210 protein-coding genes, 1 other RNA gene, 7 pseudogenes, 1 CRISPR repeat array and 4 riboswitches (1 of these 223 running past the window's edge) are annotated in these 230,686 nt (G+C 39.5%); of the genes and pseudogenes, 71 read left to right on the top strand and 147 right to left on the bottom strand.

Annotation, left to right across the window (positions count from 1 at the left end):
* From CZ382_RS02090 to CZ382_RS02070, 4 genes are all read right to left on the bottom strand, one after another.
* Positions 1 to 76 carry the beginning of an alpha/beta hydrolase gene (locus CZ382_RS02090; protein ID WP_088049585.1) on the bottom strand. 884 nt of this gene lie to the left of the window's left edge, so the window shows 76 of its 960 coding nt (coding positions 1-76); its start codon is at positions 74 to 76; the stop codon falls past the left edge of the window.
* Between the two features lie 149 nt (positions 77 to 225).
* The gene (locus CZ382_RS02085; protein ID WP_088049584.1) at positions 226 to 2,460 is read right to left on the bottom strand and encodes a YhgE/Pip domain-containing protein; all 2,235 of its coding nucleotides are present in this window, start codon (positions 2,458 to 2,460) and stop codon (positions 226 to 228) included.
* Positions 2,461 to 2,924: 464 nt separating this feature from the next.
* Positions 2,925 to 4,052 (bottom strand): RNA-guided endonuclease InsQ/TnpB family protein, encoded by a 1,128-nt coding sequence (locus CZ382_RS02080; RefSeq protein ID WP_088049583.1) that lies wholly within the window; start codon positions 4,050 to 4,052, stop codon positions 2,925 to 2,927.
* A gap of 765 nt (positions 4,053 to 4,817) precedes the next feature.
* A complete protein-coding gene (locus CZ382_RS02070) occupies positions 4,818 to 5,321 on the bottom strand; it encodes a DNA-deoxyinosine glycosylase (RefSeq protein WP_088049581.1) in 504 nt (167 codons plus the stop codon).
* A gap of 295 nt (positions 5,322 to 5,616) precedes the next feature.
* On the opposite strand from CZ382_RS02070, the pseudogene CZ382_RS02065 reads away from it, so the two are divergent.
* From CZ382_RS02065 to CZ382_RS02050, 4 genes and pseudogenes are all read left to right on the top strand, one after another.
* Positions 5,617 to 6,204: pseudogene (locus CZ382_RS02065) on the top strand (NADP-dependent oxidoreductase); the annotation flags it as partial.
* 167 nt (positions 6,205 to 6,371) lie between these two features.
* Positions 6,372 to 7,733, top strand: coding sequence for an IS4 family transposase (locus CZ382_RS02060; RefSeq protein ID WP_088049373.1), 1,362 nt, complete (start codon positions 6,372 to 6,374; stop codon positions 7,731 to 7,733).
* On the top strand, positions 7,730 to 8,089 hold the full coding sequence (locus tag CZ382_RS02055; RefSeq protein WP_235000376.1) for a zinc-binding dehydrogenase: 360 nt from the start codon (positions 7,730 to 7,732) through the stop codon (positions 8,087 to 8,089). The genes CZ382_RS02060 and CZ382_RS02055 overlap by 4 nt, the downstream gene beginning before the upstream one ends.
* A 97-nt stretch (positions 8,090 to 8,186) precedes the next feature.
* Complete coding sequence (locus tag CZ382_RS02050) at positions 8,187 to 8,792, top strand: hypothetical protein (RefSeq protein ID WP_088049578.1); 606 nt, start codon at positions 8,187 to 8,189, stop codon at positions 8,790 to 8,792.
* 248 nt (positions 8,793 to 9,040) lie between these two features.
* Here CZ382_RS02050 and CZ382_RS02045 read toward each other — a convergent pair whose 3' ends face one another.
* On the bottom strand, positions 9,041 to 9,430 hold the full coding sequence (locus CZ382_RS02045; protein WP_088049577.1) for a type II toxin-antitoxin system RelE family toxin: 390 nt from the start codon (positions 9,428 to 9,430) through the stop codon (positions 9,041 to 9,043).
* Between the two features lie 4 nt (positions 9,431 to 9,434).
* Positions 9,435 to 9,821, bottom strand: coding sequence for a hypothetical protein (locus CZ382_RS02040; protein ID WP_088049576.1), 387 nt, complete (start codon positions 9,819 to 9,821; stop codon positions 9,435 to 9,437).
* Between the two features lie 239 nt (positions 9,822 to 10,060).
* On the opposite strand from CZ382_RS02040, the gene CZ382_RS02035 reads away from it, so the two are divergent.
* On the top strand, positions 10,061 to 11,020 hold the full coding sequence (locus CZ382_RS02035) for a DMT family transporter (protein ID WP_088049575.1): 960 nt from the start codon (positions 10,061 to 10,063) through the stop codon (positions 11,018 to 11,020).
* Between the two features lie 37 nt (positions 11,021 to 11,057).
* Here CZ382_RS02035 and CZ382_RS02030 read toward each other — a convergent pair whose 3' ends face one another.
* The 4 genes from CZ382_RS02030 to sspL form a co-directional block, all read right to left on the bottom strand.
* Entirely contained in the window at positions 11,058 to 11,429 is a 372-nt protein-coding gene (locus CZ382_RS02030) for a VOC family protein (RefSeq protein WP_088049574.1), read from the bottom strand.
* A 143-nt stretch (positions 11,430 to 11,572) separates the two neighbouring features.
* Positions 11,573 to 11,758, bottom strand: a non-coding RNA gene (gene ssrS / locus CZ382_RS02025) — 6S RNA.
* A 128-nt stretch (positions 11,759 to 11,886) separates the two neighbouring features.
* Positions 11,887 to 12,135, bottom strand: coding sequence for a sigma-G-dependent sporulation-specific acid-soluble spore protein CsgA (locus CZ382_RS02020; protein WP_088050948.1), 249 nt, complete (start codon positions 12,133 to 12,135; stop codon positions 11,887 to 11,889).
* A gap of 24 nt (positions 12,136 to 12,159) precedes the next feature.
* A complete protein-coding gene (gene sspL / locus CZ382_RS02015; RefSeq protein WP_088049573.1) occupies positions 12,160 to 12,300 on the bottom strand; it encodes a small, acid-soluble spore protein L in 141 nt (46 codons plus the stop codon).
* A 134-nt stretch (positions 12,301 to 12,434) separates the two neighbouring features.
* On the opposite strand from sspL, the gene CZ382_RS02010 reads away from it, so the two are divergent.
* Complete coding sequence (locus tag CZ382_RS02010) at positions 12,435 to 12,647, top strand: helix-turn-helix transcriptional regulator (RefSeq protein WP_088049572.1); 213 nt, start codon at positions 12,435 to 12,437, stop codon at positions 12,645 to 12,647.
* A complete protein-coding gene (locus tag CZ382_RS02005; RefSeq protein WP_088049571.1) occupies positions 12,644 to 13,060 on the top strand; it encodes a hypothetical protein in 417 nt (138 codons plus the stop codon). Before CZ382_RS02010 ends, CZ382_RS02005 begins: the two co-directional genes overlap by 4 nt.
* A gap of 96 nt (positions 13,061 to 13,156) precedes the next feature.
* On the opposite strand, the gene CZ382_RS02000 is transcribed toward CZ382_RS02005, so the two are convergent.
* The 6 genes from CZ382_RS02000 to CZ382_RS01975 form a co-directional block, all read right to left on the bottom strand.
* Complete coding sequence (locus CZ382_RS02000; protein WP_235000375.1) at positions 13,157 to 14,773, bottom strand: acyl-CoA synthetase; 1,617 nt, start codon at positions 14,771 to 14,773, stop codon at positions 13,157 to 13,159.
* Positions 14,774 to 14,909: 136 nt separating this feature from the next.
* Positions 14,910 to 15,611, bottom strand: a complete 702-nt coding sequence (locus CZ382_RS01995; RefSeq protein WP_088049570.1) for an ABC transporter ATP-binding protein — start codon at positions 15,609 to 15,611, stop codon at positions 14,910 to 14,912.
* A gap of 20 nt (positions 15,612 to 15,631) precedes the next feature.
* Positions 15,632 to 18,154 (bottom strand): ABC transporter permease, encoded by a 2,523-nt coding sequence (locus CZ382_RS01990; protein ID WP_140392712.1) that lies wholly within the window; start codon positions 18,152 to 18,154, stop codon positions 15,632 to 15,634.
* Between the two features lie 119 nt (positions 18,155 to 18,273).
* Positions 18,274 to 18,804 carry a chromate transporter gene (locus tag CZ382_RS01985; RefSeq protein ID WP_088049568.1) on the bottom strand — a complete coding sequence of 177 codons (531 nt, stop codon included), beginning with the start codon at positions 18,802 to 18,804 and terminating at the stop codon, positions 18,274 to 18,276.
* On the bottom strand, positions 18,801 to 19,358 hold the full coding sequence (locus CZ382_RS01980) for a chromate transporter (RefSeq protein WP_088049567.1): 558 nt from the start codon (positions 19,356 to 19,358) through the stop codon (positions 18,801 to 18,803). The genes CZ382_RS01985 and CZ382_RS01980 overlap by 4 nt, the downstream gene beginning before the upstream one ends.
* A gap of 345 nt (positions 19,359 to 19,703) precedes the next feature.
* Positions 19,704 to 20,774, bottom strand: coding sequence for a M42 family metallopeptidase (locus tag CZ382_RS01975; RefSeq protein ID WP_088049566.1), 1,071 nt, complete (start codon positions 20,772 to 20,774; stop codon positions 19,704 to 19,706).
* 192 nt (positions 20,775 to 20,966) lie between these two features.
* On the opposite strand from CZ382_RS01975, the gene CZ382_RS01970 reads away from it, so the two are divergent.
* Together CZ382_RS01970 and CZ382_RS24105 are read left to right on the top strand one after the other, a co-directional pair.
* The gene (locus CZ382_RS01970) at positions 20,967 to 21,377 is read left to right on the top strand and encodes an AbrB/MazE/SpoVT family DNA-binding domain-containing protein (RefSeq protein ID WP_088049565.1); all 411 of its coding nucleotides are present in this window, start codon (positions 20,967 to 20,969) and stop codon (positions 21,375 to 21,377) included.
* An 88-nt stretch (positions 21,378 to 21,465) separates the two neighbouring features.
* Positions 21,466 to 21,675, top strand: a complete 210-nt coding sequence (locus tag CZ382_RS24105) for a type II toxin-antitoxin system RelE/ParE family toxin (protein WP_327365195.1) — start codon at positions 21,466 to 21,468, stop codon at positions 21,673 to 21,675.
* A 38-nt stretch (positions 21,676 to 21,713) separates the two neighbouring features.
* Here CZ382_RS24105 and CZ382_RS01960 read toward each other — a convergent pair whose 3' ends face one another.
* Positions 21,714 to 23,081, bottom strand: a complete 1,368-nt coding sequence (locus CZ382_RS01960) for an FAD-binding oxidoreductase (RefSeq protein ID WP_088049564.1) — start codon at positions 23,079 to 23,081, stop codon at positions 21,714 to 21,716.
* Positions 23,082 to 23,363: 282 nt separating this feature from the next.
* Here CZ382_RS01960 and CZ382_RS01955 point away from each other — a divergent pair, with 282 nt between their 5' ends.
* Positions 23,364 to 23,873, top strand: a complete 510-nt coding sequence (locus CZ382_RS01955) for a spore coat protein (protein WP_088049563.1) — start codon at positions 23,364 to 23,366, stop codon at positions 23,871 to 23,873.
* A 284-nt stretch (positions 23,874 to 24,157) separates the two neighbouring features.
* Here the strand turns inward: CZ382_RS01955 and CZ382_RS01950 are convergent, their stop codons facing one another.
* Positions 24,158 to 24,766, bottom strand: a complete 609-nt coding sequence (locus CZ382_RS01950; protein ID WP_088049562.1) for a 3'-5' exonuclease — start codon at positions 24,764 to 24,766, stop codon at positions 24,158 to 24,160.
* A 70-nt stretch (positions 24,767 to 24,836) separates the two neighbouring features.
* Positions 24,837 to 25,265: an RDD family protein gene (locus CZ382_RS01945; RefSeq protein WP_088049561.1), complete on the bottom strand. Its 429-nt coding sequence runs from the start codon at positions 25,263 to 25,265 to the stop codon at positions 24,837 to 24,839.
* Positions 25,266 to 25,476: 211 nt separating this feature from the next.
* Positions 25,477 to 25,624: riboswitch (SAM riboswitch) on the top strand.
* A gap of 100 nt (positions 25,625 to 25,724) precedes the next feature.
* Between CZ382_RS01945 and CZ382_RS01940 the strand changes: the two genes are divergently transcribed.
* Entirely contained in the window at positions 25,725 to 26,837 is a 1,113-nt protein-coding gene (locus CZ382_RS01940) for a methionine biosynthesis PLP-dependent protein (protein WP_088049560.1), read from the top strand.
* A gap of 329 nt (positions 26,838 to 27,166) precedes the next feature.
* Here the strand turns inward: CZ382_RS01940 and CZ382_RS01935 are convergent, their stop codons facing one another.
* Genes CZ382_RS01935 through CZ382_RS01925 form a run of 3 tightly spaced genes read right to left on the bottom strand, consistent with a single transcriptional unit; the run spans position 27,167 to position 29,732 of the window.
* Positions 27,167 to 28,168: an aliphatic sulfonate ABC transporter substrate-binding protein gene (locus CZ382_RS01935; RefSeq protein WP_088049559.1), complete on the bottom strand. Its 1,002-nt coding sequence runs from the start codon at positions 28,166 to 28,168 to the stop codon at positions 27,167 to 27,169.
* 36 nt (positions 28,169 to 28,204) lie between these two features.
* Positions 28,205 to 28,966, bottom strand: a complete 762-nt coding sequence (locus CZ382_RS01930; protein ID WP_088049558.1) for an ABC transporter permease — start codon at positions 28,964 to 28,966, stop codon at positions 28,205 to 28,207.
* Positions 28,950 to 29,732 carry an ABC transporter ATP-binding protein gene (locus tag CZ382_RS01925; protein WP_088049557.1) on the bottom strand — a complete coding sequence of 261 codons (783 nt, stop codon included), beginning with the start codon at positions 29,730 to 29,732 and terminating at the stop codon, positions 28,950 to 28,952. Before CZ382_RS01925 ends, CZ382_RS01930 begins: the two co-directional genes overlap by 17 nt.
* A gap of 490 nt (positions 29,733 to 30,222) precedes the next feature.
* On the opposite strand from CZ382_RS01925, the gene cysK reads away from it, so the two are divergent.
* The 3 genes from cysK (at position 30,223) to CZ382_RS01910 (ending at position 33,272) form a co-directional block, all read left to right on the top strand.
* Positions 30,223 to 31,137: a cysteine synthase A gene (cysK, locus tag CZ382_RS01920; RefSeq protein WP_088049556.1), complete on the top strand. Its 915-nt coding sequence runs from the start codon at positions 30,223 to 30,225 to the stop codon at positions 31,135 to 31,137.
* Between the two features lie 117 nt (positions 31,138 to 31,254).
* A riboswitch (SAM riboswitch) is annotated at positions 31,255 to 31,352 on the top strand.
* Between the two features lie 90 nt (positions 31,353 to 31,442).
* Positions 31,443 to 32,492 carry a homocysteine S-methyltransferase family protein gene (locus CZ382_RS01915; protein WP_088049555.1) on the top strand — a complete coding sequence of 350 codons (1,050 nt, stop codon included), beginning with the start codon at positions 31,443 to 31,445 and terminating at the stop codon, positions 32,490 to 32,492.
* A 42-nt stretch (positions 32,493 to 32,534) separates the two neighbouring features.
* The gene (locus tag CZ382_RS01910) at positions 32,535 to 33,272 is read left to right on the top strand and encodes a cyclase family protein (RefSeq protein WP_088049554.1); all 738 of its coding nucleotides are present in this window, start codon (positions 32,535 to 32,537) and stop codon (positions 33,270 to 33,272) included.
* A 282-nt stretch (positions 33,273 to 33,554) separates the two neighbouring features.
* Here the strand turns inward: CZ382_RS01910 and CZ382_RS01905 are convergent, their stop codons facing one another.
* Together CZ382_RS01905 and proB are read right to left on the bottom strand one after the other, a co-directional pair.
* Positions 33,555 to 34,802, bottom strand: coding sequence for a glutamate-5-semialdehyde dehydrogenase (locus tag CZ382_RS01905; RefSeq protein WP_088049553.1), 1,248 nt, complete (start codon positions 34,800 to 34,802; stop codon positions 33,555 to 33,557).
* Positions 34,799 to 35,902, bottom strand: coding sequence for a glutamate 5-kinase (gene proB / locus CZ382_RS01900; RefSeq protein ID WP_088049552.1), 1,104 nt, complete (start codon positions 35,900 to 35,902; stop codon positions 34,799 to 34,801). Before proB ends, CZ382_RS01905 begins: the two co-directional genes overlap by 4 nt.
* Before the next feature lie 457 nt (positions 35,903 to 36,359).
* On the opposite strand from proB, the gene CZ382_RS01895 reads away from it, so the two are divergent.
* Complete coding sequence (locus tag CZ382_RS01895; protein ID WP_088049551.1) at positions 36,360 to 37,547, top strand: MFS transporter; 1,188 nt, start codon at positions 36,360 to 36,362, stop codon at positions 37,545 to 37,547.
* A gap of 52 nt (positions 37,548 to 37,599) precedes the next feature.
* On the opposite strand, the gene CZ382_RS01890 is transcribed toward CZ382_RS01895, so the two are convergent.
* The gene (locus tag CZ382_RS01890) at positions 37,600 to 38,535 is read right to left on the bottom strand and encodes a fumarylacetoacetate hydrolase family protein (RefSeq protein WP_088049550.1); all 936 of its coding nucleotides are present in this window, start codon (positions 38,533 to 38,535) and stop codon (positions 37,600 to 37,602) included.
* Positions 38,536 to 38,678: 143 nt separating this feature from the next.
* Here CZ382_RS01890 and CZ382_RS01885 point away from each other — a divergent pair, with 143 nt between their 5' ends.
* Positions 38,679 to 39,062, top strand: coding sequence for a calcium-binding protein (locus CZ382_RS01885; protein ID WP_159457749.1), 384 nt, complete (start codon positions 38,679 to 38,681; stop codon positions 39,060 to 39,062).
* A 212-nt stretch (positions 39,063 to 39,274) separates the two neighbouring features.
* Here the strand turns inward: CZ382_RS01885 and proC are convergent, their stop codons facing one another.
* Positions 39,275 to 40,117: a pyrroline-5-carboxylate reductase gene (gene proC, locus CZ382_RS01880; RefSeq protein WP_088049548.1), complete on the bottom strand. Its 843-nt coding sequence runs from the start codon at positions 40,115 to 40,117 to the stop codon at positions 39,275 to 39,277.
* A 462-nt stretch (positions 40,118 to 40,579) separates the two neighbouring features.
* Here proC and CZ382_RS23895 point away from each other — a divergent pair, with 462 nt between their 5' ends.
* Entirely contained in the window at positions 40,580 to 40,741 is a 162-nt protein-coding gene (locus CZ382_RS23895; RefSeq protein ID WP_188725295.1) for a hypothetical protein, read from the top strand.
* 51 nt (positions 40,742 to 40,792) lie between these two features.
* Here CZ382_RS23895 and CZ382_RS24730 read toward each other — a convergent pair.
* Both CZ382_RS24730 and CZ382_RS01870 read right to left on the bottom strand, forming a co-directional pair.
* Positions 40,793 to 41,318, bottom strand: a pseudogene (locus CZ382_RS24730) (hypothetical protein).
* Between the two features lie 4 nt (positions 41,319 to 41,322).
* Positions 41,323 to 41,538 carry a YdbC family protein gene (locus tag CZ382_RS01870; RefSeq protein WP_088049547.1) on the bottom strand — a complete coding sequence of 72 codons (216 nt, stop codon included), beginning with the start codon at positions 41,536 to 41,538 and terminating at the stop codon, positions 41,323 to 41,325.
* 339 nt (positions 41,539 to 41,877) lie between these two features.
* Here CZ382_RS01870 and CZ382_RS01865 point away from each other — a divergent pair, with 339 nt between their 5' ends.
* The 4 genes from CZ382_RS01865 to CZ382_RS01850 all read left to right on the top strand — a co-directional run bounded on the left by CZ382_RS01865 (position 41,878) and on the right by CZ382_RS01850 (position 45,363).
* Positions 41,878 to 42,060, top strand: coding sequence for a YjzC family protein (locus tag CZ382_RS01865; protein WP_088049546.1), 183 nt, complete (start codon positions 41,878 to 41,880; stop codon positions 42,058 to 42,060).
* A gap of 353 nt (positions 42,061 to 42,413) precedes the next feature.
* On the top strand, positions 42,414 to 43,679 hold the full coding sequence (locus CZ382_RS01860) for a hydroxymethylglutaryl-CoA reductase, degradative (protein ID WP_088049545.1): 1,266 nt from the start codon (positions 42,414 to 42,416) through the stop codon (positions 43,677 to 43,679).
* A 92-nt stretch (positions 43,680 to 43,771) separates the two neighbouring features.
* Complete coding sequence (locus tag CZ382_RS01855) at positions 43,772 to 44,008, top strand: hypothetical protein (RefSeq protein WP_088049544.1); 237 nt, start codon at positions 43,772 to 43,774, stop codon at positions 44,006 to 44,008.
* 2 nt (positions 44,009 to 44,010) lie between these two features.
* Positions 44,011 to 45,363: a tripartite tricarboxylate transporter permease gene (locus tag CZ382_RS01850; protein ID WP_088049543.1), complete on the top strand. Its 1,353-nt coding sequence runs from the start codon at positions 44,011 to 44,013 to the stop codon at positions 45,361 to 45,363.
* A 201-nt stretch (positions 45,364 to 45,564) separates the two neighbouring features.
* Here CZ382_RS01850 and CZ382_RS01845 read toward each other — a convergent pair whose 3' ends face one another.
* From CZ382_RS01845 to CZ382_RS01825, 5 genes are all read right to left on the bottom strand, one after another.
* Positions 45,565 to 45,840, bottom strand: coding sequence for a hypothetical protein (locus CZ382_RS01845; RefSeq protein ID WP_088049542.1), 276 nt, complete (start codon positions 45,838 to 45,840; stop codon positions 45,565 to 45,567).
* Positions 45,841 to 45,884: 44 nt separating this feature from the next.
* Complete coding sequence (locus CZ382_RS01840; protein WP_088049541.1) at positions 45,885 to 47,051, bottom strand: TraB/GumN family protein; 1,167 nt, start codon at positions 47,049 to 47,051, stop codon at positions 45,885 to 45,887.
* A gap of 394 nt (positions 47,052 to 47,445) precedes the next feature.
* Complete coding sequence (locus CZ382_RS01835; RefSeq protein ID WP_268811319.1) at positions 47,446 to 49,125, bottom strand: FAD-binding dehydrogenase; 1,680 nt, start codon at positions 49,123 to 49,125, stop codon at positions 47,446 to 47,448.
* A gap of 233 nt (positions 49,126 to 49,358) precedes the next feature.
* Positions 49,359 to 49,787: a cell wall hydrolase gene (locus CZ382_RS01830; protein WP_088049539.1), complete on the bottom strand. Its 429-nt coding sequence runs from the start codon at positions 49,785 to 49,787 to the stop codon at positions 49,359 to 49,361.
* Positions 49,788 to 50,357: 570 nt separating this feature from the next.
* On the bottom strand, positions 50,358 to 51,263 hold the full coding sequence (locus CZ382_RS01825; protein WP_159457748.1) for a TetR/AcrR family transcriptional regulator: 906 nt from the start codon (positions 51,261 to 51,263) through the stop codon (positions 50,358 to 50,360).
* A 167-nt stretch (positions 51,264 to 51,430) separates the two neighbouring features.
* On the opposite strand from CZ382_RS01825, the gene CZ382_RS01820 reads away from it, so the two are divergent.
* Positions 51,431 to 52,966, top strand: a complete 1,536-nt coding sequence (locus CZ382_RS01820; protein WP_088049537.1) for a DHA2 family efflux MFS transporter permease subunit — start codon at positions 51,431 to 51,433, stop codon at positions 52,964 to 52,966.
* An 88-nt stretch (positions 52,967 to 53,054) separates the two neighbouring features.
* Here CZ382_RS01820 and CZ382_RS01815 read toward each other — a convergent pair whose 3' ends face one another.
* The 5 genes from CZ382_RS01815 to CZ382_RS01795 form a co-directional block, all read right to left on the bottom strand.
* A complete protein-coding gene (locus tag CZ382_RS01815; RefSeq protein WP_088050946.1) occupies positions 53,055 to 53,351 on the bottom strand; it encodes a hypothetical protein in 297 nt (98 codons plus the stop codon).
* Between the two features lie 70 nt (positions 53,352 to 53,421).
* On the bottom strand, positions 53,422 to 53,571 hold the full coding sequence (locus tag CZ382_RS01810; RefSeq protein WP_088049536.1) for an NUDIX hydrolase: 150 nt from the start codon (positions 53,569 to 53,571) through the stop codon (positions 53,422 to 53,424).
* Positions 53,572 to 53,576: 5 nt separating this feature from the next.
* Entirely contained in the window at positions 53,577 to 54,023 is a 447-nt protein-coding gene (locus CZ382_RS01805; protein ID WP_308777781.1) for a GNAT family N-acetyltransferase, read from the bottom strand.
* Positions 54,024 to 54,191: 168 nt separating this feature from the next.
* Positions 54,192 to 54,596 (bottom strand): VOC family protein, encoded by a 405-nt coding sequence (locus CZ382_RS01800; RefSeq protein WP_088049535.1) that lies wholly within the window; start codon positions 54,594 to 54,596, stop codon positions 54,192 to 54,194.
* 4 nt (positions 54,597 to 54,600) lie between these two features.
* Positions 54,601 to 55,059, bottom strand: coding sequence for a stage III sporulation protein AH (locus tag CZ382_RS01795; protein ID WP_088049534.1), 459 nt, complete (start codon positions 55,057 to 55,059; stop codon positions 54,601 to 54,603).
* 411 nt (positions 55,060 to 55,470) lie between these two features.
* Between CZ382_RS01795 and CZ382_RS01790 the strand changes: the two genes are divergently transcribed.
* Entirely contained in the window at positions 55,471 to 56,010 is a 540-nt protein-coding gene (locus CZ382_RS01790) for a shikimate kinase (RefSeq protein WP_088049533.1), read from the top strand.
* Between the two features lie 38 nt (positions 56,011 to 56,048).
* On the opposite strand, the gene aroD is transcribed toward CZ382_RS01790, so the two are convergent.
* The 4 genes from aroD to CZ382_RS01770 all read right to left on the bottom strand — a co-directional run bounded on the left by aroD (position 56,049) and on the right by CZ382_RS01770 (position 58,483).
* Positions 56,049 to 56,801 carry a type I 3-dehydroquinate dehydratase gene (aroD, locus tag CZ382_RS01785; protein ID WP_088049532.1) on the bottom strand — a complete coding sequence of 251 codons (753 nt, stop codon included), beginning with the start codon at positions 56,799 to 56,801 and terminating at the stop codon, positions 56,049 to 56,051.
* 119 nt (positions 56,802 to 56,920) lie between these two features.
* Positions 56,921 to 57,280 carry a cupin domain-containing protein gene (locus CZ382_RS01780; RefSeq protein WP_088049531.1) on the bottom strand — a complete coding sequence of 120 codons (360 nt, stop codon included), beginning with the start codon at positions 57,278 to 57,280 and terminating at the stop codon, positions 56,921 to 56,923.
* Positions 57,281 to 57,295: 15 nt separating this feature from the next.
* The gene (locus CZ382_RS01775) at positions 57,296 to 57,697 is read right to left on the bottom strand and encodes a DnaJ family domain-containing protein (RefSeq protein WP_088049530.1); all 402 of its coding nucleotides are present in this window, start codon (positions 57,695 to 57,697) and stop codon (positions 57,296 to 57,298) included.
* Between the two features lie 12 nt (positions 57,698 to 57,709).
* The gene (locus tag CZ382_RS01770) at positions 57,710 to 58,483 is read right to left on the bottom strand and encodes a phosphotransferase family protein (protein ID WP_088049529.1); all 774 of its coding nucleotides are present in this window, start codon (positions 58,481 to 58,483) and stop codon (positions 57,710 to 57,712) included.
* A 145-nt stretch (positions 58,484 to 58,628) separates the two neighbouring features.
* On the opposite strand from CZ382_RS01770, the gene CZ382_RS01765 reads away from it, so the two are divergent.
* Positions 58,629 to 60,023 (top strand): IS4 family transposase, encoded by a 1,395-nt coding sequence (locus CZ382_RS01765; RefSeq protein WP_088049528.1) that lies wholly within the window; start codon positions 58,629 to 58,631, stop codon positions 60,021 to 60,023.
* 41 nt (positions 60,024 to 60,064) lie between these two features.
* Here the strand turns inward: CZ382_RS01765 and CZ382_RS24495 are convergent, their stop codons facing one another.
* The 14 genes from CZ382_RS24495 to CZ382_RS01705 form a co-directional block, all read right to left on the bottom strand.
* Positions 60,065 to 60,196, bottom strand: a complete 132-nt coding sequence (locus tag CZ382_RS24495; RefSeq protein WP_268811307.1) for a hypothetical protein — start codon at positions 60,194 to 60,196, stop codon at positions 60,065 to 60,067.
* Positions 60,197 to 60,210: 14 nt separating this feature from the next.
* A complete protein-coding gene (locus CZ382_RS24620) occupies positions 60,211 to 60,459 on the bottom strand; it encodes a GNAT family N-acetyltransferase (RefSeq protein ID WP_327365018.1) in 249 nt (82 codons plus the stop codon).
* A complete protein-coding gene (locus CZ382_RS24615; RefSeq protein ID WP_327365017.1) occupies positions 60,456 to 60,707 on the bottom strand; it encodes a GNAT family N-acetyltransferase in 252 nt (83 codons plus the stop codon). Before CZ382_RS24615 ends, CZ382_RS24620 begins: the two co-directional genes overlap by 4 nt.
* A gap of 69 nt (positions 60,708 to 60,776) precedes the next feature.
* Positions 60,777 to 61,445: an HAD family hydrolase gene (locus CZ382_RS01755; RefSeq protein ID WP_159457746.1), complete on the bottom strand. Its 669-nt coding sequence runs from the start codon at positions 61,443 to 61,445 to the stop codon at positions 60,777 to 60,779.
* A gap of 112 nt (positions 61,446 to 61,557) precedes the next feature.
* Positions 61,558 to 62,568, bottom strand: a complete 1,011-nt coding sequence (locus CZ382_RS01750) for an SIS domain-containing protein (RefSeq protein ID WP_088049526.1) — start codon at positions 62,566 to 62,568, stop codon at positions 61,558 to 61,560.
* Positions 62,569 to 62,602: 34 nt separating this feature from the next.
* Positions 62,603 to 63,673 (bottom strand): SIS domain-containing protein, encoded by a 1,071-nt coding sequence (locus tag CZ382_RS01745; RefSeq protein WP_200809507.1) that lies wholly within the window; start codon positions 63,671 to 63,673, stop codon positions 62,603 to 62,605.
* A 97-nt stretch (positions 63,674 to 63,770) separates the two neighbouring features.
* Positions 63,771 to 64,628, bottom strand: coding sequence for a PTS system mannose/fructose/sorbose family transporter subunit IID (locus CZ382_RS01740; RefSeq protein WP_088050944.1), 858 nt, complete (start codon positions 64,626 to 64,628; stop codon positions 63,771 to 63,773).
* The gene (locus CZ382_RS01735) at positions 64,609 to 65,385 is read right to left on the bottom strand and encodes a PTS mannose/fructose/sorbose/N-acetylgalactosamine transporter subunit IIC (protein WP_088049525.1); all 777 of its coding nucleotides are present in this window, start codon (positions 65,383 to 65,385) and stop codon (positions 64,609 to 64,611) included. The genes CZ382_RS01740 and CZ382_RS01735 overlap by 20 nt, the downstream gene beginning before the upstream one ends.
* Positions 65,386 to 65,410: 25 nt before the next feature.
* Positions 65,411 to 65,881, bottom strand: coding sequence for a PTS sugar transporter subunit IIB (locus tag CZ382_RS01730; protein ID WP_088049524.1), 471 nt, complete (start codon positions 65,879 to 65,881; stop codon positions 65,411 to 65,413).
* A 17-nt stretch (positions 65,882 to 65,898) separates the two neighbouring features.
* Positions 65,899 to 66,318, bottom strand: a complete 420-nt coding sequence (locus CZ382_RS01725; RefSeq protein ID WP_088049523.1) for a PTS sugar transporter subunit IIA — start codon at positions 66,316 to 66,318, stop codon at positions 65,899 to 65,901.
* 93 nt (positions 66,319 to 66,411) lie between these two features.
* Positions 66,412 to 69,180, bottom strand: a complete 2,769-nt coding sequence (locus tag CZ382_RS01720) for a sigma 54-interacting transcriptional regulator (RefSeq protein WP_088049522.1) — start codon at positions 69,178 to 69,180, stop codon at positions 66,412 to 66,414.
* Positions 69,181 to 69,527: 347 nt separating this feature from the next.
* Positions 69,528 to 69,683, bottom strand: coding sequence for a small acid-soluble spore protein P (locus tag CZ382_RS01715; protein WP_250889725.1), 156 nt, complete (start codon positions 69,681 to 69,683; stop codon positions 69,528 to 69,530).
* 252 nt (positions 69,684 to 69,935) lie between these two features.
* Entirely contained in the window at positions 69,936 to 70,934 is a 999-nt protein-coding gene (locus CZ382_RS01710) for an inorganic phosphate transporter (RefSeq protein ID WP_088049521.1), read from the bottom strand.
* Positions 70,935 to 70,949: 15 nt separating this feature from the next.
* Complete coding sequence (locus CZ382_RS01705; protein WP_088049520.1) at positions 70,950 to 71,567, bottom strand: DUF47 domain-containing protein; 618 nt, start codon at positions 71,565 to 71,567, stop codon at positions 70,950 to 70,952.
* A 421-nt stretch (positions 71,568 to 71,988) separates the two neighbouring features.
* Here CZ382_RS01705 and CZ382_RS01700 point away from each other — a divergent pair, with 421 nt between their 5' ends.
* The gene (locus CZ382_RS01700; protein WP_140392711.1) at positions 71,989 to 72,786 is read left to right on the top strand and encodes a glycoside hydrolase domain-containing protein; all 798 of its coding nucleotides are present in this window, start codon (positions 71,989 to 71,991) and stop codon (positions 72,784 to 72,786) included.
* Positions 72,787 to 73,014: 228 nt separating this feature from the next.
* On the opposite strand, the gene CZ382_RS01695 is transcribed toward CZ382_RS01700, so the two are convergent.
* Both CZ382_RS01695 and CZ382_RS01690 read right to left on the bottom strand, forming a co-directional pair.
* Positions 73,015 to 73,566, bottom strand: coding sequence for an SLOG family protein (locus CZ382_RS01695; protein WP_088049518.1), 552 nt, complete (start codon positions 73,564 to 73,566; stop codon positions 73,015 to 73,017).
* A gap of 60 nt (positions 73,567 to 73,626) precedes the next feature.
* Positions 73,627 to 74,034 carry a spore coat protein gene (locus tag CZ382_RS01690; RefSeq protein WP_088049517.1) on the bottom strand — a complete coding sequence of 136 codons (408 nt, stop codon included), beginning with the start codon at positions 74,032 to 74,034 and terminating at the stop codon, positions 73,627 to 73,629.
* A 126-nt stretch (positions 74,035 to 74,160) separates the two neighbouring features.
* Here CZ382_RS01690 and CZ382_RS01685 point away from each other — a divergent pair, with 126 nt between their 5' ends.
* On the top strand, positions 74,161 to 74,643 hold the full coding sequence (locus tag CZ382_RS01685) for a PaaI family thioesterase (protein ID WP_088049516.1): 483 nt from the start codon (positions 74,161 to 74,163) through the stop codon (positions 74,641 to 74,643).
* Positions 74,644 to 75,030: 387 nt separating this feature from the next.
* Here CZ382_RS01685 and CZ382_RS01675 read toward each other — a convergent pair whose 3' ends face one another.
* The 7 genes from CZ382_RS01675 to CZ382_RS01645 all read right to left on the bottom strand — a co-directional run bounded on the left by CZ382_RS01675 (position 75,031) and on the right by CZ382_RS01645 (position 81,175).
* Complete coding sequence (locus tag CZ382_RS01675) at positions 75,031 to 75,816, bottom strand: TatD family hydrolase (RefSeq protein WP_088049514.1); 786 nt, start codon at positions 75,814 to 75,816, stop codon at positions 75,031 to 75,033.
* A gap of 1 nt (position 75,817) precedes the next feature.
* Positions 75,818 to 76,549, bottom strand: a complete 732-nt coding sequence (locus tag CZ382_RS01670) for an ABC transporter ATP-binding protein (protein ID WP_088049513.1) — start codon at positions 76,547 to 76,549, stop codon at positions 75,818 to 75,820.
* A 1-nt stretch (position 76,550) separates the two neighbouring features.
* Positions 76,551 to 77,309 (bottom strand): ABC transporter permease, encoded by a 759-nt coding sequence (locus tag CZ382_RS01665; RefSeq protein WP_088049512.1) that lies wholly within the window; start codon positions 77,307 to 77,309, stop codon positions 76,551 to 76,553.
* Complete coding sequence (locus CZ382_RS01660; RefSeq protein ID WP_088049511.1) at positions 77,309 to 77,599, bottom strand: thiamine-binding protein; 291 nt, start codon at positions 77,597 to 77,599, stop codon at positions 77,309 to 77,311. Before CZ382_RS01660 ends, CZ382_RS01665 begins: the two co-directional genes overlap by 1 nt.
* A gap of 12 nt (positions 77,600 to 77,611) precedes the next feature.
* Complete coding sequence (locus CZ382_RS01655; RefSeq protein WP_088049510.1) at positions 77,612 to 78,616, bottom strand: ABC transporter substrate-binding protein; 1,005 nt, start codon at positions 78,614 to 78,616, stop codon at positions 77,612 to 77,614.
* Positions 78,617 to 78,740: 124 nt separating this feature from the next.
* Positions 78,741 to 78,851: riboswitch (TPP riboswitch) on the bottom strand.
* Positions 78,852 to 78,927: 76 nt separating this feature from the next.
* Positions 78,928 to 79,521 carry a Dph6-related ATP pyrophosphatase gene (locus CZ382_RS01650; protein WP_235000373.1) on the bottom strand — a complete coding sequence of 198 codons (594 nt, stop codon included), beginning with the start codon at positions 79,519 to 79,521 and terminating at the stop codon, positions 78,928 to 78,930.
* A gap of 217 nt (positions 79,522 to 79,738) precedes the next feature.
* Positions 79,739 to 81,175 carry a sodium/proline symporter gene (locus tag CZ382_RS01645; RefSeq protein ID WP_088049508.1) on the bottom strand — a complete coding sequence of 479 codons (1,437 nt, stop codon included), beginning with the start codon at positions 81,173 to 81,175 and terminating at the stop codon, positions 79,739 to 79,741.
* 355 nt (positions 81,176 to 81,530) lie between these two features.
* On the opposite strand from CZ382_RS01645, the gene CZ382_RS01640 reads away from it, so the two are divergent.
* Both CZ382_RS01640 and yidC read left to right on the top strand, forming a co-directional pair.
* Entirely contained in the window at positions 81,531 to 81,911 is a 381-nt protein-coding gene (locus tag CZ382_RS01640) for a hypothetical protein (protein ID WP_088049507.1), read from the top strand.
* Positions 81,851 to 82,639: a membrane protein insertase YidC gene (gene yidC / locus CZ382_RS01635; protein ID WP_088049506.1), complete on the top strand. Its 789-nt coding sequence runs from the start codon at positions 81,851 to 81,853 to the stop codon at positions 82,637 to 82,639. The genes CZ382_RS01640 and yidC overlap by 61 nt, the downstream gene beginning before the upstream one ends.
* Positions 82,640 to 82,672: 33 nt before the next feature.
* On the opposite strand, the gene CZ382_RS01630 is transcribed toward yidC, so the two are convergent.
* Entirely contained in the window at positions 82,673 to 83,323 is a 651-nt protein-coding gene (locus CZ382_RS01630; protein WP_088049505.1) for a YczE/YyaS/YitT family protein, read from the bottom strand.
* Between the two features lie 455 nt (positions 83,324 to 83,778).
* On the opposite strand from CZ382_RS01630, the gene CZ382_RS01625 reads away from it, so the two are divergent.
* Positions 83,779 to 85,041 (top strand): transposase, encoded by a 1,263-nt coding sequence (locus CZ382_RS01625; RefSeq protein ID WP_159457745.1) that lies wholly within the window; start codon positions 83,779 to 83,781, stop codon positions 85,039 to 85,041.
* A gap of 130 nt (positions 85,042 to 85,171) precedes the next feature.
* Here CZ382_RS01625 and CZ382_RS01620 read toward each other — a convergent pair whose 3' ends face one another.
* Positions 85,172 to 85,858 (bottom strand): SIMPL domain-containing protein, encoded by a 687-nt coding sequence (locus tag CZ382_RS01620; RefSeq protein ID WP_088049503.1) that lies wholly within the window; start codon positions 85,856 to 85,858, stop codon positions 85,172 to 85,174.
* A 479-nt stretch (positions 85,859 to 86,337) separates the two neighbouring features.
* Here CZ382_RS01620 and CZ382_RS01615 point away from each other — a divergent pair, with 479 nt between their 5' ends.
* The 6 genes from CZ382_RS01615 (at position 86,338) to CZ382_RS01590 (ending at position 90,497) form a co-directional block, all read left to right on the top strand.
* A complete protein-coding gene (locus CZ382_RS01615; protein WP_088049502.1) occupies positions 86,338 to 87,459 on the top strand; it encodes a M20 peptidase aminoacylase family protein in 1,122 nt (373 codons plus the stop codon).
* A gap of 18 nt (positions 87,460 to 87,477) precedes the next feature.
* Entirely contained in the window at positions 87,478 to 88,254 is a 777-nt protein-coding gene (locus CZ382_RS01610; protein WP_088049501.1) for a GNAT family N-acetyltransferase, read from the top strand.
* Between the two features lie 16 nt (positions 88,255 to 88,270).
* Positions 88,271 to 89,386 (top strand): o-succinylbenzoate synthase, encoded by a 1,116-nt coding sequence (menC, locus tag CZ382_RS01605; RefSeq protein ID WP_200809506.1) that lies wholly within the window; start codon positions 88,271 to 88,273, stop codon positions 89,384 to 89,386.
* A gap of 120 nt (positions 89,387 to 89,506) precedes the next feature.
* Positions 89,507 to 89,779 carry a hypothetical protein gene (locus CZ382_RS01600; protein WP_088049500.1) on the top strand — a complete coding sequence of 91 codons (273 nt, stop codon included), beginning with the start codon at positions 89,507 to 89,509 and terminating at the stop codon, positions 89,777 to 89,779.
* A gap of 48 nt (positions 89,780 to 89,827) precedes the next feature.
* A complete protein-coding gene (locus CZ382_RS01595; protein WP_088049499.1) occupies positions 89,828 to 90,022 on the top strand; it encodes a helix-turn-helix transcriptional regulator in 195 nt (64 codons plus the stop codon).
* A gap of 1 nt (position 90,023) precedes the next feature.
* Positions 90,024 to 90,497, top strand: coding sequence for a DUF3278 domain-containing protein (locus CZ382_RS01590; protein ID WP_088049498.1), 474 nt, complete (start codon positions 90,024 to 90,026; stop codon positions 90,495 to 90,497).
* Positions 90,498 to 90,696: 199 nt separating this feature from the next.
* Here the strand turns inward: CZ382_RS01590 and CZ382_RS01585 are convergent.
* From CZ382_RS01585 to CZ382_RS01570, 4 genes and pseudogenes are all read right to left on the bottom strand, one after another.
* Positions 90,697 to 91,241, bottom strand: a pseudogene (locus CZ382_RS01585) (N-acetyltransferase family protein).
* A 303-nt stretch (positions 91,242 to 91,544) separates the two neighbouring features.
* Positions 91,545 to 92,069 carry a GNAT family N-acetyltransferase gene (locus CZ382_RS01580; protein ID WP_088049497.1) on the bottom strand — a complete coding sequence of 175 codons (525 nt, stop codon included), beginning with the start codon at positions 92,067 to 92,069 and terminating at the stop codon, positions 91,545 to 91,547.
* Between the two features lie 36 nt (positions 92,070 to 92,105).
* Positions 92,106 to 92,207, bottom strand: a pseudogene (locus tag CZ382_RS24100) (HIT family hydrolase); the annotation flags it as partial.
* Between the two features lie 48 nt (positions 92,208 to 92,255).
* Positions 92,256 to 92,678 carry an NUDIX hydrolase gene (locus CZ382_RS01570; RefSeq protein ID WP_088049496.1) on the bottom strand — a complete coding sequence of 141 codons (423 nt, stop codon included), beginning with the start codon at positions 92,676 to 92,678 and terminating at the stop codon, positions 92,256 to 92,258.
* Positions 92,679 to 92,915: 237 nt separating this feature from the next.
* On the opposite strand from CZ382_RS01570, the gene CZ382_RS01565 reads away from it, so the two are divergent.
* Positions 92,916 to 93,260 carry an ArsR/SmtB family transcription factor gene (locus CZ382_RS01565; RefSeq protein WP_088050941.1) on the top strand — a complete coding sequence of 115 codons (345 nt, stop codon included), beginning with the start codon at positions 92,916 to 92,918 and terminating at the stop codon, positions 93,258 to 93,260.
* A complete protein-coding gene (locus tag CZ382_RS01560; protein ID WP_196406318.1) occupies positions 93,247 to 95,397 on the top strand; it encodes a heavy metal translocating P-type ATPase in 2,151 nt (716 codons plus the stop codon). Before CZ382_RS01565 ends, CZ382_RS01560 begins: the two co-directional genes overlap by 14 nt.
* A 120-nt stretch (positions 95,398 to 95,517) precedes the next feature.
* Here the strand turns inward: CZ382_RS01560 and mscL are convergent, their stop codons facing one another.
* Positions 95,518 to 95,898, bottom strand: a complete 381-nt coding sequence (mscL, locus tag CZ382_RS01555) for a large conductance mechanosensitive channel protein MscL (RefSeq protein ID WP_088049495.1) — start codon at positions 95,896 to 95,898, stop codon at positions 95,518 to 95,520.
* A 200-nt stretch (positions 95,899 to 96,098) separates the two neighbouring features.
* Between mscL and CZ382_RS01550 the strand changes: the two genes are divergently transcribed.
* The 3 genes from CZ382_RS01550 (at position 96,099) to CZ382_RS01545 (ending at position 97,099) form a co-directional block, all read left to right on the top strand.
* The gene (locus tag CZ382_RS01550) at positions 96,099 to 96,299 is read left to right on the top strand and encodes a cold-shock protein (protein WP_088049494.1); all 201 of its coding nucleotides are present in this window, start codon (positions 96,099 to 96,101) and stop codon (positions 96,297 to 96,299) included.
* A gap of 45 nt (positions 96,300 to 96,344) precedes the next feature.
* Positions 96,345 to 96,527 carry a hypothetical protein gene (locus tag CZ382_RS23350; RefSeq protein WP_140392709.1) on the top strand — a complete coding sequence of 61 codons (183 nt, stop codon included), beginning with the start codon at positions 96,345 to 96,347 and terminating at the stop codon, positions 96,525 to 96,527.
* A 125-nt stretch (positions 96,528 to 96,652) separates the two neighbouring features.
* The gene (locus CZ382_RS01545; RefSeq protein WP_088049493.1) at positions 96,653 to 97,099 is read left to right on the top strand and encodes a DinB family protein; all 447 of its coding nucleotides are present in this window, start codon (positions 96,653 to 96,655) and stop codon (positions 97,097 to 97,099) included.
* A gap of 94 nt (positions 97,100 to 97,193) precedes the next feature.
* On the opposite strand, the gene CZ382_RS01540 is transcribed toward CZ382_RS01545, so the two are convergent.
* Positions 97,194 to 97,760, bottom strand: coding sequence for an NADPH-dependent FMN reductase (locus CZ382_RS01540; protein WP_088049492.1), 567 nt, complete (start codon positions 97,758 to 97,760; stop codon positions 97,194 to 97,196).
* A gap of 12 nt (positions 97,761 to 97,772) precedes the next feature.
* Positions 97,773 to 98,831 carry an LLM class flavin-dependent oxidoreductase gene (locus CZ382_RS01535; RefSeq protein ID WP_088049491.1) on the bottom strand — a complete coding sequence of 353 codons (1,059 nt, stop codon included), beginning with the start codon at positions 98,829 to 98,831 and terminating at the stop codon, positions 97,773 to 97,775.
* Between the two features lie 166 nt (positions 98,832 to 98,997).
* Between CZ382_RS01535 and CZ382_RS01530 the strand changes: the two genes are divergently transcribed.
* Positions 98,998 to 99,345: a winged helix-turn-helix transcriptional regulator gene (locus CZ382_RS01530; protein WP_088049490.1), complete on the top strand. Its 348-nt coding sequence runs from the start codon at positions 98,998 to 99,000 to the stop codon at positions 99,343 to 99,345.
* Positions 99,346 to 99,429: 84 nt separating this feature from the next.
* Here CZ382_RS01530 and CZ382_RS01525 read toward each other — a convergent pair whose 3' ends face one another.
* From CZ382_RS01525 to CZ382_RS01505, 5 genes are all read right to left on the bottom strand, one after another.
* The gene (locus CZ382_RS01525) at positions 99,430 to 100,350 is read right to left on the bottom strand and encodes a manganese-dependent inorganic pyrophosphatase (RefSeq protein ID WP_088049489.1); all 921 of its coding nucleotides are present in this window, start codon (positions 100,348 to 100,350) and stop codon (positions 99,430 to 99,432) included.
* A 130-nt stretch (positions 100,351 to 100,480) separates the two neighbouring features.
* A complete protein-coding gene (locus CZ382_RS01520; protein WP_230856080.1) occupies positions 100,481 to 101,152 on the bottom strand; it encodes a hypothetical protein in 672 nt (223 codons plus the stop codon).
* Between the two features lie 118 nt (positions 101,153 to 101,270).
* The gene (locus CZ382_RS01515) at positions 101,271 to 101,804 is read right to left on the bottom strand and encodes a hypothetical protein (RefSeq protein ID WP_088049488.1); all 534 of its coding nucleotides are present in this window, start codon (positions 101,802 to 101,804) and stop codon (positions 101,271 to 101,273) included.
* Between the two features lie 181 nt (positions 101,805 to 101,985).
* Positions 101,986 to 103,005, bottom strand: a complete 1,020-nt coding sequence (locus tag CZ382_RS01510; RefSeq protein WP_088049487.1) for a DUF3231 family protein — start codon at positions 103,003 to 103,005, stop codon at positions 101,986 to 101,988.
* A 153-nt stretch (positions 103,006 to 103,158) separates the two neighbouring features.
* Positions 103,159 to 104,109, bottom strand: a complete 951-nt coding sequence (locus CZ382_RS01505) for a cation diffusion facilitator family transporter (RefSeq protein WP_088049486.1) — start codon at positions 104,107 to 104,109, stop codon at positions 103,159 to 103,161.
* Between the two features lie 205 nt (positions 104,110 to 104,314).
* Between CZ382_RS01505 and CZ382_RS01500 the strand changes: the two genes are divergently transcribed.
* Together CZ382_RS01500 and CZ382_RS01495 are read left to right on the top strand one after the other, a co-directional pair.
* Positions 104,315 to 105,358, top strand: coding sequence for an ArsR/SmtB family transcription factor (locus CZ382_RS01500; protein WP_088049485.1), 1,044 nt, complete (start codon positions 104,315 to 104,317; stop codon positions 105,356 to 105,358).
* 33 nt (positions 105,359 to 105,391) lie between these two features.
* Positions 105,392 to 106,609: an MFS transporter gene (locus tag CZ382_RS01495; RefSeq protein WP_088049484.1), complete on the top strand. Its 1,218-nt coding sequence runs from the start codon at positions 105,392 to 105,394 to the stop codon at positions 106,607 to 106,609.
* A 469-nt stretch (positions 106,610 to 107,078) separates the two neighbouring features.
* Here the strand turns inward: CZ382_RS01495 and gnd are convergent, their stop codons facing one another.
* The 4 genes from gnd to CZ382_RS01475 are packed head-to-tail and all read right to left on the bottom strand — an operon-like array spanning position 107,079 to position 112,154.
* Positions 107,079 to 108,482, bottom strand: coding sequence for a decarboxylating NADP(+)-dependent phosphogluconate dehydrogenase (gnd, locus tag CZ382_RS01490; protein WP_088049483.1), 1,404 nt, complete (start codon positions 108,480 to 108,482; stop codon positions 107,079 to 107,081).
* Positions 108,483 to 108,497: 15 nt separating this feature from the next.
* Positions 108,498 to 109,844, bottom strand: coding sequence for a GntP family permease (locus CZ382_RS01485; protein WP_088050938.1), 1,347 nt, complete (start codon positions 109,842 to 109,844; stop codon positions 108,498 to 108,500).
* A gap of 55 nt (positions 109,845 to 109,899) precedes the next feature.
* A complete protein-coding gene (gene gntK, locus CZ382_RS01480) occupies positions 109,900 to 111,420 on the bottom strand; it encodes a gluconokinase (RefSeq protein WP_230856082.1) in 1,521 nt (506 codons plus the stop codon).
* 41 nt (positions 111,421 to 111,461) lie between these two features.
* Positions 111,462 to 112,154 carry a GntR family transcriptional regulator gene (locus CZ382_RS01475; protein WP_088049482.1) on the bottom strand — a complete coding sequence of 231 codons (693 nt, stop codon included), beginning with the start codon at positions 112,152 to 112,154 and terminating at the stop codon, positions 111,462 to 111,464.
* A 689-nt stretch (positions 112,155 to 112,843) separates the two neighbouring features.
* On the opposite strand from CZ382_RS01475, the gene CZ382_RS01470 reads away from it, so the two are divergent.
* Both CZ382_RS01470 and coaW read left to right on the top strand, forming a co-directional pair.
* Positions 112,844 to 113,710, top strand: coding sequence for an SDR family oxidoreductase (locus CZ382_RS01470; RefSeq protein ID WP_088049481.1), 867 nt, complete (start codon positions 112,844 to 112,846; stop codon positions 113,708 to 113,710).
* Positions 113,711 to 113,971: 261 nt separating this feature from the next.
* A complete protein-coding gene (gene coaW / locus CZ382_RS01465; RefSeq protein WP_159457744.1) occupies positions 113,972 to 114,775 on the top strand; it encodes a type II pantothenate kinase in 804 nt (267 codons plus the stop codon).
* A 113-nt stretch (positions 114,776 to 114,888) separates the two neighbouring features.
* Here the strand turns inward: coaW and CZ382_RS01460 are convergent, their stop codons facing one another.
* The 7 genes from CZ382_RS01460 to CZ382_RS01435 all read right to left on the bottom strand — a co-directional run bounded on the left by CZ382_RS01460 (position 114,889) and on the right by CZ382_RS01435 (position 120,847).
* Positions 114,889 to 115,581: an aspartate/glutamate racemase family protein gene (locus CZ382_RS01460; protein WP_088049479.1), complete on the bottom strand. Its 693-nt coding sequence runs from the start codon at positions 115,579 to 115,581 to the stop codon at positions 114,889 to 114,891.
* 223 nt (positions 115,582 to 115,804) lie between these two features.
* Complete coding sequence (dapA, locus tag CZ382_RS01455; RefSeq protein WP_088049478.1) at positions 115,805 to 116,692, bottom strand: 4-hydroxy-tetrahydrodipicolinate synthase; 888 nt, start codon at positions 116,690 to 116,692, stop codon at positions 115,805 to 115,807.
* 121 nt (positions 116,693 to 116,813) lie between these two features.
* Positions 116,814 to 116,995: riboswitch (Lysine riboswitch) on the bottom strand.
* A gap of 204 nt (positions 116,996 to 117,199) precedes the next feature.
* Entirely contained in the window at positions 117,200 to 117,535 is a 336-nt protein-coding gene (locus tag CZ382_RS01450) for a hypothetical protein (RefSeq protein WP_088049477.1), read from the bottom strand.
* Between the two features lies 1 nt (position 117,536).
* The gene (locus CZ382_RS24095; protein ID WP_235000372.1) at positions 117,537 to 117,911 is read right to left on the bottom strand and encodes a hypothetical protein; all 375 of its coding nucleotides are present in this window, start codon (positions 117,909 to 117,911) and stop codon (positions 117,537 to 117,539) included.
* 13 nt (positions 117,912 to 117,924) lie between these two features.
* Positions 117,925 to 119,409, bottom strand: coding sequence for a DUF6792 domain-containing protein (locus CZ382_RS01445; RefSeq protein WP_235000371.1), 1,485 nt, complete (start codon positions 119,407 to 119,409; stop codon positions 117,925 to 117,927).
* The gene (locus tag CZ382_RS01440; protein WP_088049476.1) at positions 119,409 to 120,026 is read right to left on the bottom strand and encodes a hypothetical protein; all 618 of its coding nucleotides are present in this window, start codon (positions 120,024 to 120,026) and stop codon (positions 119,409 to 119,411) included. The genes CZ382_RS01445 and CZ382_RS01440 overlap by 1 nt, the downstream gene beginning before the upstream one ends.
* 212 nt (positions 120,027 to 120,238) lie before the next feature.
* A complete protein-coding gene (locus tag CZ382_RS01435) occupies positions 120,239 to 120,847 on the bottom strand; it encodes a hypothetical protein (RefSeq protein WP_088049475.1) in 609 nt (202 codons plus the stop codon).
* 493 nt (positions 120,848 to 121,340) lie between these two features.
* Between CZ382_RS01435 and CZ382_RS01430 the strand changes: the two genes are divergently transcribed.
* Positions 121,341 to 122,255 (top strand): class I SAM-dependent methyltransferase, encoded by a 915-nt coding sequence (locus tag CZ382_RS01430; protein ID WP_088049474.1) that lies wholly within the window; start codon positions 121,341 to 121,343, stop codon positions 122,253 to 122,255.
* Positions 122,256 to 123,007: 752 nt separating this feature from the next.
* Positions 123,008 to 123,109, top strand: a complete 102-nt coding sequence (locus CZ382_RS24090) for a cysteine-rich CWC family protein (RefSeq protein ID WP_235000402.1) — start codon at positions 123,008 to 123,010, stop codon at positions 123,107 to 123,109.
* 282 nt (positions 123,110 to 123,391) lie between these two features.
* Here CZ382_RS24090 and CZ382_RS01420 read toward each other — a convergent pair whose 3' ends face one another.
* Positions 123,392 to 126,682: an efflux RND transporter permease subunit gene (locus tag CZ382_RS01420; protein WP_088049473.1), complete on the bottom strand. Its 3,291-nt coding sequence runs from the start codon at positions 126,680 to 126,682 to the stop codon at positions 123,392 to 123,394.
* 354 nt (positions 126,683 to 127,036) lie between these two features.
* Here CZ382_RS01420 and CZ382_RS01415 point away from each other — a divergent pair, with 354 nt between their 5' ends.
* The gene (locus tag CZ382_RS01415; RefSeq protein ID WP_088049472.1) at positions 127,037 to 127,924 is read left to right on the top strand and encodes a TetR/AcrR family transcriptional regulator; all 888 of its coding nucleotides are present in this window, start codon (positions 127,037 to 127,039) and stop codon (positions 127,922 to 127,924) included.
* A gap of 284 nt (positions 127,925 to 128,208) precedes the next feature.
* Here CZ382_RS01415 and CZ382_RS01410 read toward each other — a convergent pair whose 3' ends face one another.
* The gene (locus tag CZ382_RS01410; RefSeq protein WP_088049471.1) at positions 128,209 to 133,122 is read right to left on the bottom strand and encodes a 5'-nucleotidase C-terminal domain-containing protein; all 4,914 of its coding nucleotides are present in this window, start codon (positions 133,120 to 133,122) and stop codon (positions 128,209 to 128,211) included.
* Positions 133,123 to 134,130: 1,008 nt separating this feature from the next.
* Between CZ382_RS01410 and CZ382_RS01405 the strand changes: the two genes are divergently transcribed.
* The gene (locus tag CZ382_RS01405) at positions 134,131 to 135,015 is read left to right on the top strand and encodes a fructose bisphosphate aldolase (RefSeq protein WP_088049470.1); all 885 of its coding nucleotides are present in this window, start codon (positions 134,131 to 134,133) and stop codon (positions 135,013 to 135,015) included.
* A 252-nt stretch (positions 135,016 to 135,267) separates the two neighbouring features.
* Here CZ382_RS01405 and CZ382_RS01400 read toward each other — a convergent pair whose 3' ends face one another.
* The 4 genes from CZ382_RS01400 to CZ382_RS01385 form a co-directional block, all read right to left on the bottom strand.
* Positions 135,268 to 137,169, bottom strand: a complete 1,902-nt coding sequence (locus CZ382_RS01400) for a PTS fructose transporter subunit IIABC (RefSeq protein ID WP_088049469.1) — start codon at positions 137,167 to 137,169, stop codon at positions 135,268 to 135,270.
* A gap of 35 nt (positions 137,170 to 137,204) precedes the next feature.
* Positions 137,205 to 138,074: a ketose-bisphosphate aldolase gene (locus tag CZ382_RS01395; protein WP_088049468.1), complete on the bottom strand. Its 870-nt coding sequence runs from the start codon at positions 138,072 to 138,074 to the stop codon at positions 137,205 to 137,207.
* Between the two features lie 18 nt (positions 138,075 to 138,092).
* Positions 138,093 to 139,946 (bottom strand): BglG family transcription antiterminator, encoded by a 1,854-nt coding sequence (locus CZ382_RS01390; protein ID WP_407701301.1) that lies wholly within the window; start codon positions 139,944 to 139,946, stop codon positions 138,093 to 138,095.
* 469 nt (positions 139,947 to 140,415) lie between these two features.
* Positions 140,416 to 140,841 carry a MarR family winged helix-turn-helix transcriptional regulator gene (locus CZ382_RS01385; RefSeq protein ID WP_088049466.1) on the bottom strand — a complete coding sequence of 142 codons (426 nt, stop codon included), beginning with the start codon at positions 140,839 to 140,841 and terminating at the stop codon, positions 140,416 to 140,418.
* A 161-nt stretch (positions 140,842 to 141,002) separates the two neighbouring features.
* Here CZ382_RS01385 and CZ382_RS01380 point away from each other — a divergent pair, with 161 nt between their 5' ends.
* Positions 141,003 to 142,040, top strand: a complete 1,038-nt coding sequence (locus CZ382_RS01380) for an LLM class flavin-dependent oxidoreductase (protein WP_088049465.1) — start codon at positions 141,003 to 141,005, stop codon at positions 142,038 to 142,040.
* 309 nt (positions 142,041 to 142,349) lie between these two features.
* Here the strand turns inward: CZ382_RS01380 and CZ382_RS01375 are convergent, their stop codons facing one another.
* From CZ382_RS01375 to CZ382_RS01360, 4 genes are all read right to left on the bottom strand, one after another.
* Positions 142,350 to 143,837 carry a sodium:solute symporter family protein gene (locus tag CZ382_RS01375; protein ID WP_088049464.1) on the bottom strand — a complete coding sequence of 496 codons (1,488 nt, stop codon included), beginning with the start codon at positions 143,835 to 143,837 and terminating at the stop codon, positions 142,350 to 142,352.
* Positions 143,838 to 143,840: 3 nt separating this feature from the next.
* Entirely contained in the window at positions 143,841 to 144,092 is a 252-nt protein-coding gene (locus CZ382_RS01370; RefSeq protein WP_088049463.1) for a hypothetical protein, read from the bottom strand.
* 65 nt (positions 144,093 to 144,157) lie between these two features.
* On the bottom strand, positions 144,158 to 145,063 hold the full coding sequence (locus tag CZ382_RS01365) for a hydroxymethylglutaryl-CoA lyase (protein ID WP_088049462.1): 906 nt from the start codon (positions 145,061 to 145,063) through the stop codon (positions 144,158 to 144,160).
* 16 nt (positions 145,064 to 145,079) lie between these two features.
* Positions 145,080 to 146,276 (bottom strand): CaiB/BaiF CoA transferase family protein, encoded by a 1,197-nt coding sequence (locus CZ382_RS01360; RefSeq protein WP_088049461.1) that lies wholly within the window; start codon positions 146,274 to 146,276, stop codon positions 145,080 to 145,082.
* 749 nt (positions 146,277 to 147,025) lie between these two features.
* Here CZ382_RS01360 and CZ382_RS01355 point away from each other — a divergent pair.
* Positions 147,026 to 147,697, top strand: a complete 672-nt coding sequence (locus CZ382_RS01355) for a GntR family transcriptional regulator (protein ID WP_088049460.1) — start codon at positions 147,026 to 147,028, stop codon at positions 147,695 to 147,697.
* A gap of 86 nt (positions 147,698 to 147,783) precedes the next feature.
* On the top strand, positions 147,784 to 148,146 hold the full coding sequence (locus CZ382_RS23605) for a hypothetical protein (RefSeq protein ID WP_088049459.1): 363 nt from the start codon (positions 147,784 to 147,786) through the stop codon (positions 148,144 to 148,146).
* A 110-nt stretch (positions 148,147 to 148,256) separates the two neighbouring features.
* Here the strand turns inward: CZ382_RS23605 and CZ382_RS01345 are convergent, their stop codons facing one another.
* Positions 148,257 to 148,439 carry a hypothetical protein gene (locus CZ382_RS01345; protein WP_088049458.1) on the bottom strand — a complete coding sequence of 61 codons (183 nt, stop codon included), beginning with the start codon at positions 148,437 to 148,439 and terminating at the stop codon, positions 148,257 to 148,259.
* 13 nt (positions 148,440 to 148,452) lie between these two features.
* Complete coding sequence (locus tag CZ382_RS01340; RefSeq protein ID WP_088049457.1) at positions 148,453 to 149,136, bottom strand: NAD(P)H-dependent oxidoreductase; 684 nt, start codon at positions 149,134 to 149,136, stop codon at positions 148,453 to 148,455.
* 676 nt (positions 149,137 to 149,812) lie between these two features.
* Between CZ382_RS01340 and CZ382_RS01335 the strand changes: the two genes are divergently transcribed.
* The 6 genes and pseudogenes from CZ382_RS01335 to CZ382_RS01315 all read left to right on the top strand — a co-directional run.
* Positions 149,813 to 150,808: a S8 family serine peptidase gene (locus CZ382_RS01335; protein WP_088049456.1), complete on the top strand. Its 996-nt coding sequence runs from the start codon at positions 149,813 to 149,815 to the stop codon at positions 150,806 to 150,808.
* 6 nt (positions 150,809 to 150,814) lie between these two features.
* A complete protein-coding gene (locus CZ382_RS01330) occupies positions 150,815 to 151,204 on the top strand; it encodes a hypothetical protein (RefSeq protein WP_088049455.1) in 390 nt (129 codons plus the stop codon).
* Between the two features lie 24 nt (positions 151,205 to 151,228).
* Positions 151,229 to 151,795 carry a carboxypeptidase regulatory-like domain-containing protein gene (locus tag CZ382_RS01325; RefSeq protein WP_088049454.1) on the top strand — a complete coding sequence of 189 codons (567 nt, stop codon included), beginning with the start codon at positions 151,229 to 151,231 and terminating at the stop codon, positions 151,793 to 151,795.
* Complete coding sequence (locus CZ382_RS23600; protein ID WP_159457743.1) at positions 151,761 to 151,922, top strand: hypothetical protein; 162 nt, start codon at positions 151,761 to 151,763, stop codon at positions 151,920 to 151,922. Before CZ382_RS01325 ends, CZ382_RS23600 begins: the two co-directional genes overlap by 35 nt.
* A gap of 125 nt (positions 151,923 to 152,047) precedes the next feature.
* Positions 152,048 to 153,718: an IS1634 family transposase gene (locus CZ382_RS01320; protein WP_088049453.1), complete on the top strand. Its 1,671-nt coding sequence runs from the start codon at positions 152,048 to 152,050 to the stop codon at positions 153,716 to 153,718.
* An 85-nt stretch (positions 153,719 to 153,803) separates the two neighbouring features.
* Positions 153,804 to 154,211, top strand: a pseudogene (locus CZ382_RS01315) (hypothetical protein); the annotation flags it as partial.
* A 135-nt stretch (positions 154,212 to 154,346) separates the two neighbouring features.
* Here CZ382_RS01315 and CZ382_RS01310 read toward each other — a convergent pair.
* The 12 genes from CZ382_RS01310 to CZ382_RS01255 form a co-directional block, all read right to left on the bottom strand.
* The gene (locus CZ382_RS01310) at positions 154,347 to 155,690 is read right to left on the bottom strand and encodes a GH39 family glycosyl hydrolase (protein WP_159457742.1); all 1,344 of its coding nucleotides are present in this window, start codon (positions 155,688 to 155,690) and stop codon (positions 154,347 to 154,349) included.
* Between the two features lie 131 nt (positions 155,691 to 155,821).
* Positions 155,822 to 156,589 carry an SDR family NAD(P)-dependent oxidoreductase gene (locus CZ382_RS01305; RefSeq protein WP_088049450.1) on the bottom strand — a complete coding sequence of 256 codons (768 nt, stop codon included), beginning with the start codon at positions 156,587 to 156,589 and terminating at the stop codon, positions 155,822 to 155,824.
* A 140-nt stretch (positions 156,590 to 156,729) separates the two neighbouring features.
* Positions 156,730 to 157,560, bottom strand: coding sequence for a carbohydrate ABC transporter permease (locus tag CZ382_RS01300; protein ID WP_235000370.1), 831 nt, complete (start codon positions 157,558 to 157,560; stop codon positions 156,730 to 156,732).
* On the bottom strand, positions 157,557 to 158,516 hold the full coding sequence (locus tag CZ382_RS01295) for a carbohydrate ABC transporter permease (RefSeq protein ID WP_235000369.1): 960 nt from the start codon (positions 158,514 to 158,516) through the stop codon (positions 157,557 to 157,559). Before CZ382_RS01295 ends, CZ382_RS01300 begins: the two co-directional genes overlap by 4 nt.
* A gap of 239 nt (positions 158,517 to 158,755) precedes the next feature.
* Positions 158,756 to 160,228 carry an ABC transporter substrate-binding protein gene (locus CZ382_RS01290; RefSeq protein WP_088049449.1) on the bottom strand — a complete coding sequence of 491 codons (1,473 nt, stop codon included), beginning with the start codon at positions 160,226 to 160,228 and terminating at the stop codon, positions 158,756 to 158,758.
* A 1,073-nt stretch (positions 160,229 to 161,301) separates the two neighbouring features.
* Positions 161,302 to 165,267 carry a CehA/McbA family metallohydrolase gene (locus CZ382_RS01285; RefSeq protein WP_088049448.1) on the bottom strand — a complete coding sequence of 1,322 codons (3,966 nt, stop codon included), beginning with the start codon at positions 165,265 to 165,267 and terminating at the stop codon, positions 161,302 to 161,304.
* Between the two features lie 691 nt (positions 165,268 to 165,958).
* Positions 165,959 to 167,704, bottom strand: coding sequence for a dihydroxy-acid dehydratase (locus CZ382_RS01280; RefSeq protein ID WP_088049447.1), 1,746 nt, complete (start codon positions 167,702 to 167,704; stop codon positions 165,959 to 165,961).
* A gap of 155 nt (positions 167,705 to 167,859) precedes the next feature.
* A complete protein-coding gene (locus CZ382_RS01275) occupies positions 167,860 to 168,753 on the bottom strand; it encodes a fumarylacetoacetate hydrolase family protein (protein ID WP_088049446.1) in 894 nt (297 codons plus the stop codon).
* Between the two features lie 49 nt (positions 168,754 to 168,802).
* Positions 168,803 to 169,681, bottom strand: a complete 879-nt coding sequence (locus CZ382_RS01270; RefSeq protein WP_088049445.1) for an SMP-30/gluconolactonase/LRE family protein — start codon at positions 169,679 to 169,681, stop codon at positions 168,803 to 168,805.
* Between the two features lie 48 nt (positions 169,682 to 169,729).
* Positions 169,730 to 171,238 carry a M81 family metallopeptidase gene (locus CZ382_RS01265; RefSeq protein ID WP_088049444.1) on the bottom strand — a complete coding sequence of 503 codons (1,509 nt, stop codon included), beginning with the start codon at positions 171,236 to 171,238 and terminating at the stop codon, positions 169,730 to 169,732.
* Between the two features lie 125 nt (positions 171,239 to 171,363).
* A complete protein-coding gene (locus CZ382_RS01260) occupies positions 171,364 to 172,677 on the bottom strand; it encodes an aspartate aminotransferase family protein (RefSeq protein ID WP_088049443.1) in 1,314 nt (437 codons plus the stop codon).
* A gap of 17 nt (positions 172,678 to 172,694) precedes the next feature.
* Positions 172,695 to 173,480 carry an IclR family transcriptional regulator gene (locus CZ382_RS01255; RefSeq protein WP_088049442.1) on the bottom strand — a complete coding sequence of 262 codons (786 nt, stop codon included), beginning with the start codon at positions 173,478 to 173,480 and terminating at the stop codon, positions 172,695 to 172,697.
* Positions 173,481 to 173,642: 162 nt separating this feature from the next.
* Here CZ382_RS01255 and CZ382_RS24980 point away from each other — a divergent pair.
* The 5 genes and pseudogenes from CZ382_RS24980 to CZ382_RS01235 all read left to right on the top strand — a co-directional run.
* Positions 173,643 to 173,801 (top strand): annotated as a pseudogene (locus tag CZ382_RS24980) (hypothetical protein); the annotation flags it as partial.
* 16 nt (positions 173,802 to 173,817) lie between these two features.
* Positions 173,818 to 174,078, top strand: a complete 261-nt coding sequence (locus CZ382_RS24975; RefSeq protein ID WP_456119726.1) for a hypothetical protein — start codon at positions 173,818 to 173,820, stop codon at positions 174,076 to 174,078.
* Positions 174,079 to 174,210: 132 nt separating this feature from the next.
* Positions 174,211 to 175,752, top strand: a complete 1,542-nt coding sequence (locus tag CZ382_RS01245) for a Mu transposase domain-containing protein (RefSeq protein WP_235000368.1) — start codon at positions 174,211 to 174,213, stop codon at positions 175,750 to 175,752.
* Positions 175,749 to 176,522 carry an IS21-like element helper ATPase IstB gene (gene istB / locus CZ382_RS01240; protein ID WP_088049439.1) on the top strand — a complete coding sequence of 258 codons (774 nt, stop codon included), beginning with the start codon at positions 175,749 to 175,751 and terminating at the stop codon, positions 176,520 to 176,522. Before CZ382_RS01245 ends, istB begins: the two co-directional genes overlap by 4 nt.
* 18 nt (positions 176,523 to 176,540) lie before the next feature.
* Positions 176,541 to 176,873, top strand: coding sequence for a hypothetical protein (locus tag CZ382_RS01235; protein ID WP_088049438.1), 333 nt, complete (start codon positions 176,541 to 176,543; stop codon positions 176,871 to 176,873).
* Positions 176,874 to 177,213: 340 nt separating this feature from the next.
* Here the strand turns inward: CZ382_RS01235 and CZ382_RS01230 are convergent, their stop codons facing one another.
* Positions 177,214 to 178,926 (bottom strand): IS1634 family transposase, encoded by a 1,713-nt coding sequence (locus tag CZ382_RS01230; protein ID WP_088049437.1) that lies wholly within the window; start codon positions 178,924 to 178,926, stop codon positions 177,214 to 177,216.
* 165 nt (positions 178,927 to 179,091) lie between these two features.
* Here CZ382_RS01230 and CZ382_RS01225 point away from each other — a divergent pair, with 165 nt between their 5' ends.
* Positions 179,092 to 179,403, top strand: a complete 312-nt coding sequence (locus CZ382_RS01225; RefSeq protein WP_088049436.1) for a hypothetical protein — start codon at positions 179,092 to 179,094, stop codon at positions 179,401 to 179,403.
* A gap of 544 nt (positions 179,404 to 179,947) precedes the next feature.
* On the opposite strand, the gene CZ382_RS01220 is transcribed toward CZ382_RS01225, so the two are convergent.
* Positions 179,948 to 180,187: a hypothetical protein gene (locus CZ382_RS01220; protein WP_159457741.1), complete on the bottom strand. Its 240-nt coding sequence runs from the start codon at positions 180,185 to 180,187 to the stop codon at positions 179,948 to 179,950.
* Between the two features lie 410 nt (positions 180,188 to 180,597).
* On the opposite strand from CZ382_RS01220, the gene CZ382_RS01215 reads away from it, so the two are divergent.
* Positions 180,598 to 186,396: a DUF3320 domain-containing protein gene (locus tag CZ382_RS01215; protein ID WP_088049434.1), complete on the top strand. Its 5,799-nt coding sequence runs from the start codon at positions 180,598 to 180,600 to the stop codon at positions 186,394 to 186,396.
* A gap of 548 nt (positions 186,397 to 186,944) precedes the next feature.
* On the opposite strand, the gene pglZ is transcribed toward CZ382_RS01215, so the two are convergent.
* The 11 genes and pseudogenes from pglZ to CZ382_RS01160 form a co-directional block, all read right to left on the bottom strand.
* On the bottom strand, positions 186,945 to 189,503 hold the full coding sequence (gene pglZ / locus CZ382_RS01210) for a BREX-1 system phosphatase PglZ type A (RefSeq protein WP_088049433.1): 2,559 nt from the start codon (positions 189,501 to 189,503) through the stop codon (positions 186,945 to 186,947).
* 69 nt (positions 189,504 to 189,572) lie between these two features.
* Positions 189,573 to 193,118: a BREX-1 system adenine-specific DNA-methyltransferase PglX gene (pglX, locus tag CZ382_RS01205; RefSeq protein ID WP_088049432.1), complete on the bottom strand. Its 3,546-nt coding sequence runs from the start codon at positions 193,116 to 193,118 to the stop codon at positions 189,573 to 189,575.
* A 42-nt stretch (positions 193,119 to 193,160) separates the two neighbouring features.
* On the bottom strand, positions 193,161 to 194,180 hold the full coding sequence (locus tag CZ382_RS01200; RefSeq protein WP_088049431.1) for a hypothetical protein: 1,020 nt from the start codon (positions 194,178 to 194,180) through the stop codon (positions 193,161 to 193,163).
* A gap of 42 nt (positions 194,181 to 194,222) precedes the next feature.
* Complete coding sequence (locus CZ382_RS01195; protein ID WP_088049430.1) at positions 194,223 to 194,879, bottom strand: Fic family protein; 657 nt, start codon at positions 194,877 to 194,879, stop codon at positions 194,223 to 194,225.
* Positions 194,880 to 194,915: 36 nt separating this feature from the next.
* Positions 194,916 to 198,491: a BREX system P-loop protein BrxC gene (gene brxC / locus CZ382_RS01190; RefSeq protein WP_088049429.1), complete on the bottom strand. Its 3,576-nt coding sequence runs from the start codon at positions 198,489 to 198,491 to the stop codon at positions 194,916 to 194,918.
* A gap of 11 nt (positions 198,492 to 198,502) precedes the next feature.
* Complete coding sequence (locus tag CZ382_RS01185; protein ID WP_088049428.1) at positions 198,503 to 199,084, bottom strand: DUF1788 domain-containing protein; 582 nt, start codon at positions 199,082 to 199,084, stop codon at positions 198,503 to 198,505.
* A 1-nt stretch (position 199,085) separates the two neighbouring features.
* The gene (locus CZ382_RS01180; protein WP_088049427.1) at positions 199,086 to 199,691 is read right to left on the bottom strand and encodes a DUF1819 family protein; all 606 of its coding nucleotides are present in this window, start codon (positions 199,689 to 199,691) and stop codon (positions 199,086 to 199,088) included.
* Positions 199,692 to 199,972: 281 nt separating this feature from the next.
* A CRISPR array of direct repeats spans positions 199,973 to 202,183; the repeat unit is 36 nt; unit sequence GCCATAATTCCCCTGCAAACCTTGATGTGGTATGAT.
* A 152-nt stretch (positions 202,184 to 202,335) separates the two neighbouring features.
* A complete protein-coding gene (gene cas2 / locus CZ382_RS01175; protein ID WP_088049426.1) occupies positions 202,336 to 202,644 on the bottom strand; it encodes a CRISPR-associated endonuclease Cas2 in 309 nt (102 codons plus the stop codon).
* A 4-nt stretch (positions 202,645 to 202,648) separates the two neighbouring features.
* On the bottom strand, positions 202,649 to 203,551 hold the full coding sequence (cas1, locus tag CZ382_RS01170) for a type II CRISPR-associated endonuclease Cas1 (RefSeq protein ID WP_088049425.1): 903 nt from the start codon (positions 203,549 to 203,551) through the stop codon (positions 202,649 to 202,651).
* Entirely contained in the window at positions 203,541 to 206,771 is a 3,231-nt protein-coding gene (cas9, locus tag CZ382_RS01165) for a type II CRISPR RNA-guided endonuclease Cas9 (RefSeq protein ID WP_088049424.1), read from the bottom strand. Before cas9 ends, cas1 begins: the two co-directional genes overlap by 11 nt.
* A 387-nt stretch (positions 206,772 to 207,158) precedes the next feature.
* Positions 207,159 to 207,371 (bottom strand): annotated as a pseudogene (locus CZ382_RS01160) (NUDIX domain-containing protein); the annotation flags it as partial.
* Positions 207,372 to 207,542: 171 nt separating this feature from the next.
* Between CZ382_RS01160 and CZ382_RS01155 the strand changes: the two are divergent.
* On the top strand, positions 207,543 to 208,946 hold the full coding sequence (locus CZ382_RS01155) for a DNA methyltransferase (RefSeq protein WP_088049422.1): 1,404 nt from the start codon (positions 207,543 to 207,545) through the stop codon (positions 208,944 to 208,946).
* A 213-nt stretch (positions 208,947 to 209,159) separates the two neighbouring features.
* Here CZ382_RS01155 and CZ382_RS01150 read toward each other — a convergent pair whose 3' ends face one another.
* Together CZ382_RS01150 and CZ382_RS01145 are read right to left on the bottom strand one after the other, a co-directional pair.
* On the bottom strand, positions 209,160 to 210,956 hold the full coding sequence (locus tag CZ382_RS01150) for a GmrSD restriction endonuclease domain-containing protein (protein WP_088049421.1): 1,797 nt from the start codon (positions 210,954 to 210,956) through the stop codon (positions 209,160 to 209,162).
* A gap of 387 nt (positions 210,957 to 211,343) precedes the next feature.
* Positions 211,344 to 212,345: a PDDEXK family nuclease gene (locus CZ382_RS01145; protein ID WP_088049420.1), complete on the bottom strand. Its 1,002-nt coding sequence runs from the start codon at positions 212,343 to 212,345 to the stop codon at positions 211,344 to 211,346.
* 544 nt (positions 212,346 to 212,889) lie between these two features.
* Here CZ382_RS01145 and CZ382_RS23595 point away from each other — a divergent pair.
* Both CZ382_RS23595 and CZ382_RS01135 read left to right on the top strand, forming a co-directional pair.
* A complete protein-coding gene (locus CZ382_RS23595) occupies positions 212,890 to 213,060 on the top strand; it encodes a hypothetical protein (protein WP_159457740.1) in 171 nt (56 codons plus the stop codon).
* 223 nt (positions 213,061 to 213,283) lie between these two features.
* Positions 213,284 to 213,553, top strand: a complete 270-nt coding sequence (locus tag CZ382_RS01135; protein WP_088049418.1) for a hypothetical protein — start codon at positions 213,284 to 213,286, stop codon at positions 213,551 to 213,553.
* Positions 213,554 to 213,968: 415 nt separating this feature from the next.
* Here CZ382_RS01135 and CZ382_RS01130 read toward each other — a convergent pair whose 3' ends face one another.
* From CZ382_RS01130 to CZ382_RS23590, 12 genes are all read right to left on the bottom strand, one after another.
* Complete coding sequence (locus CZ382_RS01130; RefSeq protein WP_088049417.1) at positions 213,969 to 214,199, bottom strand: hypothetical protein; 231 nt, start codon at positions 214,197 to 214,199, stop codon at positions 213,969 to 213,971.
* Positions 214,200 to 214,334: 135 nt separating this feature from the next.
* On the bottom strand, positions 214,335 to 214,631 hold the full coding sequence (locus CZ382_RS24080; RefSeq protein WP_235000367.1) for a hypothetical protein: 297 nt from the start codon (positions 214,629 to 214,631) through the stop codon (positions 214,335 to 214,337).
* Between the two features lie 5 nt (positions 214,632 to 214,636).
* Complete coding sequence (locus CZ382_RS24075) at positions 214,637 to 215,116, bottom strand: suppressor of fused domain protein (RefSeq protein WP_235000366.1); 480 nt, start codon at positions 215,114 to 215,116, stop codon at positions 214,637 to 214,639.
* Positions 215,117 to 215,345: 229 nt separating this feature from the next.
* The gene (locus CZ382_RS01120; protein ID WP_088049416.1) at positions 215,346 to 216,248 is read right to left on the bottom strand and encodes a M23 family metallopeptidase; all 903 of its coding nucleotides are present in this window, start codon (positions 216,246 to 216,248) and stop codon (positions 215,346 to 215,348) included.
* Positions 216,249 to 216,411: 163 nt separating this feature from the next.
* Positions 216,412 to 216,801: an RDD family protein gene (locus CZ382_RS01115; RefSeq protein WP_088049415.1), complete on the bottom strand. Its 390-nt coding sequence runs from the start codon at positions 216,799 to 216,801 to the stop codon at positions 216,412 to 216,414.
* A gap of 208 nt (positions 216,802 to 217,009) precedes the next feature.
* Complete coding sequence (locus CZ382_RS01110; protein WP_088049414.1) at positions 217,010 to 217,378, bottom strand: hypothetical protein; 369 nt, start codon at positions 217,376 to 217,378, stop codon at positions 217,010 to 217,012.
* Between the two features lie 122 nt (positions 217,379 to 217,500).
* Positions 217,501 to 217,842, bottom strand: a complete 342-nt coding sequence (locus CZ382_RS01105) for a hypothetical protein (RefSeq protein ID WP_088049413.1) — start codon at positions 217,840 to 217,842, stop codon at positions 217,501 to 217,503.
* A gap of 389 nt (positions 217,843 to 218,231) precedes the next feature.
* Positions 218,232 to 219,278 carry an ATP synthase beta subunit C-terminal domain-containing protein gene (locus CZ382_RS01100; RefSeq protein WP_088049412.1) on the bottom strand — a complete coding sequence of 349 codons (1,047 nt, stop codon included), beginning with the start codon at positions 219,276 to 219,278 and terminating at the stop codon, positions 218,232 to 218,234.
* Positions 219,279 to 220,135: 857 nt separating this feature from the next.
* Positions 220,136 to 220,579, bottom strand: coding sequence for a VOC family protein (locus tag CZ382_RS01095; RefSeq protein WP_088049411.1), 444 nt, complete (start codon positions 220,577 to 220,579; stop codon positions 220,136 to 220,138).
* Between the two features lie 563 nt (positions 220,580 to 221,142).
* Positions 221,143 to 222,198: a hypothetical protein gene (locus tag CZ382_RS01090; protein WP_088049410.1), complete on the bottom strand. Its 1,056-nt coding sequence runs from the start codon at positions 222,196 to 222,198 to the stop codon at positions 221,143 to 221,145.
* A 32-nt stretch (positions 222,199 to 222,230) separates the two neighbouring features.
* The gene (locus tag CZ382_RS01085; protein ID WP_088049409.1) at positions 222,231 to 222,719 is read right to left on the bottom strand and encodes a DinB family protein; all 489 of its coding nucleotides are present in this window, start codon (positions 222,717 to 222,719) and stop codon (positions 222,231 to 222,233) included.
* Positions 222,720 to 222,802: 83 nt separating this feature from the next.
* The gene (locus tag CZ382_RS23590; RefSeq protein ID WP_155555260.1) at positions 222,803 to 222,973 is read right to left on the bottom strand and encodes a hypothetical protein; all 171 of its coding nucleotides are present in this window, start codon (positions 222,971 to 222,973) and stop codon (positions 222,803 to 222,805) included.
* Between the two features lie 227 nt (positions 222,974 to 223,200).
* Here CZ382_RS23590 and CZ382_RS01080 point away from each other — a divergent pair, with 227 nt between their 5' ends.
* Both CZ382_RS01080 and CZ382_RS01075 read left to right on the top strand, forming a co-directional pair.
* Positions 223,201 to 223,950, top strand: a complete 750-nt coding sequence (locus CZ382_RS01080) for an alpha/beta fold hydrolase (RefSeq protein ID WP_088049408.1) — start codon at positions 223,201 to 223,203, stop codon at positions 223,948 to 223,950.
* A gap of 8 nt (positions 223,951 to 223,958) precedes the next feature.
* Positions 223,959 to 224,552, top strand: coding sequence for a TetR/AcrR family transcriptional regulator (locus CZ382_RS01075; RefSeq protein ID WP_088049407.1), 594 nt, complete (start codon positions 223,959 to 223,961; stop codon positions 224,550 to 224,552).
* A gap of 77 nt (positions 224,553 to 224,629) precedes the next feature.
* On the opposite strand, the gene CZ382_RS01070 is transcribed toward CZ382_RS01075, so the two are convergent.
* From CZ382_RS01070 to CZ382_RS01060, 4 genes are all read right to left on the bottom strand, one after another.
* A complete protein-coding gene (locus CZ382_RS01070; RefSeq protein WP_102415661.1) occupies positions 224,630 to 225,502 on the bottom strand; it encodes an RpnC/YadD family protein in 873 nt (290 codons plus the stop codon).
* Between the two features lie 565 nt (positions 225,503 to 226,067).
* Entirely contained in the window at positions 226,068 to 226,214 is a 147-nt protein-coding gene (locus CZ382_RS23890) for a hypothetical protein (protein WP_188724877.1), read from the bottom strand.
* A 473-nt stretch (positions 226,215 to 226,687) separates the two neighbouring features.
* Positions 226,688 to 227,152 (bottom strand): phage tail protein, encoded by a 465-nt coding sequence (locus CZ382_RS01065; RefSeq protein WP_088049406.1) that lies wholly within the window; start codon positions 227,150 to 227,152, stop codon positions 226,688 to 226,690.
* 14 nt (positions 227,153 to 227,166) lie between these two features.
* Positions 227,167 to 227,646, bottom strand: coding sequence for a GyrI-like domain-containing protein (locus tag CZ382_RS01060; RefSeq protein ID WP_088049405.1), 480 nt, complete (start codon positions 227,644 to 227,646; stop codon positions 227,167 to 227,169).
* 110 nt (positions 227,647 to 227,756) lie between these two features.
* Here CZ382_RS01060 and CZ382_RS01055 point away from each other — a divergent pair, with 110 nt between their 5' ends.
* On the top strand, positions 227,757 to 228,719 hold the full coding sequence (locus tag CZ382_RS01055; protein WP_088049404.1) for a helix-turn-helix transcriptional regulator: 963 nt from the start codon (positions 227,757 to 227,759) through the stop codon (positions 228,717 to 228,719).
* A 295-nt stretch (positions 228,720 to 229,014) separates the two neighbouring features.
* On the opposite strand, the gene CZ382_RS01050 is transcribed toward CZ382_RS01055, so the two are convergent.
* Both CZ382_RS01050 and CZ382_RS01045 read right to left on the bottom strand, forming a co-directional pair.
* Positions 229,015 to 229,347, bottom strand: coding sequence for a DJ-1/PfpI family protein (locus CZ382_RS01050; RefSeq protein ID WP_088049403.1), 333 nt, complete (start codon positions 229,345 to 229,347; stop codon positions 229,015 to 229,017).
* Between the two features lie 43 nt (positions 229,348 to 229,390).
* A complete protein-coding gene (locus CZ382_RS01045; protein WP_088049402.1) occupies positions 229,391 to 230,011 on the bottom strand; it encodes a GNAT family N-acetyltransferase in 621 nt (206 codons plus the stop codon).
* Positions 230,012 to 230,686: the final 675 nt, after the last annotated feature.

Below are 230,686 nucleotides of genomic sequence, written 5' to 3'. Positions count from 1 at the left end.
AGCTTGCTGCGATATTTATGATTAATAGGATAATGATAAGTCCAATAACAATTTTTAAGCCTTTTTTTTGTTCCACATGCTATCTCCTCCCTAGAAATCTCTATTCTATTATAGCAAAAAAATCAACTCTCTTACTGACCAAATGACGTTGGTACTTCTTAGCAATGCAAAAGTGAAAAAGCGAGCAGCATAAGCTACTCGCCCCCATTGCTCCTATAAATTATGCTAATGGAATAATCCCGATTCCTTCGACTTTTTCATCAGCAATTTCGTTTTACTGTTAATTGGCCCTTTCAGGAAAGTACCTAATAGTAATGCCGCAATACCGAATATCGCCAGGAACAATATGTCATGATAAGCGCGTTCCCAGACAATCCCGCCTACCGCCTCACGCATCAGGTCAACCGCATAGGTAAACGGCAGGAATGGATTAATTGTCTGGAAAAATTCAGGCAGCAAAACGACAGGGTAGGTACCGCCAGATCCAGCTATTTGCAGGACGAGAAAGACAATCGCTACTGCTTTTCCGACATCGCCAAATACCGATACCAGTGTGTAAACAGTTAACATAAACACGATACTAACGAACAGACCAAACAGTACAAACCAAAGGGCCGCCTTTACATCAACAGCAATTAAGAAAAGATCACCAAGCGTGACAATTAATGTCTGAACGAGTCCAATCGTCATAAAGGTGAAAAGTCGTCCAAAATAAGTTTGCCTGATCGTATAGGCTTCAGCATTTTTAATATCAACAGCCAGCAGTGAGATAAGCAGTAAAGCACCTACCCAAATCGCCAGTACCGTGTAGAACGGTGTCATCCCTGTTCCATAATTAGGAATTGGGAATAGCTTATTTTCGTTAAGCTCAACCGGCTGGGCAAAAAAACCACGTTCTGCTTCCGGATCATTTTGCAGCAGCTGAATAATTTCGTTAATATCGGTTTCTCCCTGAATATCGCGAATACGATCGGCCAGCTGATTCACCTTGTCATTTACATACGGAAATTGACCAAGTACATGTTCCAATGTGTCTTTTCCTTCACCAAGGTTATCACCCGTACGATTTAAAATCCTTTCCACTTCAGGAATGGTTGACTGTATTTCGACTAAAATTCCTCTGGCCTGGGATAAGGTATTTTTAGCCCTATCGATCTCTTGTAAAACGGTTGGTTCAATATTTTCCTTATATTCTTTGACAAAGGCATCGATGTTTTTCGCCGTCGTTGCTGTTATATCCTGCAAATCGGAAATAACGCTATCGACCTCTGCTTTTTTATCCTCAATGAATGAATTTATTTTATTGGCGTTCCCCTGCGCTTCCTGAAGCCCCGATTTTAATGTTTCTAATTCCTCTAAGGCTTTATCAATCTGCTCATTTTGATTATTAGGTTGCTGATTGTTCGGGTCCTCCAGGTTTCCACCAGCGTTTTGCTCCTGGTCTGTACCGCCATTTTTTCCCTGCTCATTATTTTGTGCTTGTAATTGACGCAATGCCTCTTCAACAGTATTAATCCGCTCAATAGCTTCATTTACTTTCCCGTTTAACTGGTCACTTATTTCTTTACCAGTGCTGAAATCAATATCGGTTCCCTGCACCTTGCTGATAAAATTGTTCGCCTCAGCGGCTATTTTCTGAATCTTCTCCAAATCCTGTTTAATTTTCGGCGCCATTTCATTTAAACGCGCTTCACCTTTTTTTAAAAAGGCTGTCGTCTCATCAATCGTCTGCAAACCATTATTCGTTACTTGCTTTGCATCAGGAACTAATCCTTGTGCTTTCTTGACAATTTCCTGTGCACTAGTAGCATCAGACATCGATTCGTTTAGTAATTGATGAATTTCCGGCAGCTTTTTCTCCATTGTAAAAACATAATTTTCAAATCGTTTAATATCAGGCAAGTCACTTTCCAATTCAATTCCAATTTTGTTAAACATGTCGAAAATGACCCCATTAACGGTTGAAATGAAATTACTGCTGATTTGTTCCACAATCGCGCTTGCACCTTTTTCGGTAATTTTAGGCGCAACCGCATTAAGTTTTTCATTCACGTAATATTCGACCTTAGCTTTTTCCGGATTGTCACTAATAACGGTACCTAGTTTTTCGGAAAAATTTTTCGGAATCACAATCACCGCGTAATAATCACCATACTTCACCTTATCCATTGCCTTATCACGATTGACAAATTGCCAATCCATATCATCGTTTTTCTTTAACGTTTTGACTAAATCATCGCCAACATGAATTTCCTGATCGCGAACCATTGCCCCGGCATCTTCATTTACCACTCCGACTGGTATTTGGTCTGTCTGCCCATACGGATCCCAGGACGCTTTAATATTAAACCAGGCGTACAGTGACGGTAAAATGATTAAGCCGCCAATCAAGATGGCAGCTACCCAATTTGTTCCGATATTTTTTAAGTCTGTTTTAAAGATTCTAAAGCTGTTTTTCATAAATCTCTTCCTTATTTGATTGTCGTAAATGAACCACGATTCATTTCGCTTATTATGACTATGTATTATAGCAATATTTTCAAGGTAATTCCACTGGGAAAAATAATCCTAATATTGTCTATTTTGGGAGTATGAAGATCGGCCGGAATTTGTATCAAATTATAAAAGGTCGGAATGGAGGGAACTTGTTAAATCACAGTTCCCTCCATCCCGACCTCTTCCCCTGACCTCCTGCCTCTGTTTTACAAGTGCCGTCTCTCCATCAAATGAATCCCAACTCTAGTCATCGCAACCCCCATTGAATGACCCCACCTTATCATCCTTTCGGAATGCTTGAAGGTAGGGCTTCCTGTTTCACAGACCATTGCATCTTAGGGGATTCCTAAGACGTCTTACATTGTCTCCACAGGCTTTGTTTAGACTGTTCGGACACAACCTTGCCCTACAGTTTTTCGTGTTCTCATTTAGTCGATGACTACCATCTGATCCAGCTGTTCCATTCCTTTACGCAATATATGAAGACTTGCATTGTGGTCACGATCCAGGATCGTTCCACATCCTTTACAAATATGCGTACGAATAGAAAGAGATTTCTTTACTCGTGTTCCGCATGTAGAACAATCCTGTGACGTGAATGCTGGATCGACTTTTAGCAAGATACTTCCATTTCGTTCACATTTATAGGAGAGCATGTTTCGAAACATGCCCCACCCTGCATCGGAAATGGATTTTGACAAACGTTTATTTTTTACCATATGACGGATTTCGAGATCCTCTACGGCAATGATCGAATAGTCTTTCGCCAAATGGTAGCTTAATTTATGTAAAAAATCTCTTCGCTGATTCGCTACCTTTTCATAAAACAAATGGACTTTGCTCACTTGTTTCGCATAATTTGCCGATCCGCGTTTCATTTTAGAAAGTTTTGCTTGCGCTCTTTTTCGTTTCTTTTCTGTTTTACGAATAAATGTAGGGTTTTCATAGCTTTTTCCATCGGACAGAACTGCGTATTTATTTATCCCTACATCAATGCCAACTGCAAGATCACGATTGATTGGTGCTGGGTATGCTTGTCCTTCGACACTGAAAATAGCATACCAGCGACTGCCTTGTCGCTTGATGAGGAGTTGTTTGATTGTGCCTTCCATTGGTCGATGTAAGTGAATAGGAATTTGCCCGAGCTTGGATAGTTGTAACTTGCCGTTTTCTGTAAAAGATGCTGCATAGCGATGATGTGTATTCGGTTTGAAGCCAAATTGTGGGAAGGTCATGCTGTTGTAATCCTTGTGTTTTTTTAGTTTAGGGTAGTTAGCTTCTTTTCGAAAGAATTTGGTAAATGCATGGTCTAGGCGGCGGAACACTTCTTGTAAGGCTTGTGATGGTATTTCTTTTAGGAATTCCCATTCTTGCTTGTCTTGTTTCAATTGCTTTTGAATGTCAAAACGACTATACGATTCCTTCGATTGTCTGTATTTACGTTGTTTGTCGAGAAGTGCAGAGTTGTATGTTAGCCGACAATAGGAAAGCCAGGTCTCCAGTATTTCTATTTGTTCAGATGAAGGGAAAATTTCATATTTTTGATTCAGTAACATGAATGCACCTCCTAACCCTATTATGGATCATGCGTTTGGGGTTTGCAAGCATCTTACTAAAGCAAACCGAAATTCATCTCCCCCTTAGCCTTTAGGGGTTGCCAGTAACAGGCTTGAAGAGGGAGACTTCTTTCGGAAGGCAGTTAAAATTAAGTAACAGGTGTGGCTTTCCATTTATCTGGAAAGCTGTTTTATAGGTGATAAGTGGAAAGACATATGTATAAATAGGTAGTTTAACCGTAGTTAACCGATTTCCATGAATATTGTACCATTTTCAAATAATTACAAGCTTTTCCAATTGTTTTATTGTATAATGGAGAGGACAGGTAACGCAGGGTGGGCTTCACTGAAGCTGCATAGGGAAGCTTCTTTAATCGGCGGCTTTTATCCCCTAAGAAAGGGGCTGAAGCAATTGATTCCAATTGAGAAAGCGATTGAGTTGATGCTGATGTTCTCAACTCTAATATTGTTAGTTGTCAACAGCCGAGAAAAAAAGTAATCACCCTGTCGATGACGTAAACGGGATAATTACTTTTTTCGTTCCCTATAACAAAGTCGTCGCGCCTTGCAGTACTGTCCGAGTCGCAAGTTGCCGCTTGCGGCTCACCTTTTTATTCTATTCTCTTTATTTCAAAAAAACAACAACAAAACAAAATACTTCGAAATTGAGCCATTTCTACTACATTAAATGCTTTGACTCCACATCTACCTTCTAAGAATATTATACCACAAAAGGTTAACCATCCGTTCGATACATGATAATCTTCATAAATATGTTAAAATCCTGCTCCACTCTTCTACCTTACCAGCAAATGACTTTGTATATCGTCCTGGTACTGGACTTGTTGATGGTAGTTTGATCACGTCAACATGTTGCAACTTTACCCCACCAAAAAACTTCTTAAACGTTTGAAAGGATTTTGTCCCATTGCATGCAATTAACCGGACACTCGAATGCTTCTTTACTAAGCCAATGACATCATTCGGTTCTTCATCTGTTATGTTTGCATCCAGACTGCCTTCCCTAAAACACGTTCCAATCGTGTCCCACAAAGCGATGTGATGCTGTTTTACAAAGCTTCGTTTTTCATCATAAGTGGCAAGCGGTGCCTGGTTAAATAATTCATAAAGTATATCCCAGAAATGATTCCTTGGGTTTCCATAATACTCTTGTTTCGCTAGTGACATTCCCCCAGGCATTGAGCCAAGAATAAGCACTTTTGGATCTGCAGGAAGAACAGGAGGAAATGACGTTAATTTTTCTTTTATTTTTCACAACTCCTTCCATGTTTTTGGAATGATTATAACGGGAAGTACAATGATAGCATTATTTAATACAAATTGGTAACACTACAGGTGTGTGTTCACCGATTAGGGCTTAAAGATCAAGGCAGCGCAGCTCCCGACATCTGGCTTGTACAGGGACAAGCTGATTTCTGCTATTTACGATTACTGAGCAGTTTCAATCGGAGATCCCATAACAGTGTTTGTAGTGACTTCTTGAACATCCTCTAAATATAAGTATCCATTTTTTGATATATTACGCGGAAAGAAGGTATTTTTGATGAAGGCAATTGTAATTGAACAATATGGTTCAGCTGATCAGCTTAAGGAAAGAGATGTGCCTATACCTGAAATTAAGGATAATCAGGTGTTGGTTGAATTATATGCTACATCGATTAACCCCATTGACTGGAAAGTTCGGGAAGGCTATTTAACAGAAAGACTTCCATTTGATTTTCCGATTATCTTGGGATGGGATGCAGCAGGAATCATTCAAGCGGTTGGTGACAATGTTTCCAGCTTTACAACTGGTGATCGTGTTTTTGCCAGACCAGCTACAACTGCAAACGGAACATACGCTGAATACACTGCTGTCGATGAAAACCTGTTGGCAAAAATCCCGGAAAATATAAGTTTTGCGGAGGCGGCTGTGGTACCTTTGGCTGGATTAACGGCATGGCAATGTCTAGTCGATTTTTGCGAGATCAAAGCGGGTGACAATGTGTTAATTCATGCCGGTTCTGGTGGTGTAGGAAGCTTTGCGATCCAAATTGCCAAAAATTTTGGAGCATACGTGGCCGCAACAGCCAGTGGAAAAAATGAAGCATTCCTGAACGAACTAGGTGTGGACAAATTTATTAATTACAAACTCAACTTTCGCAGAGTAAAAATGTAGTTTAACTTAGGTACAATACTAGTCAATAGCTAATGTGTTATGTTGCTTGACACTCAATCATCATAAAAGAAAAACACCTCCAGTTTTGGTATAGTTTAATTGTCCAGAAAAAACTACCAAATAGAAGAGGTGCTCCTACTATGATAGCGAAAAATAACCTAAATAAGCAACTGCCAAACGAGTTAAAATCTACATTTAAAGAATTAAAAGTTCTAAAACATCTAAGACATGCAGGAATCACGAAGAATTTTGGCTATTCCTGCGCTCATCTTTTTCAATTAGTCTTTTGTTTGATCTTCGAAAATAAAAACTGGTTTCGCGCACTTGAAAGTAAAAAGTCTCCTGAATTTCCGGCTAAGGATACTGTTTACCGCTTTTTGAATCAATCAACATTTGCTTGGCGTCGATTTTTACTATTCTTAGTCGCGTTTACCGCTGGAAAGGTAACGAAACTTACAAATCATGCCCGTCCGAAAGTATTTATTTTGGATGATTCTGCATATGATCGAAACCGTAGTAAAAACGTAGAATTACTTGCTCGTTGCTTTGATCATGCTTCCCAAAAAATGCGCTTTTACAAAGGATTTCGCATGTTAACTTTAGGTTGGTCTGATGGTGCGACGTTCCTACCGGTTGATTTTTCTTTATTGAGTTCGAAAAAGAGCCAGATTAACGGTATTTCTTCAAAAATTGACAAGCGCAGTTCTGGCTATAAGCGACGTCTTGAAGCGTTACAAACTGCACCGGAACAAATCCCGAATATGATCAGTCGCGCAATGAACACGGGGATCCAAGCCGATTATGTGTTGATGGATACATGGTTCACGCACCAGCCACTCATTAAAGACATTAAAGAACAAGGTCTAGATGTGATTGGTATGGTCAAAAAATTAAAACAGCGTTACCTAGTAGGTGACGAGCGTGTATCCTTGGAACAGCTCTATCGTTTGGCGACTCCAACCGATGGAAAGAAAGGGATTTTGCGCTCCATCCATACTGTCCAAGCAAACGGTGTCCCAGTAAAAGTGGTCTTCGTTCGCAATCGCAATAAGAAAAATGACTGGTTGGCTATTTTAAGTACAGATTGCACATTGAGTGATCAAGAAATTATTCGCATTTACGGCATGCGATGGGATATTGAAGTCTTTTTCAAAACAACAAAATCCTTACTGAAGCTACAAAAGGAATTTCAAGGCCGTTCCTATGACTCACTTATTAGCCATACAACTATCGTGTTTACAAGATATATCGTGTTGTCATGGCAAAATCGTTGCAGTACAGATCAACGTACTTTAGGTGGCATGTTTTATGAGCTTTGTGATGAAATCAGTGACCTTGATTGGGCTGTAGCATTACAGCAATTAATCGAGCTTCTTGAAGATACCATCAAAAAGAGTAACAAGAAAATGCAAGGATTAATCAAAATTCAACTACAGCAGTGGATTGCAGGCTTGCCTAATTACATCAAGGTTTACCTGCCTATTTCAGCATGCGAAAGTTGAGTTACAAAGAAGATGATTTTGCCGAACTTATCGATGATTATGATATTGTTGTTGACACGATGGGCGGTGCTATTCAGGAAAAGAGCTTTGACGTGTTGAAAAAAGGGGGTAAGCTGGTCTCCATTGCCCAGCCTCCTGATGAAAGATTAGCAGCAGAAAATGGAGTGAAAGCTGGCTTTCTCTGGCTAGAACCGGATGGAAAACAGCTAACCGAGCTCGGAAAGCTTCTGGAAAATGGCAAGGTAAAGGCGAATATTGGTCATACCTTTCCATTGAATCAGGATGGGCTGCGGTCGGCGCATGAACTTAGCCAATCCCATCATGCAAAAGGGAAAATAGCAATAGAAATTAAATAACAACCTACAGCCTGAGTCAGCACGGTCTATTGTAACCAAAATACACAACCATCCATTTGCTGAATAAAATAGGCTCCAAAACAAAAGCTACAAGCATATGCTACGTTTCGGAGGGCAAACAAATGAATGGGAACAACTGTATCACAAAATATATGAAACAAAAGAAGATCTGCAAAACCTGGTAGGACAATATTGGCATCAATTTTCCGGTCCTGATACATGGTACTTTTGGTTTAATGTTGCCAGTGTAATAATACCACTTGCTATTCTTTATATCGTGATCGATAAGCAACGACTATTTGAAATTTGTTTCTACGGCTATACGGCACATGTTTTATGGCTAAATCTCGACAGTACGTTATCCGCCGGGAATTTTTTCGTTTATCCTCACAGTCTTACTTATCTAATCCCAACTGGCATTAACATAACAGCAGTTGTTTTCCCGATTACATTCATGTTGATCTATCAGTATTGTACAAACAACAGGAAAAATTTTTATTTATATTCCATTATTGGTACCATCATCTTTACTTACGGATTTGCGTCATTCTGTCTGGCGGTTGAGCTTGTAAAAATGGATAAGGGCATGAATGTAACCTATTTATTTCTAATTGATACTGCCGTTGTCTTTATTTCATTTTGGTTTACAAAGCTGTTCATTTGGATTAAGGAAAAGCATTTAGGACAAAAAGCAGAAAAATAGCAATGCGGAAAGTACATTGCTATTTTTCTTTATGATTCATTAGCTTGTCAATTTTATCTTCAAGACGGTTGTACTGCTTTTTTCTTTTGAGCCGCAAAACGATTAGACTGATGATAACAACGGTAAACAAAAGAAAAACAAGTTGTGCAATTATATCCCCAAGGAAAATATTAAAAAACAATGGATATCCCCTCTTTTCTCCCATGACTTGCCTCGGATAATGCGAAGGCGATACGGTTTCAGATAGTTTAGTCATTATTCTTTTCCATTTCTTCAGCAAAATTTAGTAGCCGTTCTGCCGCCAGTTGATAAACCTTATTCTTATCCCTTGGCCCAATTGCTATTATTTCCATTTTTATGACACCGCTATCACTTTCCGTAGGACGGTATATTATTCGAATGTTTAAAGCCCTTAGTTTAAGTTTCACAAACTTGTTCAAAGGTGCTCGAAGTGGTTCACCAATTCCCCTTGGCTTTATTAAAGGACCATTTTTTGCCCTTCTTACAATTTCCAACAGCACAATAGACCTGTTTCCTTTTTTGATTTTCTTTATATCTTGCGCAGCACTTCTAGAAAAACGAATATCAACATTATAGGATTGCAACACATACTGCTTTATCTTTTCTATCTCTCTCATACGACTACCTGTTATTTTCTTTCAGTTGCTTTATTAATTTTTCATAATCAAAATCACCATCATCGAATACCTCATCCAAGGTCAGTTGCGCCTTTTCCTCTTTTCTTTCTTTTGCGATATGATACATATAATCGTCTACAGCATGATCAACAACTTCCTTGTATTTTAATAAACGCTCGAAATACTCAAAGTCTACGATAACAGCTTGTGAATTTCTTTTTTTGCTGTTTTGGATGACATAGACTTCCTCACTTTCCCTGCCAACATATTGATTCAAAATATCGGATAGCTTATTGGTACGGGTTAGATCCGTAACGTTCAATACATTATCTTTTAAAAAGTTTAGTGTAGTACTCGAGATCGACTTATTGTTTTGTGAGTTCTTTTCCATTTTACCTTTTCCCTCCCAGGTTTCTAAGTGTAAGGTATGCAAAACATTATTTTTATGTTCTTATTATATCACATAAAGTGTGTTGTTTTATACACATATTAGGCCAATTTCACACCTCCTTTCCGGGTTCTGTTCGTTATATGCCTAGTAACATAATGTCCATAAATTATTTTTTACTTTTCGGATTATATTTCTGGTATGATTACATAAACATACTTATCAAAATAAGGGGGGAGACAATGAAAGCAACTGTTATTGGTATTTTGGCAGCTTTGTTTTTTTCCGTAACGTTCATCCTGAATCGGGCGATGGAGCTTGAAGGGGGCAGCTGGGTATGGAGTGCTTCACTACGATTTATCTTCATGCTCCCAATGCTCCTTCTCATCGTTGGTTATCAAAAAAATATAAAACCGGTTTTGTCACACATAAAAAAAGCGCCTTTTTCATGGATCTTATGGAGCACAGTCGGATTCGGATTATTTTATGCTCCGCTAACCTTCGCGACCATTTATGGACCAGGCTGGCTCGTTGCAGCAACGTTTCAAATTACAATTATTGCTGGATCATTGCTTGTTCCATTTTTAAATAAGGGAAAAAAACAGCGTATCCCGATACAAAGTGTCTTCATTTCCTTAATCATTCTGTCCGGAGTTGTTATGATGCAACTGCAACACGCAACCTCGGTACCGGTCAAAGCTGTCTTGTTCTGTGTAATTCCGCTAATCATTTCAGCACTCAGCTATCCGCTCGGAAATCGAAAAATGATGCAAGTTGTTAATGGTGAATTAACTACCTTTCAGCGTATTCTTGGAATGACTATCGCAAGTATGCCATTTTGGCTCATTCTGTCGATCTATGGAATAACCTCCCATGGTCTTCCTAGTTCGGGGCAAATAACGCAAACATTTATTGTAGCCATAACATCGGGAATTATTGCAACGGCATTGTTTTTTTATGCAACGGAGCTTGTTAATCACGATAATCAAAAAATGGCAGCTGTTGAGGCAACTCAATCTGGTGAAGTCGTATTTGCTTTATTTGGGGAGCTAATTTTTTTGCATGCACCTTTGCCAAACTTGTTTTCATTCGCTGGTATGGCGCTTGTTATGATAGGAATGATGTTACATAGTGTAATATCCGCACTGGGAAACCGAAAAAAGATGCAGCTATATAAGAAGGTTTCAGAGGGGAGTGAATAAAGCGCTATGGAAGCGAGTTAGATTACTCGTTCCATAGCTAATCCGACCATTCCAAAAACTCCAGCCTGTTCCCAAATGGATCATCCAGATAAAACCTGGTGGCACCAGGCAATTTATCATCCGTTTTAAACGCTACATTCTTGGCGTGTAAATATTGCTTCATGGCTTCCAAATTTTTTACCCGAAATGCTGGATGTGCCTTCTTTGCCGGGTGAAAATCGTCTTCCACACCAATATGTACATGAACCATTCCAAATTGAAACCAAACACCACCTCGATTTCTTAATGATACCGGTTTTGTAACCTCTTCAAAACCCAATAAATCCCCGTAAAACTTGCGTGCAGAATCCTCTCCACTGATCGGTGCTGCCAACTGTACATGATCGATCTGTTCAACCTTAAATAGCATTTGCTCATCTCCTTTCCCTTTCCATGATACTGTTCCTGATAAGAAATGCATAATACTATTTTTGAATCGGAATGTAAAAGGTACACTTATTGCAAAAATTAAAAGACCAGTTCTAATTAGAACTGGTCTATCACATTTAGTAGTTAACAGCCACAATTGCCGTAATTGTTATACAAAAGTTTTAAACCACCACTTCACAAAGTGGGTGTTTGCAGAAGCCTTCCTGTCTTCCGCTCTTTGGCGGCTCGACATTAGAGCTCCGATCTAAAACTCCCTATTCTTACATTAGAGGTTAAAACTTATTATGATTACGAACATCGTAGCTTGTATTTATATAGTACAACTTCTTCCACTACATTTCAATGGTATTTTTGCCCATTTTTATTTATCACACTAGGTAAATAGGATTATTAAATTTTCTAAAATATGTTAAGTGTGATGTTTTCCTGAATCTCCGCTAAAATAATAGTTCATATACCTCGTTCAGTTCCTTTACCCGTTCATCATGCTGCACATTTTTAGCGTAAGCGATTTCCCTTTTTAAGATAGCATCCAAATATCCAATTTCATCATCATCTAAATCCTTTACAAACTCACCTTCACTTGTATAATTTCCAGATTCCAGCTTGTGATAAATTTTTTGGGCCATGTCATTTTCTATATAGTTGGATACGGATTCACGCAAATAATCTAGTGTGTGATCGATTGCCTCCACCTTCTTGCCTGTCTATTATAGTTTCGTGTTGCTTTTTTTCGCTCTTTGTTCGAGCTGGGATTTAGGCCGCTGTTCTTCCATATCTTCCGTGAGCCCCTGTGGATTAACGCTGGATCTAACCCGCTTTTTATTCCAATTATCCTGCTTCTCGCTCATAACAACACCTCCAGTACGTAGTGTTGCAAAAATTACTCTTTTTATTCGGCTTAGATGTAAATATATATTTACATCTTAAAATCGATGTGATATAAATAATGTAAGGATATCTTTACATTTAAGGATGATATACTATGCCGGTAAGAAACAATATACGTAAAATTAGAAAAACCAAAGGAATTACCCAACTTAAGATGGCCGAAGATCTGCAGGTAACACGGCAGACATTTACAGCTATTGAAAATAACAAGTATAACCCGAGTTTAGAACTGGCATTAAAAATTGTGGATTATTTTGACGTACCAATTGATGATGTTTTTATTCTTGAGAAGGAGAGGAGAAAATGAACAAGGGAGAAAAAAAGGTGGTTTTCATGGAAAAATGGGGTTCGATCTATATACAGCTTTGTACGACTTTAGGGGCGCTTTTAGGAACATATTTAGTTTATATTTTTCAGGGCGAATTTGTATATGAAGTAATTATTGCAGCAATTTTAGTAAATGTTCTTTCCACAATCTTTCATTTGATAAAATTAAGACGCAAGAAAGATAAAACTCCTGAATATGATGAACGGACAATTAGTAATGTGTTTAAGTACTTTGCCATTAGTTCATTTATTTTTCTTGGGGTTCTGTTTATTTTCCTAGGGGGAATTACATTACTTGGACATGAAAGTATATCGATTTTATATTTATGGATATTTTTCTTTGCCTACATTTGGATTATTGGTTTAGGGGTTCTGTTTGTGAAGCACCGCTAGCGCTGTTTTTTTTAACATAAAGAAGGAAGAAGCGTATTAGGGCTACTTCCTTCTTCCTTTATTTCACTCTCGTAAGCAAACCCTACCTGAGCACTGTCAAGGTTTATTTGTACTTAGTACATCATACTGCTCTCTCAACGACCACTTCAGAACCTTACCGCTCGGATTTTTCGGTAATTCATCGGTAAAATCTACATGCTTTGGCACTTTAAATTTTGACAGTCTAGCTCGGCAAAATTCGATTACTGCTTCTTTCGTTAAATTTTCTCCCGACTTTGGAACGATAATTGCAGTAACAGCTTCGATCCAATATGCATCGGGGATGCTGATGACTGCTACTTCGGAAACACCGTCCATCTGGTAAATCATTTCCTCAACTTCCCTGCTCGAAACGTTGACACCGCCTGTATTAATCATATCCTTTTTCCGGTCCACAACTGTCACATAACCTTCTACATCCATTACTCCAAGATCACCGCTATGGAACCAGCCGCCGCGAAACGCTTCAGCCGTCTTTTCCGGATCATGCAAATAGCCTTGCATTGCATGTGGAGTGCGGTGAACAATTTCGCCGATTTCCCCGCGAGGTACCTCATTATCATTCTCATCAACAATTTTCGTTTGAACGTTTAATGTTGCTGTTCCTGCAGAACCCAATTTTCGCAATTGATCTTCCGGCTGCAATGCAGTCGCAAGAGGGGCAACTTCTGTTTGACCGTAAAAGTTCCAGAAACGTGTATTTGGCAGCCGTTCAGCAAGTTCCTTTAAAATTTCCCGCGGCATAATTGCAGCACCATAATAGCATTTTTCCAACGTCGATAAATCACGCCGATCGAAATCCGGGTGGCGCAGCAGGCTAATCCAAACTGTTGGTGGAGCGAATAGCTGTGTTGCCCCCTCTTCCTCTATTGTTTTTAAAATAACTTCGGGACTTGCAGCACCTAAGATAATTCCGCTTGAACCAACATAAATACTTGGACCTAAAAATACATGAAGTTGGGCGCTATGATAAAGTGGCAATGCGTGAATGGCGATATCACGCGCCTCCATTTTCCCGTCCACAATACTGCTAACGTACTCACTTATCAGACTTTTATGGGTCAGCATAACACCCTTGGGCCGAGATTCCGTGCCGCTTGTATACAGAACATGAGCAAGCTCGTCGTCCATGATATCCGCTTCAACAAATGCTATTGGTTGCTCCTTGCGAATAGCTGATAACAGCTCCCATGAGGATAGCTCATTTGTCCGCTCACCATCAACCGGTACATCCATTAAATACCGATGCTTAATTTTAGCGCTTCCTGCTGCCTGATCAAGTACAGGTGCATATTCCTTCGAGGCAATGAATCCGGTTACCTCAGCATGCTCGATAATATATCGCACATCTTCACCAGTCAGCATATAGTTAATCGGGATCATCACAGCACCAATCCGGGCCAAGGCAAAATTTACTGCCACAAAGTCCAAACTATTTTTGGACATCACCGTGACCATCTCACCCTTTTCCATTCCTTTTGCCAAAAATCCATGTGCTGTCTGGTTCACCAAATCGTCCAATTCTGCATATGTCAATCGTTTATCCTCATATTTCACAGCAAACTTATCCGGTGTCCTATCCCTGGTCCTAGCCAGTATATCACCTAATGTGTTGCGTCTTGCCCGTTGCAGCATGCTTGATAACTGATCATTTACATTTACTGAACCTTCCATTCTCCCACTCCCTAACATGGATTTTGCTGTTCCATTTTATTGGTGTGAATATTCCATTTCTTATTTTATTTTAGATAATTGTGATTAGCAAGTACATAATTTAGTTTTGAATGATAAACTTCAAGTGTACCGAAGCTTATACCTTTACCTTCGCAACCATTGAATCAGACTCTATCACACCATCTTTCATATGAATGATGCGATTGCCATATTTCGCCGCTTCCTGGGAATGTGTAACCTGAACAATGGTTATTCCTTTTTCCTGATTAATTTTGCGAAATAGCTCCATGATTGCTGTCCCCGATTTACTGTCTAAATTTCCGATCGGTTCATCTGCCAATATTACCTTAGGATTAACGATCAAGGCCCTGGCAATGGCAACACGCTGCTGCTGCCCTCCCGACAATTCTCGTGGTGTAAAGTTTCGCCGATCCGTTAATCCGACAATTTCCAGTTTTTCGTTCAGTTCGTCTTGATAATCCTTGCTCTTTTTTCCATCCATTGTTATGGGCAGTAAAATATTTTCTGCCACTGTGAGATTCTGTACTAAATTATAAAACTGAAACACAAATCCAAGCTGCCTTCTTCGTATCATGCTTTTCTTTTTATCGTTCATTTTGTTAATATCTTCCCGTTTAAAATATACACTTCCTGAAGTCGGGACATCAATACCGCCAAGTAAATAAAGCAGTGTACTTTTCCCACAGCCTGATGGCCCCATGATCGAGACAAATTCACCTTCTTCTATGGCTAATTCCATACGCTTAAGGACCGGTATCTCACGTTTGCCAACATAATAGCTTTTACATAATTGTTCTGTCTGAATAACACTGCCCACAAAATTAACCCCCTAGTAAACTATTCATACCGTAATTCATCCAGTACATTCATTTTGACAATCTTCCTGACGATAGACAGTGTTGATAAAGCTAGTAACACAAACACGAGTCCACAAAGAAGTGCAAATAATGAATAATTAAAATCAAACTGGATGACCAAACCAATTGCATGCAGAAATTTTGTTAACACAACATTCATTAGCAGCCCACCGGCACACCCAATCACGACAACGGCGATAAACGTCATGACCATTTCATAAAATAGCATTCTGACAATCTGATTTTTACTCATACAGACAGAGTAGAGTACTGCAAGCTCTTTCCTTCTCTGTCTGTATGACACGGTAAGATTGTTAGTAATTCCTAATAAGCCGACAATCAATCCCATTAAAATAACCGCTTTTATACCCACTAACAATGTATCAATCGTACCTTTCTGGGATGCAATCAACTCATCAAATGTGTGTACATCAATAGTTGCATCAACGTACTTATCTTTAATCGCTTTTTTAACCTGATCTACATCATATCCCTGATCCACTTTTATGGCTATTTCATTATGGCCTCCATCAAAGTAATCATTAAAAAATTGCAAATTTACCAGCACCGATGATTTGCTTGATGTAAAACTTGCACTGTCCATTAGTCCGGCAACAACCATTTCCACATAATCTTCATCTTTATGAAGCGGTTTCCCCTGTTCAGTTAATGGCAGGAACTGGATGGTATCGCCAACAGCTACATCATATTTTCCTGCTTGATATTGATCGATAATGACACCATTCGGCAATGTGGCGATTTTTTTCATGGCATCATCTTTAAACACTACGCCCGAATAAAATGAATTAAATTTTTCAATGTTATCAATGCCAACTACACCAAACTCACCATGATCCCGGTTTATTTGATAGCGGGCCAAGCCGATATATTGTTTCGAAATATCGGATACACCATCTACTTTTGCTAACTCTTGCTCATATGCGGCAGGGTCCTTCTCTAAATTGCCGATCATCACATCCGAGTCCCGTTTTATGATATCGCTTATATAATGATCAAGCCCGGCACTCGTAATCCCTACCACCATCAGTAACAGGACGACGACAATGATCATACTGGAATTATTGGCAACCATCTTATTATTTGCAACACTTTTGATTCCCAGCGCCATTTCACCGTTTGCACTACCCGCAACTAGTGTACTGCATAGTTTGACGATCATATTTATGAACAGCTGCATCAGGAGTACAATCGCAATGAACAACATTGCTAAGGCGACCAACCCGAAGGAAAGACTATCCTTCGTATTGAAGAAATAAACAACGAAGGCACCGACAAAGAAAAATACCCCAATTATTTCCGTTATGATAGATCGTTTTTGAACTGTATCAGGAGTATTAAGAATAATAGCTTTCAATGGTTTTCGATTTGCTTTTAAAATAGGCAGCATACTGACAAAAGCTGGGAAAAACATTCCAAAAACCAAAGCTGCTGTGATAAAGCTAATCCGGTATTCCACTACAGTTGCGACACCAAACTCCTTATACTCATTGAAAAAGTCAGCTATCGAAGGCAATAAGAAACATCCCAGCCCAATCCCTAAGCCAGCACCTATTCCCCCATATAAGATAAATTCCAACAAAAGAATTCCATTCATCTTCCGTTTACTAGTTCCTAAACTGCGAAACGTTCCCACAACAGGCATCCGCTCAGCAATGATAATTTTAGCTAGCGATGAAATGACATATGCGCTAATTAAGACAATAATAACAATAGCTAGAATCATTGCGGTCATGAATGTTTCGTCATCCCAATTGGCAGAAGATAACGAACTTGCTTTTTGGATAGAGAAGGCTGGATTTTGATCAGATAAACGGCTAATCTGTTTATCTAAATCTTCATCAGAAATCTGCAACAATGTACTCGATAGCCTATCTTCTTTACCAAAAACCTTGTTGAGCTGACTTTTGGAAACAACTAATTGAATAGTATCGATTTCCGAATAAAAAACTCCATTCGTTTCACTTATCGCTCCAACTGTGTATTTGTATGTTTTGTCCTGCAAGGAAACCTTAATCGTGTCACCTAAAGATAAGTGAAAATCGGATGCTGTTTTTTGACTGATCATTGCGGTGTTATGATTCAGTTTAAAATCTTTTACCTTGTTTATCGGTTTGACTAATTCCATTGTCGATGCTTCATTTAAATCCATGCCAGTCATGGAAACCTGCAAATTCTCACTATTTAATTCACCTTTACCAGTTGCGTTAATCATATCCACCCGTTGTTCTACTCCGACATCGCTAATGTCCAGGTCAGCCACTTGATAAAACGGTGATCGATCATCAGAAGCTTTTGTAACAACAATATTGGCATTTCCATAGCTTCCCTGTACCATTGTTGTATATGTATCGTTCAATATCTGATTTACACTAAGTCCAATAAATAAAACAGCAGTTGATAATAAAATGGCCAATAAAACAATTGCTGTTCTGAGCTTCTTTTCGATAAGGTTTCTAATGATATGCTTCACGATACTCTGCAAATTAACCCCCCCATTTCTTATGATTTTGTAATGTTGATCTTTCAATATTAATTGACTTTATTGTAATATCCTGAAGATTTACAGTGCTCTGCTTCATGGCGATATCGGGAATGATCTCATTAAGCTAAAAATATTGCACCATATACCAACGCCCCAAGCACAACATATACTGGACTAATGCCCCGTTTTTCCAACAATATGTATCCACTAGCAACTAAGATGGCCGTGTGGATCCAGCCAATTTCCGTGTAGGAATCAAAAAAGAATTCGTACGTCATTACGCCTAATAACACAGCAATAGTGGGGCGGACAATTTTCGTCAGCCTTTTTACTTTTGGTGAATCTTTATATTTTAGTAATAGCCCTAATAGTGCAATCATCATAATTAATGACGGGGCTACAGAAGCAAAAAGACCAACAAATGCTCCAAGAATTCCCCCTTGTTCATAACCTATGTAGGCAGCCAGCTTCGTTGCAATCGGCCCGGGCAGTCCGTTGCCAAGTGCAACCATTTCACTAAATTCATTTGTAGTAAACCAGTGATAGCGATCGACAACCTCATGTTCCAATAACGGAATTGTTGCGGGACCACCACCATACCCCAGTATATTTGACGTAAAATTAGCTATAAATAGTTGCCAATAGATCATGATTCACCCGCCTGTCTTTCTTTCTCGCTGCTCTTCGAAAACAATGCTGACAAGATTAAGGCAATAATAAGAAACGCCGGATGAATTCCCAATACTTGCATTACAACAATACTAATGATCGTCAAAATAATGGTGGCACCCCAGCCCATCAGTGTTCTCGATTTTTTTATAAAGTCCCATGCCAAAACACCAATCATGACACCGGCAATTGGCAAAACCCCTTTAGCCATTCCCTGAACCCAGGGAACATCCTTGTAGGCGTTTAATACAGTTAAAAGCAATATCATTAACAATGCGGTTGGCAAAACCGTAGCAATAATGCATGTGATGAGTCCCCAAAAACCTTTCAGACGCCAGCCAATATAGCCGGATAGCTTTGTATTGATCGGTCCGGGTAAAGTATTGGCAAGTGCCAGTATGTCCGAGAATTCATCATCCCCCATCCACTTGTACGTTTTTACAACTTCCTTATGCATTAATGGTACAGCCGAAAGTCCGCCGCCATATCCAAGCATTCCTGCACGGAAAAATCCAATAAATAAATCCTTGTGCATCCCCTGATCACGACCTTTAGAAAGTTTCCAGATTAGTTTGGTATTTGTTCTTTATGCTATATTACCAGAGCGGCGGAAATTAATCATCGGTAACGGGGAAATTTTTTTGTGGAAATGATTATTGAAAATTTGGTTCGGATAGTATTTTACCGAATTCGGACAGTATTTGATCATAATTGAACAGTAATTGTATGAATTTGGACAGTATCTTACGAGTTTTGGACAGTAAATGACTCTTGTTCAACAGTGAACAAACCCTAGAACACTAATTCCCGTTACAGGATAAGCACAAACGCATAACAAAACCTGGCTCCCTTTTTGATCGCCAGGTTTTTGTCCATCATGTCATTTATAATTAATCATTGATGCATACGTATCCGCATCAAGCCGTTTAATAATCTCTACAAGAAGCCTCACACCATTTTCAATATCCTGTTTACTTGCCAGGGAAACGTGGCTATGCATATAACGGATTGGGGCTCCAATTACGATAGTTGGGACACCCTCTTTGTACATATGGATTTTCCCGGCATCAGTCCCACCACCAGTTATCACTTCAATTTGATAGGGGATATTATTGTTCCTGGCTGTATCGATAACCAAATCACGAAAACGGGTATTCGGAATCATGGAGGCATCAAGAAACGTAACAAGCGGTCCTTTTTGTAATGCCGGATGCTTAATATCACCACTGCTTGTCCCCGGGGTATCCTGGGAAACACCGACGTCGAGGACAATCGCGATATCAGGATCGATTGCATATGGCGAAGTTTCTGCTCCTCTCAACCCTACTTCTTCCTGAACATTTGCTCCAACAAAAAGCGTATTTGGATGATCCATACCATCTAATTGTTTCGCCACTTCTACGGCCATATAGCAGCCAATCCGGTTATCAAGCGCCTTCGCCAGAACCGTATCATCATCAGGTAATCGTTCATAAGGGCAGATAGGAACAATCGGATCACCAACACAAACACCCCACTTTTCAACCTCTTCCTTACTATGTCCCCCAACATCAATATACATTTCCCGGATTGGAAATACTTTTTTCCTCTCTTCCGGCTGCAGCAAATGCGGTGGCTTCGAACCAATGACTCCGGTGAATTTTTTTCGCTCAGTTATAACAGTTACACGCTGTGCCAGTAATACTTGATCCCACCAGCCGCCAAGCGGAGTAAAGCGAAGAAATCCGTCCTTTGTAATACCGGTAACCATAAAGCCAACCTCATCCATATGACCAGCAAGCATAATACGCGGACCACTGGTATTCCCCGTTTTTTTTCCAAAAAGACTCCCTGTATGATCGTACAGAACCTCACTGCATACTTGATCTAGCTCTTTCTTCATGATCTGTCTTACTTCATTTTCATAACCGGAAGTACTTTGCGCCTGTGTTAACTCTTTTAATAGTTCCATCACTTCACCTATTCATATCGTTTTAGGTTTAGTATGGATGGTGGTACATGGATTATGCATATCTTCAAAGTCTACTACCGATGCACCTGGAAAAAATCCTATATACAAAAAATAAAAAATATGGTATATATAAAGAAATAAAAAAATCAAGAAAAAAAGAAATAAGTATATTTTTTGTTTGGAGGGAATAGAATGAATGTAACGAAATATGAAGTGGAGAGAAGGAATATGGACTACTCTGAACGCAAAAAGCAAATAAAACGGATTCGGGTTTCATCTGCCCACCAAATTACCATCCCGCAAAAATTTTTCGAAAAACTGAACATTACAGATGAGGTTTATGCTGAGTTTACCGGTGATGCCATCATCATTCGTCCTGTACAAGAAGAAGTGGATTTTTCAAAGGAAATCATTGAGGATATGATTCGTGAAGATGTACCAAAAGCATACTTTGCTGAGGAATTTGAAAAACGAAAAACAGCAATCCGCAACTCTGTCCATCAAATTAAGAAAGATGCACAAGAAACACTTGATGATATAAGAAAGAATGGGTATAAAGATCTAACCGATGAATTATTTGGAGATTTGAATGATGGGAAATGACTTATTACGGGCAGTTTATATGAATCCTATCAAAAAAACTATTAAAAAAGAAAAAAACAAAGAGTTAAAGAATATTTATCTGTAAACAATCAATTTAATCAGACATGATCCCTACATCGGTGAAATGAAAAGTGGGGATCTCGCTGGTATATACTGCTTTGATTATAAATATCAGGGAACTAATTACGAACTTGCCTACCGAATTGAAGAAGATGAACAAGGGGAAATCATTTTCCTTATTATGACTGGAACCCGAGAAAATTTTTATCATCAGCTGAAAACGTATTTAAAAAATTGAAATCGTCCCCCACTGTTAATAAGATGAGGGACAGGCCTTCAAATAACCTTATCCGGATTCAAAACACCGTCCGGATCCAACGCTTGCTTAATCTTCCGCATGACAGCAAGTGCAGGACCGTGCTCTTTTTCCTGATATTTTCGTTTACCGACACCAACACCATGTTCCCCGGTACATGTGCCGCCGCGGGTAAGTGCATAGTCCACAATCTGTTCGTTAACAACGTTCGCTTTTTCAATATCTTTCGGGTCATTCACATCGATCATTAATAGAATATGATAATTTCCGTCACCGACATGGCCAACGATTCCGCCGGCGAGACCCGATTTTTCAACAGCCTTACGTGCATCTTTAACTGCACCGGCAAGTTCCGAAATCGGCACACAAACATCGGTTACCATCTGTTTTTTCCCAGGATGGCCATGTATATAGGCGTATGCAGCATTATGCCTCGCCTCCCAAAGACGATTTCTTCCCGCTGTATCGGTTTCAAATTCGATATCCTGACAATTTCGATCAAACACGATTTCTCTGGTAAATTCAACATCCTGCTTAAGCCCGGCTTCATTTCCGTGAAACTCCAGGAACAATGTTGGTACCTCTTTATAGTCCGTATCACTAAAATGATTCATTTGCTTAATTGACTGTGCATCGGCAAGTTCAACCCGGGCAATCGGAACGCCAGCCTGCAAAATAGCAATAACCGCCTCCACCGCATCCTCAACACTAGTAAATGAAGCTCGTGCAGCCATAATATGTTCTGGAATTCCGTAAACTTTTAATGTCAATTCCGTGAAACAGCCTAATGTTCCTTCTGAACCAACAAAAATACCATTCAGATCATATCCGGATGACGATTTCGCTGCCAAGCTACCGGTATGTATGATCGATCCATCCGCAAGCACGACCTCCAAATCTCTTACCTGATCACGCATAATTCCATATTTGACCGCAGTTGTTCCACTTGCATTTGTTGCTGCCATTCCGCCAAGCGTCGCATCTGCCCCAGGATCAACGGAGAAAAATAACCCGTATTTTTTCAGCTCTTTATCCAACTGTGATCTTGTTACTCCTGGCTGTACGCGAACTAAAAAATCCTTCTCCCTTACCTCCAAAACCTTGTTCATTAAGGAGAAATCCACAACGATGCTTGACTTATAAGGAATAACGTTTCCTTCTAAACTCGACCCGACACCAAAAGGAACAACCGTTGTAGTATACTTGTTTGCCAATTTTACAACCTCGCTCACCTCTCGTGCACTTTCCGGAAATACAACCGCTTCCGGCAAATGCGGAGTATGGTAGGACTCATCCTTGCTATGCTGCTCTAAAATTGTTTCGTTATCCGATACCCGATCCGCATCCAATGCTTGCTGTAATTCTTCAAGAAGTTTCAAAACAGACATCCCCTTTTTGATATGTGAATAATCTAATATTCTCTATTCTTATCATATCATATTACCGCTTCTCTCGGACACTTCTCATTTAAGTTATGAGTATGTATTTAACCCTGACATCTGCCCAAAATCATTTTTTATAGTACCCATTTTTATTGCCCTGAATATAGTGAAAATGACTAGTTTAAGGTGAATGTTTAAAAGTACTGGTAAAAATGATACACCGAATTTCTTCTCGGTCCTTTTTATCTTCATTTTAAACACATATTTTAAAGGAGGAAAATTAAAAGAATGGAACAATCACGGAAGCACCGCCCAGAGCATCTTGCTTGGCATGAAACGCTTGAAATACATGAACTTGTCGCTTTTCAGTCAATTGGATTGATGAAATTAAAAAGTTCAGTAGGCGAAGTAAAAGACAACATGCTCCGAAACCTTTATGTCCAATGTATTAAAGATATAGAAAATAATATTAAGGAGCTTGTCCAGTTTTATTCGCTGGCACCTCGGGAAGACGATGAAGAAAGAGAGTTCCGAAACCTTGGAACCGGATTCTATGCAGGTGACCTGCTAATTTTGGCAAAAACCTCTGTAAAAAACTATGCAACAGCAATCACCGAAACGGCAACACCAATGTTACGGGAAACATTAATTAAACATTTGCAAAAAGCGATTGAAGCCCATGCAAACGTATTTTCCTATATGTATGACAAAGGCCTTTATCCCGCATATAATCTAGAAAAATTGTTAAAAAATGATTTAAAAAATGCCAATATGGCGTTACAAATGCATTATAAATAGTTTAGTTATGTCCATGTTCATTCAATTTAGGAGGTCGGGGGCAGTTAAGTTCGTGGTTGCAAGCATATAACTGTCTTCCCCCTGCTTAGTTAAAGAAATTGCATTGTGACAAAACAACTTTAAAGTAGAAATTGATCCTAATGTACGTGACAAAGAGATAATTAGTGCTGTACTTAACTCCTTGAAAACTAAGGGGGAGTTACAGCCCCTTAATGCGTGACTCCCCTCTAAAATAATTATAGAGGGGACTTTAATTCTATATCATGATTTATACCATGTTAATTTTAAAAATAAATCCGCTTCCTTTGATTTGTCCGTCTCATTTTTGGCGCCGTATAACCATGCTCGAAGATCCGACCCTTGCTCATTTTACAATAGGCAAGTAATGAATCGAGAATACCATCATACTGGTTAACAGCATGTTGAAACACGGTTGCTGCAACACGTGCATCCTCCAATGCATGGTGATGGTCAAATGCTATCCCATGATGGGCCGCAACCGTGTTTAATTTATGATTGCTTAAATCCGGCCACACGCGTCTTGAAATATTCGCTGTACAAAGATAATCCAGCTCCGGATAGGCTAAATGGAAATAATCCAGTGTGTTACGGATGACACTCATATCAAAGCTGGCATTATGAGCGATTACCAGATTATCGGCAAGGTATTTATGTAACGTCGGCCACAGTTCCGCAAATGTTGGCGCACTTGCAATATCACTTGGTGTGATACCATGAATAGCGATATTAAATGAACTGAATTCCATTAACGGATTGATTAGGGTGTAATACTCATCAATAATTTCATGTTCATTTGCCACTACAATACCAACCGCGCACGGACTGTGACGTTTGGCATTTGCTGTCTCAAAGTCAATAGATGTGAACTGCACAATTTCGCCTCCTTATTAATCATTGGTATATGATCGGCCGCTTCATACGTTACATGTACCGGCCGATTTCTCATTCTTCCCGGTAAACCACTCTCGTTCCACATATTATATCATGAAGTGCTTTCTTTTCCTTATTCCAGCCTGCCATCATGAATCCAATCAACAACGGAATTGCAGAAATAACATAGGCAAATGCTCTGCCAATCGATTTCAATAAACTGATCTGTGTCATATCTCTATAGTTCAACACTTGAATCTGACATATCAGTTTTCCCAGTGAACCTTTGAATTTACTACCGGTAAAAATGATAACAAAAATAACAACATAAATAAGATTCGCGATGTCCTCTGATCTTGAGGTTTCCTCCAATCTATTGTTAAAAAACTCCTGATCGTTAAGCAGAAGCGCAATTAAAAATGCCATTAGCATCGTGATGACACCATCAATGAAATTAGCAAAAAACCTGATCCAGAATCCTGCTGGCTTGTAATCTTCCACGTTCAACACCTTCCATTGTCAGTAGTACCTTTCATTAAAAATCCAATGGGTATCATATTATTATTATTATAACAGTCTTGAATTGGCTAACGAAATGATAGCTTCTTTGGAGAATAAGCTTTTTTACTTTACCAATCCATAATTTTTTCTTGACTTTTTAAAATAGGGATTGTAATGTATTGATTAATATTAAAAAATTCCATATGCAAGATTCTTATCCAGAGAGGTGGAGGGACTGGCCCTTTGAAGCCTCGGCAACAGACTATAAAGGATGTTCAAAAAGTTACCAAAGAAAAAGCGAACACCCACTTATACAAGTACTGTGCCAATTCCAGAAGCATTATGCTTGAAGATAAGAAGAGTGGTCAAATCAAATCGTGAAGCCTCTTCTTATTTTCAAAGGAGAGGCTTTTTTACGTTTTAATTAGGTTCCCTTAATTTTTTCCAGGAGATGATGACATGACAGAGAGTAGTATTGAAACCAGATTAGTGCAATTAGGTAACAACAGTGACGAAACGACAGGCGCCGTCAACCCACCGATTTATTTATCAACGGCCTATAAGCACCATGGGCTTGGCAAATCAACCGGATACGATTACAGTCGGACCAAAAACCCTACCCGCTTTCTTTTAGAAGAAGGGATTGCAAACTTGGAATCTGGTGAAAGAGGTTACGCCTGCAGCTCCGGTATGGCAGCAATACAATTAGTACTTTCCTTGTTCCGTTCCGGTGATGAGCTAATAGCTGTTGCGGATATTTATGGCGGTACCTATCGTTTGCTTGAGCACTATGCCGATACCTACCAAATCCAAACAACATATAGTAATTTTACAGAGATCCCGGAGACAGAACAGCTTATTACAAATAAGACAAAGGCAATATTTATCGAAACGCCTACAAATCCCTTAATGCAAGAGATCGACATTAATCTGGTTGCGGAACTTGCCCGCAAGCACGATCTTTTACTCATTGTCGATAATACATTTTTAACGCCTTATCTACAACGTCCATTAGAACTAGGAGCTGACATTGTGATTCATAGTGCCACCAAATATATTGGCGGGCACAACGATGTGTTGGCTGGGTTAGTTGTTGCAAAGGGAAAAGAACTTTGTGATAACTTGGCTACTTTTCATAATGCATCGGGTGCTGTACTTTCCCCTTTTGATTCGTGGCTGCTAATAAGAGGGTTAAAGACCCTTTCCTTAAGAATGGAAAAACATCAGGAAAATGCCAGAAACCTTGCCACATTTTTAGATGATGAACCTAACGTAACTGATGTGTTATACCCCGGAAAAGGCGGAATGCTTTCCTTCCGTCTCAAAAAAAGTGAATGGGTTGATCTATTTCTACAGCGGTTAAAACTCATTACTTTTGCGGAAAGTTTAGGCGGAGTAGAGAGTTTTATAACATACCCGGCGACACAGACACATGCTGATATCCCAATCGAAGAACGAACAAAGCGCGGAATTGATGATCGCCTGTTACGTTTTTCCGTCGGGATTGAGCAAGTGAATGACCTAAAAAAGGATTTGCAGCAGGCACTTACTAAATTAGCAGAGGTGGAATGAAGTTATATATTCTGGAGGATCGTTTTAAGAAAAGCGCAAGCGCCCGTTTAGCAACGTACAAACTGGAGCACTCCGCAATGAGATAAAGGAAACATGCCCCTGCAAAAGGGGTATGCCGACGTTGGCCGCAAAGGCCGTTTTTAGTCGGCCTTCCTTCTCCCCGAACCGATGTTGACTTATCGTAATGAAGGAGTGTGAAGTTTGCTAGTTGCTGGGCGCTGGAGCTGGACATGGCCTACTCTAACGTAAGCAGAATAAAGCCTGAATTTTCATACTTTTATTTACTTTTAAACATAAGAAACAGCCTGCATTGGAGGCTGTTTCTTTTATTATTTATTAATAAAGCTTTTGTCAACGAAACCGGTAAAATCAGGTTTTTCTTTAAGAAATTGCAGATCATAGGAGGAATCTCCGAATGCCTGGATTGCCTCCTGGTCGATGTCATACACGAAATCTGTTCGCGCCCACGCACTTTCCATTACATCATGATCCAGTTTTTGACCTGTTATTTCATCAATACTTTTAATTGTGATATCAATCGCTTCTTCTGGATTTTCATTAATGAACTCAACTGATTCCTTATGCGCATCAATCAGGTTCTGGATAAGTTCCGGATCGTTTTTAATCATGTCGGAGCTGGTAACGAACACTGCTGCAGGTAATGTCTTGCCAAATGAGATTTCATCTGAATCAACGACAACGTTCGCACCCACCTCGGCTTCTAAAACAGATGCCCATGGTTCCGGGGCAGTGGCCACATCAACATCACCCTTCTCAAACATCGTTGTATATTGGGCCGGCTTCCCGGTTACATGCTTCATGGTTCCACCAGTTCTATCAGAGGTAATCCCTAATTTTTTCATGTAGGTTTCAAATTGAACATCATGTGTACAGCCAACACGGGGAGAAATAAACGTTTTCCCTTTTATATCTTCCACTGTTTTAATACCACTGTCTTCGCGGGATACAATAACTGTTCCGCCGGTTGATGATGATGCAACAACCGTAACATCTACACCGGAAATGAAATTATTCATTGCAGGTCCTGGACCAACAAGACCGCCCTGTATTTCTCCTGTTGCAAGTGCCGTCATAAATGCGGATCCATCGGGAAATGTCCGATATTCTACCTCGACATCATCACCCAGTTGATTTTCGTACATCTGCTTTTCTTTTGCAATCATTGCTGGCGCATGATTCAAGTTAGGGAAATAGCCAATGACGACCTTTTGCTTGTCACCGGATGAACTGGAAGCGTTAGAGCCCCCTCCGCACGCACTTAAAATGAGTAATACACCCATCATGAAATATACAAACCCTTTTTTCACCATCAAAACCCCTCTCCACTATTCATTTTTGATCTGTTATTATGCTGCTTCTTCCAAACCCCAACGTCTTAATACCTTATTTTCGATCCGGTGAAAGACAAGCTGATCGACAATAGAACCAATTACACCAATGATCATAATAATTCCAATGACGAGACTCATGTTATTAAAGTCGGATGCATAGGAAAGTGTATATCCTAACCCCGGACCTGTACTTAAAAGCTCGGCAGCCATTAAAGCACGCCAGCTAAAGGCCCACGCCAGACGTACACCGGTTACGGCATGTGGAACAGCGGCCGGAATGACCACTTTGAAAAATAAATCCAATCCTTTTGACCCCATTGTTTTAGCAGCTTTCAAATAAATTGGCGAAACATTTTTTACTCCAGTCCGTATGTTCATCGTCATGACAAACGTTCCACCAATAACAACGACAAATATGATCGATGTTTCTCCAAACCCAAACCAGATAATGGCTAATGGAACCCAGACAATACTTGGAACACTTTGGAGTGCCAGAATCATTGTTCCAAGCGTCTCATCGGCTGTTTTCACTTTTGCCAGTAAGACCCCAAGCCCTGTTCCGATCAAAATAGCAAGAAAAAGACCGATGAACAAATGCCGGAAACTTGCCGTAATATCGTAGACAAGTGTCATATCCTTGAAGCCTAAATACAGTTCGTTTACAACCGAAAAAGGGCTGGGTATCATTGACTCTGGCCAGACACCTAATAATACAATTCCTTGCCAGACTAAAAGAAGAAAGACGAAAAACATGATTCTTTTAATGACTACCGGCATAACTGAGCTCCTCCTGCATTACTTTGTCTATTTCTGATTTTAAAACAGCCATTACCTTTTCCTCTAATTTTGCCATATCTGCTTGTAATCGCGGCCTGCCGAGGTTTACATTAAAATCCGAAATAATTGTTCCTGGTCTGGCGCCCATGATGATAATTCGATCAGATAATTTAATCGCCTCCCGAATACTATGTGTCACAAAAATGACGGTTTTTTTCGTGTCCAGCCAAATCTTTTCTATTTCGTCCTGCAAAATGCTTCTTGTTTGTTCATCCAATGCGCCAAACGGTTCATCCATTAATAACAATTCCGGATTCATCGCAAGTACTCTTGCAATCGATACACGCTGTTGCATGCCCCCGGAAAGTTCATGCGGATAATGTTCCGGAAACTTACTGAGCTGCACCATTTGCAAATATTTATCGGCAACGCTTAACTGCTCTTTTTTGGCCATTTTTTTCCGTAGCGGGAACATAACATTTTCCCTTACATTCATCCAAGGGAACAAGGCAGATTCCTGAAAAACTACCCCTCTATCGGGACCCGGTTTACGTATTTCCTCTTCTCCCAAATAAACAGATCCCGACGAAGGCTTCTGTAAACCGGCAACCATTGATAACAGTGTTGATTTTCCACATCCGGATGGTCCTAATAAAGAAACGAACTCCCCTGCTTTTATTGTTAGATTAATATTGTCCAAAACTAACAATGGGGGGTTTAGCTTATTTTCAAATTGCTTTGATAATGCATCTATCTTCAAATCCATTGAATGCAGCCCCTTATAGATAATAATTCCTATCCAATTAATATGAATTAAAATGTATTTTAGCACGATATTCATCTTTTTCCAATAGGTAAATGCCTAATAGCCTAAATATTTTTAGATAAGAAAAGCGCAAGCGCCCGTTTAGTGGCGTATGTGCTGGACTGAACCGAAGGAGATAAAGGAAACACGGTGAGCTGAGGCCTACAGGACGTAGGTCAGTTCGGTGTTGCGACAGGACGTCGCGGTTTTAACCGAACTTCCCCTTTTACCGATGTTGACTTATCGTACGGAGGCGGGTGTTGTCCACTAGCCGCTGGGCGCTGGAGCTGGACATGGCCACTCTTGATCATGAATTAATATCGCTAAAAATTATACTTTACTTATAAAAAGGAGACAAAAGGTTATGAATATCGGGATGAAATTTGTTATCATATAGTAAACCACTAGGAATTATTATGTAAAAATATATGTACACAGGGAGCTGTTTTATATGAAAGTTGCGCAAAACATGACAGAACTGATTGGCGAAACACCTGTTGTCAAATTAACCAAACTCGTCCCTGAAGGAGCTGCAGATGTTTTCATCAAATTAGAATCGTTTAACCCGAGCAAAAGTGTGAAGGACCGTGCAGCCTATAGCATGATCAAAGTTGCCGAAGACATGGGGTTAATTAAGCCTGGGGATACAATTATTGAACCAACCAGCGGCAATACCGGGATTGGTCTGGCGATGAATGCTGCAGCAAAAGGATACAAAGCCATCATGGTCATGCCGGATAATAGCACTTTGGAAAGAAGAAATATCTTAAAAGCCTATGGAGCTAAGGTTGTCCTGACCCCTGCAGATGAAAAAATGCCTGGCGCAATTAAAAAAGCACAGGAACTACAAAAAGAAATTCCTGACAGCTTTATCCCACAGCAATTCGAAAACGAGGCAAACCCGGATATTCACCGGACAACAACAGCACTAGAGATATATCAACAAATGGATAGGAAATTGGATGCTTTTGTTTGTACAGCCGGAACAGGTGGAACGATTACTGGTACAGGCGAGGTTTTGAAAGAAAAAATTCCAGGGTTAGCCATCACCGTTGCCGAACCAAAAGGATCACCTGTACTTTCAGGAGGAGAACCAGGCAAACATAAATTAGTTGGAACAAGTCCGGGATTTATCCCCGAAATACTTAATACCAGCATTTATGATGAAATTATGCAAATAGAAGACGACGATGCAGTTAACATCTACAAAAAACTTCCACGGGTGGAGGGACTCTTTATCGGGTTATCCGGGGCAGCAGCCGTTTATGCGGCAATTGAGGTTGCCAAACGTTTAGGAACCGGGAAGCAAGTACTCTGTATGGCACCGGACAGCGGGGAACGTTATTTGAGTATGGATTTGATTTAAAGTCTATGACAACTAACCAATGAATTATCGGTGCTGTTATAAATTTTCGATATTTCTCTTGACATTCGTTCGTTTCCCCGATATAGTATGGATTAAGTTTTTAATTAAATATGAATTTTCTTATCCAGAGAGGTGGAGGGACTGGCCCGTTGAAGCCTCAGCAACAGACATTTGTACTGTGCTAATTCCAGAAGCGTTAGGCTTGAAGATAAGAAGAGCTGTTGATGTAATAACGAACCCTCTTCTTACTGACAGAAGAGGGTTTTTGTTATTGGTAAAAACCAACTAAACAGGGAGGAATAAAAATGAAGCGAAATTTGGAAGAACGTCTACGTGATGGAACCGTCATTGCAGGGGAAGGCTATTTATTTGAATTGGAACGAAGGGGGTATTTACAAGCTGGTTCCTTTGTTCCCGAAGTAGCATTGGATAATCCTGAAGCGCTTAAACAAGCATACAGGGATTACATGAATGCGGGTTCCGATGTTGTATTGGCTTTTACATATAACGCGCATCGGGAAAAGATGCGCATTATCGGTAAAGAAGAATTGCTCGAACCATTAAATAGAAACGCAATCCGTTTAGCGAAAGAGGTTGCCAAGGAGCATCCGGTTGAAGAAGCATTGGTTGCCGGCAACATTTCCAACACTAATCTGTTTGATCCGGAAGATCCGGCATCAAAGGAACGGGTTCGGGGCATTTTTGCAGAAATGGTGCAATGGTGCAAGGAAGAAGGAGTTGACTATGTTAACGGGGAAACATTTTATTACTATGAAGAAGCGTTAATCGCCTTGGAGGAAATTACGAAACAAGGATTACCGGCTGTCATTACGTTTGGACTGATGGGCGAGAATATTTTAAGAGATGGCTACACGGTAGAAGAAGCATGCAAATTCCTTTCCGCAAAAGGGGCGCTCGTTGTCGGGATGAATTGTTTCCGTGGGCCTGATACGATGCAGCCATATCTTGCTAAAATACGGGAGCATGTCAATGGCTATATTGCCGGTTTACCGATCCCTTATCGAACATCAGAAGAGCACCCAACGTTTTTCAACTTGCCTGATGGCGGATGCAGTTGTCATTTACCGTTAGAAACGACTTTTCCGACCGCGCTAGATCCGCTTTATCATAATCGCTATGAGTTGGCGACATGGGCAAAAGAGGCAAAGGGTATTGGCCTTAATTACATTGGCCTATGCTGTGGGGCATCCCCAGCAATGCTGCGTGCCGTAGCAGAAGCTGTTGGTGTTGAAACCGTTAATTCCAAATACTCGCCGGACATGGAGAAGCATTTCTTGTTTGGAAAAGACAAAACATTGAAACAGCATAATTTGGACTATCGCTTAAAGGCCTAATAGGATGTTCAAATTTTACGAAGCAAACATGGGGTGATCTTTTTGACAAACGAATTACTGAAAGCTGTTCAACTTATTAAAGAAAAAGAGTGGGTTGACCTGACACATGCTTTTGACCCGGAATCGCCACACTTTTCCGCATTTGAAGCGGCTAAATTTGAAACATTATTCGATCACGATGACGGATTTTTTGCCCAACGGTTCACATTTCCCGGGCAATATGGCACACATCTTGATGCGCCAATTCACTTTGTCCGCAACACTAGATATTTAGATGAGCTGGATTTAAAGGAATTCTTTCTACCGCTCATTGTGATCGATAAATCCAGAGAGGCAGCGGAGAATCATGACTATACGTTAACGGTTGAGGATGTAGTAGCGTTTGAAGCGGAATACGGAGAAATCGAACCGGGTTCATTTGTCGCATTGCGGACGGACTGGAGCAAGCGCTGGCCTGATCAGGAAGCGTTCGACAATAAAGATGCTGATGGCAATAATCATGCTCCCGGATGGTCATTGGAAGCTTTGCAATTTTTATACGAAGAAAGAAAGATCAAAGCGGTTGGTCATGAAACTTTTGACACTGATGCTGCTATTGATTTTCAAAAAAATGGATCCCTCTTAGCGGAATATTATGTACTTGACCAGGACACCTATCAGGTAGAGCTATTAACCAATTTAGATAAAGTGCCTGCAACAGGTTCCATCATTATTAATATCGTGCCAAAGGCAAAAAAGGCATCGGGATTTCCGGTACGTTCGTTTGCGATTTTACCTTAGGAAGATCTGATTATTCGTGTGAGGATATGATAACAATTTAAGACATTTTCCATTCAAAACCGGCTTTCTTAATAAGAAGGCCGGTTTTTTATGGAGAGTAGTATTCATTTGAAATACAAGTTTGTATTCCGCATTCGGGTTGATATTCTCACTCCCTGGTCTGTACTTCTTGCTTTCGAGTTGATATTCTTAGCTCCTGGGTCGATAGAAATCTAAACCAAAAATCCTCATTTTTCTTCTGTTGTTTTATACAACTAAGTTTTCAGGTCTGCCATCTATTCTTTAAGCACGAACTTGCCCATTGCCATAGATGAAAAATTTGCTTGATGTTAATGCATGTAACCCCATAGGTCCTCTGGCGTGCAGCTTCTGTGTACTGATGCCGATTTCTGCTCCGTAACCGAACTCGGATCCGTCTGTGAATCTGGTAGACGCATTGTGATAGACAGCTGCCGCATCAACGTTTTGTAAGAATCGACTAGCGTGTTGGGCATTTTCTGTGATAATTGCCTCGGAATGTTTTGTGCCATATTTGTTTACATGCTGGATCGCCTCTTCACATGTCTTAACCTGTTTAACACTAACAGATAAGCCTAGGTATTCCTTGTACCAGTCTTCTTCCGTAGCTGCCTTGGCATGAGGAAATACGGAACAGATCCAATCGTCCCCGTAAATTTCCACATTCTTTTCATGAAGTTTCTGCAAAAGCTCGGTTCCATACCGCTTAAACCACTTCTCATGCAGCAAAAGCGATTCCACTGCATTACAAACAGATGGTCGCTGTAATTTCGCATTTAATACAATTTCCTCCGCCATTTGCTGCTTGGCTGTTTCATCGATAAAAATGTGGCAATTGCCTGCACCAGTTTCAATGACCGGAACACTAGATTCACGAACGACTGTCTCGATTAAATTTTTTCCGCCTCTAGGAATCAAGACATCCAAATAATCATGTAAATGGAACAACTCTTTTGCCATCTCTCTGCTTGTATCCTCGATTAATTGAACGGCAGCAATGGGCAACGCACTTTTTTCCAGTGCCAAATGGATGGACTGAACGAGTGCCCGATTGGAAAACTTGGCGGAAGAACTTCCTCTTAGAATTACTGCATTTCCCGTTTTCAGGGTAAGTGTTGCGGCATCCATTGTCACGTTAGGACGTGCTTCGTAAATCATCCCGATAACACCAATCGGAACCCTTCTTTTTTGCAGTTGTAAGTCATTTTCTTTTTCAATCGTTTCCAGTATTTCACCGATCGGATCTTTCTCCTGAACCAACTGGTAAATCGCCTGTGCCATGTTATGAATTCGATCTTCGTTCAGCATAATCCTATCAAGCACTGCCTCAGGAAGTCCATTTTGTTTTCCTTCGTTAATATCCTTTTCATTTTCATTAAGAATCGTATGTTTGTCTGCCAGCATTTGCTCCGCAATTAGACGCAGTGCTGTATTTTTTTCCTCTGTGGTCACTCCTGTTAATACAAAGCTTGCTTCTTTAGCAGCTTTGCCTTTTCGTTTTACCTCCGTCACGATGTTTCCCCTCCTATTTTTTGTGCTTTTACCCAGCCATTTCGATGAATAACCTCGACAAATGGTACATCAGATCCTGCTCCATCAATTACCTTTTTTAACACTTCAGAGGAACAGCTTACCTCCCCCTTCCCCAACAAACCTCTTGAACCATATACCTTAACCACATCTCCTTTTTGAAATGTTCCGGTTACTTTAAAAATACCCGCGGGCAATAGACTTTTTCCATGAAATAAGACCGCCTCTTCTGCCCCATGATCCACGTATATTTTTCCTAACGCCTCTGAATGCAGCGCGATCCATTGCTTCTTGGTATTAATGGTTCTTGTGTTATAATCGGAAATATACGTACCATCCCCTTTACCATGTAATATATCAAGTAGCTTATTACCCCCCTTTCCACGGCCGATGAATACCGGGACACCAAGGGAAATTGCTGTTTTAGCTGCCTGTAGCTTAGACTTCATGCCACCTGTTCCAACTTTTGAACCAGTATTATCAAAACCGGCAATCATGTCATCTGGAATATTTTCCAAAAAGTCAACCCTTTTCGCAAATGGATTTGTTCGAGGGTTTACATTATAAAGACCATTAATATCCGTTAAGATCATTAACTGGTCCGCATGAATAAACCCGCTGACAAGAGCAGAAAGCATATCATTATCGCCAAAAGTCAACTCTTCAACCGCTACCGTGTCATTTTCATTAATGATCGGTAATATTCCTCGCTCCAGCAGCTCTTCAATAGTTGCAAATGCATTTCGATAGCGGTCCCGGCTGGAGAAGTCACTTCTGGTTAAGAGAATCTGGGCCGGAATAAGATGAAATGCGCTTAATTTATCGATGTAAGCCTGAATTAATAAACTTTGCCCAACCGCTGCCGCCGCTTGTTTTCCTTTAATTGTGACCGGTCTTGAGGAATAGCCTAATTTGATAAAACCTGCCGCTACTGCTCCAGATGATACTAAAATCACTTCATGTCCTGCTTGACGAAGTGCAGCAAGTGCATTGACATGGTCAGTAAATTTCTCTTGATCAATTTCTCCTTTATCATTTGTTAATGAACTGCTGCCGATTTTTACAACGATTCGTTTTTTCATTTTCCATTGCTCCTGCTTACCATTTTTTCAGATATAAAAGAGCCCTCTCATCCTTTATTAAAGGACGAAAGAGCTCACGCTTCCGCGGTACCACCAATATTGAATGTATGCACATTCCACTTTCTCCTGTAACGCCGGAGCCGGCGCCCATGTTTAAGATGGGACTCTGAAGGCAGGTTCTGTGACTTGGCTGTTGCGGCATCTTCCAGCTTCTAAATCCCGCTCTCTGATACATCAAGGTTCACATACTAATCCTTCGTTAACGTTCGTTTATTATATTAATCATATTATGCAAATGAAACCAGGGAATGTCAATAAGGTATTGAAATCCTCATTGAACAATTTCCAAGAATTATAAATATCTTAATAAAAAAATTCCCTTCAACCATAGACATTTGCCTGAAATTGTTTTACCATATTCCTTTGTGTTTACTATTCACAGCAAAGGGGTGGCATCATGACACGTTTACAAGCATCTAGAAAAACTGTTTTAGCTGTTTTTATGATTTCGACATTTGCAATTGGGATGACCGAATATGTCGTAACCGGCTTGCTTACACAATTTGCCGCTGATCTGAATGTTGCTGTTTCCACAACAGGATTACTTTTAAGTGTTTACGCAATCAGTGTTGCGATCTTTGGTCCCATCTTAAGCATGATTACAATTAAAATCTCAGCTAAACCTTTACTCGTTGGCTTCATGAGCCTATTTATTATTAGTAATATCATTGCAGCAACTGCTCCAAATTTTGAAGTATTGTTATTGTCCAGGCTATTTTCAGCGATCATGCATGCGCCGTTCTTTGGTCTTAGCATGTCTATTGCTGTTAATATATCGAAACCAGAAAAACGTCCTAGCGCAATCGCTGCTGTCCAAGGCGGGCTCACCATTGCCGTGATGCTCGGAGTTCCTTTTGGTTCCTATATTGGAGGCATGTTTTTATGGCGGTACGTATTCTGGTTTATTGCATCACTTGGCATAATTGCCTTAATCGGTCTTATCTTGGTTACACCTAATCTGAAACCCGAAGTAATACCAAAATTACGGGAAGAGCTGCGGATTTTCAAAAATAAGAATGTATTGTTCGTGATTGCGATTATTATTTTTGGATTTTCTGGCGTCTTCACGGCTTACACATTCATCGAGCCGATGCTTCATGAATTTTCCGGCTTTGGGGTTAAAGGTATTACGATTGGATTCTTGTGCTTCGGAACCGGCGCTGTTATAGGCAATTTTATCTCTGGTAAAATCAGTCCTGCTCTATTAACAGAAAGACTTATTTTGGTACTCATCATTTTAGCTTCTGTGTTAGCACTGTTTACCTTTTTAATTCAGATTCCGGCACTCGCCTTTGTTATGTGTTTTTTGTTTGGTGCAGGGACGTTCGGCACAACACCGATTCTCAATTCAAAAATTATTCTTGCCGGAACAGAAGCTCCGACATTATCCGGAACGATTGCTGCATCTGTTTTTAATTTAGCCAATTCAGTTGGAGCAACACTTGGATCCTTCTTCCTAAATACAGGGGTGAGCTTTATGATGATCACCCTAATCGCTGCCGGGATGATCACATTTGGTGCCATCCTTACCATCATCACGCATAAGGTTGAGGATAAAACCCTATTCTTACCAGTAAATGGCTGATGATGTATTTGAAACATTACAGAAACGTTACGCTGCAAGTTTTTGTTCCTATTCAATTTCCCGCGATAACCTTATTCTCCATCCTTCCTATCCCTTCAATTTCCAAGGTAACAACATCCCCATCTTGGAGGAACTGTGGTGGATCCATCGCGAAGCCTACGCCATTTGGTGTTCCGGTTAAAATGATATCCCCTGGTTTTAATGTGATTAAATTAGAAATGAATTCAATTAGGTAAGGGACATCGAAAATTAAATGCTTTGTATTGGAATCCTGGCGTTTTTCTCCATTCACAAACGAGCGGATCGCTAAATTACCTGGATTACTGACTTCATCTATTGTAACGACCCATGGCCCAATAGGTGTGCTGTGATCCAATGTTTTTCCCTGCAGCCACTGTGGAGTTCTTTTTTGTAAGTCACGAGCGGATATATCATTGCCAATTGTGAACCCAGCGATGTAATTAAGCGCCTCTTCCCTTTTCACCTGTGATGCTTCCTTCCCGATAATCACCGCTAATTCTGCTTCATAATCCAGCTTGCTTGTCGAAGATGACTTTTCAATCGCATCCTCCGGTCCAATCAAGGCATTACTGAATTTTGCAAAAAGCACGGGATTGTCAGGAATTTCACTTTTCATTTCCGTCGCATGCTCCGCATAGTTCTTGCCAACGCAAATGATTTTGGATGGGGTTGAGATTGGTGTATGTAACCGTACTTCTTCTCGATCATACATTAAAACCTCTTCCATATGTCCTGCCAAATAGTCATAGGCAGCTATTGCCCGTTCGATTGCCCGATTCCCCATTGAAAAAAAGATATTAGGATCTGCCGGAAGAAGGTATTCAATGGAATGGATGGAATCCTTATCCTGTTTGGAAGAAAGTAAAGCGTGATAACTATCCTGTAAATCAGCTATTTTCCCATTGATCACACAACCAATCCGATATGTACCAGCCTTGTCTATGAATTTATAACTTACGAGTTTCATATCAGCCACCTCTTTCATTTGTTATGACTATTTTAGCATTTTATATCCTACTCTGAAAATAACATAAATTTTTCCGCTAATGGACATTTTCGTTACCTATCTTTTATACTTAAACCACATAATTGATGCTGGAGGAAGATCGTATGGGTGAATGGAAAGTACAGGTAGCCAGAATATTGGGCGAACCTACTACATCTATATTGGAGAATTATTATGGAAGTGAATCAGCTGATTTATTAGAGGTCAATGATGAGCGATTGTTGACATTTTATGATTACTTACGTGATGAGCTGAAGTTTCCATTTATGGCACGATATAAACAAGCGAAAAATGCTTATGAGTTAGTTTGTACGCGGTTGGATCAAGAAACAAATGTAAATGAGGCAGATGGAATTAAGCTAGCATGCAAACATGGCGAAACAAAATGGATTATCCCACTGTCTGAAATGGTTGTGGATGAGAAGGATGTGAATTTCTCAACGATTATGCTATATCAGAAGTGGTTTCTGGGTTCCAAAGGAATATAAAAAAAGTCCAGAAGCCGCCTAGGCAGCTTCTGTTCAAAGGGACTTACTGTTACTCCTTCGTACCCCTTACCGTCCAACCGGATGCACCATTTTTTCAATTTGTTCCCACTTTGGGTTCCAAGAATGGTGTGGTGATAATTTTTCCCAAGGGTGTCATACGGTTCATCCCCATGAATCCAGATTCGTTTGGTGCAACACTAACGATAAAGGGCTTAAGAAGGAATCAATACACGATCAATCTCTTCACTAATTTCCCTTGAACGATTTGTCGCGTGACTTACAGCTTGTGAAATAGCTTCGCCGCCATGATACTTTTTAAGCGCTTCTAAGCCTGCCGCGGTAGTACCATTTGGGGATGTTACCTTTTTCCGTAACTCAGCCGGTGATTCATCACGATCCATAATCATTTTTGCAGCACCATAAAGCGTTTGTGCGGCGATTTTCCGTGCCATTTTACCATCCATTCCACTTACCTTTCCGATATTCTCCATTTGTTCTATTAGATAATAGAAGTAAGCAGGTCCACTTCCGGCAAGCCCCGTAAAAATATCCATTTGTTCTTCCTCAATTACGTATACTTTTCCCATTACCGATAGCAGTTCTTTAACCATCCTACTATCACTATCATTGGTATCCGTTCCAAGTGACATTGCTGTTGCCGATTCCTGGATCATACTAGACGTATTCGGCATTACCCTTATTACTTTCTGACCAGCATTTAAACGCTCTTCCATATAGGAGGTGGATATACCTGCCAATACAGAAATAACGACCTGATCGGGGCGGAGCAGATCTTTAATGGTAGCAAGAGTTTCCTCTGCTCCCTTGGGCTTCATTGCCAAAATAACGAAGTCTGCTTCCCTGAATGGCATTTCCGAAAACGTAACTGTTCTTACTCTATATTTATCTTCCATCCTATTTAAGCGATCCTGATTACCTTTATTTGTAACAATGATTTGGTTAACTGGCACTTTATCCGTTTTAATCATGCCGGAAATCATCGCCTCCGCCATGGAGCCAGCCCCTAAAAATGCAATTGTTTTTTGGTTTAACATGTAAATCTCTCCCGTTGATTAGTCTATCTTACATATACAACATTATGTAGGATAACATCTGTACATAATCTTTCAAGGGAGAACCGCAAATTAATGTGCATTTGAATCAATTAATGAGGGAAAACGGTACCATTGGATGCAAAGGAATAGTAAATCAAGTCACAACCGATTTAATTCCGGAATATCGGTATATATGACGATAGAGTCTTATACAAATGCCTTACGCAGTTTCACCATTATTTTTTTAACGATATTAAAATGATGCTGCTCCTGCATTGCTAATAATTAAATACATTCTATGCATCTGTAAACCCCAAAATTTTGGCTAAGAACAAAAGCAGTTTTGAAATAATGGTTAATTTGTTCACTTTTCAAAACAACTTCTCCCATCTTCTATAAGTATATTTTTTCCTTTTTAAAACAAACTAAATGACATCAAACTACAATGGAGGCAGTTCAAAAATGGAAAAACAAACGCGAGAATATCGAACTGGTCAAGGGGTACCGGCAAAAGGCGAATACATTTGCCAATCTGGTGAACGAGTTAAGTTTAATGAAAATGATAGTTTTCCTGTCTGTCCAATTAGTGGTGAAGAAACTACATGGAAACATGAAGATCGTTGAATGATCCGGGAAAGACAGGGGGCGTTTTGTGCCCCCTCTACATGCTTCAACTTATTTCCAAACAGACTTATATTTTTTTCGATACTTGTTCAATTCTTCGGTTTCAATCAAATCCAAAGCTGTATTCCTGATAAACGCGTTTTGTACATAATCATATAAATTTTCCAGGCCCTGAATGATGTCAAAGCGAATGTAATTTGTTTCTTGAACACAATTTTTAAACCGATCCACCAGATAATTCACAACCATCTCCTTTTGCTCTTCACCTGCAAGACCGACCTTCCAGATGGATTGTAAACTATGTCTGGCAGTAACAACCTTTTTATCCTTGGTAACTTCCCATAATGCAGGGAAATCGGAAAGCATTCTATTTTCAGAATCGCTTATTGCCAAATTAGCAAGAACTGTGCTGCCCTTGATCTTTTATGGTTATCTGGAGCTGTCAAATCCCCCTTTAGCCGATCCCGCACATCGTAAGCCCAGTCCACTTTTTCTCGGTAACAGCGAGAATAGTTTTGTATGCCTCATACTGAACGTCCTTATTGTTAGATTCGAGATCATCGAAATGAGATTGTATTCTACTATTGGTCTGCCAAAGCTTTCTTTAAATTTGCCAGCTCTTCTTCAGTCAGTGTAACACCTTTTCCCATCTTTTCTTTATTTGGAGCCCAGTCTCTAATATCATATTTCGGATCGCGCCCATTCCAGCTAATGAGATTAAGCTCCTTTGTCCAACCTTTTGGTGATTCAGAAAGTACGGCAACTGTTTTGAGAATCTCATATTTTAAATCTGCCATATTTATTTCCCCTTGTTATTTTTTATGATTATAGTCCATTATAGAGAGTCTTTCATTTTATGCAAATAAGGAAAATACCTTTTTGTTACTTCAAAACAAAGAAAAATACTCATTTTATATAACATTTTACAATTTCCACAATTAAAAGTCCTCTATTTTCCATTATTCATAGCAAAAAATAAAAATACTATTAAATCAAAAAAACATTGGAAGACATTGTGCGTCATTACAAGTAACACTATTCATTCGTAGCTAACCTTCCTTGACTTATGTACCATTTATCCTGAATGGACAATTGATAAATAGCCATAATAAGAAAAAAATAAGGAGTGAAACAACATGGGTGAGTACAGTCACTTTCGCTTTGGACAAAAAGCACCAAATAACGGTATCTATCGTGAAATTGGGGAAACAGGAAACAATGTAAATGATCCGAAAATCATCAAGCTTAAAGCTGGCGAGAAGTTTCCGCAAAACTCGAACCATGACCGCGTTTGGACATACGAAAATAAAGAACAGTAAAAAAACGAACAGTGCCCGTCACTGTTCGTTTTTCAATTACTAATCGGAGATAGTTCCTCTGGAAATCTGCAAATAATGACCATCAGCCACCGTTACACTGAAGCCGGCTTTCTTCTCTTTCGATATCTACAATCTACAATCAAGGTAAATGTAAAACTTATTTTCAAAAATCATATTGACATAGTTGGAATTTTCATTATATACTGTTTTCAACAATGTTGAATTTTATTAAACTTTGTTGATTTAAGTGGATGTTGCAAAAATTTAATACACTTTCTGTAAGCGTATTCTTTTAACAGGAATTAGCATCAACCTTTCATACAACCATAAAACATCTTTAAGGAGGATTCATCATGACATCATTTATTTCCGGATTTTATAAATTAACCCCGGAAAAGCGACTAAGCAAATTAGCGTCCCTTTTAAAATTAACAGATGACGAAGTAAAAATAATCAGAGGGGAACAGGGATTTACCACACAAAACGCAGATCGAATGATTGAAAATGTGATTGGTTACTTGCCGGTCCCACTTGGCATTGCGGTTAATTTCAAAGTGGATGGGAAAGACTGTTTTGTTCCTATGGCAACCGAAGAACCATCCGTCGTCGCCGCTGCCAGCCATGCTGCAAAGTTAACTTATCATACAGGCGGATTCACTACTTCCTATACGGGTTCCATTATGCGTGGGCAAATCCAAATTATCAACTTGCGGGACCCTTATGGTGCCTTGGCTCGGATATATGAACATAAGGAGGAAATCATCCAGCTTTGTAATGAGCAAGATCAAACACTAGTTTCGTTTGGTGGTGGTGCAAAAGATTTAGATGTACAGATTATCCAAGGTGAAGATGGTCAAAAAATGGTTGTTGTGCATTTATTGGTGGATACAAAGGATGCAATGGGAGCCAATGCAGTAAATACAATGGCTGAAGCGACTGCCCCACTAATCGAAAACATAACAGGCGGGAATGTTGTTCTAAAAATTTTATCCAACCTTGCGGATCAGCGAATCGTCAGGGCACGGGCAATATTCGAAGCTCCATTTCAGGATAATCAGGAGACTTTAAAAAAATTTATAAGTGCACATCAGCTGGCACTTGTCGATCCATACAGAGCAGCAACTCATAACAAAGGAATTATGAATGGTATCTCTGCCGTTGTACTGGCAACTGGAAATGATACGAGAGCAATTGAAGCTGGAGCACATGCCTATGCTGCCTTCTCAGGAAGATATCGTTCCTTAACCCAATGGGAATTAGGAGAAAACAATTCAATCATTGGTACAATTGAGCTTCCATTAGCCGTTGGACTAATCGGTGGTGCAACACAGTCACACCCTGTAGCCAAGTTAGCAACAAAAATTTTGCAGGCCGAAACTGCTGAAAGACTGGCAGCAATTATTGCCTCAACAGGGTTAGCCCAAAATTTTGCAGCTATAAAAGCACTTGTTAGTGAAGGTATTCAAAAGGGCCACATGAAATTGCACGCCAGGAATATGGCTGCGATGGCGGGGGCAAACGAAAACGAAACGGATCAAGTCGTTGAACTTGCAACAAAGCATGAAAAATTTCGCTTTGATGATATTAAGCGATTTGTACAATTAATCCAAAAGCAATAACATATAGCAAACTATGACTCTATCATTCACCTTACTTTTGATCATCATCCACATCTGTTATACAGTATAATGGAATGAGGGAGGTGTTACCGATGAAGGAAGAAGATAAAGGGTACGTCGACATCTGGGGGGACAATGTAAAAATCAAAGATCTTGGTATTTCCATGATCCTTTGCATTGGCCTTGCACTTGGCGGCTACATTTTAGCTCCAGACAACTCTACTCAGCCTTTACTTTTTGGTCTATCGGGAGGAGTACTTGGGTTTATCATCAGCAGTATTATCATTAAACCGAAACGAAATATTACAAAGGTGAAAGGAGATGATTAGTCTTGGATATGTTAATTATCATTCAGATGATTTTAGCAAGTATTGGCGGTGCTGTCCTGTACACACTGATCGGAATCGCGCCAGGGACCGATGAAACGGCAGTACTTGCTCCTGTAACAATTGCACTCGCCCTTACAGGGATATCACCATATGTTATTCTAGCCTTTTTCATTTCGGCCATTGTAGCTAAAAAATTGACCGACTCGATTCCCGTCGCTATCGCAGGCATCCCGGGAGGCGTCATGGCTGCTCCAATGGTAGAGCATGCGATGGTATTAAAGTCATATGGGCTGCCGGATGTTAGTATAAAAAAAATGTCTTCCGGTTCCGTCATTGGCACAATCATTTCTATTCCTGCAAGCTTCCTGATTGCCAATTTGATTCTGCCCTATGCCGATAGGATTAGTCAGTATGCGGGCTTAATCTTTTTCTTAGGAGCCGTATTCCTGGCATTAATGACAAAAAATAAAGTCTTATCATTAGCCATTATCATCCCATTTGCCTTACTTATTCAAGGTTTACGCCACTTATACTGGGGCCTGGATATTATCCCTGATGATAGTACTGTTTTTATTTCTTTTTTCTTAGGAATTACGATTGGCCCAATTGCATTTAAACTATTTGAGCTGCTAAATAAAGAATATCGTAGTAACCAGCCTAGATTAGGGAATAAGGAAATCACGTTTAAGGAATCGGAAAAGGAAAAAGGCATTCCCAATCCTTTTAAAATTTTAACGAAAAAAGAATCCGCAACATCTGCATTAGGCAGCTTTATCGGATCTGTTACATTTTTTCTCTCCCCGGTAGGCATGACGGTATTTTTGGGGGAATTTTTAACGAGACATGTGAAGGATCCCGTTCAGCGCGCATCAAGAGCAATTTCGACGATGGATGGTTTAACAAATGCTTCCTATATTTCGGGAACCTTAATACCGTTAATTGCGATTGGACTGCCATTGTCACCTATGGCGATCGGACCTGCTGCCGGATTATTTAATGCACCACCCGTCTTTACACCAGAGCATAATATTCATCATCTACTTTCGATGGGTGAGATTATGACGGCAACAATTATTGGTGCTGTTATCGCATTATTAATAACATTTTATGTAACCATCAAATATGCGAGCCAAATTTGCGCTTTTGTATTTAAATACATACCACATGAAGCTCTAATTGGACTTTTCGCCGGCCTCGTTGTAATGCTTGCCTATATGGATGCTGGATGGCTCAATATATTCGGGACGATTTTAGTTGCACTTGTTTCCGGCCTGCTTCATAAAAATGGAGTAAATTATGGGGTGCTGTTTATGATATTATATGCTGCCCCTTGGCTTTTAGGGGTGTTAAGTTAAGTCTGTTGATACGAACAGAGCCTGGCACTGTTCGTATCACAACCAATAGGTTTATATTCCGTTTGATGTTCCAAAAAATGTGAACTTCGTTTCAGTCTGGAAAAGAAATATGGTTTATTAATCTGGATGGCCTTGCCGAATAATCTAAAATAACAAAATATTTTGTTACTTGTATCCAAGATACTTCCCTACACCAGATCATTAATACCCCCTAAATGCCTCAATAAATTCGTTTGGAGATGACTTCACCATAAAGCTATACAAACCTTTAATGGTATGTAAATACAGAAGTCCGCCTTGGTCTCCCATTTTTCTAAACGATACGTCCAGTACTTGATGGACAGGGAACTCATTTTTTGCCGTTACAATTCGATCTTGATATAAATACATTTTATTCTCTTGTTTACGTTCCTTTTTTTCTACACTGTTTACTTCTCTTTCTACTACGGTGTACGTTTGAACAGCTATCGGATCCATCAAATTCCTCCAATTAGGTAACATAAGTTGTTTCCAAGTCATGACTACATATTCTGGAAAAACAACCGAATAACATCAGCACCACCGATAAAGGTTCCCAATGAGCTTCCTATATTAGCTAAAACAACGATCAAGAGAATTCGGGTTACTTTATTATGCCAAAAGCCCTTCACACTAAAAACATCCTCCGAAAGGTTTTCAAAGTCTCTAACGTTGGGCCTGCGGATAAACGCTTGGGCAATCCCAGCAAACCATCCAGCGGCAATTAGCGGATTCAACGACGTAATTGGTGCCGCTATAAAAGCAGTAATAATGGCAAGTGGATGTCCTAATGCGATTACAACCCCAAGTGCTGAAAGGGACCCATTCCATATAACCCAGCTAATCGTCTGCTGCCATCCAGCTGACGGGTTAGCAAAAAAGGTATATGCAATAAGTGCAATGATTAGAACAGGGATTGACCAGCCGATAATTTTGGGCACCTTGGATTTAGGTGGACGCTCTGATAAACGCACCAAATCATGATCCTTCTTAATTTCTTCTTTTATTCCGGGGACATGAGCCGCTCCCAGTACAGCTACAACCTTTTTACCTGGTGCTTCTTTAATTTTCTGTGCTAGATATTGATCACGTTCATCAATCAATGGCGTTTTTAACCTTGGAAAGCTCTCGGTGAATTCACTTAAAATGGTATTGATCGTATCCTGTGATTTCATCTTTTCCAGTTCTTCTTCAGTAATACTTTCCTTACTAAAAATACTGCCGATAACTTGCATGAGCAGGGTGGCTTTCCCTTTTAGTCCGATTCCTCCCCAAATGCGGGAAAAGGTTATCTGGATATTTCTGTCTGCTAATACGAGGTTAGCACCAGTCGCTTCTGCTGATTTTATTCCCTGAATCATTTCCTGACCAGGATTGATTCCGAATTGCTTTGCCATTCGTCTTTGAAACGATGATATGGCAAGATTCATTAAAAGTAATGTTGCTTTCTTTTCTTTAATAACCTTAAAAATATCTGTTTCCTGCCACTTATTTCCATCGACAATCGATTGATAGCGTTGTTCGTCCAATTCAATACAAACTGAGTCCGGTTTTTCCTGTTCAATGACTTCCTTCACCTGTTCTGCGCTATGCTTTGAAACATGGGCTGTCCCAATAAGTATATATTCTTTATCGTCTAAATACAGTCTTGTAATATTTTCCTCCGACATGGCTACCTTCCTTTTACTCCCAGCATAACAAACAATATTTCTTCTATTATATAATGATAAACCAGATCGGACGAAAATAGAATTAATTTCTATCTTTTCACATGCTTTTTATAGTGAGCTTCCTGAAGATCAGTCTTTATTTAACAACTCAGCATACACTAACATTAAAAGCTAAACTGACTCTGGATACCAGTTTAGCTTTTATAATCATTTCTCCGGCGTCTTTTGGCAATAAATTTACGAATGATAGGATAAATAATTGGCCCATACTTAATCAGCCTTCTTAGTAAACGTCCGATTCTAATCTCCTCCATCTTGAAATTAAAAACCTGTAATAGTTATAGTCCCTCAAAATGGAAAAAATTAAACAAATATACTTCAGCTCATTCTTGTGTTATCCTACTCTTTCCGCAACAGCCCTGCCTGTCTCGCGGCCGGTAAAAAGACAGCCGCCGATAAATGTACCTTCCAGTGAACGGTAGCCATGAACACCCCCGCCACCGAATCCAGCAACTTCTCCGGCTGCATAAAGACCAGGTATGGCTGCCCCAGAATCATTCAAAACACTGCCCGATAGATCCGTTTGTAATCCGCCGAGCGTTTTACGACTTAAAATATTTAGCTTAACAGCGAAAAGTGGACCGTTTTTCCGATCTAGTATTTTGTGCGGGGCTGCAACGCGAATTAATTTATCACCTAGGTAATGACGGGCACCACGCATTGCAGTTATTTGCAAATCCTTCGTAAATGGATTATCCATTTCCCTGTCTCTTGCCAAAATCTGCCGTTCAACATGCTCAGCCTTTAATCGTTTTTCACCGATTAGTTTGTTCATCCCGATCACAAGGTTATCAATATTGTCAGCTATTACAAAGTCTTCCCCTTTATCCATAAACGCTTGCACAGGAGATGGTGCACCTGGTAAAATCCTGCTAAATAATTTTTTGATACTTTGTTCTGTTAAATCAGGATTTTGCTCGGAACCGGAAAGGGCAAATTCCCGTTCAATAATTTTTTGCGTTAAAATGAACCAGGAATAATCGTAGCCAGTCTTTTGGATCGCTTCCAGTGTACCCAATGTATCAAATCCGGGAAAATTAGGTGCCGGGAAGCGATTTCCTTCTGCATCAAGCCAAATAGATGACGGACCGGGAAGTATTCGAATACCATGGTTAGGCCAAACGGGATTCCAGTTTTTAATTCCTTCTGTGTAATGCCACATCCGATCCCGGTTAACGATTCGGCCGCCTGCTTCTTCGGTAATCTCCAGCATTCGGCCATCAACATGTGCAGGAACACCGGAAATCATTCTTTTCGGGGCCTTACCAAGACGACTTGGCCAATTTTTTCGAATCAGATCAAAACTAGCGCCAATACCACCACTGGAAACAATTACTGTCTGAGACCGATATTCAAAGTCATCCACTATTTCTCTGGAACTTTTCTCGCCGCGTTCAACGGTGCTTAGAGCAAGAACAGAGCCACTCGCACCAACAATTGCATCGTTATTTGTTATTAGCTGATCAACACGATGACGGGGTTTGTATGTAACGATTCCGTTCTTTATATGCTCCCGAACACGTCGTTCAAATGGCGCAACAATTCCCGGACCTGTCCCCCAAACGATATGGAAGCGAGGTACGGAGTTTCCATGACCTTCTGCTAGATAACCACCCCGCTCTGCCCAGCCAACAACCGGAAAAATCCGAACACCCATCTCATGTAACCAGGCACGTTTTTCCCCAGCGGCAAAATCCACGTATGCTTCTGCCCATTTTCTCCCCCAATAATCCTCATCTTCTTCTCGATCAAAGCCAGCCGTACCCAGCCAATCCTGCCATGCCAATTCTTTTGAATCCTTTATCCCCATCCTGCGCTGTTCCGGGGAATCGACTAGAAATAGACCACCGAACGACCACCATGCCTGGCCACCAAACGAGCTTTCGGGTTCTTGGTCAAGCAGCAAAACTTTTTTACCAGCATCAGCTATTTCTGCCGTCGCTGTCAGACCGGCAAGACCAGCACCGATTACAATTACGTCATATTCCATGAAAATATCCCCCTTTGTCGATATCGCACGGACTTCCGTCAATGTTGTGCTTTAAACACATTCTCTTCAAAATCCTTATTACTATAATTCAACATAAGCTGGCATTTCCCTTTTTAAAAAAGAATTGTATTTACTTTTACCGGTACATTTTACCTGTGTTTAGAGGATGAATGGTCTTAAAATATAAATGAATTGTATAATAAATAGGTAGTTAAATCAGTATGGCGCCTTCTGCAAACGAAAGGCGCCATAACCGGTTAAAACGTATGGTAAACCGCTTCACACTCTTCACCTGTTGGCTCATAGAAACAGTGCAGCTTATAACGCCCTACAAGTGGCTGATCATACCAAGTTGGCGGGCAGTCACCTTCTGGTCTAAAATACCACAAACTGTATTTTGCCGGCCAATGACTGTATCCGTCTATTACTCTGCGCGCTAACCGTTTATCGACCTCCCGGGCTCTTTGATAAAAATAGCCATGAATAGTAGCCTCAAACGCATGCGGCTGGAAAACCATATCCCGGATGCTGCGTAAACCCGTAAAATCTGAACAATTAGCCCTTACCCGGTTAATGCCAACGTTACCGACAAGCAGCATACCGAGTTTTCCTTCCCCTTCAGCCTCCGCCCTAAGCAATCTCGCTAAAAGGTCAATGTCCTTTTCTGTAGCTCTCACAACGGCCATGACTCCACCTCCATTTTTGTTTCATCTTTATTAATGTTGCGGATTATCCATATCAACAACCAATCGATTCAGCTGTCGGAAAGTTGAGAACCTCAGCCTTACAGAAGTTTCCGGTGTGTACTTCTGCCCTTTTTTACACAATACAGTCTATGGATATTTCTCGAGTAGGTGCAAGCGTTTATTAAATTTGCGAATTCTGACAAGCATTAGGGGACATTCTACAAAATAAAATAGTTTGAATACGTATGAATGCTTTGATACAAATAAAACTATGAACAGAAGTTTTCTATGCAGATAGGGGGGAAAGGCGGAAGAGTTTCCTTGGCTTACGATGTCACTGTCGAAAAGGTCGCTGCAACCTTAAATATAAAAGGGGTTATCAATCAAAGCTTTACCTCTAGTGAATAAGGATCGGTCACCTTTACACCATCAAAACGGATCAACACAGAGGTAAGTTGTTATGTTGAAGTAGTGGATATAAAAAACAGCCTGAATTAATTGGCGAGCATTAGAGAGAAATTATATCGCTAATAATTTCTCGCTGTATTCACGGCGTACAGGATCTCCTACTTACTTGCCTGCCTCAAGCCTCTTAATTAAAACCCACACCATTTTACTAATTTGTCTTACATTATGTTCTTCGATTGATTGTTCACAAGCCTTTCCTAATGAGATAAGTACACTTTCCAACAAAAAGAGGCGGGGTTTATCCGCTTGCAGCTCGTTCTGTAAAAACCGAATGTATTCCATTTTTTTTGAATCATCCTGTTTATTCCGATCCATTTTTTTAATAAGCTTTTCCAGTTGAGCGATGACGTGTTTTTTTGTTTCTGATACATCAAATACATCAAAGTTCTCACAACTCATTGACATACCGAGCCAATTTTCGGGAAAAAATACATTGCCGCTTTGCAATTGTTCCTTAATCATTGGTTTTAAGCGATCAAGTGCAAACTGAATCACATCTTCTGAGGCGATCGCTTCGTTCGTTCCCAGCTTCCAGACATGCATAAGCTGATGAACCATACCAAGGAGGATCGTTGCATGATCAAGAGCATACCGATTTGTATCAACCTTAAAAATTTCGGTCAATCTTCTCGCTATCCATTGTAGCTCCGCAGCATGTTGTTCTTTTAAAAAGATCTGTAAATCAATATCATCTGAAAAGGAAACAGAAGTAAAGAGTGCCATGATATTGTGCTCCCGGTTCATATTCATGCGGACAGCTATTTGGGCAACGAAAACTTTCTCATCATCTTTTTTCTTTCCATGAGCAAGCTCTCTCCGTTTTTGATCACCCTCTTCTTCTACAAACTCCAATATCGCCATTAGGCATTCATTTTTCGATGTGAAGTAATTATAAAACGTTCCTTTTGCTACCTGTGCCTCCTCCAAAATATCCTGTATCGAAGTAGATGCAAACCCTTTTTCGATAAATAAATGGTGTGCAGCATCAATGATTTGTTTTTTTCTCAAGCTCATCATATCACCTTTTTTATAATAGTGGTCTACTATTAAAATAGCTCTATAACGCATATATATCAACAAATATTACTTAATTGAATTTTTATGTTGCAAAAACTAGACTGACGGTATAGAATATATTCTATGCTTAATTTAAATACTGAAAGAAGGAAAACAAAATGTCTGAAACCAATTCTATCCAGAATAAAGCCCCCTATGGCATGATCATCATCTTATTTATTGGTGCCTTTGTCGCCATTTTGAATGAGACACTTTTAAATGTTGCACTTCCATCCATTATGGAAGAATTTGATGTTAATGCTACAGCCGTTCAATGGCTATCGACGGGTTATATGCTAATCAATGGGATCTTAATTCCCGCAAGCGCATTTCTAATTCTGCGTTTTACAAACAAACAATTGTTTATTACAGCAATGGCTTTGTTCACTGCTGGTACCTTACTTGCCAGTCTGGCTCCGACATTTGGTGTACTTCTTGCAGCACGGATGATTCAGGCTTCGGGTTCTGCAATTATGATGCCTTTGTTAATGAATGTGATGCTGACAGCCTTTCCGGTTGAAAAAAGAGGGACCGCGATGGGGACATTCGGACTCGTCATGATTGTAGCACCAGCATTAGGACCAACGCTATCCGGCTGGATTGTTGAGCACTACAGCTGGAGAACGCTATTCGATATTGTATTGCCATTTTCCATTTTAACACTTGTTCTATCTGTGTTTAAATTGAAAAATATTACACCACAACGTGCGATAAAACTGGATATTCTATCGATCGTCTTATCCAGTATCGGTTTCGGCGGCCTGCTTTATGGCTTCAGTTCTGCTGGAGACAAGGGCTGGGATAACCCCCTTGTATATGGAACGATAGCAGCTGGAGCAATTGCATTAATTGTTTTTACCTTACGTCAGTTGCGGATGGACGACCCAATGCTGGAGTTCCGGATTTTCAAATATCCAATGTTTGCTCTATCATCCGCAATCGCAATTGTAATAGCGATTGCCATGTTCTCCGCGATGATTTTAATGCCAATATATGTGCAAACCATTCGCGGAATTTCCCCAATGGAATCCGGTTTGCTTATGCTTCCGGGTGCGATCGTGATGGGGATTATGTCGCCAATTACAGGTAGACTTTTTGATAAATATGGTGCACGCACACTGGCTGTCATTGGTTTAACGATTACGATTGTAACGACGTATTATTTTAGTCGGATAAATATGGATACCTCCTATACGAATCTTGTATTACTTTATACATTCCGTATGTTTGGAATGTCCATGGTAATGATGCCTGTTATGACAAATGGTTTGAACCAGCTGCCGATGAAAGACAATCCGCACGGGACTGCTATGAATAACACATTACAACAAGTTTCCGGCGCTATCGGTTCTGCCTTGTTAATTACTGTGATGAACAATCGTACAGAATCAAAAGCTGAAGAATTGGCAGCCAATGCGATGGCAAATATGGATCCAAGCGCTGCACAGCAATCCGCACAAGCAGCAGCTGAAATGAAACAACAGCTTCTAAATGAGGCAATGCTAGATGGAATCAACTTTACCTTTTTCATCTCTACACTGATTGCGGTAATTGCGCTTGTATTAGCATTTTTTATTAAGCGAGTAAAACCTCATCATGCAGATAAACATGTGGATGAAACAGTTGTTAAGCCATCAGAAGTGGTAACGGAGTAGAATAAAAGCAGATATAAAACCCCAAACGTCGGTTGTGGTTACTTCCGCGTTTGGGGTTTTGTATTTTTAGATTAACTCATATTGGGTATCAATTCATGGCTGCTCCAATAATTAATGGCAAGATTAGTAATGACAGGGCCAAGCAAATTAATATCCACGATACTTTCTTTGGCAACTTCTTTCTTCCTGCCCCCTTATACCAGCCGGAAAATTGCAATCTATTTTTATATAACAGATAGAGCAACATATAAATCCCAATTGCACCAAGCCATTGATACTTTTGGACATTTTTTTCTGTATATATCTCACCTATCAGCAACCACGCTAAACCACCAAGCAGGATAAAAATGAAAATGATTCGAAGTAATTCCAGGAAAATTCTCATGTTTACACACCGTTTCTCACTTAATATTTCTTTTAACAACATATGTAATCGAATTGTTTTTTGTTGAACTCTACCTCCATTTATCAAAGCTCTCAACCAACTCTACACCACCAGAAGGGACGGACCAAAGCTTTCTCTCCTCTGGCCTCCCCTGTTTCACCATAAGGATTTGACCATTTTCATTCACACAAACACCAGCAGAACCAAACCACTTTTTCATCCATTCTATTTCCCCTTCAAAATTTTCTTTTTCCATTCCGTATTTAACATCGAACATATTAATGCATCATGAGACTGTTTATTTTGGTATAAGTAGCCTCTTAATTTCCCTTCAAATACAAAACCGATTTTTTTCAGCAGATTATTTGAAGCTGTGTTATCAGGGAACGTCACTGCTCCTATCCGGTATAACTCCAAATCTATAAAAGAGTATCCTAATACTTCATTAACCGCTTCTGTTACATACCCCTTCTGCCAATAAGAAGGATGCAGCTCAAAACCTATTTCTGCTTTTTTTCCTTTAATGTTCAGATTGTTTAAACCGACCGTTCCAATAAATTCTTGTGTGTTTTTTAACACCATACCCCAGCGAATCCCACGCTCGCTTTTATAATTTTCCCGGAAATGATTAATTATTTGTTGCGCTTCCTCTTCGCTATGCAAACTTTCCATTCCGTAATATTCCGTTACGTCGTCCCTAGACATAATATCGAAAAAACTTTGTTGATGTTGGTGACCTTTTCAACTAAATTTAGCCTCGCTGATTCGAGTGTTGGAAATGACATTTAACTTCGCTCCTCCATTCTTTCTATGAACATTTATAAAACCTTCAAACCCACTTTATATCCCGCTTGTATTCCTAAGTACAACTCTCCAGCCATCAGGATCTTCAATCGTAATACCTTTCTCTTCCCAATAAGGATTTTCTGGTGCCACTTCTTCATATCCCATCCGAAACAGTCTCGCAACAATTCTATCAACTTGAGCTTTATCCGGAATATAGAAAACTAGTAAGTTATCTTCGGTTGGTGCTGGGCACGGGCTTCCATTTTCATGTGTAGTAAATTCGAGGTGATAGGAAGAACCAGGGAGTCCATAAATTACCCCTTTATATCCCCGGTGGCCAGCAAAATCGGTCAAACGGGGCAGTCCTATTCCGTTTTCGTAAAAATTAATTACTTCTTCAAATTTGTCAGTTGGTCTAGCAACTCTAATTTGCGCTACTGAAAAATCATTAAATTCCATTATTTCACTCCTCAATTTCAAATGCGATTCCATCAATATTTTTAATTTCACCTAGTAAATATCTATCATCCGTGTCGATATAAGCTTCTGATTCATGTGCAATATTAACCAGCCAGGGCTTTCCTTCTATGAAAAAGGACAAATCCTCTGGCAAATTATGCTGTTCCCAGGAATATAATGATTTGGATACTTTTTTAATAACTTGTTTGGCGTGGTCATCCGTTCGATAATAATATACGTATGCCCACTTTCCCCAACCCAATAACTTTGTACTTGGCCATTCTTTTTGTTTTTTCCTTTTTATTAGAGAACTACTCAATTCCTCAAGCACGTGGTCAAATTCCTTAGTTGACCCCATATCTTTTCTGACTACCAGTATAAACATATCACTGGCAGAAAAAGCTAAATCAATCAATTTTTCATATGATTCATTCTTCACATCTTCCAGGAAGTTAATTATCATAAGAAGCCCCCATTCCCTTTTCCATTTCACTCGGCTTTTTCAATAATTATTAAAAATATAAAAAGGGTAAAACAACCAATAATCATCGATAGAGGTAATCATAAAAAACCAAGGATTATTCCAGAAACAGTAAACCCGATTACAACATCCCATCTGTTTTTGATTATATGAAACCATATTGCAACAAACATAAAGGTTAATCCAACCGTTAACTGCCTGATCGAAAGACCCGCTAAATAGCTAAAAATGTAATTGCTTAACGCAGCAAGCCAATAGTATGATGCCTCCCTCTAATGGCAAGTATATGTGTTATTAGATTATAATCTGAAGTATCCATTCTTTCAATCACATTTGGACAAATTTATTACCATATATTATAATTATTAAAACTATTTTAAAGGACGCTAATTTATGACAAACAATAAAACTCCAATCGGAGAAAAAAGCATTGTACTAATTGGTTTTATGGGTGTAGGAAAAACAACTGTCGGTCAATTGCTCGCTGATAAACTAAACCGATCCTTCATCGATATTGATGAAGAAATTGAAAGAGAATATCAAATGCCAACTACAGAAATCTTTAAAACTATCGGTGAAAAAAAATTCCGGGAAAAAGAAAAGGAAACCGTCATTTGTTTCGCAAATCAACGTGGTAAAATCATCTCGTTAGGCGGCGGGGCATTTATGCAAAAAGAAATAAGGGATGCCTGTCTTCAGAATTGCATCGTTTTCCACCTTGACATTTCCTGGGAGTACTGGAAAGACCGCTTCGGAACATTAATAGAAAGCCGGCCCCTTTTACAAAATAAAACAATGGAAGAGGTTGAGGCTTTATTCCACGAACGAAAAAAGACCTATGCTGACCACCATTCAAATGTAATGACGGATGGCTTTACTGAAGAAGAAGTTGCTAAACAAATCATAAACTTAATAGAGTTGCCGGAGAATTAAACGATTAATTGCCGACTAACATAACCGGTCGGCAATTTCTAACCCCATTCCCCCACAATCTCTTGTGTGGATCTTATCAAACTTCTTAGTTTTTCGATCGGCACCTGACCCGGTGCAGAACTTTCCTTCCCTACACTAAACGTAATAACCGACCCATAAGCCCAGCCCATAATTCTGCTTAAGCTTCCCATTTTCCCCATCGACATACTTACAATCGGAATGTCTAAAGCATCATCAGCCTGTTTAGTAAATTCCAATAATCGTAATACATCCTCTTTGCTTTTTGGCATTACCGCAATTTTTGCAACATCTGCACCAAAAGATGCAGTACGTGACATATGCTCCATCATCTCTCTATTAGATGGAGTACGATCAAAGTTATGATAGGATAAAATCAACTGTTTATTATATTCTGTTGATAGCTTTCTTAACTGCATAATATGGTCGGGGGCATTAGATGCCTCGAAATCGACCATTTCCGCCATTGTACTTTTACATATTTTACTTAATAGATTAACTTTCTCTTCTTCGGTAAGTGGTATTTTTTCGCCACCTTCCTTTTCCGAGCGAATAGTAATAAGAATCGGGATATCACTAGCGGTTGAAATTATGTCCGCAATTGATAAAACATATTCTTCATCCTCGATCCCTTCCAGGAAATCGGCCCTCCATTCGACTAAATCAGGTTTTTTAGGAAGAATTATCCTTAATTCTTCCGTTATTTCTTCCTTGTTTTTACCGGTTAAAGGGGTACATATGTAGGGAATTTTTTTATTCTGGAATAATTTCATTTTCTTATCTCCTCGTATTATAGTGAAATGTTCCTTTGTTGTTTGTTAATCAAAGACGTTAACGAATAAACTGTCATTTCCTGAGACCGATTTTGGCTACCCGGGAACGCTTCTGTCTGTCAAGTATCAATGTTAACCGCAGAAAACAAAGGTTTCAACCCCTCTCCTTCAATAATAATGGCTGTTAACCCTTGCTCCGTTATGGTTTCATGCCATTCGTCTTTACTCCAAAAAACAGCGTTGCCTTTCTGTATGTTTAAAAACTCCTCGCTTTCTTCACGCACCTTACCTTCTCCATCCAGTACAATCAACAATTGCGGCACTGTAGCCTGATGATATCCAATGACTCCATTTTTCTCCAGATGTACATACCCAATTTGCATTGGTAAATCTGTTTTAAGTATTCGGTTCATGATGAAATTGGAATTAAAACTCGTTATCCTTGTACCTGTTTCTTTATAAATCCGGAAAATCTCCACAATACCGTGCCCCTATCATAGATAATCCCGCTCATCAACCTTATTTTTTTGCAATGACGGCGGACAGGCATAATTATAAGCTTTAATTTTCTTATTCATTTCCTTGATTAATTTACGAATCTCCCCGCCCTCTGCACTTGCAAGCTTTTCCTTTAACCCGTCAATTTCCTTATTTAATTCTACCCATTTTGGCAGTACATGGTTATCCTTTAATGTCTTGTTAAACTGTTTGTACGTGCTGCTGAAATAATTGTTATCCAGCTTTAGCGGTTTTCCTTTGCCAGGCAAATTATCGAACTGCCCGTCTCTTTCCGCCTTTCTGACAATTTCCGATAAATGATCGGTATATTCAAACCGTTCCTTTATTTCTGTTTCCTGCTTCTTGGCATCCTTTTGTGAACCATCATCTTTACACATTCCATCACCCGCTCACCTATATTTTTTCAAACCATTCACAAGTGCTTCATTATCATTATTCTCCACACCGTGCAACGCTTCCTGCAATGCGAATGTTTTTTGATAAAAAACTGCCCGATTTGCAACTTTATCGCCATTCGGATATAAATCAATACATCTTGCAAAGAAGTCGTGTCCGTAGCTTGCTAAAATACCGGCAAAATCATATGCTGGATCACCTAATCCGGAACCACCGAAATCAATGATTCCCGTTATCTCCATCTTGGCAGGATCCCATAAAATATTGGATGCACCAAAATCGCCATGAATTAACGTTGGCGTAAAGCGAAACTCATCAATTGCAGCAAAGAAATCCTCAAACAGTGCTGAAACTTCTGCTTTTGCATCAGTGTGCATGTAGCAAAAGAGTTTCATTTGAATTCGTTTATACGTATTTTCATATTCCTCTTTTAAATCGATGGACTGGCTCGGTAAAAGCTTTTTCACTTCTTTTTCCGAAACAGCATGCAGTTGGATGAGAAAATTCACCAGCTGCAATGACAGTTTCTTCTGTTCAAGATCACTACCAATCTGCTTTAACTGCTCATTCCACATCGGAAGCCCCGGGATCATTGGGTAGCCCACAAATACTTTTCGTACTTCCAGTTCATCAAACGATTGATAGATTGGCTCAGGGATTGGTTGTGAACTATAGCCTCTTACTAACTCCAAAATTTTTGTTTCATCTAACAATCGATCTATTCCAGCTTTATATTTTGGAAAGCGAAATACAAAGGATTGGTTAATAACTCAAGTTTCGGAGTAAAAAAATCCGTTCAAACCCATATCAAATCAGGGTTTACTATCAAAAACAAATCAAAAAAATACAAAAAACACCCTATTCTTTGGTAAAATATAGGTAACGACACCAACCAAAGAAAGGATGTTTTCCTTGTCTACTATTTTACCAAATTCTAATGAAAATGAAAAATCAAATTCACGTATGCTGCGTTTTTTCACCCAAGCAAAAATTGGAACTTTCCTGCATCAGTCCAATATTCATAAGGAAAAGGGAGTTTCTGCTCGTATTATTGTTCAATTCATTTTTGCACTCGTTCTTCATGGCATGGGCTTTTCCCGGGCACTCGAATCCGAACGAATTCCAAAGCATTTTCAAAAGGATACTGTATACGACCTTTTGAAAAACCCTACGTATAACTGGCGTAAGTTTCTTGCATGTGTTGGATCATACCTCGTTATAAAGTACATTCTCCCATTAACGTCCAAGGACCGGGATCGTGTGCTGATCTTTGATGATTCTCTATTTAGTCGCAATCGGAGTAAGGTCGTTGAATTGCTTGCACGTGTTAAAGATCACACAACCGGGAGATATTTCAAAGGCTTCCGTATGCTTACACTCGGTTGGTCTGATGGAGCTACGTTTATGCCACTTGCTTTTTCGCTTTTAAGCTCCAAAAATGTTGCCTCTCGTTATCGAGAGATGGACTCGAAAATAGACAAGCGAACAGTCGGTTATCATAGACGCCAAGAGGCAACACAAAAGAGCACCGAAACAATGTTCAATCTTTTGGACTCCATTCATCCAAAAAAGCTTGGCGCGAAAACCGTTCTTTTTGATAGCTGGTTTGCTTATCCGGCAATCATATCGAAAATCGTGAAAAACTACCCTCTCCATGTTGTTTGTATGATTAAACGTTCTCCAAAGATTCACTATACATATGAAGGAGAGTCTTACACATTGAACAAACTTTACAAAAAGGTTCGCAAAAAGCGTGGTCGCGCCAAAATTCTTGCAAGCATCGTAGTTGGACTTGGTCACGATGACGAAAATGGCAATGAAATTCAGGCGCGAATTGTTTTCGTACGTGATCGAAACCGTTCCAAAAAGTGGCTTGCACTTTTAACAACCAACCTCGCCCATACGGAAGAAGATGCCATCCGAATTTATGGAAAGCGCTGGGAAATTGAGTGCTTTTTCAAGGTGGTCAAATCTCATTTGCGACTGGCCAAGGAGTTTCAATGTCAAAGCTACGATTCCATGACTGCACATACAACGATTGTCTTTCTGCGTTACATGATGTTGTCATTGAGCGCCCGTGAGGAAGAAGATCCCAAAACTCTTGGACAGCTGTTCTATATGTGCTGTGATGAGCTTGATGATCTTCGCTTTGCCGAAGCATTAATGACCATACTGGAAGTATTAGGATCCATGCTTGCGGAAGAATGTCTTCTAACGGATGAACAAATTAATGAATTTCTGGATCGCTTTTTTAACAAATTACCTGGATTCTTACGTAACCCGTTACTTAATCCAGGTGCAGCATGATATAAAATCACCTCTGTTCTATTTATACCATAGGTTGAGGTTTATTTATCATGTCCGATACTTGAGTTAATAATGAAAACAGAGTTATTTTGACCTATCTCATTTATTTCAACGTCCTGAATCCTCAATTCTGGATAAACCTGCTTAATTCGGTCAATGTAGGCCGCTAACATGATAACACCTCCATTTACGTAGGAATCGTGTTAATATTATCCCAGCCATAGGCAATCTCTGTAAACCTTTTTCCGGCAATCTTTTCTTCTTTTGCATCTACCCTTTTTCCGCCAATTGCTTTGTAAAAATTACTGGCATTATTTTCTTCCAACACCCAAACCAGCATCGAACTGATCTGCAATTTCTTAAGCACCTCTACTACTGGTTTAACGAGCAGCTTACCAAGTCCCTTACCCTGATACGCTTCCAAAATATAAATCAATAATTTTCATATCTTCCTGTTCTTTCTTTCCCTCCAGTCGAAAAACCAACAATTTCCCCTTGGTTATTCTCCGCAACAAACACGTGTTGTTCGGCAATATTTCGTTCCCACCGCTCCGCCCGCTCGTCACATGATAGCTTATTTAAAAACTCCTGCGGAAAAATATCTTTATATGTCGTTCGCCAGCTGTCTACATGTACACTGGCAATTGCACCAGCATCAGCAACCACAGCTTTTCTGACCAGCATGCCTCCAACTCCCTTTTATAATTTTTAGTTCAAGCTTGCTCCAACAACGATCTCCACTCAAATTCTGTTTTACTTGGATCCGGTTAATCCATTCATCACATCAATTACTTCTTCTAAATTGGAAACGACTTGGTAAGCATCCTTTTGCATCTCGTCATTTGCTTCAATTAAATCTGGAACAATGATACACGGGATATCCGCTTTAACCGCTGCCCGCAATCCATGTAGTGAATCTTCCAAAATCAGTGCCCGCTCGGGCGGTACATTGGCCCGTCGGCACGCTTCCAAAAAAACATCCGGTGCCGGTTTCCCATTTTCTACTTCTTGGCCGCTTACATAAAAATCAAATCGCTCCATTAATCCTGTCATCGTTAAATACTTTTTAATCGTTTCCCTGCTACTTGACGAGGCGATACATTTTCTCACACTGTTTTCATCCAAGTTATCGAGCAGTTTTTCCACCCCGGTTTTCATTATAATACCTTCAGTTTCCAATATATTTTTAAATTCCTGATCATACCCCTTAAAAATTTGATCGATCAGAGACTTCTTTCCACATATTTCTCTGATTATTTCCTCACTGCCTTGATCGCTGATACCAATCATACGTTTATATGTTTCTATTGGAAAATCAAACCCGGCAGCTTCCATCGATTTACTCATCGCTTTAAAGGAAGTCCGTTCCGTATCAAATAATAACCCGTCCATATCAAATATTACCAGCTTTACATCTTTCATTATCCAACCTCCATTTACAGTGCTTCCCCTGCATTTTATCCAGCTTTGAGAGCCCATTTAAAATGGCAGAGAAGAAACTCTCTGCCTTGAATTATATCATAATGTTTCGTGCTTAATAGTCGAATTGACGATAGTAACGGCGGATATCTAAATCGTGACCTGTATATTTTTCATAATGGAATGCCAGTCGATCAACTAATAAAGTTGTTGAAATTGTTGGCGCCAATATCCAGCGGAAATCATCGTCAATTCCTTCTAATTCATAGTCTTTTGTATCAATTACTACTAGTTTTTTCGTGTATTGCTTACAGAACTTTTCAACGCGCTCATCAAGCACACGACGTTTCCCCTCCCCTTTCACAAGGAAAACAGGTACATTATCACTAACCAATTCGAGCGTCCCATGGAAAAATTCCGAAGATGATACTGCTTTTGTGCGAATCCATTGCATTTCTTCCACAACACACATGGAAAAGAGATAAACTTCTCCCCACATTTCGCCATCGCCGACCCAAATATTATATGGTTCATTGTAATAGTTTTTGGCAATTTCGTCTGCAATTGGTTCAAATTTTTGTTTGGCTTTTACTAGATTTTCAGGTAGTTTTTCCAATTGATCAGCAAATTGGTTATATTTCGGAAACTCGTTCCGGTTGGCGAGAAGTCTGAATACTAGCATGAACAATTCCATGTACTCAAACTCAACGCCGTCTTTTGCTCTATTTGGAATGACCCAGCGACTCAATTTCTCCAAAGGTGCATCTGGAGTACCAACAAGGGAAACAACGCGATATCCATTTTCCTTGCACCATTCTGCAGCACGTACCGTTTCTTTTGTGTCACCAGATTTTGAAGACATAATAACAATGGAATCCTTTGTTAATTGCCGATGACCTGTAAGGACAACTTCAGCTGCCTGCTCAGCGTATATTGGTACATCTGTTAATTGTTTAAGCATTTCTACAACAGGTAACATAATGGCAATGGAACCGCCTACTGAAATAAAGAATATGTTTTTATATCCTTCCTTTGAAATCTCATCCGCAATTTGTTCTATTTTCCCACGTGTTTCATAGGTAGTTTTTCCATCTTTCAAATATAATTGTTCGTCAAATTTCAACATGTTATTTTCCCCCTAAGATGTTTGGTTTAGTTTGTTATATTTTACTTTTTAGAACCTCATCGAAATCTACAAAAATATCTTTTTCAATATCTATTCCTCTGCCTGAGGTAATTCGATATGCAAGGATCTGAAAAGGGATGACCAGCAACAAAGTGCTCTTAAATTCATCAAGTTCAATTCCGACTGACATCGTTTTTTCATTATCTTCCGTCCCGGTAGTGATGGAAAAGCAATGATCCGTGTATTTCGAGAAATAGGCTTTTAGCTTTTCAGCTCTTTCCGAATGCTGACTCTTTGTCTGGATAAAGACTATTCCATATGATTCGTCCACTTCCAGATATGGACCATGCATAAATGCTTCCAATTCAAATCCTTGCGTTGGAACGCGAACAGTTTCGGTAAATTTCGTTTCACTCTCTTTTGCCGTTCCGACTGTCGGTCCATAACCAATCGTTGCAAAGCGTGGAATTCGATTTAATTCCTCGGCAAATTGACGGTAAAAGCTCTCCGATCGTTCAATAACATACGGTATTTTCTCAATTGCAGTATTAAATTCTGCTATTTCCTGCAATTCCTCCTCTGCAGTCAGGCTTCCAAGCGCATTCCCTGAAACAAGCCCCATCAGCATCAATGTTAAAACAGTAGCTGAAAACCCTTTGGTAACATAGCCAACCTTTTCTATCCCACAGCCAATATCAATGACCAAATCCGCATCGTTTGTAATCGGACTATTCAAATTTGCTGTTAAGACAGCAGTAGGGATATTCCCGGTCGTATTTGCTTTTTTCAATGCTTCAATGGTTGAAGAGCTATGCCCGCTCTGTGAAATGGCCAGAATAAAATCTGTCGTTGATTTCAACTTTTCATAATGCACAAACGTGAACGGTTCTATCACATCTATGGATACACCGGCAACCTTTTCCATATAATACTTGGCACTTAGAGTTGCATTCAAACTTGATCCCGTTGCAAGGATAAGCCAGTTTTTGGGCCGCTTCCTATCAATAACCTGTTTAAACGATTCGAGATTTTCCTCGTATTTGCCCATGATGTCCTTGCATGTTTTTCCTTGTTCATTAATATAATCCATCATCGTCTCTTTCAACTTCAACACCACCCTGCTTATTTAAAATCCTGAAGCTCCCCTGCATACACAGGAGAATCCAGCATTTTTTCTATCTTTCAAACCATTACTAATTGCATCAACCAAAAATACCTGCCCATGCACCAAGAATGCTAATCACAGCCATCCCGACTAAAATGGTAGTTGCCTTAACCTCCTTGCCAAGTAACCAATAGATAACCCCAAATGCAGCTAAAGGCAACAGTCCTGGCAAAATACCATCCAAAATATCCTGTACAGCAGTTGCGGAATCCCCACTTCCAATGGTTAATGGAACATTCAGGACGATCATGTCTGCACTCATCCCTCCAATAACCATCAACCCTAAAATGGCTGCTCCGAACGTTAAATTACCCATTGTTCCGTTTTCCTGCAGTTTTTTCAAAAATCCTGTTCCCATGTTATAACCGACCTTCGTCAAGATATAACGTAAGGCAATATGCGGTACATTAAATACGAGTAGAAATAGAATCGGCCCCAAAATATTTCCTTTTAACGACAGGGATGTACCGATGCCGGTTGCGATAAGGCGGAGTGTTCCCCAAAAAAATGAATCGCCGATACCGGCTAATGGTCCCATTAAGGAGGCTTTAACTGTATTAATGGATGATGAATCAAAATTCTTATCTTCTGCATTTGACTTTTCCATCGCAGCAGAGACTCCCAATATCATCGTTACAATATGTGGAGTCGTATTAAAAAATTCCAGATGCCGTTTTAATGCAGCGGAAAGGTCAACTTTTTTCTTATACAGTTTTTTTAAGATTGGAATCATGGCATATGCGTAAGCCAGACTTGCTTGACGTTCATAGTTCCAGGAAAACTCCATTTGAAACGAGCGCCAAAACAATTGATTTAAATCTTTTTTGCTTATTTCTGGCGTTTCTTCTACCTGATCAACCATCTTTTCGTTTTTATCAGAAGTCTTCGTCGTCATCATCCATCACTCCTCCTTCATTCGTAGCCAATTTCGGTTTTTGCATAACATTTACCATAATAATTGCCACAATTGCTCCGAGCAGGGCAATACCTGTTACCGGAACCTTTAAATATGCAACAATTAAAAATCCCAGGAAAAAGTATGGTGCAACCTGCTTATTAACCAATAACCTTACCAACATGGCAAAACCTAGTGCTGGTATTAGGCCAGTAGCTACTTCGAGACCCGTTTGAACGGGACCAGGGATCGCATCCAAAACCTTTGTAACAGCATCGCTTCCAACAAAATATGAAATACCTACAATGGCGCCAATCATGAGAGACATTCCAAAGCCACCTAATAAGTGCATGGTTGTAATCCCTCGAACATTGGCATCTTCGGCGTACCTATCGGCTTTGTGTAGCACAATTGGTAACACTAAAGCCAAATACAAATTCTCAAAGATAAGTGCCAATGTAGCAATTGGCAAGCCCAGCAATAATGCCGTTTCTGGACCAGCCCCCGAAGATATTGCAAATGCTACTCCCAACACACCCCCAACTACTACATTAGGCGGAATTGCTGCCCCAACTGAAAATACCCCGATAAATGCTAGTTCCAAAGTTGCCCCCATTATAATACCGGTTTTAATATCGCCCATTACGATACCGGTAAATAGGCCTGTGACAATTGGACGTGATATCAAACTCGTCCCCAAAGCATACTCACTTTGTGCGACAAAAGCGACCAAACCTAATAATAATGCCGTAATCATCGTAACCCCTCCCACCGTTTCTAAATTAAATTACAGTGCTAGCAAGAATCTTTTTATCATTGGGAACTTGTCTGATTTCCACCTCTGCCCCTTGTTCAATCATTTTTTTAACCATGATTTCTTCTTCGGGCAATAAATTTACTGCTTTGGAAATATTTCTCGTCCCTTCTTTTGCTTTCACACCTCCTAAATTCACTTGTTTAATAGCATGGTGAGCTGCAGTCAATTTTTGTGCGTCGGCAACAGATTCAACAATGATGAAAAGCTTATATTTATCTGTCACTCCACTTTCCAGTGCTTTGATAGAATCCTCGATATTTTTAATAACTAATTTTACACCCTGTGGTTTCGCAAGTTTAATCGTTGTTTTACGCAATTCGTTAACAGGTACATCATCGTTTGCAATTAAAATACAATCCGCTCCTAAATTTTGTGTCCATGAGAAAGCTACTTGTCCATGTAATAACCGATGGTCAACACGCAGCAATTTAATCATATTTATTCATCCCTTCATTAAAAATCCTCATCCTCCGGTTCACTTCGGATAACCTTGTTACAGTAAATTATCGTGTCCTTGGCATTTTTTAATGCCTTGTTAATTAGCTCATCCGTATCCATTTGGAAATTAACCTGTGTAACCAGTTCAATCACCAATGCCAGATTTAGTCCGGCAATCAAATGAATTCTGGTATCATGTAATAATTTAAGGCATTCATTGTTAACACTGCCACCGAATATATCCGTAACTATAATCAATTCATCTTCCTCATTAATCTGCATCAACACGGACTCCAATTGCTTAGTTAAATCCTCGTTCTCATTCTTGTAAGCACTGATTGTAAATATATTGTCACGCTTCCCGGTAATCATTTCTACTGAATCAAGCATTCCCTCCGCGAGTCTCCCATGCGATGCAAATAATAAATACCTCATCACCTATCCCCCTTTCATTTTCATTTCACTAATATTAAATGCAAAAAGCGTGCCAACTTAGTGGCACGCTTTTATTTATTGGTACAACCTTATTTAAAAAACGCTTTCAGATGAGGGTTCCGCGACTAAATAATCATAAATATAACCAATTTCGGCAATGTTGATTTCGACACTATAAATGGATTCGACGACACTAAACGCATCCCTTATCATTTCAATCATATCTTTTTGATATTCCACAAACGTATCCATGTCATGGTACGTTTCTATTGGAGCTTGTCTAATTAAACGCTCTACCAAGCAGCTTGTATGGACATATAAAGCTACTTTTTTATCATTGGGCAGTCGTTTATTCATTAACATTTCCAACCGATTTAAAAATTCCTCGACATGAATAAGAATTTTTTCTGTATCCAGAATGGTAATGGATTCAATTACCTGTTCAATCGAAAAGTTTCGTAATAGATTGTTATTGATTTCTTCAATTTGATCGTCATTGATCACCGACTGAAAAATTTTCCGCAGCTTTCCTTCCCCCTGCCCCGAAATTAAATCTTCAAGCGAAATATAATCCACTTCTCTTATTCCTGGATCGGCTGTTCCCACTATTGCCAGAACATCATATAACTGAAATAATGCATCGGCATAACCAAATTCCTCCAGACGGCTGTAATCATGGGCAATGATTTTCATTTCCAAATCCTGTGGTATACTTTCTTCTAACAATTTTTGGATTTGCAAAGCTGTTCCCATTCCGGTAAAGCAGGATGTGACAATCACTTTTTCCTTTTTCTTGTCCGGGTAAATAATACTATATTGTGTTTCATTGGAAGTTTTTAACTTATCGATCATTTCCTCTAAATAAATACCTTTTCCCAGCATTTCACCTACAAATAAAGCCATTTGCGTAGAAACATTGTTAATGATTGCTAATGGCCCATTCATGTATTTGGTGAATTGGGAAGGAATGTCTTTCAAGGAGCCCATATCTACTAAAATAACCAGTCCTTTGGAAACATCGGTATGTTCAACATAATGCAGTACTCGTTCTACAATATCATCTACTGATGTGTCCAATGGCATGTCAAAAGCCTCAAAGATATTTTTATGGAGCAAACGGTTTGCCACATTTGCGATACTGCTGGCTGTTGCATAGCCATGTGCAAGAATGATAGCCCTTACCCGCTGCTCATTGGCCGGTTCAATTGACAGGCTCCTTAAATAAAATGTCAGCATCGCTTCATCCATCCTGCTCATGTGGACATCCAGTTTATTGTTTAATAGCTTGATAAATTGCGTTACCAGCTGGCATTCTGATTGATAATTTTCTTCTGCAAAATGTACAATCTGGTTGATGACTTTTTTCTGTTCACTCGACCATTCTATAACAGCGTTCCCCTTGTAATAAAGAAAGTGAGCCATGGTAAATACACTGTTTCCATTGAATTTGACGTTGTTGGTGTTCTCTAAATAACGGATAATTTCCTGTACATTAACCGTAATGACTTCCATCATTACGCCAGTACTTTTTTCCGAGTTAAAAATAAACTTGTCAAATAAAGCTAGAATCTCATTGAAAACCTGTTGTTCCAAAATCGTTTTATCCAATTTGCGTTTCTGATTATCGTTAAACAAACGCAGAATTGTTTCATATGTTTTCTTGATATCGTCCGTATGCGACATGCGTGATTCAAATAGCTGATTTAACGTAGCGGTTGGCTTAATGATAATTTCACTGTTTTGCTTAAATTTATGATCAGTAGGTTGAATCGTTTCTCGTAAAATTTTTTCAGGAAGATCATGTAATGAAATCGAAACACGATCTGATTCTGGATCTTCGGCAAAGGACGAGGCGATCAAATATTTTATCGTGTTTTTCAAATCTCCCAGATTACCGCTATAATTATGCTTCGTAAGCGCATCCAAAGCTCGACTCGTTATGTGGATCGGCCGGTTAATTTTTTGTGCTTCATGAATCAAAAACAGATACACAAATTGTATTTTCTCTTTGTCTCCCCGCTCGTCAAGACTTGGGATTGTTATCTGAATGGGAATCCGGCGCAAAAATGTTTTAAGAAAGTTCCCTTCCAGGTTTAAAGTTGTTGCAAAAATAATTCGCACATCCGCTTGGTGCCAGCCATTCGTCTCTCCCATCCGCCGATAAACGCCTTGATCAAGAAACGTAAATAATTTTTCTTGCCCCTCTTCATTTAGCCGGTGAACCTCGTCCAAAAATAATATGCCACCATCTGCGGCTTCGAGCATTCCTTTCGTCGTTTTATCGGCTCCGGTAAACGCACCTTTTACATTACCAAACAAGTTACTGGATAGTAACTCCGGGTTATTCGCATATTGAGCACAGTTGAAGCTTATAAAAGGAGCATCTTTTGCCAATACTCCTTTTTCTACACTGTATTGATAAATAAGACTAGCGGTATAGCTCTTTCCAGCTCCTGTCGGTCCACATAAAATGAGCGGTAACCCGCCATCAGGATAAAATACTGATGATTTAATCTGTTTGATCGCTTTTTCCAAACTTCCATCTGCCCCAATTAATCCGTCAAAAATATCATTTCCATTCTCCGCTTGTTTCTTAATAGATTCCAAGCTGTCAAACATACACATTTGAACAGGAAAAAATTCCTTTTCAAATGTAAAACGGCTCAAGAAATAAACTGGACGTGTATTGATCTTAATCACTTTTTCTTCTTCAACCATCTGATTCAGATATTGACTAATCGTATTTCGCTTAACTTGAAAAAATTCTGCCATACTATTTGCCGTAAACATGTCTGACGGAGTATCTATTTGAAACAAATGCGTCTTTTCCTCTAAATAGGAAAGCAAATCCTCTTTCAGCATTTTTATCACCCCTGTTGATGAAACCTTGATGTTGCTCTTCTTCAGTATAAAACTATTTCTCTAAGACGGGCAGTGTTTTTACCCACTTTTCTGATATTTATGGGCACCAGCAGCACTTAAAAAAACGCCACCTCGTTGATAAACCTATTTTATCAGTTGCATCGTCCAAAGCAAAGTCAGTTTCATTGATTCAACATTATAATCGTATCTTCCACTTACTAAGGTGGCATTGTAAGAAATGATGCCAAAGTGCCCCTGTCATGATCATTTTTTCGATTATCATTGTAGTAGATTACTCCAAAGAAAAAGCCATTCCAACATAACGGAACAGCTTTATTTGCTCATATCTACATATCATGATTTGCGTCGTTCTTTTGCCGTGAATGATTGCGATTTTTTACTTTATGTGAACCATCGAGTGGCTCGCTATATCGCTGTTTCGGGCTTTTTGGCAAATTTGGACGTTCCTGCTGTTTAGGCCCTTTAGGGTTTTCACTCACCATATTCCCCTCCTTTTTATCGTACGGTTAGCTTTTGGAGAAAGGCGGGATTCTATTCGTTCGTCAATCTTATGCTAGCATCAATTTCAGCGACTCATTAATGTCTATCGGTTAATCATTGCTCTACTTAGTCTCGTGATTGAAAAAAACTATTACCAAGGCAACAGCCTCTATCATTAATGTAACTGTAAGTTATAGCCAGCCTGACTACTAAAAATCGTTTGGCAGCGACAATGGCAACCAAAAGATCGATTTTTAGATGAGCAAATCCAAAATATAATAAATAATTCCGCCTAGTACTGCAGTTATCGGTAATGTGATCACCCAGGTAACAACCATCCGTTTTGCTACACCCCAGTTAACACCCTTTACACGGTGGGAGGCCCCGACCCCGAGGATACCAGATGAAATAACATGGGTTGTGCTCACAGGTAAATGAATGAGCGTTGCCCCAAAGATGACGGCCGCACCAGTAAGATCAGCAGCAACCCCATTTACTGGGCGGATTTTCATAATTTTTCCACCGACCGTTTTAATGATTCGCCATCCACCAACAGAAGTTCCAAGCGCCATTGCCGTTGCACAAGAAGCCTGCACCCAAAATGGAATAGCTGTCGTTGTATGCATGCCTCCGACAATCAATGCCATCGTAATAATCCCCATCGATTTTTGTGCATCATTCGTACCATGGGCGAAGGATTGCACCGATGCTGTTAATACTTGCACGAGCCGGAAGCGTTTATTTGTCTTAGCCAAATTACTGTTTTTAAAAATAACTTTAATAATGCCGTATAAGATAAATCCGACTATAAAGGCAAAAACCGGGGAGAAGAACAAACCTTCAAGAATAGAGAGAAAACCATGATAATGAATCGCGTTATATCCCGCTGATACAATGACCGCACCTGTAATTGCCCCAATAATTGCATGGGATGAACTGCTTGGGATCCCTGCATACCACGTAACCAAATTCCAGACAATCGCCGCGATCAAAGCTGCTAAAATGACCGCCAGCCCGTTTTCCAGGTCAAACGGATTTGTAATTCCACTAGTAATCGTTTGGGCAACACCAGTAAAGGTCAATGCTCCAACAAAATTCATTACAGCAGCCAATATGATTGCTCTTCTAGGTGTCAAGGCTTTGGTTGATACCGATGTTGCAATGGCATTGGCCGTATCGTGAAACCCGTTAATAAAGTCGAAAAGGAGAGCAAAAACTACAATTAATACGATTATTACAGAAAGAAAGTCCATTTTTTTAATCCCTCATTACGCATTTTTCATGATGATACTTTGTAATGTACTTGCTACGTTTTGACAATAGTCTGCTATTTCTTCCAGAATTTCATAAATTTCTTTGTATTGGATTACTTTAATTGGATCCTTTTCTGATTGAAATAAGTTCCTAAGGGATTCACGGTATAAATCGTCACAATTACTTTCGTAGTCTTTAATCCGGATGGCATGCTCTTCCACATCTTTTAATTGATAATTTGCGATTAATTCCATTGATGTTAAAATTTCCTTTGAGCATTTTAATATATAATTCGTAAATTGATCGATATAATCATCTGAAGACAATATATGATAAATATCCATCGTAGCGGAGAATTCTTCCATTCCATCCATAATATCATCCAGATTCATCACAAGCTGGAGAATGTCCTCCCGCTCAATAGGGGTAATAAAAGCCTGGTTTAAATCTTTAATGATTTCATGAACCTTATCATCGGCAAGTGATTCATGCTCCTTAATTGTACTGGAAAATTGTTTCAGTGTCTCAGTATCTTTCACCTTAAAATGAACAAAATAGTCTGTTGCTTCATGTAAATGCTTTGCGAAATCAACTAGATAAAGGGAAAACTTATCTGGTTTTTTCTTGAACATATTTTTTTAACCTCCATTAAACGAACGGAACTTGGTATCCTTGATTATTATATATTTTTCATCAGCTATTTGCACGAAATAAATAAATAGCTGTCCGGTTTTGTCGATTTTTTTCATCACAAATTCCATTATACACGTTCGTTCGTTGCAACTAAAGCAGGTGCTGAATATTTATTAGAGATTTTTGCATTATTTGATACCGGCAACTTATGCTACCAGCTGTACGTTTACTTGTTATTGGCGATTTTCTAGCTCTTATCAGCGGGATTTGCCACTTTAGCGGCGCCCTAATACTTTTAGGAAAATCCCTCCTTTTTATCGGCGATCAGCTATTTCCGATCATGCATACATTAGTCCTCGCCTGCACGCACATTTCCTCCCTTTAATAAACAGCAATAATAGGAAGGGAGGTTTTTAAACTTTGCTAAACAAACGCTTTCTATACATGCTTATTGGAGTAGTGGTCTTGATTACCATTCCGATATTTTTAAACATGGTAGTTTTTGATACGAAACCCGACTCCTCCAACGAACCCTCGACCGATGAAAGCAATGAAGATGGTTCGGATTCCAATGATGGCAAGCAAATTTACTGGGGTGTTGATTCTGCGAGTAGCGTGAATAACGATTTAAAACAGTGTGTAGAGGATAACTTTGGCAAGCCAGATGTTTGGGGACGCTATTTAGGGGATAACAAAGGTGTTTCTAAGGGGCTTGACGCTGACGAAGTCACATTCCTGCATAAAAATGATATACGTATTCTGTTAATTTACAACCATTTCCGTGATGCAACGGGGTATGACCATGGTGCCCGGGAAGCGAAACAAGCAATTTCCTTGGCTAATGATTTGGATGTTCCAGATGGGGTTGCGATATTCGGGGATATTGAGCCGAAGTACCCGGTCGATTCAGCCTTTATCCAAGGGTGGTACGACACATTAGCCGCTTCCGATTACCAACCAGGATTATATGGTGTTTTTGATGATGGAAGTAATTTGGTTGAAGCCTATCATGCAACAAAACGGAAGGCACGAGAAAATACAATCGTTTGGACATCCTATCCCCAGCAAGAAATCACTACAAAAGAAAATGCCCCGAAATACGCCCCCGAAGGACCGGACGATGCTTTACTTTACGGCTGGCAATATGCTATAGAATCGGACAAATGCAATATTGATACCAATTTATTTACAAAGGAACTGCTGGATGCTTTGTGGTAAAAGTTAATTGGAAAAGGCTGCTTCAACACGCGATGCGGCTTTTTCCGTATCAATTCCTTTGCTTTCGTATGAAATGTATCTTAGGAATACGAAACGCGGAGGCAATAAATTGCAATAGTCCCACCCTTATTAATTTCGGATATAAGTTGGGCTGATCGGGTACATAAGCGACAGCTCTTTTCGCTTGAATGGGATTTTTCCAAATGTTGATACGTAACATTTGCCATGTTACGTCCAATAATCCGGATCCGCCATCCTTAACTCTTCCACCACATCATCCAAATCAGCTGGCGTGATCGAATAAACAGGATAGTTGTCCCATCCCTTTGCTTCCAGATAAAAAAAGCGCCCGCTTCCCGGAAATTCTTCATCCATTACGATAAGGCACCCATCACTTTTATCGATAAGCCATTTATTTTTTGCCTTGAATTGGAAGGCACCCTTGTAGTACCCCACATAAAGCGGTTTATAAAAATCAGCAATTGATACAAGTTCCTGATACTGTTGCTGGATGGGCTCTGGAAAGCGTTCTTCCTGACTCTCAAAAGGGGGAATGATGGCAAGCTTCACATCATACTGTTCCCGTAATTCCCTAACAACCTCAGCCGCCCATAGTTCAACTCCCATTTGCCCTGAGATCAGTACCCATTCCAATCCTTCCTCGATAAAGGCTATTAGTCTTTTGCGAATAGCTGCTTTAATGAATGTTATTCGATGGTCGTCAACCTTAAATATATTCAGTTCCATTGGTTTATATCCGGTAACCGTTAGTACTTTCATATGTATGTTCCTTTCTTAGAAAAACTGGGAGCTGACCTTTAAGCCTGCTCCCTAATAAGATTAACACCATTTATTCGGTTTTTTCCAGTTATGCATCTCTTTATAGTTGTTCCCACAGCACCCTTTTCCAGCATGACCATAATCCATCATGCCTGCAACTTGATTACCGTTATTCATCCCCGGCGACATGGCACCTGCAACCTGACTTCCAGGTCCATAAGCTGGAGAAACTTGTGGTGGTGTGTTAAAAGCTCCGCCAAATTCATCTACACTATTGCACGTATTTTGGACGGATGTGGAATGTGGATAAACATGTCTGTTCCTTACCAAATGATGATTCATAACTGTAGTATGGGAAGGATGTATGTGTTCTACAACACTTTCCGTACAGTTTTCAACACAATTATGCTTTGTTGGATGGACAATGCGCTTCGGGCATCCACAATCTGGTCCATGATGATGTCTCATATAAAAGCCCCTTTCCTGTGATAGGTTCACTACTAACCTATGATAACTGCCTGTAGATTGTATAAGACATGAACCTATTTTCCGTGTCACTTTTATGCTATACTTTTCTGAAAAGGGGGGAAAATAATGGAGCAAACAATTAAAAAAGCAGTTCAAGATGAATATCCGGAAGACTTTTCCTGGTGTTATGGCTGTGGGCGACTAAATGAAAATGGACATCATTTTCGTACGGGGTGGGATGGTGATAACACCGTAACCATTTATACACCACGGCCAGAGCATACTGCACTACCCGGTTTTGTTTATGGCGGGCTGATCGCTTCCCTGATTGACTGCCATGGAACCGGCTCAGCATCCCTTGCATTACATCGGAAAAATGGGCATGAACCAGGCGATGCTGTGGAACCGCCACGATTTGTGACGGGGTCATTACACGTTGATTTCATTAAACCTACCCCACATAGCGTCCCATTAAAAGCAGTTGGAACAGTGGAAGAAGTCCATCCGAAGAAATGGAAAGTACATACGGAGGTATTTGCAGGCGGCAAGGTTTGTGCTAAAGGAGAAGTTGTTGCAGTTGTAATGCCAAGTACGTTTTATGAGAAATAAAAGAAATCAAAATGCATGTTCATACTAGTTGATATGAACATGCACTTTTTCAGTTATAAAACTTTCCCCAATGTACTTCTTCTGATTAATATCCTTTAATAATTTATTTCATTCATTTTGCATGGTTTAGTGATAAGTTCAGCACCCACAAATCTCTTTAACCAAATTAAAATTCCCTCAGAAAAGTCATCTTTACCTGAAGGGACTTGCTTTATAGTACCCACGATATTCAATATTGTAGTGGCGTTTCTATTAAGAAACAGAGCAAACCTGTTTGTTAAAATAAGCAAGTGCTTCTTTCTCTTCACCATTCTAAAATCAATGGATGAAAACTTGCTCCTACAGCAGGATTTTGACAGCCGTAAGCCAAAAGGAAGTTTTTAATTATTACACTGTTAACAAGCGATAAAATTCAATCGTGTTTTCATATAGACGATGATAAACGTCTTCCTTATCCAGCCCTTTCAGCTCAGCAATTTTACGTATGGATTGATGGATCATTTTCGGGTCTGTTTTTTCGCCTGTGAACGGCCCCGTAAACGTCCAAGGACCATCTGTCTCTACCATCATGTTCGCTAAAGGATAGCGTTTAACCAGTCGTTGAATTTCCTTTTCATACAACACATCCGGCGTGATCGATATGTAATAACCATTTTGCTGCATACGCTCAACCGTTTGAGGATCCCCTTTGAACCAGTGAAAATGAGCTTTTTTCACCGAATACTTCTCGAGTAAATCACAGACAATGGGAGCATCCTCATAGACAGCATGCAAAACAATCGGCTTATCTAACTTTACGGCTTGCTGAATAAACAGCTCCAGTACTTCCATATAAGGCTCTACTGGAATGCTAGGTTTTTCTTGCCGCAAATAATACGGTAAACCAACTTCCCCAATGGCCACCATCTCCTGCTGATGTCTATGCATGAATAATATAATTTCCTCCAACATACGATCTGATGGTAATTCCTGTTCCGGATGGTAGCCAAATGCCGGTTTAATTCGTTTATCGATTCGGGAAAATTCCAGATTCATTTTAGCAGATTGCAAATGATATGATACTGCAATTAATGCAGCAACATGATGATGCTTCAGTTCCTTTAGCAGCATATTTCGATCCGGTTCATCGTACATGTCCAAATGGATATGTGCATCAATAATCTGATTTTCCATATTATTCACCTAGTTCCTGATAGATTAGCTTTTTCCATTGCAAAAATTCCTCCGACAAAAGGATGCCTTCTTTTCTTGGTCTTGAGAATGGAATGGTAATTTCCTTTTTTACCGTTGCTGGCTTATTCGTTAACACAATCACCCGATCAGAAAGATAAATGGCCTCCTCAATACTATGTGTTACAAATAATATAGAGCGTTTATCTTCCTCCCAGATTGATAAGAGCCATTTTTGCATCGCCAATCTGGTAAACTCATCTAATGCCGAAAATGGTTCATCTAAACAAATAACGGGTTGTGGACTTAACAAGCTTCGGATAAAGGCTGCACGCTGCTGCATTCCACCAGAAAGTTCATGCGGATATGCATTCTCATACCCCTTAAGCCCGGCACGTTCAATCATCTCCATTGCATCTGCTTCCTTTCCTCCCCCTGCTATTTCTGCACCAAGCAATACATTTCTTAAAAGACTTCGCCAAGGAAGCAGAGATGGAGATTGGGGTGTATAACTAATGGCTCCTTTTGTGCCGTTTATCAGCCTGTCATCTAAATAAATCTCACCGGAATCAGGAAGCCGGATCCCGCCTATTACATGGAATAATGTGCTCTTTCCACTGCCAGATGGACCTAGGATGGAAACAAATTCACCATCATGTACGGTAAATGATACATCGCTCAGTATCACGTTTTGGCTATATGACTTTGTTACGTTTTGAACATGTAGTTTTCCCATATCAGTTCCCCTCTGATTTCCAATTAAGTAGTCTTTTTTCGATAAAAGCGATCAGTGAAAAGAACAAAAGACTCAGAACCATGACGAAAAATATCGCAACAAAGACACGATCGGTTCGGAATGATGAGGATGCTAATGTCATATAGACACCAATTCCTTCATTCGCACCGAGCCATTCAGAAATAACTGCTCCCATTACACTATAAGTTGCAGAAATTTTTAATCCGGAAAATAATGATGGAAGTGCACTTGGAATTTCCAATTTCCTGAAAATCTGCCTTTTATTTGCCCCGGCCATTTGCATATAATGAATCAAATCACGATCGGTTTGCCGAAACCCATCCAATGCTGCAACAGCGATTGGAAAGAAACAAACCAATGTGATGATGATAATTTTGGGCAGCATCCCAAATCCAAACCAGATCACTAAAAGCGGTGCCAGCACAATAATCGGGATATTTTGTGATAAAATCATCAAAGGAAAAAATGCTTCCCGAACAAATGGAATAAGATGCAGACAAACAGCAACCAAAATCCCGATGCTTGCACCAATCAAAAAGCCCATAATCGATAAAGTAATGGTTGAGATTAAATGATGCTGATACATTGGCCAGGCTTCTATTCCTGTTTTGCCAATTTGCGACGGTGCAGGCAGGAGCCAATCCGGTATGTCAAACAGTTTACTGGAAAGCTCCCAAATACCGAATAAAAGGAGGAGAACCACAACGGGTTTCCAGCCTTTTTCCATGATCCCTTTCATTAGCGATATTTCTCCGTCAGTTCTGACATCGAGGCTCCATCCGGTTTATGAAATACTTTTACCTGTGAAATAATACTTTCACACCCCAGCTCGGTCATTCTGGTATTCATTTTTTCAATAATTGACAGCAATTCCGGCAAATCTCCTTCCATCGTTGTTTCGAGCGGATGCACTTCATATTTCACTCCAGACTGATCGATAACCTCTATTGCAGCATCTACATATGGAATCGTATCTTCTCCGTTTTTCGTCTTTGGGATAATTTGAATACTTACTAAAGCATTTGCCACTTGAAGCCCCTCCTATTTTTTTGGTAAAAATTCATTGGTAAAAGCTTTCTTGCTATCTAGCTGTTTTTCTAATAAATGATTGTCGTACATCCAGCTTGCATAATTATCCCAGACTTCCAGTTTCTGTTCACCCCAGCGTGTGGCATCATCCTGATATTTTGGTGAGAGCCATTCCTGACTAGCCTTTACCAGTTCTGCATCAAGATCTGGAACTTCATCTAGCAAAATAGTAGCCGCATCTTCAGGATTATCAATGGCAAATTCATACCCTTTTGAAACGGCTGCCAAAAACTTCTTAACTGTTTTCGGGTTTTCCTTAATCGTGTTCTCATTCGCAGTAAGAACCGGTGTATAATAATCAAGTCTTTTCGAGTAATCGGTCAGATACAACATATTTAATTTCTCACCACGCAACTCGGCCTCTACGCCTGTCCAGCCATAATAAATCCAGGCAAAATCAATATCACGCTTTACTGCCGTAAAGAAGTCGGTGTTCCCCATATTGACAATATTCACCTTATCAACGGAAGCATTTTCTTGTTTCATAAGGGATGCTAGGACAGCCTTCTCAACTGGTGCTCCCCAGCCACCATACGTTTTTCCGACAAAATCCTTCGGTGATGTGATGGCTTTTTCCTTTGGTGAGGCAAAACCGGATGTATTATGCTGGATCACCGCTGCAATGGAGACAACCGGCACACCTTGCACACGTGCTTCCGTAATACTTTCTTGGTAGCTAACACCAAAATCGGCTTTTCCTGATGCGACAAGCTGATCAGCCCCAACCTCTCCCGGCATTATGATTTCCACATCCAGTCCCTCGTCATGAAAGTATCCCTTTTTTTGTGCAACATAAAGGCCAGTATGATTCGTATTTGGTGTCCAATCCAGGACAAGCTTTACTTTCTGCATACCGTCCCTATCCTGTTGATCCTGTTCCGTGCTTTTGGATCCGTTGTTACTGTTACATGCAGTAAGAACGGTAATCATGATAAGTAAAAATAAAAGCTTCTTCATTTCTTATCCTCCATGTGATGGTAGTTTTGTTTAGGAAAATGATCGGCGAAAGGGCTGCGGAAATTGCAATAAAAAAACACCGCCATTTTTAAACCTGGGGTGTGTGCGAAAAAGATAGTTTATCTTTCCTGTTCAACATGTTCCCTACGCTGGTTTCAGCCAGATCAGGTTCCAAGGGTCAGTATCTATCGGATACAATCTCAACCAGCATCAACTGGTCCCCCCACAAAATCTATTTCATTTTTATCTTACATGTTCAAAGGTACTACATTACGGTATCGTTTGCAAGGTTGGAATTTTGAATTTGATATTTAAACCTGCCTCCTAAATATGGGCCCATCAAATACAGTAGTATGATATTCACCAGATTCACCTAACGGGCAAACATCCTTTCCACTGATATCAGCGATAAATGATTCATCTACAAGACGACCAACCCAGTTTTCCGGAAGCTTTGTATTATCTACTTTGATAACACGCGCCTGAAATTTCAACGCTACGAATTCCCTTAATAGATCCAACACCTTATGTTTTTCTGTCCACAACGGATAGATTGGTGCTACGTCTGCTTTTTCGGCTACCTGCTCTCCCCATTCACGGTGCCCTTCTAAGTAAATATCACCAAATGCGACACTATCAATCTCGTATTTCGTTTTTAGGTCCTTTAGTGTGCGAACAAAATCTTCTGTATACCCTGCAAAGTCTGTTTCAATAAAATGAACTGGAATCCCAATCCGCTCAGCCTGCTTTTTGATCCGCTCAAGCTTCTCCCCGTGTGCGACAGTTTCTTGTTTTTCCTTCCATATCGTAGTAATAAGGCTGACAACATGATAACCCTGCTGCTCTAGACGGTATAGTGCTAAACAGCTATCTTTCCCGCCACTAAATGATAATGCTACCTTCATGTCTATCGGCTCCTTTCGTTATACTACACTATACCATTTAGACAAAAAATTGGGAAAGCCAGTGATAAGTTGGCTTTCCCAAGGTTCATGGGTTGTTGTTGTAAATCTTCCACAAGACTTGTTTTGATTTATACTGTATCCTATGCGACGAAAACTGTACTTGTATTGGTACATGCCTCAAGACAACCGTACATTTGTATTGAATTTGGATGCAACCCTATTCCGCAGTTTTTTTATCCGGAAACAGCAAACTGAATACGATTCCGAACAATGCTGCAATGAAAAAAGTAGAGAACCGGGATGTAATGATACCATCTAACGGTGTGCTAATCCACAACACGGTAAAAACAAACCCAGAAATAATCGTTGCTACAACCCCGATACCGGAATAGCGCTTCCAGAAAAACGTCATCAGGATCGCCGGGGATAAGGTACAACCGACACCAGCCCACGCCCAGCTGACAACTAGATAGACCAGAGAATCAGAGGTTAGGGCAATAAGCATACCGATAATCCCTGAAACCAATACAATAATCCGAGACAATGATAATAATTGCTTATCCGTCAAGTTCATGCCGAGTGTCTTATGAATAATATCCTCACTAACCGAACTGGTAACAACCATTAACTGAGAATTTGCCGTTGTAATAATTGCTGCCATAATTCCGGATAACAACAAACCGGCAATCCAAGGCGGCAGCAAATCCAGTATCATATGCGGGAGAATCGTCTCTACATCAGCAAACGAGCCTTGACTGTACATCGCAATCGCCGCCAGCCCAATTAAAAACGCACCAGTATAGGCCATAATCGTCCAAATAATCGCAACTGAAATACCTTGCTTCGCCTCTTTCTCATTTTTCAGCGCCATAAACCTGCTGCTTAGCTGTGGCTGGCCGCCTAAATACCCGAAAAACCAGGAAAAGTTATTAAAGAACAATACACCAATGGCAAATCCCGTAGCTCCGCCAAACCATGAATTGAATGATTCTCCAGCCTCGACCAGCGATTGACTAATCGACAGGTCGTGCGTTCCAATATAAATAAGTGCAATGATTGGCAGTACACAAAGTGTAACCAGCATCATAATACTTTGAATCATGTCCGTCCAAACAACGGATAAAAATCCGCCAAAATAAGCAATCGCAAGCACGACAATCGTTGCCAGTACAACCCCGACCGTTTCATTCATTTCGAATGTTGTTAAAAATAATTTTCCAGCTCCAGCAAGCTGTGCCCCCACGTAGAACATAAAAAAACAGGAAATTAAAATACTGGCAATCCAGCGTATCAAATTTGCCTTTTCCCCAAATTTAACGGCCAAGTAATCGGGTAATGTTAAGACGTTATGTTTATCAGTTTCCCGCATAAACTTTCGGGCCAGGAAAAGCCATGCAAAAATAATGCCCAGTGCTATTCCTGCAGCAACCCAAATCCCAGCAAGTCCGGTCGTAAATACGAATCCGGTAAAACCTAACAAGAGCCAAGCGGATTCACCAGTTGCTCTTTCCGAAAATGCTAATACCCAGCCTGGCAGCTTTTTTCCACCTAGAAGGAATACCGCATGATCCATCTTTGTCCGGCTTGTCATATAACCAATCGCAATAATAACAACAAAATAGATAATGAATTCGATCAAGATAATGTTATCCATTATAAATACCTCCTGACTGAATGCTTCTATCCACTTGGAACAAAAACGGTTTGGACATTCACTACCACTTATCAGTCCTCCTTCCCACTACAGTCTTTTTTTACTAAATGTATGTACTGAATAATCAGATAAGAACAGGCAGTTAAGATTCTAAAATTCTACTAGAATCCTTCATGCTTTATTGGCATAGGTTAATAAATTTGTGATCTTTTTGGTAAATTGTCATGAGGTGTTTTCATTAGCGTGGAAATGTTTTATAGTAGAGAAGGACAATCTGGATAATTTGAAACCAAATCCAGTAATGTTTCGTATGAAGAGTTGTTACAAAACTTATAAACCGAGGGGGTGAATACAGATGTTGGAGTTAGTGAATGACCTGATGAGCGATATTACGCCGCTTTATTTGTACTTAAGTATCGCTTTGTCGATGATTTGTGCATATCGCGGGATATCATTTAACATGCATATGATCAACCAAAACAACGATCTCGCCACTAGACAATGGCATGCTGCCAGATTTCGCTTACTTCCAAGGCAGGAGGATCTTGGAGCTAATACCGAAATACAAAATTGGATCGCAACCAAAACGAAGCGTATCGAAGCACCAGATGATGATACAGATGCTCATTCCTTCTTGTTTTCAACCGCAACCAAGAAAAAACGAGGAGGACAACAATGGAAAGAAAATCTGTATTCACATCCCTTACAAAATATAGCTTTATCGGGGTTATTTTAGTAATCATTTTAGCAGGATGCCAAGGTGCGAATGGCGCTCCAATCAGTGCTGATTCACCCGGTTTTTTTGATCACTATTTTGTGTATCCTTTCTCCGTGTTAATTAAAGGACTTGCCTCTATACTAAATGGCGATTTCGGCTTATCAATCATTGTGATAACATTGCTGGTTCGTCTTGTATTAATGCCTTTAATGCTAAAGCAAATGAAAAATAGTACAAACATGCAGGAAAAAATGAAAGTCATGAAACCGGAAATGGATGCAATTCAAGAAAAGTATAAGGGTAAAAAAGATAAAGAATCACAAATGAAAATGCAGCAAGAAACGATGCAACTGTATCAAAAACATCAGATGAATCCATTAGCTTCGTTAGGCTGCTTACCAATGATTATCCAGTTTCCAATTTTTATTGGCCTTTACTATGCAATCCGGCGCACTCCAGAAATTGCAACACACAACTTTCTCTGGTTTAATCTTGGGCAAACGGATGTCATTATGCCGTTTATTGCAGCAGCAGTCTATTTAATTCAGGCAAAAGTTTCACAGATTGGAATGGATCCGAAGCAGAAAAAGCAAATGGCACTATTTAGTTTTATCTCGCCAATTATGATTTTTATTGTGTCGTTTAATTTCCCAGCTGCACTACCTTTATACTGGATCGTCTCGGGATCATTCTTAGTTCTCCAGACTCTGATTTCCAAGAAGCTGTATTTGAAAAAGGCAGAGTAAATGAAAAAGCACTTCCTCTGAGGGAGTGCTTTTTCATTTTGCCACAGTCGTATGTGATAAACGTTTCTTTTGTTTCGCTGCCTCAAGCCGCTCCACAAACGTTTTACATTTCAAAAAGGAAAATTGAAAGATCGGGCTTTGTACAAATGTGAAGATAAATGTAAAAATAAAAACCGGTCCACCTAACAGCAATCCAACGACAAGCACACCGGACTCGGTAATAATCCGCACCCTCCTAATCGGAGCGCCCAGCTTGTCTGCAATTGACAGCATGAAGCCATCACGCGGACCCGACCCCACCCCAGCTGCATTGTAAACACCACCGCCAACACCCATAATGACAATCCCCATTATAATAATGAGCACATCCAGCCATGAGTGGGTTGCATGCGGCAAAAAATCCAGCCACAAAATGACATCAACACATGAGCCCACTAAAAAAGCATTTAAAAATGTTCCAAGCTTGATATAGCTTTTATCAAGAAACCATGAAACAGTAATCAGCATGAGTCCGATTATTATATTCCATGTCCCAATCGAAAAACCAAAAATCTCAAAAAGCCCAACACTTAAAACATCCCATGGGTGGATACCTAAATGCTGGACATTTATTGTAATCGAAATTCCCAAGCTAAAAACAATTACCCCTATGACAAAAAAGGGCCAGCGAATCATTTGAATCATTATTACCCTTCTTTCATTTCGGTTAGATATATTTATTTTTAATCATAAGATATAATTATAGTCAAATCAATATTGGAATAAGTGCGCAATATCGAGCCACGAGCGTGCAACCTCTGGGCATGGGAGCGCAATCCAGCAGCATAAAGGTGCATCTCGGGGTGTATAGCGCGCAACCCCGCGGCTTGAACGCGCAACCCCTGCCATGCAATATCAATATTATAGGATGAAATAATACCTACACATATTTAAGTTTACCTAAAAATAATGATTGACTTCCAACAAAAAATAGGCATCGAAAAGTTCTAGTGATAAATGAACTTTTTGATGCCTATTTTAACGTTTTTTGCTTAAAATGTACGTCATTTATTGAAAAAGAAAAATAAAAAGCCTCCCTAAATGTGTTAAAATTTTATTGGGTTAAAACAAAATATATGAACACAAAAAGGAGACTCTTTATGTCTAATCATAACACATTTAACCAATCAATTTATACCACAAAACGTTCCATTTTTCATTTTGCGTCCAAATTAACCCAAGGGCTGCAAAAACCCAACAAAAACTTTATCCTGGACATGTTATTTGGACTAGCAAAAGGCAGATCTGTTTTGCTTACTAAAATTGCACGCGCTCTGGAAGAACCCATTGAAGCGATACAAACCGTCAAGCGACTGTCCAATCGCATGGACGAATTTCACGAAACATCCGAGCTGTTGGAGAACTATGAGGAAATGGTAAAACCTTTTCTACAAGAGGAAGATAATCTGGTTTTAGTCGATAATTCCGAGATTGTGAAATCTACTGCCAGTAAAATGGAAGCACTTGGACAAGTGAGAGATGGTTCAACAGGAAAGATAGGCAATGGATATTGGACAACCAACATGATTGCCGTGGCTCCGAAAACAAAGCACCCGATTTCAATTTATTCCCATCTGTACTCCGCCGCCGAAAAGGGATTTGTCAGCGAAAATGAAGAAACATACAAGGGCTTGGATTACGTGAATCAACTTGTAGAGGCAAAGAAGGCAACCTTTGTGATGGATCGTGGGTATGACAATATAGAAGTCATGAAAAAGATCCTCAAGCAGAAAAATAACTTTATCATTCGTTTGAAGAAAAATCGGAATTTATTGTACCAGAATAAAAAATTCCCTGTACACAACTTAGCGATCAGAAGGAAAGGGAAAATCAATTTTCGTTCTGAAATAAAGGGAACCGTATATGATTTGAAAGTCTCTCATCTTACTGTGGAAATTCCTTCGCTAAAGGGTCAAAAATTCACTATGGTTGTGGTGTATGGATACGGAAAAGAGCCGATGGTGCTGCTTACAAATAAACGGGTTCAAAAAAAGGAAGAGGTCCTGTCTATTTTGAAAGCTTATATTACTAGATGGCGTATCGAAGAAATGTTTCGCGTTCAAAAGCAGGAATTTGACTTAGAAAATGTTCGGGTTCGTACATTGCCAAGACTGAAAAGAATGTTTTTACTCGTTTCCATTATGATAACGTTTATGACGCTGAAAGTAGAAAAGCAGAATGGATTTTTCCATGACGTGATTGAACGGGCAAAAGGGATTAAAGCAAAGGATAAAATTAAGATGTTTCTATATCGTTTTTCAGCGGGGATGGAAGCCATATTGATAAAAGACAAACATGGCATTCGGCATTTTAAATACATAGAGAAACCAGTAAGTTCACGGCAGCTAACATTACAACTCTGAATTTATTAATTGAATAGTAAGAAAAAACATACTGATAAGTATGTCTATTTGTGCTGGTTAAAAATTTGCTTCCTTCAATAAAAACGAAAAAAAACCTTCTAAAGGACTCTTAAGGTGAAATAATTCCGTTTTATGCGGCGAAAAAAGGTAAACTTAAATACACATAATATTGAAATTTTACTCGTACACTTGCTGAAAATGTAATTTGCCCTGGCTCCAGTTGTGTAGAGGTGTTTTCTTTTGCAACCGCAAAAGTCTGGTAAACAATAGGTTGTTCGTTTGCCTCTTCAACAATTCTGATCGGATGGGGATCCAACGTCACATCGATTGTTTCTGCTATCGTTTCCGCTTTGGCGGTGGCATTTTCTAGTGCGGCTCGTAATGCTTGCTGGTAATATTTCTGACTGTTGCGAACGGTGAAGTCTACATTAGAAACCCGATTTACCCCGTTTTGTACAGCGGTGTCAATAATTACACCTGCCTGATCAATATTCTCTATTCTTACCGTAAGTGCGTGTGTTACTTCATAGCCGCTAAACACTTGTTTTCCATCCACATAGTCATAATGCGGGTGGATCGTATATGCGGCAGTTTGTATATTTTCTCTAGGAATTCCAAGTTGCAGCAGACTTTGTATAACCTTTTCCACCTTTTGGGCATTTTCCTGTTGGGCTTGGGTAAGTTCATTGTTTTCTGTAACAATGGCTAGTTGGATTATCACAAGATTTGGCTCTGCCGAAACAGTTGCGGTACCGGTAACTTTCATTGTTCGGCCCTTTTGCTGCCGGTTTTGTGGTGGCATATAGGGATAGTACATCGTTATTCCGCCTTTCTAAAAGTCATAGTAGATCATATGCCTTTACGAGTGGAATGGTTTCTAACGACTATCCCCCTTGCTCCATGAATAAAGGTTAAAATGATCATTTGCTGCTCCCATAATCAATTATCTAAAAATTTACTATTAGAGCGTGTTCAAACAACGAGGATAAAGAGGATCGATAAGTTCGAGGCGGCGTAGCTCCTGGCACTGGAGTATACATAAAAGGTACATGAAGAGCGGACTTGCACAGGACGTGCTGACTTCTGCTGTTGGCGATTGTCGTGGGTGGTTTTAGCAGAAGATCCCCTTTGCCAACGAAGAAATTCGAAGCGTCATTTTTACCGGACTTTTTGAACATCCTCTATTAGTGCATATAATGATTTTGTGATAAAGTAACACCTAATAAACGGATTTCCTTCACATATTTATTATAATGAAATAAGTGCCCAAATCGCTGTTTGGAAAGGAGTATGTAAATGAATACCGCAATTCAACAATTAACACCAAGGTTAAATGAGGTTTTTGCCCATTTACACCAAAACCCGGAAATTAGCTGGGAGGAACAAAAAACAACTACATACATTAAACAATTATTTGAAAATCGGGACTGCCGGATTACAACGTTTGACGATACTACAGGCTTAATTATTGACATAGGTCAGGGTGAACCAGTTGTCGCATTACGTGCTGATATGGATGCATTATGGCAGGAAGTTGATGGCGTGTTTCAAGCGAACCACTCATGTGGTCATGATGCTCATATGACGATTGCAATCGGATCCTTATTTTATTTGCTGGAAAATGCTTATCCGAAACAAGGAACGTTTCGCTTCATCTTTCAGCCTGCCGAGGAAAAAGGCAACGGAGCATTATCACTAGTTGAAAAGGGCGTTGTTGACGATGTTGATTTTTTGTATGGGATGCATCTTCGTCCAATACAGGAACTGCGCCACGGGTATTTTGCACCGGCAATCCGACATGGTGCTGCACGATTTGCGGAAGGGACCATTCATGGAGAAGATGCCCATGGTGCCCGGCCGCATTTAAATGTAAATGCAATTCAGGTTGGGAGTGAACTATTTCAGCATTTGAATAATATCCAAATTGATCCGATGATTCCCCATTCTGTGAAAATGACAACGTTCCATGCCGGCGGGAAGAGCCCGAATATTATACCAGGAAACGCAACCTTTTCATTGGATATTCGAGCCCAAACAAACGAAGTAATGGACCTGCTGATTGATAAGGTCAACCGGATCACCATGATGCTTGCTAATTTACACGACGTGACAATTAATTTAAAGATTGGCGACAGTGTTGCAGCGGCTGTCACTAATGACGAAGCACAAGCAATCATGCAGCAGGCGATTGTCGATTGTGTTGGAAAAGACAATTTGGCACCCGCCATTACGACGACCGGCGGTGATGATTTTCATTTTTATACAATAAAGCGTCCTGCATTAAAAGCAACGATGCTGGCAATTGGCTGTGATCTAGAGCCGGGACTGCATCATTCGGACATGACCTTTAAACACGAATGTATCCCACAGGCAGTGGAAATCGTAACGAACGCCTTAGTAAAAACAGTGGAAAAATAGCTATAAGGAGCATCTTTCATGACGGAACAAATCGAAATCCGAGAACTGACAACATTAGATGAACTAACTGAAATGCAACATGTGGAAAAGGCAGTATGGCATATGCCGCCTATCCCCATTCATCAAACTTATACGGCATTAAATAACGGCGGAATCATTTTAGGAGCATTCAAACAGGAAACAATGATTGGGTTTTTATACAGCTTTGCCGGGTTTGCTGGGGATATTCCTTATTTATGCTCCCATATGCTCGGGATTCTGCCTGTATATCGGCAGGATGGACTTGGGTTGCTGATGAAATGTAAGCAGGCCGAGCTGGCAAAACAAAAAGGTTACGCGATGATAACATGGACGTTTGACCCGCTGGAAAGTTTAAATGCATATTTAAACTTGCACAAAATCGGCGCGGTCGGTGCCCATTACCATGTTAATCATTATGGAAAAATGGATGATGGGCTAAATCAAGGGCTGCCAACGGATCGGATTCAAATCGAATGGTGGCTGAACAAAGAAATCCCTGTAATGAAAACAACATTTGATGAGGATAGTGTATTACTTGATCGAAATGATGATGGGTTTCCGGTGGTGAATGATATTGTAATAAACGGTCAATATGGCTGGTTCGTTGCTATCCCGGAAAATTTCCAAGCAATTAAGCATCAGGATATTGCAGTTGCTAAAGCATGGCGCTATGAAACAAGACACGTTTTTAAAAAACTATTTTCGAAAGGTTACCAGGCAGTTGATCTTGTTCGGGATCCTGCTAAACAAGTAAGCTATTATTTTTTCAACTAATCGGAGGCGATCCAACATGACAATTCCAATGAAAGAAATAAAACTGCACAAATTGAATATGCGGTTAAACGATCCATTTACAACCAGTTTCGGTACGTTTCAAGACAAGGAATTTTTTATCCTCGAAGCGGTTGATAAGGACGGAAATCGCGGATTTGGTGAATCAGTCGCATTCTCCAGTCCTTGGTACAGCGAGGAAACGGTTAAAACGAATCAGCATGTGGTCGAGGATTTCTTGATCCCGATTTTACAGGAAAATACGATCCATCACCCCGATGATGTTTCAGACCTTTTTTCTTCAATACGGCGAAATAACATGGCGAAATCAGCAATTGAGGGAGCGGTTTGGGACCTATACGCCAAACGTAAACATCTCCCCCTGGCCAAGGCACTCGGCGGTAAGAAGACCGAAATTGATGTGGGGATCAGCATCGGCATTCAACCTACTGTGAAAGATCTGTTAAATACAATTGATCATTATGCCCAGGAAGGCTATAAACGGATTAAATTGAAAATAAAGCCGGGTAAAGATGTGAACGTACTTCAGGAGGTACGTGCCCACTTCCCTGATTTACCAATTATGGCCGATGCCAATTCAGCTTATACGCTTAAGGATATCACGCATCTGCAAAAGCTGGATGACTTCAATTTAATGATGATCGAGCAACCATTGGAGCATGATGATATTGTTGATCATGCGAAGCTACAGAAAGCTTTAAGAACACCAATTTGTCTGGATGAAAGCATTCATTCGCTGGCGGATGCCAAAAAGGCAATCCAATTGGGAAGCTGCAAGATTATCAATATTAAAATTGGCCGTGTCGGTGGACTTACAGAGGCGAAACGAATCCATGATTATTGTAAAGAACAACGTATCGATGTCTGGTGTGGCGGCATGCTCGAGGCTGGGGTTGGACGTGCCCATAACGTTGCTTTAACGACATTACCGGGATTCACATTGCCTGGTGATACGGCAGGCTCATCCCGCTACTGGCAAAAAGACATCATTCGCCCTGAAGTAATCGTGGAAAATGGGGTGATTACGGTTCCAGACAAGCCGGGAATTGGTTACGACATCGATGAAGCGGCACTGAAAAAGTTTACTGTTAAAACGAAGACATTTCGTTTCTGATTACCATAATGTTTTTCTATAAAGTGAAATTTCATTCAGCTGGGGTTTCCGACGCAGAGGACGTGCTAGTGCAGGCGTTGTCACAGGGCCGTTCACGAAAACACAAGTGAAATTGGATAAATGTTTGACCTGGGTGTTCGTTATGATACGGATGCCCTTTTTTCGTTGGATCGGTGGTTTCCTGGATTGCGGGCGGTAGATTTTGGCTCGGGATCAGCAATTTTGGAGTTCGATCGGCGACTTTTAGCGTTTGATCAGCGGCTTTTAGCTTTTGATCGGCGGCTTTTGGACCTTGATCAGCGGCTTTTGGACCTTGATCGGCGGCTTTTGGCGTTTGATCAGCGGATCCAGAAGCCGCAGAAAAATATTGACATTTCGATCGCAACAATGTAATATATAAATTACATAATGACATATATAGTTTACATGGATGGTGAATCTATGAATAACCGGATTAAATTAGCGAGGACAGAGAAATCGCTGACACAGGCACAACTGGCTAGTAAAGTAGGGGTTACGCGCCAAACAGTTGGCTTGATTGAGAAAGGAAGATATAATCCAAGCCTGCAGCTTTGCATAGCCATTGCAAAAACATTGGATAAAACACTGGATGACTTATTTTGGGAGGAAAACTAGAATGGAAAAATCATGGATTGCGACGTTTTTGCCTAAGGATGAATATAAGGAAAGAAAAATGCTTTACTTTATGGCAGAGGCTGTTTTTATCTTATTTGCGCTGTTGTTTTTCTATTTAATTATTGATTTACTCATTATTGACCTTGATATACCGGCATTTGGTCTGGCGATTTTTGCACTGCTGTTTTTATCATCGTATATTTTGCTTCGCTATACATTTGCTGGTATCGAATATCCCGATATCACGACGAAGAAGAGGTATAAAAAAGAAAAAAAGGCGATCTTTATGCGAAGTTTGATTTATTTAGCCATTTATCCAATTGCCTATATCATTATTCAGGGGTTCCCTACCGATTGGGAAGGTGTTCTTGATATAATTGGCCCTGCCATACTAGCCGCCATTTTCTTATTCGCCTGGGGTTACCTATCTTTGAAAAAGTCATATAAAAAGAATCAGGAATTGCTTGATGATTAGAAAACAGAGGGATGCAACATAAACACAGAAAAGAAGGATTTTACAGGCTCTTGGTAGTTTATTGCACCAATTGTTTTTATCGCTGGTATTATTTACGTTTTCATATTTTAATGTTGAAGGTTTTGTAATTGGGGCGCCTCTTACAAAGCCTCTAGTTATTTTCGAGAAATGCTTGTACATCTCACAATTAAGCCCCCATTCAGTCATAAAATTTCCCCATAACAATGGTATTATAATAGTTACCATCAGAAAGAATTTTATCTTTTTTTAATACACCTTCTATTTCGAAGCCAAATTTCCTATAAAGATTAACAGCTTTATCGTTTGTTTCTAAAACACTCAATGTAATTTTTTTAATTCCATTGGAGTCAGCCCAGGCAATAGATTCTTTTAAAAGATTTTTCCCAATCCATATCCCCTAAAAGCTTTTAATACACATACTCCAAATTCTACTTTATGAGAAAATCTATTTAAATATACGCCCTCGCATCTTGAAAATCCGACGATCTGATCATCAACTAAAGCTACTAAAAATAAGTTCCTTGAATTCTCGGTATCTTGTTTTATAATCCGCCGAAATCCTGGTACATCAATGTATGCCTCCCCTCTTTCTCTATCCAAATTTTCAGTCTCCCCGTCAATTTGCAATCTTAACTGAGATAATTCCGTTGCGTCCTTTTCGATTGCAGATCTAATAACATATTTAATTCTCTTAGAGCAAAGTTTCTGTTGATTTATTTTCATGATATACTCCATTCCCTTATCCTTAGCACTCTATCAGTGAAATTAATATTTGAATTATCCAGTTTCTATCCCTCACCTTTTGCGAATTATCTTTACCGTTAAGGTCTTCTAAACACTTGAAAACAATCCAGCTTCAACCGAACAAAGCTTTTTTAGCTGATGAATGGTTGATTTACATGACTGGTTTTTACTACTATCCTGTTAAATAGTAATGTAAAATTACCGTTCTAACTCAATATATTCCCTTAGCAATTTCCAATTATCCCCTTTCTAATAACCCTCCTTTTCAACATTTCGAGTAAATTAGTGACAGGATAAACCTTTATCCCACGAATAATAAACAAATTTCAATTTATCCCCATTCATTTCGAATTCATCATCACCGTATGCTCTAAGCACAAAGCCGTTCTTCTCTAAAACCCTTTGGGACGGTATATTATTAGTTGTCGTCTTCGCTTTAATCTGTTTTATGTCCTTGTTTTCGGAAATATCTAGTAACAGTTTCAATGCCATACTCGCAATACCTTTTCCAGTATGTACCTGTCCTACTCTATAGCCCAGATGCCCAACTTTTTTCGATTTATCAATATCAACTAAATTCATTCTCCCAAGAATTGAACCATTTTTATCTTTAATCAAATAGAAATTTGAACCTCCTTGAGCCTGTTCGTCAAGTAAAGCTACATGCCTTCTTTTAAATATCTCAGGTCTATAGTAGTCATCGCCCCGTGTTGGTACCATTTTTTCAAAAAAGCTTCTGTTTTCAAGTTCAAACCTATATAACTCTTCTGCATCCGCAATCTGTAATTTCTCTATTAACACATCCATAGATAATGACCCTTTCCAGCTTTTAAAACCTACAATTTATTTCAAAGGTTGGCCGGAGACTATATGCCAATGGAGATGTTTGGAATCTTGATAGTCTCCCAAATTTGTAATAACTCTGCAAGCCCCGTTCTTTTCAGTCATCATCTTAGCCAGTGAGTTAAGACCTTTTACCGAACTCGTTTTTTATTAACCTACCACTCCTTCAAATACATATGGAACTGATTTATTTAACAAATACTCAATCCCATTTTTATGATATGGCATCATTTCGTCAGCTGTTTTTAAATCAACCCATCTTACTTCTGATATTGTTTCAGTATCTTGTATTGAAATTTCACCGCCAATTATTTTTGCTTTAAATGTGATAAAAATTGCATGATTATTATCATTTTTCATAAAAGCTTCGTTAACAGCAAGTATGTGATCAATCTTAATCGTTAACCCTGTTTCCTCTTTGGCTTCACGTATAGCTGCTTGTGCCAAGGTTTCACCTGTTTCAACAGACCCACCTGGTAAAGACCAATTATTGTATTTGGTGTTTTTCACTACCAGCACCTTTTCCTGTATTTCATCATAAATAAGCGAATATACCACATCTACTCTATTCATTGAACACACTCCCCCCCTTCTTTCTCTACTAAATTAATAGGTCCTGCTTACTAACTAGAGCCTTTTCGTAAAAATACAAGCTTTCTCTTTATATACTTTAACACAAAATTATAAAAATAAAATCCATTGACACCCACACAAAAACGCGTTATTCTACATACAAATAAACATTCAAACAATCATTTGAATGAGGTGAATAAATTGCGTGAGCAAGTAAACCAGGTAAAAAATACTGATATGTGCGATGTTGATTGTTATAACGAGGAAGTAGTCAAGAAAATCAGGCCACAAATCAGGCGTATCGTCGGTGTTGAGTTGATTTTCAAGGCGTTGTCAGATGCAACAAGGCTTAAAGTAGCTTATGCCCTGACACTTGAGGATGAGCTGTGTGTCTGTGACGTTGCCAACATTATTAGATCAAGCAACGCAACAGCATCTCATCATTTACGCACACTGAAAAACATGAATATAGCGAAGAAGCGGCGTGAGGGAAAACGGATTTTTTACTCATTAGCCGACGAGCATATCCATCAACTCGTGAACATTGCCCTGGCTCACGGAGAGGAAGATGAACATGAGTAACATGAGTGAGGAAAATACGTACCGGTTACAAGGCTTGTCCTGCACGAATTGTGCGGCCAAATTTGAAAATAATGTCCGGGGGATCTCTACGGTTGAAGGTGTTGAATTAAATTTTGGTGCCGCAAAGCTGAAGGTTAAGGGGAAAGTAACAGTAGCGCAATTAGAAGAAGCAGGTGCATTTGATGGGATTAAAGTGTACCAGGAAACACAACGGCCTGCTGAAAATCACACACCTTTCTGGAAAAAACGGGCGAACATCCCTACCCTTCTATCGCTTGTCTTTATCATTATCGGATACACATTTCGTTTCGCATTTGATGAAGCCCATTTCCTGTCAATTGGCAGTTTCGCGATTGCCATCATTGTTGGTGGAACGACCCTTTTTAAAGAAGGTTTGAGCCATTTACTCCATCTTGATTTTGATATGAAAACACTCATGACCGTTGCCATTATCGGAGCTGTGCTAATTGGCGAATGGGCAGAAGGAGCGGTTGTTGTTTTCCTGTTTGCGCTGAGTGAAGCATTAGAGAGCTATTCGATGGATAAGGCGCGGCATTCGCTCACGTCGCTCATTAATACCGCCCCATCCAAAGCTACGATTAAACGAGATAACGAATTTATAACTGTTCTAGTAAAAGATATTGTAATCGGCGATACGATGATCGTGAAGCCTGGTGAGAAAATTGCTATGGACGGCCAGATTGTTAGTGGAACATCGTCCGTCAATCAAGCATCGATAACTGGTGAGTCGATTCCTGTTTTCAAAGCGCAGGGTGATGAGGTATTTGCCGGGACATTGAATGAAGAAGGATCACTGGAGGTACGCGTAACAAAACGGGCAGAAGACACTACAATCGCCAAAATCATTCATTTAGTAGAGGAAGCACAGGCTGAAAAGGCCCCATCACAAAAGTTTGTCGATCGTTTCGCTAACTATTACACGCCGGCGATCATGCTCATCGCTTTTCTTGTAGCGGTTGTACCTCCCCTTCTATTCGGTGCTGTCTGGTCAACATGGATCTATCAAGGTTTAGCCGTTCTTGTTGTTGGCTGTCCATGTGCCTTAGTCATTTCCACACCGGTCTCCATCGTAACGGCAATCGGAAATGCAGCGCGCAACGGTGTGTTAATAAAAGGCGGGATTCATTTAGAAGAAGCCGGACGCCTGCAAGTAATGGCCTTTGATAAAACTGGTACACTGACAAAAGGAGAGCCAGAGGTCACAACAGTCGTGCCGTTAGCTGGAAATACAGCAGAAAAAATACTTTCGTATGCTGCAGCGATTGAGCATTTTTCCCAGCATCCATTAGCACAAGCGGTTATGAAGGCTGCTAAACAACGTTCCTGTGAAAAAATAATCGCGACTGATTTTCATTCGATTACTGGCAAAGGAGCTACTGCTCGGATTGAAGGAAGAGAATATCAAATCGGCAGCCCTTCCCTGTTCAACGGTCACGCAGCCTTATCAGCTGATCTTTTGGAAAAAATTAATCAGCTGCAAAACGCCGGGAATACAGTTGTTCTTCTTGCCAACAATAACGTAATATTGGGGCTGTTCGGGATTGCCGACCAAATCCGGGGAGATAGTCATGCAATTATCAAACAACTGCAGCAAACTGGTATCAAGGAAACCGTTATGCTGACTGGCGACAATCAAGCAACTGGTAAGGCAATCGGAAAATCGATTGGTATTACCAATGTCCAAGCAAATTTGCTGCCGGAAGATAAGTTGCGTACTATTCAGGCCATGCAGAAACAGCATGGTAAAACTGCCATGATCGGGGATGGCGTGAATGATGCCCCTGCGCTTGCAACCGCTACAGTTGGCATCGCAATGGGGGGTGCCGGGACAGATGCAGCCCTTGAAACTGCTGATATTGCCCTTATGGGAGACGATTTGACAAAACTGCCATATACTATTGACCTTAGCCGAAAAACATTACGGATTATTAAAGAAAACATCGGTCTTGCATTCGGATTAAAACTGATCGCACTCTTATTAACAATACCTGGCCTCTTAACATTATGGATTGCTATTTTAGCCGATATGGGGGCAACCCTTATCGTAATGCTGAATTCATTACGGCTAATACGGTCAAATTATTTACCTAATAAAAGTGGAAGCACCCGTCTATAACCCATGTTAACTTGTTATAAGGAGACGGGTGTTACCACCAGTCGCTGGGGGCGGAGGCTGAATGAAACAGGACCCTACTCATTTTAAATAATTAAAACAATAGGGACCTGTTTTTCGTTATTAATTGCTATTTTCCTTCAATAGATCGCGTATCTCTTTAAGCAGCTCCTCCTTCTGATCAATTGCCGGTTCTTCGTCAACTTCCTCATTCTTCTTACGTTTGAATTTCGATAACAATCGGATAAACAAAAAAATAGCTAGGGCAATAATGAAGAAGTCAACAATGGATTGGATAAATTCACCGTACAATATCTTTGCCTCACCAACTTTAAGCTTTAGGTTGGAAAAATCGATACCATTTAATAAAATTCCAACCAATGGCATAATAATGTTATCAACCAAGGATGAAACAATTTTTCCAAACGCTGCCCCCATCACGACCGCAACAGCCAGTTCCATGACATTTCCTTGCGCAATAAAGGCTTTAAAATCTTTCCACATACTTTTTCCTCCACTTCTTCGGGTGAATAACCCCTATTATACACAATGGGAAGAAGTTTTTAAAAATTTCCTGTATCTTTTAAAGTTTTCGTGGTATAATAAGATCAACTATTGGCGTTCGGAATATGTAAGGCTATTACCCTGAATATGTAAGAGCAAGAATAGTAATAACGTGCAAACGAGCACTTGGAGGAAAAAGAATGAATAACGGTACAGTAAAATGGTTTAACGCAGACAAAGGTTTCGGTTTCATCGAAGTAGAAGGTGGAGATGACGTATTCGTACACTTCTCTGCTATTCAAGGTGAAGGATTCAAAACTTTAGAAGAAGGTCAAGCAGTTCGCTTCGATATCGAAGAAGGCAACCGCGGACCACAAGCTGCTAACGTTGAAAAAGCGTAAGTAATGTTACAGAAAAGCTCTCCCCGATTTCGGGGAGAGCTTTTTGTGTGCCTAATATTTAGGATGATGTATTGCCCCGATCCCGTTGATGTTTCGTATTTTGCTGTCGATATTCTGGGATTTCCTGTTGATATTGCATGTTTTACTGTCGATATTCTGTTGTTTCCTGTTGATATTGCATTTTTCACTGTTGATATTTCGTCCTTTTCTGTTGATATTAGTACTTAACTACTGCAATTCCCACCCCGCATCTACCATCTTACGTTTCCTCCAGTGATGAAACACAATAGTTTACATTTGATCCTTGTAATTCTATAGTTAATAAAGAAGCTATTTTACAAGGAGTCGATAAAATGTCACGATACGATTTCACAAGAAGTTCATTTCTAAAGTTTGTCAGAAAACTGGATGAAAACATCATTGCTGTACAGCCTAAAGGTTTTCGCAATACGTTGCATTGGCATGTTGGTCATGTGCTTGTTACTACGGAAAGCTTTCTTTTTGGCTATCCAAAGCAATCAACAAATATTCCCGAATCCTATAACGACTTTTTTAAATCGGGAACCAAACCGGCTGATTGGCCTGAGGAAGTACCTGCTTTACAAGAAATCATTAGTTATCTGGAAGAACAGTTAACCCGACTCAACGAGCTTTCTGATAAATATATGCAGACGGAATTAACGTTCACGCTGCCATTTGGAGATTTTAAAACGTATGGGGATTTATATGATTTATCTATTCATCACGAAGCAGAGCATCTGGGTCAGATAAAGGCAATGAAACGGATCATTGAAGCCTAAATCGACTTAGCATAACCTCTAAGCAACAAGCACTGAAAATAAAAAGGTATAATTCCTCAAATTTGAGAAATTATACCTTTTTCTATATCCTAAGTCAAAAACCATATTCTGCTTCCTTCGATTCCCGAATGTTTATATACGTTTCCGCTAATACGACAGTATCCTCAACCAAACGATGAATCCGGAACAATATATCATCATTGGTAATTTCTTTCCGGTAAAAATCCTTTTCCTCGATAAATACATATGTCTGCACTAATTGTGCTTTCATATAGGATAGAATTGGTTTTAATTGCTGCTCAGCAATTAGATAATGCTTGGATGATCCTGCTGTCACCAGGATACTGACAACTTTATCGCGAAAGGCCTTTTCCGGAAGTAAATCAAATATATTCTTCAATGTAGCTGGGATGGAAGCTTGAAAAATCGGTGTCCCGATAATAACCGCATCCGCCTCCATGATTCTCTTTGCTACATATTTTGTGTCCCCTTCATATTCCAAATAATTACGGCCATCACTAAACTGGACGTTATAATCTGCCAAATCAAGTAATGTCACTTGCATCTCTGGATATTTTTCAGTGACTGCTTTTAGGCAATAGTCCATCGCTGTTCTTGTTTTGGAACCAATGATTGACCCAGATAATGCAACAAGCTTCATTTGTCTTTCCCCCTAGTCTTTTGCTGTATATTTTTTAATTGCAGGTAAAATTTCCGTACCAATTATCTCAATATTTTTCCGTAACTTATTAAAAGGCATCCCACCGAAATCAATTTGCGCGATATAACGCTGATGACCGAATAGTTCATGCTGATAGAGGATCTTTTCAATAATTTGCTGCGGACTGCCGATGTTCATGATGTTATGCGGATCCACACCTTGGGCAAAGTGCTGCTTAGGAAAGCCTTGTCCATTCGTTTTCTTCATCCCTTCATTAATATGAGGATATAATTCCTTTAACGCTTGCTGCGATGTTTCAGCGGCATAGAAAAATCCGGCCGTTGCTACTGGCAGTTCAGCTGGATCAAAGCCACGGCTTCGTGCAGCATCACGATACGCATCAACTGTTCGTTTGAAAACAGTGGCCGGACCGCCTAAATGAGCCATAAACATCCCAACTCCGGCATAGCCTGCTTTCATAGCACTAGCAGGCGAGCCACCGACCGCACGCCAGATCGGGATGGAGCCATTTTGTGGACGCGGAAGTACCTGTGCATTATTTAATGGTGCACGAAATTCGCCATTCCAATTAACAACTTCCTCTTCATTAATTTTTACCAAGAGATCAAATTTTTCCTCAAACAATTCTTCATAATCACGAAGATTATAACCTAATAATTCAAAGAGTCCTACTCTGGATGCACGACCGGCAATGATCTCGGCACGACCTTTTGAAATTAAATCAATCGTTGCGAAATTCTCGTATACCCTTACTGGATCAGATGTACTGATAATCGTAGAGGAGCTTCCAAGTTTGATTGTTTCGGTTGCCTGGGCAATAGCGGAGAGAACAACAGCGTGTGCCTGGGTTGCAAAATATTCCTGATGACTCTCCCCAACACTAAAAAAGTCAATCCCTGCCTGTTCGGCCAGCTTCGCATATTCAATGATTTCATGAATACGCTGCTCTGCTGAAATTCGCTCGCCTGTTCCAGGATTAGACAAGTGATCACCCAGTGTATAAATACCAAACTCCAGCCCTTTATGTTGATCGATACGGTATTTTTCCATCTATTATATTCAACCTTTCTTACTATACTATTTATCGACTTTATATTGCACGTTTTCTGCTTTTCCATTAATCGTTCACAATGTTATTATAGAGTATAATAGCCAATAACATAAGTACGCACTTTTTTGTGGTATAGTATACAAAAGGATACTCAGGAGTGATAGAATGAAAAAAACACCGGAGGAATGTCGTGTTGAGGATGCGTTAAGTATTTTAGTTGGGAAATGGAAACCGATTATTTTATTACATCTATTGCAGGAAGGCACCAAACGTTTTAGTGAACTAAAACGCAGCATGCCTGGAATTACGCAGAAGATGCTGACAAAGCAGCTTCGGGAATTAGAGGATGAAGACATCATAAAGCGTGTTGTTTACCCGCAGGTCCCACCCAAAGTGGAGTATTCCATTACAGAATATGGCAGAAGCTTGGAACCAATTTTGGAAGCCATGCATGAATGGGGAACAAAGCATACGCAGCATAAGATGGAAAAGATGAATCAGAACAGCTCTTAACTATGCCGCCAAACTAGTGTTAAGCGTAGTATTTATACCTTTAAAAAGGCCCTTCCTGTATCGCAGGAGGGGCACTTACTTATATTAAAATGTTTCCGTCAAACTTGTCACAATCTGCTTCTTCCTTGATACGACACCTTTTAAAAGTGCACGGTTGTTTTCCAAAGTAACGTCAAATGCCTTTTCTATATTATCTTTTGCTTTACCAAGTGCCAGTGCATCCGAATCATTGTTAATAATGTCGGTCACAACAAATAGGAATAAATCCAGATTTTTTCTCTCAATTGTATGGTTGATTTCCTTTTCCAGTTCCGCCTGATGGGCTAAAACAGCACTTGTGTCAACCGCGTTAACCTGAGCGATTTCTACTTTTGAACCGTTCATGTCAAATTCTTTGGCATCCATTGAGATAAGTTCTGCCATTGTTTTGTCGCTCAGATCAGCCCCGGCCTGCAGCATGTCCAAACCATATTTTTCAAGATCAACGCCAGCAATTTTCGCCAACTCATGTGCTGCATCGATATCTTCCTGCGTACATGTTGGTGACTTCAACAATAACGAATCGGAAATAATCGCAGAAACGAGTAATCCAGCAATTTCCTTCGTAATGGCTACATCGTTTTCCTGATACATTTTCTTTAAAATCGTTGCTGTACAGCCAACAGGCTCCACGCGGAAATATAATGGCTCTTTCGTTTCAAAATTTGCCACCCGGTGATGGTCAATAACTTCCACAATGCGCGCATTGTTAATATTGTTCACACTTTGCTGGAATTCATTGTGATCGACCAAAATAACATCACTATTTTCCGGAACCGTTTCAATTAAACGTGGTGCTTTTACGTTAAAATAATCAAGGGCATATTGTGTTTCTTTATTAACCTCACCTAAACGGACAGGCTCTGCGTCAGCCCCCAATTCATTTTTCAAATGCGCATATGCAAGTGCAGCTGTGATTGTATCTGTGTCGGGATTTTTGTGTCCAAATATGAATGTTTTTTCCATGGTAACTCTCCTATCAAATTAATATCATGTATCTCAATTATAGGGTAACAGTGCAAATTAGAAAAGTACTTGACCTTGGTTTGTTATAAGCCGAAACGAATGAAGCCGCTTTCGAGCTTTTTAATGCTAATCAATTATGTACTGCCTTTAACGTCTCGGTCACGCCCCAAATTTTATCATAGCCATTATAGTCATTGAGCGCGATATCAAGGTCATGAAATAAACGGTGCAGATTCCGTACACTGTCCGTTGTTTTCTTGCTTAAAACAGTATCAGCAGTCTGTTTGATATGTTCCAGATCCGTTCTCAACGCATCACTTTTAACGCTGGTAACCTCCTCATCTATCCCCACGGAAACCTTCTCAGCCTGCTTTGTTTGTTCAACCCAATCCAGTGAATTAATTGCACCGTAGCCTGTCGTTTCATTATAAAAGTCATGCATGTCCGAAACGAATTTGCCGATTTCCTTATGAGATTGTCCAACAGTATCTTGGACTTCTTCCACTTTATCTACTGTTTCCTTCGCTTTTGCTTCCTTGTTATTGTCTGTCTTATCTTTCTCTTCCTTGGCCACTGTTTTTTGCTGGTCACGATCGAAAAATGCGGTAAGATCTAAATAGAATAGATTTGAAAAGAATAGCAATGAACCTGCCAATACGACTAGAATAACAGTAGTAAAAGTCCAGCCAAACCAGCCCATTTTCCTTCCATGTTTCCCCAAACTGACAACCCCTTTCGGTGACTGTTGCGTTGGATCGTAGGTGGTTAGATCGAGTTCCTTGATAAGTCGATCAATTCCCACGTCCTCTCGATCGAATTTTTAGAAGGCTTGATCGATTTCAAGGTGCACTCGATCGTTTTTCCTGCCCTCTCGATCAGTTTCACGATCGATTTCACATTAATCCAATTAATAGTTTCCACTAATTTCCTTTCTCATTATACCACGCGATAACACGCTGTTTAATGGCTGTTTCGTTCGTTTCGGTTGCCCCGAATCCACCAATGTCCACAATCCGGACAAACTGCTTTCCACTATCATCAGCCATTTTAACCAAGCAATATCCTTCAATATTAGATGGAATAATTTCTAATATACGCTCATTTTGATATAAATCATAAATTTTTTCTTTATCTGTTTGACTTACTCCCCATTTGTCTGGCGGTTGATTTTGAGATGAATCTGCCGGAGCTTTCTCGGGCATTGGTGTTTTATAACCAATTTCATTATTCATACTGTGCAGCAGCCTAATTATTTCAGAGAGACCGATAAACAACATTCCGGATATAATACCTGCGAAAAAGTAGGTAAAGAATATGGACCACACCATCCCGCCTCCGATTCCGAAATCATAATCATAACTCATATTACCGACAGCTAGCCCCGTGATAAAGCCAATAACCATGATGGCAGTTCCAATGATAAACAGAATTTTAGCAATCAAATTTTCCTTCATTTACTTTCCCCCTCCCTATATAGTATTCTACATTGCGTAAAGACTACCCTTCCAAAAACTAATAAAACTGAAAAGATGTATTTCCACCCTTTCAGTTCCATTGTTCCAGATGACGTGTGTATTATATTTTCAATTGGAAGTAAAACACCGTTCCATTTTTTATGGACTATTCCATTTCGTATTATGTTTGATCCTTTCGCTTTGCTAATTGCTCCCGGTCTATAACTCCCGGCGGCTGCTCCAGCCAGGCATGTTTAATCATCAAATCAGCACCGTCTTTGGCATATTGGGCAATTTCGAATGAGAGCCGTTCATAATTAACCGCTAAATCACTGCGTTGACTGGCAGCCGCAGCAGTCGCATAATTTCCTATTCCAGAAGAAGCAAGCAACGACATATGAAACATAAGTAATTTATCGGAGAATGTCTTCGTACTCGAATCACTAACGGCTACATCAGGTAGTTGTGCTGCTTGAATATTGTTTTCCAAAAGGGTGTCCGCAAAAATTTTAATATGCTTACCTGATATCTTATTCCCGCGCAGCATATATTCCCGAACCTCTTTTGTCGGAGAGGTTTGTGCAAAACTGATACTAAGCTTTACACCTACATGATTTGTTATGATATTCATGTATAAATAAGAAATTTCTATTGCATTTAATGGCCGTTTCGTGCTGAAGGGGTTTAATCCTTTTAAATACTTTTTATTATTCACATAGTCAGATTCCTTGGGTAATTCGATATATGGTGGTCGCGCATATAACCCTTTTGCAATAGCCGTTTCCGTCGTTTGATTATAAAGTGTTGCGGTTTGCGATAAAGCATTTGTAAAATACATACGAATATCAGAACGTGCACTCATTGCTAAAAAGCCACTGTAGGCCAGCATCCCTACCCTTGCCATTTGGTTTACATAAGTTAAACAAAAGACATCGGAAAATAACCACGGGGCATCCATATTAACATCCTGTTCAGTGAATCCATTCGGAATTGCATATTTTTCCTGTCTAAACAAGGCTGTTAATTCTTCCAAATGTCCTGTAGAAATGTCATAGGCATATTGGACCTGCTCCCTAATTTCCTCATCCTGCAAATCTTTTAACATAAAACGCAATACGCATACGGACATACTATCATTCATATATGCAGTCCATAGGGAAGCTATTTCAGATGATGTAAGATGGATCGGTTGATGGCTCATTCGAAATCCTCCTAAAAAGGGCCTTATTTGCAACTAGTTTTTGCCTAAAGTGGATCGATTATTCACTGGTGAAGCTATGGTGGGATCGTGCCAGGAGACTGTTCACATTACGCGAATAATGTTTGACAAAATTCAGGAAGTGACAGGTCCGAATTACACCTCCCACGACTGTTCTTCGTTATCTTCTATAATTCCTAATACGACATCAGCCACTTCTGGTCTCCTAAGCAGCTTGTCGGATAACTGAAATTTAATATCATCAGCTTCTGCCAGAGTAAAACCCTTTTGTAATTCAACGGTTGCTTCCACATGGAAAGACCGTCCCTCCTGAACAACACGCATGTTATAAATATCCACCACCGATTCTTCCTCCAGCAGCAATTTGGCTATTTTGTTCTCCACCTCAGCTGGCGCAGCTACCCCAATTAGCCCAACCATATTGTCATACCCAACACGAAAAGCAACGAAGAGCATCAGAACACCAATTAACATTGAAATAATGCCATCTGCTTTCAAAATATCAAAATACTGTGCTAGAACAATGCCAATTATCGCCAGTGCCGCACCGGTTGTAGCAACTAGGTCTTCATAAAACACAAGCCTTGTTGCTGGTGCAGCTTTGGAAGCATTTTTAAATGCTGATGTCAGAAAATTCCCGTTTTTATTTGCACTTGCTTCACGGGAGATTTCTTTCATTGATTTTATTAGAATATAGCCATCAATAATAATAGCTCCAATAAGGATAACGAAGTTCAGCCAAAAATCACCCGTCGGTTCCGGATGCCGGAATGATTCCCACCCGGATTTGATTGTTTCATATGCCATAACGGTAACAACAATAACAGCCACCATACAAAAAATATTAATAACCCGTCCGAAGCCGGTTGGAAATCGCTTGGACGGTTTCATTTCCGCTAGTACACTGCCAAAAAAGACAAACCCCTGATTCACTGTGTCTGCCAATGAATGCATACCTGTTGCAAACATCGTACCATTACCACTAATAGTGGCGACGATTAACTTCGCCGCAGCAATAATTGCATTACCAATTGCTGCGAGCCCGGAAGAAATATTCCCTTTTTTTATTAGTTTGAGAAAATGCATCTGCCGTCCCCCTCATTTTGTGATTAGTCTTTGAAAAACCAGTTATTATATGCATGAAAAATTTATGATAGTAACAGGCATTGATCAGGATTTGCCCAGCGTTTTTATTAAAAAGATTATACGTGAGACTATTTCATATTCAATAATTATTGAACCTTATATTCTAATAGTATAGAATATAAGAAAATTAGCGAGGTGATTGAGTATGGATATTTTTAATACAACAAGCAGAAAACGAGAAACGTATCAAGTTGAAATTAAATACTCCCCTTTATGGGAATGTTCATTAGGGATAGCAGCCATTACCAATACGTCACTCTTAGATTCATTGGAAAAGCCCGCTAGTTATTGGAGAGAAGTCAAGGAGACCATTTCAGAAACATTACGTAACCATTTAGATTATGTAGAAGAAAATAACACATGGAAAGCGCTGCTTCAATTACTGCATCAAGAGGATTTTTCAACCTTGGAAGCATTCACATCATACATCCAAACGCTCTCTGCAGAAGCATTAAAATTTATCTGTTTACCATACCTGGGAGACGCACATCAAGTTTTAAGGGAGCGCGCCGCAAATAAAGACCAGCAAGCTATTAAACAGCTGAAAGAACTAACTGCCGACAATTCCTTTTTCCCTCGTTACATTACATTTATCAGTCACGCAGATACAGACCAGTTGAAAAGCCATCTCATTGCCGTCATGACAGGGTGGTATAAGGAAGTAATAACAGAAGAATTGGATCAACTTAAAAAGATATTGCAAACAGATGCAGAAGCAAAGGAATACATGAAAGAAAAAATGCATCCGGAGGAATTTGTTGAATGGGCAACGTTTGGCATTACATATGCCCCGGAACCTAGTGTTTATAACGTTTTACTTATTCCACATGTTATCTACCGTCCTTGGAATATTGTTGCCGATATAGCAGGGACCAAAATATTTTACTATCCTGTTGCAAATCAGAGTATCGCTCCTAATGACACCTATTTGCCCAGTCACGCTTTAATCGTAAAACACAAAGCATTGGGTGATGAAGTTAGACTAAGGATTGTTAAAATGCTGTCTGAAAACAGTCATACGCTTCAGGAACTTACAGACAAATTAGCTATGGGCAAATCAACTATTCATCATCATTTGAAAATGTTGAGATCAGCACAACTAGTAGAGATTAGGGATGCAAAATATGCCTTAAAAAAGAAAGCCATTGATTCCCTAACAAAGGAACTGGATTATTACCTGCAGCAGTAATAGACATGAAAACGATTAGAAAGCGGTGCGGAAATGAGCCTTTTTAAAAATAAATCCTTTCTTTTTATCTTGATCGGAAACGCTATATCTGAATTAGGAGGAGCTTTTGGTACGTTTTGCAATTCGTTATTAATCTATGAATTGACCGGTTCAACAATGGCGCTTGGCAGTATGTGGTTATTATACTTCCTGCCCTCGCTCGTGCTGCAACTTTTCATTGGCCCCTATATTGATAAATGGAGCAGGAAATGGATCATGATTTTTGCGCTCTGGAGTCGAGGAGCCATTTTTCTCATCCCACTCATTTCATTGATAACCGGTGACTTAGTTCCTTGGCATATCTATGTTGTGCAATTGATTGTCGGCTTAATTACGCCATTATATGTACCGGCCAATCAAGCAATCCTGCCAACAATTATTCCAAAGCATCAGTTGAGTACAGCAAATGCTTATGTAGATGGAATGGTTCGACTGATGACTTTCATGGCCCCGGTTGCAGCCGGTATTGTCACTCGCTACATCGGTATCGGCATAACGCTTTTCCTCGTTTGTGCGCTACTTGTTTCTAGTGGATGTTTGTTGATCTTTGTTGAAGAGAAAAAAAGCGGACAAGCAATACGGAAAACTTGGGCAGAACAATTTTTGGAAGGAATGAACTTTTTCTTCAGACAAAAAATGATGGTCTGGCTAGGGATTTTTCTTGCATTTGTGCAATTTGGTGTGGGGGTTACGATGGTTATTAACCTGCCGTACATAACCGATGTTCTGAACGAAGACTATGCGATGTACGGATATTTTATGGCTGGATTCCCATTAGGATATGTTATCGGGACAATGCTCGTTGGGAAAATCACCTCCCGCAAGAGACGAATGCTGATGCTTGGTACACTTGCAATAGGAGGCCTCACCTATATCAATTTAGGGATCACAGCTTCCATCACCTTTGCTATCACAACTGAAGTGATAGCTGGCATTGTGATGGCTTTCTTTAATGTTCATAATACAACTATTTGCCAGCAGACCGTCCCCAACCATTTAATGGGAAAAGTCTTCTCGGTTCGCTTATTAATTATAAGAGGAATGATGCCCCTGGGTGTGCTCGCTGGTGGACAGCTTAGTGAATTATGGGGGATCAGGCCGTTATTCATCTTCATTGGCACGATCATTTGCCTTGTCTCAATGATCGGGATCGTATTGCCGTATTTTTCGTTTATGGACCAGCCTACGGGTGAAGCGAAAAATGCTTCTTAATGCAAGATAAGGCTGAGCCATTTATGTATGGTGCTTCGGCCACGGGAGCGCGGATATCGATCGAAAATGTGGGGCCGCCGAAAAAGACATGAAACGCTTAGCTAACACAAAAAGAGTAGAGATTCACCGAGAATCTCTACTCTTTTTCTTATCGTCTAGGAAATTATAAAATTTTGCGGCTGTGGATAACTTAATAACCAGATAAGCCACGTCCGGCTCCAGCGCCCAGCGGCTAGTGTGCAACACCCGCCTCCGTACGATAAGTCAACATCGACTCGGGTAAGAAGGTAGGCCGACTAAGAACGGGCTTTGCGCCCAACGTCGGCATACCCCTTTTGCAGGGGCATGTTTCCTTTATCTCCTACGGTAGGAATGTTCGGTTAAAACCGCCGCTTTGCGCGGCAACACCGAACCACCCTGCTTGGCAGGGCGCAGCACATACGCCGCTAAACGGGCGCTTGCGCCTTTGTTATTCCCATTTCGTATGGAAAATCCCTTCCTTATCAACACGTTCATACGTGTGTGCGCCAAAATAATCACGTTGTGCCTGGATTAAATTTGCACCACTTTTAGCTGTTCGATACCCATCATAAAAAGATAGGGCTGCACTAAAGCATGGTAATGATAAACCATTCTCCAGCCCTTTGATGGTTACTTTTCTTAGAGATGATTGATAATTCGTTGCCTTCTCTTGGAAATATGGCGCAAGTAGAAGATTGGTTAAATTAGCATCTTCCTTAAATACGTCACTAATCATATTTAGGAAATCTGCTCGAATAATGCAACCACCTCTGAATAATAATGCGATCTCATCTAAATGTAATGACCAACCATATTGAATGGAAGCTTGTTTATATTGGTAAAATCCTTGTGCATACGTACAAATTTTACCCATAAATAGTGCTTCTTTGACAAGATTGATCCATTCTTCTTTTGATAATGCCTCATCATTTATTTGTGGACCGGATAATATTGTCTCAGCATGAACTCTTTCATCTTTTATTGCCGATAAATACCTGGCAAATACGGATCCAGTAATGATGGATGACGGTACACCTATATCCAAAGCATTTTGGCTTGTCCATTTACCAGTTCCTTTTTGCCCTGCTTTATCCAGGATAATATCAATTGTTGGCAGGTTTGTTTCCGGGTCAACATGGTCAAATATATTGCCCGTAATTTCAATTAGATAGCTTTTTAATTCCGATTCATTCCAGGATTTAAAGACTTCCGACAGCTCTTTTAACGTAAGCCCAAGCTTTTCGCGTAAAAATACATATGCCTCTGTAATGAGCTGCATGTCAGCATATTCAATACCATTATGAACCATTTTTACATAGTGGCCAGATCCTTCAGAACCAAGGTAGCTGCAGCACGGTTTTCCATCAACTTGGGCAGCAATTTTTTCTAAAATAGGAGCTACTTGTTCATATGCTTCAAAGTCTCCACTTGGCATTAATGCCGGTCCATGTAAAGCACCTTCTTCGCCACCAGAAACGCCAACGCTGATAAAGTGAATTCCTGTGTTACGTAACTCATGGTATCTTCTGTTAGAATCCTGAAAGTTGGAATTTCCACCATCCATGATAATATCCCCCTTCTCTAGTAAAGGGATTAAAGATTGGATAACTGAATCGACTACTGGACCAGCCGTTACCATCAAAAATATTTTCCGTGGACGTTCTAATGATTGAACAAAATTTTCAAGTTCATAATGAGCTTCTACATGTTCGTTGGGAAACTCGCTGATAAATTTTTCCGTTAAGTCGGGGGTATAATTGTAAACTGCAACTTGTTCCCCTTTATTCACCATATTTTTAGCAAGATTTCCACCCATGACACCTAAACCGAATAAACCAATTGTATTTTTCAATTTATGACACTTCCTTTATACAAATAGACTTAATAGCAGTACAAACCCTAGACCAACTACAGAAATAATGGATTCCAACAAGGTCCATGTGGAGAATGTTTCTTTCATCGTTAACCCGAAATATTCTTTAAACATCCAGAATCCTGCATCATTCACATGTGAAGCAATTAAACTACCGGCACCAGTAGCTAATACCATTAACGCTAAATTAACATCCGTGCCTTCGATTAACGGGATAACAAGGCCAACTGTTGTTAGTGCGGAAACAGTTGCTGATCCTAACGCAATTCTTAAAATAGCAGCGATAATCCACGCCAGCAATAGTGGGGACATACTGCTGTTTGAAAATAAATTCGCAACAGCATCACCAACACCGCCATCAATTAGTACTTGTTTAAATACACCGCCACCACCAATGATTAATAGCATCATCCCAATAGCACGGATGGATTCTTCTGTTGATTTCGCAATATCTTTCATTGGTATTTTACGCGCAATTCCCATTGTGTAAATAGCAAGTATGATGGAAATTAATAATGCGGTAGTTGGCTCACCAATCAATTGAATAATGTCAAAGAATAGATTCCCTGAGATATCCCAAATATCTTGTAATAAATTAATAATCGTAGCAATCGCCATTAGGATTACTGGAAATAAAGATGTAAAAACACTGATTCCAAAACCAGGTGTTTCTTCTATTTTAAACGCTTTAACTTCACCTAAAGAAGCGATACTTCCTGTTTTTTCAAAAGCACCCGGAACAAGTTTCTTGGCGAGTAGCGTGAATAAGGGACCAGCGATAATAACGGATGGAATCGCAATAATTAACCCATAGATTAACACCATTCCAATATTTGCATCAAATTGTTGTGCAATTACCGTCGGACCTGGATGGGGCGGCAAGAATCCATGTGTTACCGATAATGCTGCAGCCATTGGTATTCCCAGGTACAAGATAGAAATTTTTAATTGTCTAGCTATTTGATAGATGATCGGTATTAATAATACAAGTCCTACTTCAAAAAATAAAGCAATCCCGATAATAAAGGAAGCAATAACGACTGCCCATTGGATGAACTTCTCTCCAAACCTATTGATTAGCGTGATGGCAATACGTTGTGCACCACCAGCGTCAGCAACTAATTTACCCAGGATTGCACCAAAACCAAAAATCAATGCAATACTCCCTAGTGTACCACCCATTCCACCTTCAATCGATTCCACAATTTTATCGAGGGGCATTCCTAATGCTAAGGCAACTAGAAATGAAACGATAATAAGCGAAATAAAGGTATTTATATTTAATTTCATGATGAAAATTAGTAATAAAACGACAGCTAATGCAACAATAATCAGCGGAATTAAATTATCGATAATTGACATTTTCGTTTCCCCAATCTCTCTAAGTTAGTAAGTTTTATTCTGCTTGGTAATTCGCTATTTTTTCATATTCGACTTGCAACGAACGAGAAATACTAATGAAAATTGGCATAACCTCTCTATACGCTTTTTCATGTTGTGGATCTGGTTGATGACGATGTGTCGAGCCAATTAAATCCTTCACAACATCAAACGAATCAATTTTTTCCAGTGCATATAATCCTAATAAACAAGCTCCTAAACAAGATGACTCATAGCTTTCTGGGACAATGACTTCTTGGTCAAAAATATCGGCCATCATTTGCCGCCATAATTCGGATTTGGCAAAGCCACCTGTTGCTTTAATGGAAGTTACCGGTGTATCCATTACTTCAACCAAAGCCAAAAACACTGTGTATAAATTGTAGATAACGCCTTCAAGAGCCGCTCTTATCATATGTTCTTTCTTATGATTTAACGTTAACCCAATGAAGGACCCGCGAACATTTGCATTCCATAAAGGCGCCCTTTCACCCGCTAAAAATGGATGAAACAGCAATCCATTTGAACCCGGCTCAACGCCACTGGCAATCCTGGTTAGTACTTCATATGGATCCATTCCTAACCGTTTCGCTGTTTCCACTTCGCTTGCAGCAAGTTCATCCCTAATCCAGCGTAGTACGATACCTCCATTGTTAACAGGTCCACCAATAACCCAGTGATCTTCTGTTAATGCATAACAAAAAATACGACCTTTTGGATCTGTTTGTGGCTTTGGAATAACCGTCCGTATTGCACCACTTGTCCCAATTGTTACGGCCACTTCCCCTTTGTTAATCGCATTTACGCCGATATTGGATAAAACACCATCACTTGCACCAATAACAAAGCGCGTACTTTCTAAAATCCTCATCTCGTTTGCGTAATCTTCCCGACAACCAGTAAAGACTTCCTTTGTTGAGACAAGTCGGGATAATTTATTTTCTGATATTCCCGCTACTTGTAATGCTTCCTCATCCCATCGCAATGATTGAAGATTCATTAACCCCATCGCAGAGGCAATGGAATAATCTACGACATAATCGTTAAAAAGCTTATAAAAAACATATTCTTTAATGCCAATATACTTTTTCGTCTTTTTGGAAATCTCTGGGTTTTCCTGTTCCATCCAAGTTATTTTGCATAGAGGTGACATGGGATGGATTGGTGTACCCGTTTTCAAATAAATAGCATGTCCATTACGTTCTCCTTTTATCTTCTTCGCAAAGTGGGAACTTCGATTATCTGCCCACGTTATACAACGCGTTAGCGGCTTATCATTTTCATCGATTGCAATGACGCTATGCATCGCACTACTAAAAGCTATAAAAGTTAACTCATTCGGATTAATCTGTGACCTTTTCATGACATTACCAATCGATAATAAGACAGCTTGAAAAATTTCCTCCGGATCCTGCTCCGCGGTGGAGATATCAGGTGTATAGAGGTCATACCCATTATTTTCTTGTGCTATAATCTCCCCTGTTTCCCGAAATAAAACTGCTTTCGTGCTTGTTGTACCGATATCAACACCAAGCATAAATTTATTGTTATCCACAATATTTCCTCCCATTGCTTTGCTTATATCTTGTTCAAATTCCACAAACTATCATTACTGTAATGTTGAACATCATTAAAGTTCTTAAAAAAGGCCTGTTGAGCCAGGTTCTTATCCTTTTTCACAATGGATTCAACCATCAATTCATGGTTTCGAATGACCCGATTGAAATCCTTATCATTTTCACTAAGTCTGTGTCTCATAGATAATAAAATTAAACATTCCATCACTGGCCTTAAATTGGACCAAAGCATCAAAATGTAATTGTGATGGATGGATTTGACGATCGTTTCATGAAATTCCACATCTTTGAACGAAAATTCATCTGCATCTTTATAGCGAATAGCAACTTTCATCATCTCAATAATTTGGTTTAACTCATTGATTAGTTTCTCATTATCTCTTGTTAATACCCGTTCAAATACAAATGACTCTATCATCAACCTTATATCGTATATTTCATCAATGTCTTGTTCGGAAATACCAACTACTACAGCACCCATTCGTTGGAGCCTGATTAAACCTTCTTTCTCTAATACCTTAAACGCTTCACGGATTGGTGACCTGCTTACCTGATATTCTTTAGCCACTTGATTTTCTGATAAAATGGTCCCTTCCGCGATATCTTTGGAGATAATTCGCATCCTTAGTTCCGCAACAACCCGTTCACCAATTGAGCGTGTAGTTAACCTTTTTTCAGGATAGTGATTTTTCAAGACAAATACCTCCTCTTTAAACCCTGTATACTTGTATACAAGTATACTAACATAATTACTTTTTATTGTAAACGGTTTAATGAAGCGTATTCATTTGGTAGGGGGAACCACGGGGACGGTTCTCTTGCTTCCGTAAAAGTTTATAATGTTAAACTTTTCATAGCTTACGGTGGACATTGGGACTGCACCTAACGCTTTACCGCAAGCAATCCCAGATCCGTGTTCCGGCCATACTTGAAGAAAATCAGGCAGTTGTTTGAACTTTTGTACAGATTGGTAACTTGATCTCTTTTGAACTGAAGGATCTTTAAAAAACGATAGATATTAAGCAGCGCTATATTGGTTTGACTTTGGTCATTGTTCATTCGTTTCATGGAAGAACATACACCGTTTTTATCCCTTTCTGCGGAAAATTCGTTATTCCAGTAACGTATGGGACAACCGCTTAAACTTTTACCATATCATGAACAAAATTCCGATAGGTCTCTCTAATTGGAGTATGATTACGCCTCCATGGCAAACACTTCATGGCATGCGACGTATTGAATAAAACAACTTCATTGTTTGGTTGAATCCACCCCTCCAGTAATTTTCCACTACTGGCAAATGATGTTTTCTTATGCTTGAAAACGGTAATGCTTATAATGAGTCTAAATTAAGCGAAAACTATCAAGGAGGCAGTTTCATTTATGGATCCAAGAGAAATGCAAAAGGGAAGTACTCCTAGGCAAAGACAATTGAAACAACCTGGTATTGAGGCGAAAATGGAGCCCCTACCTGCACAACCGACTGATTATCAGGGTACAGGGAAACTCAAAGGAAAAAGTGCATTAATTACCGGCGGCGATAGCGGAATCGGCCGTGCGGTATCTATTTTATATGCCAAGGAAGGCGCAAATGTAGCGATATCCTATCTGGATGAACATGAAGATGCGGAAGAAACAAAGAGAATGGTAGAAGCGGAAGGTGTACAATGCTTGCTGCTGCCTGGTGATATTAAAGAGGAAGCCCATTGTAGCAAACTGGTAGAAAAAACAGTAGAAGCATTTGGCAAGCTAAACATTTTAGTGAACAATGCGGCGATTCAATATGTACGGGAGGATTTACTTGATATTTCATCTGAGCAGTTTGAAGAGGTTTTCCGGGTAAATTTCTTTTCACAATTTTATACGACAAAAGCAGCCGTCCGCCATATGAAAGCTGGGGATGCAATTATTAGCACTTCCTCCATTAATGCTTATCGTGGAAACCCGATTTTCATGGATTATTCCGCGACTAAAGGGGCCATTACCGCGTTTACCCGTAGTATTGCACAAAGCCTAGCCAAAAAAGGGATTCGCGCAAATACTGTCGCTCCCGGGCCGGTATGGACACCATTGATTCCATCTTCCTTCGATGAGGACGGGGTCGAGAATTTTGGACAAGATAGTTTGATGGGGAGACCTGGTCAGCCATCTGAACACGCCTGGGCATACGTCATGCTGGCAGCGGATGAATCTTCTTATATGACAGGACAGGCTATTCATATTAATGGCGGATCATGGATATCCTCATAGGGTTGAAGCGCAGGAGGATGGACTTCCTGCGCTTTTGTAAGCTTCCCTTTTTTAATAGGGTAAGTTCTTCTTAATCCTCAATAAAACGGGCAATTTCCTCTTCCTCTTCTGCGGTATATTCACTAAAATAACCTCAGCGATATCCTCTAGATTATTTACGGCTCCATTTTTAGGTTTATCAGTAACAGCTTTCTTCAACTGGGGTAACACGATCAATATGGTATAATATTTACAACTTACCTAACGAAAGGGGGAATCCCATTGAATGCAATTGGAGTCGATGCTGGTGGATCACTTGTTAAAATTAGTTACGAGGAAAAAGGAAAACTACATACAAAAACATATCCAGTCGAGGAAATTTTCGCCTGTATAAATTGGCTGCAGATACTATCCCCGGATGCCATCCTAAAATTGACCGGTGGGAAAAGTGCATTAATACAATCACTTGTAGAACAGAAAATTAAATTGGTTGATGAATTTCAGGCAACGGTTACAGGTACCCGTTATGTATTAAAGACGGAAAAACAGAGCACCCCTGACCAGTTCATTCAGGTACATATCGGAACTGGAACCTCCATTTTTTATGTAACGCCAGATTTCTATGAGCGCTTGTTAGGGACCGGGATCGGTGGTGGTACGTTCATAGGGTTAGGCAAACTAATATCCGGAAAAGAAAACTTTAACGAATTAAATGAACTGGCTGGACAGGGAAACAGTCACCAAAGTGATTTGTTAATTCGGGACATCTATGCCCCAAGCCCTTCCCCCTTGCTAGGAAGTCTAACTGCAAGTAACTTTGGTAAGGCAAACTTGAATAAAGACGCTGCCACGGCCGATCATATAGCGAGTTTAGTTAGAATGATTGGCGAAACATTGGTACTGCTTGCCACACAAACTGCCGCTGCGCATCAGCTGAAAAATATTGTCTTTACCGGTAGCACATTGGATGGTAACCAACCATTAAAAGAGCTCATAGCCAGTTTCCAGGATATACTGGATTTTAACCCAATATTTTTAGAAAAAGGTGCGTATGTTGGAGCGATAGGTGCATTGCTGGATCGATAGCAAGATCCACCTTGCAGTTATCTGAATGCTGATTATGGATCCGTACGGGCAATGATAAAATAAAAAAAGGTGGAAACAAACAATCGATCCTCTTCCTTTCATAACTCAGCAACTTAAAAAAGCTGCTCAATCATTTTATCAACATGGATCTCAGTCGTATTCAACAATGCCAAATCTGTATCATCCTCGTTTATAATCATCGGCAATTCTGTACATCCCAAAATAAGACCATCCAGATTTTCTTTCTCGGCCATGTCATGGACAATCTTCAGAAAATCTTGTTTCGTTTGCGGATCAACAATTCCGTTTTCCAATTCATCCACAATTTTTTGGTGCAAGTATTGCTGTACGTCTTCATCCGGTACAAAAATATCCTTTTTTCCGGTTATAAAAGGCTTCTTGAAAAAGTCATTCTCCATGGTGAATTTTGTGCCTAAGAGTCCCAATCGTTTTAATCCTAGTTCTTCTGCTTTTTCATATGTAGCTTCAACAATGCTGATCATGGGCACACCGACTTTTTCCCGGACCTGATCAAACACAATGTGCGGCGTGTTTGCGGAAATGATAATGAAATCGGCGCCGATGGATTCCAGTTTTTGTGCGGCTTCTCCTACATAATTAACTAGGGCATCCAGTTTCCCTTCTGAAATAAAGCGAAAAATGTTATACATATTAATACTATTAATGAATAACTCCGGAAGCTTTTGCTTGCTGTTCACCTTTTCCTGGTATTTTTTTATAAATGATTGATAGTAATCGACTGTCGATTCTGGTCCTAATCCCCCGATAATGCCTGCGTGTTTCATTCGATCCCATCCTTTCTTTATAATCCAAATGTGAATTGAAAAGAGAGAAAAAAGTATGCTCCTCTTTATATTATCATGCTTTGCCGTTGTTTGTAGTAGAATGATACCGTTATTTTTCTAACCCCAACAACACTTCCGTCTGCTAGGGTACTTAATTTCAATTGGCAGCTTTAAGCAAAAACCCCCGCTTGGCAATCCAATCGAGGGTTAACAAATTTTCAGCTTATACGATCGCTTTCCTTTCGTTTACCGGAAGAACTTGCTGCAGTTCGTACATTTCCTGCTCATTCAACGGTACCATTGGCAAGCGAACACCACCGACCGGTATACCTGCCAAATTCAAAGCTGCTTTCACAGGGGACGGACTCGGTGCCCTGAACAGGGCATTCATAATTGGTAAAAGTTCACGGTGCATGGCCGCGGATTTTTGGACATAACCCTGCCTATAATAATAGACCATTTCCTGCATTTCATTCCCGATAATATGTGAGGCAACGGAAACAACCCCTTTTCCACCAATAGCTAAAATTGGTAACGTCATGCCATCGTCACCACTATATAAGCTAAAATCATCCGCTGTTTCGCGAATGATTGCTGCACTTTCATTTAAATTACCACTTGCATCTTTGATCGCAACAATATTATCAATCTTGGATAGCGTTACAACAGTTTCCACTGACATATTTACAACGCTGCGTCCAGGAATATTGTACAGCATAATTGGTAATGTCGTTTCTTGAGCAATCGCCTGAAAATGCTGGACTAATCCTTCCTGTGATGGTTTATTATAATATGGCGCAACAAGCATGATTCCATCGACACCGACCTTTTCCGCTTCCTTGGTTAAGGCGATCGATTCGTATGTGTTGTTTGACCCGGTTCCAGCTATAACAGGAACCCTGCCACCAGCAGCTTTAACCACACATGTAAAGAGGTTTAGCTTTTCCTCTTTTGTCAAAGTTGGCGATTCTCCAGTTGTTCCAGCGACAACTAATCCATCAGATCCATTGGCAATTAAATGCTCGACTAACATACTTGTTGCTTCCAAATCAACCTCACCATTCGCTTCAAATGATGTTACCATTGCTGTTAATACTTGACCGAAATCCATTACGTCACACCCTTTGTCATGTTTTTAAATGATAGAGGTGATCAGGGCAATCGGACATAAACGCAAAAAAGCAGCAACGAAGGCTTCGCTGCTGCAGAATGTAATTACATTTAAAATTTCTGCGTAAGATAGCCCTCCATATAGTTAACCTATATGACAGTCCTGTATTTATTCAATAGCAGAACCAGCTTCCAGAGCATGAGACCCTGTCTGCTTCGGCAAATTCCCCTTTCCACAACAGTCACCGGATTTCCCATGATCCTCGCATTGCGTACTAATGGTTTTTGCGCCTCTATCCTTAAATCAAAAAAATTTGAAATAAGAAAAGTATTTAATTATCCCAACTGTATCAAATAATATGTAGTCAGGCAATAGGTTTTGTGAAAATTTTTATTTTGGGTGGTGGGATAGCCGATGGGAAAACTAATAGCATTTTTACCAAGCATCTTTTGTTATTGTTCCATCATCAACCTTACAGTCAGTTAATACCAATGAATATATATAAAATCAAATATTGTCCCTATACTTTATCGTCAGCAGCTGTGTCTTCATATCCTCCACTTGTTCGTTCAAATTGGTCACGGTTTTATTGATTTGCTGATCGACGTCTTCTAGCAAATTCTGATTGTGACTCTTAAATTTCTTTGTTTTTTCTAGCATCGCTTCAACGATTTCCCCTTTTTGGTCTTCATTAACAATGATGGAATCGACTAAATTGAAAAAAGCTTTATCATAGTCGTTGATCCTGTTAGTATGTTTCTTAAGGATTCCCTTCTTATCGGAAAGGTCTTCACTGTCTAGTATTTTTTCGGTAACGGTAATTGCATGCTCATCACCTTTCATTTTAAAGCCCTCCAACAACATCAAATAAATTTGCTATCTTTTCTTCTTCCTCAAATAAATCTTCTATTGCCGTTCGATAGTTTTCGAGATGGGTATATCCTTTTTCTACACTTTCATTTAAACTGTTTATCCTTTCCTCAATGACTGCATGATCGAATGGAAAAAACACTTCATGAACATTGATACCAATGATTGATTTATCCAGACGTGTAAAATAAACATGTTTTTTGAGAAGATATGTATAGGTGCGGGGATTTGATTCCATATCAAATATTTTGTTCATGACAGTAGTCCTTTTTTCTTTGTAGCATTGAACAATTTCCCTTTTAATTGCCGTTTGCAACATCTTAATCTCTGATGATTTATCCTCCAGCAACCCTTTTCCCTCATCATACATACGTAACGCAGCTGAAATATTTACCTTTATTCCTTTTTTCCCGCTGGTAGTGGTAAGGATCATATCCATCCCCAAATAAGATTTGTTTCCCTCCCCCAGTGCCTTTAGGGGTTCCTGGGATTTGATGGCCGCTTTTAATCATTGCTAATAGTTCTCGAAATTCCTTTTTGTCAAGTTTATCCAAACTTCCTTGGATTGCTTCCGCTTGTTCCTTTATTTTCAAATAAGTACCAATATCCCCACCAAGCTGTGCAGAAAAGTTGTGCAGATCGCGTATATCTACCAATGTTGAAATAGATTTTTGCATCCCATCCAGCTCTTTCTGAATGTTGGTAAGTTCGGTGACGATTAAATCCTTTTGATCAACACTGATATATCCGGCATCTACAAATCGCTGAAAGATTATATCAGCATTCGTTGTAACCGTTTTTACCTGAGCGAGCAATCCGGGAAGCTTATCGTTTACATCGCGAATCATCGTATCAATCTCGGACTGGTTTGTCGCATATACCTTTGCCACACTCCAAATTCCATCAAATTGGTTAACGACACCCATGTTTACGCCCAACAAATCCTGAATAGCAGCATTTGTCCCGCCATTTTGGGAGGAGACAGTGTATTGAATAGCAAGCTCCTGCAGATCCTTCACTACATCATCCGGAATATCATCCATGATGGAACGCAAACCTGGATAGTCTGGAATAGTATCAATAGGTCTCACATCACCAAGAGTGAAGAATCCGCGTACACCGCTGACGGCGTATAGTGGGTCATCCTCTGAAATAATTTGGTGGATGTTTTTGGCTTTGTCTTTGTAAAAGTCTTCAGCGAATGTGCGTAATTTATCTGGGTCGATGTCATAAATAGCGTCCGGATCTGTTTTGGAGATCGAAAATTCCCTATTTACAGCTTCTTCAAATCTAAAATCGGCATTATAGATCTGATAATAATTCGTCTGTGCACCATTTACACTATACACCTCATCGAATGTATCGTATAATAAATGGGCTGTTGTATTATTATTATGTGCTAATGAATGTGATAAACCAATAATAGGTGTGGAATTTTCATCTTTTTTTCCATTTTCAACTTCGTGAATATTAAAATGGTTCTTGACATCTTTTACAAATTCAGCCGCATCTTCTGCCTGACTAACATTTTGCCCTGCTAACATTGCTTCCAAATTATATTCCCAATCCTCCATGCCCCTGCTTCCTTGTGATATAACATATAATTCTTCAATATTCTTTTCCATGGAATCTAAATATAATGCAGTACCATCATACCCAGATTCAGAACCAATATTAGCCTCTTCTGACGTGCGTACCTTAATATCTGCCTTCAGTTCCTGTCCCGTTTCTTCTAAATATATCCTCTTGACTTTCTTTATGACTTCGGCCTCAGATAAGTCATCGTCGTACCCTAATTGGATCAACCTTAAGCGCATTTCAGGCGAATTTATAATTGTATCGCTCATTAACCACTCACTTCCTCATCTCCATTTATAAATTGAATTGATTTCATCCATTCAATAATACGATCTTTGACAGCCTTTTTGTTTTCTTTACATACTTCTTCTTGGCGTCCACCACAATCGATTTGATAAACGGCCTGAATTCCGCCATGATTTTTTTCATTTTGCAAATAGCCTGCATACGTATAAAACCCATTCCGCTCAAAATAAGCGTAATAAAGTGATTGTTGGTCATCTTCAATTTCCAACTTTTTAAATTCTACTTCTTTACCTAGTCTATCTTTGAGATTATCCAAATAAGATTCCACATGATCCTTTATTTTAAAGGAATCATAATTGATTGTAATTGACGATCCTGTACCATTTTCATTTTCAATGCCAACTAAATATCCTTCTTTTTTCTTTTTTATGCGTCCGTACCCTTTTTCACCAACAATCCCACCAGCTGGAAAATCCATCTTATAAGCTCCTGTCCCTGACAAAAACGGATAATACCCTGGTCTTGTTTCCTCCATGGATTGCAAAAACCCTCGAGTAAATTCATCATGAAACGCTCGCACATCCGGCAAGTCTTCCGGATTCATTTCGGATGGTTTTGTATTTGTTTTATCATTATCCATTTGACAACCTCCCAGCAGTATAATCGATATGGATAATAAGACATGAATCCAATATTTCACAATTTCAGCCTCCAATATCCTTCTAGTCGTATAGCTATCATTTCTACACATACCTAATCTTAGTATACATAGAGGCACAGAAGAAGTGTAGTTCTGGCATGAATATTGTAAAAATAATTCTATTGACGCAGGAATTTTGATCTATGTATTGATTAACCACTGTTGGCATCTTTATTTACAAACCGGATTGATTCCATCCATTGAATGATACCTTCTTTATCCTTCTGTTTATTTCTTTTACAAATTTTTTCTAATTCCCCTCTGCAATCTTTATTATAAATTATCTTAATTCCTCCATTATTTATTTTATTTTGCACATAACCGGCATACGTATAAAATCCATCTCCTTCATAGTTGGTATAATAAACAGATTGCGAATCTCCATTGATTTTTTTAAAGTCAACATTCTCCCCTAATCTGTGCTCCAAACTATCCAAATAAGAGTCCACATTTTCAGTCTTGTGATAAGAATAATAATTAATGTTAATCATTGATCCAGTACCATCCTCATTTTCAATGTGAACAGGATACTCCTCATAACCTTTTTCCTTTATTGCATATGCCCTTTCACCAATAACCCCACCAGCTGGAAAATCCATCTTATAAGCTCCTGTCCCTGACAAAAACGGATAATACCCTGGTCTTGTTTCCTCCGTGGATTGCAAAAACCCTCGAGTAAATTCATCATGAAACGCTCGCACATCCGGCAAGTCTTCCGGATTCATTTCGGATGGTTTTGTATTTGTTTTATCATTATCCATTTGACAACCTCCCAGCAGTATAATCGATATGGATAATAAGACATGGATCCAATATTTCACAATTTCAGCCTCCAATATCCTTTCCGTTGTATAGCTATCGTTTGTAAACATACCTAGTCTTAGTATACATAGTGGAGTAAAAGAAGCGTAGTCCTTGAATGAATATTCGAAAAAATAATTCTATTGTCATAGAATTTTTAGATCTAGATACGAATTTCCATTGTTGGTATCATCATCTATGAACTGGATTGATTTCAACCATTCAATGACTCGATTTTTATCATCCATTTTACTTGACGGTCACATGAGGAAACCTATCTAATATAACGAAATAAATACAAACACAATTGATCATTCAATTTGGGGTGCATTTTAATTGACAAAAAATTTTATTTATGCTATAATTTACAATTAACATAATAATGTATATAATAGGATTCTCCTGGCCAGGGGAATCCTATTTTTTTTGATATAAATGAAGGAGTGTGTTTGCATGAAACAAGACGAGTCCAGTATCACTTCACTAATCTCTGCTTTTGGCAGAGCTTATCACAGCCAATTCGATACACCTAAAATTTTTAATGACTTTATCGCTAAAGATTTAATTTCAGAAGAGGAATTCAACGATGTTAAAGAGAATATGGTTGGGGGTATACAGTTCTTCAACAAAGATATAGCAGAAAAATTCAAAGGAAACAAAGAAGAAATATTGAAATGGATTACCCAAGTTCAACTTTCTCCAACGCCCTTGGCACGTGCTGCATATTGCGAACAAGTATTACGTAATGAGGTCCGGTTAGGTTTAAAACAATACGTCATACTTGGTGCCGGATTAGACACTTTTGCTTTTCGACATCCGGAATTGGAGAAAGTCTTGGAAATCTTTGAAATTGATTATCCCGCTACTCAGGAATTTAAACAAAAAAGATTGGATGAAGCTAATTTCAAGATACCGAATAACCTTCATTTTGTTTCGATGGACTTCACCGAGCTCTTTTCCTACAAGAATCTATTAGATGAAGGGTTTGCCAACAAAAAGACATTTTTTAGCCTTCTAGGAGTTTCCTATTACTTAACGAAAGAAGATCTTTCCGGCTTGATCGATCATTTAATTTCCAACGTTCCAACAGGTAGCTCTATCGTTTTTGATTATGCAGACGAACAACTATTTGAAGAAAAAGGGCTATCCAATAGAGTGGAAAACATGGTAAAAATGGCTGCAGCAGGCGGAGAGCCAATGAAGGCTTGTTATTCCTATTCGGAAGTAGAAAAGCTGTTGGAGAAATCAGGTCTATTAATTTACGAACATTTATCACCCGCTGACATTAATAAACGTTATTTTAGCGATCGAAATGATTACCTGTCAGCCTTTGAAACGATTCATTATATTCATGCTGTGAAAAAATAACACGCTGCAGAAGCACGATATGCTAAAACTGAGCATGTAGAACGGCCGAACAACCTTTTACCTGGGGTTGTTCGGTTGTTTTTTAAGATAAATACACATAGGATCCTGGCGTCCTCTTAATATGTCAGCCCGCCTGCATCAGCACGAATGACATCCCCATTAACAAAACAGGAATCGTCCGAAACAAGGTAATAATGCAATACTTGCTACTTCCTCCGGCTCTCCGTTTCTTGGTAATTTGGAAAGGGGGATCTCATGCAATCAAGGTATCCTGTTTGTAATAAACCTAGCATCTGCGGAATAGGCGTCGGGAAAAGGATTGCAGATGCGCAACGATCATTTTCCTGTAGGGGTTTTTTCGAAAATTCCTAGAAGGATCTTAGAAAGGTATGTATATGCTGGAATGTGTAAGGAAGACTGAAAATAAATAACTAAAGGGCCGCATCTTCCCCCATAATAATCTCATCCACCACCTTCTTAATACCCCCGTAAGATGTTGGCTTACAAACTTCTCTTAATGAAACCCGTTTCGCCGACCCAAGGGGATATCTAAGAAGTTCAAATTGAAGAAATATACTAAAATACTATTACTATTTGCCTGTTATTATACTAGAATGAATGTTCTTGTCAACAACAAATTTCGCTATTTTTCTAACTTTTATTAAGTCTTGATTTTGATCCAAAACATGGTAAATTAAACTTGAGTACTAAAATCGACTGGAAGTGAGTATTCTCATGCAAAACGTTGCCCCATTTGCCATAAACCAAATAACTGTGGAGTAAATAATCAGGAAAAGGATTGCTGGTGCACAACTGTCGATTTCCCAACCGAGCTATTTTCGAAAAATTCCTGAGGAAGATCTCGGGAAGATATGTATATGCATGGATTGTGTGAGGAAGGCGGGTGAGGAATAGTTATTGAAAGGTTCCTCCACTTCATCGAGACTCATTATCCCTTTCCCTCATCCGACATTCAGAGTTACCTCTGCCCCTCCAAGACTCGCTATAAGGTGAATAGCTAGTTCTTTACTGTTGTGGTTCCCATCCATTATTGGATATAACCTAAGATCGGACGCTCTATACTTTTTCCTATCTTTAGAAAAAGGCAGCCGGTCACATAACCAGCTGCCTTTTCTTTACATTTCTTTCTTTCGGAACTTGGCAAGTACTTCGTAAACAATTGGTACGATGACAAGTGTTAATAGCGTTGAACTTATCAAGCCACCGATAACGGTAATGCCTAATCCTTTGGAAATCAGACCACCGCCTTCTGCGCCAATGGCCAGTGGAATCAGTGCACCAATCGTTGCAAGTGCTGTCATCAGAATTGGACGCAGCCTTGTAGCGCCTGCTTCCAGTAACGCTTCTCTTGTCGTAAGTCCCTCTTTTTCTTGATGGATGACACGATCAATCAACACAATCGCATTTGTCACGACAATACCGATTAGCATCAGCGCACCGATCATCGCCGATACGCTCAATGGCTCACCCGCAATCCATAAAGCGACCAGACTACCGATAACCGTAAACGGCAGCGAGAACAAAATGGCAAATGGAGCCAGTGCGCCATGGAAGGTCACGACCAGCACAAAGTACACAATTGCAATTGCCGCAAGCATCGCCAGACCAAGTTGTGAGAAGGATTCATTGATTTGTTCTGTTATCCCACCAAAATCTACGCTAACACCACTTGGCAGGTCAAGTTTGTCAATTTTCTCCTGCACCTGATTAGATACCGCTCCTGCATCATCGGTCTTGATGTCTGCTGAGACGGTGGCGACCATTTTATTGTCTCGACGCTGGATGGTCTCCGGAGATTTTCCTTCCTTGACATCCATCACGTCGCCCACTTTAATGGTTGTTCCCAGTGGTGTCTGGATCCCGACGTCAGTTAAATCCTTGATATTCTTGTAATCTTTTTTCTCTACTTCCACATAGACGTCCACATCCTCCCCATCATGTTTTACCGTGGTGAGCGGAGAATTGTCGCTCGTCTCACCTAAACTCATGCCGACTTGCGCTGCAGTCAAGCCATATTTGCTCAATTTTTTCTGATTGGCGACAAGCGTATATTGATCATAAGCTTCGGTAATACTGGAATCTACTTTCTCCAGATCTTTATTATCTTTCATGATGGATACAACGTCATCAGCACCTTTTTGGATGTCCTCAAGATTATCCCCATAGACATACAACTCCATTCCGCTGCCCATGCTCGAAAAGTCCATGCTCTTCCATTCGCCGATATCCGTTTGTTTGTTGAGATCTTTGATGATCTTGGAACTTTCCTCATCGAAGTTTTCATAATCCTTGTCATATTCGATGAAAAATAGTGCGGCATTATCTCCGCCACCCATTCCCATCATCGACAACGGACTATCTCCGCCGAGTGAATATTGATAGGTAGTAATACCATCGCGATTGCTAATTAAATCTTCGGCATCAGCAGCAATATCTTCGGCTTCTTCATGAGTTTGACCGGGTTCTGGTGTATAGGTTGCCATGACCATTTTTTGTTCTTGGTCAGCCAGAAAATTGACGCCGATGACTGGGAGCAAGAACAAACTCAACACAAGTACGACAACTGCACCACCAAAGGTGATCACTTTATGGTTCAAAGCCCATTCCAAAATACCCTTATAAAAATGAGCCAGTCTGCTCGGTTTCTTATCCTGTTTTGGTTTGCCAACAGTCGTGCCATTGTTCAATTGTTTTTTAAACAAGGAATGGGCCAGCATCGGAACGACCGTAATTGCCACAAGCAATGATGCGGCTAGTGCAAATACGACAGCGAGCGCGAATGGCATGAACAATTCGCCCACTTGCCCTTGCACCAAGCCCATTGGCAAGAACACGGCAATCGTAACGATGGTCGATGAAAGGATCGGGATGAACATTTGCCGTGTTGCTTCCCTAATCAATTCTTTGCCATGCTGTTGCTCATTTGGCAAGGCCATACGCCGGTAGATATTTTCCATCACAACGATCGAGTCATCGATGACACGCCCGATTGCGACGGTCAACGCGCCAAGCGTCATGATATTCAACGTGATGTCCATATAATGGAGCACGAAAATCGCAATCAACAGTGATAGTGGAATCGATACAATCGAAATCAGTGTCGTTTTAAAACTCCGCAAGAACAGCAAAATGATGATAACGGCAAAAAGGATACCGAACAATGCCTTATCCAGCATTGTGCTGACCGACTCTTCAATTGGTTCACCCTGGTCAAATGTGGATACAGAGGTGATCCCCAAGTCGTCTTCAAATTCATCTATCTGATCTTTTACTGCATTGACCACATCAACCGTATTCGCATCCGCCCCTTTGACAACTTGAACACCGATCGAATCTTCACCATTTGTTCTGGAAATCGATTCCGATTCGTTTACGAGTTTGATGTCAGCCAGTTTATCCAGTGTAACAGTTGGGATTTCAGGCGTCATTTGTGCTTGGCCGGCTTGATCCGCGTTAGGCATCTGGCCCTGTTGTGCTGATCCTTGTGCCTGAGCACCTGCATCCGGCATTTGTCCTTGCTGCGCGGCGCCTTGTTCGGATGCATTGCCTTGTTGCCCATCACCGCCAGGCATCTCGCCTTGCATGTTTTCCATTTGTCCTTGACCAGCCTGGCCTTGTTCCATTTGACCTTGTCCCGCAGCCGACCCTTGTTCTGCTTGTGGAGGGGTGTATGGTATTTTCAATTTCTTTAGATCCTTGGTACTAGCAACGTTGCCGTCAATTAGGAGGTTTTTCACCTCGTCATCAAAATTTGTCAGCCCTAGCGGATAAGTGATATCTGATCCTTGGATCAATTGTTGCACGGTCTCTTCCGTCAATCCGTACTTGTCCAGTTTCTTTTTGTCAAAATCGATGGTTACTTTTTGCAATTGCTGTCCGGTTACCTGGACATCGGACACCCCATCGATACCTTTTAATCCAGGCACGACATCATTTTCCACTGTATTTGTCAATTCCTCCAGTGACTGATCCGGGTTGCTAATGCTTAACGCGATGACCGGAAAAGCATTGATACTCAGACGTGATACATCCGGATCTTGTGCACCATCAGGCAGATCTGCTTTTGATACTGCCTCTTTGACGTCGTTGACCGCATCATCCATGTCGGTGTCAAAGTCGAATTCCAACTGGACGGAAGATGCGTTCTCCATGGAAGAAGAGTTTACCGTTTCCACTCCCTGTAAATTTTGCACGACTTGCTCAATGGGCTCTGATACTTTTTCGGCCACTTCATTCGGTGCCGCCCCCGGATAAGTCGTCACAATCGATATGTTTGGCATGGTAATATCTGGCATGGTTTCCTGCTTCATATTCATGCCGGAATAAAGTCCTGTAACAACAACCAGTATGGTGAGAATCCATATAGCAAACTTGTTGTTCAGGGCAAAGTTGATGATGCTTTTCAAATTTCCCACTCCTCCATACGTACATTATGTTTTTATCTGCATGATTCATTTTTTCTCTATGATTCAGCTTATTTTCCAAAAAGGTGACAGCCAAAACCCGACTCGTCAGTCAAAAATATGGCGTAATTCCAAATACCTTTTGAAAAGCAATACAAATCCAAAGCATATGCGGATAATTAAAAATCACATTCCCTATATTAACCGACTCGTCAGTCTAAATCAAGTGCCAAGCACCATATTTTTTATCTTTTTGTTGACAGGATATGACTGATTGGTCATAATAAATGCAATGAGAAAAAATGTACGTACCTACAGGCTCTGAGCTTGGAATGAAACGAAACGGGTGAGGATAAAATGAAAAAAGATAAACGACAGGAAATCATTGAATCATCCATCAGGCTGTCTGCTGAAAATGGATTTTTTAACACGTCCGTTCAAGACATTGTCGATGTTTGCGGCATCTCCAAAGGGGCATTCTATCATTATTTTTCATCAAAAGAAGCGTTACATGTCGCGATTTTCCAATATTATTTTGATCAGATGAACGAAGCAATCCTGGCAATCGATCAAGCTGGCTTAGAGCCACGAGAAAAAATGAAACAGCAGTTGCGTGTACCATTTGAACAGCTGAAGAAACAGCGTGCGTTTTTCATCGTCTATTTGCGTGAACAGAATTTTTCCATCAATAAGGAACTGCGCAATGTGATAGAACAATCCAGAAAAGACACGATTGCCTGGTACTACCGGAATTTAATGGAAACCTATGGCGAGAAAATCAAACCCTACATCGCTGACATCATTATGCTGACGGAGGGCATGCAAAACAGCTATCTGGGAGCGATGTTATTTCACGATTTGAACTTGGACACCGATCGTGTTGCGGGATTTTTACTGAACCGGATTGATGATATCGTCCAAGCCTTTGAAAATGGGGAAAAATCCATCATCCATCCAAGCAGTTTCCAGCATTTGCTGCCGGAGCAAACATTTTCGCCTGTGGATGCAAAAAGCCAAGTTGCCGCCTTGCTGACAGACATGGAGGAAAAGCTGGCAGCAATGCCTCTTTCCAAAGTGCAAAAGAATGGGCTTCATCATGTAGTGCATTTTCTTCAAAACGAACTGGAGAAGCCCGAATTGGATCGGTATGCGTTTCAAGGGATGCTGGCTAATTTAAAGGAGGTTGGGGAGTTTGATCGTTATCGGGGAAAAATAGCTGGTCTTTTGGGACTACAGCTTTTGTGAGTGTATTTATTGAATACCCAAGAATCTGACGTAATATGTTACAACAGATTCTTGGGCTATTTATTTTTTCCATTAGTTAAAGTCGTATATTTTCCCTACCCTTTACCTTTATAAAGAACGAGCACCGGACCGGAAGATAAACATTAGGAACAGCCCCCTCCGTAAGGGGCTGTTCTAATCTTATCTGCCGCTGATCTATCAATGTTCAGCTTACATCAAATACTTATTCCAATTTTTCAAAAGAAATTCGTTTACTGTCTGTTAATGGTGAGCTCTTCAAACCTTTATCGGAAAAGCCGCCGTCTGTAAAGCAGGATCACACCGCCTGCTGCAATAAGTACACTCCCAATAAGCAAGTACATAAACATGTTCGTAGCTGTATCTGGCAAAGCTGCACCATTCCCGGAATGATCTTCAGGTGATGTGCCGTTTCCAGAATGATTCCCTGGTGGTGTGCCGTCCCCGCCTGAATTATTTCCATTATGATCTCCAGGTGGTGCACCATCTCCGTCTGAACCATTTCCTCCAGGCGTTGTTCCACCCTGATCAGAACCGGGATCTTCCCCATTACCATCACCATGGTCCTCGTTATCACCCGGATCTTCAGGAAGCCCCTCACCCATCAAATCGACAATCCGCCCTTCTCTTTCAGGGTCGACAATGCCACCCAGATATTTTTCTTCGACCATGTAATCAACCAATTGCTGCCAGTCACTTTCACCAATGTCTTTGACGCGCCCTTCTTCATAGGCCTTTTTAAACGTTTCAAATCCATCACCGCCCTGACCGGTAAAAGCATTCGTTGTAACAAGATATTCTTGATCGAGCTGAATTTCTTCCAGTTCCCCGTCATTCTCGACATACATTTGAACAATACGGCTGCCCGGTTCTTTTTCACTGTCATAATAGAAACGCATCCCGGAAACGTGCAGGAATCCACCGTTTTCAGCCGGGGCCTGACGGACACTGTGTTCCAAAATATCCTTGATTTCCTGACCGGTTAATGTCGCAATGACCGGATTATTGCCAAACGGCAGGACACTGATGACTTCTCCGGAGGTAATCGGCCCTTTATCAATTGACGTGCGGATACCACCGCCATTTTGAAAGGCAATGACCGTTTCGGGATACTTTTCTTTTGCCTTGGCGAGCATGGCATCTGTGACCAAATTTCCAAGCTCGGTTTCATTAGCTCTGACACTGTCATCGCCCGGAGCATTCTGGCGCGGGTTCGTCAAATCCTTCATAGCCTCTGCGCCGATTTCTTCGTTCATTTTTTCGTCAACTTGATCTTTAAACGGTTTAAGCACTTCTGTCGCTTCCGGATCTTCCTCAAAACCATCTACCTCAAGCAATTCGCCTTGATAACCGGTAACGACACCGTTCTCGTCAAATGTCACATCAAGTGTGCCAAGATATTCCGCATATTGACCTGCCTGAACAATCACGGTTGGTTCTTTGTCTTTCCCGTCTCCATCGACAACAACCGGTTCTTCCAGCACGGTGTGAGAATGACCGCCGACAATAACATCAATCCCATCGACTTCTTCAGCCAGGCGCAAATCATTGCCCACTTCTGGTGCACTGTCATAACCAAGGTGTGTGAGCGCGACGATCTTATCAATGCCGGCATCTTCAAAGGCCTCCACTGTCTGCTCGGCTGTCTCCTTAAAATCGGCAAATGTGACGTCTTCAGCATTTGAAACATTTTGCGTATCCTCGGTTGTCAAGCCGAAGATCCCCACTTGTTCACCGTCAATTTCTTTGACAATACTGTTATAAATTTGTCCGTTTTCCGGATCATCGACCAGTGATTGATTTGTTTCAAGATTTTGCATAAATGAATCCTGCGAAAAGTCACTATTCGTACCCAGGAACGGGAACTCGGCATTTTCAACAAATGCTGACAACGATTCATGACCGCCTTCTTCAGCACCAAGATCAAATTCGTGATTGCCGAAAACCATGGCATCAACATCCATCATGTTCAGTAATGCCAGATCAGCTTGTCCCTTGAACTCATTGAAGTACAGGGTTCCGGAAAAAACGTCCCCGCCATGAAGAAGCAGCGAATCCGGTTTTTCTTCCCTGAATTCTTTGACCGCTGTCACCATTTTGGCAAGCGGTTCAACGTGGGCGTGTGTATCGTTCATATGCATGATCGACAAATCAAATGGCTCATCAACTTCTTCGGTTCCTGCTAAATCGATTTGTGTCAAGATTGGGTCATGATCGCTGGCCCGTCCATGCATATCGGTAAAATCTGCATTCACATGCAGCACGTCAGCCTCAGTGGAAGCAGCCAGATGATCTGAAACGAGAACATGATCAAGCACCTGTGAATTGCCTTGATAAACATATGTGTACCGATCCGCTTCCGGCACATCCATCATTTTGTTGGTCAATTCCTTGCCAGCAAGGATTTCAAGCGGCTCAGAAAATTCAAAGTCATTCATATCTCCTAAAACAATGACATTTTCATCTGGGTTGTCCGCTTCGATATCTGTAACAAACTGATTGACAAGCGCTGCCAATTCACGCCGCTGTTGTTCACTTTTTAATACAGGCGGCTGGTTTTGACCGAATGCACCATCATCACCGGTTTTGGAATTCAAATGATTCGCGATGACAACAACACTTTCCCCATTAAAACTGAACTGTGCCGCCAACGGCTTACGTGTATTGGCAAATGCGTCAGCGCCTGGAGCGATACGCCCCGGATTCAGCGTCAATTGTCCATCCTGATATTCCGTTGCTTCCGTAGCAGTCCCGTGCTCACCGTCCATCAATGATACACGCTCCGGATTGTAAAGAAACCCGACACGAATATTGCCATTCGGTGCGCCACCATCCTGATTATATTCAGGGTCAATATTGGCATAATCGTAATCTGGTCCGCCCTGAGCTTTGATTTCAGCAATGAGCCGCTCATAGCTTTCGGAAGCATCCGCATCTGATGGACCTTGATCCTGTCCATTATTGTCCATAACTTCAACAATGCCCACAATATCCGGACTGTTCATATCACTTACAAATGCACGGGCTATATTTGTGGCTTTTTGGGCTGACGTCTCGCTTTCGTTTGCCGAAAAATTCTCCACGTTATAGGTGGCAACCGTCAGCTTGTCCTCATCTTTAACGATGCTCGTTTGCTCCGGCTGTGTATCACCCTCGGAAAAAACAGCTTCGACATCGTCCAGATCGCTATAAATTTTATAGTTGCCATAACCGTAATTGACAACACCATCAATGGCCTCCGTGAACTGGTCACCCGTTTTGACGGCAAAATCCCTGGCCTCGCCGTTCGGGTGCAGCTTAAACTGGATCGTTTGCGCATTTGGTCCCTGCTCGGTCAAGCGGATACCGCCATTGGCTGTTGTGTTTTCCGGCATAAATTCGTCTGTCACAACAACAAGATCCCCATGCTCCTGTGGTGCAACTGCCCTGGATGGCGCCACTTCCACACGCATTCCTTCTATGCTTTCCCAGTAATCAATCGCATAATCAGCAGGTTCAAAACGATCAAACCCACCTTCCCCAATAATGTCTTCCGGGATATCGCTTGAAGTTATCTGGACAGGTTCCGGTAATACAACGTTGTTTTCTATTATTTCAACAGCGCCGCCTTGATCGTCACGTGCATTGATTTCGGTAACCGGCAGATCCGTCTCAGCCCGATCATCATACCCATCAATATGATATTCATCGACTTCTCCGGTTACACTGACGAGATCACCTACTTCAACATCCTCTGCTTTCCCTGTGTAAACAACTATGCCCTCAGATGTTTTTTCATTTCCATCATAATCTTCTTCCGGTGTCTGCATATGAAAATAGTTCGAACCTCTGATTTCAAACGTATACGTGACGATACCCTCGACATCCTCAACAGTCATGCCTTCCATCGGTGATTCGTGACCTTCTCCCTGAATATCATGAATCATGACACCGTCTTCCGGATGATAGACAGTATAGGTAAATTCAGCTATTTTGCTCGCTGTTAAACCATCTTTTTTAGCGATGGCTTTGATCGTAACATCCTCATCGACGGTGATGGCACCATTGTAACGTCGATCATTTTCCGTTGGATCACTGCCATCTGTCGTGTAAAAAATGGCCGCACCATCTGTAGCTGTCTTCAGTGTGACAGCTGTACCTGCTGGAATCGTACCCGGTCCAGGGCTTGCGGTAACCGGCTGAACAGCAGATTTATCGCCAACAATATCCGACTGGCTGCGGGGAATAAGTTGCTGATCCGAATCAAATTGTGTCACAATGCCGGTAATGGAATCATATGTGCCACCCACCTCAAGGGTTAGCCCGCCTGTCTCATCACGAACGATAAACGTGTTCCCATTTTCATCCTCAGCAGTATAGTTGGCCCAATCGCCAGCATCATTTACGTCGGTAAGCGTTACCTTTTTGATGACAGCCAGTTTCGATTGATTATTTTCAAGTTCACCACCAGTTAGCGTCAAAGGATCAGGAACACCTACATTTGCAGTTTTATCTTCAATCGTTGTGCCATCCAACTCCAGCAATCCATGGTAATCTCTCAAACTGCCGGTTACTGTGATTTCGTCCCCTAATTGCACATCAAGTGAGGCAGGTCGGACAGCAATCGCAGCGGTTTTATCCTGAATCTGAATCGTATTTTTTAATTTAGCCGTGACAACACCTTTTGTTTTGGCTTCACCCGTAGCCTGCTCTCTTACTTCCGCGATTGACTGAAGTTCAAGCGCTTGTTCCGGCTCCTCAGAAGTGAACCTCACATCGCTCGGGCTCTTCAGGCCATTATGTAGGTGGTATTCTTCCATCGTGCCGGTGACAACAATCTCCTTACCCAGATTATTAGGGTTGGTCTTCAGCCCGAATGTGTCACGGAAATCTTTGGTCAGCTGAACAAACAGCATTTTATCAGGATCAGTTTCGCCAGCCTCATCCGCCAGTGCTACATTATGATCCTCGCGAAAATCCGTTTGCGTTACATTGTTAGGACTAATGACATACCCGACAATGTACCCTTTCACAGTCTGTTCACTGCCATCATTGCCCTTTTCAATTGCTTCCCCGACAGTTATTGACTCGTCCGCTGCAGCTGCATATGTACCCATCGGGGCTGCAGGTGTTAGCATACTCACCATTAATATAAAAATCAGCATGATGCTGTAATATTTTCTTTTGATCGGTGAATTCATCTGTGTCTCCCCTTTCCGAATTTGTCTCGCAAAATCTATCTAAATTCAAAGTCTCTTGCCAATACCTTTTGAAAACACCCCCATTGACAACGCATCATGTAGCCCAGTTATGTATTTCTTTTTTAATCCAGTGCAGTCAGTTTATTTAAAGTACTGCTAAACTGCACTCAGGCAGCCTGTTTTGCCTGTTCAAACTTATCATAACGAATTGGTTTTAATCCTTTATGAATAGATTGTAAAAATAATATAAAGTTAGTAGATTCATTAAATGGATCCTTCTCTTATCCGCAATCGATGAAAATATAATTTTATTAAAAATGAATGCCGCTTTTCATAACCATCATACGATTGCAGTTCTGGAATGAGGAAATTTATCAAGACTGACGGTGTTGATAACTGATTCGATTTTCCATGACAACTATCTTCCAAAAACCTGTCCTGTCTCTTAAGCTTTGAAAAATGCTGCTCGGGCACCTCCTTCTAATAGGTGTTATGACTTAATATTCAATCATATTTAATATAATATAGTTTTGAATAAATATGCTAGATTCAAAAGTACCGAATCATAAATAAAACAGTCTTATCATAGGTAAAAAGTCTGCCGATGATCAACATAGGGGGCTTCAAAAGGTAATAGGATTTCTTTGGAGGATGCCTAAGCATATTATCGTACAGCAAATAGGTCACCTCCCAAGAAACACAGAAGGATGTTGCCCAACTTTTTTTTTGGTAAAACAGAAAGAAAAACATATCCAGCTGGTTATTAAAAAAAATATCCATTTGAACAAGCTGTGGATGTGCTAAAAAAGACGGAAACAAGACATGCAAGAGGGAAACAGGTCGTTATTGGCCCAGCAGGCGATGACAGCTGATAAAAAAGAAATTATTGCATAGTTAAAATATCTATGCGCATAACTATAACGTTTTTACCATTAGTGCTACAATTGAGTATGAAGGATGTTTTCCATAGTAATAAAGCTGGCACTATTACGTAGAGGAGTGAAAATAATGCAACAAAGTCAATTTGAAAAAATGAAAAACGGAAAAGGTTTTATTGCAGCACTGGATCAAAGCGGCGGCAGTACGCCAAAAGCATTAGCCGCTTACGGAGTCACAGATGATGCGTATGCAAACGAGGATGAAATGTTCGATTTAGTTCATGAAATGCGGACACGGATTATTACATCGCCTGCTTTCGATTCCAATTATATTTTGGGTGCAATTCTTTTTGAACAAACGATGGACCGTGAAATTGAGGGATTGTACACCGGCGATTATCTGGCTGAAAAGAAAGGCATTGTCCCTTTTTTAAAAGTGGACAAAGGTCTCGCTGAAGAATCTAATGGCGTACAGCTGATGAAGCCGATCCCCGACCTTGCCGAAACACTTAAACGTGCAAATGAACGCCATATCTTTGGTACAAAAATGCGCTCCGTTATTAAAGAGGCCAACCCGGAAGGCATCAAGGATGTAGTCGATCAGCAATTCGAAATCGGCAAACAGATTATCGCTGCCGGACTTGTGCCAATTATTGAACCGGAAGTAGATATTAACAGCCCGGAAAAAGAAAAATGCGAAGAGCTATTAAAAGCGGAAATCCTGCGCCATCTAAATAATTTAAATGAAAATGAACATGTGATGCTAAAATTATCGATTCCTACGCAGGCAAACACCTACAAAACGTTAATCGAACATCCAAATGTAGTTCGTGTTGTTGCCCTTTCCGGCGGTTATTCGAGAGACGAGGCGAATGAAAAGCTAAAAGAGAATGATGGGCTGATTGCCAGCTTTTCCAGAGCGTTAAGCCAAGATTTGAATGTCAGCCAAACAGATGAAGAATTTAATGCTGCACTTGAGGCGGCAGTGAAATCTATTTATGAGGCTTCTGTTTAAATTATACGGGGTTTAGGGAAGCATCCTGGAAATTCCGTATAGGTGTTTAAATAAATAAACCCGCAAAAAGCGCTTAGTTGCCGTTTTTTGCACTCTTTGAATCATCTGGGAGCATTTGAAATGGGCTTCCTTAGGATTAAATCGATAAGCATAAAAATACTCCCTTAAAAAGTTTCTGTCATTACTTTTTTAAGGGAGCCACTTTACTTTATTAACACATTCATCTTTAATAAAAAAATATATGGAAGTTTTTTAAATAATATTACTCATTTGTTTTGCATTGTTTCTGTCTTTCTCAGACAGAGGTTTTTTCAAAAAGCCAATAATTAAGCAGGTAATGAAAGAGCCTAGAAGTATACATCCAATGTACAATAATGGTTTATTGCTGGCAATAGGGATAACAAAGATTCCACCATGAGGTGCCTTTAATGAAATATCCATTGCCATACACAATGCCCCACCTACTGCTGCACCGATTATATTTGCAGGAATTATCCTTAATGGATCTGCAGCAGCAAAAGGAATCGCGCCTTCGGTAATAAAGCTTGCTCCTAGTACATAACTTGCTTTTCCTGCTTCCGCTTCTTGAATAGTAAATCTATTTTTAAAGATTGTTGTGGCAAGCGCAATGCCAATCGGAGGTACCATTCCGCCAACCATTAAAGCAGCTGATGGTTCAAAAATGTTTGCAGCAAACATTGCTAATCCGAAAGCAGAAGCCGTTTTATTAATCGGTCCGCCCATATCAGAAGCCATCATTCCAGCTAACAAAGCTCCAAGAATAGCTGCATTAATTCCAGTAAGACCTTTTAACCAGCCCTCCAAAAATTCATTTAGCATGGACATTGGCGTATTTAATACAAAGAACATGAAAGCACTAACAATAAATGTACTTATTAAAGGAACAATTAAAACAGAAACTAATCCCTGGAAGGACTTTGGTATTTTAGCCATAGATTTGCCAATAAACTTCGCAGCAAAACCACCTATAAATCCAGCTATCATTCCACCAAGGAAACCAGATCCACCTATGCTGGCCATCATACCACCAATCATTGCCGGGGCTAGTCCTTGTTTATCTGCAATACTATATCCAATAAATCCAGCCAGGATTGGAACCATTAATGCAAATGCTGCTTCACCACCAACCTGATTAAAGAATTGGGCGAAAACATTAAATTGATCACTCTCAGGATCTGCCGCATAAATACCGAACATGAAGGAAATTGCGATAAAAATTCCTCCGACCACGACGAATGGAATCATATAGGAAACCCCACTCATAATATGCTTATAAAAATTCAATCCCGATTTTTTTTCTGGCTCCGGCTTGTCTTCTATCGCTGGCTCATCACCATTTTTTTCTTTTATATTATAGGACAAGGCTTGATCAATTAATTGATCAGCATGACTAATTGCTTTTTTTACAGGTACATCAACATATGGTTTACCTCGTAACACGGAGGCATCCACTTGCACATCGTGCGCTATCACAATGGCGTCTGCCTTCTGGATATCTGCTGCAGTAAGCTTGTTCTCAGGACCATTAGCACCATTGGTCTGAATTTTGACCTTCATGCCTCGTTTTCCAGCAGCTTCTTTTAAAGATTCTGCAGCCATATACGTGTGTGCAATTCCAGTCATACATGCGGTTATTCCGACTAAATATTTTCCAGAAACAGATTCCTCATCAGAGGTTGGTTCTTGTAATTTTTCTTGTTCCTGGATAGCTTTTATAACCTCAGCCTCTGATGTCGCTACAATCAGCTTTGCTCTAAATGTTTCACTCATCAGGAAAGTTGATAGCTGAGACAAAAGTGATAAGTGTTCATTTGAAGCATTTTCCGGAGCTGCAATCATAAAAATTAAATTGGTATGTTGACCACCGTAATCAATTCCTGGCAATGTTCTCCCCATTATAATAGTGGGGTTGGTCACAGATTTAGATTGCGCGTGCGGAATGGCTACTCCATAACCTACAGCAGTTGAAATTTCATTCTCCCTTTTGTAAATTGCTTTTTTGAATCGCTCAGCGTCATTGGTGAGCTGGTTTTCAGCTAATTTATTTACCAACTCATCAATGACAGCCGCTTGATTATTCCCTTTAAGATTCAAAATAATATTATCCTGGGTTAGAATATCTACGAGTTCCATCTTATTCCCTCCCTGTAAACATTTTGGCGTTTCGATTAATTAAAATAGAAGTTTGCTTTATTTGTTGAGTTAAATAAGTCCATTTTTTGTTTTACTATTTCTTGTGCTGCTTTTCTGGCACTTGGCATAATGACATCTGGCTCATATGCCCCGCGGTTATCAGTCAAGAAACGACGCATCTCCTGGAAGAAAGCACTTTTCATATCCGTTGATAAATTGATTTTTGCTACACCGTGAAGGTACGTTTGCGAAATTTCCTCATCTTTATTATCACTTCCTCCATGAAGAACGAGAGGAATACCGACCTTTTGGTTTATTTCAGCAAGCAAATCCAGTTTTAACTCTGGTTTTCCGGCATGTTTATACTGTCCATGTGATGTTCCAATTGCGACGGCCAATGTATCGATACCTGTTTCTTCAACAAATCTTTTTGCATCGTTTGCATCCGTATATAATATTTCATCAGCACCGCCTTCAGAGCTTCCTTCATTTGATCCGATCGTTCCTAATTCAGCTTCCACCGACACATTCACGTCATGTGCAAGTTTGACAACTTCCTTCGTAATGGATATGTTATCTTCAAATGAAGCGTGTGAAGCATCAATCATAACCGACGTGTAACCGTTTCTAATAGCTCTCATTACATCTTTTACAGATGAGCCATGATCTAGATGAATAGCCATAGGCACCTTTGTGTTTTTACATCTTTCTCGAACATACGCAATAAAATCATCGCCAACTAACTCAAGCTCATTCGGGTGAATTTGGATGATAGCTGGTGCATTTTTTTCTTCAGCAGATTCAATAACAACTCTTACAAACTCACTATTTGCCACGTTAAAGGAACCTACCGCAAAATTATGTTTGTACGCTACTTCTAATAGTTCTTTCATATTCATTAACATTTTTCATCTCTCCTCGTTTTATATCTGATTCCAAATATCTTTAAATTCTTTATCTGTTGCAGCATGAACAAGTTCTCTTACATTTTCGATGTTCTTGGTTTTTTGAAAGAATTCGCTAAAGGCGTATTCATTTCGTTCAATATCTGAGGATGGAATGTAAATAATGATCAGTTGAACGAGTTCATTTCCCCATTTTATCGCTTGCTTATTAACCCCAATAATGACTTTCTCTTTATATCCTTCCTTTTCAAAATAAGGATGAGGTATAGCCATTAAATTGCCTATTGAAGTATAAGATATCCGCTCTCTTTTCATAATAGGTTCATAAAAATGCTCTTGATTATTTAGTGAAAGCAGATGGAGAATAGCTTCCTCAGGACTTTTTGCATGAATCCAGTGAATAGCTGCCTGCTCAATGATTGAATTTTGTGCTTCAAGAAAGAATCTAATTTTCTTTATATCACTACTTTGAAAGCCGCTTTGGATCATCATAAAATTTGCTGTGGTTTGTGGTGTGTCTGCCAGGTTTATTCCAATGTATAAATAGGAATGATCAAAAACATAGTCCGCAGAATATTTTTCTATTTTACAAATTTCAAGTTCATCAAAGTACGTTGCTATTTTAGCAGCAAGAAGCTTTGTCCGCTCATAGCTTCTGCTATAAAGAATAATTGTTTTTATTTTCTTCTTATCTTGCGAATCAAGAATAACTTGAATATGATAGGCTAAATAAGCAATTTCACTGTCTTGAATTTCCACAAGAAACGCCTTCTCAATTTGTAAAGCGATATTCGAAGCAATACTAAATGAAAAAAAGTATTCCGACTTCGTTTCTTTTACAAATGGATTATAAATAAGCAAGTTATGTGATGCGGGATAGATAATTCGATAAATGTGATTTGCAATGTTATTTCTAAAACGCTTTGTTGAATAAATAGGTACATGGTAGACTTGTTCTACTTGAAGTAAAATGGCTTCTATTTTACTTACAATTTCTTGGTCCTTATTCTCGATTATTGATTTATCCAAATCCAGTTGTAACGATATCAAATAATTGACCAAAAAAATCGCTTCATCATCCGTCATTTTTACATAATCATGTAACTTTGACCGAAAGGCTTCTTCGACTTCGAACTCTTTAAAACGCCTTAAATTAGTTAGTTCTGTATCTTCCATGTTAACTAGATGGTGGTGGTTTATTTGATGAATGATGATAATTAATTGAATCGCAATTTTCTTGTACATCGAGAATTCCAGATTTAGTTGATGTTCTATATTGATTTGATCAACAATTTTAAAAACGTTTTCAACCACTTCCATATCTACCCATGAACGGAAACCATTTACTACAAAATCCTTGTACATTTCCTTCTTAACAGAAATGGATGTAAAGAAGCTTTCTAATAGAATTCTTTTTTGTATTTCTGTCCCGATCAATTTAATGCCTTTAAAAACTTTTGTATCGATGGCGACATCAATACCTAAAGCATGAATGTTCGCTGCAAGATTCTGGATACGGCTTCGAATTGTCTGTGGTGAATAAAAGAATTTATCGGCAATTTCATCATAAGCAGTGTAGTCATTTTCATTCATTAAGAACTGAATAATTTCAAACTCCAAGAGTGCTTCTTCTAACTCTTTTTCATTGGATCCTAACCTCTCTTCGCTATTGTCTGTGATAATCGCATACCCCTCGGGTGATGAGGTGATGACAACGTCACTGGAGTTATCGTTAATGTCCTTAATATAGTTTCTAATTGTGCGATCAGTCACATTCAATATTTCAGCTAACGTTGTAGCGGACACATACTCTCCGTTTTGGTTCAATAGAAAGTCAATTAATTGATTATGCTTTTTATGCAAACAAACCACAACCTTTCTATGTCTTTATTTTAAAATACAACTATGGTAAGCGCTATATCAGTAAATTTTCCTACCCTTAGGAAAATTAGTATTCCAATTTTTTATGTTAATTCAAGTGATCATCTGTTGTAATCGATATAAATGTCTGACAAGTAATATTATCCCTTTATTCAACCTTTTTATCAGCTAATTAAAAGAACCAACCCTTTGTTTAGTTCCGGCTGGTTCCTTACATATTTAAAATAGTTAATAACTTCCGTTGAACAGTTAATGCATGTCTTAAGGAATTCTTGTACCTCCCGTTCTTCTTGGTTCAAAGGATTAAATAGCAGAAGAAAAGCATTTGCGAAAAAAATCGCCTTAACATCAGCAATAAATAAAATTCATGTTCTTTAACTATAGTCACCATTGAATTACCAAATAATTCGTTACACATAACCTGCCACAGTGTTTGCTAAAGGAATAAGTACCTGATCCCTTAATCCCCTTTAAAAAGATTCGCTTCCATCTGCTTCAAAAGTCGCCGCATCAATAATAATTCTTCTGGCAGAATTCCATTTAGCATTTTTTTCTGTTGCGCTTCCCAGATTGCTGTTACTGGTACCCGCAAATTCTTCCCTTTTTCCGTCAGAAACACCTTGTAGATCCTTCCATCCTCCTGTTCCTGCTCTCGGTAAATAATCTGATCCTGTTCAAGCTTTCGCAGCATATTACTGACAGTGGATGATTTACACCCCATTTTGTCACGTAATTGAGACTGCGTGATCCCATCCCCCTGCCAAAGATGACACAGAGCCGTTTCCTGTCCTATATACAGATCCACATCACGAAATTTGCTCGCATATTCTTTTCGGGACTTCACTGCAATGCTATGAAGCAATTCTCGAATCTCTTTTTCAATCATGTTAAAACACCTCTCCCGAAATAAATTAGTATGCTAATTATATAGATAGATCCATAGACTGTCAAAATCAATTCATAAGTCCATTTTGTTGACATAGAATGCTCTTTCTATTTTAATTAGGCTACTAACAATTTTTTAACGTATACATGGGAGGTTAACATATGAATGCTGACGCAAAGGATAATCCATTAAAGCTCTCCATTCTTGACCTGGCAACTATCTACAATAGCGAATCTGCCACAGAGACATTACAAAACTCAACGGAACTTGTACAACTTGCCGACAAACTTGGATACACCAGGTACTGGTTTGCTGAACATCATAATACGAAACACCAGGTAAGTACATCGCCAGACTTACTTGCTGCTCATGCCGCGGTGCTTACAGAAAATATTCGTATCGGGTCCGGAGGCGTAATGCTGCCTAATCACAGCCCACTGAAAGTAGTAGAAAACTTCTCTCTATTAGAGGCGTTGCATCCAGGGAGAATCGACCTTGGAATGGGCCGGGCTCCAGGAACAGATGGAATTACCGCACTGGCATTGCGCCGTTCCCGTGAGGCAGTTGAAGGGAATGATGCAGGTGAACTGCTTCAGGAATTGCTTGCCTATTTTACGAGGAAGTTTCCAGAAGATCATCCATTTGCCCAAATCACCCCATCAGCGGATCCGTCCCTTATACCGGAATTATTCATGCTTGGATCCAGTGACGGTGGAATGCGAATTGCTTCACAGCTCGGCCTTGGCTATGCGTTTGCCGCACAAATTAATCCGGACTGGGCTATTCCGGCATTACGCAGCTATCGGGAAAAATTCCAGCCATCGGAATTCCTGGCCGAACCATACAGCATCATGTCCATTATCGTTGTGTGTGCGGAAACGGATGATGAAGCTGCCTATCTTGCCGGACCAGCAGAACTGCAATGGGTACGCTGGGGAACCGGGCAATTTCAATATGCACCGCCGACGCTTGATGAAGCAGCTTCCCACGCATACACACCGGAGGAAGAAATGATCCGCAAGCAAAACAAAGGGCGTTTCGTGATTGGCAGTGTGGAAGCGGTAAAGAAAGAGCTGCTCCATCTGCAAAAAGAGGCGCAAATCGATGAAATCATGATTCTGAATATGATTACTGATAAGGAAGCAAGACATCAATCCTTTACATTGCTTGCGGATGCCTTTCAGCTTTCTGGCAAGTAACCTGAATCAATGTGGTGTACTGTAAAATTCCCTTCATTAGCGATACAATGAGTTGTGAACGCCGTTTTCTATCCTAATAAATTGGCACTAATACGTAGAGGAATGGAAGGATGCAACAGATGGAGCAAAGTCAGTTTGAAAAAATCAAAAACCCGCAAAAATAATTTACTATTTTTGCGGGTTTCACATATGCCGAATGGTGCTCGGATACATGGCGAAATTGATCGTGTGCCGCCCGAAGTCGATCGAACCCATCGTAAAATCGATCGCGAGCTGCTCGGCATCAATCGAGGCATGCCTACCTACTTGTTATATCCCAATTACTTCCTTCATTTCATTTTCCTCCACTGCAGAAACCGTCGTCACAAGACTGCCAACGATACAGATGACTGTGTTTAGAAGAAGTCCCCATAATCCGCTGGCAACACCGAGTAAAGAAAGATCAAAAATAGTCATCACTGAAGCGACTAACGTACCTGCAACCATGCCGGCAAAGACAGTTTTAGAGCGCAGGCGTTTCCAGTATAGTCCGAGGATCAGACCCGGTGCAATCTGGATCAGTAATTCAAACTTCAAGATAAAGATCTGATAAAGCGTTGCAGGAGGGAACCATGCAATGATAATCAGAATACCGACAGCTACAACACCTAGCAGTTTGCCGACAAGCAGCTTTTTATGCTCAGAAGCCTCGGGATTGATGTAGTTTCCGTATAAATCATTTGAAATAATCGATGAAAATGTCAGCAATACAGAATCGGCGGTGGAAACAATCGCTGCAATGACCCCGCCAAATAACAAAATCATGGCCCAATAAAAAACAGTGTTTTGACTTGCAATGCTGCTTGCCATCATTCCTACTAGCTGTTCGGATTCTCCAGTAGATAACCCGGGGAATGCATTAATACCAATAATTCCGATGATAAACACTACCCCCGCAGTTACAAATGGCATCCACGCCATTCTGCTGAAGGAGCGTTTCAGGGTTCTTTCATTTTTTGCCGCGAATATCCGCTGAATCGCATGAGGATAAACCGCAGCACCAATTCCGATCAACACAAGCAGGCTGAACCAGTTCACTATACCTGGCCCATCGGGTATCCCTAATTTCTCGGGTGAATACGCTTGCATATAATCTGCTGATGTGGGCAACCCGCCGAAATAGATGATGGATCCGATCAAAAGCATGAAAATCCCCACAAGCAGGGCGATCCCCTGCATGGTATCCGTATAAGCAACAGAGCGCATCCCGCCAAGCCATCCGTAAATCAACATGATGACGACAAAGAAGATAACCCCTACCTGATACGGAATCGTTCCTCCTGTTAATCCGGAAACTCCTTGTCCGATAGCTACCAATTGCTCGAGCAAATAATTACCCAGGCCATAAAGCATTAGTAAAGATGCCAAGATAGTAACTGCTTTTGATTTATATCGTTTTTCAAACCACTGGGCAGGTGTAATTAATTTATATTTCTTACCCATTGCATAAAGGCGTGGAGCGAATAAAAGATATGCCATGATAATCATAATAAAATACGGAACAGATACTAGATATTCGAATCCTTGACGATACGCTGTAGCCGGATAACCCACGACCGTGTTCCCACTATATTGTGTCGCAAAAAAGGTAAAAAACAGAACCATGACACCGAGTCCCCGGCCGCCAAGATAGTACTCATCCAGACTTTCATGTATATTCCTGTTTTTGAGGTAGGTCACAAGGCCAATCCCAAGCATAAGCAAACCGTACGCCAACAGAATCAATACACCTGACCAACCTGAGAATGCCAAATCCATAACTTAATTCGCTCCTTTCGCTTCCTCTTCTTCGTTTTCTTCTTCTATCGTCCAGTGGTAACGAATGACGTAGGATAAGAATGCAGATAACAAGATAGATGCAACAATAATGATGACAGCCCATAGTGGTATTCCATAGATTAGAATTTCTCCAAAGCTTTTTGGAAAATACCACGGAGTTATTAACGCCAGTAAAATCCCAAACACAATCCATATTTTGCCATTTTTAATCGGTTCCTTTTTCGATTGGTTCATATTTGCTCCTCCTTTGAATCCTTAATATTCTGACACAAAATAGAAATCTTCATTTCCCCCTGCTTTTACACAGGATGCAAATCTGTTATTTTGCCAGCTTTTATAACTTGTCCTGGAACATCATGTCCTAAAATCGTCTCTAAATGTTTTGCAGTGGCAATCAGTTGGTCAAAATCTGTTTTCACATGATAACCCATAAAGATGAGCATATGGACAAGGTCCTCGGTACAAATGTTTCCTGTGGCTCCCGGGGCGAATGGACAGCCGCCCAGGCCGCCAAGAGAAGCATCAAACCTTGTCACCCCTGCCCGGATTCCTTCCACTACATTCGCCAGACCCATGCCGCGAGTATTATGGAAATGCAGCGTTAAGGGTAAATCCGGCCAGTGATCCAGTACTTTCCCGCAGAGTTGAAAGACCTGCTTTGGGGTTGCCATCCCGGTCGTATCGGCAAGCGTTATCCCATCTGCTCCCAATTCCAGATACTTATCAATCAACCCCAGGACCCTGTTTTCAGCGATCGTACCTTCGAATGGGCAGCCAAACGAGGTAGCTAACGACCCATTAATTCGGATCCCGGTACCGGCCAGGAAACGGGTAATATCCGTAAAACCGGAAAACGATTCGTCCACTGATTTCCGCACATTTTTCTGGTTATGCGATTCGCTGGCAGACACAACCAGGTTTACCTCATCAACCTTACAGGCAGCAGCACGTTCTGCCCCCTTCACATTTGGGATCAAGGCAGTATATGTAATATCCGGCTTTCGGTCAATCCCCAGCATGACATCCTCCGCATCCCGCAAATTAGGGATAGCTTTTGGAGATACAAATGAGGTCGCTTCAATTTTATCAACCCCCGCCGCAGACAGCCGATTAATTAAATCAATTTTTTCCTCCGTTGGCACGAATTGGTCCTCCATTTGCAGACCATCTCGTGTCACGACTTCCTGAATATAAATGGTCTCCATTCGTCTTCCCCCTTTTTTAAATAATCCCTTGTTCTTTCAGCTGGGAAATTTTTTTATCATCATAGGAAAGCAGCTTCTTCAAAACCTCATCTGTATGTTGCCCAAGGTCAGGTCCAAGCCATTTTGTGCCCCCAGGTGTTTCGCTCATTTTCGGCACAACCCCCGGTATTTTCAGAGACTCTTTTTCGTTCAATTTAAAATCCTCGATCATACCTCTGCTCAAGTAATGCGGGTCGTTCACAATATCCTGGATACTGTAAATCGGACCAGCGGGAACTCCTTTCTCATCAAGCATCTGCAATGCCGTTTCCAAATCGACCGTTTTTGTCCAACCCTCAATCACTTCATCAAGATAATCAGCATGGGAAGCCCTGCCGCTGTTATGTTGAAAACGTTCATCTTCCCCTAACTCAGGCCGTTCAACCGCTTCCATCAGCCGTTTGAAAATAGCATCTCCATTCCCACCGATGACGATATATTTTCCATCCTTGCACTGGTATGTGTTGGAAGGTGCGATACCTGGCAGCGATGACCCGGTCCGTTCCCGAATGGCACCAAGCTTATCAAATTCAGGCAGCGCCCCTTCCATCAGGCTGAACACCGACTCGTATAATGAAACGTCAATCATTTGTCCTTTCCCTTTACCTTTCACATCACGATGATACAGTGCCATCATCGCTCCGATTACCGAATACATCGCAGCTAGAGAATCGCCAAGGCTGACCCCAACCCGTACCGGCGGCTGATCAGGATACCCCGTAATATAGCGAAGCCCGCCAATCGACTCCCCAACACTGCCAAAACCAGTCTTATCACGATAAGGACCCGTTTGACCATAACCGGAAACCCTAACCATTACTAAGCCAGGATTGATGGCAGACAGTGTTTCATATCCCAAATTCCATTTTTCCATTGTGCCGGGTCGGAAGTTTTCGACAAGGATATCGCATTCCTTAACGAGTGATTGAATGATTTCCTGTCCCTCTTCACTTTTTAAATTGACGGTGATCGACTTTTTATTTCTGGATTGCAGTCTCCACCATAAGGAAGTGCCTTCATAGATATGACGCCAGTCTCTTAGTGGGTCCCCTTTTCCCGGCGGTTCCACTTTGATAACGTCTGCGCCAAATTCCGCCATCAATCTTCCGGCAAAAGGACCAGCAATCAGACTGCCTAATTCCAACACCTTAACACCTTCTAAACTTTGTCCCATAAGCCTTCACTCCTTTTTCTAACAAGAACCACTTGTTGTTATGAATTGGGTGATAAATCGAAATCTTATGTATGGTTTTTCATATTTTAACAGCTTGTATACAAAAACGCAATATATTTTTGAAAATGTCTGTATTCACATAATAAATACACCTGTTTGTATACAAAGAGGACAATAAAATTGATGAGCGGCTTGGATTCCTATACAATAAGAACAAAAGCGTAGTAGACCTTATTGCTCAACTTCGGCTTGAGGTTGCACGGTCGATCCCTTTTATTGCGCGTTCACAGATTGGGATTGCGCGATCGCTCTCTTTTATTGCGCGTTCACGGCTCAGGATTGCGCGGTCGGACTATTTTATTGCGCGTTCACAGCTTAGGATTGCGCGGTCGCTCTCTTTTATTGAGCGTTCACGGCTCGGGATTGCGCACACGGCTTGGGATTGTGCGGTCGGACCTATTAAGCGCCCGTTTAGCAACGTATGGACTGCGTCAGCACAATGCGTGTGGTTCAAAGCCCGGTTTTATTCGGCCTTCCTCCTTTACTTGAACTAGGGGAGGTTCGACTAAGAACGCCACGTTCTGTGGAGTCGAACTTGACCTACGTCCAGTAGGCCCGACTTATCGTACGAAAGGTGAAGGCAATCCACTAGCCTACTGGGCGCTGGAGCCGGACGTGACCTTACTAGTATGGACTTCACATGGCTACAAATCTTGTACTTTCTTTACTAATGAAAAAGAGGTGTCTAAATGGATGCATATACATATATCAAAAAAGCAATTTTACACGGCGAATTCCCGCCAAACATGCGACTCACCGAGGAGTATTTGGCAAAAGAATTGCAACTAAGCCGTACACCGATCCGCGAGGCACTGAAACAATTGGAATCAGAGGGACTGACGGTCTCGATGAAAAGAGGAGTTCGCGTCCGTCATTATACGAAAGAGGATATTCAGCAAATATACGATGTCAGGACACTTTTAGAAGGATATGCAGCTGCCCAAGCCTCCATTCACCGCACCGATTTGGATGTACGGGAAATGAAAGCAGCCAATGCATCCTATGAACAGGTCATAAACGATCATTTTAAAACCGGTGAATCGACCATTGAGGATATATTAGAAATCAATCGAAAATTTCATGATTGTGTGATAAAAGCATCCCAAAATCAGCATATTCATTACCACGTATCGAAAGTGGTTGTCTTGCCATTGATCTTCCGTTCTTTTTATTGGTTTAATGAAGAACAAATGAGAAAATCTCTGAAGACCCACAGCACTATTCTAAAAGCCATTCAGGAACAGGACGTGGAACGGGCTCGTGTTGCGATGCATGAGCATATTTATCATGGGAGAGACCAGGTTTTGCATCATATAAAGAATATTGAGGAGGATTATTTGATTTCGGGGAAAACGAAGTGATGGTATTACTGCCGTTTTGAAATATATAGTGATATTTTATTCAAAAAACGCCTAAGGTCCTCCCTCCTAATTGAAGAAACCTTTTCATGCAAAGTAACGGACTTATGCTAAATGTACTTACAACTATCGGAGGTGCTCTCGCATGTGCCGATGATTGCTTCCTGACTAATCTACTTCATAATAAAGACAGTCGCTTTTCGTTAAAAGTTCATAATAAATGGATACGCGATCAATGCCCCAATAACAAGTCCAATCAAACCATAAAACTGCAGGCAGGGGGGGAGTTTGAGCTTGCAGATTGGCTGAATCAACTAAAATCATGCATTGGATGTACAAATAACGATATAAAAGCACCAACTGCCAAACTCCCTATTTTAGATCCCAATAAAGATTTATACGATATTTACCAGAAAGTCATGTACTATGTTCGTCCAGAAAAAATCCAGTAAGTCCGAGTACAAGGGAAGAAAGCCCATTCATGAAAGTCCAGGCGAGAGTCAGACTCTTCTCAAACGCAATGAGGCCAAACCTTATTCCGTTTGACCCCATTGCATTAAAACTAATCTCCCCATTTTCTTGGACTCCACAATGTCCCTTCCAGTTCACCTTCCATTTGATATATCCGTTTTGCTTGTTCCATAATTAACTTTTTTGTCGCTAGAAGCAGCGCCCTTTGATTGTAATCCTCGCTATTATCATACATGCGTTTTAATTCGTTTAACATCCATTCTTCCCGCTCCAATTTCTTGCCTCCTTTACATTCCATCCAGGACTAATTTCAGTTCATTCATCGTATCACGGTTCTCCGTAATATGCGCAATGGCATATGTCAAAATTTCATTGTCATTTCCGGCTTCTTCGCTCATTTTTTCCAATTGCTCTATCATCCATTGTTCTTTGGTTGCCAAACTGCCGTCGTTTTCCATCGTAAGCATTTGCTGATAGCGAATCAATGTGTCCATCTTTTCTTCCTCAGTCATATACAAAAATTGAAAAATGACGAATGGCTTCATATAGGTTAGCCCGGTTTTATATGCCATTGCTTGATACGGCTTAGTCAGTTCATTGATACTAAACCGTTCTGTACCACCTGCTTGATATTCACTTTCTTTAACTCCAACCATTATAATTAACCCGAATTCCTTGCCCGCTAACGCTCTTCCTCTTACTCCATAGGCAAATCCATCTTCTAAAACAATATCTTGCCAATATTTTAAAAGCGGCGGGGAACTGTACCAATAGAATGGAAATTGGAACAAAATTCTATCGTGCTCCACAAGTAACGACTGTTCCTTTTTCACGTTAATATTCCCGTCAGGATAAGTATCTTCTAAATGATGAACGGTTATGTCCGTATTTCCTTTGGCCCAATTTAAGAAGAATTGCTGACTGCTTGATTCCAATAAATCGGGATGTGATACAATCACAAGCGTCTTCATCGTCTGCCTCCTTCATTCGTACCTCTTATCTCTATAGGATACTAATAATCTTGCCATATTCAAAATTATGAGGCCTTGGGGGCAAACCACATTGCAACCTCTATCAAAAATACATGCGAACCCTGATTATAATTAATGTAAAGAGAACCATTGTCGCGGTTTCATCTGATCTGGAAATGGGCTCATGGGGGTAAATAGGATACCACCAAAGATTGTCAGTTTAAAGGAGACCAGAAGTGTACTCATGGCTTACCTCCTTCGCCAGTTGGAAGGAAGATTTCCTTGATTTTTAAATCCTCCATTACTAATCCTGTAATTCATTTAGCAAGAATTTAATCATAACTTGCAATATCTTCCTTCTATCGCCCGTTTTACAATAGAATCGATTAAGTATGTTGGATATAAATGGTTTTATGGAATACAATAACATAATTCAATTAAGCACGATTAGTACAAAATCACTACCTTTCATTCTTACCACCCAATATCTAGTAAATTCTGCACAATCTTATATTACCATTTATTGAAAGAGTATAAAAATTCAGTTGAATAATCGTCGAACCTGCCCTATAATTGATGAAACATCACGATTTTCCTTTTTTTACATACATTGGAAATGTGTGGTACCGATAAAGTCAGTCCCCTAGAACACGACATCGCACAAACCGTTTGAACGATGGTAGGGTCTGAAGCGGATGGATCCAACCAAATCGGTGTCGCCCCTAGTGCAGAATGGATTGCGGTCAAAGCTTTCTCAGCAGTTGGTGGAACCGATGCAGATTTGCTCGCAGCTGGGGAGTGGATTTTGGCACCAAAAGATGCAGATGGCAATCCGCATCCGGAAATGGTACCTGACATTGTAAACAACTCATGGGGTGGTGGCCGTGGACTTGATGAATGGTACCGTCCAATGGTACAGGCATGGCGCGATGCTGGTATTTTCCCAGCATTTGCAGCTGGCAACACGACTGATACAGAACCAGGCGGGCCTGGATCGATTGCAGCCCCATCCAATTATCCGGAGGCTTTTGCAGTTGGTGCTGTTAATAATGAGAATGAACTTGCCGATTTCTCCCTGCAGGGTCCGTCTTCTTATGACGAAATCAAACCGGATGTAGTAGCACCTGGTGTAGGGATACGTTCAGCCATACCCGGAAGTGGATATGGCGGTAAAAGCGGTACCTTCATGGCCACGCCGCTTGTTTCTGGAACAGTGGCTTTATTGCGTCAAGCTGATAGTTCACTTTCCGTAGATGAACTGGAAAATGCATTAATCAATTCGGCCAAGCCACTTACAGACGGGGAATTTTCGGAGTCCCCTAATAATGGTTACGGACATGGCGTTATCAATGCGTTCAGCGCAGTTTCATCCGTGACAACCGGGCTTGGCACGGTAAAAGGACATGTTTTCAAGGATGGCGAGGATACCGAAGAGCCAACCTTTACGCATAAGGCACCAGCATCTGCCTCTGCAGGAATCGCGATACCGTTAAGTATCCAGGTTGAGGATAATATTAGTGTCGATCATGTTACATTGGAGTACCGTTCCGGTGACGGAAGCCAGTGGGAAACAATTGAGGCCGAGCGCACAGGCGGTGATTATAAAAATGGGACATATAAAGTCGAAATTCCGGGTGAAAACGTAGCAGAACCGGCTCTCACATATCGGTAGCGTATCATGGATTACGGCAAAAATGAAGTGATAAGTGAGAATTTTGAAGTCCAAGTTCTCCCGGCTATTCTTAGTGAGGACTTTGAAACGGAAACCGTTGGCTGGGAGTCTTCCGGGGCATACGATACATGGGAATGGGGTGTGCCTACTTCCGGGTCAAAAAAAGCGTTCTCAGGTGAAAAGGTGTATGCAACGAACCCGGCCGGTACGTATCGGAATGACAGTGATATGATCCTTTCGGCACCAGCAATTGAATTGCCGGAGGGACAAGCCCGTCTGCAATTCAAACATTGGTATGAGTTGGAAAGCTATGACTATGGTTCGTATGACTTTGCCCATGTTTATGTTTCCACGGACAAGGAAAACTGGGACAGCCTTGCTGAATTTACGGGATAAAGCAATGGCTGGGAAGATTATGGTGTGGACCTGACACCATATGCTGGCCAAACGATTTATATCGGTTTTCATGTTTCATCGGATGGCAGCAGAATGTTTGATGGCTGGTATATTGATGATTTAGTGGTCAGCAGCGCTGCAAATGACGAGCAAACGAGCATGAACGCTGATGCCGTGAGCACAGCAAAATCCGATAAATCCAGTTCCGCATCCAGTGAAGCGAATCCAAAGGCAAACGTAAATGCTCTGCCTTTAGGTGCCACGGTCAGTGTGCTGGAAACAGGACAATCGGCGCAAACAAATCAGGCAGACGGAAGCTATTCACTGCTGCACCCTGCCGGATCGTACACACTGCAAGCCGACGCATATGGATATTACCCGGAAACAGGCAATGTGGAAATTGCAGAAGACAGTACGATAGAAGCGAATTTCACTCTGCAGCCGATTCCAAAGGGCACAATTACAGGAACTGTCACCAATCAAACAACTGGTGAACCAGTTGCTGGTGCGACATTATTACTCATGGAAGATGCCGCAATCGAGCCGGTGACAACGGATGAAAAACGGACACTATTCCATTACTGCCTATGAAGGCGATTATACGCTACATGTGTCCGTAGCTGACTATTATAGTAAAGATATCGACATCTCCATTACCGGAAATGAAAACACGGAGAATAATATCGAAATAAAACCATTTATCGGATATCTAGCGTGAGTTTCCTACACTCTTCCTCAAAGTGCTGCTATGACAGGCTTTATGGCTATTTTTCTGTATAGACTAAAAAAATATACTCAATCCTCTTTGTTGACAACGGTTTAGAAATAGTGTATAAACTAACTATGGCTACTATTAGAAAACAAAAAGTTGGTAAGAACACATACTGGCAAATCATTGAATCCAAGCGGGTAAATGGGAAGCCTCGTCCAGTCGTTTTAATGCATTTAGGCACAGCTGAAAATTTGCTGTATAAACTAAGAAATGGCCCACTGATTAAAAAGGTTCGATCCCGTTCTCATGGATCGGTTGAATTGTTATGGCAAATGGCAGAAGAACTGGACATCCTTAACATTTTTGAACAACACTTTCCAAGCCAAAAGCGGGCTGAACAAACGGTTGGCAAATCTTTATTACTAGCCGCCATTTATCGAGCCCTGCGACCCGGAAGCAAAAGGAGCTTTCCAGGTTGGGCGAAACAAACGACACTGCCGGATTTGGCAGGGTTTAACCCGGAAAAATTGGACAGCCGCCATTTTTGGGATCAGATGGATATGGTCACCGATGAACAATTGGACGAAGTAGAAAAAGCACTTACGCATCATATGGCGGATCAAGAGCTGTTGTCTTCCAAGTTATTATTTTATGATTTAACCAATTTTGCGACCCACATTGCCTCAACAAATGAAAAATCGGATCTGGCCAAAAGGGGGAGGAATAAACAAAAACGCAATGATTTAAAGCAATTTGGGTTGGCTCAGGTGGTCACAAAGGAGTTCCTCATTCCGGTACTGTCGGATATCTACGAGGGAAATCAGTCAGACAGTAAGCTGTTTATTCCGTTTTTAAACAAACTGCGAAAAAAACTGACCGAATTACAGTTGGCTGTGGAGGAGTTCACGGTCGTCTTTGACAAGGGAAGCAATACAAAAAAGAACTTTGCCGAACTGGATGCCTCTGAAGTTCCTTATGTGGCATCATTGTCTCCGGCATATCATGAGGATTTGGTAAATATCCCTCTCTCGAAGTATCAATCGGTTGACGTTGGAGAAAAAGAAGTAACCTGTTATCGTACGCAAAAAGAAGTGTGGGGCAAGGAACGATCTCTGGTTCTTTATGTTAGTAATCGATTGCGTGAGGGACAGATTCGCGGTCTACATCAAGCGTTGAACAAAAAACAAGGGCAATTACAGGAACTCAAGGATAAATTGACCAATCCACGGGCTCGCAAACGAAAGAAAGAAACACTTGAACGAGATATCGAGCACATTCTAAAAGGAGAACAATGTAATCGTATCTTGAAGGTGACCCTGCATGAAAAAGGAAATGGAAAGTTTGATCTTGACTGGACGATTGATACATCAGCATACGAATGGATAACAGAAGTTTACTTTGGGAAACGCATCATCGCCACCAGTAGACATGAATGGTCGAATGCGGAGATCATAGCAGCGTATCAAGGACAGAACCATGTAGAACAAGTATTCAAGCATTTGAAGAATCCTTTTCACCGTGCCGTGACACCGCAGTTTCACTGGACCGATCAGAAAATTAAAGTACATACCTTTATTTGTCTCGTTGGTCTATTACTTTCCCAGTTATTATGGAAGAAGGCAAAAGAAGCCGGATACCGGATGAACGTGGAGACATTACTGGATCGGTTGGGGGAAGTCCGCTTAGCAGAAATCTATACGGTTCACGGTTTGAAAGAGAAGCCGAAAAAAGAAGAGCAGTTGGAAGAAATGGATCCAGAATTGGAAACGTTATATCATACCCTGGCGAAAAAGGACTTTTAGTTTATACACGCCAGGGTGCTTGTAATCCCTTTTATATCAAGGGATTCAGGCTATTTTTCAGGTTTAAAGTAGGAAACTCACGCTAGGTGAAATCGGCTATGATGACGGAACTGCCGAAAATGCTCATGCCTGGTATCAGGCAGAAAGCGACTGTGCCGTGAAAACGTCGCTGCCAGAAGATAAAAACAGTGCCATGGTAACAGCAGCTAAATTCCGTTTCTGGACAGAAGACTTTCCTGAACCAGGCGGAACCGAATTCCAAGTTGAAATCTGGGATGTCAGTGGTCAAGACGGAGCACCTGGCAAAAAAATCGCCGGTCCGTTTGACGCTACCGTACTCCGCAATGGTGAATGGACTACTGTCGACTTGAGTGATAAAGGAATTATTGTAGACGACGATTTTTACATGGTCTACATTCAGACGAAGCCGCACCCATACTCACCCGCACTCGTAGCGGATGAAAGCAGCGGGCAGCTGACTGGCGGTACCTGGTCCCAGTCCCCTGCTGTCGGATATTTCCATTCGTCTCCATATCCAGTGATGTTGGAATTTACTTTTTAAGGTTTCCGAATTCCGAGATCCTATTTTGTTTAAAATACCTATAGTAAATTAATTATTTTAATCCATTTAATTTTTATTCACTATTTTAAGTAATACAGTGGAGTTTGTTGGAATAAAAATTTCCATATCATCTTTAATCTGTGAAGCCTTACATGTATGAACCAACTCTAAATCGTAATTATCATCCAACATGTATTTTTGGCATACCCTATTTGAATCATCAATAAAGTTCTCCATTTTTATGCTATACAAACGACCTTGGCCACGAAAATTACTTATCAAAATAGCTACTTCATCTTGCTCATTTTTTCCACCACAGCAATATATTCCGTTAATGGAATTATCAACAGCCGTATCTATTCGTAAAGGGAATTGACAAAGATGTTGAAATGCCTCAAAAGCATAAAAGGTTTTCTGAGGTACACCATAGTAATTGAATAAACCACAAAATTTTGCAGAAGGCTGACCATCAAAATAGTTTGATGACTGCACTGAGCTTTCTTGTAGCATCATTAAGACAGATGCTGAAAAAGAAGCACCAACAGTACTTTTAGCTTTTTCAAAAGTGTCTTGACGGATGTATTCACTTCCCTGAAGCCATAATTTTTTAAAATCACTCTCAAAAAAATTCCATTCATTAAGGTGACTTTCTGTTTCGCGAAAGCCGTTTCTAAAAAGCTGATCATGAACGTATTTAGAGTTTATCATAATCTTCTGAGGATCAGATGTATATGTGTGCCATGAAAAGAAATCCAGCGGCAATTTATTTTTTCTACAGTACTCTAAGAAATCTTGGATAAAATCTTTATGTGACATAGTAGCACCAAAACCCCCTACTTTTAATTTGGGGTCAAATTTCTTAATAGCAGTTGATGCTATGTTGTATAGTTCAAAATATTGTTTTGAGGTTCCAGACCACATCGGTGAAATATTACCAGCCCTATTATCCGGCTCGTTCCACACCTCCCAATACTCTATATTATTATAAAAACCATTCGCCCATCCATGATTATAATGACGGATAATACCCAGGCAGATTTGAGCCCATTTTTTAAAATCACGCGGTGGGTGAACATAATATTTCTGTTGCGTATGTTCGATGCTCTCCCCTAATCTATAAATTATTTTAGCGCCTGTATCTATTATTGACCGTAAATATTCATCAGTTCGTGAAAAATCATAACTTTCTGGGTCATTGGGGTCCTTACTGAAATCCGGGAAAATGGTATGTATGTCAACTTCTCTAGGATGTGGCCAATTCGAATCATGCAATCTCACTGAGGGTATCCCTGCTTTTTTAAAGTAATGAGAAACATCAACTGTCGACCCGTAACTCACTGGACCATTATTGACGCCATGCAATCGTTTTATTTTCCCACAAACATTGTCAAAATTTATTTTTAAATCCATAATGTTAACCTCCATATTCCATTAAATAGTTAGTAACTCTAGGATACAATATAGGAAAATATTACTTTTATTCCTCTATTAAATCTTTTAAAATATTTACTAACCTTAAGGGTTTCCAATACAATAAATAGTTAGTGCATCATCCAACCACCATCAACATTTAAAGTTTGACCAGTTATGAAATCACTTTCTTCTGATGCCAAGAAAACAAAGGTACCCACCATATCTTTGGGTATTTGGCGTCGATCAAAGCTTTGGGATTTCCTTAAGAACTCATCATTTTCTTTACGCTTCTTCAAATCCCTTAAATCTTTCAATTCTTTCTCTGTTTGAACCGCACCGGGCGTAATTGCATTTACACTAATTCCATGTTCTCCAACTTCTCTAGCTAATGCCCTGGTTAACCCAATTACACCACCTTTTGAGGAAACATAATGAAGAAATCCCTTTTGACCACTCCAAAAAGTAACTGAGGATACATTAATAATTTTTCCATATCCTTTATTTTTCATATATGGAAAGACACCCTTAGACGTTAAAAAACATGCCTTTAAATTAACAGAGTGTACTCTATCCCATTCCTCAGAAGTTATTTCATACCATTTTTTACGAGGATAAATTCCTGCATTATTAACTAATATATCTACACCTCCCCAATCTTTTATAACTGTAACAAGCATTTCATTAATTTCTTTTTCATACCCAACATCACAACAGAAAGATGTTGCATTACCACCTTTTTCTTTAATCCGCTTAACAACGTCATTTGCATCTTTATCATTGTCTTCATAATAGTTAACAATTACATTGGCGCCCTCGGCGGCATACGCAATACATACTTCTTTTCCAATTCCACTAGATCCACCTGTGATTAGTGCCGTTTTATTTTTAAGTCTCATTTAAAAACTCCTTTTACTAGAAAAGTTAATAACAATGAATTATAAACTTTCTTAATACCCAAAATATAATGGCAACCATTTTTATTAAAAAATATTTTTTACACTTTGGATTTAAGTTGGGTTAACAGATATTGTAGCTTCTACTGTTTGACAGATCCTGCTATTCCCTCTATAAAATAACGTTGCATAAAAATAAAGATTAAAATAACAGGGACCAATGAGATTGTGGCTCCCGCAGCCATTCCAGTCCAATCAGTTGAACGCTGACCCACGAATGTTAACATACCTACCGCCAATGTTCTTAACTCTGGCCTGCTAATTGTTAACACAAGTGGAATTAGAAAAGCACTCCATGTCCAAATAAACTGCATAATTGCAGCAGTTGCGATTACAGGCTTGGCATTAGGTAACATTACGAAAAAGAATGTCTTTAGGAAGCCACACCCGTCAATTATTGCTGCTTCTTCTAATTCTTTAGGTACACGTGAGAAAAAGGCTGCGAATAGAAGTATAAATAAAACATGTGCTCCAGATGATTCTGCAAAAATAACCCCGTACAAAGAATCATTTAAGCCTAATAACTTGACAAGTTGATATAACGGAATAATCGTATAGCCTTTAGGAATAAATTGAAATGCTATTACAACAATAATCACAATCTTCCGACCCGGGAAATTAATTCTTCCCAAAGCATAACCCGTAAGACAACTTAATACTACTACAATAATAACAGTTGCTAACGTAGTAATAATGGAGTTCATAAAGTATACTGAAAAATTAGCCGATTCCCATGCACGAATATAATTTTCCCAGTTAAGCCTTTCAGGAAATGGATTTACACCCGAAGTAATAAATGTTTGATTCGTTTTTAACGAAGAGGATATCATCCAAACAAACGGATATATCCAAATAATGCCTACACTTATCAACATCAGATGCGTCATTAGATAAGATGGTTTTTTTAGTTTCACAAGCTATTCACTCCTTTTAGTGCATTTCCCTTTCTTTTTGCTATCCATCCCAATAAAGCAAAACCTATACTAACGAGGAATACAAATATTCCTAATATTACACCGGCTGCTGAGGCAAAACCAACACGAGATCCTCCAAGTTCGGATGCAAAAGCATAACGATAAATATACAATTCTAAGGTTTCTGTTGAATAAAATGGCCCACCGTCAGTTAATGTTTTTACCAAATCGAATACTTGCATACTGCTAATAATGGCAAGGAAAAAGATAACTGCTGTTATTGGCTTTAAAAGCGGTAGCGTTATGTAACGAAGCGTAGTCCAATATCCAGCCCCATCAATTTTTGCAGCCTCGTATAAATCATTTGGAATTGTTTGCAAACCTGTTAACCAATAGACCATTGTAATGCCTATACTTTTCCATGAACCTACGACAATCAACACAATCATAGCGAGAACAGGATCAACCAACCATGGTACAGGTTGGCTTATTAAATTTACTTTTTCTAACACTTGATTAACTAGTCCATCAATGCCAAAAATATTTTGCATAATTATTCCGACTATTGCGGTTGTAGTTACAACGGGCAAAAAATATATAGTACGATAAAACCCCTTACCCTTTAAGTTAACCTCGTTTAGAACCAAGGCTAATATTAACGATACAGAGGTCGAAATAAACGTAAAACCAATTGTGTATATTAATGTATTAAAAAATGCACCCCAAAATTGCGGATCTTCTAACAACTCTTTATAATTATCAAATCCTATGAAGTCTTCCAGTGGGCCTACTCCTGCCCAATCGAAGAAGGAATATACATAACTCATAATTATCGGGTAAAGAGAAGCACCTAAAAAGTAAAGAATTTGAGGTAAAATGAATATGTACGCCCAAATATAATTACGCTTAAGGTGTGGGTTTAGTTTACTCTTTTTCTTGTAATCTATATTATGCATAATGTTCCTCCTTTTACAAAACATCATCACTTTTTAGGCGACTATGGGATTACTATTTGTCATAATTATCACCCTTCTCCCATTGAAAGGGCCTTTCATTCTAAAGCTTTTAATTTTGCAATTCTAATGATCAACTACCCAATGGGGGGAAGCCTTTATTGTCTTTAAAAGGGGACAATATTTTAACTAAAACATTTTAAATTACTTACTAATAATATTCCCCCCTTTTATTTATATTGTTATTTATTTCTAATTTCTTTTAACTCTTGATAGTCTTCTTCGGTATAAGATTCTCGTGGATCCCAATTCGGAAAAATAAAGTCTTCTTTTGATACTTTGTCTCCAGCTTCCTTAACCAGCTCATTAAAGACTTTATTATATTCATCTGTCATTTGTTCCAGCTCCGAATGCAAATCACTTATCTGTCCAGTGAGATAACCATCAAGAATTGTACCTATATTCTTGTGTGGCGCTTTCCGACTAAAGCTTTCTTTTACATCTATCACATTTGGGTTCAATTTTGCTGCAATAGGTACTACTAAACTTTTATTTTTCATAATCTCTGTTATATCCTTATATTGTGGAAAAGGTAATTCAACAGATTCGATTTTTTCTAGCTCTAGTGCTGGTGCACCATCACCAACTTCGACTATGGAAGAATAAATATTATCTCTTAAATATTCTAAGAAAAGTTTTACCTCTGGCCAATGTTCTGTATATTTGGCAACCTCTATTCCCTCACCAACCCCACCGGCATATAATCTATATGAACGGGCATCTTTCTCTTTAGTTGGAAGAGGAGCTACTCCCCAATTTTCAAATTTTTCTTCATCAACAAACGTTTGTCCCGCCCAGTTACCATCAATAAAGAATGCAGCTTTCCCTGCAGAAAATAGCGCTTGCGCCTTCCTGACATCTATCTCCAAACTTACTGGTGACATAACCTTCTCGTCTAATAGTTCCTTAAACAATTCCATAGATTCAACTATCCCTTTAGTGTCAAAATTATATTGGCCGGTAAAAAAGTTCATTTCACTCTCAGGGGATATTTCGGTAGACATCTGTCTAATAATTTCGCTGTTCAACCACTGTGTTTTACCAGCAACTATTAGTCCATATTTGTCACCATTCGAACTATCGTATATTTTTTTTCCAATCTCAATCATTTCATCCCATGTTTCTGGTGCGCCATCTTTAATCCCTGCACTTTCTAAAACATCTTTGTTGTACCATAGCATTGTAGCACCATGGGTACCTGAGTACATCGGGAATTGATAAACCGATCCGTCAAGCATAATACTTTTTTCAGTTCCAGTGTTAAACGTTCCTTCTACATAATCCTTTCGGACATCTTCAGGAAAAATTTCATCTAAATTATGCAGTTGATCAAGCTTTACAAGTTGCGCAACTGAAAAACCCTGAGGTCTTACAAAAATATCTGGAAGTTTATTATCGGCTATTGCTGCTTGATACTGTGCCTGCATTGATTCTCCGGTAACATTTGTCAATTCAATCTTAATATTTGGATGTTTTTCCTCAAAATCCTTGATCAGTTTTGGAAAATAAGTCTTGCCTGAACCGAGGCGATTCCAGAAAGTCAGTGTTACTACGTCATTACCATTTGATTGGCTAGCTTTATCACTTTTACATCCAGACAATAAAAACCCAACTATCATAAATATACTTATGGTTAAAACCAAGTATTTTTTCATTCCAGTTCCTCCCCCATGCAATGTGCTTACATAAATTACTAGTTTAAGATAAATAGATAAAGTAATTTACAAAGTTGATTTATTTTCCCATTTAAATTCCTCGTTTTGATTTAATTTATATTTATGAATATCAAAACCCCCTTTCAAATTTTTTCGTGATACGGTTCATAATATTGTAATTGTTTTGTAACAACTACTTTTCACTAAACCTCCTTTCCAATAAAAGAGTTTAAAATTATTCTATATTACAAAAACTGTCAACCTAAATATTTATCTAATAGAAAAAATGAGACAACGTTCATTCTTAATAGTAATTGTAGCTGTTATTAACCCAATAACAGTTTAAATAAGGCGTTTTCAATTTCTCCGGTTACTGAATTAAGAATAATTTCAAAAAAAACATTTCAGTAATTACTTCTAATTATTATTTAATAAAGTGAAACCTTATTTTTATTGTTTGAAACCATAATACCATTTATCAAAGGCAATGTAAATATAATTTACAAAAAATTTTTTATTAATTGAAATGGGGAAAAATAATATAATTTATAAAACAACTAATGTGGAGTAACTTGTATATCTGCTATAAATGTCATAGTCTAAATGATAACCACCGTCCAATGGGTGTTTTGCACAAAGGCTATAAGCGTAGGCATAAAATGTTTAACGCACCCATTTTGTTTGTGCCAAGGGTTGGTAAATCCTTACTTACCTTCCTTTCTTATAAAATAAAGGTCTTGACAGCGTTCTCTATTATAGTAGAAAGTCAGTTTTTGGTTTAACTATTGATTCCCCATCCGCACAGCAGGTAGTTCTCTATTTTTGCCAATAGCAGAATCAACTGACTAATATAATCTAATTATATAGGGGCAGAAAAATCCACCCCTATATAACATTATTTCTTCTATCTATAATGGATTTAGTACCACCCAGGATTAAGGTTTTTTACGCCATTTCTGATCTTACTTAATGACCATTGTTCTTAATTAACCTCTAGACAAGAATTTCATAGGCTCTAGCTAGCACATTTTTAGGTTTCAAAAGAATGTAACATACCCTCCATCTGTAAATTATTACTCCCCTTCTCTTTCCTTACTTATGTTCACTAGGTATTTGTAATTTTTTCTAGAGCCATCATTAGCAGTTATAACAAGTTTTAAAATTCCGATGCCTCTAGCATCCTTAATCTTGGAATACCTTATCGAAGTGACCTTAGCTCCTTTACTTACAGTTACATTTATTTTTTTGGGTTTAAATTTGTTGTCATATATTTTAATAGAATTTACTCCAAAACTGATTGATTCTTTATACTTATTTTTATTTTTATATGATATTGATTTAATTGCTGCAGCGTTAGAATCATCCGATAACTTAACCCACACAGGGTTCGAGAATGCAAACCCTGTTCCTGCAATTGGTCCACTACCAGTACTATACTCTTGTGCCTTTTCACTTTGCACTTCTAGACGGTAAAATTCATTATCTTCTACAGGTAAATTTATTGTTTCAATAAATTCATTTATTCTCAGTGATGTCAGATCTTTTTCATACACAACCTCTTTTTTTGTATAATCAGATGTGTCACCCGTAATAGGCAATTTTATTAAGCGGACGTGTGTTATGTTAGAATTAGGGTCATATGCCTGTATGTTAAATTGTGCAACTTTAGACTTCTTTATTTTTAGGGTACTTCCCATCTCAACTCCATCGATACTAAATCTTATCTTAGGGCCATTAGAGCCGTAATATCTACCTGTTTTTAGCATCTCTAAAACTTTCTCTTCTGAAAGGTCCGGCATCCATCCTCTTATAAAGGGATCTCCAACCTTCTCTTTTGTATGGGCATCAGAATTAGCAACACCATAGTATTTTCCATCACCGCGTATATTGATTTCATCCCAAAATCTAAAAGCAGCCTCATTTAAACCGTTATCCAGAGCATGTTTTGAACCATTCCATACTTCAACACCCGTAAATCCTCTCCACTTTTTAGGTTTTTGAAATGTATAAGTTTGATCAAATGGATGTGCAATATAGAAAAGCCCTTCCCTCCTGATCACGTCATCTATGCTATCCTGCCAGGTATACCCTGATTCAGGCCCTTCTATATCATGTTTAGGAACTTCATTCAAACCTAAAGCTAAAGCATGCCCCACTGGTGTTGTTATTTCAGTCCCAGCTAAACTAAGAAACTTCCCATCATAATTTAGTGTAACCTCATCCGCATCCTCTTTTTGAACAAACGTATTATGGTCTGTATTCCACACCCAAGATAACAGCCTATCCTTATATGCACTTGAAGCATTTTCCGCAACAGTATTTACCCCATCACTATGACTCGTATGAGAATGACTATCACCACTATAATATCCCGCACCTGTTACATTGAAGTTGCTTTTCCCTTTTACATTAAATAGTTTCGTATTTACATTTGCCTTTATTAATGATCTGCCACCCTCTAATGCTATTCCTTTCAGGATTAATCCCGTTTTAGAACCAGCCTCAATACTAGGAATTATAATTTTTCTTTTATCCATCAGCCGAACAAAATACGGAGGGAGGATATCAACATTCACATTTTCTAATGTATTATCAGTCAGATTTTTCACAGAAATCTTTATGTCAAATGGAGTATCAATTTTAATATTATTTGGCATCTCTATCTCAACTTCTGCAAAATTTTTCATTATGAAGTTGGTTTCTACTCTTCTTTCATCAGCAATTTCTACAGTCTTACTATCCACAGAGTACTCTTCGTTTACAGGAGTTATTTCATACGTTCCCTTTTTCGTAAATATTTGGTATTTGCCTTTTTTATTAGTCACACCTGTATACATGTGACCAGTTTTACCAATACACTCTACCTTAGTAAACGGCACAGGTTCACCGATTTCATTTGTTACAGTACCTGTAATACTGCCATAATTTTCAGGGTCCTCATGATTACTTATAAACTCCGCCCAAAATTCAGCTACGGTTTGTGGTTCCTCCGCCGGTCCAGGTATATGTGGCATTTGATAGATCACATAATCTTCACTTTGGCCGCTAGGTATAGAGGCCTCAAACCAAGTTCCGATCCATATCCCCTCATTTATAATCATTTTAGGCTGTTGTTCCTCTGGCCAAATAATTCCGTGAGCCGTATTTCCTGTATATGTATTGTTGATTCCACTAAACAAATAATTGTCTGTCCAGCCACTGTTTACTACTTTCGATTGCTGTCCGTAAACCCAATTCTTACCTGGCAGGTAACTTTGCTGTCCACCTGGTTGGTCGACGTCTACAATGTATCCGAAATCACCATTAAAATTTTCACCAGTCTGATTATCAAGTTTAATCTCCATTTTTATAAGAGGTGTCCCTTCAACTATGGAGTAACGTACCGTTGCTTTCATTTTTTCATTATTATCCCAATTCCCACGGGCTACTATGTTTCTTTCATCTAAGCTAATACCCGGCAATTGCAGTTTAGTTAACGGATGAAACCACGACCAATCCATATATTTCCCACTTGCTTCATCCTCAGGCGTACTACCTAAGTCATCACTTAAAACAAATTCTGTAAAATCAATGTTTTCTTGCATATTCAATTTTGAGACAGAATCCATTATGTGACCAGGTGTTAGTGTGCCCCATTTATTGTTACCTGAGGCATTGTTACTCCAATCTACAGGATCCATTCCAGCAGTCCGTACTGTTCCAACTGAAAACTTGATATACGGATTTTCAATATAGTAATAATCATTCTTTGGCCACCAGTCTCTAGATGTTCCTTCATAATTATAACCTGGATCTCCATTTGTAACCCCAGCAATAACTTCCTTAACAGATCCCTCCATTTGAAAGTCAACTTGTGCAATACTTCCTGTAACTAATTCTGATATTTCACGTTCATAATCACTAGTTTCATTGGTTGCATTAAGATTGTATACATCTCCTTTCATAGCATAGAGATTATATCTTCCTCTATCATCAGTAGTTACAACTGCATATTGTTCTCCTGATTGTGTGTTTAATTTTATATCTACACCACTGGAGGGATTTCCATCATCATCAGTTACTGTTCCGGTTATTTTACCTATTGATTGAGGATCAATATTCTTTTTAACAATATTAGCCCAAAATTCAGCCACATTATAAGCTGCATAAGCAGGTCCAGGATTATGGGGAAGTTGATATATAATAAGTTCTTGGGTTTCGTTCACACCTAATGACACATTAAACCACGTACCTGTAATATAACCTTCTGGAATTACAGCAGAGGGTTGCTGATTATCCGGCCAAATAATTGCATGCGCAGTATTTCCTGTATATTTATCCTGTATACCATTGAAAATATAGTTTTTGTTCCAACCAGAGGTGATGTATTCATTCACTTGTCCGCCTCTCCAGCCCCAGCCAGGAACGTAACTTTGCTGTTCAAGTTTTTCTTCTGGATCAATTATATAAGCAAGATTTCCAGAATACGCAGATGTGCCTTCATTGGTCAATTTAACCTTCATTTTTATTAGAGGGGTATTTTCTACTATAGAATAAGTTACCTGTGCTTTTATATTCTCGTTGCCGTCCCATGAGCCATTGGCAACAATATTGTTATTCTGGATCTTTACATTAGGCATATTAAGTTTTTCAGTTGGGTACCACCATGTTTTATCCACGTCCTTGCTAAGTACAAACTCGGTATAATCCAAATTATCATACATATTAAATTTTGGTGCTGCATCCATAATATGCCCGGGGGTTAATGTTCCCCATTTATTATTACCAGTTGCTTCGTTTCCCCAATCATCAGGATCTTGAGTGGATAAGGTCTGCGTACCGATAGTTAGCTTTATCTCTTCGTTTTCAATATAATAATAACCTTCGGAATCCAACCAATCCCTTGAAGCAGGTCCGTAAGAAAGGCCAGGATCTTCTTTTACAAACCCAGCCATTGTATTACTTGCGGCAACTGAATCTTTCGAAGTTAGTAAAATTATTAAAAACATACATAAAATCACTACAAATGTTAGCCACATTTTCAAGGAACTTTTTAACATTATTTTTCTCCTCTCCTTTGTATCCAAGCCAATTTTTTTCGCAACTTCTGAAAAACAAACAGTGCTATTCCTGGATTGTTTGGAAATTAAGGTTTAAAGTTTAAAAGATATTTTATTCCATTGCTATCATTCGCTTACCATACAATACTCCCCAATCGAATCATTCAAATGGTTTGCCTCACAAAATGCGTAGGAAAAATTGTATCAATATCATTAATCATGAATTCGTCTTTACATAATACTGGTCTAAAAGCTGTGGATGGCTTTAGTTGGATTTCTGTTCAATAAAACGGTTTTTATAATTTTTATACTAATAATTACTAATAATTCAGCTATTTGTAATAATTGCCAGGGTTAATTCTTCTGAGGTGTGTCATTTTAATAGTGAGTCAAGTTTAATAAGTGAAACCAACAATTTAATACGGATTTATAATATGAAGTAAATTTACCTTTTCAGATAGGTATTAATCCTATTACTAATTTGACAAGCACACAGGATCTAATCAATTAAACTTACTAAATCTTTTAAGGAATGATATTATAAAGCCTCATTTAAGTGAGTTCAAATTATAACAACAGTTAGTGATTTTAATAGAACACTTCTCTGGATCTAGAACTAAAGGGAGAAAAGATTAATTTACTCCCCAAGACTTTAGCCAAAAGATCGTAGACATAAATATTTTCAATCTTGTTACCCACGACCGATAACAGGTGAAATCATTTTTGCTTCTTCAGGATTCTTAGGACATAAGAAATCAAAATCACATCCTTCATGAGCCTGTAGTACATGTTCTTGCCAAAGACGCCAGTAACCACGCTTATGTTCCCTAGGGGGAAATTTATATTGCGATAATCTTTGCTGCATCTCTTCTTCGGAAATATCAAGGTGTAGAATGCCTTGTTCGACATCCAATACAATCCAATCCCCAGTTTTAACTAATGCTAAAGCACCACCAATCTGTGCCTCAGGAGAAACATGAAGAATTATAGTACCATAGCTCGTTCCACTCATTCTAGCATCACTGATTCGTACCATATCCCTTATACCTTGACGTAATAATTTGCGAGGAATTGGTATTGCACCCCACTCTGGCATGCCAGCACCAATTGGTCCGCAATTACGTAAAATTAAGACTGAATTTTTATCAACTGGCAGTTCATCATCATCGAGTTGAATAATCATTTGTTCATAATCATCAAACACAAATGCTTTACCTCTATGATTTGATAACTCTCTAGAACTAGCGGCCCGCTTAAGTACTGCGCCGTTTGGGGCAAGGTTACCTTTTAAAATACGTATTCCCGATTCTTCCTGGAACGGTTTTTTTAATGTCCCTACTACATCCGATGGTGCGCTTTTCAAATGGGAATAGGTATCAAAAAGGGATTTTCCTAAGGCTGTTAAGCACTTCCCATCTAAACGGGGAAGTAATTCCCGAATAACCAAAGGTAGTCCTCCCGCTTCATAAAAATCATCCATACTATGTTTCCCGCTAGGTTGTACATTTACAAGTAGAGGAATTCCTTCTGAAAGTTCACTATACATTTTCAAATCAATTTTGATTCCCAGCCGTCCTGCTATAGCTGTTAAATGTAAAACAGCATTGGTGGAACCACCAAGGGCAGCCAACAGTTTAAGAGAATTGTCAAAAGATGCTTTTGTCATAAGTTTTGATGGTATAAGTTGTTCGTAAACCATTTCAACAATACGCTTGCCAGTTTTTTCAGCAGCATCTCTACGCGCAGTATGTGAGGCAGGAATCGATGACGTACCGGGAAGCATAATACCTAGTATTTCTGACATACTTTTCATGGTAGAGGCTGTACCCATTACGGGACAACCTCCCTTAGTACAGGATATGCAGGTCTCCAATTCCGACAAGTCAGAGTCGTTTAACAATCCCGCTTTATAGTCATCCATGTACTTCCAAAGATCCGTTCCGTAATTTACTTGTTTACCACGGAAAACACCTGATGCTCTGTGTCCAGCTGCCAATTGCAATGTAGGAATATTACAACTTGCGGTTGCCATTAATTGTGCAGGAGTTGTTTTATCGCATTCTGAAAGCATCACTGCACCATCAATAGGATACGAGCGAATTATTTCTTCCACATCCATAGACATTAAATTTCGGTATGGTAAATCAGATGGTTTCATCATGTCAGCAGCAGTTGTTATGGTATGCATTTCAACTGGGTATCCACCACCTAAAAGCACACCACGTTTTACATGTTCCACTAATTCCTTAAGCGGAGCATTACAAACATTTAAATCATTCCAGGAGTTAAAAATACCGATCACCGGTTTACCTAGAAACGATTCGGGAAAGTGTCCGTTAGATCTCATGTTTGAACGATGTTGAAATCGGGTTTCTACCGTATCATGAAAGAACCATTCATCACTTCTTAAACGTACAGTTTTATCTTTTTCCTTCATAAGCAATCCCTTCCCATTTTCAATTATTTTAATGTTGCTTGGGGATAGTTCTAATAATTAGATTAAATTAAAAATTATACAACATAGAAGCATTAATTAACCAACCTTAGTAGTAAAATATTCCCTATTCAACAATTAATTTTTTCATAATACTATTACCCTTCTACAAAATAATTTACTAAACTTCCAAGTTTTTCGATTTCCAGGGTAACTTTATCTCCAGGTTTTAAATAAGACTGTTCACCATGTGGATACCCTAGTACAACTCCTTCTGGGGTTCCAGTCAATATAACATCACCGGGGTTTAAAGTCATATGTTGAGAGATAAAACTTATAATTTTACTACAAGGAAAAATCATATCAGAGGTATTTGAATTTTGCCGTATATGTCCATTCACTAATGTTTTTAAAGATAAACATTGTGGATTTCCAACTTCGTCTGCCGTAACTAAATAAGGACCTAGTGGAGTAAAATCATCACAACTTTTCCCTAATAACCATTGACTGGTCATAAATTGCAAATCCCTTGCAGATAAATCATTTGCAATACAATATCCAAAAACGAAATCTAAAGCTTCATTCTCGGATACATTCTTTACTTTCTTCCCTATCACTATGCCTAGTTCAACCTCGTAATCTAACTTTTTTGTATTCTTTGGAATAGAAACTTTGCTTTTATGACCAGTTAATGTGTTGTTAAATTTATTAAACAGTATTGGGTATTCTGGATAAGGGGAATTGGTCTCATCAGCATGTTTACGATAATTTAATCCAACACATATAATTTTATTTGGTTCAATTACACAAGGTCCCCAAATCAATTCATCTTTACTATGGATAAACGAGGAATCATCATTTAGATTCAATTTTTTAATATGTTCATCCAAAATTGATATACTTTGTTTCCCCCCCTGTATCACCTCCGTTATCCCTAACGGAATGTTCCGATTATTAGTGGAAGAGAGAGATTTTTCTATATCTATTACTTTATTGTCTAACTCTACTCCCAAAGCAAATTCTTCATTCCTTTTAAAAGTCAGTAACTTCATAGAATATTCCTCCTTGAATTTTTATGTTTACATTCATTAATTAATGGAGTTATCCTTCAAATTGATAAGTTGGTGCCCCTTTAAAATTTGTTTTTATACAAAATATGTTTCCGGCAAGTGGTTCCCTTTCCAACTCATCTTTAGCTAAATCTTGCCGTGCAGTAGTTATATAAAGATCTTTCATTTCTTCACCACCAAAAACACAACTAGTTACATTACTTGTAGGAATGTAAATATTTTGCAAACACCTCCCATATTTGGGATCCCATCTTGAAACCTTTCCCCCACCAAAATGAGCTACCCAGATCATTCCTTCTTCATCAATAGTCATCCCATCGGGCAAACCCTGTCCTTCCGATATAGTAACTGCAACTCTCTTATTACGAATGTCCCCAGAACCCATGTCATAATCAAAAACTAAAATTTGTCTGCTTGGACTATCAATGAAATACATTTTTTTCTTTTTAATATCCCATGCAATTCCATTTGGAATACTTAAATCAGACAATACCTTATCAACTTTAAATATGTTATTCATACAATATAGAGAACCTTTATACTTCTCAGCATTTTTATCCATTGTTCCAGCCCAAAATCTTCCCCCAGGATCACATTTTCCATCATTAAATCTATTATTTGGTTGATTACTTTCTGTGTACTGTAATAACATTAATTCATCATTTTTTGTATTATAAAAGTAAAATCCATCTTCTAATGTTAAAATAAGTCCTCCGGATTTCCTGACAGCGACTGAACTTAAATATTTGTTAAATTTGAAGGTTCTATTTTCCTTGGTTTTAAGTGAATATTGATGTAAATTCTTTTGAAGAATATCAACCCAATATAAACATTTATTATTCGGATCCCAACAAGGACTTTCTGCTAGCGTTGCCTTTGCATCTACTACAACCTTTAATTTATTTTGCATAATCTCTCTCCCAACCTAAAAAACTCAAGAGCCAATGTTATAGTGTAGTTATTTTCGGTAAGTATGCCCTATATGCTTTTCCACCCAATTAAAATTGTCATCAAATGGATAAAAGGGTCTTGATATTTTCTTGTAACTTAGCCTATTTAAATTAGCTGGACTACACCCAGGAGTATCTAAAATGAATATCCTGCTAGATATATTCTCATAATCAGCGCGAAACTGATTAGCGGATTTAACCAAAACCAAATCAGCATCGGAGGGCTCTAGTCCCATTGAACGGTACATACTTGGGTCACCTGAAAATGTTGGCTTCTCTGTAATCAAAAGCGAAATCTTGCCAATTTGAAATACACCACATCTTCCCATGCTAGCAATCGTATTTTTTGCATATCCACCCTTTAGTTGAAATTTACCATCACCAAGTCTAATTACTTTTCCATCTACCTTAATAGAATCACCTTGCTTGGAATTTATAGAATATCCTATATCAAGTTGAATCGTAGCACCAATTCCCGATAATAAAATTTTTTCTACTGCTGGCTTATCAACAATAGTCAATAAACAATTCAACTTTTCATCCATTTTCAGATCCAACAATATCTTTAAAACCACATTACTATCTCCAGTAGACCCTGCCCCAGGACTATCTGCTGAATCAGAAATAATGTATGGAATGTTATCTGTACTATCTAATGCCATATTTGCAATTTCAGAGACACTATGTAATTTCACATTAAATTCATGTCTCTTTTTCCAAACAAGTTGAGCTAGCCGTTGTGATTCACGTTCTGCTTTAAATTTATCATTGCTAACCACGACTACTCCAAACCCCATTTCATTAATGTCCAACCATGGCTGAACTGGGAATAATGAAGTTAAGAGTGAATCCCCGTTTAATTCCCCCTGTTTTGCCTCCGCCCATAGTTCTGCAAATGGTCCATTTGTTGTTTGACTATTTTCGGCTGGAACTATCATGGGTATTTTTGATAAAGACAGTATTGAATGGTTCCCGTTCTCAATTAAAGAAAAAAGATATCTACCCGAACGGTAACCTGTCTCAAAAAAGTCTATATGGGGATATGTCTTAAATCCTATAACCCCATTAACATTGTCAATCATCTTTTTTGTAACATTTGCATGTAAATCCAATGAAATAACTAATGGAATATCTTTACCAATACATTTTCTAATACTTTCTAATAGTTCACCCTCAACATCATCATAGTCCTCCGAAACCATTGCGCCATGTAATGCAATATATACACCGTCATAATCCTTTTCCTGCTTAATTTTTGATAAAAGCAACTCTTTTAATTCTAAAAAGTCTTGCTTTAAAAAAACACCCGATGAGACAGCTGATCCAAATAATGTTGGAATTATTTTTACACCTTTTTCATTTGCTATAGAATAGAAACCAGACAGTTCATTTTCTACCCCTATGTTTAACATTTGTTCACCAATTAGAAAACAATGATTCAAGAAGTTCTGTTTATCACTTCTATTTGGGCTAAATGTGTTGCTTTCTTGAATTAATCCTCCAACTAATACACGCATATTAAACTCCCTTATTCTGCAAATTATTTTTTCGAACAAACATTCTTTACCAAAGAAACACAAGTACTCCTAAATTGTCTGTAGCACTTTTTCTTTTTCAAAGTATCAAGCTAATCAAGTAAATACTACTTATATTCCTTACTCAATTTATGGAAACATTTTTCAACTATTTTCAAGGTACTTTCGATATCTTTTTTTGTATGTTCAGTTGATATATACCATAATCCACTTGGTCTAACGGCTACACCTTCAAGTAACAATAATTCTGCAAGTCTACTAAACATTGACTTATTTCTTTGTTGGAATTGATAATAGCTAGTTACCTCTCTTTCCGAAGTAAACATGGTATGGAAAACTGTCTCCTGTTTATTCACTAATAGTGGGAGTTCAAATCTGCTTGCCAATTTCTCTAATTCTAGTACAAAATGGTCTACCAAGTGTTTCATATAACTGTATATTCTTCCGTTATCATTTGCTAAGTAGTTTATAGAAGCAATTGCAGCCGAAGTACAGAGTGGGTTCCCGTTTAAAGTACCCATATGAACAACTTCATTATTTGATATTAGGTCCATGATATTTTCTTTTCCACCCACCACACTAAGCGGTAATCCACCTGCAACCGCTTTACCAAGCGTCACAAGATCCGGTTTGATATTTAGTTTTTCTTGTGCCCCTCCTAGTCCCAAGCGAAATCCCGTTATAACCTCATCAAAAATTAATATTATTCCAAGTTCACTTGTCATTTCTCTTATTTTTTCCAAATAACCTTGTTTTGGTGATATACAACCGGAATTACACATTACTGGTTCCATGATTACAGCAGCAATTTCTTCTTTATGATCTTTAAGTGTCTTTTCAATTACTTCATAATTGTTCCAAGGCAGAACGATTATATCGTTTAGTGCTTCCTCACATTGACCGTTTGTTGCTGGTTTTACTTTAGGATTAATATAGGAAATAGAATTTTTCTCATCCGTAGATTTTGTTGAAATAGTATCATTCCAACCATGGTAATGTCCGTCAAATCTTATAATTTTCTTTCTTCCCGTATACGCTCTTGCAAGTCTTAAAGCTAACTGAACGGCCTCGGTACCTGTACTGCAATAACTTACTTTTTCTACACATGGAACAAATTCCACTATCCTTTTGGCCAGGTCAATTTCTCCTTGATGTTGGGCACCGAATGTTTGACCAATTTCAGCTTGTTCTTGGATCGCTCTTACTATAGCAGGATGTGAATGCCCTAAGATTTGTGGACCATATGCCATTATATAGTCAATATACTCATTTCCATCTTCATCTACCATTTTTGTCCCCTTCGCTTTTTCAATAAAAATAGGAACCGGTTTTACAGATAGTCTAAGATTACTAGACACCCCTGCTGCCAAATATTGGTTTGACTTTTTCAAAAGCATTTTAGAATTAGAAAAAGATTTCATTACTAAACCCTCCGTTATTATTGGTTGTACCCCAATTGTTGGGATATATTAATTGCTGCTTGTTTTACTAAACAAGAGACCTCCTCTATTTTTTCAGGTTTTAATCGGTGTATTGATCCAGAGATACTAATAGCCGCCTCAACTTCTCCAAACATATCAAAAATTGGTGCTGCTATACACTTCGCGCCAAGGGCAACCTCATTATCATCTATCGCATACCCGTTGTCTTTAACCTTTTTCAATTCTTCAAGTAACTGTTTTTTATCAGTTATAGTATTAGGAGTGATTTTTTTTAATTCCCGTTTCCTAACTAGTTCGTTTAAATCCTCAGTTGGTAAGTGCGCAGCAATCACCTTACCTATTGCCGTAGCATGGAATGGAGAAGTTGAACCAATCACTTCTGTAAATTTCAATTGATGTATGCCTTCTTCAACAGCCACATACACAACATCTCCAAAACTTAAAGTACCAATGTTTACAGACTCTCCAGTTTTACGAACTAAATCCTTCATCTCAGCTTTTGAAACCTTACTTAATTTGTTATTTTCGATAAGATTTTTTGTCAAAGTAAGAGTTTTCATTCCTAAACAATATTTACCTGTTTCTTTTTCTCTTGAAATATACCCTCTATTCTCCAATGTCGAGATAATTCTAAACAATGATGATTTTGGCCTATTTAGGATTTCCGATAATTCAATAAGATTCAGCGGGTTTTTAGATAAAACCTCTAATAAATCAATAGCTTTATCTATTGAGGTTATACTGTATCTTGTTGATTTTTCTTTATTACTTTGTAATTCCATTTCGAACACACCTTTCAAAAGTGAAACCGAATTTTTATTGTATAAAATCAATATACCACCAAAAAAATAATTTGTAAATAAAATAAATTACCTTTATTCAAAACAGTTATATATCTATTCCAAATTTATAAAGTAATAACAGAAGAGAGCAGACTAGAAAACTTTCCCGAACCAGGCGGAACAGAATTCCAGGTTAAAATCTGGGATGCAAGCGGTCAAGACGGAGCCCCCGGCAAAAAAATCGCCGGTCCGTTCGACGCCATCGCACTCCGTAACGGTGAATGGACTACTGTCGACCTGAGTGATAAAGGAATTATTGTACACGGTAAAAGGCTCGGTGACGGACGAAAATATAGAATCAGTCGAAATGAATGGTGCTAAGGCAGAGTTGTTGGGAAATGATACGTACTCCCATCGAATGCTGCTGGATAATGGCGAAAATGTCATTGAGATCACCGCGACAGACAAAGCTGGCAATAAAACAACCAAAAACATTACTGTATTTGCAAAATTTGAAGGACCAGTGATTGAAAAACTTACACCACAAGAAGATCATTATCTGGATACAGGTGAAAGTGTCAAAATCACCATGGTGTAAACGTTAAAATAGAATTAACAGTTTTCCACAAATAAGGTTAAACAGAATTCAGCAAATAAGATTCAACAGTTTACCTTAAATAACACACTTTCTATATACTTAAAGTAGTCTATGGAAAGTGAGGAACAGGAAGTGGAAAAGTTGACAATCTACAACGAAATTCATAGGCTTCGCCGCGAGGGTTTTTCCAACAGTGCGATTGCCAGGAAATTAAAGATTTCAAGGAATAGGGTGATAGATTATGGGAAAATGACACCAGACGAATTTCACTTATTTGCCATCTCTCTACAGAGTAGAGGTAAAAAGCTTGATCCCTTTCGGGAGGAGATTCTTGGATGGCTTAAGGAACATCCTGATTTGTCGGGAGCCCAGGTATTTGATTGGCTGGAGGAAAAACTGGAAGTCAGATCTGTTACCGAGGGAACGGTAAGGAATTTTGTAAATGAGCTGCGTGAAGCGTATCATATTCCAAAAGTGTTTTCTGAAAGGGAGTATAGTACAGTCCCTCAACTCCCGATGGGGCAGCAGATTCAAGTCGATTTTGGGCAAAAAAGGATTCCCACAACAGGTGGAACGTACAAACCGCTTTACTTCATTGGGTTTGTGCTAGCCCACTCAAGATACAAATATGTAGAGTGGCTGGATCGGCCATTTCGGTCAACGGATCTTATCCAAATGCATGAAAATGCCTTCCGATATTTTGGGGGAATGTCCATTGAAATAGTTTATGATCAGGATCGGTTACTGGCTGTCAGTGAGAATGCGGGGGATCTAATCATGACAGCAGAATTTACTAAGTACCAGCAGGCAAGGAGGTTCAAGGTGTATCTTTGTAGAAAATCGGATCCGGAGACCGGAAAAATTGAACAGGTGGTAAAATACGTAAAAAATAATTTTGCGAAAAATCGTATGTATGATAATTTAATAGATTGGCAGGATTCTTGTATGCGATGGCTGAAACGAACCGGAAATTATAAGGTTCATCATAACACAAAAAAGAGGCCCATTGAAGTGTACGCCCTAGAAAAGCAACACCTTCAAGAGGTCTCAGGTATTTATATAGTTGAAGATATCTTCGTTTCCAGTATAACAAGAAATATCCATAAGGACAATGTCATTCGGTTTGATGGCAATCGTTATAGCGTTCCTCTTGGTACATACCGAAAAGGCGCCCCTAATATTGCCTATGTCGAAGCGGATAAAGCGTATTTATATATACGTCTGCAGCAAAATGGCCAAGTGTTAGCTAAACATAAAATTGCAGAAGGAAACGGAGAAGTCATATCAGAACCCTCTCACCGAAAACGCAGTCATACCAAACGGGATCTATTCATTCAACAAGTAGAGGAAATGTTGGATGATCAAGAATCCGCAAAGTGGCTTATTGGGGTGTTAACGGAGCGGTATCCATGTCATTTAATTGATCAACTGAAGGTAGTGCAATCTGTCGTTTTAAAGTATCCCGCTTTCGTTGAAGAGGCTATTGGCGAGATGAAACGTTTACGTCTAACAAGCGCGAACGATTTACGGGATATTGCACTCTCCTTGGAAATCCAAAGCCAAAAGGAGAAAAAGGACACTGGATCCTTAAATGAAAAATATAAAGACCTGGTTGCCCCTGAGCGAAAAGAGGACATCTATTCCAGTGTTCTTCAAGGAGGCGGGAGCAGATGAGTCAACCTTACGACATACTTCAGGACAAATGCCGTGCCTTACGATTAGCCGAGACGGCCAAAGAATTGCCCAATTTCCTCCGGGAAGCAGAGGCAAAGGGGTGGACTTATTATGAGTTCATACATGAAATTTTAAGGCATGAATTGAGTTGCAGGGAGAGAAAGAATACCGAAAAACTGATGAAGTGGGCAGAGTTTCCCGAGGTATTAACATTTGAGAACTTTCGCTTAGAGGAACAAACTGCGATTGGAGAAAAACAACTGAATATATTAAAACAACTGTCATGGGTTGATGGGTGTTTCACTCTGATTATGATGGGACCAACGGGCGTTGGAAAGACCTTTCTATCAACAGCCCTAGGAATTCACGCCATTGAGCATGGTTATCAGGTATCTTTCATATCGATGGATCGTTTAATCTATGTTCTAAAATCAAAAGAGTACATCGGTAAGTCCAGGACAAGATATAAGCGCATCACCAAATCGGATCTAATCATCATAGATGATGTCATGTATATGGCATATGAGCCACAGGATGCCCATCTGTTCTTTCAGTTCATTTATGAAATGTATGATAAGGCAGCGTTTATCCTTACATCAAATAAAGGACCCGGGGAATGGGGGAAATTTCTTGGAGACCCGACCCTTACGACAGCAATCTTGGACCGCCTTCTTCATCGGAGTGAAATTTTGACTTTTAGTGAAAAGCAAAATAGTATCCGAATGAAATATAGAAAAACGTTATTTGATGATCAGAAGGCTGAATCTTAGAAAAGGTGGATATATAAAATGAGTATTTTAAACGCAGAAGAAGCGATTCGCTTTTTTAAATCTTATGGATTTAGGGTGGATGAAGGGTCAGTAAAGGAATGGGTCAAGGAAAACAATAAGCAGGCAAATACGACCTGTAAAAATCGTCCAATCGAAGAACAAGACTTATATAGATATAATGACTGGTGTTATGTAAAAGGAACAGCATATGAAGAAGGTATCGATGATAAAACGAAAATCAGCAGATTACTAGAAGAAGTTTCCCTGCTTAAAAAAGAAGTTGAGTATTTAAGGGACGAAAAACATAATCTGGAAAATCTCCTTGGAATGAACGACTGGATTTTTGAGTAAAAACAAAACCTACGAAATGCATTATCAAAAATAGAGAAACAAACGAAAGAATGAGGAAATACTGAAACCTTGAAAACAAAATAAAAACATCTACAGGGATATATTCCAAGATTACCAACACATCTTGGAATAGGCTCCCTACACCATGTACAGCGGTGTACATTACGTAAAATTCTTATTGTAACCCATATTCGGCACCTGAAAGATAAACTTTCTCCTATTTTTCAGGTGCATTTTTTAAAATTAATATCTCTATTTTGTTAATTCCTTAATAGTAGACTTTCTTCTTTGTTTTTCCTTTATATTCGACATTTCATTTTCGCAATCCCCCATATCTCACTTAAACTACTGTATTTTCTGCTTGTTTCGACACGTATATTGTCATATCATAACCCGCAAGTTCAAGGATTCGTTTACATTCTTCATTGATGTTATCTGGAAGAAAGCGAAGTGTCTCTCCATTTTGCTGGATATATATGATTTTTATTTTTTTGAGCTCTTTCAATAACACTTGACCTGTCGGATTAAATAACTTTCTATTTCCAGCTAAATTTAGAGGCTTCTCCTCCTGTTTCATTTTTTCTCGAACACGATTTTCAAGAATGCCATATACGAGAAGCGCCATCACAAAAACAATTCCTAATGCTGCCACGCGGCTAGGTTTTTTTAGGAAAAACCCATCTATCATTTGAGGACTTTTTAAAACACGAAAACGCGTTTCCGCAGCTTCTTGCCCTTTATAGGTTTGAAGGATCTCTAAGTCTGTCATCTCTTGACGATCACATTTGTCCGTGATAAGGATGAACGTACTTAATTTACGTTTCTTTTCCTCAACTGCCTCCTCTATTTCCTCCAGACATTGGAGATGAGGACGATATACCGTGATGACGTTGGGAACCTCATTCTTTTTTGGACGTCCCCGTTTCTTTCGTTTTTCCGTTTGTTCTTCCGGTTCCATCTTAAATGAATACTGGAAATAATGACTTGCATTTTCTTTTTCAAACTTCTCCAAAGCTTCCTTGGCATCTGATTCACAATGATACACGGTACTTTCAAATGTATCTATTGCCTTTTCGAGTTTTATACGTTCCTTTCCCAGTTTACGCAGGAAAGTTTTTTCCTTTTGTTCATTGAGCTTGTCCGAATAGACGACAACAAAGCGATACATAAAACCATCCAGTTTTTCTGTAAATGACTGGAGTTTATAGGAAGCAGCTTTCTTTTGTGGCTTTATCTGACCGATTTCTTCCCATCTATCTTTTTTCCATGCTTTTTCTTTTAATTCAGAACTCAAGCTGAATGTTTCGGGAAGCCGGGAAATGAAGTGGAGATTCCCCCGTATTTCTCGTAGGTTATCTAGGGTTATCAGGGCGGAATCTGCCTGATAAATCAGTTGCCCCCATTCTTCCTCCGACAGTAAGTTACGAAGCTTTTGAATGAATGTAAAATTCCACGTTTTATCATCCGTATTTCCGTTTTCAACCGTAGCTAAGATTGGAATACGTTCTGGTGTGACACTCATACCGAGTACAATTTGTTTTAAATCCGGCCGATGTTGTTTACTGAATCCATGCGTGATTTCCAAATCCTCCGCTGCTTCTTCTGACTTCGGTACTTTTTCCTTTGTGTTGTATTCGCCGTACAAAGAGTAGGAAGTCGTATCATTATGCAGCCTCCCAAGAGGCAGGCCTAGTTGATGGCAAGCTGAAATGGCCAACGTTGAATATACCTTCCACGGGTTGACTTCATACAAGGCATCCAGTGCACGACCAAGTGCGTATTCATTTATATGTGAAGCTTCTACATCAGAACCAAACAACATCTCCACATCTTGTTCTTCAAAATATTGCTCAACATGATACAGCGGTTCTCGATCCGAAAGAATATTAATAACCAGTGCTTTTAAGCGAGCACCAGGTGATAGTTTGCAGCGACTTTCATCCCATTCGATTTGTTCGTTAAGAAGGTCCTCAAAACCTATCTCATCGCAAATCGCAGAAATCAACTGGGATGGTCCTGTAGAGAGCATCATAACCCGATCTTTTGGCTTCATCCTATTTCCCTCCCTTTTTCTTCTTTCCTATACGTTTCGAGAAAGACGGGAAAAAACCTTTAAAAAATACATTATCTTTATTTATTCACCTGCCGAATGTGGGTTGTAAAAAAACTGGCTAATTAATGAAAAAATAATATGTATGAATATAAGGGGGCTATATAGATGTGGAGATTTACAGCTAAAGAAGCAACGGAATTCTTTCGTTCATCCGGTGCTGATTGTGATGAGAAGTTAGTTCAAGAATGGATGAATGATACAAATAGAATGCACATAGACTATGGCGTTCGCAAGGATGATTTTATTCACTTTGACATATGGAAGAGACAAAAAGGAACTGCACATGAAGATGGAATTAGCGACAGGATAAAAATTGCAAGGTTATGCGTAGAAATCAATGGGTTAAAAAAGGAAATCTCAGTGTTAACAAAGGAAAGGAATGATCTAAAGGATAAACTAGAAGTTATGACTTCTTAATATAATCCATTTAATACATTTTTAAAGGAGCCATTTCTGCAAAATCCTCCTTATTAGAGAATAAGATCAGCAGTCAAACTGTTGAATCTTAATTGATGTAAACTGTTGAAAATTATTTTTCAAAAACTGTTGTTTTCTACTTGACGGTTACAGTCACCAGTAATGATTGTTCATCTCCGTTTTTGATTAAAAATTGTAAACACAGAATCCCGCTATCCTTTCCATCCCTCCCATGTAGATAATCTTTTTTATAAAACGGTGTTTGTTTGCAATTAGATTCCTTTTGCCCATGGCTTTTAATCTATTTATTGTAGCTCTCCCTATTTCTATTATCGAAAGCCAATGTTAAAAAGTAGCATGTTATGTAAAAAATATGGCTTGTTAAAAAAATGTTCACAAATTATAATATGCGCACCGTTTTTATGGTACGTACTAAAGAGCCCAACACAAATCACTCGTAAAAAATTCAGGATATGTTCAGTTCATTCTGCTAACAGGCTGTCCACCAGTAAAAGGACAAATGGGTCAACCCCACCAAGCCAAATTAACCAGCCCGTCTCATCCTACTCAAGTCATACAGCAGTTCCAATTTCCCCCATTCCATTTTCAATTTTCGTTTTGCTGTTTTCGCCCAACTATATACGGCCGCAATCGAAACATCCTCCAGCTCCGCAATTTCCTGATTCGAAAGTACTATCACAATAGAATACTTCACCCATTTCCACTGATTGACGGTCAACAACGCCTGTACTCCTTGCCATAGTTCTATTTCATGACATTCCAATCCCGGCTCCTCATGAATCGGTATCATTACGTTACAACGCCGATTTCTACTTTCCTGTTTCTTTATTTCTTCCCGGTAAAACATTTCATCGTAGCGTCTTTGACATTCCCGCTTCCGCAGCAAATCGATTAAACGGTTGTGAACTGTATTGTGAAGATGAGTGGACAGTTGCGCTTTTTCCGGTTGTTATGTCTGACACGCTTCCCATATAGACGTGGATGTAGGTAAAAATTTTCGTCCCATATAAATACAGAGAACAAATCAGTTCAGTGAACCCGCCCCCTGTTCTACATTTCCCCACTACATTTTTCATTTTTCCAATTAATTCTACCTTTTTCCCCACAAGATGTCCAATTGTTGTTATAATGGGAGATAATACCTAATTTTTTCATCGACGGGGAGGTAAAACGATGGAACATTTTGTTACATGCAATGTTGAATATGACAAAAAAGTGAGCTTTGCGCTTCAGCAAAATCATGTTCCGGTTATCAAATATCTATCCATAAAAAATGTAAGCACTGAGAAGTTAGTTAATCTCACTATTGAAATTACATCAAACCCTAGTTTTTCTGAACAAAAAACGATCAACCTTGAAGAATTACGTCCTGAAGAAGTAGTTGAACTTCGTCCGGATATTGTTTTATCGGCAAATTATCTTGGCAATTTGGATGAAAGCATTACCGGGCACCTTGGAATAAAAATCTCATCAGTAGACAAACAGCTGTATCATGAACATCTTCCTATTGATGTTCTGTCCTTCGATTCATGGCCAGGATCAACAGTTTTGCCTGAAATCATATCAAGCTTTATTACACCAAACCGGCCTTTCATTATGGAAATCGTGAAACAAGCTTCTGAGATCATGCAAAAAAACACCGGCTCAAACGCGATGGATGGTTATCAAAGCGGGGATCCCAACCGTGTTGTTTCACAGCTTTCAGCTATTTTTTCCGCTATACTGTCTCACAACATTGCATATGCCAATCCACCGGCAAGTTTTGAAACAGAAGGACAAAAAATCCGTTTTCCTGATCTCATCAAAACGCAAGGTCTTGGTACATGCCTGGATTTATCATTATTATATGCTGCATGTGCAGAAGCAGTGGGTATCCATCCCATAATCGTCTTTTTCAGCAATCATGCATTTCCTGCATTTTGGTTAAAAGAGTATGCTGCTCCTGAAAGTTACCAGGATGATAAAAGTATACTGACTAAAAGTATTGCAAAAGGTATCAATGACATCATTTTGGTAGAATCTACGCTGCTGACTGATCAAAATGCGTCATTTAACGGGGCGGTTCATGCTGCGGAAAGGACGCTGACCAAGCCTGATTACTTTGACTTCTTTATCGATATTTTCAGAAGCCGTATCGGACAAATCAAGCCTATCTCTATCAAAATAGAAAGTGGTGCAAAAATCCAGGCCGCTCCACTTCCGGATGAACATGTCAAAATCAATCAAAACTTTGCCTTTGAGAAAGTCGAAATCATTCCTGAAAACGATACTGAGCAAAAACAACCGCAAAAAAACAAATTAATCTACTGGCAAAATAAATTGATTGACATGAGCCTGAGAAACAATCTATTAAACTATCGGATATACACGCAGGGTATTCCCGTTATATCCTCCAGCATTGATCAAATAGAAGACACATTAGCAATGGGAAAGAAAATATTTATATATTCCCTGCCAAATGAGCTTCGGAATCAAGTCAGAGATTTTAGAGACCAAAAAGTACTTCTCGATTCACAAATCCTGGCAGAAGATATGAAAAATGACCGGCTTCGTTCTACCCTGACAAGTGCAGGATTGGAAAAAGAACTTGTAAAACTGTACCGCAAAGCCAAAAACACGTTGGAAGAAACGGGAGCAAATTCATTATTCATAGCTCTCGGATTCTTGAAGTGGTTTGAACCAAAGTCTTACACCAAAGAGCGTTTTGCACCTATTTTACTTTTTCCTGTGGATTTGGTCAGAATGTCTGCTCAAAAAGGATACTACATACGTTCTCGGGATGAAGACGTGCAAATCAACATTTCATTGATCGAATATTTAAAGGAAAAGTTTGGAATCGATGCATCAAGGCTATATGACATACCGAAAGATGACCATGGCATTGATGTCAGGAAAGTACTGACAACGATGCGCCGGATGATCATGCAGATGAAAAACTGGGATGTACAGGAAGTCGCCAGCATTGGCGTATTTTCTTTTTCCAGGTTCGTGATGTGGAATGATCTTGTGAATCACGCCGAAGAGCTGAAGGAAAACAAGGTTGTAAAAAGCCTGATGAATGGAAGCTATGTTGGTGATCAGGATGATGCAAAGATGGAACCAATAACCGCTAAAAAGGATGAGGAGACGCAGGTGTACGCACCACTCAGTTCAGATAGCACGCAAACAGAAGCAATATTGGCAACCAGCGGGGACAACAGTTTTGTTTTACATGGTCCACCTGGATCAGGGAAGTCACAAACCATTACAAATATGATATCCCATGCGCTGGCAAAGGGAAAAACAGTCCTCTTCGTAGCGGAAAAGATGGCTGCATTAAGTGTCGTGCAAAAGAGACTAGCTGATATTGGCCTGGCAGATTTTTGTCTGGAAATTTATTCAAACAAAGGTCAGAAAAACGATATTCTTCATCAATTGAATAGAGCTTTTGAAATCCAGCATAAAACGGCAGGTACGGACTGGAATGAAAAGTTTGAAGAAATTAAGCTGCTCAAGAAAGATTTAAACCAGTATGTGCAAAATTTGCATAGACCAACAAATATCGGAAAAAGCATATACGAAATGATTGAGACATATGCAGGTATCGCAACACCACGTTATCTGATAAATCTGGATAGATCACAGATAATAAACATGGACGAGCTCACTTTAAAACGTTCAAAGCAATTCATTGAAAATGTAGCTGTTGCAGCAAAGGTATGTGGAGATGTTTCTGACAATCCCTGGATTGGAATCAGCCAGACAAATTATGCTTTAAGACTTCAGGATCTTGTTCAGGAACAACTAGCCGCCATTGCGTCAACTGCTCCCAAACTGCACTTACTGGAAAATACGCTGGAATCTTTTGGATTCATGGATCAAATTAAAAATCACGATTGGTATGTTCTTCTATCCAAGCTGGCTGCTTATCTCCAAGATATACCAAAAGCCGATTTGCGCTTGCTAAACGAGACGGAATTTGAACGGCTACTATCTGAAATGAGGGATACCATCAAACTTGGGAAACAAAACGACCAGGATCTGGCAAAGTTGGAAGAGCGTTTTGACAATAAGATTCTAGAAATGAATGCCGATACGCTAATGAAAGAATTAAGACTCGCCGAAAACAGCTGGATTCTCAAGAAAAAACTTGGGCAAAGCAAAATAACGAAAGAACTGAAGCAATATCTAAAAGCGAAAGAGAAAATTGACGCAGATCAATTGGAAAACATTATTACTACTGTTCAAGCGGTGCAGGAAAATCAAAAGGAATTAGCCCGACACGAGCAGCAAATGATACAATATTTTCCTGATTCCTGGTCCGCCCATGATTGGGATATAATCGAGAAAGATTTGGACTGGATGAACGCATTCCGATCAATCATTTTAACGTATAACCAAACACCTGCCTTTTTACATGATATTGCACAGCAGGTACAGCAACAGAAAAATAAGCTTCAGTCAGCTGAGATACAGCAGCAATTCACTGCATATACGGCCGATTTTGACGAGGTAATGAGCCACTGGCAAGAAATAGAAAACCAGTTAGGATTTAAACATATTCATGAACCAACTCATCCCGATTGGGCAGACTATATGCAACAAAAAGCAACAGCCCTTATCCAGGCTTTGCCGCTGCTTAAAGACAATTGTAAACTGGCTGCCGTTTTACAAGAGGCGGATAATTTCGGCTTACAGGCTGTCACTGCATCCTATCTGTCAGGCGATTTAAAGGACCATGAATTGCTTCCTGCTTTCTTATATGGGTTTTATCGTATCCGTATTGATGAAGAGATATCAAACAATGAATTCTTATCTCAATTTACAAGAGCAAGTTTTGAAAATGAAATTGACCATTTCTACAAACTGGACGATGAACTAAATGAGCTGACTAAACTAGAAGTGTATGTCACTTTAATGAATCGTGTTCCAAATCTGATGAACAACTTGATCCAGCATTCGGAACCAGGCATTTTACTAAAGGCAATTAAAAGTAAAGGTAGAGGCATTGCCATCCGAACTTTGTTTGAGCGAATTCAAAATCTCTTGTTAAAAATCAAACCTTGTATGCTGATGAGTCCTTTATCTGTCGCGCAATACCTTGATCCCTCTTTCCCGAAATTTGATTTGGTCATTTTTGATGAGGCTTCCCAGCTACCGACCAGTGAAGCAATTGGAGCAATGGGCAGAGGAAAAAATGTCGTTGTTGTAGGGGATCCGAAACAGTTGCCTCCTACCAGTTTCTTCAATGCACAACAGACAATGGAAGAGGATTTTGATTTACAGGACTTAGAGAGTGTCTTAGATGATTGCCTAGCGATACGTATGCCACAAAAACATCTTAGATGGCACTATCGCAGTGAACATGAAAGCCTGATTTCTTTTTCCAATAATCATTTCTATGAAAATAAATTAATCACTTTTCCATCAAGTGATGATATTCATTCCAGGGTGTCCTTTAGAAATGTTGGCGGAGTTTATGACCGGGGAAAATCAAAGCATAATAAAGTCGAAGCAGAGGCAGTTGTCAATGAAATTTTTACGCGTTTGAAGGATCCGGAAAGACAGCATGAAAGTATTGGTGTAGTTACATTCAGCCAGATTCAGCAGACGCTTATCGAGGACATGATTGACAACAGATTAAAACAGGATGAATCCCTTGAAAAATATTTCACAGATGAGGTTCCGGAACCAGTATTTGTCAAGAACCTGGAGAACGTTCAAGGGGATGAACGCGATACAATCCTGTTCTCTATTGGATATGGCCCAGATCAGAACGGAAATGTAACATTGAATTTCGGACCATTAAACCGTGATGGGGGTTGGCGCCGCTTAAATGTCGCTATTTCTCGTGCTAAAAGGGAAATGATCATTTTCGCTTCGATGGAACCTGACAAGATTAATTTATCTAGATCGAATGCACAGGGGATACACGCCTTAAGAGCATTTATGGAATTTGCCAAAAAGGGTAATGAACCTTTGCTGCTTGATCATCGAAATAACCATAGGAACAGGGATTCAGCAGTAATTATCCCCAAAATACAAAAAGCACTTGAAAATGAAGGATATCAAGTAGAGAGGAAAGTAGGCAGCAGTGATTTCAAGGTTGATCTGGCTGTAGTTGACAAAAACAATGATGGCATGTACCTTGCTGCCATACAAATTGACGGCTATCGCTATGCTGACCGTATCACGCCGCGCGACCGTAATAAGCTGAGTGATTTCATGCTCCACAAACTTGGCTGGCATACACTACATGTCTGGTCTATTGATTGGTGGTATGATGAAGCGAAACAAATTACCAGCATTATTTCCAAGGTAAAGGAATTGGAGCAGCAGCCACATGCAAAGCCGCGCTCAGTGGCAGCAATGCAGCAGCAAACAATCCAGGAAAAAATCAGTACACTCATCATCGAGGATCATCAGGAAAATACAGATGAATGTATATTTGAACCTGCCATACTGGATAGCGTTAGTTTGCCAAATGAATTTTTTTATACGTATGAAGGAATGCCGACGATCCAGGAGCAAATCAGCCAGGTGATTGCCCAGGAAGCCCCAGTTAGCTTTTCAAGCCTAACAAGGTCTATCATCAATGCTTGGGGATTTACAAGAAGCGGCGCAAAACTGGAAGCGGTTATCCAGAACGTCTTAAACAGTTTAAAGATTTATGAAACGAAGGAAGAAAAAGGACAGTTTCTTTGGAAAGACAAAGAACAAAACGAGACATATCGTCAGTTTAGGGTTAAGGGAAACTATCGGAGGACATTAGAGGATATAAGCAAGTTTGAGCTTGCCAATGGTGTGCAGCAAATCATGAGGACAGCACTCCGATTACCAAAGGCCGACTTAGTTCGTGAGATAGCTAAACAACTTGGATTCAATCGAACAACCAGGAAAACTGAAAAGATTTTGCAGGAAGCGATTGATTTGCAGATGGAAAGAGGGGTTGTTGCTGAGGATGGAGAAGGGAATGTTGTTTTGATGAAGTGATTTGGTTTGTGGAGTGTGTGCTTGTAGGATTGATATAGTGTATCTAGGTAGTGATTCATTACAACTTTTACAAAGCAAACAGCCGTAGAACCAGGGGTGAATTTGGTTCGCGGCTGCTTTTTGTGATTTTGTTGCAGAAGATAGTTGAGTATTATATCAAATTTATATAAAACTGAGTGTTTCAATATTTGTATACTTTATGGGGGAATGTACTGGTACCACCATCAAAATTCCATGCTTCCCCCTTGAAACAATGTCCCAATTATTAATAAGAAATCTTTTTCTCATATTTTTCAATCCGATTACGGCTAATGTAGACTCCGTTTAATGGCACACAGAACCATTGAATACAACAAAACCTTCATTAATTATGTACGTTTTAAATAGATAGAGCATGGAAGCAATTGCAATCGTGCATTAGTGTAAGGAATTGTTTCCTTTATCAATAGGACGTTGTAAACCGTTACCCTTATCCGTTAACCGCAGTATTTGTCTTAAGTGTATTGATCTTACCGTAAATTCACAGGCTTTCTTTCTACCCAAAATCGTCAACCCCCATCCCCAAGCGCTATATCAATCGTAAAAGCATACCTTTCATAAACCGGATCCGTCTTCGTTTCTTCATCCTCCAAAATCAAATAATACGTTCCCCGCTTATCGTACGCCTTTGCCCGGAAGACAAATTTTTCCCTTGATGTCCGTTCAGTTGCCTGGGATGACGTAGTCTCGGCAATAATGATATTTTCGTTTGATATACGATTACCTGCTTCATCGACAAAGTATAGTTTCAATCTGCGTGGCAGCATTTTCTCCGCTACTTTATCCATTTGGAAAAACTCCAAATACGTCACGGTATTCGTGATTTTCCTTGTAGGAGTAGTCAGCTTCACGTCCACTTTTGACACCGCGTTGGCTGATGATTTGCTCCGATCGTTTTTAAACGTAATCAAGGGAACGACAATCTCTTGCAGCATCGCACCACCATGCACATAATTGGCGCCTGACCCCTGAATGGAAAACCGGTTAATGCCTTTGGGAACCGTGACAAATAATGGCTTGTCCTGCTGCAAAGATAAGTCCATGGAGTAGGTTAACGTTCCTTCTACCGGTTCTTGTTGCTTGGAAATGGAAAATCTCCGGCTGGTTATAATCGTATTCTCTGGTTTATCCGGCAGTTTTTGGCTTTTTTCCAGACGATCCCGTTGATAAATAAAACCGTGATCAGCCGTTATAAGGATATTCGATGCACTGACCGTATTCACCAATCGATTAACAAGGGCAAGAATGTCATCAATCGCTTCCTCTGCTGCCTGAAAAACCTCCATTTCAGTATCGGAGTTATCACCGCGTGCATCAATCACATTGTGATAAACATAAATCACTTTTTTTCCGTAGAGCGTTTGACGTAAATCGTTCCGGTTCATGCTGACGATATCCTGATATTGAATCGCCAGTGCATCAGGTGTTATGTTCTGAAGGATCTGATTCCGATTCGCTGTACCCGCCGCATGTACTCCATCAAGTATTACTTTACCATCGTCCGTATAGGAGACTTGCTTATGCGGTAACAATGCAGCCATGCCCAATGCTGTGTAGGAAGGCAGGACACTTTGCATCGCTGTTAGCTTTGCTGTCGCACGCCTACCGTTATTCAAAGCGTCCGTCAATTCATTGGCAACCTCGTACCTTAACGCATCGGAAATAATCACAAAAATCCGCTCATCATTTGCCAGATAACCTTGTACGGAATGGTGATAAAAATCATTTTGCTGTGGGATACCTGGGATCGGCCATGTTTGATCAGTCGCACGTTCTTTACTGCCTGCCCACTTCATTGCTAATTCAGCGATAAAATGGTTCCCATAGATATTTTCCACTTTTTCACGCAATGGATAAAGTCGTTCCTTTTCCACTACTTGGTCATAAGCAACATAAAATTTTCGGTAAGCAGTGTCGATCCGGTAATAATCGTTCACATACGCTTGAAACATCTGACTGGACGATTGCTCCGGAATGAAGTGATCCAGTTTTTCCATATGCTTTTGCAATTGAACAGCTTGATATAAAGCCTCGTATTCATTCCGATATTCCGGATACCAATGAAGTCTGCGTCTTGTTGCGATCATCTCCAAATAGTGGTCGTAATGCTTCAGGTTATCCATTAACTGTTTAACCAAATAATCAATCACTTTTTCGTCAAATAGGGGGAATGCGTCCATCTCCACCATATGATGAACATCCCACTTTTCCGTATAAGACGCTGCCTGTGCGTTGTATGCTACGCTTTTCGCCAATTGATTAAAAACTTCGCGCTCGTCCTGGTGGTTCATCCATTGATCCATGAAAACAATGACGTTGGTTGGCCGGTTGCTTACGTATGGCTCCCAGCTATCCGGCAAATCCATCGCATTGCTTTGCTGCACAAGATAGGTAAGCACCAAAAACGTTAGTAACGATTGTAATGATTTCTCAGGTAATGTGTATCCATAATACCTCTCCACCAGCAGCCAAAAGGTTGTTTCGTCACCATACTTCTGGATATTATCCCATACTGTATGGTCGCCTTCTTTTTCTTTGCGCATTAAGTTCCTGATAATATCATCGATCGTATTAGTCGCGCTCTTGCATAGGGCGGCCAACACGGTAATATCAATTGCTTCTTCCGTATATGCGGTTACAGGATATTTGTAGAATACTTGTAAGCGGGATTTATTGTTAAAGAAGGCCTTATATTTCCGGAATATTTCTTTCAAACCATTATCGGTTATCCCCAATTCGCGCATAATGACCGTCAGTTTATCGGTCGCAAATTCCTGACCTACCTTGTACAAATCGTAAAGCCAGTCTTCGTGCGGACTTGGCTTCGGTCGATTGAAATAAAGCAAAAAATGGGAGGAGGGATCATTTTTCTCCAATTCATATTTGGTCGCGAATAAATTACGATCGGATACCTTCCAAACGCGCACATGATCGAGATGAATGTCATCAATGTCGCTAACGAATTCACCCTCTTCATCGTACCAAAACACGATATGCCGCTTTCGTCCATTGGTCAATTCTTTTTGGAAACAATCTTGTAATAGACGGTGTACTTCTTTTAGATTCATCTTGTCCCCTCCCTTATGTATGCAGGAAAGGAATTGCAATTGATACGCCAATCCCTTCCGCGCATTTCCTTATATTTTTGTAAGTAGATTCCCTTTGATCGGCTTTTTACCTTCACCTTGTGGAATCTCGATGTTTTGGAACTTAGCATAGTTTCCTTTTACACCATCATCCAAATCCAACTCTAATTTCTGGTTGGCAACATGTGCAATCAGCTGATCGTAATTCTGACACTCTAATACTTGTTTTTGCAATTTCTCTTTTTGCTTTTTCACCTTTGTCTGTTCTTGCTTGGATATGTCCGATTCGAGCATCATATCCAGCCGATCCATTTCTTCTTCGTATTTCCGCTGCTGAGCATGCAAATAGCCTGTTCGTACTCGTGCAACCAGCCCCGGCTGATAGCGATGCATGTATACGAGTGCTTTGAATCCATCCTGTTTTCCACTATCAAACAACCAGTAAATTGGGCGTTTTTGATAAGTCTGCACATGGTCTTTATAAAATTCCTTCAAGAAGTACCGGCGAATCCGCTGTCTGGATGTTTCGTTGGCTTTTCTAGTTAGCGTATCGGCAATGAAATCGAGATTTTCTTCCAAATTGTCTTGTCCATATATTGTTTTCATAATCGTTATAAGACGGGTAACAATATCATCTTCAAAGTAAACATCATCTGCAATCGGAATGACATTATCGGCATCTGGTTGAAAAGATTGATACTTGTCTAGATCAAAATCGCCACCTGCAAATGCTAATCCTTCCTTGTGTAGTGAATAGCGTCCAAGCATTAAACCTACCGAATAGGAGAGAAACGATTTCACATCCCGAACCTGATCCGCCCGATTGACCGTGACATCTTTATCTTCTACTTCTGGTGTTAGTTCGTCTTGCAACCCATATAGATCGATAAAAATCCGGTTGAGTTCTTCCTCGTTCGCTTTTAACGTTTGAAATCTGTTTTCTGCCACCTGTTGCCAATTGATGAAAGCATCGGAAAGTTTGGTTGCTCCTTGCTGAAATTCCAGGAATGGGTGGGTTTTGAAATCCCAGGATGTTTCAAAGGAATCCCAGTCGGATTTTGCGGTTTCAATGTTATCATTAACTAGATTATTTACGTTAATAGTATTGCTCATTTTTATTGGAATATTGCTAATATGTCCTACCTCATAATTTACAGTTGGACTTAGGAAATCCAGGATTCTCATTGCTATTTTACTATTTGTCAAACCTAAGATATATAATAACTGCTCTTTCTCAGCAAAAATTGAACATCCCGCAACATCAAAAATAAATCCTTTGGGAATTATTCTTGTAGAGAAACCACCTATTGTAACTTTTGACCAACTAACAGACTCTTTAAAATAATAATCCATATTTTGAGGTCTTGATTTTAGCTTACCTTTCTCACTCTTAAAATTTCTAATCTCATATCCATCATTTTTCCAATTTACAACATAGTAATTATTCCCATAGTATTTTCTGTATTCTCCGCCTTTGTTATAAGGAAACCATTTCAATTTAGAGTGATTGGCTACCTCCCTATTTTCCAGCTTAAACCCAATTTTATTTAGATGTAGCTCATGCCAAAACCTTAAAAATCTATCATTACTTCCTGTTTGCAATCCGACTTTTAGTTCTGAAGTTTCACTTAATTTTTTTTCGTTTTTATAAATATCAATAATTGATTCTGTTGCATTATAAGCTATTGGACAACCTTGAATCGCATAATAATTTTCCTGATTATTTTTATATACATTAAAGCCATTAAAAAATAACTTTCGTTTGTTCTCATTATTTTCTACAGAGCTTTTTTTAACAAATAACTTTTGGTAAAATCCAGTATAATTTTTTATATACGTCTTGCGAAACACGACGCTAACCGTACCAAAGTCCGAACCAAATACACCTCTTCCTAGATGTAGGAGATCAATTATAGTTTCCCTACAAAGTAACTTTTTTCTATACTCCTCGTATGATGATAAATTCATCCATGTTGGTATATTTATAAGTGCATAATAACCATCTAAAGTGGTAAATGTAGAACACTGCTCCATAAAAACAGTGCTTAAATCCCTTTTGGTAAATGGATAACTTTCATTCACATATGCTTGAAGTATTTCATTCATTCCACTACTACCCATATAAGGCGGATTCGTCACAACCACATCATACTTCCTAGCTAAAATCACCGCCTGATCAATCAACCGCTCCACAACAGGCAATACATGATCGTTAAAGTCAATCGCAAACATGTCATCCGTTTTAGCTTCTTTCAACACATTTGCCCGTTCCTTCAAACCAGTAAAATCAATCTCCGGAACTTCAATAATCGAACCGTACAATCTTCCATCCTTAAATGTATCGATTAACAATTCAAAGTCCTCACTCAGGTCGGTATCCCCAACAAATATATCAACATCCTGTTCCGTAATCACGTTACTTTCCTCAATCCAATGTAAATTCGTATTAATAGGAGAAGCAAAAATACGAGAGTTATAGCTTCGTGCTTTCATCATAACGGAAAAATAGGCAAGTTGTGCTGCACGTGGATCGATATCCAATCCATACAGATTATTTTCCAGAATTAATTTGGGAATATCCTGTCCCCGGTAGCCTTGCGATTGATATAACTGATAAAACACTTCAAATGCATACACAAGAATATGCCCAGACCCCATACACGGATCGATAAATTGGATCGATTCCGGTTTTAAGTCTCGATCTTTTAATCTCTCCAACTGCTCCACCACATACTCCGGTTGCTCCGCTGCTTCCAAATAATATGGAAGCTTTTCTTGCAATGCATTATCCGGATGCGACTCCAGCCATAAACGACCTAAAGCGTTATCTACCATATATTGGACAATCCATCGTGGGGTAAATAACTCCGTTGCTGCCGGGATATTTTCTTTCGTGATTTTTTTATTTTTCTTCAGTGCTGCAAACACTTCATCTTTCTTTTCCGATATGTAGTATTGATATAACCAGCCAATAATTTCGACTTCCTGCGTCCAATCGTCTTCCTCAATTAATGTCACCATATCATGAATAACCGACGTTTCCGCTAACAGCTGATTCGGAAGCAATAACTCGGTATAGTCCTCAATTTCTTCAAACATTATAGGCATCATCTCGCCCAGCTTATTACATTGCTTGATCAATATATACTTGAATAAATCCTCATCATCGTTCGCATCCTGCAATTCGTATACTTTTTGCTCATCAAGGTCCAGATCATCCACCAACATTAATACCTCGGTCATGGCATCGGGTTCCGTTTTTCCTGGTTCAATTGAGGAAAAAATCCGTACCCCGGTTGGCAAGTAATCATTAACTTCCATAAACCGTAATGCAATAAACCGGTTAAACCATGTATAGGCCACCTCATCGATTACTTGCTCGTAGCCTTTTTGTTCAATTTCATGAATCAGTTTTTCCCGTTGTTTAATTTCATATTTTTTATAAAACTTTTGATTAATTAAGAAGCCATCCTGGTAGACTTCCGCTTCCTTGACCGCTCCTTCCGTAATCCCCAATTCAAATGCTTTTTGCGCGACGGCTTCCATTAGCTTGTTTCGGGCCGTAACCGCAAATTTTTTGATCGCTCCCTTATCCATGATCGTTCCTCCAATACTTCCAACTAATAACAGGCCAGGTTATTAACCAATATAACTTGGAAATTCATTTGTCTGTTTCATATATTCATATGCTTTTTTAAGCGAATCACGTGGTTTAATCCGCTTTTTAACAGCCTTTTCATATTCACGAATCCAATCTTCAACGCGCTGATAACGCATGACCATTTGCAGCAAAACATAAAGCCTGATCTCGCTGGTATCATGCCTACTATAGTGTTTGTGATAATAACGAATAGCTTCCTTGTATTCCCCCAATGAGCTTTGTATGATAAAAATCAATTCCACAACATGATCTATGTAAAACTCCTTATCATAGTCCTTGGGTGTCTTATGAAAATCGTCCACATTTCTACGTGTTGATTCTTTTTTCTGCAGAAGATGGTCTGCTTGTTTAACCACTTCCTCTTTAAGCGGGGCATTGTCCAATGTCTCGAAAAAAGCCTCTGATAAGGAAGCTGTTACCTCAACAGGATCTAAGTCATAGTCAAGCATCAGTGATAACGACTCAGGAATCCATTTCTTTGGCTCGTCCACCCGTTTTTTCATCATGACGACCCGTTTTAAAAACTCCGGTTGCGGGATCTTTATGGTGTAGAACGGCTCGTCACTAGCGAAAACGTAATGTCCAGATGCATAACAAAACAATTTGTACAAATCTTCCATTAATGACGTGCTCACTTTTGCATGTTTATCTTGATTGGATATTTCCATGACCTGTTCAATCAGTCGTTTAGCTGTAAATCGCCAGTTGGAACGTTCTTTTTTTGGAATGATGCGATTTGGAGCGATATAATTTTGTTCACGCGCATTTTTGATAAATGACCTTACTTCCCGTTCAACACTGGCGAAATCCAAATTTTTCACATATTGCTTCGTACCTTTTCTTGCCTTTTTGAATGCATCCGGATCTTGAATCAATTCATCTAATTCCTTGCCTTCCCGTACTTTTTTGGGGATTTGCTTGTACATTTCCACGATCAGGTATGCCAGTTCATCTTTTTTCCTTTCCTTTAATATAGTCCGTAATTCATTTACTTTCATCCTCATCCCCTCCAAAAACTCTGATCATGATTCATTTAGCATTCAGACATAATCAATTCCAAACAGACATTTATCATAGAGAAACTGATTAATCTTGCTGTAATCATTGGTTTCGTAAAATGCTGATAACCGTTCATTGAATTCTTCCAATTGATTTTCCGGAACCGTAAGTATCCCATTGCCGTTCTCGATAAGTATTTTATTAGCGCAAATGGTACTTGTTCGCTTATTTCCATCCCAAAATAATTGTGATCGCATTCCCCATAGCATATAGGTAATCGCTCGTTCCGTTTCATTTTCAATCTTTAGTAGGTCGTCTAATTGTTTTTTGACTTCCTTTTCATCTGGGACATCAGGTTGATACGCTACATCCGTAATCCCCACATTTCCATACCGTAATACTCCCCAATCAAGACTTTCATTGTAGGACACATAGCCGTTTATTTTCTTGGCAAAATCCAAATCAAATGGAGTTTTTAGATGATTCAGTACATACCTCCATGCGTTCCTTAGATTAAGGATCGTTTGTACATCATCCACGCTGACGTTCGACACCGAAACGCCTTCCATAATTGTTTTCGTTTGCGGAAAGGTCACATTAATGCCTTCCAATCTTGCGCTATTATAAATGGCGCGAACAAGAACTTTTTTTGCTAAAAATATATTTTCTTTTTGGCTCAATGTATATTTATTTTTCATTATTTTTTCACACTCCCCCTCTTCATTGGCCCCGCATTATACCAAATGAATCGTCGTATCCTCATCCAATTCACGCAATAATGACTCGCGCAACTCTTCCACAAATTGATCCACATCATTGGTCGACTTCAGCGTTTTTGTTCCTTTGATCACTAGGTTCTTGCTAAGTGTCTTTGTTTTTCGGTGTTTTATCGGTGGCGTTTTAACCTGTTCGACTGGCTCCACATTTGAATATACCGGTGCAGATTCGGTAATGTGCGTTGCCTGGACCGCGGCTCTTTCATTTTCCCGCTCCAATTCATCCAGACAGCGTACTTTAAGCCGGTCACTTTCCACCTGCATGGCCACAGCTTCATATAAATTATTTGTATGGTCAAGACGTTCTTCCAAAGTCTGGAATCGAGATCGGAATGTTGCGGCAAACTTTTGCTTCAAGTTCTCCTTTTTCGCTAGTTCATCCATAACGGTTTGTAGGTCAGCTTGGATCGTTTCCCGTACCGGCTTGCATTCTTCTTCCAGCAATTCAACAAATGCCTCATCAAACGCATGATATAATCCCGGCAATTCCTGGATCCGATCATAAGGCTCTGCATGATGCACAATCCCATCCATTTTTTCCACGAGATCATTTACTTGATTGTCCGTTACATACGTCCGGTTATTCTCAAAAATGGTTAATCGCTTCTTCGCTTGATCGTATTTATCTTGCTGGTTTTCAAAGAAATCTTTTACTTCCTTAACATTATACGCATATGCTTGTAAATCATGGCGCAGTTCACGCAACTTTTTAAACCAGGTTGCTGTGTCCTGAACTTGCACGACCGACTCGATGACCTTTTTCCCTTCGGCAAGGACGGATTCCCCAGGGTAATACGTATTCCGGTAGTTTGCCAGTAAATCGGTGAGTTTTTCTTTTTCCAAGTTTAGTAACTCATTAACCTTATGCTTCATCCCGTCCTCATCGGTTGGAACCGCTGAAATACCAAATAATTCTTTACTTAAATCGCGGACATTTTTCAATAAAACAGGAGAAATCCGCTTCCGTTTTTTTACAACAACTCGATCTACATAATCCCGTTTCGTAACATAATCGATCAACCGGTTGTCTTCCAATTGTAGCTCACTGCTATTTAATTGAAATTTAACTTCCTGTGCTTTAAATAGTTGTAATAAAAAGGAAGTTGTATCCAGTTCCAACCAACCATATGGCTGCTGTGCAAAATACGTCGTTATGCTTTTCACCGTCATCGGCTGGTTACGGGCTGTTAAACGGTCTACATAATTGTCTACTTCTTTGATAGCCAAATGATTGGGCTCGTCACTGTCGTCCATTGAAAGCTGCGTTGATTCGGTAATAATCGATTGCAGTTCTTTTGGTGTATCAACAAATTCGTTGACATAGTCCAACTTGTTATAAAGTGTTTTAATTAATGTACGAAATGCGTCATTAATCCGCTCAGCCGGGGCTTTCTTGTTGATGCTCAATTGCTGTGAATTCACGAATATATCCGCATGTTTTAAAGCTTCGGTTACATACGTCGTAATCCGCTCGCGTCGTTCGGAGACTTCCCGCGATTTACGTGTCTTAATATCTTCAACTGCCTGTGATACAGCGGTTCCGCTCTTAATTTTTAAATAGGCTTGTATTTTAAGAATCTCTTCCATTTCCTCCAGATAGGAGGTATCAGCAGGAAGTTTAAAAATCACATTGTTTTCGCGTAACGACATCATTTTCAATTCTGAATGGCTATAATCCATCGAGGCATCCGCGTATGGCGTCAATACCCTAATCCCAATGTCATTGGATTGTGTCCGGACGGGGCGATCGTCAATAAATGCGTTAAATGAAAAATGATGCTTCGCGGAATAACGGTATTTTTTATCCTTAAAGATACCATCGAATATCTCTTCACCGATTTTTAAAATGATTTCGGATGTCTCCACATGCATATTTTTAATTTCCCGGTTCACATCTTGCTCATCATTGGTCAAAAAGATATAATCGTCGCCATTTTTTTGAATCAACGTTTGTCCAATCAAACGTGTGAGCGACTTCTCAATCTTCTTCTTTAACTCCAATTTATCTGTATCAATATGATCGACCATTAGCGTTGCGATATTTTCCAGGCTCGCTGGCAGTTCTTTTACATATTTAATCAAGAACAATAGTTTCAATACATCCATATCGTACGGTTCCAGTTTTTCATTATTTCCCGCTTGAATAATAACGGTCCGAATACTCGAATCCAAAAACGTTTCAATGGTTTCATAGAATGCCGAAAATGGTACCAATATCCCTTCCGCTTGATTGGCAAAACGCATGGCCGATTCCTGAAAGGCGCTTAGCAGTGAACGTTCCCCTTCCGCTAAGTGTTTACCGGAAGCACCATGAATCCTGACACCGGTAAATACTTTTTGCAACAGATTAAACTGATACGGAACAAATGGGTACACATCGATGAAATCTGCCTGACTCTGAAACTTCTTCATTTCCGCACTTTTTTCCGTAAAGGTTAATAGGTTTTGCAAAATGAATTGGTTTTTCCGGTAGACTTCTTCCAACGTTTCTGCCCCCGCTTCGTTCTTTGTCAGGATACGCTTCTTGATCACTTCATCAACGAACGCACTTGATAGACTCAGCTTTGTGTCAAAGCGTCCCTGGATTTTGGAAAAGTCGTTTCCTTTTACAGTCAGGACAGAATCAATATCTTCCTGACTCGTTACAGCAATCCAGGCCTTCCCTTTACATTGCCTGCCGAATTCATGAACAATCGTTTGCAAGTTGAGCATCGCATTGGAATTATCGCCAATATACTGCCCGACTTCATCGATTAAAAACGCCACATGATGATTTTTGCCTTTTTGCCCAATATATTCTTTTACACGTTTGGCAAAGCGCTCAATACTGATTGAATATTCCTGCTCCGCACGCTCAAACCAATTGCGTGCAGTCTCCTCGCTCATTTGCGTGGATTTGGTAAGTGCCGCAATGATGGCATCTTCTTCATAGTAAAAATCTTCCCGGGATTCCTCCCATTCGTTACCGGAAATCTCCCGGAAATTTGCCTTAAACGTTTCGTACGTTCCATCGTTATGCATGTTCCGTTCTATCTCAGCAATCCAAGGAATCGCTCCACAAAATCCTTGCATTTCATTAAACACCTTATTCAACACTTTCACGATCGAATCTTTATCCGCCATCGAATCCGATTCACTTTTGGCATCAATGTCAAACAGAACGACATCCGTAGTAATCTCGCCCGCTTTTTGCATGTTTTCCCGTATCTGCGGGTCCTGGATTTTATCATCAAAGTAATCGATCGCACGCTTGCCATTAATCTCCCGGTTTTCAATTAAGTAGGATAGTATTTTAAGAAAGTGCGATTTACCTGATCCGAAGAACCCAGAAATCCAAACGCCAATCTTGTCAGTTGGTTCCTCGATCCCTTTTCGATAAGCAGCGAAAAAGTCACCAATATGTTTATGCAATTCATCGGTAACCACGTATTCTTCCAGTTCCTGTTGAATATTTTGGTTATCATGCTGTCCAACTTTGACAACACCTTTAATGTCACGATCAATTTTTCGATCGAACATGTTTCTAATCTGCACGTCAATACCCCCTAATAGTCCACTAGCTGAAACGCACGATAGTAATTATCGTCTTTAATTTCACCAAATAATTGCAATTCCTGACCATCGTAACGTCCAGGAAAAAATAGTACGACCGGAATTTGCCCAACTGCTTTATATAAATTGTTTAAAATGACATGAGAACGAATAATCGGGAACACCTTACCAATACCCGTTATAAAAATGATGTCGTTTTGCTCGACGCGCTCTGCAATATATTTGATTACCAAGTCATTATTCAAAGTGAGTCGTAGTGCTTTTCTGGTGGCATTTAGCACGTGCTGACTGTCTTTTTTTTGTTCCATCTGAAAATTCTTTTGCAGGTACCCTTTGCCATCCAGTATTTCTAGTACGACTTCATATAAATCAAACTCAGTAATGCGCTGATTCGAACTATCCTTATTAATCCGTTCTTTTAAAAAGGCAACATGATTGCGGATAAGCATCTCATGCTCCGGCTGGTAATCAAAAATGTGGTAGCCAATTTCATTCCCAAGCCCTTTATTCTCGCGGAAAGAAGGGCTTGTGATCCTTGGTAATATTTCGTCAAGTCGTTCATTGATTGTTTTCAAGCTATACACCACCTTCCCCGACAATGGTGTTAATGATACGCTGTTCATCTGTACTTCTGATATGATCTAAAACATCCGGATTCATCAATGGAATTTGTATTTCTCTGTTATGTTTTGATAGCAAGCCTGCTTCAAATAGAATCCGTACATATACCTGTTGTAATTTATAAAAAGTATAGTCTTTCCATTTTGCAACGGTTTCGCTTTGCTGTCGTTTCGCTTCAAAAAAGGCATTAAAATCCCGATCTTCGAGTGTTGGATCTTGAATAACAAGCTTTTCTCGAAACACTTCATTCATAAATTCGCAGAAAAGCCGATCTGTTTTTAGAATGGCGTATAAGACGATTAATTTGCTTGTGGTTATATCAGCCGTGACTATTTTGTTTAATAGTAAATCATCTAATGTTTTCAGCCGCTTCAGTATGGTTGAGGCAATTTCTTTTTTGCGTGTTTCCGTTTTTACTTGGAATATGTTTTGGTTTATGACTTGATCTCTAATTTCATCTTCATTAAAACCTTGCGTGTAGAATTCCGTAAGCTTTCGTGTTTCCCTATAGAAAAATGGCTTGGATTTTATGGTTGAACGGTATTGTCGTTGATTGTTCAAATTACTCCATTCCTTTAACGGTTGTTAGTGCTATTTTATCACGGATTGGTGGGGAATGGTATACTTGAAAATGTAGGGGGATAGGCAGTTATTGAATCCCGGTGCTTCTTCGTTTTTCACTCTCGTTTTCACATAAATACATAGTTCTCTTCTGAAACCAATATGATATAATTAAATATGTTCTCAAAGCAGGAAGGGATGAAACCCACCATCGGATCCTGCAGTCAGTATTTTCCCCTTTGAACTATTATTTAATATTTTGTGTCTGCATGCCGGCAGCAGCCATAATTCCCTTGTAAATCTTGATGTGGTATGATTTCTGGGGATAAAGCAATCCATCCCATACAGCCATAATTCCCCTGTAAACCTTGATGTGGTATGATAAGCAAGAATGAAGATGGCTTTGCGTGACTGCCATAATTCCCCTGCAAACCTTGATGTGGTATGATTTCTACAGATGCCGCTTTACGGAATTTCTTGCCATAATTCCCCTGCAAACCTTGATGTGGTATGATAGGAATACGATTTAAAAGTAGAGCTAGAATGCCATAATTCCCCTGCAAACCTTGATGTGGTATGATCATCGCGCAAATCATTCAATTGCTCTTCATGCCATAATTCCCCTGCAAACCTTGATGTGGTATGATAACCGGGAAGCAGGGCCGATGCTTGTAACGGCCATAATTCCCCTGCAAACCTTGATGTGGTATGATTGTAGAGATGTTCAATAAATTAAATGTCGAGCCATAATTCCCCTGCAAACCTTGATGTGGTATGATGGTATCCTAAACGTAGCAACAGATGTACGTGCCATAATTCCCCTGCAAACCTTGATGTGGTATGATCGTGCTAGTTCCAACACCACATGCGAATAGCCATAATTCCCCTGCAAACCTTGATGTGGTATGATTTAGGTAGGGAGCAAGAAACAAATATTTTAGCCATAATTCCCCTGCAAACCTTGATGTGGTATGATATTGCTAGGAGAAGAGCTTTACAATCAAGTGCCATAATTCCCCTGCAAACCTTGATGTGGTATGATTGATGATTGTGGGAACATATTCAATGCTGAGCCATAATTCCCCTGCAAACCTTGATGTGGTATGATATTGGCAAGCATCAACAGGCAGGTGGAGTCGCCATAATTCCCCTGCAAACCTTGATGTGGTATGATTGATGATTGTGGGAACATATTCAATGCTGAGCCATAATTCCCCTGCAAACCTTGATGTGGTATGATCCATAGCCGAGGATAAAAGTGCTGAAATTAGCCATAATTCCCCTGCAAACCTTGATGTGGTATGATCGAACGTTACATCAAACAGTCTAGCATATCGCCATAATTCCCCTGCAAACCTTGATGTGGTATGATCTTCTATATTTACAGCATGCAGGGATTTATGCCATAATTCCCCTGCAAACCTTGATGTGGTATGATATCATTGACATTCGGACAAGAGAATTACCAGCCATAATTCCCCTGCAAACCTTGATGTGGTATGATTCATTTCTAGAAGAAAGTTTGCATTTTTAGCCATAATTCCCCTGCAAACCTTGATGTGGTATGATCAAATAACCAATCACAATTCGATGAAGCTGGCCATAATTCCCCTGCAAACCTTGATGTGGTATGATTACAGAAGGAATGAACATGTATGGGAATGTGCCATAATTCCCCTGCAAACCTTGATGTGGTATGATCTGATGCAGTGGAAAAGATCAAAATAGAGGCCATAATTCCCCTGCAAACCTTGATGTGGTATGATAAGGTTATTGGACAGGACACACCGCCAGAAGCCATAATTCCCCTGCAAACCTTGATGTGGTATGATCTTCTTCCGCCTTTGTGTGGGCCGCGACAAGCCATAATTCCCCTGCAAACCTTGATGTGGTATGATGTCTCCTTATGCGGGATAACGTGTGTACCGGCCATAATTCCCCTGCAAACCTTGATGTGGTATGATCAGATATTGACACCTACGATCAATGACAATGCCATAATTCCCCTGCAAACCTTGATGTGGTATGATTCCCTAGTATTTGATACAAAGTTAGCAAGTGCCATAATTCCCCTGCAAACCTTGATGTGGTATGATGAGATGAGCGTTGCCCAGGTACGGATTATAGCCATAATTCCCCTGCAAACCTTGATGTGGTATGATAGCGATATGAATAGATTTGTTCAAATCCGAGCCATAATTCCCCTGCAAACCTTGATGTGGTATGATAGCTGATTCTGTTCTTCCTCTATTCTTGTAGCCATAATTCCCCTGCAAACCTTGATGTGGTATGATTAAAATCAATATTATAAAGGAGAATGATAAGCCATAATTCCCCTGCAAACCTTGATGTGGTATGATTGAAGATGTTATAGAAATACTACCTAAGTTGCCATAATTCCCCTGCAAACCTTGATGTGGTATGATTCAAGTATTCGCTCATGTAGACGAGGATGAGCCATAATTCCCCTGCAAACCTTGATGTGGTATGATACATGGCTTAAAAACCCTTGATACTTCCCCATTTCAAGGGTTTTTCTTTTTTAAAAAAAGCCATAATTCTCGTATGAATTTCTCCTTTTCATTTTCTTTTTTTTATGAAATTACAAGAAAAAAATACTTGCAAACAAAATTGCAAGTACTTTTTAAAAGAAATCTATCTTATTTGCCCCTAAGTCTTCCTCGGGAGTAGTTGTCCCCAAAAGAATTTCCATATTTTCAAATTGTTTTTCTGTAATTTTCATAGCTCGAATTGCTCCGTTGACTGGAGGTATATTTTCTTTCAATCTCCGCATATGTTTCCGTACCCCGTCTTCTCCATTACAAATTCTTGTATATACCGAATACTGCAGCATTGTATACCCATCACGCAATAAAAATTTGCGGAATCTGGAATATGCTTTCCTTTCCCTTGGTATAACCACCGGCAGATCAAAAAAAACTATAATTCTCATATATCTACTCATACGTGTGAACTGTGATATTCGTAAGTTCAGGGAGTACTAATAAATTTGGGTCTTGCTGCCGGCACGCAGTTACAAAACTTTTTATCATTTGATCAGCTCCATTAGTTACACTCAATTTTTCGTGATTCCAGTTTGCTTCGATATCAAGTACCTGAAATAAGCTTTTACGTATCTTAGGCGACCATTCCAATTCATCCGTTACATTTGTAACAATTATCACATCAACAAACGGACGTAACACTTCCATAAAATCATCAGCTAAATTAAATGCATTTGTTTGACTGTCGTGGAATATCCCAAAAGTTGGGGTAAATCCGTATCTGATAAGCGCCCTGGCTACCAATGAACGGATAATACTGTAACCATAATTCAAGGAGATATTATATACATTATCTTCCCTTCGTTGAAACCCTACCCCAAACAGTGATTCAAAGTACAGTTTTGCACCATATGCTTCACGATTTGTACGATCACCAGATTCTACACTCCGGCTAATGGCATATATTTTTTGTGCTTCTTCGCCCTTATGAACCAGCTCCAAACATCGCGCCTGGTTCTCTAGTTTCTTAATAACAATCTTTTGCCAGACCCGTTTCTTAAAAGGTTTTCCAAGACCCAATTGCATTTCCAAAACAGTACGTTGTCTAGAATGACGGTGAAACGGCTGGACAATTCCACTTGGCATCCGCTTCCGATCACAGATAATAAGTTCGACGTGATACTCAGTACATTTGGTTAATAACCCATTGGTAATAGTAATAGCGGGATCTTCCAAAGTTATTGTGACAATGTCTTCTAACGGAATTTTAATAGAATCCTCTTGTTTAATCAGCAGCTGTTCGTTTGATGTAGAAAGTTTTGCTGGATTACGAATAATTAAGTGTCTAAACGCCATAACGCTTTTCCCTTTGTACTTTCGTTAGATTACCTAATGGGTCGGTTTGGCACTTTTCTAGTAACTTCAAATTTTTGGAACCAATATCGTCTCCAAAACTATTCATATGGTCTATAATAGTAATTGCTGCAGTACCAGAATGAACTTTTTTAAAATAAAAAGTACCTTCAACCCATCTTTTTATATCGCCGGTAAAAGTTTTCGATATCTTTTCCCTTGGCATTTTTACTTTTATTACATCGTTAGGGAATAAATTAAACAAAAACTCATACTCATCAGTTATTTTTGTCCATTCACCATAGGATTTAGCTGCAGTGATAAATCTATCAGGACTTCTTCTCGCCAACACATCACTCACATAAACCGGAGCCAAATAATACTTCCCGCTCTCCTTGTGACGAAACACCTCTGTCCTCGCAATACTAGCATTTTCCGCAATCGTCTTATCATCTAAATGGAACACCCGGTTTGCCGTTGATTCAAGCTTAACACTTCGAATAATTGGCGCATTTTCCGGATTTTTGGACGGTTTATATAATACAGTGCTAAAAGCCTTGGCCGCATCCCCGTATTCAAGATACCTTTCCTTAATGGCATTATACGTTTTGGGATCGGACTCTTTTCCATACATCGGAAAATCTCCATTTTTATCAAACTTGATATCTTGTAATGCATATTTTTTTACCATAAGATTTAATCCTTTTTCGGTAAACCCGCGGTGCCTCCTGATAGTCTCCTCGTGAATTTGTCCTTTCACCGACCGCTTTGGCATTCGGGAAACAAAAATCGGTTTGACACGCTCTATGAATTCCTCATCATAACTAGCTAATGATAGGCTTTCCAATGCGAGTTTCAATTTTTCCGAATTCTGCAGCATTCTGGCTTCAAGTTCTTTCGTAAAACCATCCCATGGTTCTGGAAAACGTTCCCCTTTACGTTTTAATAATTGCGATGCATGCAATTCACTATGTTTAAAATAATTGCTTACTCTATGTTGGAACGGAAGGCTTACCGCAACAAGTACCGCATCCAGTGCATGGTGTAAGTCATTTTCTGCGCGGTTCTTGTTGAATCCCCACCGCTTTCTCATCAGCGAAGTATATGCACCATTTACTGTATAAACATATTGCTTCTTGTCGCTATCTTCCCTAAACTGCAAATTATCCTCTATAAACCCTTTCAAGAATCTAGTAATGTAACGCGTATCATTCAAATGCCGGGATTTGAATTGTTCGGCCTGATCCTCATCGAAATTTTGCTTCAATAATAAATCCTTTTTCTTCTTCCGGACTTTCAAGGAATTTACATATGAGATATATTGCTCCCATCTTACCTCATCACTGCCAAACCACTCGAATGGTGTTCTGTTTTTCTTATTTTGATTCTCTTTTGACAAAACAAGCACCTTATTCGCATTACTATCATCAAAGCTACGGCTATATGGTATAATATGATCTACTTCTGCAAATCCATAATTGAATAAGTAATCCATTGGAATCGGCTTTAATGAATACGCACATTTCCCGTTCTGTTCTTCCCATAATTTATATTTTAATATATCGTGCCCACGCGGATCACTGATTTCGGGATGGAGTTCTTGAATACGGCTCTTTGCCTTATCATTAATTTTGCGATTGTTATTATACTGTTTCTCAATGTCCTTCCTTTCCTTATAGTGCCGCCCCATTTCCCTTGCCAATTCAATATAAATAGCTGAAGGGGATCCGTACCTTTTGATGATGGCATTGATTACCTTTCTTGTCTGCGATAGGGAACGAATCACTACTGGATTGGCAATGTCATCCGCTGGAATAACCGGAAGTAACTTTTCCTTTTTCTTTCCTACCTTTTGATTAAAATTGTATCCAGCCTTTTCACATGCCTCATGGTAAAGGTTGCCTTGCTCCAGATAAGGAATAATATTATTTAAAGCTTTCAATGATAAATGTCCAAACTTGGCGTATGATAGATTTAAAAGTCCTTCAATTAACTCTTGACTATAAGACCTATTTGATAAGTTGCGAATCCGCTTTCCATTTTTGTTCACATAGTCATTTGATAAATAATCACGGACGTCATTATCATCTTTATATACAGTGACAGCATATGCAAATGTATCATAGTCAATCGGTCGGTAGGATTCCGCTAACGTTTTTCCTTCAACATCCTTCACGATCTTTTTTAATTCATAGTACCCTTTCAGCGATAGAAACGTTTTATTTTCATTCTTTTCATTTGTTTCACCAGGGTCGTAAAACAGTTCGTTAAATCGCTCGTCATCGTTTAATCCTAACGTTTTCCGAACATCTTTATATTTCACCTCTTTTTTGTCCATAACACTGTTCATGACTGCTTGCCGTTCTTCATTTGTTAAAGGACGCTGCGGCGAGTTTGTAGAAATAATCCGTAAACGATTGACTTTATCCAAGGCTCGAAATTTCTCAAACGTATAAGAGAACTTGGGTGCTCGTTTTTCATTTTCCTCAAAAGTGCAATTTCCAATTCGTTTTGCAATATCCTCTTGCGTCGAAAAAGGGCGTTGGGAACTCCAAATGTTTATGTATGCTTTCTCATTTTCCTTCGTTGCAAAGGGATTTCCAAATTCACGTTGTTTTTCAAAAACATCCCGTATTTCTTTTTCAATTTCACTTCTTGCTAAAACATGTGTGTAATCACCGCCTTTATTGCGCTTTCTGCCATTAAACTTATCATCCAACACTAGCATTTCTGCAACTGAACGATACCCTTTTTCTTCCATCAATGAAGCATTTTCTCTAACAGCCTTTAAAAGTACCCCACCTTCCCCATCGTTCGCTTCACTTTTACGATTCGATTTAAATCCTCTATTTTTGGCATAGTGGATTAGAATCCTAGCAAATTCACGATCTGTGAGCATTCTTTCCAGACCATTTACTCGAATAAGCCAAATATCCAAATCACCATCTTGCCACTCAAATAATCGGTCAGACTCCATTTCGGATAAAAGACCTTTGTCAATGATAAAGTGACGAACCCGACCAACACGATATCGACGTCTTCTTAGTCTTCTCCTTTGCGATCTGGCTTCACGCCTAGGTGTTGCCAGTGATGAGCCATTCTTTGGATTCTCAGCCACATCAAACATTCGAGAACCTAAATCTTCAATCCTCTGTTTGTCCTGATTGATAACAGCCCAGCCTACTGAGGAAATTCCAATATCTAATCCAATACTGTACTTCATTAGAATCACCCTATTTATGTATTTTTATTGCTTTATACCTATTTTAAGTGGTTTTAAGTATAAAAAAAATGACTAAAAGCACTTAGTCATTGTTGTTGCGGGGAACTCCGCATAAAAATGCGGAGCTAGGCGATCCCCAACGCCACGGCTTAATGCCTTACCATAATAACTTACCTGTAAACCTTGATGTGATATGATTTCATCGACCTTCCCCTAGGTCAATATATCTAGCATAACCGTTTTTATGATTTTTGTCAATATAATCTAAGAAAATTATTTTTAATAGCGCGAAATTATCTCTTCTTTAATTCAAAATTTCATGTTTTCTTTTTTATTGCCCGAAATTGCTGCTGGTCATCATCACTATTATACTAGAAAAGTATTCAAATATTCATGAACGGTTTGCACAACCACGATCTCTACCTCGCATTTCATTTCTTCCTGAATTTCACGTTTTAATGCATCTTGAAGTGTTTCTCCTTCCTCTTTTCCACCTGGGAATTCCCACTTAAAGGGAGGGATTTTTGCAGGTCCTCTTTGCGCGCATAGAATCTTTTCGTTATGGATGTTGATAGCTCCAACGACGTTGATCTTATTCACAGCTCCCACTCTAATTTAATTTTGTCTTATTCTTTATTTTCTTCATACCATTGAATCAACCGAATCTTTATCCAATATATAACATCATCCGAGAAGTGGCCCCCGTCCAACTCCCTGTAATAGTACAAGCCATCAAATGCATAACTTGTTCACATAAGGAGTGTGGTGCATTTGAAAAAGGCAAATGAAAACATGCTGTACTTCGGCGATAATCTTTTTGTTTTAAAAAATCATATCGAAAGTAATTCTGTAGACCTAATATATTTGGACCCTCCATTTAACAGCAATAGGGATTATAATCAAATATTCTCGAATCCCGATGGGATCAAATCAACTGCCCAAATTGAAGTATTTGAAGATACTTGGTATTGGAATAGCGATGTTGAAAAGTCTTTTCTTGAAACAATTAATTACTACCATAACGATCTGGTATCTAATTTTTTAATATCTATGCGTCAGCTACTGGGAACGAATCAAATGATGGCTTATCTATCTATGATGGCACCCAGATTACTTGAAATGTATAGAGTGCTAAAGCCTGACGGTGTTTTGTTTTTACATTGTGACCCGTCCGCTTCCCATTATTTGAAGCTTCTAATAGATGCTGTTTTTGGATTCAAAAACTTTCAAAATGAAATTGTTTGGTGTTATAGACAAGGCGGAAGAGGGAAGCGTAACTTTGCTAAGAAACATGATACGATTTTCTTTTACTCCAAAGGAAGGGACTATACTTTTAACGCGGATGAAATTAGAGTCCCGTATGAGGGGACAGGTGGTTATCAAACAAGTGGAAAAGGCGTAACAAATTCCAACGGTAAAACCTATACTCCTAATAAAAAAGGAAAAATACCGGAGGACTGGTGGGATATTCCAGCATTGCCTCCAATGTCAAAGGAAAGAGTTGGATATCCGACCCAAAAACCTCTTGCACTACTAAACCGCATCATTAGTGCCACCACGAATAAAGGTGGTGTGGTTCTAGATCCTTTTTGTGGGTGCGGGACAGCTATCGTATCGGCTCAAAATCTTGAACGTAATTGGATTGGAATTGATATCACTCATATTGCTATTACAACCATAAAAGCCCGATTGGATAAAGAGTTTGGCATGTTGAATAATTATAGCGTTGCTGGAGAGCCAATAGACTTGGAGGGTGCAAAGCAACTGGCGGATAACAATCGCTTTCAGTTTCAGATTTGGGCATTGTCTTTACTGGGAATTAACTACAAAGGTGATTTTAATTCTATAAAAAAAGGGCCTGATGGAGGGGTGGATGGCGTTCATTTTTTTGATGATGGAGAAGCTGGAAAATTAAAAAAATCAATAATACAAGTTAAAAGCGGAAAAGTTAGTGTAAAAGATATTAGGGAATTAAATACTGTCATAGAACGTGAGAATGGAGCAGCAGGGGTTTTTGTTATCCTCCAACCTCCAACGCGGGCGATGGTGAAGGAAGCAGCCGGCACCGGTTTATTTACAAACTATAAAGGGGAAAAATATCCATTCATCACTATTGTGGAAGTTAATGACATACTATTACATAAAATTTTACCAAGCAATATTTTTCCCTGCTAATGACCCCACTTTTGCAGGGCAATAATTATTTATCCTGAGCCTCTGTCAAAATTAAAATATAGTCTTGGTCAGAGGCTCCCAAAATTGGAGCCTCTATTTTTAAAAACCCTCCCAGGCATTGATGAATTTTGCGTAGTCACCCAATCAATGGTGATGGCACCGACGACGTTGATAGATTTCATCGTCTTTCCTCCAAATGCAGCTTTAGCTATTTCACAACTCCTGAAAATAATCCTTAATCTTCCCTGCCATCAATTGCCTCCTTTCCATTAAAAACTGATCATAATCCATCGCTTCCATGTTGAAAATAGATTCTGGAATACAGTTTGCTTTCATGTTCAGTTTCAACTGCTCATTATCTTTGATTTCACCGATATTTAGGCCGGAGCCTTCTATTTGCGATAGAACTTTCCCCATATACTGGTTGGGCGATTGATCCTTTATGGCCAAGTTAACAACCTGTTCCGTATAAACGTAATTGGCAATTTGGTTATACTGTTTTCTGTTATTATAACCGTTCTTTTGTAGGTATTTTTTTGGAAACACATGATGTACATCTCCTCGTTCTTCTAGCAACTGCTGGACCGTGATAGATTTCGATAAGAAGGCTACATCCTTTTGATAAATCTGTGCCATGATAAACAAGTTGAAATAAGGGCTGCTTGTAACAGATGTGTCCAAATTGGCAACCAATATATTGTCCCAATAGGCATCAGAAAGTTCCCCCGCTTCAACGGATCTCACGTAATCCATTGGATCGTCATACGACGCGAAACGTTTGATATCAAAATCAAATGTTGATTCAGGTGAGCTAGAGTATCTTTCCGTCAACAGGGAAGCAACAAACCACTTGCGGACAATGACATTAATCCGGGACCCATCTATTCCTTTTTCACGCAACAATAAAAATAAGGCATAAGCAAAGTTCATCGCATTCTGAGAGCGAACAATCTTTTTATGGATAACACCTGCAGATTTCAGGATCATGATGAAACGTTTGAAATTGGTTTCATCCACAAATTTGAGAACTCCGTCTTTTAGTTCTTTGAAGGAATTTTCCATAATCTCCACTTTATATTCTCTTGTTTCAAAATCCCTGCCGGACAGGAGACTGACCAGGTTCGATATAGGTCCACGAAGAAATTTAAATGTGAAGGCAACGCGCAATACATCGGAATAACTTGGTTCATAGATATTTGTGTTATAGCCCTTGACCCATTCTATTTTTGAAAAACTTTTACTACTGGAGAACTCTGTATCGTTTTGCTTGATGTTTTCATATATTGATGAGCTTTTCATCATATGGGAGAAATAATCAATGGTTTTTCTGATCAGCGGTCCATCAAACGCATCATTTACAGAGATCTTTGACATAGCAAAGTCTGCCTGGCTGAGATTAACTCCAGCTGAATTGATTCGTATAAATATTTCGGTAACTGTTTCTATATCCAATGTGTGTGCCAATTCAATAATCCCTATGGAACTATGTTTTAGCTGCAATAGCTTTTGGATAATCGTATTCAATTGATCCTCTGTAATTTCCGGATTGACCTCGCAGTATTTTTTAATATAGCTAAATGTGCTGAACCCCTGTTTGAAGACCATAGAAATATCCGGTATCCACTTTTTATCCTTTCGAATGGCCGGGTTCAATACCTCAAACTTCTCAGTAATTGGATTAAAAGCAATAGTGATGCGTTTCTTTTGATAATTGCTATCCACCACTTCTTTGGCGGAAATAGCAGCCATGAGCGCGGTTATCCTTTGCTGACCGTCAATCAATATTTTCTTGCCCTGTGAGACAGTTCCATCTTTCAATCTGGCATCAGGGTTCTGCCAGGTTATGATATACCCCACGGGATAATCCTTGTATAAAGAGTCTAATAGATCCCTTACCTTAGAAGACTTCCAAACAAACGGACGTTGGATTTCAGGAATCGCAATGACGTCTTCCTCTATCCATCCCAATAAAATATTTACGGTTGTATTATTTACATTATAGTTAGACAACGTTAACACCCCTTAAAACGATTACATGAAGAACTATTACTGTATAATTCAACATTTCTTTATTTAAAACGAACCTGCTTGGCCCTACTTTCTTGATTTGACTGTGGGTTTTTTCCTGAATGGCAATGTCCTTAGCAGTGATATCTTCTATCCTGAATTCCCGGAATGTATAACGATGAAAACCTCATGAATCTCTTTCGTGCCAACTGTTAAGGGATTTCTTATGCCTCGTTACACTTTAGAAAGTATAACGAGGAAATGCAATACTACCCAAATGTATCATTGTAGAAAACTGTTGATTTGTCAGCCTATACAAGATGATGGCTACCAAATATATGCTACCTCGTTATAAATGGTGGGAATCCAGGTTCTATATTTCCGGTGCATCTAAACTGTTTCAATCTCGAATCCTGCTTTTTTTGCATACGTAATAAAAGTCTCAATGTTCCCTTTCCCCCACTGGTTCGAAATCGCGTATCGTTCAGATGGGCCGAATATCAGGGCTTCATCATCATTTAAAAAATGCCTGGCAATATTTTGTCTTTCATATGTCTCCTGAGCCTTCTCTAGTGGGACAATCAAGTCACCATTATTCAATTCTTGAGGAAATACTTCTAGTAATTCGCGCAGCTCTTGTGGGTTGTTTTCTTTTATCCAAGTATGGATGACGGTTAAAACCAGCTTCCTTTTATTTAGTTCTTCACCCCTGAATTTGTATTTCGTGTAATCCCTTGATGATTTCACTGCTTGTCGTTTTTCCTCCGACTTTTCCCGTAACTTGATTTGATATTCCTCGGCCTCAGGTAACGGTAGCACCTGTTTCACATCGATGAAAATCTTGCCATCATTTTTATATGGAACAATACTTACACAGCGGATATCCAGACCGTATTCGCTTAACCATATAATAGTCGTAGTCAATTCCTTGGAAAAATCGGATGATACAAGTACGATTCGAACATTTAAGGCAAACTCTTCTTCTTGGGGTGCTTCCCAATTTAAAAATTTCAATAGATTCGTTTCAGCGTCACCATCTATCTTGTTATCTAGCAAAAATTTTTGATAGATATCAATGACTTTTTTGAAGGTTAAAGCAGAGACCATGGCAGCGTAACGTAATGCCTGTAATTCCATGTGTTCCCCAGTATCCGTCCGCTTTAGTTCGATGACCACTAGATCAGCATTTTTGTCAATAGCCAGTAAATCAATACGCCGCTTACTATCTTCCCACTCTGAAAATTCTTCTGCTATGACTAAACAATCGGGTGCAACAATCTCTATATTCTTTTTCAAAGCGGATTGAATATGTTGTCTCTCGAGAATACCTTCATCCGTAAATGAGGTTGTTTGGATCGCTTGCATGTTGGCATTTTGGTATGTGTAGATCATGGGGCACCGCTCCTTTCATTTGGATTGTCAAATACTTGTACCTTCTCTCTTCAAAATTCTCAATCATTTCCGGCTATATTTCGACTTTTTAAAATTCGCTTCATAACCTTTTGAATAGAAATCCTGCACGACCGGTGAAACTCCGATATCCTTGTCTGCAACAAAAATATCTTCAGACACATCACTACCATAAAAAATGAAGTCCTCTCTATTTGCCTCGTTAAATCTCACTTCATAAAAAAATAATAACTGTTTATCCTGTGCCCGCTTTAAACTTTCATGTTCTTTTAAGCTATCGATTGGATCATATAAAAAAGAATTTCAGCCTTAACTGTAAGCACGGAGTAATGTGACATTTTAACACCTCCTTCTACAAGCAACGAAAATTTTAGTACCTTTAGTCCAATTTTATCATGTTCCGGATTTTTTTGGGAAAAAATAATGTTTTCGGTTTTCCGGATAGAAAAAAATTAGTGTAGTTATCAGTATGCTTTTTAAAACAGTTTCCAGGTCAAGTGTTGGATACCATGCTAAAGGCTTTGAAATGAAATTACACGTTTTACGCAGGCTGATGGCCATTTTGGAAATAGTTGGTTCAACCATGGCTGAGGAATATCTTCTTACTGACGAGCAAATAAACCATTTCATTGATCTTTTTTTCAGCAAATTACCCGACTATTTGCGAGATCCACTGCTTAATGCAGGGGCAGCATGATAATAGAATTGTACCTATACCTTTCCTTCCAGGCTTCAGGGCTTATTAATCATTTCCGAAACTTGGGTAACAAATCATAGCCACTGAACATGTTCCAATTATTAAACCGGAAGTAGGTATTAACTGTTTTGGCAGTTTTACCCTGTGATTAAACATATATAATTACCTGTAGCAAGTTACTCTAACTTATATTATACTAAATTCATCAAGGGGGCGTGCCAACATGGAAAAAGAATTAAAGGATTTGCTGAACGATATGCAAAAGCAAATGACCGAAGGATTTGCATATGTAAATCGCAAATTTGATGGAGTAGATCAAAAATTCGATGAGATGAATCATAGATTTGATGGAGTTAATCATAAATTTGATGACATAAATAACAAATTGGAAGGCGTTAACAAACGTTTGGATAAAATTGAATCCTTATTACAGGGAACTGGTTTTCATTTTGAACATATTGAAGTAACAGGATTGAAGATGTCAGTTTCTTGACGAATAAGGTGAACAAGCTTGGCGGGAAATTTTTAAATTGAACAGGCTGGTAAAATAATCGTGTAATGATAAAGATATATGTATATGAGAATTTTAAACTGGACAACAATAGTTATTGAAAGGTTGCCTGCTTAGCCCAAGTTCAGAAAAGCCTATTACTTGCACTTTTTTCTGCTTTTCAGGATATTCGATACATGAACAATTCTTTTTTCATAATCCATATAAAGATCATTGAACTCATTGCTTTTAGGTAATTTGGTTGGGGGCGAAAATAATTTTTCCAGCTGCTGCTTCATCAATAATGAACTTTTCAGTTAATGATAAAACAGCCATTTCCATTTCCTCCTTGTCGTTGTTCATATACCATCACCACTTTTCTAAAAATAGTGGTATTAGTATATGGTTGTATTTAACTTCATTCCTCGAAATAAAATCCTAAGTGATTTACAGCTTCAACCATATTTTTTGGTTCAAATTTTTTATATTCCATCCCAAGTTCTAAAGCTGTCTGGTATATCCATTCTTCATATATTCCCACTTGAATAATTGGATTTGTACTCCTAAATTCCTGTTCTAATCCATACCGTCCGTGAATATCTCTGATTATTCTTCTTACAATTCGACTCGGAATATCTGATTTAGTCATTCGTTATCCCCCGTCATTTTTTCATCCAAAGATGTGGGACGAACTAGGTGCATTTTTACTATCAGAATATCAGAAAAATGTAAAAATAACAAGTAATTCTTTTAGAATGCCTGTCACTTTCCGTATTTTGTTCGGTCATATTTGTCCCTTTTTTCTCCATACCAGCAATTCTTTTTCCATTACCTGTGGTTGATCCCCGAATGAAAAAACAACTTTTGCTTCATTACCTACTAGCCGAAGCGGTTCTTTTTTTACCGCACGCCCCTGAAGGACCTTCCTGATCGTATTCACTTGCTTCGCCCCAAATGTCACGGTAGCAGGCAATTGCTTGAATAATTTCTTTTGGGAAGGCTTCCATGTTCCTTGGTCATTAAAAAGAAATCCGGTATTTGGTCCCTCTGTTTCACTTCCTTTTTGAATCGCGTCATTCACCTTTGTTATAGAAAAGATTTTCGCGATAGATCGGTAATATAATATGGCATATAATTTTTACAAATACGTAAAGCACCAAGTGTATTCCATATTTGCATCGCTTCCAATTCATCCGCTGTTATTCCTACAATTTGAATAAACGCGACTTTCCCATTCGGTGTATCTATACTAGGCAGTTCAGGATCGTTCGTAAATGCAAGTGCTGTTAATTCTGTATTCGATTCAAGGCAAATGGGATCATTGGCATCCATATAATCACCATTTTTAAATATATTTCCACTCCCAAATATGTATCTTGCCAGGTTCTGTAAAAGGTTTAGTGCCCAGGCAGGCGGTTCCGTTTCATGGTCCACCTTTGCAAGTCTAAATGTTAATTCAAATCCAAAACCACTAGTTTCGGTATCCTCCGTCTCTTTTTCGTATAGCTCTAAAAATCCATATGTAACAAAATGCCAATGTTCAATCGGTTCTTTTGCAGTATACACACTAGTTCCATCCAAAGGATCATTTCCCCGAGCATATAAGAAATCAGTGTACCAAAATGTTTAGGCTCCTGTTCTCCATACAAGCCCTCCATAACTTGATCAATTGCATCCCAACCAGTTTTTATTTTCGCTCATCATATCCTCCTCAAAATCACTATATATTGATGCTATCCTTACCATAATCGATTCCATCATACTTTTTATAAAATATCAATTTTAATAAAGTCACTCACTCCCACACCAAGCTGTTCCGCAACAAAAATCGACCGTCAAATTCAATCGGCACGCCCTGGCCGTCTCTTTCTGCATGGATGTGCAGGTGTGGTTCTGACGTATTGCCCGAATTTCCGACAAGACCGACAAACTGGCCCGTTTCTATCTGATCCCCAGCTTGAACGGTTACACTGCCTTCCTGCAGATGAGCAATAATCACGTTTGCTTCTGTTTTTTCACAACTGACCTGAACGTAGTTACCTTCTGGTTTATCAGGATTCGATTCAGGTGGAGTCAAATCAGGCATGTTGTTTCGCGCCTTCACGATTTCCCCCGTACATGGACTTGAGACCTCGGCTCCATAAATAACATAACGATCCAGTTCTTCAGGATATATCCCCGCAGTTCTCACACCGAGATTATTCAGCTGAACGATATCCAGCGCAAAACGCTGTTCCGGATGAGCATAATGAGCATTTACGCTTGTTGAAGCACCGCCATGCCCTACATAAAACGTGCCATCCTTTAAAGGAAATTCGAGTTCTACCGCCTCTTCATCTGTGGTGTACCCTGTAAAGATTTGCACGTGATACAAACCAAAAACAAGTATGAGCAAGCTATAAAAAACAAATGCACCCTTTTCTTTACCGGTGTATGTTTGTCCGGACGGCAGCGAACGGACTCTCCGCCAACTCACATAGAGTGCAAAAATGAGCAATAACGGCCAAAGAAACCGGATATAATAACCGGTCCAATCCCACCGCCCCGAAAAAAACACCCAGGAAATATAAATTGTGAAAAGCAAGGCTTGCAACACCCAGTCGAGTCTCCCTTTGAACTTGCTCACGAAAAGAGACACAATAAACACTGCTGGCAAAACCAACTGAAAAAGAATCAACTGTAAAATTGAAAATATCAATTTATCCCCCTATTTTTCACTTATTCCATCAAAAATGGAAGGCAATTGCTTTTAAGATTTAATTGTTTGCTTAAGTTTCTTCCAAAACAATTAATGATAAATACTTGGTCAGGAGATCTACCTTTTTATTGTTCTTAGCCTTAGATCGTTGCACTTTCAACATTCACAGTTCTTTGACTACAGTACCTGAAAAGCGATCGTGGGGAAGTATTGCTCCGGCTTGGTCTTCGAACGTTTTAGGGCTTTTTACATAATCAAAAGTGCTCACTGTATCCCGATACCCCATACGCTTAATGATTTGGCCGGATGTTAGCCTGGAACCCTCCTTATTCTCAAGTACCAACCCCATTTTTTTGTAACCAATGGTTTGCCTGCTTTGCCGCAACTGTGCGTACTCAAGTGTCCACATTACTACAGTGGGTGTTATTAACGCATGAACCACTTCACTTTTTACTTTTTTACGCAATAAACACTCAACACCGGCTGTCAAGGCGCTTGAAATTGTCAAGTCAATCAGGAACGCCTTCATACGTTTTTTTGTAATGGATTCCATTAAAGTTCCTCCTTGTTTTTTTAACGTTTTTTCTTTTCATTTATATTCCAAGTAGTTATTGGGATTTGTCCGTTTTCATCTCTCCAAGTCAGTAATACAATACGTCAAAAAAAGTAGTTTTTACTTTTCACGTTCATACAATTATTGTTGTTATAAAGTTCTTAACTCCTATTCCACAGAAGCACCTGATTACGGAAGAAAAACATTTTTAGTATTTCTTTGTAAAATAATGCTTGGAAAACGCTCTTACTAGTAATTGTCCAATTAAAAACACAATAGCGGTAAGTATGACAGCAACATTTCGGCCTACCGGTGCAAACCATGCATTGTCAGGGAGGAAATTTAAAGCTAATACTACCGATAATATTGCTACTAAAATATTGACCAAGACAACGTAACGAATTCTTATTAGACCGGACAAAAAACCAACGATCAAAACAAATAAGACGGAAGTCAAAGTCAGAAATGGAGCATCTTCACGCTTAACGTATTGACCGTATTCATAAAAGTGAAACAAGAACGGTGCCGGTATTAGAGTCATAATCAACCATAAAATCCCTAAATAGGGTTTCGCCAATTACATCACTCCTTTTCCTCACGTTGAATAATTCTGTAGTAAATTTTAATATCCTGATTCAACTAAATGGCCCTTATATGCATTACTGGCGGTAACCCTTATTAGGAAAAGCGTCCAATAATTTAATAATCCAATTGACGCAGGTACAAGAGAATCTCGTTTTCATTCAACTTTTTTACGTTGTATTTACGGATCTTGCTGTCAATTTTCTTTTGCTGTTTACTTCCTTTACTAGATGCATTGATAATTTGAAAAAATATTTCGCTCCAAATACCTGCCGTACCACCGAATCCCAGTTGAAATCCCATTTCTTCTGTTTCCGTAAGCGGCAGCTGTGTATTTTCCTCAAATTCCTTTTTAAAGTCATCCTGAATGATAATGTAAGATTCTTTATTTTTTAAGGCGTGAAGCAATTCTTCAGCGTTATTTGCTTTATAATAATCCTCTCTCTCTTTCAATCCCATCAAATTAACCTCCCTTAAGAAATAATATATCCTGATTCAATTTTAGCACAATTCATTCAACAAATGGCGCTCTTTTGTTTAGCGTTGGCGCTAATTCTTATTCCGGGTTAGCGGCCGATTGCAATATAGTCAATTCAAGGTTCTTCAGATATTTATACGATATTCCAGTTGAATGGTTTCATTTTCCTTATTAAACTATCCTTAAGTATCTTTTTTTCAATCTCTTCAGCATCGCTCTACAAACTGATCCTAAAACAAAAAAGACGCGTTCCTAAATAAACGCGCCCGGTTGCTTTAACGGGGGGTGTGGGTTTCCTCGCCCCCCATCCCTGGTGGCCTCAGAATAGAAAGTGATCACTTTACCCTAATTTAATATGAATTTTATCCGATTACTGTAACTTACCAATATAATCCAATTTTTCAATATCAGTAGAATCGACTGCGCCGTCCAGGATTTTTCTTACATCATGTAAAGTGTCTTGAAGATTGACGGATTTTCCAGTGACACCTGTAAACGCCTCCGCTACGTAAAATGGCTGGGTCAAATAGGCTTCCAACCGTTCTCCACGGTTATAGGTTTCAGTCTCGGAAGCAGGTAAGCCGTTTGTTCCACGCACATTGACCAATGAGCGCAGTTCTCGATAACGACGCAACAGTTTTTGGGCCTGTTGTTGCGTCCTAAGATGCGTTTGATCAAGATGTGATCCTTCCAGTACAGAAGATGTTGAATGGATCGGATTGACCGCAGGAAATTTCCGTCGAGCGGCAAGGTCTGCATCAAATTGCCATAACGTTTCAAGAGGACCGTACGGCAAATCTTCATCAACGACTTCTCCTTTAAGATCGACAAGGAACGTGGTTACCGAATCAACCCCAATATTTTGAAGGCGTTCTTGCAGGTGATAAATTTCACCGCTCACTACATGAGAACGGTCGGCAGCAAACAAGATTTCCTTGGTCTTGCTTAATTTCGCTATTTCCTCATAAGTCTTATCAATCGTATCAGTAACAATGTCTGCATAATCAACGATGTCCTTGAATTCCGGGTGTTCATCTTCTGGCTTGAGCAATACCGTGATATAACCTTCTTTCTTCAGGCGATCAAATAACTCGGATAGAATAACCAACTGCCCCATTCCAGGACGGGCGACCAATCCAACTGTTCCTCCTTTGGCCAAAGGAGCAAACAAATCCAACGTTTTCACCCCGGTTTCAATCATTTCGACACTCTCCCCTCTGATAATCAATTCGTCCAGACTACATTCCGCAAGTTCTGCAAGCGCAACCAATGTTCTGACCTCAGAACGACCGACAGAAATTTTTCCTGTACATAAATTGGAAACGGTAGCCGGACGTAATCCGACCGAACGAGCAACACTGGTCAGGTTAGGTACCTTTCGTCGTAATAAAGAGACATTTAACCGTAATTTTTCCACATTATCCACCTCCTTACTCTACATAGTAATATAAATTACTCCATAATACAATATTTTATTGTATTAAAACGTAAATATTATTACCCTCAAAAAAAGATAAGTCTTTTGGTTATTATGGATACCTTGGGAGCAGATCTGAGAAACATTTTAAAAATGGAACCATTTAGCAAAGGATTTCATAATTAAATGGAGCTATAAAAGACAAATAACCCGGAAAAGCCATGAAGCCCGGGTTATTTGATACTAATTAGGACATCTTTTCTATTTTGTGTTACTGTACAAAGGCTCCCTGTTTCCAGTATAACCATCACATTCAGACAATCTGATGTATGATCTTTAACAAAGAACCTCGAAATAAATTCCATTAAATACGGATCACCCTTTATTCCACTAACTGGCCAAATAAATGAATATGTTATTCGGTTAAAGTTAGCAATAGGTAGACCTTTGAGATTATCTCCAGCTTTCACTTGCTCCGCACAGTGCGTGCTAGTTTCCCATCACCCTGCGTTCCATTTACCGAGATGTACTGTGATGATAAGTTCCCCGTTACCTTCAAGCGAGAAGGTCGACACCGGAAAGCCTCTTGCCTAAAAGCTCGCACTTTGGAAAATCCCACGTTCCTACCCTATCGGTGCGATGAGCGCTTGAAAAACCTTTCTCCGTTGTAAAGTTGGAATTTCATTCTTAAAAAATACCCGCACTTCACGCCTCAGGAAGTTTATAGCGGAACTTGTCGCGCTCGCCCAATTCTTGAATAGTCTTTTCTGATATTAGCTGGATAATTGAAGATCGGTATTCTAGTTGTTAAATAGGTGCCATCCATTAGCTGTTGAATAAATGTGTAATTTTTAAATTTAACCTTTAATGATCAACATGTTTGAGTCATCAAATTCCCAGTTTGAGCCGTACGCGACTTCCCAGTAATAACCATCAGGGTCAATGAAATAACCTCCGTATCCCCCCCATGATAATGTTTGCGGCTCTTTAACAACTTGGGCACCAACTTTTTTGACTGATTGAAGAATATCATCAACTTCAGTTTCAGATTTTGCATTATAAGCGAGAGTGACACCCGAGAACCCCCCTTTTGACAATTCAGGAGGATTTTCTTCGTTGATATCCTTTGCCAATTCTTCAAGTGGAAATAACTCAAGCTTTGATCCTTCATTCTTAAAAAAAACAATGACAGGTTTTTCTTCGTCTCCTGTGACCGATGCTTCAAAACCGATTTTGCGGTAAAATTTAAGCGATTTCCCAATATCTCTTACACCTAAAGTAATGAGATTAATTCTGTTCATACAGACATCAACTCCTTTATATATGTTCTTTAAGAGAAATTCGACAAACTAATAAACTTTCCTCTTTTAAGAGACTAACTTTCTTTTATATTGATAACGTTATTCTGTTAAATGGCCTACTTATTCAATAATGGCTCCCCGTATATTGAATAATTAACTTACTTAAACAAGTTACCCCTAAAATGACGATATCCTACTTATCTTTTATCTTATCTTTTTTTCGACCGACAAGCGAATCGTTCCGGATGTACCTCGTACAAGTCATTAATTTCTTTTTTCTTGCTAATAAGTTCTTCTACAATCATATTACAAAGCTTAAAGAGAAAAACAACGGTTCCTCGATCGTCCTGCATGTCAATTTTTGCTGTATGTATTCCTTTATTTCCGTAATTTTAAGCTGTCCTGTCCTTTTTGAATATGAATTGGAATATCTCTTCAACAAGCTTATCAATCAGGTTACATTCCTTGTCTCTTGTAATTGGGTAATCAGGCTCTGGAACCAAGGTTTCAATCGCTAAACGAAGCATGCAGCTGAAGCTCTCGGTGAGTATTGAAGCCCAGTATCAAGAAAGAGGTTCTCCATTAAACTGGAGAATAGCAGTTGTATCTTTAGAGTAGCCTTTCCTGATTGCAGCGATGACTTCTTCCTTCCTTTCCTCGGACTCCTTCTGTGTAAGACAAAGCTCGACATCATCAATATCATACGGACCGATTCGCCAATGACCAAGTACTGCTCCCTTAAAGTCTCCATCGATCAAAAGATATTGCAGAACTTCCCGTCCTTTGAAAATCTGTTTTAATTCGCTCATATTTGCCCTAACCAGGAAATCCGATTTATCAAGCATAAAAATCGATGGCCTGATTTTCCCGACGCTTAAATTCAAGTCTTCCTTGCGCATGAACCCTGTACCGAGACCATTGATTTCCATTTTAATAATCTCTCCACTCTCGATTAGAAGATCCAAGGCACTTTGTATCATTTTGAGTTTTAACTGCGACCAGTTTCTGATTTGACTCAAGGTGGCAAAGACAAAAACATCAAGAAAACGTATCAGCATTTCGGAAACTGAAGACGACGTGTTTTGATGTAGTTCAATCCCAGGCCATTCCGTCTTGAAGTCAAACCAGCCCGTGTTCCAGTCAGTATCGATTTGGGATTCATATACCAAAAACGCTTCTTGCATCCTTTTCAGCACAGCAGTGATTTCTCTGGCTTTAAAAGGCAAATGTTCTTTCAACTGGTCCTTTGACATGCCACCGGAATGTTGAATCATGGATAGAACTTCTTCGTGAAGAGGAGATACTTTTTGAATCGGTTTTTGAAAAATACTGGCATACAGACCCAAATCGTCCTCCAAAACATAACCGATTCGACCGCCTTGGAAACGCCCTTTAACCAATTTATGTTTTTCACGCAAGTTCTCCGCCAACAACGAGTCATCAAAGGTTGTCCGGTGTACCAGCTGTGGGGGATTGCCGGGACGACTATTAAAAATGGGTGCGACAGGCTGCAATAATCGAAACAACTGTTTATAGGCTTCTGTGTCCCTGCTGTCATTTAATGGTTCCGTCAATTTTTGCCTTTTAAGACGTTCGCTAATGATAATTTCCTTATTCACCACACACTACCCCTTCAACTGCTATTTTTTCATTAAACATAAAGGTCGAACATGTTTACATCGTAGCCAAGCTGCTTCAGGTAGTTATAAAGTTGGCCACGGTGATGAAAAAAGTGGGAAATCTCTTCAACGAGCCAATGCGCTTGAACAGCTCCTTTCTCAAGATAAAAGGGCTTTGTCTTTTTGGTTAAAAAATCTTGGTCGGACAAAGAAAGCATAAACGTTTTATAACTACCAAATCCATTCTTCATGGCTTTAATCATGGCTTCGGATGATTCCAATTTATCGTACGATGCTTCCAGGTTCTGAATCGTTTCCTGATCTTTTTCCTGCCAGAGATGGAGATCCACCTCGGGTATGGCAGAGATGTGTCTAGCAAGTTCTTTAAGACTTCGCATGTTGTCGGCCGGCCGGTATCTCCAATCCGTCGCTTTCACCTTTCTTAGCAAACCTTCCATCGAACGGATGCCGATTTCAAGTTCTTCCAACAGTTCATTTCTTACAATGTCAACGGCGTTCATTGCTCTCATCCTTCCCTTTGTAATTTCCTTTTCAATCTATCATAGAATAGTGACAAATCATGTCACCATTTATATGGATTTTTTCAAAAATGGATTAACGGTATTTGTCTGCCAACGTTTTTAATTTTTGCTTCATGTATGTGATGGCCTCTGGGGTTCCTTTTTGAAGGCTTCATTACCAAAATTAACCATCCATAATATCCGACCGTGTGATCGTAATGAAAAAGATAAGCATGAAACTGGTCATCACCCATCCCAGCCCACCCCCTGCATGGGCTTTCTCGTTCGGAAAATCTATAACTAAACCAGGTATTCAGCTATCCCGTGTAGGGAAGTGTCAGAACTAAAAGGCTCTTTCACAACCGGAAACAGATTATTGTGCAACACGAGGACTATTTTATTATTGACTAAACGTTTAGTCAATAATAAAATAGGTGTTAGATGATTATTAATTTCTCAAAAAATGGATGGAGGGATTGCAATGGATTTGTATTACGAGGTTAAAGGTAATGGTCATCCCGTCGTTCTTCTTCACAGTGGTGGTGCTGATATGCGGGACTGGACATTTGTCGCACCTCATTTAGCCAGTTACTATAAGGTAGTTACTTTTGACGGACGTGGCGCTGGAAATTCGCCATCTCCCAAAGGAAAGGTTAATTATGTCGATGATTTGCTGTCGCTGCTTGATTATTTGGATCTTGACAAGGCAACAATTATAGGTCATTCCATAGGCGGTCAGATTGCAACAGAATTTGCTCTTAATTATCCTGAAAGAGTTTCGAATCTTGTCCTGGTTGCCCCTGCGTTGTCTGGGTTCAACTATTCACAGGAATTTAAAGCCTATATGAATTGGATAAATGCGGCTGCTCCGGATATAGATAAAATGATTAAGCGATCGCTTAGTGCTTCACTGTATAGTGTTGTAACAACCAGTTCGAGCCGGGATTTGATGATGCAAATGCACAGGCATTATATGGAGCGGATAATTCAATGGCCCGAGTTTGAAATGATTTGGCCACAGCCGCCTGCCATCGAAAGGTTAGAGGAATTGACTGTTAAAACGTTATTTATTATAGGTGAGAAAGATTTTCCTGATAATCATCGTGTAGCGGATTACTTTCTCCAAAACCAGAATATCCGTTTTGTTGAAATCACAGGCGGGGATCATATGTTAACGCTAACCCACCCCGAAGAACTGTATAATAATATTATAAAATTTATGGAGGATTGAGATCTGACATGCCACGAACAAAAAAAGAGAACGCACGTATTCGTCAGATGACTAAGGAAAAAATTCGCACAGCTGCAATGGAGTTCTTCATTAAACGGGGTTACCATGCTACATCCATCAGTGAAATAGCTAAACATGCAGGCATATCCAAAGGTCTCCTTTACAATTATTATAAAGGTAAAGAACAGCTTCTTGCTGCTATGGTCGAAATTAGAATTGGCGAACTGGTTGAAGTAATGGAAACTGCAAAGGGTATTGAGAAACCAAACGAGCAACTCAAACATATTGTAGAAGGCGCTATTGAAAATGTCTTTCAACGACCAGAAATATTCCGTTTTTATTTGCATCTGCAAACACAACCTGAAGCAGATCAGGAATTGATCAAATACAGTAATCTCCTGATTGAAGAAAATGCCAGACAGTTCGAGTTTCAATGTGAAATATTTGAAAAACTGAATGTGAAGGAGCCGAGAAAAAGGTCGCTATATTTTTCATCTATGCTCCAAGGTACCATGTTGATGATATCTACTTATCCAGAGCAGTTTCCCAAAGAAGAAATAAAAAAGCAGATTTTAAGTGAGTTTTGTGACTCTACCGTTTAAGAAACTTTTTTGAATAGATTTTCTCGAAAACTAAAAAAAGCTAGGACAGGTCCCATTTATCTCCTGTCCCACACGTGTCAGTTTCTTACAAATTCTGCTTCAACGCCTCTATTTCTTTTTTGCTTAACTTGGTTACTTCTAGCAATAAAATCAATTGCCGTACCTTTTCGGAGCATCTCCAGAGCAACACGCCTGATACCTTCTTCTCTTCCTTTTTCTTTGCCTTTCTCTTCATACGAAATCGGAATTTCCATGATTCTGTCAGCCTCGTCCATATGCTTGATTTCTTCCATCAGTTGCTCCTCCTCTTCTTCATTTAATTTCAAATAGCTTTCGAAAAACCCGTATATCAGGCGTTCTTTGGCTGGATCCGGTTGCATGTTTACTATCATCCGCAAAAATTCCTTCTTCACTTGCACCCGTTCTTCTTCCTTGTAATTCATTTTGCTTAACAGTGCTGCAGCGGCAGGGTTGTCGGAAGTGATATAATCCCGCCAGTTTTTCTTGTGCAAATGCAGCGTCAGATAGTTAAATGTCAATACCTGAAAAAACGGAAATGCCATGATATATTGGTTCTTTTCCCAGTTTTCCTTATAACTAAAAACAGCAATTGGGATAATTGGCTTGCGGTGCCTTTGGTAGAGCATGCTTAAATATTGATACATCCGTTCATGAAAATGCGATTGCTGTGTGCTTTGCGGTTCCACATGCACAATCATAACAGCATCCGTACTTTTCAATTTTGTTTCCACAACAACATCACCTTCCAATAGGTCCGTAAATACTTCTTCGGACAGGAAAGAAATTTCTTGAAAATTAATCAGCGGGTGGATTTTCGGAAAAAAGGATTCCAGAAATTCCTCAAAAAACGTTTGGATCAGTTCTTTGAATAAGTGGTCATGGCGCGTGTAGAGAGGTGACTTTTCCATAACCAACTGTGCGTGAGGCATAAGAGCACATCCTTTGCGGTTTTTTTAATGGGGAGATCAATCGTGGTGTGTTGTCTTTCACCATTGTATCAGAAAATATCGATAAGTAAAGTATTAAAAATAGGACGAAAGCCTCAAACCGATTCCTTATCCGCCAGCTACCAAAGCAACAAACAAATAGGGGACGAGGGATCAGGTCCCGAATAAAAAAGGGAATAAATTGGCAACAGTGAACCTTTACCCACGGCTCTTTTCTATGTTGAAAGGCTGGAATGGAACACAAAACAATCGTTCTCTAACTCTCCCAGTTAACCTTCCCTCACCCCAAAAACAGCTTCAGCATCCTATAGTTTCCGTATCCCTTTACTATGTTAAACGCTGTTCCTCCAATTGCTTCCACAATGCCACGGCCCCACGTCCGCCAGGCTATTACAAAAGCGAACTGATTCGGTAAACGACTAAAGGTGTCAGGGGTACCAAAAACTTCCAAATTTTTCTTATTCGGAGTTTTGTACACTATGATTAACGCGGCTACTAGTTAGTAATTTTCGCTTTACGAGACAACTTGGCACATGCAACCCCTATTTTATTTTGTTAAATATGCTTGAATTGAGTTAGGTAGTAGTTGAAAGAATCGCCCTTTATATTTGATATCTGCAAGACCAGCAATGAAAATAATTGTAACGACAACTACTAAAATAGGGTTCCAATTTTTTTTAAAAATCCTGTTCATAAGTTAACCTCCACTCTTTTATATGGTGTGTCAGTCTGTATATAGTTTACCACTGGAAATTCGTATCTTACATCGATTTACATTTTTAACACCAAGGCTTTTATCGGACTTATGGATAACAAATTTTCAAGTATATGCATTGGATTCACGTGGCAAAGTCATTGGTAGATCACTAACGGTGAAAGCCAGTTTTACAGACAGAGGAAAATGCAAATAATCTTTCAACTAATCCCCACCTATTAAGTATGGTGGGGATCAGTTGAACATACGGTATTACACCCTGTATATCTTCTCCCGTAATACAGTGTAAGATAGAAGTTACCAAGGAAAATATCCGCATTCATTTGTTTTTCCAGCGAGTGAAAGCTATTTTATTACCTGAAGAGAAAATAGCTTTCACTAATTTCAAGGAAGAAAAAGAATGACCAAATACAAAAAATGGCTGGATTCTTCCACTTGCGCTTTTGCTTACTTTAATATTCTCCTTTAATTACAAAGAACGAACCCCGAATTGTTCCAGCTAGTTTAGACTTTTGCCTAGCAAACTTAAACTTTCCTTCTAACTCCTTTGGTACCTCCATCCCTTCAGAAAGCTTAAAACCAACGGCCCGCTTCTTAGGGTCATCAACTGTATACATGACGTTTACCGCAAGACCATCCTCAAAAAAGACGTAGGCAAATTTGATATTTCCGACTTGAAAACGCGACGTTTCTAAAGGGTTGGCCGCAAACGCAATATCACGTTCTTCTTTCAAAATTCGGTTCACATAGTCAAGGGTCTCCTGACTTTCACTAGCTGGTTCAACCGTAAATTCATGCTTATATTTGTTCATAAAGTAACGGGCTTCATTAGCACGTAAACCAGCAAGCGCCTCTGCAACTGGTGAAGACTCTACGCCAACTGTAGACACATTCTTGAAATTCACAACAAAGGACAATTCAATCCCTCCTTCTACTTCCTTACAACAGGAACCCACATTTCACCATATACCAAGCCATTTCGTTGCCCCATTACTACGGCTGCATTGGGGCCACCTACATAGGCAACATGATTTGCTTCACCTAACACTTCACCAAATGCAGTGCCAGTAACTTTGTTGCTTAACTCTTCAGCCGTTTTTCCTTCCCCTTTCACAACGATGTATTCCCCTTTAGGAAATTGGATAACTCTAGATGCTTCCGATAGGGTTTCCTCGGTCATGACGCCGGCGTAGTGCATCATCTTGTTATTAACTGCTTCATTTACGACAAAAATGTAGTCGTTCGTAGCGACAGATTTTAGCAAATCAAGCCTTCCATCTTCATTGACTGATCGCCAAAAGTCTGCCTTTTCCTTGTTAATGCCAGCAAAGTCTGTGTAATCGCTCTTAAGCTCAGTCCCCAAACCTAAAACGGTAAAGCTGTCTTTTTCTTCTAAGGTATAATCTGCCATATTCAAAACCTTCCTCTTTTTTAAATTTATCAAATGACTTGTATTTTCACTTGATGGGTTTATAATAGCCTTAAATCATGTCAAAAAATGATACTGTTTAGGAGGTCCCGATGAAAAAAGTTGAACGGATTAATATCATCATGCGGTATATCAACAACCGTGCCCACTTTACAATTTCTGAAATCATGCGAGAATTTAACATCTCTCGTTCGACAGCTATGAGAGATATCAGAGAAATTGAAGCCATGGGGATGCCACTTGTCTCTGAAGTTGGAAGGGATGGGGGTTATTTTGTCATGAACAACTCTGTCTTGCCCACTATTCGCTTTACCGATAATGAGATTAAAGCTCTTTTTATTGCCTTTATGGCCACCAAAAATAAACAACTCCCTTATCTAAAGAGTCGTCAGTCTTTAGCTGAAAAATTACTTGGCCTCATCTCAGAAAACCAGCAAGATGACCTTGTTCTTTTAAATCAAACATTGATTTTTGAAGGGACCAACCCCAATAATCCCGACCTGCTTGATCTGTCAGACCTACCTCATCCTATGTTAGAAAAACTCATCCAAATCCTTCTTTTGGATAGCTATTTATTGATTACCATCATAGAAGAGAAGGTAATAAAGTCTTATCCAATTTATCTTTTACACCTTTATCATGAAAAAGGTCTTTGGCTGATTGATGGCTTTGACTTAAAGAATGAAAAGAGGCAGGTTTTCCCTGTCGACAATCTTACCAATGTCAAACCATACCCTGTGAAAAAAAGATTGAGTAAGAAAAAGATTTTAGAAAAACTAAACAAGCAGGAAGAAGTAATGAACCTTATCCTTGAACTTGGTCCAATGGCGATTGCCCAGTTTAAAAAGTACCATCCTTTAAAAGTTTCAATTTCCTATACTAACCCTTACCAAACCACTGCCATTCTAAAGACTTTTATCAATGTTCATAATCCCGAAGAATTGACCGAAATAACAAATTGGGTCCTTTTCCTCGGTAAGGATATCAAGGTCAGGGAAGTGCCAGAAGAAGTCTTAGAAGGTTTACAAGAGAGATTAGGTTTATTCTGCCCATAAGCAGTGGGCAGTTAAGAGCTTGGCCAGTTGGGCCAGTTACCTCCTATTTCCGCGCACTTGTGCCGTTGCTTTAAATGTTTTTTTATACAATCAAACCATTTCCGATCTTTTCATAATCTTTCTGTTAACTGCATATTTGGGGTTATTTGGGGTAATAACAGTGAAGCTATCACTAAACTTGTTATAACAATAAGGTGAGCATACCCATTATGACAGAAGTTTATTTTGCTTTTTTAATATTTACTTCTTTTCCTTCTTTTATTTAATAATCCAGCCCTATCCCTCCCGAAGGTTTCTAATTTTCCAGTGTCTGCATTAAATTGTAGAAGTATTTTGCGTCACCCGTATTGAAGTAATTATACCAAGCGTCAAGAGTATCCTGAGAAAAAACATCTAATTTTGCCAAGATATTTCGAGCAAAAAGCAACCCACCTGCTGAACTAGCTGTAATCAGATTATCGTCCGTAATTGCTTTTACATCTCGATAATATAATTCTCCTTTATAGTTTGGACATAGCATCTTAAGATACTCAACGCTATTACTAGTATGCATACGTTTGTCAAAAACGCCGGCCTCGGCAAGTACAGTTGTAGCACCGCAGCAGCAGTTGCACCACCTTCCAACAATTCAGTTGCCCTTTCAATTTTAGCTCGTCCATTTGGCTATTACATCAGAGAGTAGGCTCCCGGGACTCAACTTCTCTCATCTTCACATGCTTCATATAGACAAGATTATTGACACCGCTTTTTTTACCGTGCTTTTGAGGTATACGCATGAACTCTGCAAAACCCAGTTTTTCATAAAGCTTGATGGCATTTGTGTTGGTATCTGCTACCTCTAAAACATATTCGTAGTATGAAGTTGAATCCATTATTGATTTTAGCAGTTCAGTCGCTACACCCTGTCCTCTACAATTTATCGACGTTGCCACAAATTCTATTGCACCCATTTTCCCAGAAATCGGAAAGGGATATTGCTTTTTCTCAAATTCTTTTTTAAGAATTACATAAGCAATGCTACCCATGAATAAGCCAAGATGCTTTCTAAATTCACTATATTTCAATCTTACTGAAGGTAAATTGTTTGTAGTGCAGGCGGCTATAGCCACAATATTATCGTCAACTACAGCTGTATAGAAGACCTCTGTATTAAACATATGGGCAAATGTCTTGTAAAGTTTGGCTTTACCCTTTGAAAAATAATTCAGCCATTGATAGAAGCCGTCTACAAAGATTGTACTCATCTCGTTTTTTATATTTCTTTCCGCTTCACAAGCACGAATAATATTCATAGTCTATCCCTCTATTCTTTGTGAATGTTTCAACTCGATTATTGAGAACACACGTATCTTTCCAGCATATAGAGCATTGCTTCAACTGGTCTCTAGTTGACAAAACAATCCACTATCCTGACTTTTAATTGGACTACTAATTTTTCTGTTTTAGTTAGCAAAAATCCTTCATAATACCATTAAAAAGACGCTTTCCTTGTGCTGAAAAAGCGCCCTTTTATGGCAGAATATTTCAATGACCTTATTAAAGTATAGACCGTTTGATAAATAGCATTAAATGCCTTCATTCATTCAATTTTAAACTAGAATATATGAGATATAAAAGATACATATAAAATACAAGTGTAATTATTAAAGCAAATATCTGGTTTGAGGCAAGTGGAACAACCATCATTAAATCAACTAGAAATAAGATGGTTAGACCAATTATTATTGGTATTCTGTAAAGAAACCTTCGTAACATATCCTACCCCTCCTTACAACATTTTGTTAAACGAACCTGCTACGTTAAGTTAAGTACATTTCTTATCAACCCACATCAATTATAACATAAATATTCAGTTATCTTTGGAAAAGATCTTAGAAACAAAAGCGCCCGTTCGTTTTGTTTAAGTTATATTAATGAATAAAACTTTACTTTACATAATCTAACTGTGATACAATAAAATATAATAG

Source organism: Virgibacillus dakarensis, assembly GCF_900155625.1.
GTDB lineage: Bacteria > Bacillota > Bacilli > Bacillales > Amphibacillaceae > Lentibacillus_C > Lentibacillus_C populi.
Note: the sequence above shows the minus strand (reverse complement) of the source record. Positions and strands in the feature narration are given on the sequence as shown.

Coding starts and splice junctions, on each gene's coding strand:
- CZ382_RS01595 (WP_088049499.1), top strand. CDS start 89,828: ATGAATAACCGGATTAAATTAGCGAGGACAGAGAAATCGCTGACACAG.
- CZ382_RS01525 (WP_088049489.1), bottom strand. CDS start 100,350: ATGGAAAAAACATTCATATTTGGACACAAAAATCCCGACACAGATACA.
- cas1 (WP_088049425.1), bottom strand. CDS start 203,551: ATGGCGTTTAGACACTTAATTATTCGTAATCCAGCAAAACTTTCTACA.
- CZ382_RS01540 (WP_088049492.1), bottom strand. CDS start 97,760: ATGAAGCTTGTTGCATTATCTGGGTCAATCATTGGTTCCAAAACAAGA.
- CZ382_RS02080 (WP_088049583.1), bottom strand. CDS start 4,052: ATGTTACTGAATCAAAAATATGAAATTTTCCCTTCATCTGAACAAATA.
- CZ382_RS01095 (WP_088049411.1), bottom strand. CDS start 220,579: ATGAACAGAATTAATCTCATTACTTTAGGTGTAAGAGATATTGGGAAA.
- CZ382_RS02010 (WP_088049572.1), top strand. CDS start 12,435: ATGCCGGTAAGAAACAATATACGTAAAATTAGAAAAACCAAAGGAATT.
- CZ382_RS01115 (WP_088049415.1), bottom strand. CDS start 216,801: ATGGAATCCATTACAAAAAAACGTATGAAGGCGTTCCTGATTGACTTG.
- CZ382_RS01925 (WP_088049557.1), bottom strand. CDS start 29,732: ATGGATTTGAAGATAGATGCATTATCAAAGCAATTTGAAAATAAGCTA.
- CZ382_RS02060 (WP_088049373.1), top strand. CDS start 6,372: ATGATAGCGAAAAATAACCTAAATAAGCAACTGCCAAACGAGTTAAAA.
- CZ382_RS01840 (WP_088049541.1), bottom strand. CDS start 47,051: ATGTCGGAGGAAAATATTACAAGACTGTATTTAGACGATAAAGAATAT.
- CZ382_RS01845 (WP_088049542.1), bottom strand. CDS start 45,840: ATGGATCCGATAGCTGTTCAAACGTACACCGTAGTAGAAAGAGAAGTA.
- CZ382_RS01800 (WP_088049535.1), bottom strand. CDS start 54,596: ATGGAATTTAATGATTTTTCAGTAGCGCAAATTAGAGTTGCTAGACCA.
- CZ382_RS01940 (WP_088049560.1), top strand. CDS start 25,725: ATGACAGAGAGTAGTATTGAAACCAGATTAGTGCAATTAGGTAACAAC.
- CZ382_RS01755 (WP_159457746.1), bottom strand. CDS start 61,445: ATGAAAGATGTAAAGCTGGTAATATTTGATATGGACGGGTTATTATTT.
- menC (WP_200809506.1), top strand. CDS start 88,271: ATGACAATTCCAATGAAAGAAATAAAACTGCACAAATTGAATATGCGG.
- CZ382_RS01580 (WP_088049497.1), bottom strand. CDS start 92,069: ATGGATGTGTTAATAGAGAAATTACAGATTGCGGATGCAGAAGAGTTA.
- CZ382_RS01865 (WP_088049546.1), top strand. CDS start 41,878: ATGGGTGAGTACAGTCACTTTCGCTTTGGACAAAAAGCACCAAATAAC.
- CZ382_RS01380 (WP_088049465.1), top strand. CDS start 141,003: ATGAATGCTGACGCAAAGGATAATCCATTAAAGCTCTCCATTCTTGAC.
- CZ382_RS23890 (WP_188724877.1), bottom strand. CDS start 226,214: ATGAACAGGATTTTTAAAAAAAATTGGAACCCTATTTTAGTAGTTGTC.
- CZ382_RS01280 (WP_088049447.1), bottom strand. CDS start 167,704: ATGAAGGAAAAAGATAAAACTGTACGTTTAAGAAGTGATGAATGGTTC.
- CZ382_RS01530 (WP_088049490.1), top strand. CDS start 98,998: ATGAAAAAAACACCGGAGGAATGTCGTGTTGAGGATGCGTTAAGTATT.
- CZ382_RS01545 (WP_088049493.1), top strand. CDS start 96,653: ATGTCACGATACGATTTCACAAGAAGTTCATTTCTAAAGTTTGTCAGA.
- CZ382_RS01675 (WP_088049514.1), bottom strand. CDS start 75,816: ATGGAAAATCAGATTATTGATGCACATATCCATTTGGACATGTACGAT.
- CZ382_RS01145 (WP_088049420.1), bottom strand. CDS start 212,345: ATGATCTACACATACCAAAATGCCAACATGCAAGCGATCCAAACAACC.
- CZ382_RS01695 (WP_088049518.1), bottom strand. CDS start 73,566: ATGAAAGTACTAACGGTTACCGGATATAAACCAATGGAACTGAATATA.
- CZ382_RS01445 (WP_235000371.1), bottom strand. CDS start 119,409: ATGAGCGATACAATTATAAATTCGCCTGAAATGCGCTTAAGGTTGATC.
- CZ382_RS01085 (WP_088049409.1), bottom strand. CDS start 222,719: ATGAACGCCGTTGACATTGTAAGAAATGAACTGTTGGAAGAACTTGAA.
- CZ382_RS01535 (WP_088049491.1), bottom strand. CDS start 98,831: ATGGAAAAATACCGTATCGATCAACATAAAGGGCTGGAGTTTGGTATT.
- proC (WP_088049548.1), bottom strand. CDS start 40,117: ATGTTAAACCAAAAAACAATTGCATTTTTAGGGGCTGGCTCCATGGCG.
- CZ382_RS01070 (WP_102415661.1), bottom strand. CDS start 225,502: ATGCCTCACGCACAGTTGGTTATGGAAAAGTCACCTCTCTACACGCGC.
- CZ382_RS01260 (WP_088049443.1), bottom strand. CDS start 172,677: ATGAAATCTTTTTCTAATTCTAAAATGCTTTTGAAAAAGTCAAACCAA.
- pglX (WP_088049432.1), bottom strand. CDS start 193,118: ATGGATAAGGGAGCGATCAAAAAATTTGCGGTTACGGCCCGAAACAAG.
- CZ382_RS24495 (WP_268811307.1), bottom strand. CDS start 60,196: ATGTTAGCGGCCTACATTGACCGAATTAAGCAGGTTTATCCAGAATTG.
- CZ382_RS01055 (WP_088049404.1), top strand. CDS start 227,757: ATGAAAAAAGTTGAACGGATTAATATCATCATGCGGTATATCAACAAC.
- CZ382_RS01805 (WP_308777781.1), bottom strand. CDS start 54,023: ATGGAAAGTTTGCATAGCGAAGAGGAAGCGCAACAAATAATTAATCAT.
- CZ382_RS01460 (WP_088049479.1), bottom strand. CDS start 115,581: ATGAAACACGCAGGCATTATCGGGGGATTAGGACCAGAATCGACAGTC.
- CZ382_RS01270 (WP_088049445.1), bottom strand. CDS start 169,681: ATGCAAAATAAATTAAAGGTTGTAGTAGATGCAAAGGCAACGCTAGCA.
- CZ382_RS01495 (WP_088049484.1), top strand. CDS start 105,392: ATGAGCCTTTTTAAAAATAAATCCTTTCTTTTTATCTTGATCGGAAAC.
- cas2 (WP_088049426.1), bottom strand. CDS start 202,644: ATGAGAATTATAGTTTTTTTTGATCTGCCGGTGGTTATACCAAGGGAA.
- CZ382_RS01360 (WP_088049461.1), bottom strand. CDS start 146,276: ATGGGACAAAGTTTAGAAGGTGTTAAGGTGTTGGAATTAGGCAGTCTG.
- CZ382_RS01890 (WP_088049550.1), bottom strand. CDS start 38,535: ATGAAACTCGTAAGTTATAAATTCATAGACAAGGCTGGTACATATCGG.
- cas9 (WP_088049424.1), bottom strand. CDS start 206,771: ATGAAGTACAGTATTGGATTAGATATTGGAATTTCCTCAGTAGGCTGG.
- CZ382_RS01415 (WP_088049472.1), top strand. CDS start 127,037: ATGAAAAAAGATAAACGACAGGAAATCATTGAATCATCCATCAGGCTG.
- CZ382_RS01340 (WP_088049457.1), bottom strand. CDS start 149,136: ATGAAGACGCTTGTGATTGTATCACATCCCGATTTATTGGAATCAAGC.
- CZ382_RS01275 (WP_088049446.1), bottom strand. CDS start 168,753: ATGAAGTTACTGACTTTTAAAAGGAATGAAGAATTTGCTTTGGGAGTA.
- CZ382_RS01355 (WP_088049460.1), top strand. CDS start 147,026: ATGGATGCATATACATATATCAAAAAAGCAATTTTACACGGCGAATTC.
- CZ382_RS01365 (WP_088049462.1), bottom strand. CDS start 145,063: ATGGAGACCATTTATATTCAGGAAGTCGTGACACGAGATGGTCTGCAA.
- CZ382_RS01655 (WP_088049510.1), bottom strand. CDS start 78,616: ATGAAGAAGCTTTTATTTTTACTTATCATGATTACCGTTCTTACTGCA.
- CZ382_RS01565 (WP_088050941.1), top strand. CDS start 92,916: ATGTGCGATGTTGATTGTTATAACGAGGAAGTAGTCAAGAAAATCAGG.
- mscL (WP_088049495.1), bottom strand. CDS start 95,898: ATGTGGAAAGATTTTAAAGCCTTTATTGCGCAAGGAAATGTCATGGAA.
- istB (WP_088049439.1), top strand. CDS start 175,749: ATGAGTCAACCTTACGACATACTTCAGGACAAATGCCGTGCCTTACGA.
- CZ382_RS01330 (WP_088049455.1), top strand. CDS start 150,815: ATGGATTACGGCAAAAATGAAGTGATAAGTGAGAATTTTGAAGTCCAA.
- proB (WP_088049552.1), bottom strand. CDS start 35,902: ATGAAAAAACGAATCGTTGTAAAAATCGGCAGCAGTTCATTAACAAAT.
- pglZ (WP_088049433.1), bottom strand. CDS start 189,503: ATGAATCTAAAAGAAGTACACCGTCTATTACAAGATTGTTTCCAAAAA.
- CZ382_RS01225 (WP_088049436.1), top strand. CDS start 179,092: ATGTGGAGATTTACAGCTAAAGAAGCAACGGAATTCTTTCGTTCATCC.
- CZ382_RS01305 (WP_088049450.1), bottom strand. CDS start 156,589: ATGAGACTTAAAAATAAAACGGCACTAATCACAGGTGGATCTAGTGGA.
- CZ382_RS01255 (WP_088049442.1), bottom strand. CDS start 173,480: ATGGAATTACAAAGTAATAAAGAAAAATCAACAAGATACAGTATAACC.
- CZ382_RS01830 (WP_088049539.1), bottom strand. CDS start 49,787: ATGGCCGTTGTGAGAGCTACAGAAAAGGACATTGACCTTTTAGCGAGA.
- CZ382_RS01705 (WP_088049520.1), bottom strand. CDS start 71,567: ATGTTCAAGAAAAAACCAGATAAGTTTTCCCTTTATCTAGTTGATTTC.
- CZ382_RS01930 (WP_088049558.1), bottom strand. CDS start 28,966: ATGCCGGTAGTCATTAAAAGAATCATGTTTTTCGTCTTTCTTCTTTTA.
- CZ382_RS01970 (WP_088049565.1), top strand. CDS start 20,967: ATGAATGTAACGAAATATGAAGTGGAGAGAAGGAATATGGACTACTCT.
- CZ382_RS01645 (WP_088049508.1), bottom strand. CDS start 81,175: ATGGATAACATTATCTTGATCGAATTCATTATCTATTTTGTTGTTATT.
- CZ382_RS01450 (WP_088049477.1), bottom strand. CDS start 117,535: ATGAAAGGTGATGAGCATGCAATTACCGTTACCGAAAAAATACTAGAC.
- CZ382_RS01215 (WP_088049434.1), top strand. CDS start 180,598: ATGGAACATTTTGTTACATGCAATGTTGAATATGACAAAAAAGTGAGC.
- CZ382_RS01815 (WP_088050946.1), bottom strand. CDS start 53,351: ATGAGAATTTTCCTGGAATTACTTCGAATCATTTTCATTTTTATCCTG.
- CZ382_RS01640 (WP_088049507.1), top strand. CDS start 81,531: ATGTTGGAGTTAGTGAATGACCTGATGAGCGATATTACGCCGCTTTAT.
- CZ382_RS01740 (WP_088050944.1), bottom strand. CDS start 64,628: ATGACGACGAAGACTTCTGATAAAAACGAAAAGATGGTTGATCAGGTA.
- CZ382_RS01440 (WP_088049476.1), bottom strand. CDS start 120,026: ATGGATAATGATAAAACAAATACAAAACCATCCGAAATGAATCCGGAA.
- CZ382_RS02030 (WP_088049574.1), bottom strand. CDS start 11,429: ATGCTATTTAAGGTTGAACAGATCGATCATGTACAGTTGGCAGCACCG.
- CZ382_RS01710 (WP_088049521.1), bottom strand. CDS start 70,934: ATGGACTTTCTTTCTGTAATAATCGTATTAATTGTAGTTTTTGCTCTC.
- CZ382_RS01045 (WP_088049402.1), bottom strand. CDS start 230,011: ATGAATATTATTCGTGCTTGTGAAGCGGAAAGAAATATAAAAAACGAG.
- CZ382_RS01200 (WP_088049431.1), bottom strand. CDS start 194,180: ATGAAAGTAAATGAATTACGGACTATATTAAAGGAAAGGAAAAAAGAT.
- CZ382_RS01665 (WP_088049512.1), bottom strand. CDS start 77,309: ATGAAAGGGATCATGGAAAAAGGCTGGAAACCCGTTGTGGTTCTCCTC.
- CZ382_RS01515 (WP_088049488.1), bottom strand. CDS start 101,804: ATGAAGGAAAATTTGATTGCTAAAATTCTGTTTATCATTGGAACTGCC.
- CZ382_RS01290 (WP_088049449.1), bottom strand. CDS start 160,228: ATGAAAAAATACTTGGTTTTAACCATAAGTATATTTATGATAGTTGGG.
- CZ382_RS01080 (WP_088049408.1), top strand. CDS start 223,201: ATGGATTTGTATTACGAGGTTAAAGGTAATGGTCATCCCGTCGTTCTT.
- CZ382_RS01985 (WP_088049568.1), bottom strand. CDS start 18,804: ATGATCTATTGGCAACTATTTATAGCTAATTTTACGTCAAATATACTG.
- CZ382_RS01975 (WP_088049566.1), bottom strand. CDS start 20,774: ATGGAACTATTAAAAGAGTTAACACAGGCGCAAAGTACTTCCGGTTAT.
- CZ382_RS01470 (WP_088049481.1), top strand. CDS start 112,844: ATGGATCCAAGAGAAATGCAAAAGGGAAGTACTCCTAGGCAAAGACAA.
- CZ382_RS01630 (WP_088049505.1), bottom strand. CDS start 83,323: ATGATTCAAATGATTCGCTGGCCCTTTTTTGTCATAGGGGTAATTGTT.
- CZ382_RS01625 (WP_159457745.1), top strand. CDS start 83,779: ATGTCTAATCATAACACATTTAACCAATCAATTTATACCACAAAACGT.
- CZ382_RS01370 (WP_088049463.1), bottom strand. CDS start 144,092: ATGAACCAATCGAAAAAGGAACCGATTAAAAATGGCAAAATATGGATT.
- CZ382_RS01750 (WP_088049526.1), bottom strand. CDS start 62,568: ATGTTGAAATTTGACGAACAATTATATTTGAAAGATGGAAAAACTACC.
- CZ382_RS02000 (WP_235000375.1), bottom strand. CDS start 14,773: ATGGAAGGTTCAGTAAATGTAAATGATCAGTTATCAAGCATGCTGCAA.
- dapA (WP_088049478.1), bottom strand. CDS start 116,692: ATGGATTTCGGTCAAGTATTAACAGCAATGGTAACATCATTTGAAGCG.
- CZ382_RS01870 (WP_088049547.1), bottom strand. CDS start 41,538: ATGGCAGATTTAAAATATGAGATTCTCAAAACAGTTGCCGTACTTTCT.
- CZ382_RS01730 (WP_088049524.1), bottom strand. CDS start 65,881: ATGATTAAATTGCTGCGTGTTGACCATCGGTTATTACATGGACAAGTA.
- CZ382_RS01980 (WP_088049567.1), bottom strand. CDS start 19,358: ATGCACAAGGATTTATTTATTGGATTTTTCCGTGCAGGAATGCTTGGA.
- CZ382_RS23595 (WP_159457740.1), top strand. CDS start 212,890: ATGAAATTACACGTTTTACGCAGGCTGATGGCCATTTTGGAAATAGTT.
- CZ382_RS02035 (WP_088049575.1), top strand. CDS start 10,061: ATGAAAGCAACTGTTATTGGTATTTTGGCAGCTTTGTTTTTTTCCGTA.
- CZ382_RS01570 (WP_088049496.1), bottom strand. CDS start 92,678: ATGAATAGAGTAGATGTGGTATATTCGCTTATTTATGATGAAATACAG.
- CZ382_RS01130 (WP_088049417.1), bottom strand. CDS start 214,199: ATGACTAAATCAGATATTCCGAGTCGAATTGTAAGAAGAATAATCAGA.
- CZ382_RS23600 (WP_159457743.1), top strand. CDS start 151,761: ATGAAAAACGGACACTATTCCATTACTGCCTATGAAGGCGATTATACG.
- CZ382_RS01395 (WP_088049468.1), bottom strand. CDS start 138,074: ATGTTAATGAATATGAAAGAACTATTAGAAGTAGCGTACAAACATAAT.
- CZ382_RS01435 (WP_088049475.1), bottom strand. CDS start 120,847: ATGGATAATGATAAAACAAATACAAAACCATCCGAAATGAATCCGGAA.
- CZ382_RS01685 (WP_088049516.1), top strand. CDS start 74,161: ATGGAGCAAACAATTAAAAAAGCAGTTCAAGATGAATATCCGGAAGAC.
- CZ382_RS23895 (WP_188725295.1), top strand. CDS start 40,580: ATGGAAAAACAAACGCGAGAATATCGAACTGGTCAAGGGGTACCGGCA.
- CZ382_RS01195 (WP_088049430.1), bottom strand. CDS start 194,879: ATGAAAAATAAATATACATTGAGCCAAAAAGAAAATATATTTTTAGCA.
- CZ382_RS01590 (WP_088049498.1), top strand. CDS start 90,024: ATGGAAAAATCATGGATTGCGACGTTTTTGCCTAAGGATGAATATAAG.
- CZ382_RS02050 (WP_088049578.1), top strand. CDS start 8,187: ATGCTACGTTTCGGAGGGCAAACAAATGAATGGGAACAACTGTATCAC.
- CZ382_RS01650 (WP_235000373.1), bottom strand. CDS start 79,521: ATGAAGGTAGCATTATCATTTAGTGGCGGGAAAGATAGCTGTTTAGCA.
- CZ382_RS01320 (WP_088049453.1), top strand. CDS start 152,048: ATGGCTACTATTAGAAAACAAAAAGTTGGTAAGAACACATACTGGCAA.
- CZ382_RS01935 (WP_088049559.1), bottom strand. CDS start 28,168: ATGGTGAAAAAAGGGTTTGTATATTTCATGATGGGTGTATTACTCATT.
- CZ382_RS01230 (WP_088049437.1), bottom strand. CDS start 178,926: ATGAAGCCAAAAGATCGGGTTATGATGCTCTCTACAGGACCATCCCAG.
- CZ382_RS01560 (WP_196406318.1), top strand. CDS start 93,247: ATGAACATGAGTAACATGAGTGAGGAAAATACGTACCGGTTACAAGGC.
- CZ382_RS01400 (WP_088049469.1), bottom strand. CDS start 137,169: ATGGAACTCGTAGATATTCTAACCCAGGATAATATTATTTTGAATCTT.
- CZ382_RS01135 (WP_088049418.1), top strand. CDS start 213,284: ATGGAAAAAGAATTAAAGGATTTGCTGAACGATATGCAAAAGCAAATG.
- cysK (WP_088049556.1), top strand. CDS start 30,223: ATGAAAGTTGCGCAAAACATGACAGAACTGATTGGCGAAACACCTGTT.
- CZ382_RS01285 (WP_088049448.1), bottom strand. CDS start 165,267: ATGTTAAAAAGTTCCTTGAAAATGTGGCTAACATTTGTAGTGATTTTA.
- CZ382_RS01775 (WP_088049530.1), bottom strand. CDS start 57,697: ATGTGTAAAGATGATGGTTCACAAAAGGATGCCAAGAAGCAGGAAACA.
- CZ382_RS01235 (WP_088049438.1), top strand. CDS start 176,541: ATGAGTATTTTAAACGCAGAAGAAGCGATTCGCTTTTTTAAATCTTAT.
- gntK (WP_230856082.1), bottom strand. CDS start 111,420: ATGCTTGGTGTTGATATCGGTACAACAAGCACGAAAGCAGTTTTATTT.
- CZ382_RS01405 (WP_088049470.1), top strand. CDS start 134,131: ATGCAACAAAGTCAATTTGAAAAAATGAAAAACGGAAAAGGTTTTATT.
- CZ382_RS01500 (WP_088049485.1), top strand. CDS start 104,315: ATGGATATTTTTAATACAACAAGCAGAAAACGAGAAACGTATCAAGTT.
- CZ382_RS01375 (WP_088049464.1), bottom strand. CDS start 143,837: ATGGATTTGGCATTCTCAGGTTGGTCAGGTGTATTGATTCTGTTGGCG.
- CZ382_RS02040 (WP_088049576.1), bottom strand. CDS start 9,821: ATGGAAAAGAACTCACAAAACAATAAGTCGATCTCGAGTACTACACTA.
- CZ382_RS01075 (WP_088049407.1), top strand. CDS start 223,959: ATGCCACGAACAAAAAAAGAGAACGCACGTATTCGTCAGATGACTAAG.
- CZ382_RS01550 (WP_088049494.1), top strand. CDS start 96,099: ATGAATAACGGTACAGTAAAATGGTTTAACGCAGACAAAGGTTTCGGT.
- CZ382_RS01690 (WP_088049517.1), bottom strand. CDS start 74,034: ATGAGACATCATCATGGACCAGATTGTGGATGCCCGAAGCGCATTGTC.
- CZ382_RS01505 (WP_088049486.1), bottom strand. CDS start 104,109: ATGCATTTTCTCAAACTAATAAAAAAAGGGAATATTTCTTCCGGGCTC.
- CZ382_RS01615 (WP_088049502.1), top strand. CDS start 86,338: ATGAATACCGCAATTCAACAATTAACACCAAGGTTAAATGAGGTTTTT.
- CZ382_RS01060 (WP_088049405.1), bottom strand. CDS start 227,646: ATGGCAGATTATACCTTAGAAGAAAAAGACAGCTTTACCGTTTTAGGT.
- CZ382_RS01670 (WP_088049513.1), bottom strand. CDS start 76,549: ATGGGAAAACTACATGTTCAAAACGTAACAAAGTCATATAGCCAAAAC.
- CZ382_RS01725 (WP_088049523.1), bottom strand. CDS start 66,318: ATGAGGTATTTATTATTTGCATCGCATGGGAGACTCGCGGAGGGAATG.
- CZ382_RS01295 (WP_235000369.1), bottom strand. CDS start 158,516: ATGCATAATATAGATTACAAGAAAAAGAGTAAACTAAACCCACACCTT.
- sspL (WP_088049573.1), bottom strand. CDS start 12,300: ATGAGCGAGAAGCAGGATAATTGGAATAAAAAGCGGGTTAGATCCAGC.
- CZ382_RS01720 (WP_088049522.1), bottom strand. CDS start 69,180: ATGCTGAAAGAGGATTTGCTTTCCTATTTAGAGGAAAAGACGCATTTG.
- CZ382_RS01335 (WP_088049456.1), top strand. CDS start 149,813: ATGGTAGGGTCTGAAGCGGATGGATCCAACCAAATCGGTGTCGCCCCT.
- CZ382_RS01795 (WP_088049534.1), bottom strand. CDS start 55,059: ATGATAATTAACTTCCTGGAAGATGTGAAGAATGAATCATATGAAAAA.
- CZ382_RS01430 (WP_088049474.1), top strand. CDS start 121,341: ATGAAACAAGACGAGTCCAGTATCACTTCACTAATCTCTGCTTTTGGC.
- CZ382_RS01610 (WP_088049501.1), top strand. CDS start 87,478: ATGACGGAACAAATCGAAATCCGAGAACTGACAACATTAGATGAACTA.
- CZ382_RS01885 (WP_159457749.1), top strand. CDS start 38,679: ATGGGTGAATGGAAAGTACAGGTAGCCAGAATATTGGGCGAACCTACT.
- CZ382_RS24615 (WP_327365017.1), bottom strand. CDS start 60,707: ATGCTGGTCAGAAAAGCTGTGGTTGCTGATGCTGGTGCAATTGCCAGT.
- CZ382_RS01820 (WP_088049537.1), top strand. CDS start 51,431: ATGTCTGAAACCAATTCTATCCAGAATAAAGCCCCCTATGGCATGATC.
- CZ382_RS01620 (WP_088049503.1), bottom strand. CDS start 85,858: ATGTACTATCCCTATATGCCACCACAAAACCGGCAGCAAAAGGGCCGA.
- CZ382_RS01960 (WP_088049564.1), bottom strand. CDS start 23,081: ATGTCTGTTTTGAAACTTCTTGAAGAATTACAGCAAGCATTGGATGCG.
- CZ382_RS01265 (WP_088049444.1), bottom strand. CDS start 171,238: ATGCGTGTATTAGTTGGAGGATTAATTCAAGAAAGCAACACATTTAGC.
- CZ382_RS01735 (WP_088049525.1), bottom strand. CDS start 65,385: ATGATTACGGCATTATTATTAGGTTTGGTCGCTTTTGTCGCACAAAGT.
- CZ382_RS01810 (WP_088049536.1), bottom strand. CDS start 53,571: ATGAAAAAGTGGTTTGGTTCTGCTGGTGTTTGTGTGAATGAAAATGGT.
- CZ382_RS23605 (WP_088049459.1), top strand. CDS start 147,784: ATGCAAAGTAACGGACTTATGCTAAATGTACTTACAACTATCGGAGGT.
- CZ382_RS02085 (WP_088049584.1), bottom strand. CDS start 2,460: ATGAAAAACAGCTTTAGAATCTTTAAAACAGACTTAAAAAATATCGGA.
- CZ382_RS01895 (WP_088049551.1), top strand. CDS start 36,360: ATGACACGTTTACAAGCATCTAGAAAAACTGTTTTAGCTGTTTTTATG.
- CZ382_RS02005 (WP_088049571.1), top strand. CDS start 12,644: ATGAACAAGGGAGAAAAAAAGGTGGTTTTCATGGAAAAATGGGGTTCG.
- CZ382_RS01510 (WP_088049487.1), bottom strand. CDS start 103,005: ATGAGCCATCAACCGATCCATCTTACATCATCTGAAATAGCTTCCCTA.
- CZ382_RS01600 (WP_088049500.1), top strand. CDS start 89,507: ATGTTTGACCTGGGTGTTCGTTATGATACGGATGCCCTTTTTTCGTTG.
- CZ382_RS01955 (WP_088049563.1), top strand. CDS start 23,364: ATGGAACAATCACGGAAGCACCGCCCAGAGCATCTTGCTTGGCATGAA.
- CZ382_RS01855 (WP_088049544.1), top strand. CDS start 43,772: ATGAAGGAAGAAGATAAAGGGTACGTCGACATCTGGGGGGACAATGTA.
- CZ382_RS01860 (WP_088049545.1), top strand. CDS start 42,414: ATGACATCATTTATTTCCGGATTTTATAAATTAACCCCGGAAAAGCGA.
- CZ382_RS01410 (WP_088049471.1), bottom strand. CDS start 133,122: ATGAATTCACCGATCAAAAGAAAATATTACAGCATCATGCTGATTTTT.
- CZ382_RS02045 (WP_088049577.1), bottom strand. CDS start 9,430: ATGAGAGAGATAGAAAAGATAAAGCAGTATGTGTTGCAATCCTATAAT.
- CZ382_RS01715 (WP_250889725.1), bottom strand. CDS start 69,683: ATGGTGAGTGAAAACCCTAAAGGGCCTAAACAGCAGGAACGTCCAAAT.
- CZ382_RS01105 (WP_088049413.1), bottom strand. CDS start 217,842: ATGGGATTGAAAGAGAGAGAGGATTATTATAAAGCAAATAACGCTGAA.
- CZ382_RS01790 (WP_088049533.1), top strand. CDS start 55,471: ATGACAAACAATAAAACTCCAATCGGAGAAAAAAGCATTGTACTAATT.
- CZ382_RS01310 (WP_159457742.1), bottom strand. CDS start 155,690: ATGGATTTAAAAATAAATTTTGACAATGTTTGTGGGAAAATAAAACGA.
- yidC (WP_088049506.1), top strand. CDS start 81,851: ATGGAAAGAAAATCTGTATTCACATCCCTTACAAAATATAGCTTTATC.
- CZ382_RS01385 (WP_088049466.1), bottom strand. CDS start 140,841: ATGATTGAAAAAGAGATTCGAGAATTGCTTCATAGCATTGCAGTGAAG.
- aroD (WP_088049532.1), bottom strand. CDS start 56,801: ATGAAATTATTCCAGAATAAAAAAATTCCCTACATATGTACCCCTTTA.
- CZ382_RS01915 (WP_088049555.1), top strand. CDS start 31,443: ATGAAGCGAAATTTGGAAGAACGTCTACGTGATGGAACCGTCATTGCA.
- CZ382_RS23590 (WP_155555260.1), bottom strand. CDS start 222,973: ATGGGTGATGACCAGTTTCATGCTTATCTTTTTCATTACGATCACACG.